The organism is Ascidiaceihabitans donghaensis (genome assembly GCF_900302465.1).
GTDB lineage: Bacteria > Pseudomonadota > Alphaproteobacteria > Rhodobacterales > Rhodobacteraceae > Ascidiaceihabitans > Ascidiaceihabitans donghaensis.
Genome location: NZ_OMOR01000001.1, coordinates 2339295 through 2565830, shown reverse-complemented (window position 1 = coordinate 2565830; position 226536 = coordinate 2339295). Strand labels below are relative to the sequence as shown.

218 protein-coding genes and 2 tRNA genes (2 of these 220 running past the window's edge) are annotated in these 226536 nt (G+C 55.7%); 122 read left to right on the top strand and 98 right to left on the bottom strand.

Translation table 11 applies throughout. The features are described from left to right. From ASD8599_RS12790 to ASD8599_RS12780, 3 genes are all read left to right on the top strand, one after another. On the top strand, positions 1-300 hold the 3' portion of the coding sequence (locus ASD8599_RS12790) for an Lrp/AsnC family transcriptional regulator (protein ID WP_108830169.1). Its footprint begins 156 nt before the window's first position; the window shows 300 of its 456 coding nt (coding positions 157-456); its start codon lies off the left edge, out of view; the stop codon is at positions 298-300. A 9-nt stretch (positions 301-309) separates the two neighbouring features. Beyond that, complete coding sequence (locus tag ASD8599_RS12785) at positions 310-765, top strand: Lrp/AsnC family transcriptional regulator (protein WP_108828892.1); 456 nt, start codon at positions 310-312, stop codon at positions 763-765. A gap of 157 nt (positions 766-922) precedes the next feature. Further along, a complete protein-coding gene (locus tag ASD8599_RS12780) occupies positions 923-2047 on the top strand; it encodes an aminotransferase class V-fold PLP-dependent enzyme (protein ID WP_108828891.1) in 1125 nt (374 codons plus the stop codon). A gap of 58 nt (positions 2048-2105) precedes the next feature. On the opposite strand, the gene ASD8599_RS12775 is transcribed toward ASD8599_RS12780, so the two are convergent. Then, a complete protein-coding gene (locus ASD8599_RS12775) occupies positions 2106-3308 on the bottom strand; it encodes a UbiH/UbiF family hydroxylase (protein ID WP_108830168.1) in 1203 nt (400 codons plus the stop codon). Between the two features lie 85 nt (positions 3309-3393). Further along, positions 3394-4041, bottom strand: coding sequence for a pyrimidine 5'-nucleotidase (locus ASD8599_RS12770; protein ID WP_108830167.1), 648 nt, complete (start codon positions 4039-4041; stop codon positions 3394-3396). A gap of 102 nt (positions 4042-4143) precedes the next feature. Between ASD8599_RS12770 and ASD8599_RS12765 the strand changes: the two genes are divergently transcribed. After that, positions 4144-4788, top strand: coding sequence for a GntR family transcriptional regulator (locus ASD8599_RS12765; RefSeq protein ID WP_108828890.1), 645 nt, complete (start codon positions 4144-4146; stop codon positions 4786-4788). Positions 4789-4814: 26 nt separating this feature from the next. Here the strand turns inward: ASD8599_RS12765 and ASD8599_RS12760 are convergent, their stop codons facing one another. Continuing rightward, a complete protein-coding gene (locus ASD8599_RS12760) occupies positions 4815-6746 on the bottom strand; it encodes a glycosyltransferase (protein WP_245926031.1) in 1932 nt (643 codons plus the stop codon). Positions 6747-6846: 100 nt separating this feature from the next. Continuing rightward, the gene (gene carA, locus ASD8599_RS12755) at positions 6847-8004 is read right to left on the bottom strand and encodes a glutamine-hydrolyzing carbamoyl-phosphate synthase small subunit (protein WP_108828889.1); all 1158 of its coding nucleotides are present in this window, start codon (positions 8002-8004) and stop codon (positions 6847-6849) included. 192 nt (positions 8005-8196) lie between these two features. Here carA and ASD8599_RS12750 point away from each other — a divergent pair, with 192 nt between their 5' ends. Further along, a complete protein-coding gene (locus ASD8599_RS12750; RefSeq protein WP_108828888.1) occupies positions 8197-8658 on the top strand; it encodes a GatB/YqeY domain-containing protein in 462 nt (153 codons plus the stop codon). Between the two features lie 74 nt (positions 8659-8732). Here ASD8599_RS12750 and ASD8599_RS12745 read toward each other — a convergent pair whose 3' ends face one another. The 3 genes from ASD8599_RS12745 to ASD8599_RS12730 form a co-directional block, all read right to left on the bottom strand. Next, positions 8733-9215, bottom strand: coding sequence for a DUF2244 domain-containing protein (locus ASD8599_RS12745; protein ID WP_108828887.1), 483 nt, complete (start codon positions 9213-9215; stop codon positions 8733-8735). A gap of 761 nt (positions 9216-9976) precedes the next feature. Next, positions 9977-11650, bottom strand: a complete 1674-nt coding sequence (gene ctaD, locus ASD8599_RS12735; protein ID WP_108828885.1) for a cytochrome c oxidase subunit I — start codon at positions 11648-11650, stop codon at positions 9977-9979. A gap of 452 nt (positions 11651-12102) precedes the next feature. Next, positions 12103-13122, bottom strand: coding sequence for a Hint domain-containing protein (locus ASD8599_RS12730; protein WP_108828884.1), 1020 nt, complete (start codon positions 13120-13122; stop codon positions 12103-12105). Between the two features lie 243 nt (positions 13123-13365). On the opposite strand from ASD8599_RS12730, the gene ASD8599_RS20505 reads away from it, so the two are divergent. After that, complete coding sequence (locus ASD8599_RS20505) at positions 13366-15699, top strand: Hint domain-containing protein (protein ID WP_108828883.1); 2334 nt, start codon at positions 13366-13368, stop codon at positions 15697-15699. Between the two features lie 17 nt (positions 15700-15716). Here the strand turns inward: ASD8599_RS20505 and lipB are convergent, their stop codons facing one another. The 3 genes from lipB to ASD8599_RS12710 all read right to left on the bottom strand — a co-directional run bounded on the left by lipB (position 15717) and on the right by ASD8599_RS12710 (position 18109). After that, on the bottom strand, positions 15717-16367 hold the full coding sequence (gene lipB / locus ASD8599_RS12720; RefSeq protein ID WP_108828882.1) for a lipoyl(octanoyl) transferase LipB: 651 nt from the start codon (positions 16365-16367) through the stop codon (positions 15717-15719). A 4-nt stretch (positions 16368-16371) separates the two neighbouring features. After that, a complete protein-coding gene (locus tag ASD8599_RS12715) occupies positions 16372-17034 on the bottom strand; it encodes a DsbA family oxidoreductase (RefSeq protein ID WP_108828881.1) in 663 nt (220 codons plus the stop codon). 73 nt (positions 17035-17107) lie between these two features. Then, entirely contained in the window at positions 17108-18109 is a 1002-nt protein-coding gene (locus ASD8599_RS12710; RefSeq protein WP_108828880.1) for a lipase family protein, read from the bottom strand. A gap of 139 nt (positions 18110-18248) precedes the next feature. On the opposite strand from ASD8599_RS12710, the gene ASD8599_RS12705 reads away from it, so the two are divergent. Further along, positions 18249-18334, top strand: a tRNA-Leu gene (locus ASD8599_RS12705). Positions 18335-18524: 190 nt separating this feature from the next. On the opposite strand, the gene ASD8599_RS12700 is transcribed toward ASD8599_RS12705, so the two are convergent. The 5 genes from ASD8599_RS12700 to ASD8599_RS12680 form a co-directional block, all read right to left on the bottom strand. Continuing rightward, a tRNA-Gly gene (locus tag ASD8599_RS12700) sits at positions 18525-18599 on the bottom strand. Between the two features lie 490 nt (positions 18600-19089). Beyond that, the gene (locus tag ASD8599_RS12695) at positions 19090-19479 is read right to left on the bottom strand and encodes an MAPEG family protein (protein ID WP_108828879.1); all 390 of its coding nucleotides are present in this window, start codon (positions 19477-19479) and stop codon (positions 19090-19092) included. 95 nt (positions 19480-19574) lie between these two features. After that, positions 19575-20474, bottom strand: a complete 900-nt coding sequence (locus tag ASD8599_RS12690) for an NAD-dependent epimerase/dehydratase family protein (protein ID WP_245926029.1) — start codon at positions 20472-20474, stop codon at positions 19575-19577. Positions 20475-20550: 76 nt separating this feature from the next. Beyond that, entirely contained in the window at positions 20551-21231 is a 681-nt protein-coding gene (locus tag ASD8599_RS12685; RefSeq protein WP_108828878.1) for a nitroreductase, read from the bottom strand. Positions 21232-21613: 382 nt separating this feature from the next. Continuing rightward, positions 21614-21838 carry a DUF1127 domain-containing protein gene (locus ASD8599_RS12680; RefSeq protein ID WP_108828877.1) on the bottom strand — a complete coding sequence of 75 codons (225 nt, stop codon included), beginning with the start codon at positions 21836-21838 and terminating at the stop codon, positions 21614-21616. Positions 21839-22079: 241 nt separating this feature from the next. Here ASD8599_RS12680 and ASD8599_RS12675 point away from each other — a divergent pair, with 241 nt between their 5' ends. Next, positions 22080-23150, top strand: a complete 1071-nt coding sequence (locus tag ASD8599_RS12675; RefSeq protein ID WP_108828876.1) for an Mrp/NBP35 family ATP-binding protein — start codon at positions 22080-22082, stop codon at positions 23148-23150. On the opposite strand, the gene ASD8599_RS12670 is transcribed toward ASD8599_RS12675, so the two are convergent. Continuing rightward, the gene (locus ASD8599_RS12670; protein WP_108828875.1) at positions 23147-23890 is read right to left on the bottom strand and encodes a hypothetical protein; all 744 of its coding nucleotides are present in this window, start codon (positions 23888-23890) and stop codon (positions 23147-23149) included. The genes ASD8599_RS12675 and ASD8599_RS12670 overlap by 4 nt on opposite strands. Positions 23891-24616: 726 nt before the next feature. On the opposite strand from ASD8599_RS12670, the gene mraZ reads away from it, so the two are divergent. The 8 genes from mraZ (at position 24617) to murD (ending at position 33736) form a co-directional block, all read left to right on the top strand. Beyond that, a complete protein-coding gene (gene mraZ, locus ASD8599_RS12665; protein ID WP_108830164.1) occupies positions 24617-25108 on the top strand; it encodes a division/cell wall cluster transcriptional repressor MraZ in 492 nt (163 codons plus the stop codon). Then, entirely contained in the window at positions 25108-26091 is a 984-nt protein-coding gene (gene rsmH, locus ASD8599_RS12660; RefSeq protein ID WP_108828874.1) for a 16S rRNA (cytosine(1402)-N(4))-methyltransferase RsmH, read from the top strand. Before mraZ ends, rsmH begins: the two co-directional genes overlap by 1 nt. After that, positions 26091-26444, top strand: coding sequence for a cell division protein FtsL (gene ftsL, locus ASD8599_RS12655; protein ID WP_108828873.1), 354 nt, complete (start codon positions 26091-26093; stop codon positions 26442-26444). The genes rsmH and ftsL overlap by 1 nt, the downstream gene beginning before the upstream one ends. Continuing rightward, entirely contained in the window at positions 26441-28228 is a 1788-nt protein-coding gene (locus ASD8599_RS12650) for a peptidoglycan D,D-transpeptidase FtsI family protein (RefSeq protein ID WP_108828872.1), read from the top strand. The genes ftsL and ASD8599_RS12650 overlap by 4 nt, the downstream gene beginning before the upstream one ends. Before the next feature lie 18 nt (positions 28229-28246). Continuing rightward, the gene (locus ASD8599_RS12645; RefSeq protein ID WP_108828871.1) at positions 28247-29731 is read left to right on the top strand and encodes a UDP-N-acetylmuramoyl-L-alanyl-D-glutamate--2,6-diaminopimelate ligase; all 1485 of its coding nucleotides are present in this window, start codon (positions 28247-28249) and stop codon (positions 29729-29731) included. Further along, the gene (locus ASD8599_RS12640) at positions 29728-31149 is read left to right on the top strand and encodes a UDP-N-acetylmuramoyl-tripeptide--D-alanyl-D-alanine ligase (protein ID WP_108828870.1); all 1422 of its coding nucleotides are present in this window, start codon (positions 29728-29730) and stop codon (positions 31147-31149) included. Before ASD8599_RS12645 ends, ASD8599_RS12640 begins: the two co-directional genes overlap by 4 nt. 31 nt (positions 31150-31180) lie before the next feature. Then, a complete protein-coding gene (gene mraY, locus ASD8599_RS12635) occupies positions 31181-32263 on the top strand; it encodes a phospho-N-acetylmuramoyl-pentapeptide-transferase (protein ID WP_108828869.1) in 1083 nt (360 codons plus the stop codon). 72 nt (positions 32264-32335) lie between these two features. Beyond that, a complete protein-coding gene (murD, locus tag ASD8599_RS12630; RefSeq protein ID WP_108828868.1) occupies positions 32336-33736 on the top strand; it encodes a UDP-N-acetylmuramoyl-L-alanine--D-glutamate ligase in 1401 nt (466 codons plus the stop codon). Here the strand turns inward: murD and ASD8599_RS12625 are convergent. Together ASD8599_RS12625 and ASD8599_RS12620 are read right to left on the bottom strand one after the other, a co-directional pair. Continuing rightward, positions 33733-34839 (bottom strand): hypothetical protein, encoded by a 1107-nt coding sequence (locus ASD8599_RS12625; RefSeq protein WP_108828867.1) that lies wholly within the window; start codon positions 34837-34839, stop codon positions 33733-33735. The two genes, murD and ASD8599_RS12625, sit on opposite strands and share 4 nt — an antisense overlap. Continuing rightward, complete coding sequence (locus ASD8599_RS12620) at positions 34836-36005, bottom strand: BaiN/RdsA family NAD(P)/FAD-dependent oxidoreductase (RefSeq protein ID WP_108830163.1); 1170 nt, start codon at positions 36003-36005, stop codon at positions 34836-34838. The genes ASD8599_RS12625 and ASD8599_RS12620 overlap by 4 nt, the downstream gene beginning before the upstream one ends. Before the next feature lie 96 nt (positions 36006-36101). Here ASD8599_RS12620 and ASD8599_RS12615 point away from each other — a divergent pair, with 96 nt between their 5' ends. From ASD8599_RS12615 to ASD8599_RS12530, 18 genes are all read left to right on the top strand, one after another. Then, positions 36102-36629 carry a redoxin domain-containing protein gene (locus tag ASD8599_RS12615; RefSeq protein ID WP_108828866.1) on the top strand — a complete coding sequence of 176 codons (528 nt, stop codon included), beginning with the start codon at positions 36102-36104 and terminating at the stop codon, positions 36627-36629. Between the two features lie 254 nt (positions 36630-36883). Continuing rightward, positions 36884-38053 (top strand): putative lipid II flippase FtsW, encoded by a 1170-nt coding sequence (gene ftsW, locus ASD8599_RS12610; RefSeq protein ID WP_108828865.1) that lies wholly within the window; start codon positions 36884-36886, stop codon positions 38051-38053. After that, entirely contained in the window at positions 38050-39165 is a 1116-nt protein-coding gene (locus ASD8599_RS12605; RefSeq protein WP_108828864.1) for a UDP-N-acetylglucosamine--N-acetylmuramyl-(pentapeptide) pyrophosphoryl-undecaprenol N-acetylglucosamine transferase, read from the top strand. Before ftsW ends, ASD8599_RS12605 begins: the two co-directional genes overlap by 4 nt. After that, a complete protein-coding gene (murC, locus tag ASD8599_RS12600) occupies positions 39162-40571 on the top strand; it encodes a UDP-N-acetylmuramate--L-alanine ligase (protein ID WP_108828863.1) in 1410 nt (469 codons plus the stop codon). Before ASD8599_RS12605 ends, murC begins: the two co-directional genes overlap by 4 nt. Beyond that, the gene (locus ASD8599_RS12595) at positions 40568-40852 is read left to right on the top strand and encodes a hypothetical protein (protein ID WP_108828862.1); all 285 of its coding nucleotides are present in this window, start codon (positions 40568-40570) and stop codon (positions 40850-40852) included. The genes murC and ASD8599_RS12595 overlap by 4 nt, the downstream gene beginning before the upstream one ends. Beyond that, positions 40849-41220 (top strand): hypothetical protein, encoded by a 372-nt coding sequence (locus ASD8599_RS12590; RefSeq protein WP_108828861.1) that lies wholly within the window; start codon positions 40849-40851, stop codon positions 41218-41220. Before ASD8599_RS12595 ends, ASD8599_RS12590 begins: the two co-directional genes overlap by 4 nt. Beyond that, positions 41217-41468, top strand: coding sequence for a DUF2484 family protein (locus ASD8599_RS12585; RefSeq protein WP_108828860.1), 252 nt, complete (start codon positions 41217-41219; stop codon positions 41466-41468). The genes ASD8599_RS12590 and ASD8599_RS12585 overlap by 4 nt, the downstream gene beginning before the upstream one ends. Continuing rightward, on the top strand, positions 41465-41722 hold the full coding sequence (locus tag ASD8599_RS12580; protein WP_108828859.1) for a DUF2484 family protein: 258 nt from the start codon (positions 41465-41467) through the stop codon (positions 41720-41722). Before ASD8599_RS12585 ends, ASD8599_RS12580 begins: the two co-directional genes overlap by 4 nt. After that, positions 41719-41982, top strand: a complete 264-nt coding sequence (locus ASD8599_RS12575) for a hypothetical protein (RefSeq protein WP_108828858.1) — start codon at positions 41719-41721, stop codon at positions 41980-41982. Before ASD8599_RS12580 ends, ASD8599_RS12575 begins: the two co-directional genes overlap by 4 nt. A 100-nt stretch (positions 41983-42082) precedes the next feature. After that, the gene (gene murB / locus ASD8599_RS12570) at positions 42083-43000 is read left to right on the top strand and encodes a UDP-N-acetylmuramate dehydrogenase (RefSeq protein ID WP_108828857.1); all 918 of its coding nucleotides are present in this window, start codon (positions 42083-42085) and stop codon (positions 42998-43000) included. A 137-nt stretch (positions 43001-43137) separates the two neighbouring features. Beyond that, complete coding sequence (locus tag ASD8599_RS12565) at positions 43138-44016, top strand: D-alanine--D-alanine ligase (protein WP_245926153.1); 879 nt, start codon at positions 43138-43140, stop codon at positions 44014-44016. Next, positions 44004-44873: a cell division protein FtsQ/DivIB gene (locus ASD8599_RS12560; RefSeq protein ID WP_108828855.1), complete on the top strand. Its 870-nt coding sequence runs from the start codon at positions 44004-44006 to the stop codon at positions 44871-44873. The genes ASD8599_RS12565 and ASD8599_RS12560 overlap by 13 nt, the downstream gene beginning before the upstream one ends. Before the next feature lie 4 nt (positions 44874-44877). Further along, positions 44878-46212 (top strand): cell division protein FtsA, encoded by a 1335-nt coding sequence (gene ftsA, locus ASD8599_RS12555; RefSeq protein WP_108828854.1) that lies wholly within the window; start codon positions 44878-44880, stop codon positions 46210-46212. 172 nt (positions 46213-46384) lie between these two features. Next, entirely contained in the window at positions 46385-48016 is a 1632-nt protein-coding gene (gene ftsZ / locus ASD8599_RS12550; RefSeq protein WP_108830162.1) for a cell division protein FtsZ, read from the top strand. Between the two features lie 224 nt (positions 48017-48240). Further along, positions 48241-49164 carry a UDP-3-O-acyl-N-acetylglucosamine deacetylase gene (gene lpxC, locus ASD8599_RS12545; protein ID WP_108830161.1) on the top strand — a complete coding sequence of 308 codons (924 nt, stop codon included), beginning with the start codon at positions 48241-48243 and terminating at the stop codon, positions 49162-49164. 180 nt (positions 49165-49344) lie between these two features. After that, positions 49345-50220 (top strand): outer membrane protein assembly factor BamD, encoded by an 876-nt coding sequence (locus tag ASD8599_RS12540; RefSeq protein ID WP_108830160.1) that lies wholly within the window; start codon positions 49345-49347, stop codon positions 50218-50220. Between the two features lie 36 nt (positions 50221-50256). Continuing rightward, positions 50257-51903, top strand: a complete 1647-nt coding sequence (gene recN / locus ASD8599_RS12535; RefSeq protein WP_108828853.1) for a DNA repair protein RecN — start codon at positions 50257-50259, stop codon at positions 51901-51903. 179 nt (positions 51904-52082) lie between these two features. Continuing rightward, positions 52083-53705 (top strand): chloride channel protein, encoded by a 1623-nt coding sequence (locus ASD8599_RS12530; RefSeq protein ID WP_422664768.1) that lies wholly within the window; start codon positions 52083-52085, stop codon positions 53703-53705. A 92-nt stretch (positions 53706-53797) separates the two neighbouring features. On the opposite strand, the gene ASD8599_RS12525 is transcribed toward ASD8599_RS12530, so the two are convergent. From ASD8599_RS12525 to ASD8599_RS12495, 7 genes are all read right to left on the bottom strand, one after another. Beyond that, complete coding sequence (locus ASD8599_RS12525) at positions 53798-54142, bottom strand: DUF427 domain-containing protein (protein WP_108828851.1); 345 nt, start codon at positions 54140-54142, stop codon at positions 53798-53800. 81 nt (positions 54143-54223) lie between these two features. Next, positions 54224-56014, bottom strand: coding sequence for an aminopeptidase P family protein (locus ASD8599_RS12520; RefSeq protein WP_108828850.1), 1791 nt, complete (start codon positions 56012-56014; stop codon positions 54224-54226). Positions 56015-56070: 56 nt separating this feature from the next. After that, positions 56071-57948: a cobaltochelatase subunit CobT gene (gene cobT, locus ASD8599_RS12515; RefSeq protein WP_108828849.1), complete on the bottom strand. Its 1878-nt coding sequence runs from the start codon at positions 57946-57948 to the stop codon at positions 56071-56073. After that, positions 57945-58646 (bottom strand): aspartate/glutamate racemase family protein, encoded by a 702-nt coding sequence (locus ASD8599_RS12510; RefSeq protein ID WP_108828848.1) that lies wholly within the window; start codon positions 58644-58646, stop codon positions 57945-57947. Before ASD8599_RS12510 ends, cobT begins: the two co-directional genes overlap by 4 nt. Before the next feature lie 20 nt (positions 58647-58666). Further along, complete coding sequence (cobS, locus tag ASD8599_RS12505; RefSeq protein ID WP_108828847.1) at positions 58667-59653, bottom strand: cobaltochelatase subunit CobS; 987 nt, start codon at positions 59651-59653, stop codon at positions 58667-58669. Between the two features lie 146 nt (positions 59654-59799). Next, the gene (locus ASD8599_RS12500; protein ID WP_108828846.1) at positions 59800-60195 is read right to left on the bottom strand and encodes a response regulator; all 396 of its coding nucleotides are present in this window, start codon (positions 60193-60195) and stop codon (positions 59800-59802) included. A gap of 354 nt (positions 60196-60549) precedes the next feature. Continuing rightward, entirely contained in the window at positions 60550-61179 is a 630-nt protein-coding gene (locus ASD8599_RS12495; protein ID WP_108828845.1) for a J domain-containing protein, read from the bottom strand. An 85-nt stretch (positions 61180-61264) separates the two neighbouring features. On the opposite strand from ASD8599_RS12495, the gene ASD8599_RS12490 reads away from it, so the two are divergent. After that, complete coding sequence (locus tag ASD8599_RS12490; RefSeq protein WP_108830159.1) at positions 61265-61522, top strand: BolA family protein; 258 nt, start codon at positions 61265-61267, stop codon at positions 61520-61522. A gap of 9 nt (positions 61523-61531) precedes the next feature. On the opposite strand, the gene ASD8599_RS12485 is transcribed toward ASD8599_RS12490, so the two are convergent. The 6 genes from ASD8599_RS12485 to ASD8599_RS12460 form a co-directional block, all read right to left on the bottom strand. Continuing rightward, positions 61532-62038, bottom strand: coding sequence for a DUF4177 domain-containing protein (locus ASD8599_RS12485; RefSeq protein ID WP_108828844.1), 507 nt, complete (start codon positions 62036-62038; stop codon positions 61532-61534). A 296-nt stretch (positions 62039-62334) separates the two neighbouring features. Beyond that, positions 62335-62817 carry a thioesterase family protein gene (locus tag ASD8599_RS12480; RefSeq protein ID WP_108828843.1) on the bottom strand — a complete coding sequence of 161 codons (483 nt, stop codon included), beginning with the start codon at positions 62815-62817 and terminating at the stop codon, positions 62335-62337. Positions 62818-62836: 19 nt separating this feature from the next. Beyond that, the gene (locus ASD8599_RS12475; RefSeq protein WP_108828842.1) at positions 62837-64048 is read right to left on the bottom strand and encodes an adenylate/guanylate cyclase domain-containing protein; all 1212 of its coding nucleotides are present in this window, start codon (positions 64046-64048) and stop codon (positions 62837-62839) included. Positions 64049-64152: 104 nt separating this feature from the next. Then, positions 64153-65223: a hypothetical protein gene (locus ASD8599_RS12470; RefSeq protein WP_108828841.1), complete on the bottom strand. Its 1071-nt coding sequence runs from the start codon at positions 65221-65223 to the stop codon at positions 64153-64155. Next, positions 65223-66731, bottom strand: a complete 1509-nt coding sequence (gatB, locus tag ASD8599_RS12465) for an Asp-tRNA(Asn)/Glu-tRNA(Gln) amidotransferase subunit GatB (protein WP_108828840.1) — start codon at positions 66729-66731, stop codon at positions 65223-65225. The genes ASD8599_RS12470 and gatB overlap by 1 nt, the downstream gene beginning before the upstream one ends. Before the next feature lie 441 nt (positions 66732-67172). Then, a complete protein-coding gene (locus tag ASD8599_RS12460) occupies positions 67173-67676 on the bottom strand; it encodes a P-loop NTPase family protein (RefSeq protein WP_245926027.1) in 504 nt (167 codons plus the stop codon). A gap of 156 nt (positions 67677-67832) precedes the next feature. Here ASD8599_RS12460 and ASD8599_RS12455 point away from each other — a divergent pair, with 156 nt between their 5' ends. Then, on the top strand, positions 67833-68330 hold the full coding sequence (locus tag ASD8599_RS12455; RefSeq protein ID WP_219928856.1) for a hypothetical protein: 498 nt from the start codon (positions 67833-67835) through the stop codon (positions 68328-68330). 24 nt (positions 68331-68354) lie between these two features. Here ASD8599_RS12455 and ASD8599_RS12450 read toward each other — a convergent pair whose 3' ends face one another. Continuing rightward, entirely contained in the window at positions 68355-69668 is a 1314-nt protein-coding gene (locus ASD8599_RS12450; RefSeq protein WP_245926026.1) for a hypothetical protein, read from the bottom strand. 333 nt (positions 69669-70001) lie between these two features. Here ASD8599_RS12450 and ASD8599_RS12445 point away from each other — a divergent pair, with 333 nt between their 5' ends. Next, positions 70002-70700, top strand: a complete 699-nt coding sequence (locus ASD8599_RS12445) for a transglycosylase SLT domain-containing protein (RefSeq protein ID WP_108828838.1) — start codon at positions 70002-70004, stop codon at positions 70698-70700. A 22-nt stretch (positions 70701-70722) separates the two neighbouring features. Here ASD8599_RS12445 and ASD8599_RS12440 read toward each other — a convergent pair whose 3' ends face one another. The 4 genes from ASD8599_RS12440 to pepN all read right to left on the bottom strand — a co-directional run bounded on the left by ASD8599_RS12440 (position 70723) and on the right by pepN (position 75081). Continuing rightward, entirely contained in the window at positions 70723-71151 is a 429-nt protein-coding gene (locus tag ASD8599_RS12440; protein ID WP_108828837.1) for a hypothetical protein, read from the bottom strand. Beyond that, positions 71148-71678, bottom strand: coding sequence for a hypothetical protein (locus ASD8599_RS12435; protein WP_108828836.1), 531 nt, complete (start codon positions 71676-71678; stop codon positions 71148-71150). Before ASD8599_RS12435 ends, ASD8599_RS12440 begins: the two co-directional genes overlap by 4 nt. 50 nt (positions 71679-71728) lie before the next feature. Continuing rightward, complete coding sequence (locus tag ASD8599_RS12430; RefSeq protein WP_108828835.1) at positions 71729-72463, bottom strand: SDR family oxidoreductase; 735 nt, start codon at positions 72461-72463, stop codon at positions 71729-71731. A gap of 74 nt (positions 72464-72537) precedes the next feature. Next, positions 72538-75081, bottom strand: coding sequence for an aminopeptidase N (gene pepN, locus ASD8599_RS12425; protein ID WP_108828834.1), 2544 nt, complete (start codon positions 75079-75081; stop codon positions 72538-72540). Positions 75082-75248: 167 nt separating this feature from the next. Here pepN and ASD8599_RS12420 point away from each other — a divergent pair, with 167 nt between their 5' ends. The 5 genes from ASD8599_RS12420 to ASD8599_RS12400 all read left to right on the top strand — a co-directional run bounded on the left by ASD8599_RS12420 (position 75249) and on the right by ASD8599_RS12400 (position 78712). Beyond that, on the top strand, positions 75249-75434 hold the full coding sequence (locus ASD8599_RS12420) for a hypothetical protein (RefSeq protein ID WP_108828833.1): 186 nt from the start codon (positions 75249-75251) through the stop codon (positions 75432-75434). A gap of 104 nt (positions 75435-75538) precedes the next feature. Further along, positions 75539-77047, top strand: a complete 1509-nt coding sequence (locus tag ASD8599_RS12415) for an FAD-binding domain-containing protein (protein WP_108828832.1) — start codon at positions 75539-75541, stop codon at positions 77045-77047. Between the two features lies 1 nt (position 77048). After that, positions 77049-77192: a DUF2256 domain-containing protein gene (locus ASD8599_RS12410; RefSeq protein WP_108828831.1), complete on the top strand. Its 144-nt coding sequence runs from the start codon at positions 77049-77051 to the stop codon at positions 77190-77192. Positions 77193-77385: 193 nt separating this feature from the next. Beyond that, positions 77386-77808, top strand: coding sequence for a GlcG/HbpS family heme-binding protein (locus tag ASD8599_RS12405; protein WP_108828830.1), 423 nt, complete (start codon positions 77386-77388; stop codon positions 77806-77808). A gap of 127 nt (positions 77809-77935) precedes the next feature. Further along, entirely contained in the window at positions 77936-78712 is a 777-nt protein-coding gene (locus tag ASD8599_RS12400) for a gamma-glutamyl-gamma-aminobutyrate hydrolase family protein (protein WP_108828829.1), read from the top strand. 34 nt (positions 78713-78746) lie between these two features. Here ASD8599_RS12400 and ASD8599_RS12395 read toward each other — a convergent pair whose 3' ends face one another. Continuing rightward, the gene (locus ASD8599_RS12395) at positions 78747-79370 is read right to left on the bottom strand and encodes an REP-associated tyrosine transposase (protein ID WP_181364479.1); all 624 of its coding nucleotides are present in this window, start codon (positions 79368-79370) and stop codon (positions 78747-78749) included. 88 nt (positions 79371-79458) lie between these two features. Continuing rightward, complete coding sequence (locus tag ASD8599_RS12390; RefSeq protein WP_108828828.1) at positions 79459-80211, bottom strand: SDR family NAD(P)-dependent oxidoreductase; 753 nt, start codon at positions 80209-80211, stop codon at positions 79459-79461. Positions 80212-80316: 105 nt separating this feature from the next. On the opposite strand from ASD8599_RS12390, the gene ASD8599_RS12385 reads away from it, so the two are divergent. The 3 genes from ASD8599_RS12385 to ASD8599_RS12375 all read left to right on the top strand — a co-directional run bounded on the left by ASD8599_RS12385 (position 80317) and on the right by ASD8599_RS12375 (position 83955). Next, positions 80317-80784: a methyltransferase family protein gene (locus ASD8599_RS12385; RefSeq protein WP_108828827.1), complete on the top strand. Its 468-nt coding sequence runs from the start codon at positions 80317-80319 to the stop codon at positions 80782-80784. 150 nt (positions 80785-80934) lie between these two features. Next, positions 80935-82509 (top strand): Re/Si-specific NAD(P)(+) transhydrogenase subunit alpha, encoded by a 1575-nt coding sequence (locus ASD8599_RS12380; protein WP_108828826.1) that lies wholly within the window; start codon positions 80935-80937, stop codon positions 82507-82509. Positions 82510-82521: 12 nt separating this feature from the next. Beyond that, positions 82522-83955, top strand: a complete 1434-nt coding sequence (locus ASD8599_RS12375) for an NAD(P)(+) transhydrogenase (Re/Si-specific) subunit beta (protein ID WP_108828825.1) — start codon at positions 82522-82524, stop codon at positions 83953-83955. A gap of 50 nt (positions 83956-84005) precedes the next feature. Here ASD8599_RS12375 and ASD8599_RS12370 read toward each other — a convergent pair whose 3' ends face one another. Next, positions 84006-84443 carry a hypothetical protein gene (locus ASD8599_RS12370; protein WP_108828824.1) on the bottom strand — a complete coding sequence of 146 codons (438 nt, stop codon included), beginning with the start codon at positions 84441-84443 and terminating at the stop codon, positions 84006-84008. A gap of 136 nt (positions 84444-84579) precedes the next feature. On the opposite strand from ASD8599_RS12370, the gene ASD8599_RS12365 reads away from it, so the two are divergent. Together ASD8599_RS12365 and ASD8599_RS12360 are read left to right on the top strand one after the other, a co-directional pair. Continuing rightward, positions 84580-85482, top strand: coding sequence for a hypothetical protein (locus tag ASD8599_RS12365; protein WP_108828823.1), 903 nt, complete (start codon positions 84580-84582; stop codon positions 85480-85482). A gap of 117 nt (positions 85483-85599) precedes the next feature. After that, a complete protein-coding gene (locus ASD8599_RS12360) occupies positions 85600-86886 on the top strand; it encodes a DUF3422 family protein (RefSeq protein ID WP_108828822.1) in 1287 nt (428 codons plus the stop codon). Positions 86887-86919: 33 nt separating this feature from the next. Here ASD8599_RS12360 and ASD8599_RS12355 read toward each other — a convergent pair whose 3' ends face one another. The 3 genes from ASD8599_RS12355 to ASD8599_RS12345 all read right to left on the bottom strand — a co-directional run bounded on the left by ASD8599_RS12355 (position 86920) and on the right by ASD8599_RS12345 (position 90717). Beyond that, complete coding sequence (locus tag ASD8599_RS12355; RefSeq protein WP_108828821.1) at positions 86920-87909, bottom strand: ABC transporter permease; 990 nt, start codon at positions 87907-87909, stop codon at positions 86920-86922. Further along, positions 87902-88909: an ABC transporter permease gene (locus ASD8599_RS12350; protein ID WP_108828820.1), complete on the bottom strand. Its 1008-nt coding sequence runs from the start codon at positions 88907-88909 to the stop codon at positions 87902-87904. Before ASD8599_RS12350 ends, ASD8599_RS12355 begins: the two co-directional genes overlap by 8 nt. An 86-nt stretch (positions 88910-88995) precedes the next feature. Further along, entirely contained in the window at positions 88996-90717 is a 1722-nt protein-coding gene (locus tag ASD8599_RS12345) for a peptide ABC transporter substrate-binding protein (protein WP_108828819.1), read from the bottom strand. 300 nt (positions 90718-91017) lie between these two features. Between ASD8599_RS12345 and ASD8599_RS12340 the strand changes: the two genes are divergently transcribed. The 5 genes from ASD8599_RS12340 to ASD8599_RS12320 all read left to right on the top strand — a co-directional run bounded on the left by ASD8599_RS12340 (position 91018) and on the right by ASD8599_RS12320 (position 97941). Then, positions 91018-92865 carry an ABC transporter ATP-binding protein gene (locus ASD8599_RS12340; RefSeq protein ID WP_108828818.1) on the top strand — a complete coding sequence of 616 codons (1848 nt, stop codon included), beginning with the start codon at positions 91018-91020 and terminating at the stop codon, positions 92863-92865. 1 nt (position 92866) lies between these two features. Further along, the gene (gene argE / locus ASD8599_RS12335) at positions 92867-94033 is read left to right on the top strand and encodes an acetylornithine deacetylase (RefSeq protein WP_108828817.1); all 1167 of its coding nucleotides are present in this window, start codon (positions 92867-92869) and stop codon (positions 94031-94033) included. Between the two features lie 79 nt (positions 94034-94112). Further along, positions 94113-95456, top strand: a complete 1344-nt coding sequence (locus tag ASD8599_RS12330; protein WP_108828816.1) for an NAD(P)/FAD-dependent oxidoreductase — start codon at positions 94113-94115, stop codon at positions 95454-95456. A gap of 98 nt (positions 95457-95554) precedes the next feature. Then, positions 95555-96724: a M20 aminoacylase family protein gene (locus ASD8599_RS12325; RefSeq protein WP_108828815.1), complete on the top strand. Its 1170-nt coding sequence runs from the start codon at positions 95555-95557 to the stop codon at positions 96722-96724. A 53-nt stretch (positions 96725-96777) separates the two neighbouring features. Then, positions 96778-97941, top strand: coding sequence for a M20 aminoacylase family protein (locus ASD8599_RS12320; protein ID WP_108828814.1), 1164 nt, complete (start codon positions 96778-96780; stop codon positions 97939-97941). A 39-nt stretch (positions 97942-97980) separates the two neighbouring features. On the opposite strand, the gene ASD8599_RS12315 is transcribed toward ASD8599_RS12320, so the two are convergent. Genes ASD8599_RS12315 through moaA form a run of 3 tightly spaced genes read right to left on the bottom strand, consistent with a single transcriptional unit; the run spans position 97981 to position 101308 of the window. Then, a complete protein-coding gene (locus ASD8599_RS12315; RefSeq protein ID WP_108828813.1) occupies positions 97981-99024 on the bottom strand; it encodes a glycosyltransferase family 4 protein in 1044 nt (347 codons plus the stop codon). Beyond that, complete coding sequence (locus tag ASD8599_RS12310; protein WP_108828812.1) at positions 99021-100301, bottom strand: 3-deoxy-D-manno-octulosonic acid transferase; 1281 nt, start codon at positions 100299-100301, stop codon at positions 99021-99023. Before ASD8599_RS12310 ends, ASD8599_RS12315 begins: the two co-directional genes overlap by 4 nt. Next, the gene (moaA, locus tag ASD8599_RS12305; RefSeq protein WP_108828811.1) at positions 100301-101308 is read right to left on the bottom strand and encodes a GTP 3',8-cyclase MoaA; all 1008 of its coding nucleotides are present in this window, start codon (positions 101306-101308) and stop codon (positions 100301-100303) included. The genes ASD8599_RS12310 and moaA overlap by 1 nt, the downstream gene beginning before the upstream one ends. Before the next feature lie 86 nt (positions 101309-101394). Here moaA and ASD8599_RS12300 point away from each other — a divergent pair, with 86 nt between their 5' ends. Together ASD8599_RS12300 and ASD8599_RS12295 are read left to right on the top strand one after the other, a co-directional pair. Beyond that, positions 101395-101895 carry a hypothetical protein gene (locus tag ASD8599_RS12300; RefSeq protein ID WP_108828810.1) on the top strand — a complete coding sequence of 167 codons (501 nt, stop codon included), beginning with the start codon at positions 101395-101397 and terminating at the stop codon, positions 101893-101895. Between the two features lie 131 nt (positions 101896-102026). Then, a complete protein-coding gene (locus ASD8599_RS12295; RefSeq protein ID WP_108828809.1) occupies positions 102027-102560 on the top strand; it encodes a peroxiredoxin-like family protein in 534 nt (177 codons plus the stop codon). A gap of 12 nt (positions 102561-102572) precedes the next feature. Here ASD8599_RS12295 and ASD8599_RS12290 read toward each other — a convergent pair whose 3' ends face one another. From ASD8599_RS12290 to glmU, 4 genes are read right to left on the bottom strand one after another with little or no spacing between them, the layout of a single operon-like run. After that, on the bottom strand, positions 102573-103253 hold the full coding sequence (locus ASD8599_RS12290) for a DNA alkylation repair protein (protein WP_108828808.1): 681 nt from the start codon (positions 103251-103253) through the stop codon (positions 102573-102575). Further along, positions 103250-103816, bottom strand: a complete 567-nt coding sequence (locus tag ASD8599_RS12285; protein WP_108828807.1) for a pyridoxamine 5'-phosphate oxidase family protein — start codon at positions 103814-103816, stop codon at positions 103250-103252. The genes ASD8599_RS12290 and ASD8599_RS12285 overlap by 4 nt, the downstream gene beginning before the upstream one ends. Positions 103817-103826: 10 nt before the next feature. Continuing rightward, the gene (gene glmS, locus ASD8599_RS12280) at positions 103827-105647 is read right to left on the bottom strand and encodes a glutamine--fructose-6-phosphate transaminase (isomerizing) (protein WP_108828806.1); all 1821 of its coding nucleotides are present in this window, start codon (positions 105645-105647) and stop codon (positions 103827-103829) included. Between the two features lie 2 nt (positions 105648-105649). Beyond that, positions 105650-106996, bottom strand: a complete 1347-nt coding sequence (glmU, locus tag ASD8599_RS12275; RefSeq protein WP_108828805.1) for a bifunctional UDP-N-acetylglucosamine diphosphorylase/glucosamine-1-phosphate N-acetyltransferase GlmU — start codon at positions 106994-106996, stop codon at positions 105650-105652. A 140-nt stretch (positions 106997-107136) separates the two neighbouring features. On the opposite strand from glmU, the gene ASD8599_RS12270 reads away from it, so the two are divergent. Further along, positions 107137-107802, top strand: a complete 666-nt coding sequence (locus tag ASD8599_RS12270) for an HAD-IA family hydrolase (protein WP_108828804.1) — start codon at positions 107137-107139, stop codon at positions 107800-107802. A 75-nt stretch (positions 107803-107877) separates the two neighbouring features. Then, positions 107878-109089, top strand: coding sequence for a DegT/DnrJ/EryC1/StrS family aminotransferase (locus ASD8599_RS12265; RefSeq protein WP_108828803.1), 1212 nt, complete (start codon positions 107878-107880; stop codon positions 109087-109089). A 59-nt stretch (positions 109090-109148) separates the two neighbouring features. On the opposite strand, the gene ASD8599_RS12260 is transcribed toward ASD8599_RS12265, so the two are convergent. Further along, positions 109149-109637, bottom strand: a complete 489-nt coding sequence (locus tag ASD8599_RS12260; protein ID WP_108828802.1) for a pyridoxamine 5'-phosphate oxidase family protein — start codon at positions 109635-109637, stop codon at positions 109149-109151. Between the two features lie 218 nt (positions 109638-109855). Here ASD8599_RS12260 and ASD8599_RS12255 point away from each other — a divergent pair, with 218 nt between their 5' ends. The 10 genes from ASD8599_RS12255 (at position 109856) to ASD8599_RS12210 (ending at position 120010) form a co-directional block, all read left to right on the top strand. Continuing rightward, on the top strand, positions 109856-111019 hold the full coding sequence (locus ASD8599_RS12255) for an isovaleryl-CoA dehydrogenase (protein WP_108828801.1): 1164 nt from the start codon (positions 109856-109858) through the stop codon (positions 111017-111019). Next, positions 111019-111309, top strand: coding sequence for a hypothetical protein (locus ASD8599_RS12250; protein WP_108828800.1), 291 nt, complete (start codon positions 111019-111021; stop codon positions 111307-111309). Before ASD8599_RS12255 ends, ASD8599_RS12250 begins: the two co-directional genes overlap by 1 nt. Next, on the top strand, positions 111306-112787 hold the full coding sequence (locus ASD8599_RS12245; RefSeq protein WP_108828799.1) for an AMP-binding protein: 1482 nt from the start codon (positions 111306-111308) through the stop codon (positions 112785-112787). The genes ASD8599_RS12250 and ASD8599_RS12245 overlap by 4 nt, the downstream gene beginning before the upstream one ends. Before the next feature lie 146 nt (positions 112788-112933). Continuing rightward, positions 112934-114538 carry a carboxyl transferase domain-containing protein gene (locus ASD8599_RS12240; RefSeq protein ID WP_108828798.1) on the top strand — a complete coding sequence of 535 codons (1605 nt, stop codon included), beginning with the start codon at positions 112934-112936 and terminating at the stop codon, positions 114536-114538. Positions 114539-114595: 57 nt separating this feature from the next. Beyond that, a complete protein-coding gene (locus ASD8599_RS12235) occupies positions 114596-115033 on the top strand; it encodes a WapI family immunity protein (RefSeq protein ID WP_108828797.1) in 438 nt (145 codons plus the stop codon). A gap of 57 nt (positions 115034-115090) precedes the next feature. Next, positions 115091-117037, top strand: coding sequence for an acetyl/propionyl/methylcrotonyl-CoA carboxylase subunit alpha (locus ASD8599_RS12230; protein WP_108828796.1), 1947 nt, complete (start codon positions 115091-115093; stop codon positions 117035-117037). Further along, positions 117034-117693: a glutathione S-transferase family protein gene (locus tag ASD8599_RS12225; protein ID WP_108828795.1), complete on the top strand. Its 660-nt coding sequence runs from the start codon at positions 117034-117036 to the stop codon at positions 117691-117693. Before ASD8599_RS12230 ends, ASD8599_RS12225 begins: the two co-directional genes overlap by 4 nt. Beyond that, on the top strand, positions 117690-118361 hold the full coding sequence (locus ASD8599_RS12220) for a glutathione S-transferase family protein (protein WP_108828794.1): 672 nt from the start codon (positions 117690-117692) through the stop codon (positions 118359-118361). The genes ASD8599_RS12225 and ASD8599_RS12220 overlap by 4 nt, the downstream gene beginning before the upstream one ends. Positions 118362-118364: 3 nt before the next feature. After that, entirely contained in the window at positions 118365-119219 is an 855-nt protein-coding gene (locus ASD8599_RS12215) for a hydroxymethylglutaryl-CoA lyase (RefSeq protein ID WP_108828793.1), read from the top strand. Between the two features lie 11 nt (positions 119220-119230). Beyond that, a complete protein-coding gene (locus tag ASD8599_RS12210) occupies positions 119231-120010 on the top strand; it encodes a crotonase/enoyl-CoA hydratase family protein (RefSeq protein WP_108828792.1) in 780 nt (259 codons plus the stop codon). Between the two features lie 21 nt (positions 120011-120031). On the opposite strand, the gene ASD8599_RS12205 is transcribed toward ASD8599_RS12210, so the two are convergent. Beyond that, positions 120032-120349: a cupin domain-containing protein gene (locus ASD8599_RS12205; RefSeq protein WP_108828791.1), complete on the bottom strand. Its 318-nt coding sequence runs from the start codon at positions 120347-120349 to the stop codon at positions 120032-120034. Positions 120350-120758: 409 nt separating this feature from the next. Here ASD8599_RS12205 and ASD8599_RS12195 point away from each other — a divergent pair, with 409 nt between their 5' ends. From ASD8599_RS12195 to ASD8599_RS12060, 29 genes are all read left to right on the top strand, one after another. Then, positions 120759-121124: an NADH-quinone oxidoreductase subunit A gene (locus ASD8599_RS12195; RefSeq protein ID WP_108828789.1), complete on the top strand. Its 366-nt coding sequence runs from the start codon at positions 120759-120761 to the stop codon at positions 121122-121124. Then, positions 121115-121639: a NuoB/complex I 20 kDa subunit family protein gene (locus ASD8599_RS12190; protein WP_108828788.1), complete on the top strand. Its 525-nt coding sequence runs from the start codon at positions 121115-121117 to the stop codon at positions 121637-121639. The genes ASD8599_RS12195 and ASD8599_RS12190 overlap by 10 nt, the downstream gene beginning before the upstream one ends. Before the next feature lie 11 nt (positions 121640-121650). Continuing rightward, entirely contained in the window at positions 121651-122250 is a 600-nt protein-coding gene (locus tag ASD8599_RS12185) for an NADH-quinone oxidoreductase subunit C (RefSeq protein WP_108828787.1), read from the top strand. Between the two features lie 51 nt (positions 122251-122301). Continuing rightward, positions 122302-123183 carry a sulfotransferase gene (locus ASD8599_RS12180; protein WP_108828786.1) on the top strand — a complete coding sequence of 294 codons (882 nt, stop codon included), beginning with the start codon at positions 122302-122304 and terminating at the stop codon, positions 123181-123183. Next, positions 123183-123356: a hypothetical protein gene (locus ASD8599_RS20290; RefSeq protein ID WP_181364478.1), complete on the top strand. Its 174-nt coding sequence runs from the start codon at positions 123183-123185 to the stop codon at positions 123354-123356. The genes ASD8599_RS12180 and ASD8599_RS20290 overlap by 1 nt, the downstream gene beginning before the upstream one ends. Beyond that, positions 123356-124249: a sulfotransferase gene (locus ASD8599_RS12175; RefSeq protein ID WP_108828785.1), complete on the top strand. Its 894-nt coding sequence runs from the start codon at positions 123356-123358 to the stop codon at positions 124247-124249. Before ASD8599_RS20290 ends, ASD8599_RS12175 begins: the two co-directional genes overlap by 1 nt. Beyond that, entirely contained in the window at positions 124249-125460 is a 1212-nt protein-coding gene (locus ASD8599_RS12170) for an NADH-quinone oxidoreductase subunit D (protein WP_108828784.1), read from the top strand. The genes ASD8599_RS12175 and ASD8599_RS12170 overlap by 1 nt, the downstream gene beginning before the upstream one ends. A gap of 82 nt (positions 125461-125542) precedes the next feature. After that, a complete protein-coding gene (locus tag ASD8599_RS12165; protein ID WP_108828783.1) occupies positions 125543-126697 on the top strand; it encodes an NADH-quinone oxidoreductase subunit E in 1155 nt (384 codons plus the stop codon). Between the two features lie 32 nt (positions 126698-126729). Beyond that, entirely contained in the window at positions 126730-127791 is a 1062-nt protein-coding gene (locus tag ASD8599_RS20430; protein ID WP_245926025.1) for an NADH-quinone oxidoreductase subunit E, read from the top strand. Positions 127792-127806: 15 nt separating this feature from the next. Further along, positions 127807-128025, top strand: coding sequence for a DUF5337 domain-containing protein (locus tag ASD8599_RS12155; RefSeq protein ID WP_108828782.1), 219 nt, complete (start codon positions 127807-127809; stop codon positions 128023-128025). 4 nt (positions 128026-128029) lie between these two features. Further along, entirely contained in the window at positions 128030-129325 is a 1296-nt protein-coding gene (gene nuoF, locus ASD8599_RS12150) for an NADH-quinone oxidoreductase subunit NuoF (protein ID WP_108828781.1), read from the top strand. Continuing rightward, a complete protein-coding gene (locus ASD8599_RS12145; RefSeq protein WP_108828780.1) occupies positions 129322-129726 on the top strand; it encodes a DUF5333 family protein in 405 nt (134 codons plus the stop codon). The genes nuoF and ASD8599_RS12145 overlap by 4 nt, the downstream gene beginning before the upstream one ends. After that, positions 129723-130055: a hypothetical protein gene (locus ASD8599_RS12140; RefSeq protein WP_245926024.1), complete on the top strand. Its 333-nt coding sequence runs from the start codon at positions 129723-129725 to the stop codon at positions 130053-130055. Before ASD8599_RS12145 ends, ASD8599_RS12140 begins: the two co-directional genes overlap by 4 nt. Positions 130056-130187: 132 nt before the next feature. Beyond that, the gene (locus ASD8599_RS12135; RefSeq protein ID WP_181364477.1) at positions 130188-130589 is read left to right on the top strand and encodes a DUF5333 domain-containing protein; all 402 of its coding nucleotides are present in this window, start codon (positions 130188-130190) and stop codon (positions 130587-130589) included. A 3-nt stretch (positions 130590-130592) separates the two neighbouring features. After that, positions 130593-132608, top strand: a complete 2016-nt coding sequence (gene nuoG, locus ASD8599_RS12130; protein WP_108828778.1) for an NADH-quinone oxidoreductase subunit NuoG — start codon at positions 130593-130595, stop codon at positions 132606-132608. Continuing rightward, positions 132605-132985, top strand: coding sequence for a hypothetical protein (locus tag ASD8599_RS12125; protein WP_108828777.1), 381 nt, complete (start codon positions 132605-132607; stop codon positions 132983-132985). The genes nuoG and ASD8599_RS12125 overlap by 4 nt, the downstream gene beginning before the upstream one ends. Positions 132986-132991: 6 nt before the next feature. Next, positions 132992-134032, top strand: a complete 1041-nt coding sequence (gene nuoH, locus ASD8599_RS12120; protein ID WP_108828776.1) for an NADH-quinone oxidoreductase subunit NuoH — start codon at positions 132992-132994, stop codon at positions 134030-134032. A 2-nt stretch (positions 134033-134034) separates the two neighbouring features. Then, positions 134035-134529: an NADH-quinone oxidoreductase subunit NuoI gene (gene nuoI / locus ASD8599_RS12115; protein ID WP_108828775.1), complete on the top strand. Its 495-nt coding sequence runs from the start codon at positions 134035-134037 to the stop codon at positions 134527-134529. A 17-nt stretch (positions 134530-134546) separates the two neighbouring features. After that, positions 134547-134963: a DUF4259 domain-containing protein gene (locus ASD8599_RS12110; RefSeq protein ID WP_108828774.1), complete on the top strand. Its 417-nt coding sequence runs from the start codon at positions 134547-134549 to the stop codon at positions 134961-134963. Beyond that, entirely contained in the window at positions 134960-135376 is a 417-nt protein-coding gene (locus tag ASD8599_RS12105) for a carboxymuconolactone decarboxylase family protein (RefSeq protein WP_108828773.1), read from the top strand. The genes ASD8599_RS12110 and ASD8599_RS12105 overlap by 4 nt, the downstream gene beginning before the upstream one ends. Beyond that, entirely contained in the window at positions 135373-135975 is a 603-nt protein-coding gene (locus ASD8599_RS12100) for an NADH-quinone oxidoreductase subunit J (protein ID WP_108828772.1), read from the top strand. The genes ASD8599_RS12105 and ASD8599_RS12100 overlap by 4 nt, the downstream gene beginning before the upstream one ends. A gap of 8 nt (positions 135976-135983) precedes the next feature. Continuing rightward, positions 135984-136514: a hypothetical protein gene (locus ASD8599_RS12095; protein ID WP_108828771.1), complete on the top strand. Its 531-nt coding sequence runs from the start codon at positions 135984-135986 to the stop codon at positions 136512-136514. Between the two features lie 13 nt (positions 136515-136527). Continuing rightward, entirely contained in the window at positions 136528-136833 is a 306-nt protein-coding gene (nuoK, locus tag ASD8599_RS12090; protein ID WP_039686350.1) for an NADH-quinone oxidoreductase subunit NuoK, read from the top strand. A gap of 5 nt (positions 136834-136838) precedes the next feature. Continuing rightward, the gene (gene nuoL, locus ASD8599_RS12085; RefSeq protein ID WP_108828770.1) at positions 136839-138935 is read left to right on the top strand and encodes an NADH-quinone oxidoreductase subunit L; all 2097 of its coding nucleotides are present in this window, start codon (positions 136839-136841) and stop codon (positions 138933-138935) included. Next, complete coding sequence (locus ASD8599_RS12080) at positions 138935-140476, top strand: NADH-quinone oxidoreductase subunit M (RefSeq protein WP_108828769.1); 1542 nt, start codon at positions 138935-138937, stop codon at positions 140474-140476. Before nuoL ends, ASD8599_RS12080 begins: the two co-directional genes overlap by 1 nt. A 14-nt stretch (positions 140477-140490) precedes the next feature. Continuing rightward, a complete protein-coding gene (gene nuoN / locus ASD8599_RS12075; protein WP_108828768.1) occupies positions 140491-141936 on the top strand; it encodes an NADH-quinone oxidoreductase subunit NuoN in 1446 nt (481 codons plus the stop codon). Positions 141937-141975: 39 nt separating this feature from the next. Next, positions 141976-142725, top strand: coding sequence for a biotin--[acetyl-CoA-carboxylase] ligase (locus ASD8599_RS12070; RefSeq protein WP_108828767.1), 750 nt, complete (start codon positions 141976-141978; stop codon positions 142723-142725). 12 nt (positions 142726-142737) lie between these two features. Further along, entirely contained in the window at positions 142738-143511 is a 774-nt protein-coding gene (locus tag ASD8599_RS12065; protein WP_108828766.1) for a type III pantothenate kinase, read from the top strand. A 3-nt stretch (positions 143512-143514) separates the two neighbouring features. Beyond that, positions 143515-145182 carry a ribonuclease J gene (locus ASD8599_RS12060; RefSeq protein ID WP_108828765.1) on the top strand — a complete coding sequence of 556 codons (1668 nt, stop codon included), beginning with the start codon at positions 143515-143517 and terminating at the stop codon, positions 145180-145182. Positions 145183-145260: 78 nt separating this feature from the next. Here ASD8599_RS12060 and ASD8599_RS12055 read toward each other — a convergent pair whose 3' ends face one another. From ASD8599_RS12055 to ASD8599_RS12040, 4 genes are all read right to left on the bottom strand, one after another. After that, a complete protein-coding gene (locus ASD8599_RS12055; RefSeq protein WP_108828764.1) occupies positions 145261-146775 on the bottom strand; it encodes a DEAD/DEAH box helicase in 1515 nt (504 codons plus the stop codon). A gap of 131 nt (positions 146776-146906) precedes the next feature. Next, positions 146907-147845, bottom strand: a complete 939-nt coding sequence (locus tag ASD8599_RS12050; RefSeq protein WP_108828763.1) for a glycosyltransferase family 2 protein — start codon at positions 147843-147845, stop codon at positions 146907-146909. Between the two features lie 32 nt (positions 147846-147877). Further along, positions 147878-148627 carry a hypothetical protein gene (locus ASD8599_RS12045; protein ID WP_245926023.1) on the bottom strand — a complete coding sequence of 250 codons (750 nt, stop codon included), beginning with the start codon at positions 148625-148627 and terminating at the stop codon, positions 147878-147880. Further along, entirely contained in the window at positions 148627-150246 is a 1620-nt protein-coding gene (locus ASD8599_RS12040) for a peptide chain release factor 3 (protein ID WP_108830154.1), read from the bottom strand. Before ASD8599_RS12040 ends, ASD8599_RS12045 begins: the two co-directional genes overlap by 1 nt. Positions 150247-150403: 157 nt before the next feature. Here ASD8599_RS12040 and ASD8599_RS12035 point away from each other — a divergent pair, with 157 nt between their 5' ends. Further along, entirely contained in the window at positions 150404-150790 is a 387-nt protein-coding gene (locus ASD8599_RS12035) for a RidA family protein (RefSeq protein ID WP_108828762.1), read from the top strand. A gap of 123 nt (positions 150791-150913) precedes the next feature. Then, complete coding sequence (locus tag ASD8599_RS12030) at positions 150914-151471, top strand: GNAT family N-acetyltransferase (RefSeq protein WP_181364476.1); 558 nt, start codon at positions 150914-150916, stop codon at positions 151469-151471. Positions 151472-151561: 90 nt separating this feature from the next. Here ASD8599_RS12030 and ASD8599_RS12025 read toward each other — a convergent pair whose 3' ends face one another. Continuing rightward, positions 151562-152584 carry a Hint domain-containing protein gene (locus tag ASD8599_RS12025; RefSeq protein WP_108828760.1) on the bottom strand — a complete coding sequence of 341 codons (1023 nt, stop codon included), beginning with the start codon at positions 152582-152584 and terminating at the stop codon, positions 151562-151564. Positions 152585-152779: 195 nt separating this feature from the next. On the opposite strand from ASD8599_RS12025, the gene ASD8599_RS12020 reads away from it, so the two are divergent. The 6 genes from ASD8599_RS12020 (at position 152780) to ASD8599_RS11995 (ending at position 158035) form a co-directional block, all read left to right on the top strand. Then, positions 152780-153559 (top strand): SDR family oxidoreductase, encoded by a 780-nt coding sequence (locus tag ASD8599_RS12020; RefSeq protein ID WP_108828759.1) that lies wholly within the window; start codon positions 152780-152782, stop codon positions 153557-153559. A gap of 48 nt (positions 153560-153607) precedes the next feature. Next, entirely contained in the window at positions 153608-154714 is a 1107-nt protein-coding gene (locus tag ASD8599_RS12015) for a hypothetical protein (RefSeq protein ID WP_245926022.1), read from the top strand. An 89-nt stretch (positions 154715-154803) separates the two neighbouring features. Beyond that, complete coding sequence (locus ASD8599_RS12010) at positions 154804-156162, top strand: SLC5/6 family protein (protein WP_108828757.1); 1359 nt, start codon at positions 154804-154806, stop codon at positions 156160-156162. Positions 156163-156199: 37 nt separating this feature from the next. Further along, positions 156200-157324, top strand: coding sequence for an ABC transporter ATP-binding protein (locus ASD8599_RS12005; protein ID WP_108828756.1), 1125 nt, complete (start codon positions 156200-156202; stop codon positions 157322-157324). After that, positions 157321-157671 carry a Lin0512 family protein gene (locus ASD8599_RS12000; protein ID WP_108828755.1) on the top strand — a complete coding sequence of 117 codons (351 nt, stop codon included), beginning with the start codon at positions 157321-157323 and terminating at the stop codon, positions 157669-157671. The genes ASD8599_RS12005 and ASD8599_RS12000 overlap by 4 nt, the downstream gene beginning before the upstream one ends. After that, complete coding sequence (locus ASD8599_RS11995) at positions 157664-158035, top strand: Lin0512 family protein (RefSeq protein WP_108828754.1); 372 nt, start codon at positions 157664-157666, stop codon at positions 158033-158035. Before ASD8599_RS12000 ends, ASD8599_RS11995 begins: the two co-directional genes overlap by 8 nt. A gap of 36 nt (positions 158036-158071) precedes the next feature. Here the strand turns inward: ASD8599_RS11995 and ASD8599_RS11990 are convergent, their stop codons facing one another. After that, a complete protein-coding gene (locus ASD8599_RS11990) occupies positions 158072-158737 on the bottom strand; it encodes a helix-turn-helix transcriptional regulator (RefSeq protein WP_108828753.1) in 666 nt (221 codons plus the stop codon). Between the two features lie 362 nt (positions 158738-159099). On the opposite strand from ASD8599_RS11990, the gene ASD8599_RS11985 reads away from it, so the two are divergent. From ASD8599_RS11985 to ASD8599_RS11970, 4 genes are read left to right on the top strand one after another with little or no spacing between them, the layout of a single operon-like run. Further along, positions 159100-159324 carry a twin-arginine translocase TatA/TatE family subunit gene (locus tag ASD8599_RS11985; protein WP_108828752.1) on the top strand — a complete coding sequence of 75 codons (225 nt, stop codon included), beginning with the start codon at positions 159100-159102 and terminating at the stop codon, positions 159322-159324. A 3-nt stretch (positions 159325-159327) separates the two neighbouring features. Further along, positions 159328-159810 (top strand): Sec-independent protein translocase protein TatB, encoded by a 483-nt coding sequence (gene tatB, locus ASD8599_RS11980; RefSeq protein WP_108828751.1) that lies wholly within the window; start codon positions 159328-159330, stop codon positions 159808-159810. After that, entirely contained in the window at positions 159807-160805 is a 999-nt protein-coding gene (gene tatC / locus ASD8599_RS11975; RefSeq protein WP_108828750.1) for a twin-arginine translocase subunit TatC, read from the top strand. The genes tatB and tatC overlap by 4 nt, the downstream gene beginning before the upstream one ends. After that, positions 160802-161638 (top strand): ATP-binding protein, encoded by an 837-nt coding sequence (locus tag ASD8599_RS11970; protein ID WP_108828749.1) that lies wholly within the window; start codon positions 160802-160804, stop codon positions 161636-161638. Before tatC ends, ASD8599_RS11970 begins: the two co-directional genes overlap by 4 nt. A gap of 72 nt (positions 161639-161710) precedes the next feature. Here the strand turns inward: ASD8599_RS11970 and ASD8599_RS11965 are convergent, their stop codons facing one another. The 5 genes from ASD8599_RS11965 to ASD8599_RS11945 form a co-directional block, all read right to left on the bottom strand. Continuing rightward, entirely contained in the window at positions 161711-162739 is a 1029-nt protein-coding gene (locus ASD8599_RS11965; protein WP_108828748.1) for a Hint domain-containing protein, read from the bottom strand. Positions 162740-162899: 160 nt separating this feature from the next. Further along, entirely contained in the window at positions 162900-163652 is a 753-nt protein-coding gene (locus tag ASD8599_RS11960; RefSeq protein WP_245926021.1) for a hypothetical protein, read from the bottom strand. Positions 163653-163664: 12 nt separating this feature from the next. Further along, complete coding sequence (locus ASD8599_RS11955) at positions 163665-164855, bottom strand: peptidoglycan DD-metalloendopeptidase family protein (protein ID WP_108828747.1); 1191 nt, start codon at positions 164853-164855, stop codon at positions 163665-163667. Between the two features lie 214 nt (positions 164856-165069). Then, a complete protein-coding gene (locus tag ASD8599_RS11950; protein ID WP_108828746.1) occupies positions 165070-168510 on the bottom strand; it encodes a pyruvate carboxylase in 3441 nt (1146 codons plus the stop codon). A gap of 176 nt (positions 168511-168686) precedes the next feature. Further along, complete coding sequence (locus tag ASD8599_RS11945; RefSeq protein ID WP_108830152.1) at positions 168687-169829, bottom strand: alpha-hydroxy acid oxidase; 1143 nt, start codon at positions 169827-169829, stop codon at positions 168687-168689. 157 nt (positions 169830-169986) lie between these two features. Here ASD8599_RS11945 and ASD8599_RS11940 point away from each other — a divergent pair, with 157 nt between their 5' ends. Beyond that, the gene (locus ASD8599_RS11940; RefSeq protein WP_108828745.1) at positions 169987-172416 is read left to right on the top strand and encodes an ATP-dependent helicase; all 2430 of its coding nucleotides are present in this window, start codon (positions 169987-169989) and stop codon (positions 172414-172416) included. Here the strand turns inward: ASD8599_RS11940 and ASD8599_RS11935 are convergent. From ASD8599_RS11935 to purF, 8 genes are all read right to left on the bottom strand, one after another. Then, positions 172413-173189: a lysophospholipid acyltransferase family protein gene (locus ASD8599_RS11935; RefSeq protein ID WP_181364475.1), complete on the bottom strand. Its 777-nt coding sequence runs from the start codon at positions 173187-173189 to the stop codon at positions 172413-172415. The two genes, ASD8599_RS11940 and ASD8599_RS11935, sit on opposite strands and share 4 nt — an antisense overlap. Before the next feature lie 130 nt (positions 173190-173319). Then, positions 173320-173775, bottom strand: a complete 456-nt coding sequence (locus ASD8599_RS11930) for a hypothetical protein (RefSeq protein WP_108828743.1) — start codon at positions 173773-173775, stop codon at positions 173320-173322. Between the two features lie 42 nt (positions 173776-173817). Continuing rightward, complete coding sequence (locus ASD8599_RS11925; RefSeq protein WP_108828742.1) at positions 173818-174477, bottom strand: protein-L-isoaspartate(D-aspartate) O-methyltransferase; 660 nt, start codon at positions 174475-174477, stop codon at positions 173818-173820. Beyond that, positions 174474-175259 carry a 5'/3'-nucleotidase SurE gene (gene surE, locus ASD8599_RS11920; RefSeq protein ID WP_108828741.1) on the bottom strand — a complete coding sequence of 262 codons (786 nt, stop codon included), beginning with the start codon at positions 175257-175259 and terminating at the stop codon, positions 174474-174476. The genes ASD8599_RS11925 and surE overlap by 4 nt, the downstream gene beginning before the upstream one ends. A gap of 157 nt (positions 175260-175416) precedes the next feature. Beyond that, positions 175417-176058, bottom strand: coding sequence for an SDR family NAD(P)-dependent oxidoreductase (locus ASD8599_RS11915; protein WP_108828740.1), 642 nt, complete (start codon positions 176056-176058; stop codon positions 175417-175419). Between the two features lie 31 nt (positions 176059-176089). Then, the gene (locus ASD8599_RS11910) at positions 176090-176491 is read right to left on the bottom strand and encodes a DUF1801 domain-containing protein (RefSeq protein ID WP_108828739.1); all 402 of its coding nucleotides are present in this window, start codon (positions 176489-176491) and stop codon (positions 176090-176092) included. A 44-nt stretch (positions 176492-176535) separates the two neighbouring features. After that, positions 176536-177090, bottom strand: a complete 555-nt coding sequence (locus ASD8599_RS11905; protein ID WP_108828738.1) for a hypothetical protein — start codon at positions 177088-177090, stop codon at positions 176536-176538. Positions 177091-177199: 109 nt separating this feature from the next. Next, positions 177200-178657, bottom strand: coding sequence for an amidophosphoribosyltransferase (gene purF / locus ASD8599_RS11900; RefSeq protein ID WP_108828737.1), 1458 nt, complete (start codon positions 178655-178657; stop codon positions 177200-177202). A 168-nt stretch (positions 178658-178825) separates the two neighbouring features. Here purF and ASD8599_RS11895 point away from each other — a divergent pair, with 168 nt between their 5' ends. Then, complete coding sequence (locus tag ASD8599_RS11895; RefSeq protein WP_108828736.1) at positions 178826-180142, top strand: methyl-accepting chemotaxis protein; 1317 nt, start codon at positions 178826-178828, stop codon at positions 180140-180142. 73 nt (positions 180143-180215) lie between these two features. Here ASD8599_RS11895 and ASD8599_RS11890 read toward each other — a convergent pair whose 3' ends face one another. The 15 genes from ASD8599_RS11890 to ASD8599_RS11820 form a co-directional block, all read right to left on the bottom strand. After that, positions 180216-180782 (bottom strand): CvpA family protein, encoded by a 567-nt coding sequence (locus ASD8599_RS11890; RefSeq protein WP_108828735.1) that lies wholly within the window; start codon positions 180780-180782, stop codon positions 180216-180218. A gap of 27 nt (positions 180783-180809) precedes the next feature. Continuing rightward, positions 180810-182180: a DNA repair protein RadA gene (gene radA, locus ASD8599_RS11885; protein WP_108828734.1), complete on the bottom strand. Its 1371-nt coding sequence runs from the start codon at positions 182178-182180 to the stop codon at positions 180810-180812. Between the two features lie 38 nt (positions 182181-182218). Continuing rightward, positions 182219-182980 carry a DNA repair protein gene (locus ASD8599_RS11880; protein WP_245926019.1) on the bottom strand — a complete coding sequence of 254 codons (762 nt, stop codon included), beginning with the start codon at positions 182978-182980 and terminating at the stop codon, positions 182219-182221. Positions 182981-183128: 148 nt separating this feature from the next. Further along, entirely contained in the window at positions 183129-183596 is a 468-nt protein-coding gene (locus ASD8599_RS11875) for a paraquat-inducible protein A (protein WP_108828733.1), read from the bottom strand. Positions 183597-183685: 89 nt separating this feature from the next. Then, the gene (locus ASD8599_RS11870) at positions 183686-184432 is read right to left on the bottom strand and encodes an ABC transporter ATP-binding protein (protein ID WP_108828732.1); all 747 of its coding nucleotides are present in this window, start codon (positions 184430-184432) and stop codon (positions 183686-183688) included. Then, positions 184429-185202, bottom strand: coding sequence for an MlaE family ABC transporter permease (locus ASD8599_RS11865; protein WP_108828731.1), 774 nt, complete (start codon positions 185200-185202; stop codon positions 184429-184431). Before ASD8599_RS11865 ends, ASD8599_RS11870 begins: the two co-directional genes overlap by 4 nt. Beyond that, on the bottom strand, positions 185199-186233 hold the full coding sequence (gene alr, locus ASD8599_RS11860; protein WP_108830150.1) for an alanine racemase: 1035 nt from the start codon (positions 186231-186233) through the stop codon (positions 185199-185201). The genes ASD8599_RS11865 and alr overlap by 4 nt, the downstream gene beginning before the upstream one ends. 67 nt (positions 186234-186300) lie before the next feature. Further along, positions 186301-187797 carry a replicative DNA helicase gene (locus ASD8599_RS11855; RefSeq protein ID WP_108828730.1) on the bottom strand — a complete coding sequence of 499 codons (1497 nt, stop codon included), beginning with the start codon at positions 187795-187797 and terminating at the stop codon, positions 186301-186303. A 159-nt stretch (positions 187798-187956) separates the two neighbouring features. Then, positions 187957-188637: an orotate phosphoribosyltransferase gene (locus ASD8599_RS11850; RefSeq protein ID WP_108828729.1), complete on the bottom strand. Its 681-nt coding sequence runs from the start codon at positions 188635-188637 to the stop codon at positions 187957-187959. 70 nt (positions 188638-188707) lie between these two features. Continuing rightward, positions 188708-189745 (bottom strand): dihydroorotase, encoded by a 1038-nt coding sequence (gene pyrC, locus ASD8599_RS11845; protein WP_108828728.1) that lies wholly within the window; start codon positions 189743-189745, stop codon positions 188708-188710. 40 nt (positions 189746-189785) lie between these two features. Next, on the bottom strand, positions 189786-190772 hold the full coding sequence (locus ASD8599_RS11840; RefSeq protein ID WP_181364474.1) for a phosphoadenosine phosphosulfate reductase: 987 nt from the start codon (positions 190770-190772) through the stop codon (positions 189786-189788). 119 nt (positions 190773-190891) lie between these two features. Continuing rightward, positions 190892-191941 (bottom strand): glycosyltransferase family 2 protein, encoded by a 1050-nt coding sequence (locus tag ASD8599_RS11835; protein WP_108828727.1) that lies wholly within the window; start codon positions 191939-191941, stop codon positions 190892-190894. A 28-nt stretch (positions 191942-191969) separates the two neighbouring features. Then, the gene (locus tag ASD8599_RS11830) at positions 191970-194345 is read right to left on the bottom strand and encodes a glycosyltransferase family 2 protein (RefSeq protein ID WP_108828726.1); all 2376 of its coding nucleotides are present in this window, start codon (positions 194343-194345) and stop codon (positions 191970-191972) included. After that, positions 194345-194986 (bottom strand): sulfotransferase, encoded by a 642-nt coding sequence (locus ASD8599_RS11825; protein ID WP_108828725.1) that lies wholly within the window; start codon positions 194984-194986, stop codon positions 194345-194347. Before ASD8599_RS11825 ends, ASD8599_RS11830 begins: the two co-directional genes overlap by 1 nt. Beyond that, positions 194983-196026 (bottom strand): glycosyltransferase family 2 protein, encoded by a 1044-nt coding sequence (locus ASD8599_RS11820; RefSeq protein WP_108830149.1) that lies wholly within the window; start codon positions 196024-196026, stop codon positions 194983-194985. The genes ASD8599_RS11825 and ASD8599_RS11820 overlap by 4 nt, the downstream gene beginning before the upstream one ends. Before the next feature lie 208 nt (positions 196027-196234). On the opposite strand from ASD8599_RS11820, the gene ASD8599_RS11815 reads away from it, so the two are divergent. Together ASD8599_RS11815 and ASD8599_RS11810 are read left to right on the top strand one after the other, a co-directional pair. Then, a complete protein-coding gene (locus ASD8599_RS11815; protein ID WP_108828724.1) occupies positions 196235-197143 on the top strand; it encodes an AAA family ATPase in 909 nt (302 codons plus the stop codon). A 2-nt stretch (positions 197144-197145) separates the two neighbouring features. Continuing rightward, positions 197146-198399, top strand: a complete 1254-nt coding sequence (locus ASD8599_RS11810) for a vWA domain-containing protein (protein WP_108828723.1) — start codon at positions 197146-197148, stop codon at positions 198397-198399. On the opposite strand, the gene purL is transcribed toward ASD8599_RS11810, so the two are convergent. The 4 genes from purL to ASD8599_RS11790 form a co-directional block, all read right to left on the bottom strand. After that, complete coding sequence (purL, locus tag ASD8599_RS11805; protein WP_108828722.1) at positions 198396-200558, bottom strand: phosphoribosylformylglycinamidine synthase subunit PurL; 2163 nt, start codon at positions 200556-200558, stop codon at positions 198396-198398. The genes ASD8599_RS11810 and purL overlap by 4 nt on opposite strands. 157 nt (positions 200559-200715) lie before the next feature. Further along, positions 200716-201210, bottom strand: coding sequence for a hypothetical protein (locus ASD8599_RS11800; protein WP_108828721.1), 495 nt, complete (start codon positions 201208-201210; stop codon positions 200716-200718). 132 nt (positions 201211-201342) lie between these two features. Continuing rightward, positions 201343-203619 (bottom strand): mechanosensitive ion channel family protein, encoded by a 2277-nt coding sequence (locus ASD8599_RS11795; protein ID WP_108828720.1) that lies wholly within the window; start codon positions 203617-203619, stop codon positions 201343-201345. Positions 203620-203876: 257 nt separating this feature from the next. Next, positions 203877-204782, bottom strand: coding sequence for a LysR family transcriptional regulator (locus ASD8599_RS11790; protein ID WP_108828719.1), 906 nt, complete (start codon positions 204780-204782; stop codon positions 203877-203879). Between the two features lie 168 nt (positions 204783-204950). On the opposite strand from ASD8599_RS11790, the gene ASD8599_RS11785 reads away from it, so the two are divergent. From ASD8599_RS11785 to ASD8599_RS11740, 10 genes are all read left to right on the top strand, one after another. After that, positions 204951-208352, top strand: a complete 3402-nt coding sequence (locus tag ASD8599_RS11785) for an indolepyruvate ferredoxin oxidoreductase family protein (RefSeq protein WP_108828718.1) — start codon at positions 204951-204953, stop codon at positions 208350-208352. Between the two features lie 91 nt (positions 208353-208443). Next, a complete protein-coding gene (locus ASD8599_RS11780) occupies positions 208444-209346 on the top strand; it encodes a lysophospholipid acyltransferase family protein (protein ID WP_108830148.1) in 903 nt (300 codons plus the stop codon). A gap of 18 nt (positions 209347-209364) precedes the next feature. After that, complete coding sequence (locus ASD8599_RS11775; protein WP_108828717.1) at positions 209365-210174, top strand: glutamate racemase; 810 nt, start codon at positions 209365-209367, stop codon at positions 210172-210174. Positions 210175-210200: 26 nt separating this feature from the next. Then, positions 210201-211229: an N-acetyl-gamma-glutamyl-phosphate reductase gene (gene argC / locus ASD8599_RS11770; RefSeq protein ID WP_108828716.1), complete on the top strand. Its 1029-nt coding sequence runs from the start codon at positions 210201-210203 to the stop codon at positions 211227-211229. Between the two features lie 15 nt (positions 211230-211244). Further along, positions 211245-211688, top strand: a complete 444-nt coding sequence (gene ccmE, locus ASD8599_RS11765) for a cytochrome c maturation protein CcmE (protein ID WP_108828715.1) — start codon at positions 211245-211247, stop codon at positions 211686-211688. Between the two features lie 88 nt (positions 211689-211776). Next, a complete protein-coding gene (locus tag ASD8599_RS11760) occupies positions 211777-212388 on the top strand; it encodes a holin-associated N-acetylmuramidase (protein ID WP_108828714.1) in 612 nt (203 codons plus the stop codon). Further along, positions 212379-212954, top strand: a complete 576-nt coding sequence (locus ASD8599_RS11755) for a holin family protein (RefSeq protein ID WP_108828713.1) — start codon at positions 212379-212381, stop codon at positions 212952-212954. Before ASD8599_RS11760 ends, ASD8599_RS11755 begins: the two co-directional genes overlap by 10 nt. A gap of 82 nt (positions 212955-213036) precedes the next feature. Continuing rightward, a complete protein-coding gene (locus ASD8599_RS11750; protein WP_108828712.1) occupies positions 213037-215007 on the top strand; it encodes a heme lyase CcmF/NrfE family subunit in 1971 nt (656 codons plus the stop codon). Next, positions 215004-215456 (top strand): cytochrome c-type biogenesis protein, encoded by a 453-nt coding sequence (locus tag ASD8599_RS11745; protein WP_108828711.1) that lies wholly within the window; start codon positions 215004-215006, stop codon positions 215454-215456. Before ASD8599_RS11750 ends, ASD8599_RS11745 begins: the two co-directional genes overlap by 4 nt. 69 nt (positions 215457-215525) lie before the next feature. Then, on the top strand, positions 215526-216302 hold the full coding sequence (locus tag ASD8599_RS11740; protein WP_108828710.1) for an enoyl-CoA hydratase-related protein: 777 nt from the start codon (positions 215526-215528) through the stop codon (positions 216300-216302). A 22-nt stretch (positions 216303-216324) separates the two neighbouring features. On the opposite strand, the gene ASD8599_RS11735 is transcribed toward ASD8599_RS11740, so the two are convergent. The 3 genes from ASD8599_RS11735 to gltX form a co-directional block, all read right to left on the bottom strand. Beyond that, positions 216325-216615: a hypothetical protein gene (locus ASD8599_RS11735; protein ID WP_108828709.1), complete on the bottom strand. Its 291-nt coding sequence runs from the start codon at positions 216613-216615 to the stop codon at positions 216325-216327. Between the two features lie 335 nt (positions 216616-216950). Further along, positions 216951-218246, bottom strand: coding sequence for a citrate synthase (gene gltA, locus ASD8599_RS11730; protein ID WP_108828708.1), 1296 nt, complete (start codon positions 218244-218246; stop codon positions 216951-216953). A gap of 126 nt (positions 218247-218372) precedes the next feature. Beyond that, positions 218373-219782, bottom strand: a complete 1410-nt coding sequence (gltX, locus tag ASD8599_RS11725) for a glutamate--tRNA ligase (RefSeq protein ID WP_108828707.1) — start codon at positions 219780-219782, stop codon at positions 218373-218375. 79 nt (positions 219783-219861) lie between these two features. Here gltX and ASD8599_RS11720 point away from each other — a divergent pair, with 79 nt between their 5' ends. Then, a complete protein-coding gene (locus ASD8599_RS11720; RefSeq protein ID WP_108828706.1) occupies positions 219862-221904 on the top strand; it encodes a ComEC/Rec2 family competence protein in 2043 nt (680 codons plus the stop codon). Between the two features lie 53 nt (positions 221905-221957). Here ASD8599_RS11720 and lexA read toward each other — a convergent pair whose 3' ends face one another. From lexA to ASD8599_RS11690, 6 genes are all read right to left on the bottom strand, one after another. Continuing rightward, complete coding sequence (gene lexA, locus ASD8599_RS11715; protein WP_108828705.1) at positions 221958-222659, bottom strand: transcriptional repressor LexA; 702 nt, start codon at positions 222657-222659, stop codon at positions 221958-221960. A 98-nt stretch (positions 222660-222757) separates the two neighbouring features. Continuing rightward, the gene (locus ASD8599_RS11710; RefSeq protein WP_108828704.1) at positions 222758-223930 is read right to left on the bottom strand and encodes a molybdopterin molybdotransferase MoeA; all 1173 of its coding nucleotides are present in this window, start codon (positions 223928-223930) and stop codon (positions 222758-222760) included. Positions 223931-224030: 100 nt separating this feature from the next. Further along, positions 224031-224504 carry a cyclic pyranopterin monophosphate synthase MoaC gene (gene moaC / locus ASD8599_RS11705; RefSeq protein ID WP_108828703.1) on the bottom strand — a complete coding sequence of 158 codons (474 nt, stop codon included), beginning with the start codon at positions 224502-224504 and terminating at the stop codon, positions 224031-224033. Beyond that, positions 224504-225316: an indole-3-glycerol phosphate synthase TrpC gene (trpC, locus tag ASD8599_RS11700; RefSeq protein WP_108828702.1), complete on the bottom strand. Its 813-nt coding sequence runs from the start codon at positions 225314-225316 to the stop codon at positions 224504-224506. Before trpC ends, moaC begins: the two co-directional genes overlap by 1 nt. Beyond that, positions 225313-226335 carry an anthranilate phosphoribosyltransferase gene (gene trpD, locus ASD8599_RS11695; protein WP_108828701.1) on the bottom strand — a complete coding sequence of 341 codons (1023 nt, stop codon included), beginning with the start codon at positions 226333-226335 and terminating at the stop codon, positions 225313-225315. Before trpD ends, trpC begins: the two co-directional genes overlap by 4 nt. Then, positions 226332-226536, bottom strand: partial view of an anthranilate synthase component II gene (locus ASD8599_RS11690; RefSeq protein ID WP_108828700.1) — the 3' end only. It continues 377 nt past the right edge of the window; the window shows 205 of its 582 coding nt (coding positions 378-582); the start codon falls outside the window, past its right edge; its stop codon occupies positions 226332-226334. The genes trpD and ASD8599_RS11690 overlap by 4 nt, the downstream gene beginning before the upstream one ends.

Below are 226536 nucleotides of genomic sequence, written 5' to 3'. Positions count from 1 at the left end.
GCCGAAATTGACTGGACGGCGTTGGGCTATTCTGTCGAAGTGTCGTTGCGTGTCACATTGGATAAGACGGTCGGGCGTGCATTTGAGGACTTTTTTGATGCGGCGCGTTTGGTGCCTGAAGTCATAGAAATGCAGACATTCTTGGGGCGTGTGGATGTGCGTTTGTCTGTGATCGCCCGCGATATGGGCCACTACCAGCATATCTATCGCGATCGAATTTTGACCTTGCCCGGGATCACCGACATCGAAGCCTTGATGCAGGTGGCTTTGATCAAATCCAATGAAAGCCTTCCACTATAAGGGGCGCATATGACTGAATATGATGACATAGATTTCGCACTTTTGCGGGCATTACAGGTTGATGCCACGCAAAGCGCTGGCGCATTGGGCCGTATCGTAGGTCTGTCACAGCCCGCCACATGGCGTCGTGTCAAGCGTTTGCAATCTGCCGGGGTGGTGAAAAAACGCCGTTTGCATCTGGACGCGGAAGCCGTCGGGTTCGGTGTCACGGTTTTTTTGGGGGTGAAGCTGGCCACAAAGGGGCGCGTTAGCCTTGAGGATTTTGAACGCGCGGTCAGCGCGATCCCCGAAGTGCAACGCGTCGAACATGTTTTGGGGCTATATGATTACCGTCTGCGCGTCGTTGCGCGAGACTTGCCCGACTTCGAACGCGTGTTACGCCGCCGTATCATGACATTGCCCGGCGCAGGTGAAGTCGAAGCCAATGTGTTGCTGAGCGAAGAACGGCTGCCGGGGCCTCTTTGATCCAACCACGATAGGGTGCGCAATTTGCCCCATCGGAACGCTTTGCCGCACATCGGATCGCCGGCCCTGAAACAAGTCTCTTTGTGCACCCAAGTATACTTTGCCTTTTGCGGGCTCACCGTCATATTCCTTCCTTAAATGTAGGGAGAACAGACAAATGGCGTTGCTTGAAACGGTAGATCCAAACGGACTTGAAGAGTTTAGCGTGGTGTTCACCGACCGCAGCCTGAATCACATGAGCGTGGCGTTTCAGCAAGTTATGAACGATATCTCAAGCATGCTGAAAGAGGTGTACGCCGCCGATGCAGTGGTTGTGGTGCCGGGTGGCGGGACGTTCGGCATGGAGGCTGTCGCACGCCAGTTCGGCAAGGATGCCGATGTATTGGTCGTGCGCAATGGTTGGTTCAGTTACCGTTGGAGCCAGATTTTCGACATGGGGGGCTTGGCGGCCTCTACCACGGTTTTAAAAGCCAGCCAGACAGGCAACGCAACTGTGTCACCCTTCGCACCGGCCCCGATCGCAGAGGTCGTTGAGGCAATCCGCACTCAAAAACCCGATGTTGTGTTTGCGCCGCACGTGGAAACATCCGCGGGTGTGATTTTGCCCGATGATTATATAGCCGCCATGGCGGCTGCTGCACATGATGTCGGTGCCTTGATGGTTCTGGATTGCATCGCCTCGGGCTGCGCATGGGTCGATATGAAGGCCACCGGTGTCGATGTGTTGATTTCGGCGCCACAAAAAGGTTGGAGCGCCTCACCCTGTGCCGGTTTGGTGATGTTGTCGGATCGTGCCATTGCGCGGATGGCCGAAAGGCAGTCCGACAGCTTTGCGATAGATTTGGGCAAATGGTACGCGATCATGCAAGCGTATGTCGGGGGCGGCCATGCCTATCACGCAACTTTGCCAACGGATGCTTTGCGCGACTTCCGCGATACAATGCTGGAAACCAAAAGCTACGGGTTTGGGCGTTTGAAAGACGCGCAATGGGCGCTTGGCACCGCTGTCCGCGACATGCTGGCGGCCAAAGGCGTGGTGTCTGTGGCAGCGCAAGGATTTGGTGCGCCGGGCGTCGTGGTGAGCTACACGTCGGATGCAGACATTCAGAACGGCAAACGCTTTGCGGCAAAAGGCATGCAGATTGCAGCCGGTGTACCGTTGCAATGTGATGAACCCGAAGACTTCAAAACTTTCCGTATCGGATTGTTCGGGTTGGATAAGTTGTATGACGTTGAAGCAACGGTGGACCGTTTGGGACGTGTTGTGGATCAGGTGCTGTAAACGGTTCCCGTTTTTCGGCACACTTAAAGCACGGGAAAGGGCTGCACAGAGTTTGCAGCTATTTTCCCGTCCCCAATCCCATTTGCATCAGCGTTTTGCGCACGGGCCCCAACCCGTAGATGGCGTTCAATCCCATGGCCCGCGCGTCACGTAGGGCAGGGTGTGCAACTTGGCTGGCTCTGTTCAGCAGATCAATGCCAGTCACACGCAGGCGCACGTCGGACAGGCGCGCTTTTTGGTACGCATCCAGCATGTCCGCACCCCCAAGGCCATCGGGGTTCGCTTTTGCCAATTCCAGAAGCGTCGCGGTGTCCTGCAAGCTCATGTTAAGACCTTGGGCGCCGATAGGGGGCATAACATGGGCCGCCTCTGCGATCAGCGCCACCCGTTGCCCCCGCATTTCGGTCGCGGTCTGGCTGATGATGGGCCAAATGGTGCGGTTTGATGCCAGTGTCAAAGGGCCAAACAAGCCGCAGCTGCGTGTCGTCATTTCGGCCTCGAAAGCGGCGACATCCATATTGTAGCGGGCTTGTGATTTGGGGCCGTCGTCCATCCATACCACCGCAGAACAAGGTTTCCCTTCGTAATCGGGCAGTGGCACCGAGGTGAAAGGGCCGCCTGTGCGGTGAATTTCCGTAGACACATTTTCATGTGGCACAGTGTGGGTGACCGCGAAGGCAAGCGCCTTTTGACCATAGCGTTTTGTGGTCACGTCAATGCCTGCCGCTTGCCGCATGGGTGATGCGCGCCCGTCGGCTGCGATCACCATTTTTGTGTTGATTTTGCTGCCGTCCGATAACCCGACCCGGGCTGTTTTTGTGCGGGTGAACAGGGTGGTTGTGGCGGTACCGGGGCGGAAATCCACCGTGTCGAGGTGGTCCAGCCGGTTCAAGATTTCGCGGCGCAGTATATAGTTGGGAAAATTCCACCCAAAGGGCGCATCAGAAATATCAGCGGCGTTAAATTCTTTCGTGATGCGCGCGGTTGGCGTTGGACCGCCGGCGTCGACAATGCGCATGATTTGCAGCGCCGCAGAGTAGGGCGCAATGTGGTCCCAAATACCTGCGTCTTGCAAAACACGGCGAGCAGGTTGCAACATCGCTGTTGTGCGCATATCCGCCCCGACCGCGTCACGTTGCGTGACCGGGGGCGTTGGATCTACGCAAATCACATGAAATCCCGCAGCACCGAAGGCTGCCGCGGCCGTTAGCCCGGCAATGCCGCCACCGGATATCACGATATCGCAGGTTTGGTTGGTCATGTGCGCACCTATGTTTGTCGTATTCATGAAGCGATTAAGCTATAGTTAGGGCGCGTATGGCCTTTTGACCAAGCGGCATCCTGTCCTACCCCGTCAACTCTTGCAAAAACGCCGTTAGATCATGGGTGTGATGATGCAGGTAAGGTGCATCTTGACGGGTTTCGGCGACATGGATCGTTCGCATTCCCATGGCATGGGGCACTTCCAGATTGCGCAATTCGTCTTCGAACATCGCGGCGTTTTGTGTGTCTATGCCGTCTGTTGCAAAGACCTGTTGAAAGGCTTCGGCACGGGGTTTGGGCACGTAATTTGCATGTTCAACGCCATAAACCGCATCAAACAAGCCGCCTAAACCACGGGCTTTTAACACGTTTTGCGCGTAAGGCTCTGTTCCGTTTGTGTAGACGATTTTGCGTCCGGGCAGGTCTTTTATCATTGCAGCCAACGCCATGTCTTTGGTCATGTGGCTTAAGTCGATTTGATGCACGTCGTGCAAAAAGGGCCAAGGCGGCACACCGTGTTCATGCATTAAACCTGCCAATGACGTGCCATAGGTCTGCCAATAATGTTTCCGCAGCCTGTCGGCCTCAACGGCATCAACACCCACCGCATCCATCACAAAATCGCGCATTTTGACTTCGATCTGATCGAACAAACGATCGGTCGGTGGATAAAGCGTGTTATCAAGGTCGAAGACCCAAGCACGGACATGGGAAAAGGCGCTTTGCAACATGGGGCCTTGCATAGCAGGCATGGTATTGCATGCAAGATCAAAGCCTTGCGCATCGCTTGACGTGCGTTAAGGTGATGGAACTTTTGTGATCGGATCCTTGCAATGAAATCGAACCCCACTGACGCCTATTCCATGATCCTCGAAGCGATTGATGTGGGGGTCTACAAGCCCGGTGACCGCTTGGTGGAAAGTGAACTGGCGGAACGCTTTGGTGTGTCGCGCACACCCATCCGAGAAGCTTTGCAGCGTCTGGAAACCCAATCGCTTTTGGCGCGGGACGGACGGAGCCTGATTGTGGCGTCCCTGGATCACAATCAAATGGCAGAGCTTTATGTGGTGCGTCGTGAACTGGAAGGGTTGGCGGCGTCCTTGGCTGCGCGGCACGCAAATGAGGAAGAAGTCAGTATTTTGCGTCACATGGTCGAACAAGATAATGCACTTGTGGACGACGCGGCTGCTCTGGCCCGTGCAAATCGCCGTTTTCACAAACAAATCCACCTTGCGTCACACAACCGCTATCTGGTGCAGCAGCTGGATTTGGTGCATCGGACGATGGCGCTGATGGCGACCACGTCGCTGGCGGCTCAGGGGCGCGGGGCGATCGCACAGCGTGAACACGATGCCATTGTCACTGCGATTGAAGCCAAAGACGAAGCGGCCGCAGGTGCGGCGCTGCGTGAACATATTTCTGTGGCTTTCATGACCCGCTTAAAACAGGATGCGGCGCGACGCGAAGAAGAAGCCTAGGCGCTAAAAGCTTAAAGGCTTGGCGGTCAGCCTGCGTCGGCAGATGGCGTATCGGTGCGGTGTGCCACACCGTGTTCGGTTTTGTCCCAATAGAACGGGTCTGTGATCATCTCGTAGAGGGCCTTGTAGCTGGCTAAAGCGCCAAGGGTAAAATAGACTGGCATGGTTGGAACCCAAGCCATCAAATGGCGGTGAGGACGCCCCGACACAGCCACCAACCCCATGGCCAGAGACAGCAATTCAGCGCCAATAAACAAGAACATCATCGCCACCAAAAGGTCCGCCCCGAACATCCCTTGCGCGGGATGGGGCAGGCCCAAAGGCACAAGCCAGAAGGACCACAAAAGCGGGGCCAAGGCGAATTGCGAAAACGAGGCCAGAAAAATCGCTTGAAGCCCCATAAACCGCACAAACCCGAGGTCTTTCATCAGCTGTCCCGGTGCCCGCATGTGCACGCAATAGGTGATTAAAAACCCTTTCAACCACCGCGACCTTTGCCTGACCCACGGCCACGCGCGGCAGTTTGCCTCTTCATGGGTGACGGTGGGCAACAGTTCGGTGACATATCCGTGCCGCGCCAACCGGACCCCCAAATCCGCATCTTCGGTGACGTTATGTGCATCCCACCCCCCCAGTTTCTCCAAAATATCGCGTTTGAAGAAAAGAGTTGTCCCACCCAAAGGGATCACAAGCCCAAGACGTGCCATGCCAGGCATCACCAGCCGCCACCATGTTGCGTACTCGATGGTGAAGCATCGTGAAATCCAGTTTGTACGCGGGTTGTAATAGTCCAGAACACCCTGCAAACATGCGGTGCTTTCAGGGGCTTGGTAGAAACGCATAACGACTTTTTCGATCTGATCCGGCTCAGGGGCGTCTTCGGCGTCCCACACCCCGATGATACTGCCATGACAAAAATCCAGCGCGTAATTCAACGCGCGGGGTTTGGTGGTTGGGCCCGCAGCTTCTGGGACTTCGATCACGCTGATCCAAGGGGGCAATTCGGTATTTGCAAGGGTGTGGCGTGTGATGGTGTCTTTGGCCTCTAGCACCAAAACGACGTTAAGCAAGGATTTGGGATACGTCAGCCGCGACAAGCGTTTGACCAGCGCACCTGCGATTTCCTTTTCACGCAACAGTGGAACCATGATGGACACACGCGGCAGTCGAAACTGGTTTTGATCGAGGGTCGATATCTCTGGACTGTGGGCAACTGATTGCACGATCTGCGCAAGAAAAGCGGCACTTTTCAACACTGTTGTTATGATCAGGGTGAAAACAGCCCAGACCACTGCGAACCCGATCATCAATTTGGGTGCCACCAGCAAACTTAACAAAAGCGCCCCGAACACTGCGATGGCAAGACCGTTGCGGTTCGGAATTTTGCGGCCCCAATTGCGGCAGCTTTCGATGCTGGGCACGCGGGCCACAGCCTTTTGCGCCAGTTCAAATCCATAAAGACGACCCAATTGGGTTTGAATGTGCATCGGGTCCGCGATGACGGGCAACATTGTGGTACGTAAACTGCCAACACAAGCGCGGAAATGGTCAAATTTTCCAGGGTCGTTGGTGGCCACAAGAAGGGTGTTGCCGATCCACAGCCATGGCACAACACGGTGTTTCAGGCATAGGGTGGCAGGCAAGGCATCTGCCATGCCAAGGCGTGGCTGGTCTTGGTTTAGGTCAATGCGTTGGGCGTTATATTGTTTGGACAATGTATCAAGGATGACGTCATCACTGATCAGTCCGTCAGCTTTCAAAATATCACCCAACCGCGCATCAATCCGCGCCTGAAGTCCCATGGCATTGACCAGATCAGTTTGACTGATTGCACCCGTATTCACCAGATGCCGCCCGAAGGGGGCGGGTGCCACATCGGGCACCACGCTGGCCGGGTCTGCAAATCTGAGCCTTGGATCACTCACGTCGAAAGCCTTTGGATGAACTGCGTCACCCAATGCTCCTGCCTGAGCAGGGTTAATGGCCCGTTAAAATTTGGAAGCTCTGTTAATGAAGCGCAGCATTTTCAACCATAGAGTGTTGAAAATGCTAAAAAGCTTAAGCGCGTGCGGCCATGGCCTCTGCAAAACGTTCAAAAAGATAGAAGCTGTCTTGCGGCCCCGGGCTGGCTTCGGGGTGGTGCTGCACTGAAAACACCGGACGATCTTTCATACGGATGCCACAGTTCGACCCGTCGAACAGCGAGGTGTGCGTTTCGATGATGCCGTCGGGCAGGCTTTGCGCATCTACAGCAAACCCGTGATTCATGGATGTGATTTCGACCTTGTTTGTGTCGTGGTCTTTCACAGGGTGGTTTGCGCCGTGGTGGCCGTGGTTCATTTTGACGGTCTGCGCACCAAGTGCCAGTGCCAGCATCTGGTGCCCCAGACAGATCCCAAAGACGGGCAAGGTGGTTTGGTTCAGAACGCCCTGAATCATTGGCACAGCATATGCGCCAGTGGCAGCCGGGTCGCCGGGACCGTTGGACAGAAACACGCCGTCGGGATTATGGGACAGAACGTCTGCAGTGGTTGCGGTGGCAGGCAGAACAGTCACATCGCAACCCGCAGAGGCAAGGCAGCGCAGGATATTGCGTTTGGCGCCATAGTCGATGGCGACGACTTTGTGCTTGGGGGCTTCCTGACGGGTGTAGCCGTCGGGCCAAGCCCACCGCATTTCATCCCAGCGATAAGACTGGGCACAGGTGACTTCACGCGCCAGATCCATACCTTCCAGGCCTGCAAAAGCACGGGCTTTTGCGACCAGCGCCTCAACGTCAAATTCTCCGTCAGGATTGTGGGCCAACGCCACGTGAGGGGCGCCTGCCTGGCGGATCGCACGGGTCAGCCGGCGTGTGTCCACGCCACCGATCGCGATACGCCCGCGCGTGGCCAGCCAGTCACCCAAAGGTCCCGCGCTGCGCCAGTTGGACGGGGTGGTTGGCATCCATTTCACAACCATACCAGCGGCCACAGGATCTGCGGTTTCGTCATCTTCCGGAGTGACGCCAGTGTTGCCGATGTGGGGGAAGGTGAACGTCACAACCTGACCTGCATACGACGGGTCGGTCATGATTTCCTGATAGCCGGTCATGGCGGTGTTGAAACACAGCTCTGCTGTGGTTTCGCCGGTTGCGCCAAAGCCGATGCCGTAAAACAACGTCCCATCCGCAAGAGCCAAACAGGCGGTGGGGCGGTTGGGGGCGGAAGCGATCATGGGCGAGCCTCTCTTGCAGAATCTGAGCAAATTTGTCGGAACTTAATGCCGTGGCCTGTTCGGGTCAAGTGGATATGTGTTTTGTAAATTCTTTTAAATCAATTGGTTAGCAAAATTACAGAAGGTTGCGCTGCACTGCGGCAAACGGTAGAGTACAAGGCTGTGAGGCAACCCGTGGGGATGGGACATAAAATGGACTTGAGAACCAAGATATCGACGGATTTGAAACAGGCGATGAAAGACAAAGCGGCTGATCGCTTGTCGACGCTGCGCTTGATCAACGCCGCCATCAAAGACAAGGACATCGATGCCCGTGCTAGCGGTGCAGACGAAGGTGTCGCCGAATCTGATATTCTTGCGATTTTGGGTAAAATGGCCAAGCAGCGTGCCGACAGTGCACGTGTTTATGAAGAAGGCGGCCGTTTGGATTTGGCGGAACGGGAACAGGCGGAAATTGCGGTTATTGAAGAGTTTTTACCCAAACAACTGAGTGATGAAGAAGCCGCCGCCGCCGTTGAGGCCGCCGTTGTGGAAGTGGGCGCCGACAGCATCCGCGATATGGGCAAGGTAATGGGCGCTTTGAAAGCCAAATACACCGGCCAGATGGATTTCGGCGCAGTGGGGCCAATGGTTAAGGACCGTCTGTGTTCGTAAGCTGCGGGTGCACCAAGGTGCACCTTACGCGATTGAAACGGTAAGGTGGGGTTTAGCCCGCCTTTTTTCAGAGTTCAGCGTTTCAACGCCCGTAAAAGATCGTCGTATAGATCGATCCGTTCTTCCTCGCTCAGGAATGCTCCGATTTCGACCTCGCGTCCGTTGCCGCGCAGCGTAATATAGTGAGGCACCGGGCCATCGGATTCGTATTTCACGGCTTGTGTCCAATAGCGGTTGCATTCCCAAATCTGTTGGTCGCCCTTGGGATTTGTCCGCACCAACACCGCGGCATCCTCACTCAGGGTCAATACTTCGACGATCTGGCGCGCTTTGTGGTTTCGTTGCAGTGCAAAATAGATACCCCAGACCGCCAGCAGTAAAAATGGCAAAAGGCCCCAAAGGATCGGCGATCCGAGCAGCGGCAATGTCGGGATCAGGATCAAGGTGAATGTAGACAGCACGAAAGCAGCCATGCCTTTTGGCGGCAAGCTTTCATGTGGCCAAAGCTGCATGACTTCAGGGCTGCTATGTGGTGGGTTGGTCCAGTGGTATGGCATGTCTGCATGTCTGTGATTGCTGCCTACAAACAATAGCTTTGGACCTCATTTGGCAACATGCGACGTTTCGTTCTGGGGCAGAGGTGCATCAAGATGCACCTTACGATTTGGTTTGAGGGACGAACCGCATACGCCAGACAACTGGTGCCAATGCTATTACCATCAGACCTATCACGATAGCCACTTGGGCGCTGATATGGATATGTCCCAATATTACATTGTGTCTGAGAGCTTCAAGAAAGGCCTCTTGGTTGGTGTGGGGGAGAGGATCGTATGTTCCACTTTCGGCATAATACGCGGCGATCTGACACGTCACCGTCGTCCAAAGGGCTGCAAGAACAAGTCGTTGTGTCCGCTGACCCATCCACATGCGTGTGAGGTAGAGCCATAGCGCAAATCCCAAGAACCAAAGCCCAGGCGTTGCAAGTCGGGAGGCTGGTGGAAGCGGTATGAACCGGACTCCAGCATCCGTTTGGTATACCGTGTCGTGCAGGTGCAAATACAAGGCCAAATGGCCGACGCTGGCAAACAGGATACCTATCCCCAAAGCATGCCAGGCCGGACGCAACCGCATCATACCGAGAACCAGACCTAGTCCAAAAACGACGCCTATGGTGCCGAAATATAGTGCATCGGGTGGGGGGGGGACGCCAGCAACATGGGCTTACCTGCAAATGGAACACGTGGATCTACACGTTGGTGTCAAAAATAAAGGCCCCAACCGCCGTTGGAGCCTTTTGTTGTTTGTGGACCGCGTCAGTCTAGTGACCTGGCTGTTTGTCCCAGTCTTCCTGCTTTGGAAGAATTTCGAACGTGTGCTCTGGGGGAGGAGACGGCAATGTCCACTCCAGCGTGTCCGCGTATTCATTCCATGGGTTGGCTTCTGTCACACGCGCACCTTTCAGCAGCGTGTAGGCAATGATGCCAAAGAAGAACAAGAAGGACGCAAAGCTTAGGAATGCGCCGTAAGACGACCATACGTTCCAGTAAGCAAATTGCTCAGGGTAGTCGATGTAACGACGTGGCATGCCCTGACGGCCCAGGAAGTGCTGTGGGAAGAACGTCAGGTTGGCCCCGATGAACATCGCCCAAAAGTGCAGCTTGCCAGCCCATTCAGGATACATACGCCCCGACATTTTCGGCAGGTAGAAGTAGATGCCCGCGAAGATGGCGAAGACCGCGCCCAAGCTCATCACGTAGTGGAAGTGTGCCACAACATAGTAGGTGTCGTGGTAGTAACGGTCCACGGCGGCCTGAGACAGAACGATCCCTGTGACCCCACCAAGAGTGAAGAGGAACAAGAAACCGAAGGCCCAAAGCATTGGTGTTTTGAACTCGATCGAGCCGCCCCACATGGTCGCGATCCAGCTAAAGACCTTGACCCCTGTGGGCACCGCGATGACCATCGTTGCCAGCATGAAGTAGGCTTGCTGGTTCAGCGACATGCCGACTGTGTACATGTGGTGCGCCCACACAACAAAGCCCAACACGCCGATGGCGATGATAGCCCAAACCATCGGCAGGTAGCCAAAGATCGGCTTGCGCGCGAAGGTCGCGATGACGTGGGAAATGATGCCAAAGCCGGGCAGGATGATGATGTAAACCTCTGGGTGTCCAAAGAACCACAGGATGTGCTGGTACAAGACCGGATCACCACCGCCTGCTGGATCAAAGAAAGTGAACCCAAAGTTACGGTCCATCAAAAGCATCGTGATCGCGCCCGCCAGAACCGGCAAAGACAACAGGATCAGCCAGCTTGTGACGAAGATCGACCATGAAAACAACGGCACTTTGAACAATGTCATGCCGGGGGCACGCATGTTCAGGAATGTCGTGATCATGTTGATCGCGCCCAAGATGGACGAGGCACCAGAGACGTGCACCGCGAAGATCGCGAGGTCCATGGACATGCCGCCTTCGTTCACCGACAGCGGTGGGTACAGAACCCAACCGACACCCGACCCAAGCTGGTCGTTGCCACCCGGTGACAGAACAGAGCAGACCGCCAATGTTGTACCGGCGACATAAAGCCAGAACGACAGGTTGTTCATGCGCGGAAATGCCATGTCAGGCGCACCGATTTGCAACGGCATGAAGTAGTTGCCGAAGCCGCCGAACAGCGCCGGAATAACCACAAAGAACATCATCAAGATGCCGTGGCCTGTGATCAAAACGTTCCAGAGGTGGCCGTTTGGCGTACATGTCGCGGCGGAATCTGCGATGAAACGCGCACCTTCCATGCACATGTACTGGACACCGGGGTCCATGAGCTCGAGGCGCATGTAAACGGTGAATGCGACAGAAATGAAGCCTACGAAGGCTGAGACAAACAGGTATAGAATACCGATGTCTTTGTGGTTTGTGGACATGAACCAGCGCGTGAAAAACCCGCGATCGTCTTCATGGTCGTGCCCGTGAATGGCTGCGTCTGCCATGCGGTGCCTCCTGATAATGATGTGATCCACGCGACGGTTCCCGCGTCACGTGGGGATTCCGCTCGGTTCTAATGGACGAATGGTTACTGGGCAATGTCTGAAACTTGCCTGAAAGCGGAAAAATATCCGTGTCAGCAGGGGTTTGCGTTGTAATCTATGGCTTTGTGGGGATTATCGTCTTGAAACCTGCGACGATGTGACAGGTCTGATGCAACCTTATATGCACAATCACGCAATCCAGACATCTTTTCAGCTGCACAATTGGGGCGAAATCGGTGCGATATAGTTCCGATGTGGAAACGTACCGATTGTTTAATAAGGTGTTCCACCATGCGGCGCTGGTCGCCGGTTGGAAAACTGATGTGGCAAAAGACGGAACATGCAACGCCTTGATGGTCAAAAATAACACTGCCTTAAGGCATGGTCGCTGCCTAAGGTTCGGTGTCTAGCACTTAGGCAGAGCGCATAAAGACTGCGTTAGGTGCACAGGTTTGTGCAACATCTGCGGTGCGGTCCGGCAAGCGTTCCATAAGGGTACGGGCCTCATTGCCGCGCAAAACCGGACGGCTGGTGGTGGAATGTGCGGCATTTGCCATGTCAAAACCATCGGCCACGGCCCAGACCTTACCATTGTCCAGAACCCTCTCTGGCATGTCACCCAAAAACAGGCTTTCAACCCAGACACCTTCCACGTGCATCAAAGCATGGTGTTCCAGCAGGATATGGTAGTAGGTGACGTCGAAATCAGCGGCCTGCTGGTGTACCATCCCGTAACCAAGCGCCGTTTTGGCCGCGACAAGCACCTCGGGTTCGTCGAACATGTATTGCGCGGCAGGGTCGTTGATCAGCAAACGGTGAGCTGGCGACAGATGCAAGTCGCGGGTGTTGCCAAAGCTGCCGGCAGGCAACACGACCGGGCGAAAATTGCGGTTCAGACGTTGTTCAGCGGGTGAATAGCTTTGTTGGCTGATGGCTTTGATGGGCATAAATCCAGCATCGCGGGTGATGACTGCATCGCCGGGCTGCAACTCTTCGATGGGGACTTCACCTTTGCGGGTCATGACGCGTGTGCCTGCTGTAAAACAGGGAATGGTCATGTCTGTTTGGGGCCGGGTTTCATGGTGCCATGCGCCGGTTTGTGCCGTGCCGGGAAAACCGAAAGGCAAACCATCCAGTTTTGCTGTGCTGATGTATTCTTGGGTGTCCGTGTTTACCAAAATCAGGTTGTCCACACGGTTGCGTGTGCGCGGCATTGGGTCCGCCAAATTCATCCGGGCACGCCCGCGCAGGCGATCATCGGATGAAAATTCATGCAACAGCCCCTCGTACTGTGACCAGATTTGAAACGGACCAAGCGGCACGGCACAGTGGGACACGTTCTGCAGCGTGATACTTTTCATATGCGGCATATCATGGCTTGTGGCGTCGTGGCGTTGATCCGTCACGTATAGCCCGTCCAGTTTATCTTGCATGGCGTGTTCCTTTACATCCGTAGCGACGTGGTTAACGGCGAAAAGGGGCGATAATCGGGCAGAGCTGCGAAGTTTGCGTGACCCAACTGCGGACGAGCACAGTTAAAAGGGGGGGGCGTGGCAATTGCCTTAATTTTGTTAAAATTGCCCTAAATTTGTACCTTTCAGGACCCAGTCAGACCCAACTCTGCGCCTAATCCAGCTCTCAAAGGTGAATGAACCTGACAGAGATTGGAAAAATCCATGGCGACCAACGACAACACTAATCCGGGCACCGAAGGCGATCAAACGCTGACGGGAAGCACATCCAACGACACCTTGACCGGTGGGTTTGGCAACGACACTTTAACCGGTGGCGCGGGCAACGACGTGTTAAGTGGCGATGGACCCGTCGAAGGGGCGTGGCATTTCGAAACCTTCGACAAGGATTTTACCTCTGCGGCTGGACAGGCCTTTGACATCGAAGACGGCACGCGCACCGGGTCCGGTTATGTGTCTGATTTCGACGAAGGCGGGCTGACCAATTCGGTGCGCGGCACCACAGGCAATCCCGAAGATTTTGGCGTTGTTTATACAAGTACGCTGAACACGACGGCAGGGGGCACGTACCGGCTGACCACGGCCTCGGACGATGGGTCTACGATCCAGATATTTGATTCAGCAGGCAATCCCGTCAGTTTTGCAAACCAAACCGGCGGCACGCTAGACTATCTGAACAATGACTTTCACCAAGGCACAACCACGCGCTTTGGCGATGTGGTCCTTGATCCGAATGAGACATACACCATCCAGATCCGCTATTGGGAGAATCTTGGCGGGGATACATTATCTGCCACGATTTCGGGGCCGGATACAGGGAACGCCGCAGAAAACCTGCTGACCACGGACATGATTGGTATGCCACCGGGGCCTGAGTATTCGGTCACGGGCACACCTGCGGGCGTAGAAGGTGACGATTCCATTGACGGGGGCGCAGGCGACGACACGATTGATGGCAATGGAGGTGACGACACGCTAGATGGCGGCGCTGACAACGATAGCATTGATGGTGGCAGCGGGAACGACAGCCTGCTTGGGGGCGATGGAAACGATGCCATAAACGGCGACAGCGGGTCGGATGTTCTGACGGGTGGCGCGGGCGCGGACACGCTGGTTGGCGACGACGGCGATACAGAAACCGTGCTTTTCGACGAAGACTTTTCAGACGGCGCACCAGGGTGGAGCAACAACACCACAACCAATGACGCCAGCTTGGGTGACATCCTCGGGCCGTTTTCCGGGGCAGATGGCACCATCGCCACCGAGAAAACATTCTACCTTGGGGGCGACGCGGATCAGGTTGTGATTAACTTTGATGCGTTGCTTTTGGACAGCTGGAACAGCGAAGACCTCATCATCACGATCAACGGGGAAGAGGTTCGCATTTCGCATCTGGAAGGCGATACCGCATCCCCTGCCAGTCAAAGTTTTGTGGGCGCGGATGGCGCAACATATACGTTTGATTTCAATAACGCGGCGACGGGTGAATTGGGGGGCAGCACGGGTACCCTTGATACGCAGATGGAAGTGCAGATCACCATCGACAACCCGCCCCAAACCGTGACGTTGGGTGTGGGCACAAACCTCAACAGCACCCTCGCAAACGAAAGTCTTGCCCTTGATAACCTTACCATCACTGCCATCGAGGCCAGCGATGACACTTTGACGGGCGGCACAGGCGACGATGTGCTGACCGGCGGGGCAGGCGATGACGTCTTTGTCTACAACCCCGGTGACGGCAATGACACGATCACCGATTTCAACGCGGGCAATTCCGGCGTTCTGGATGACAACGACCAAACCAACAATGATTTTCTGGACCTCAATCAATACTATACCTCGATTTTCGAGCTGCGCGCAGATTTGAATGATGACGGGGTATTGAACCAATCTGTTGGAGATTTCACCGACAACACCGCGCTTGGCGGGGCCATCACTTTAACGGGCGTGACTGCAGCAGACCTGACATTTGACAATACGAATGTCGCCTGTTTCACCGCCGGTGCCATGATTGAAACCGATCAAGGCCTTGTCGCGGTCGAACAGCTGACGACAGAAATGAAACTGCAGACGTCCGACAACGGGGCGCAGCCTGTGCGGGCGGTTTTGTCGCGCACTGTGGATGGTCGGGGACGATTTGCTCCGGTTGTGATTGCCAAGGGTGCGCTGGGCAACGCGGCGCCGCTGATTGTGTCACCGGCGCACCGGATGTTGATCAGTGATTGGCGGGCGGAGATGCTGTTCGGAGAAGACGAGGTGCTGGCCAGCGCAAAGGGGCTGTGCAACGGCGACACGATTTTCCGCAAACCGGTTGCAGAAGTCACATATTACCACATTTTGATGGACCGACATGAAATCATCTATGCGGAAGGGGTGCCCACCGAAAGCTACCATCTGGATGATGCCGCGCTGCACGACGATGATGTCGCCCTAGAGCTGCAGGACCTGTTTCCCGAGTTGTTGTGTTGTGCAAGCGAAAGTGCGCGGGTGACATTGCGCGGGTACGAAGTGCAAGCGTTGCAGGCTTTGCGCCCCTAGGGTCGGGCCCACAGACCTTAAGCCGTTTTGAAAACCTGATCAAAGCTGCGCCGCAGTGCGACATCCACGTCGTCCATGCTGACCGGCAGGCCAAGATCGACCAAGGACGTCACCCCGTGTTGGGTGATGCCGCATGGCACGATGCCTGAAAAATGGTCCAGATCGGGTTCCACATTGATGGAAAGACCGTGAAAACTGACCCACTTGCGCAACCGGATGCCGATGGCTGCAATTTTGTCTTCAGCCAGCGTGCCATCCGCCATGAGCGGTTTGTCGGGGCGTTCAACCCATACGCCCACACGGCCATCACGAATGTGGCCGTCGACGTTAAACTCTGACAGGGCCGCAATTACCCAAGCCTCAAGCTGTTGCACGAAAAGGCGCACATCGTGCCCCCGCTTTCCCACATCCAGCATGGTATAGGCCACCCGCTGGCCGGGGCCGTGATAGGTGTATTGTCCGCCACGTTTTGTGTCGAACACCGCAAATCGGTCCGGATCGGTTAGGTCTTCGCGCTTGGCCGATGTCCCTGCGGTGTAGAGCGGCGGATGTTCGACCAGCCAGATGCATTCGGGCGATGTGCCTGCTGCTATCTGTGCCACGCGGTCTTCCATCCAAACCTCTGCCGCGCGGTATTCTGTCAAACCGGGGGCGGTGATCCATTCCATAGGTTCAGGCGGCCTCGTTCAGGGTTTGTTGCAAGATCTGCGCATAATTGTCTGCGCCTTGGGCACCGGTCACCAGATATTTTCCGGCAAAAATCATAGAAGGCACCCCCGACACGCCGCGCGATGTCCAGAACTGTTGTTTTTCTCGGACAGTGTCTGCCAGCTCACCCGTGTCGATGACGCGGGCGACATCCACCGGGTCAAGGCCAACCGATGCTGCGACGTCAATCAACACCGCACGATCGGACAGGTCGCGCTGATTGGTGAAATGCGCATCAAAAAATGCCATCTTAAGTGGATGTTGCACCCCTTGGCTTAGGGCAAAGTCCAGAACTTGGTGCGTTAGAAACGTGTTCCACATACGGCTGTCCGGCGTCCAGTTGAACTGAAACCCCAGTGACGTGCCAAGGTCGGTCATTTGTTGACGCGCCGCTGCGGACTGTTCGGCGGTGCTGCCGTATTTTTGCTGAATATGTTCTGATGTGTTTTGCCCAGTGACCGGCATGTCGGGGTTCAATTCGAAGGGATGCCAGCGGATACGCGCACCGATACCCGTGGCGGCCAACGCCTGTTCGAGTTGCTTGTAGCCGATAATGCACCATGGGCACATCACGTCCGACACGATGTCTACATCCAAAACGGGACCTTGGGGGGCTGTATCTGCCATGCGTTTCTCCGGGGAATGATCTGTTGGGGGTAAGATCATGCCCCTTGATGCGAATTGCAAGGCCGCGCGTTGCCTAAGGCACAGTCACATACGGAGGTGTGATCGTCCCCGACATCGGGGACGCGCCGCTGGCATCATTGGTAATTTGTTTGGCCCCCAAAAGATGCAAATAGCTGTTGTGGTTGTGCTGTCCGCCGATCTGCTCAAAGAAATGGAGGTCGGGTAGGGGAACGCTTTGGGTCAGGGCCTGCTGCGACGGTTGCGCCCAAGTGCCAGCCAAGGATGCAATATATGCGGCATAGTTCACCAGTTTTTTGATGGCGTAACCTTCCCAGCCGTCAGGAATGGGACCGGGGATGGTCTTGGTGATAATGTCCATGATCGCGTCATACCCCAAAGGCACGATGTCCAACGGATTTATCACAAACCAACAGTCCACAGTGTCAGCGACCCAAGTGGCAAATGCAGGATTGCCAGAGGTCGGGGGGGCAAATGCAAACCCTTTGAAGGTCGCTGCAATGCCGGGGATGCTGTTCCACCCGTTCTGAAGGGCCGCTTGCATCATAGGGACAAGGGCGGCGCCCTGACTGTGACCGTTCACATAAACCGTTTGCCCCTGCGTGATCTGGCCCGCGACATAGGCTTGCAGCGTCAGTCCGGTGTCCGGATCTTTGGCATCCAGCATCTCCGACAAGGCATTGTGGAATTCAGCAGACACCGCAGCGCCCGTGGTATTGCCAGTAGGAAACGTGATTTGGCCACTTGGAAGATCTTCAAGACGCGACAGAAATTGCGTCGTCGTGCCCCGTAGATTGACAGCCAATTCGCCTGAAACCGTATTCAGGGCGACATAGACCAAATTGTCGGTCAGGGAGGTCTGCACTGGCCCCCAGACAACGGTCCACGTGTGATTTGCGCAATATTCATTGCTGTTCAACTGGCCAGTTATGCGGGCTTTGACCACGCTCATTGGGGGGTATTCGCCTGTTTTGGAGTCTTTGGTGTCAGCGGCATAGGCGAGAGCAGCCAGCGTCAGCTGGACCTGCGCCTGAGAAAGCGGAAAAGGATTTGTCATGAAAATTCCATGCTTTGTGAATGATTTTGTAAAAATGACTACGCGTATAGCGGGAGTTTGCACTGAGTTTTGCTTTACGTCAATTTTCTCTTCACATCTGTGCGCAAGGGGGGTAAAGCCTGCTCACCATCCATGGCGTGCGGTCGTGGCGGAATGGTAGACGCGCAGCGTTGAGGTCGCTGTGGGGTAACACCCGTGGAAGTTCGAGTCTTCTCGACCGCACCAAAATTCTCTTACATTTAGACGTTTTGAACTGCTGCTTTGTCGGAGCTGACTGTTTGTGAATTGTTTTGTAAAGCTGCCGTATACAGGCGATTGTGCTGGCCAAATTACAGTAAGATATCAAGGCGCTAAAACGACGACGGGCCACCCGAAGGTGGCCCTATCGTTAACCACCGGGGTATGGTGGTTATATTGGAGCGGGCGAGGCGATTCGAACGCCCGACCCTAACCTTGGCAAGGTTATGCTCTACCCCTGAGCTACGCCCGCTTCCTTGAGAGGCGGAATATAATCGCTGCACAAAACCTGCAAGTGCTAATTTTCAAGAAATGCGAAAAAAATGAATTATCGCGACGGAAGGTCTTTGGCACTGCGTATCAAGGGCATGACGAGATGACGATGCAGCAAATGCACCTTGCAAAACTGCGCTGCTGTTTTTTGGAGGATTTGATGGATTCTATCTTCGGAAAAAGTACCGGTGCAGTGTGCCGACGCAAACAGACGCAGAGACCTGCACATCGTTTTTCAAAATAATAACAGGAGGTTAAGATGAGTGTTTTAGGTGATTTAAAGCTGGCGCTTCTGGTTGTTTTCATCGGCATCGGAAGCGCTGTCCAATCGGACGCGGGAAGTTTGCACTTAGATTTGCATGGGGATGTATGCATCATGGCCACTCAATAGGCTGCAATCCGCAAAATGGGTCTTTGGAGGTGCGCGACGCCAGTGTTGTGCCGCGCCCCCCCCGTCTCATGGTATGCGCTTAAAACAATGCGTGGGCCAAAAGACCCAAAGCGGTGAACACAATCATCGAAAAGGTCAAAACCATGCCGCCGACACGCAACCCCATGATCTGCGGGTGCTTTGAGAATCCGATCGCATGCATGATCCGACCAGCCACCAACATGATGCCAAGGACATGCAATGCCACCGGCGGCGCACCTTGGATTTCCGAAATAAGCAGCAGAATCAGACCCATCGGCGCGTATTCGCCGCAGTTGGCCTGCGCACGCATGCGTTGTTCCAGATCTTTGTGGCCTTGGTGCCCGACCGACACGCGATTGCCACGGCGATAACGCACAACGCGAACACTAAGGGCGATAAACAGTAGGGCAATAAGACCTGCGTAGAGTGATGTAATGACAAGGGACATAGGGCTTCCTTTTTCCTGATCGCACAGTTTTGGCACGAGGCGGTGAAACTGACCAGCGCTTTGAAGAGGCGGGGAAATGTGACCAGTGCTGTTTGTCAGCTGGCATTAACAGTTTGTAGATCAAGCGCTGTCTGGAACTGGGTGAAACGGGGACGCCATCCCGTTGCGGTTTGCAGTTTCGCGCTGGACAGGGATTGGTCAAGTGTCGGGCCTTTGGCCCATTCCCCGTGCGCTTGCATCACGTCGGCCACGCTGCGGACCATTGTGCTGCTTTGGCTGGCATACCAGCGTGTGATCGTGTTTGCGATGTCGCCGACCCGCACGCCTTGCTGTGCCACGGCGTTGAAATGTCTGCTTAGATCGGGACGTACCAACAGATCGCAATAGGCCCGTGCCAGATCGTGCCGTTCTATCAAAGGCCATCTGGTGTTGGGGCTTCCCCAAATTTCCACCGGATCATGGGAACGGGCTGCGTCGCGAAACCGTTCAAAGACCCCACCGCCATCCAAATGATACACCATGGCAGGATGTACGACTGCGACAGACAGATGACTGGCCCGCAACAAGCGCTGCGCATGATGCACCATCCACGCAAAGGCGGGCAGGGGATCAAAGGCAGATGTTTCGGTGGCGATGTTGCCGCCAGTGTCGCCATAAAGCCAGCAGCCCCCGGTGTACAAAACCCGCAGTTTGGGTCCGGCGCGTTCTGCATCCGTCAACAATTGTGAGACAACACGATTGTCGGCCTCGGCCATATCGTCGCCAAATGTCGCGGCGGCTTGAACAAACGCGTCGTGGGAAAGGGCGGCAGGCATCCAGCGGGCGGGATCCATCATATCGCCGCGCAGAACCTGCGCACCCATAGCTTGCAGGCGATGATCCGACGCGGCAGACCGGCTTAGGGCTGTAACACGGTGGCCCCTTGCCACCAGTTCAGTAACCAAAGCCGTCCCAATGGACCCGGTGCCACCCAGTAAAAAGACGTCCAATGTCATCGCTTATCCCCCCGCACGTTGATTCTGAACGAGGGTGGCGCCTGAAGTACGCTTTAGGTCAAGGTCTGACGCAATGTCAGTCGTCGAACCCCACAAAGCGGGTCAGGTTTTCGACAGGACGGCGCCGTGAGACGACCGCGTTGGCATCGAAACTGTCATCCGGCCAGCCCATTGCGACACAGGTCATGATGATTTGGTCGTCCGGAATTTGTGCGATTTCGCGCACAACAGGGCTTTGCATAATGCCCTGACCGTTGATGACGCATCCCAGCCCTTTGGACCAAGCAGCCAAAACCAACCCGTAAGTGACGGCGCCAAGGTCAAAATGTGCGATCGTGCCGCCTGGCTCCATGGATTTGTCGTAGCACACCACGATAGACACCGGGGCATCGAATTGGCGAAACCCGCGCATGACCCAATCCAGACGTTTTTCCTTGTTGTCGCGCTCAATGCCCATAGCCTCAAACAGCTGTACCGCTATCTCGATCTGGCGATCGCGGTGTACACCTTCATATGCGCCATGGTCCTGAATTTCGCGGCTTGGCGGCACGCCTTCCATCATGCGGCTTTGGTTGCCCATGCGCACTTTGTTCAGAGGGTCGCCGGTCAACACATGCAAATGCCATGGCTGCGTGTTCATGGAAGACGGTGCACGGTTGGCCAGGGCGATGATCTCTTCGATCAGCTCTTTGGGCACGGGTTTGTCTTGATAGCCGCGGATGCTGCGGCGGGTGTTCATCGCGTCGTCGAGGTTCATGTGCGGTCTCCCTTTGCGTTTCAGCTTTGGCGCTGGGCGGGTTCGGGTCAATCGCGACCTTACGGAATTTTGAGACATCAAACGAAAAACGACGGCCGCTGGGAGGAGCGACCGCCGTCTTGATCAACCTGCAGCGTCAGGGAGGAGGAGAGACCCTGCAGGTTATTGGGTGCAGTATGCGGCAGCATCTCAATGGGAGGAGAAAGATGCTGCCGCTATGCACAGACGCACCAAGGGAGGAGAGGGCGCCTGATCCGGTTGTGTCTTTGGACTATTAGGTCCGGTGTAAAAATGCGGTGACATCCTAAAGGGAGGAGAAAGATGTCACCGCGTAAAGCAGACGCTTCAAGGGAGGAGGAAAGAAGCGCCTGTTTCAGTTGTCTTAGTTCAGGTACGCGGCCTCATAGGCCAAGCGTTTGATTTCGCTGCGGTTGATGCCCAGATCAGCCAGATCGCGGTTGGTCAGGCTGGCCAGCTCATTGAACGTGGCGCGATAAACGCGGCGCTTTGCGCGACGTGTCGCTGCGGCGTCAAGCCATTGTGCCAGTGTTGCCAATACGCGACCGGTCAGGTCGTTGCGTGCGTTTGTGTCTGTAAAGTATGCCATGATTATCTCGTCTTTCGTTGGCTACTGCGTCGTTCGTTAGGGGTAACATATGCCAATGCTGCGCCTGCACAATGATTAGTTTTTCAATGCTGCCATGCAGCAATTGCATAGCATTAACCTTGAAATTCAAATGCTTAATATTAATGCGGTTTGCGAATTAAGTAGGCCTTGACGGAATGCCTTGTTCTTTTGTTCAAAAAGCACAATTACACCAGTGACTACATTAAAGGAGACGCGCCATATGTCCGTGACCAAAGAAGACGTCCTATCCGCTTTGTCCCGTGTGGGGCTGCCTGGCGGCGATACACTGGTCAGTCGGGACATGATCCGAGCAGTCACGATCAACGGCGACAGCGTCAGTTTTGTGGTTGAGGCACCGTCGCCCGAAATCGCCGCCCAGATGGAAGGGGCGCGCAAAGCCGCAGAAGCCGTTGTGATGGAATTGGACGGGGTGTCTAAAGTGTCTGCCGCATTGACAGCGCATGGCCCCGCCGCAAAAGCCCCGCCGCCCAACTTGAAAATCGGGGGCCACCCCAAGCCACAAGACGGCCCAACCAAGCCGTCCGGCGTACAGCGCATTTTGGCGATTGGATCGGGCAAGGGTGGCGTCGGCAAATCTACTGTGTCTTCAAACCTTGCCGTCGCCTTGGCCAAACAGGGCCGCAAAGTTGGCCTGCTGGACGCCGACATCTACGGCCCCTCGCAACCGCGTATGATGGGTGTGAACAAACGCCCCGCGTCGCCGGATGGCAAAACGATCATTCCCTTGCACGCTCATGGTGTGACGCTGATGTCTATCGGTTTCATGATGGAAGAAGGCAAGGCGGTGGTTTGGCGTGGCCCTATGTTGATGGGGGCGTTACAGCAAATGCTGGGGCAGGTGGAGTGGGGCGAACTGGATGTTCTGCTTGTCGATTTGCCCCCGGGCACAGGTGACGTGCAACTGACACTATGTACCAAGTCCGAGCTGACAGGCGCGATTGTGGTGTCCACGCCGCAAGACGTGGCGCTGATTGATGCGCGCAAGGCACTGGATATGTTTGCGACGCTCAAGACGCCAGTACTGGGCCTGATCGAAAACATGTCGATGTTTGTCTGCCCCGATTGCGGGTCAGAACATCAGATTTTCGGGCAGGGCGGAGTTGCCGCCGAGGCCGACAAGATGGGCGTGCCATTGCTTGGGGCGTTGCCGATTGATCTGGACACGCGCCTTGCGGGCGACGGCGGCACACCGATTGCAGCAGGCGACGGGCCGATGGCGCAGGCCTATGCGCAGATCGCCAAAGGCTTGATTGACGGTGGGATGGCTTAAGCCGCTGTGTCGTTTTGCACGAGCTTAGCGTAGATTACTCTAATTAGGCTTAGTGAAAATAGGGTTTGAGCAAAGGCTACAAAGCTCTTACCGATTTCCCCTATCGCTTCATTCAGGAGTATTCCTATGAGTGTGAAAGCAATGAAGATTATCAAGTAGGCTGCGAAGGCTGCCCACTTTATTGTGGCCGTCGCGGCCCAGCTGTCTTTTATGGACATCTTTTTTTCAAGTGATGCGGCGGGTAGGATTAATGAGATGCGCAATCCAATCCAAATTGCGACTAAATACATCAAAACCGGAAGAAGCATTTGCACTGGTGAGCGGACGATACTTTCTGTCGTTCCAGTCAGCGTAAAGACAATCGCCCATATCGCCATAACTGCAAGCGCTGAGAATAACACAATTACGAAAAAGATGACCGAGTTGAGGGCATATTTTTTGAAAGGCGCGAAGGCAGAGGTCGTGTTGATTTTCGTGCTTGCAGTGCCCAGCAGAGCATAGCGGTGCCAACGCACGGCCAAAAGCACGACAGCGATGAAGTAAATGCCCCATGAGATGATTTTGGGGATAGGCGAAATGGCAAGAAACGTTGCCTTTGGCAAGAGGTGCTGCGTACCGAAAAGAACAGCACCGCTCAGAACAATGAGCAGGATGGGTAAAGCGCATAGGGAGGCGGTTTTTGTGAAGTTTTGAGAAACCAGCCGCCAACTGTCGCGCAGCAATGTAAGGATGTTTGTCATAATCGTTTTCAGTTTTTCTAACCATAAGCGACGCCTGGATGCTTGTACAAGGACGGTCAATCGTCGTTCGAATGGAATATTTAATCGCCAACCCGTTATGGGAATTCATGGTATTTGTAGCGATTTGCGCGAATCAAAGTGCAAAATTTGCTTGGAATGCGTGCGCACTTCGCGATATGTGACGTATCCAGCGCGAGAACGTAAAGAGAACATCAATTGCCTCCTAAAAATAATTAAATTTTTTTGGGAATTCATGGGCAGCTTTGGGGTATGTTCTGCTGGCACCAGATGTAGTGTTTGTGTAGACACAAATCCCAATTTGAGCCACAGAACTCCCCGATTTCACCACAATATCTTGTTTTTCAGACCTCTCGATAACCACCTGTAGTACCATTCTACCCAAATAATCCCTTGTCAGCCCATGCATTCCCATGGCATCCCTAGTGCATCGGATGAGAACGAGACCACGGGGCACCAAACGACCCCACACAAAAACAAAACTCTAGCAGGTTTCATACAGGCACCTCGCTTTCATCAGACCAAGAGATCCGGCGCGCGAGCGAGCAGACATCCCCCCAGGTGGCGCGCGCAGCTGGACTTCCCGCCAAGCGGGACAATGGCGGCGGGTTGATCAGTGGCAGCAGATCAACCCGCCGTTTTTACATCCACCACGGGGACATGAATTCAGTGCGGACGCGCACGCAAACAAGGGACGGAAGCAGGCCAGTGGCACGCAGGTTCAGAGGCGAAAGCGACCATAAGGTCGACACGAAGGGGCGGGTATCCATACCGGCCTCTTTTCGCCGTGTGATCGAAGCCTGTGACCCGGACTGGACCGACGGTTTGCCGCCGCGCATCATCCTTGTCTATGGCGGCGCGACGCGCGACTACCTTGAAGGCTTCACGATAGAAGCCATGGACGAGGTCGACGACAAAATTGCAAAATTCCCACGTGGGTCCGCCAAGCGAAAAGCGATGGAGCGTTTGTATTCCGCGCAATCCGTTGAGGTGATTGTGGACGATACAGGCCGCATCGTTTTGCCTGCCAAGCTGCGCGACAAAATCGGTCTGAATGGCATGGCGCGCTTTGTGTCTTCTGGCGATACGTTCGAAATCTGGACCCCCGAAGCCTACGATGACAGCATCGCGGCATTGGATGACGATGGGTTCGATCCGGATCTTGATCCTTCTGTCTATCTGGACGGGGACATGGAATAATGTCGGACCGCGGTCAGGAAACTGGGCCACATATTCCGGTGCTGATCAACGCGATTATCAAAGCCTGTGACCCTGTGCAGGGGCGCTGGCTGGATGGCACGTTCGGGGCAGGGGGCTATACCAAACATCTTTTGGATGCTGGCGCGGATCATGTCGTGGGTGTGGACCGCGACCCATTGGCGTTTGAAATGGCCGCCCCTTGGGTAGGGGACTACGGCGACCGTATTACCCTGACACAAGGCGTGTTTTCTAAGATGGACGACTATGCGCAGGACCTGGACGGGGTGGTTCTGGATCTTGGCGTTAGCTCTATGCAGCTTGATCTGGCCGAGCGAGGTTTTTCCTTTATGCGCGACGGGCCTTTGGACATGCGCATGTCGCAAGATGGGCTGTCTGCCGCCGATATCGTCAATGAAGGCGCCGAAGAACACATCGCGGCCATTCTGTTTCACTACGGTGAAGAGCGCGCGTCTCGCCGGATTGCCAAGGCGATTGTACGCGAACGGACGCTTGAACCTATCACGACCACATTGCGCCTTGCAGGCATCATAGAATCTTGTTTGCCGCGCCCCAAACCCAATCAATCCCATCCCGCCACGCGTAGTTTTCAGGCGTTGCGCATCGCGGTGAATGACGAATACGGGGAATTGTTTCAGGGGCTTATGGCCGCAGAGCGGGCACTGAAACCGGGCGGGCAATTGGCTGTTGTGACATTCCATTCCGTCGAGGACCGCATGGTCAAACGCTTTTTGACCGCGCGATCCGGCAATCAGGCCAACGCCAATCGTTTTGCGCCCGAAACAGAAAAACTGCCTGCGCAATTTACGGTCAAATCGCGCAAGGCGATTGCCGCGGACGCAGATGAGGTTGCGGCGAACCCGCGAGCAAGATCGGCCAAATTACGGGTGGCGACACGCACAGACGCGCCAAGCGGGTTGGTGGACGCAAAGGCGTTGGGCATGCCGACGGTCGAGGGCAAATAATGCGCACTGTATTGTATATATTGACAGTTCTAGGTGTCGTTGGTCTGGCCTTCTGGGCCTACCGCGAAAACTATGCCACGCAACAGTCTTTGGCCGAAACCGATCAGCTGCGTAAAGAAATTCGTGCCAGCCATGCGCGGTTGGCTGTTTTGCGGGCGGAATGGGCCTACCTGAACCGCCCCGACCGGTTGCGCGAATTGGCCGACATCAATTTCGACAGCTTGGGGCTGCTGCCCATCACACCTGACCAGTTCGGCATGATCGATCAAGTGTCATATCCCGTGGTTGAAGACGACGAAACGCTGCCCATTACCAATCCCGTTGATGTATCCAACACCGGAGACCAGCCATGATCCGTATCCCGTTACGCCCTCTGGCCCGTATCCTTGAAGCACGTGAAAATGGTGTGAACCCGGACGCGATTGAACGCGAAAACAAACGCATTCGTCATGAAGATATGCAAGCGCGGGCACGGTCCCGTGCCGAAGGGCGTCTGCTGGTGCTGGGCATGTTTTTCTTTTGCGCGTTTGCCGTTGTGGGTGGGCGTATGGGAATGCTTGCAACATCTGATCCGGTTGAACCACGTTCGGCCGCATTAGGGGCGAAAATCTCGGCGCAACGCGCGGACATTGTAGACCGCAATGGCAATTTGCTGGCCACCAACTTCGAAACGCATGCTCTTTACGCCCAACCGCACCAGTTGATTGACCCCGAAGGATCCGCCAAAGCATTGGTTGGTATTTTTCCCGATCTCGATCCTGCACGGTTGCTAAAGGACTTCACAGGAAAGCGTAAGTTTCTGTGGGTGAAAAAGAAAATCAGCCCCGAGCAAATGCAGGCCGTACATGATATTGGCGATCCGGGCCTGTTATTTGGGCCGCGCGACATGCGCTTGTACCCGAACGGATCTTTGGCCGCACACGTCATGGGCGGCGCGTCTTTTGGCAAGGAAGGCGTGTCAGCTGCCGAAGTCATCGGCGTTGCGGGAGTGGAAAAATATTTCGACGAGTATTTGCGTGATCCGGCCAATGGCAACCGGCCTTTGGAATTGTCGTTGGACCTGACGGTGCAAGCCGCAGCCGAACGCGTGCTTTATGGTGGCATGAAGCTTCTGAACGCCAAGGGTGCGACGTCCGTTTTGATGGATGTGCACACCGGCGAAGTCATTTCGGTTGTATCTTTGCCGGACTTTGATCCCAACAACCGACCACGCCCGATCACACAAGGCGACAAGGGTGACGACCCCTTGTTCAACCGTTCTGTGCAGGGCGTTTATGAATTGGGGTCGGTGTTCAAGATTTTCACAGCAGCCCAAGCTGTAGACCTTGGGTTGGTCAACCCGTCGACCATGATCAAAACAGATGGCCCGATGCGCGTCGGTGGTTATCCGATTGGCGAATTCCGCAACAAGAACTATGGCACGCTGAGCGTGACCGATATCATCGTGAAATCATCGAACCGGGGCACGGGCCGAATGGTTTTACAAATCGGGTCAAAGCGCCAAAAAGAATTTCTGAAGTCCATGGGTTTTTTTGAACCCACCGATTTCGAAATTGTCGAAGCATCGGGCGGCAAGCCTCTGTTGCCCAAACGTTGGACGGATTTGTCTGCTGTTACAATATCTTACGGTCACGGGTTGTCGTCGTCGCCCATGCATTTGGCGGCCGGATATGCCGCCATTGCAAATGGCGGATTTGCGGTAACTCCGACCATTCTGAAACAGGATGGCGCGAAACATGGTCCACGCGTCATGAGCACCAATGCGGCCTCTGCTGCGCGCACAATGCTGCGTAAGGTTGTGTCCGAAGGCACAGCCAGTTTTGCAGAAGTCGAAGGCTACGCAGTGGGTGGCAAAACCGGCACCGCCGATAAACCACGCCCGCGTGGCGGATATTACGACGACAAGGTGATTGCGACGTTCGCGTCCATTTTTCCCGCCCATGACCCCAGATACGTGCTGGTTGTGACGTTGGACGAACCGGTCGAGACATCAGGTGACAAACCGCGTCGCACCGCGGGTTGGACCGCAGTGCCTGTTGCCGCGGAAATGATCCGCCGCGTGGCCCCGTTGTTGGGGATGCGTCCAACCGTTGAACCGGTGTCCTTGGCTGATATAACGCTGACCAGCAGCAACTGAGCCGAAAAGGCAGCGGGCATGGTCACTCCGATCTCTATCTCTTTGAAATCTTTGGGTCTGATGGCCGTGGGGGACGCGAATCCGGTATTGGGGTCGATGGCGGTGGACAGCCGCGAGGTCCGTCCGGGCTGCTTGTTTTGCGCTATGCCCGGCAGCAACATCCATGGGGCGACATTTGTAAAAGCCGCGTTGGCCAAAGGGGCGGCGGCCATTTTGACCGATCCCGAAGGTGCTTTGATCGCAGCAGAGGCGTTGCGCGACGGGAATGCGGCGTTGGTTGTGTCTGAAACACCGCGCGAAACCATGGCGCGCACAGCCGCCTTGTTTTTCGGGGCACAGCCCAAAACGATGATCGCAGTCACAGGCACCAATGGCAAAACATCCGTGTCCACGTTTGTGCGCCAGATCTGGAACGAATTGGATATTGAGGCCGTCAACCTTGGCACCACGGGGGTGGAAGGATCGTGGGCTGCCCCTTTGAACCACACAACACCAGAACCGATCACATTGCACCGCACTTTGAAACAGGCAGCTTTTGAAGGCATCACCCATGCGGCGATGGAAGCGTCCTCGCACGGGTTGGACCAACGCCGTTTGGACGGGGTTGTTCTGAAGGCGGCGGGGTTCACCAATTTCACCCAAGACCATCTGGATTATCACGAAACATTTGGAGCCTATTTCGACGCCAAAGCGGGATTGTTCGCGCGCGTGCTGCCCGAGGATGGCACCGCTGTCATTAACATGGATGATGCGCACGGCGTTGATATGGTGGCGATTGCAACGGTGCGGGGCCAAGGTTTGATCACCGTTGGGCGGACAAGCGCGGACTTGCAATTGGTGGCACAACGGATGGATGCGACGGGGCAGGACCTGCGTTTTTCATATCTGGGAAAAACCTATCAGACGCGTTTGAACCTTTTGGGGGCGTTTCAGGCTGACAATGTCATGCTGGCCGCGGCACTTGTAATCGCTTGTGGCGCTAAACCCGACCATGTCTTTGACACGCTTGAACATCTCACCACTGTGCGAGGCCGGATGCAATTGGCCGCAACTCGTGCCAATGGGGCTGCGGTGTTTGTGGATTACGCCCACACACCCGACGCGGTGTCCACGGCGCTTTCGGCCATGCGTCCGCATGTGATGGGGCGATTGGTGGCAATTGTCGGTGCTGGCGGGGACCGGGATGCGGGCAAGCGACCTTTGATGGGGCGGGCGGCGGCGGAAAATTCGGATGTTGTGTTTGTGACCGATGACAATCCGCGCTCTGAGGATCCTGCATTGATCCGCGCGGCGGTGATGGAAGGCTGCCCAGAGGCCACGGAAGTGGGCGACCGCGCCGAAGCGATTTTGCGGGCCATTGACACCCTTGGTCCGGGCGACGCGCTGTTGATTGCGGGCAAAGGTCATGAAAGCGGGCAAATCGTCGGCGATGATGTGTTGCCCTTTGACGATGCAGAACAGGCAAGTGTTGCGGTTGCAGCCCTTGAGGGGAGACTGGCATGAGCCTTTGGACATCGGATGCGGCGGCGCAAGCCACTGGTGGCAAAGTCACTGTTCCGTGGAAGGCGACGGGCGTGTCCATCGATACCCGCACGATAGAACCGGGCGATTTGTTTGTGGCGTTGGAAGCGGCCCGTGACGGGCATGACTTCGTGGCCCAAGCCTTGGAGAAAGGCGCCAGCGCTGCGCTGGTCTCGCGCATCCCTGACGGGATGGACGAAACTGCACCGTTGCTGATTGTTGCAGATGTCTTGTCCGGGCTCGAAGCTTTGGGCGTTGCGGCACGGGCGCGCACCGATGCCCGTGTGGTGGCGGTGACAGGGTCTGTTGGCAAAACATCGACCAAGGAAATGCTGCGCGACATGTTGGGCGATCAGGGGCGCACCCATGCCTCTGTCGCGTCTTACAACAACCATTGGGGGGTGCCATTGACCCTGGCGCGGATGCCCGCGGACACCGAATACGCGGTGATCGAGATCGGCATGAACCACCCCGGCGAAATCGCGCCTTTGGCCAAGATGGCACGCCCGCATGTGGCGATGATCACCACGGTGGCGGCCGCGCATTTGGAAGCCTTTGACGACATTTCCGGCATTGCGGTCGAGAAGGCCAGCATCATGGAAGGGCTGGAATATGGCGGATCGGCTGTCATCAACAACGACATTGAAACGGCTGCAATCTTGCAATCCAAAGCGCATGACATGAAGCGCCGAGACATCGGGTTTGGCGAACACGGCTTTGATTACGTTTTGAAAAATGTGTCTATTCAAGGAGACACAACCGTTGTGCAAGCCGAAGCCTTTGAAAAGCCGCTGCTGTTCAAGATCAACACGGCTGGCCGGCACTTTGCGATGAACGGGTTGGGGGCACTGGCCTGTTGCGAGGCTTTGGGCGCTGATCTCGCGCTGGCGGCAGCGTCTTTGGGGCGTTGGTCGCCATACAAAGGACGCGGTGCACGCGAAACGATTGTGCTGGATCCTGTGGAGACCCACCTGACGCTGGAATTGATCGACGACAGCTACAACGCAAACCCCACGTCCATGGCGGCGGCTTTGGAAGTGTTGGCTGCCGCAGAGCCAGTCGATGATGTCGGGCGCGTGGGCAAGGGGCGCCGTGTCGCATTTGTCGGTGACATGAAAGAGCTTGGGTCGGACGAGGTGCCGCTGCACGCGGGCCTTGCGGACTTGCCGTTTGTTCAAGAACTGGACGTGATACATTGCATTGGCCCGTTGATGCGGCATTTCTACGATGCTTTACCCGATCAAAGGCGCGGGCAATGGGCGCAGACTTCGGATCAGATCGATGTCCGCACAAGCTTGGATGCGGGTGATGTGGTGTTGGCGAAGGGGTCTTTGTCGATGAAACTGGGGCTAATCGTTGACGCCATCCGTAAAATGGGCCATCCCCGTTCCAACGCATAAAAACACTAAATCGTGAGTAGAGGGGGCGGAAATGCTCTATTGGTTGACAGCACTTTCCGATGGGGGGGACTTTTTCAACCTGTTCCGCTACATCACGTTCCGCGCAGGCGGGGCTTTCATGACAGCGCTTTTGTTCGGGTTTCTGTTCGGGCAACCCCTGATCAACGTGCTGCGCCGCCGCCAAGGCAAAGGCCAACCCATTCGCGATGACGGCCCCGAAGGGCATTTTGCAAAAGCAGGTACACCGACCATGGGTGGACTGCTGATTGTGGGCGCTTTGACCACATCCACATTGCTGTGGGCGCGTTTGGACAACCCTTTTGTGTGGATCGTTTTGTTTGTGACGCTCAGCTTTGCCGCCATCGGGTTCGCCGACGACTACGCGAAGGTTTCCAAGCAGACGACGGCGGGTGTTTCGGGCAAAGTCCGTTTGCTTTTGGGGTTCCTTATCGCAGGGATCGCGGCCTATGTCGCAGCCATCAACCACCCGGAGGCGTTGCAAAACCAACTGGCTTTGCCTGTGTTCAAAGACACGCTGATCAACCTTGGCTATTTGTTCATACCGTTTTCGATCATCGTGATCGTTGGGGCTGCGAATGCGGTGAACCTGACGGACGGTCTGGATGGCTTGGCGATTATGCCTGTGATGATTGCAGCAGGGACTTTGGGCGTGATTGCCTATGCAGTGGGGCGCGTGGATTTCACGGAATATCTGGATGTGCACTATGTGCCTGGCACCGGCGAAATCCTGATCTTTACCGCAGGTCTGTTCGGCGGCGGATTAGGCTTTTTGTGGTACAACGCCCCCCCCGCTGCTGTTTTCATGGGAGATACGGGGTCATTGGCTTTGGGCGGGGCCTTGGGCGCGATTGCAGTCAGCACCAAACACGAATTGGTGTTGGCGATCGTCGGCGGCCTGTTCGTGGTTGAGGCAATGTCGGTGATCATACAGGTGCTCTATTTCAAGCGCACAGGCAAACGGGTGTTTTTGATGGCACCCATCCATCACCACTATGAAAAGAAAGGCTGGGCCGAACCACAGATCGTCATCCGGTTTTGGATCATCTCTTTGATCTTGGCAATGATCGGGCTGGCGACGCTGAAGGTACGGTAACCGGCACACGCCGAATGTCTTTTTCCTAAAAAAATCCTAGGGGTTTGGGGGCTAGCCTCCAATGTGCAAACGATGATTACAGTTCAAGGTCTATCGGGTAAAAACGTGGCTGTTCTAGGGCTGGGGCGCTCCGGCCTTTCTGCTGCTCTGGCGCTGGTTGATGGCGGTGCGACACCGATCTGTTGGGATGACAATGAAGCTGCGCGTGTGGCGGCGGAAACGCATGGGTTGACGTGTCGTGACCTTAAAAAGCAAGGTGCTTTTGATGATGTTGCACGGCTGATTGTGTCACCCGGTATCCCCCATCTTTACCCGGCGCCGAACCCCGTTGTGTCCAAAGCCTTGGCGGCTGGTGTGCCTGTCGACAATGACATCGGGCTCTTTTTCCAAAGCTTTGCCACATCGGACTGGAACAATTTCGACATCACCCCGCAAGTGGTCGCTGTGACGGGATCGAATGGTAAATCGACAACCTCAGCATTGATCCACCACATCTTGGAACATGTCGGGCGTCCATGTCAGTTGGCGGGCAACATCGGACGGGGCGTTCTGGATATTGATCCGCCTATTGACGGTGAAGTGGTGGTGCTTGAGCTTTCGTCGTATCAGACTGAATTGGCGCGCAGCCTCACTCCGGACATTGCCGTCTTTACCAACCTGTCCCCCGACCATCTGGACCGGCATCACGGGATGGGCGGGTACTTTGCGGCCAAGCGGCGGTTGTTCTCTGAAGGGGGCCCCGACCGTGCCATTGTCGGTGTGGACGAAGACGAAGGGCGCTTTTTGGCAGGGCAACTGTCCGAAGGGCCAACAGACGACCGTGTCATGCGGATTTCTGTCGAGGAAAAGCTGACAGGGCCGGGGTGGCAGGTCTTTGCACGCAAAGGGTTCTTGTCGGAGTACCGCAAGGGACGACAAGCTGCCTCCATAGATTTGCGCAGCGTTGCGGGATTGCCCGGCGCACACAACCATCAAAATGCCTGTGCGGCCTATGCTGCGTGCCGTGCTTTGGGGTTGGCCCCGAAGGTGATCGAAGCGGCGTTTCATACATTCGGCGGTTTGCCGCACCGCTCACAAACCATCGCCGAGGCGCAGGGCGTGCGTTATGTCAACGACAGCAAAGCCACCAATGTAGACAGCGCGGCCAAGGCGTTGCAGGCGTTTAAGCGCATTCGCTGGATCTGTGGTGGGCTACAAAAGGAAGGCGGGCTTGAGGGGTTGAACGCAGTGTCTGGCGAGGTGCTGAAAGCCTATGTGATCGGACGCGAAGCTGCACAATTTGCCATGCAGCTGGATGCTGAGACCCAAGTGTGCACGACAATGGCCGAGGCCGTTGCGGCTGCGATCGCGGATGCGGAAGCGGGGGATGTTGTTTTGTTGGCACCGGCCGCCGCCAGCTTTGACCAATACGATAGTTTTGAACGCCGCGGCGAAGATTTTGCAGCTCAGGTTGTGGCGCGGCTTTCCGACTAGGGAAGCGTTTTGGTCTCGTCGTGCAGTGGTTCTGCTGTGGCCCGCGACCAACGCAGCATGCGTTCCGTCGAATACAGTGGGCCCAGCAAAATCAACGCTGCAAACAATAAAAACACGGCGAACGCGGCGACGGTGTAAAGCACCATAACGATACGCATCAGCCCGCGTTCTGTGCCATCAAACACCTCTAGCAGCGAACCGTGTACGCCGATGATGTAAATGAACGCTGGCACGACACTCAGAAAAATCAGCGTAACGCGTCCGCTGTATGGGTTGCTTGCATCACCGTCCGCGGGTGTTTGTTGTCCACGTAGCTTGGTGAAGGCCACCAAAAGCAACACGATCGGCATAGCCGACGTCAGAAACAAAGGGTTGCCTTGCCCTTGGATAAATTGGTCTTTGATGGCGTCCCAGTAGGCCCAAAACGAAAGCTCCAGGTTGCTGACGGCCCAAATAAGCCAGGTCAATCTGTCGGCAATGATCTGGACAAATCCTGCAAAGATCAGCCCTAAATCAAAAGTTATGCCTTGAAAGATCAACGTCACGGATGCGTCTGCCGCAAGAATAGCCAGCGTTGTTACAAACAAAATGATGGCGTCTGCATTTGCCAGCGTGGCGAATATGCCTTTGTCGCGAAAGAAGGACGTGCAAAACAACAATAGGCACATGTCCATAAAGAAAACGACCAGATCACGGCCAGCCACCTGCCAAAGACCTGCAAAGTCGTAGACACGCAGCAGGTCCCCCCAAAATGTCCCATCCGCCGGTCCCCCAGTTGTTAAAAAGCTGACACCAGTGGGCATGAACAAGTTGCATGAAATCACCAGAATAAAAGCCCAGTAGGTCATCATCAGCGCCCATGCGACGGCCTCGCGAAGGCAGGGCCAAAACCGTTGGGTCTTGATCAGGGTCGTGTTGGTTTTGAGGGTGGCAAACAAGGCAATGAAAATCAGCGGTGCCAAGGTGGCCTGCAACATAAAATAGGTAATCACCGCGTCGCCCACAATCACAGCATAAATCACCCAAAGGATCGCGAACCACTTGGTGTAGGTCCATAGGCGGCTTGGCGGCAAGGCCATGTATCCGATGATGTTATCGCTCATAGGCTGCGCGCACAGGCCATGCCCGAGGCCCATGCCCATTGGAAGTTGTAGCCGCCAAGCCAACCCGTCACATCCACCGCTTCGCCAATGAAATAGAGGCCCGGCACATCTTTGCATTCCATTGTCTTGGACGACAGCGCATCCGTATCGACGCCACCCAGTGTGACCTCAGCAGTGCGATACCCTTCGGTGCCGTTGGGGGACAGCTGCCAGTTCTGCAACGCCTCGCAGATTTGCCCAAGCCGTGCGTCGGATTGATCGGCAAGGTTTCCGCTCAGGGCCAGCTCGTCCGTTAGAAATTCAACCAGCCGCCCCGGCAGTAACGTGGCCAGTTCGGTCGTCAAGTTCTTGCGCCCCGAAGTCTGACGCTTGTCGCGCAGCGCCTGCATCAGTGTGTTGGCGGGGTCAATGTTCAAGGTGATGACATCGCCTTCGACCCAATAGCTTGAGGCCTGCAAAACAGCGGGGCCGGAAAGACCACGGTGCGTAAACAACATCGCTTCGTCGAATTGTCCCGCACCTGCAGTTACGCGGGACGGCAAAGCGACGCCAGCCAACGGCGTAAACCGGTTCTCGGGGAAGGTAAAAGGCACAAGGGCAGGACGGATGTCCGTCACAGGGATAGAAAATTGGTGCGCCACATCATAGGCGAACCCGGTGGCCCCCATTTTCGGGATTGATTTGCCGCCTGTTGCGATGACGAGGTTCTTGAAGGAGAGACGCGTTTGCGTGCTGCCAGTCACCAACGTGGCGCTGTACCCGTCGGCATTTTGCTCAATTGCCTTCACGCTGGTTTCAAGCCGGACCTCAGCGTCGTTTTTGGCGCACAGATCCAGCAGCATGGCGACAATGTCTTTGGCAGAAACGTCACAAAAAAGCTGGCCCAACGTCTTTTCGTGCCATTTGATGCCGTAGCTGTCCACCAGTTCGACAAAATCCCATTGCGTGTACCGCGCCAGCGCCGATTTGGCGAAGTGGGGATTTTGCGACAAAAAGGCGTGGGCCTCGCAATACATGTTGGTGAAATTACAGCGCCCCCCGCCAGAAATACGGATTTTCTCTCCCGGTTTTTTGGCGTGATCCACGATCAGCACGTGTCCGGGGGCATGGGCCGCACACATCAGGCCCGCAGCGCCCGCGCCAATGATCAACGTGTCAGTTTGCATGGTTTTGCAGTGCCAGAGCGGCCCAAAGGGGTCAAGCCGTCTTGGCAAATGCCGCGCAGCCTGCGACAGTTTGGACAAAGAAAGAAGGATTTGATCATGCAAGCACTGAACACAGGTGAGGTTTTCCCAACACAAGATGTGGCGGCACTGGGTGGAGGCCGGCTTTCACTGGGCACGCCATCAAAGGGTTTTGACTGGCAATTATTGATCATTTACCGTGGGTTACACTGCCCTTTGTGTGTGGAATACTTGGCGGATCTTGAAGCACTTTTACCTGACTTTCATGCCGCAGGCTGTGATGTGGTTGTGGCGTCGGGAGATCCGCAAGACAAAGCGGCGAAAATGCAATCCGAATGCGCACTCAGCATGCCGATCGGGTATGGATTGACGACGGATCAGATGATTTCGATGGGGCTTTATGTGTCAAATCCGCGCTCTCCCCAAGAGGCAGACGGGCGTGCTTTTGCGGAACCCGGGTTGTTCGTGATTATGCCGGAAGGCGTCTTGCGCATGGTGGATATTTCCAATGCGCCATTCCTGCGCCCGCCGCTGGCCAATGTGTTGCGCGGAATGAAAGCGAACCAGTCCGATGATTACCCGACACGTGGTACATTTGGCCGGTAACTGGGGATAACCCCTGCGGGCTGATCCCCAAGACGCGCAAGCCGCATTGGAAATATCCACCATCCGCACGTCCTATCCACGCCGGTTTGGCGCTTTTTCCGTGCCGGTCTAAATCTGGTTGTGGCCTTCTGCGTCAGCGCAATTGGCAGTAGCGCTGCGCACCAAAACACGCTATACTTGGCGCTAGATCCCAAGAATGGGGCAGCTCCTGTTGCAAAACATGCGAGCAAAGAGGCAGTGTAAAGGCAGTACCCATGACTGAAATGGTCTATGGCGCGGTTCCCGTTCAGCGGGGTGAACCGATCCTTCCCAAATGGTGGCGCACAATTGATAAATGGGCGATGTCGTGCATTTTGATCCTGTTTGCTGTGGGGCTTTTGCTTGGGCTGGCCTCGTCTCCGCCACTTGCAGCCAAAAACGGATTTGAACCCTTTCACTACGTGCAGCGCCAAGCGTTTTTTGGCTGTGTTGCGCTGTTGGCGATGATTTTAACGTCTATGATGACGCCTTTGGTTGTGCGACGCCTCGCGGTTCTTGGGTTTTTATGCGCTTTTGTTGCTTTGGCGATGTTGCCGTTCTTTGGTACGGATTTTGGCAAAGGGGCGGTGCGTTGGTATTCGCTTGGCTTTGCGTCGGTGCAACCGTCTGAATTTTTGAAACCCGGTTTTGTGGTTGTGGCGGCTTGGATGTTGGCGGCGGGACACGAATTGAACGGTCCTCCGGGCCGCACATGGTCCTTTATCTTATGCGTGACGATCGTTTTTATGCTCGCGATGCAGCCCGACTTTGGTCAGGCATGTCTGGTGTTGTTTGGCTGGGGCGTGATGTATTTTGTGGCTGGCGCACCCATGCTTTTGCTGGTGGGCATGGCGGGACTGGTTGTTGTTGCAGGGACTGTTGCCTACGCCAATTCGGAACATTTCGCGCGCCGCATTGACGGGTTTTTAAGCGCCGATGTCGATCCCACCACCCAGCTTGGCTATGCCACAAATGCCATTCGTGAAGGTGGTCTGTTTGGTGTGGGGGTGGGCGAAGGTCAGGTGAAGTGGTCGCTGCCGGATGCGCACACAGATTTCATTATTGCGGTCGCTGCCGAAGAATACGGGCTGATCATGGTGATGTGCATCATCGCTTTGTATGCGGGGATTGTGGTGCGATCACTGCTGCGTTTGGTGCGTGAACGTGATCCGTTCATTCGTTTGGCAGGCACCGGATTGGCCTGCATGTTTGGTGTTCAGGCGATGATCAATATGGGCGTCGCTGTGCGTCTGTTGCCCGCCAAAGGCATGACTTTGCCGTTTGTCAGCTACGGTGGATCGTCAGTCATTGCGTCGGGGATTGCCTTGGGTATGCTTCTGGCCTTCACACGGTCGCGTCCGCAGGGCGAGATCAGCGAGCTATTGGGCCGGGGACGTATGAAATGAACCAACCTTTGTTGATGATTGCGGCAGGTGGCACGGGCGGACATATGTTTCCGGCCCAGGCGCTGGCCGAGACGATGTTGGCAAAAGGGTGGCGCGTGAAGCTCAGCACCGATGCCCGTGGGGCACGCTATACTGGCGGATTTCCGCACACCACCGAGATTGAACAGATCAGCAGCGCAACCTTCGCACGCGGGGGGCTTGCGGCCAAAGCGTTGGTGCCGTTTCGTATTGCCGGCGGCGTGATCACGGCCGCTTTCAAAATGATGCGGGACAAGCCTGATGTTGTTGTGGGCTTTGGGGGCTATCCGACTATTCCTGCGATGGCGGCGGCGACCCTGTTGCGCAAGCCACGCATGATCCACGAACAAAACGGCATCTTGGGGCGCGTCAACAAGCTGTTTGCGCCGCGTGTCGATGCCGTGGCGTGTGGCACTTGGCCGACGGATTTGGCCGAAGGGATCGAGGGCGTGCATGTGGGGAACCCAGTGCGCGGTGCGGTTCTGGAACGGGCAGGGGCAGGGTATATCCAACCCGGTGACTACCCGATGGAATTGCTGGTGATTGGCGGATCCCAAGGGGCGCGCATTCTGTCGGATGTGGTGCCGCCTGCGATTGCCGCCCTGCCGATGGCGATGTTGCAAAACATTCGTGTCAGCCATCAGGCGCGTGGCGAAGACGAAGACCGTGTGCGCAGCTTTTACGCCGAAAACGGGATAAACGCCGATGTGCAGCCCTTTTTCCAAGACGTGCCGCGCCGCATGTCCGAAGCACAGTTGGTCATCAGCCGTTCAGGCGCATCTTCGGTTGCAGACATATCTGTTATCGGGCGTCCTTCCATTCTGGTGCCTTTTGCGGCGGCGACCGGCGATCATCAAACCGCCAATGCGCGTGGTTTGGTTGAGGCAGGCGGTGCTATTTTGATCCCTGAGAACATGCTGACCCCCGAAGCGTTGACGGCCCAAATCGAAACCGTTCTGGGCACGCCCGATGCAGCCCTGATGATGTCACGCGCCGCGTTAAATGCTGGCAAACCTGACGCCACAGAAGCGCTTGTTCATATGGTTGAAACTCTGGCCCAACACAGCCACCCCAATAAAGGAGCACGCGCATGAACGCAGCCGCCACAAAACTGCCCGGAGACGTGGGCCCCATTCATTTCGTTGGCATTGGTGGCATTGGCATGTCGGGCATTGCCGAGGTGCTTTTGAACCATGGATATGTGGTGCAGGGGTCTGATCTGAAAACCTCGAAAATCACCGACCGTTTGCAGACGCAAGGCGCGTTGATCTTTGAGGGTCAGCGGGCCGAGAACATTGAGGATGCGGCCGTGGTGGTCATTTCGTCTGCCATCAAACCGGGCAACCCTGAACTGGACGCGGCCCGTGCGCGCGGCCTTCCTATCGTGCGCCGCGCCGAGATGCTGGCGGAACTGATGCGCTTGAAATCCAATATTGCGATTGCAGGCACCCATGGCAAAACCACAACCACCACAATGATGGCCGAATTGATGGTGGCGGGCAAATTTGATCCCACGGTCGTCAATGGTGGCATCATCCACGCCTATGGTTCGAACGCGCGTGTGGGCCTTGGTGAATGGATGGTGGTTGAAGCGGACGAAAGCGACGGCACGTTCAATCGTTTGCCCGCCACCATCGCCATTGTGACCAACATCGACCCCGAACATATGGAACATTGGGGCACAGAAGAGGCGCTGCATCAGGGGTTCTTGGATTTCGTGTCCAACATTCCGTTTTACGGTGTTGCCGTGTGCTGCACCGATGATCCTGACGTGCAAAGCCTTGTTGGCAAGATCACCGACCGCCGCGTTGTAACGTATGGGTTCAATGCGCAGGCTGACGTGCGGGCCGTGAACCTGCATTACAAAGGCGGCGTTGCGATGTTTGATATAGCGCTGCAATCCGAGGACAAGGTGATAGAGGGCTGTTCTTTGCCCATGCCGGGGGACCACAATGTGTCCAACGCGCTGTCTGCTGTGGCTGTCGCGCGCCATTTGGGCATGAAAACCGATGAAATTCGCGAAGCCTTGGCCAATTTTGGTGGTGTGAACCGAAGATTTACCAAAGTCGGCGAAATAGACGGTGTGACGATTATTGATGATTATGGCCACCACCCGGTTGAGATTGCCGCCGTGTTGAAAGCGGCCCGTCAGGCAAGCGAAGGCCGCGTGATCGCGGTGCATCAACCGCATCGCTTTACGCGCCTTTCGCACCACTTTGACGAATTCTGCGCCTGTTTCAACGACGCGGATGTGGTGGGCATCGCAGAGGTGTTTGCCGCCGGCGAAGAGCCGATTGAAGGGGCAGGGCGCGACGATCTGGTCGCAGGGCTGATCCGCCATGGCCACCGTCATGCGCGCGCCGTGAACGACGAGGCCGATCTTGAACGCCTTGTGCGCGAACAAGCCCGCCCCGGCGATATGGTTGTATGCCTTGGGGCCGGGACGATTTCGACCTGGGCCAACGGCTTACCTGATCGTCTGATGAAGGGGGCTGCGTGAGTTGGTTTGATACCATGGTGACTTTGGCCCCTGCGGTGTTTGGCGGTTTGGGAGGCGTCTTTCTGGTACACAAAGGCATGGCGCGGACCAAATGGACTATTCTTACATGCGGCGGCACCAGTCTGGCGGTGCTGTATTGGCAGGCCTTGCCAGACAGTTTCGCCATGCTTTCGAAGGGCTTTGCCTACTCGACGTTGACTGAGGTTGCGTTGCCCGCGTTCATCGGTCTGTCTGTGGGTGTCGGTTTTTCTGAACGCGTTTTGCGGGCGCGATCACTATGACCCGTTTCTGTGCCGCTTTTTTTCTAGTCTTCACGGCCTCTGCAGCGCAAGCCGGCATCAACGAAGGCGATTCCATCCCCGTGAACATGTCCGAGATCTTGCCGCTGTTCTTTGTCGGGCTGATCATGGCGCCGATCGGGTTTGTGCTGGCGCGTTTGGGATACATGTTTGCGTTCAAAGCAGTGGCAGTGCTGTTCGGTCTGTGCCTTTTTGCAATGGTGATCGGGGCCGCCTTGTTCATGGGTGATTTGATCATGATCTTGGTGATATTTGCAGCAATCGTGATTGTGCCTGCCTTTGTGTACTATCTTTTAGGTGCGTGGCTTGGGTGGGCGATGCGCCTTCGCAAGGAAGGGGCAAACCCATGACCCTTTTGTTCGCGTGTATCACTTGGGTTTTTGCATCGGTTGCATGCGCGATGTTGCCTATGCGCCGTCAATATATACCGGGAGTGATTTTGCTGATCGCGGCCCCGGTTTTGATCGTTTGGATCGGGTTTCAGGTCCATCCGCTTGCCGCTGTCGCGGCGCTTGCTGCTTTTGTGTCGATGTTTCGAAATCCGCTGCGCTATCTTCTGGCGCGGCTTCGGGGGGAAGAACCGGAGTTGCCAAAATGAGCACATCCTTAATTCTGGCCTGCCTTTGGGCGTTGATCGCCAATGTTCTGGCCATGACACCCAGTAAAGACATGCACTGGCGCAATGCCTATATCCTGATTGCCATCGGCATCCCGATCGTGGGGTACGTGACATGGGAAAACGGCCCTTGGGTAGGCTTGCTGATATTGGCGGCAGGCATGTCGATCCTGCGCTGGCCCGTGATTTATCTGGGCCGCTGGGTGCGCCGTTTGGGCGGAAAGGGCGCGTCATGAGCTTTGTCTTTTTTATCCCCGTTATCTTGATGGGCTGCGTCAGTTTTGTAATTTTGTCGCAACAACGGTTTTTGCTGTATTTCGGATGGCTTTTGACGGCGATCCTCGCGTTGGCGCTGATTTTTTGGAACGTGCTGGGCATCCCGCCGATGTCTGAAGGGCCCATGCTTGCCATTATCGCGTTTGCGCTGTTCCAAAGCGCGTGTGCCGTTATGGGATGGGTCTGGGGCCGAACCCGCAAAGATCGGGGAACGCTATGATCGAGATTATTCTGGTGGTGCTGTTTTTGCCCGTTTCGTTGCTGATGATGTTTGCGGCGTGGTGTGCTTTGGCGCAGGTGCCCGAAGCGGAAGACGACACATGACTGAAATGCCACAGGTGCGCGGCACGGTAACGCCCGACCGGGAACTTTCGGATTTGACGTGGTTGCGCGTAGGCGGGCCTGCGGATTTTCTATTTCGCCCAGCGGATGTCGAAGACCTAAGCGCTTTCTTGCGTGAATTGCCCGACGATGTGGCGGTTTTCCCCATAGGTGTAGGCAGCAACCTGATTGTGCGCGACGGCGGCATAAGGGCTGTGGTGATCCGGATGGGGCGCGGGTTCAACGGGATAGAAATTGACGGCACCCGTGTCACAGCGGGCGCTGCGGCACTGGATGCGCATGTGGCCCGTAAGGCTGCGGACGCTGGACTGGATTTGACGTTTTTGCGCACCATTCCGGGCAGTATCGGCGGGGCTGTGCGCATGAATGCGGGGTGCTACGGCAGCTACACTGCAGATGTTCTGGTGTCGGCACAGGCCGTTTTGCGCAACGGTGATGTTGTGACGTTGACACCCCAAGATCTGAATTTTTCCTATCGCCAAAGTGACTTACCCAAAGGTGCTGTGCTGATTTCGGCGACCTTTGAAGCGCCCGAAGGCGTTCCCGAGGCGCTTCATGCGCGTATGACCGATCAAATCGCCAAGCGGGATGCATCCCAACCCACAAAAGACCGAAGCGCTGGCAGCACCTTTCGCAATCCTGCCGGTTTTTCGTCAACGGGGCAGGCGGACGATGTACATGATCTCAAGGCGTGGAAGGTGATTGATGATGCAGGCATGCGCGGCGCACGCAAAGGCGGCGCACAGATGAGCGAGATGCACTCGAATTTTTTGATCAATGCCGACAATGCCACGGCTGCCGATCTGGAAGGATTGGGTGAAGATGTACGAAAAAAGGTTTACGATTCCAGTGGTATCACGCTAGAATGGGAAATTATGCGGGTCGGTGAGAAATAAGGCGCTCAACTGGGTATAGCCCCGCAGACACAACGCCAAAATTGGCACAATAATAAAGGATCCGCAAAAGGGTCCGGGACATTAGAGGCACCACGGTGGGTCAGTCGAGCAGGACACCCCGAAACGTGGCGGTATTGATGGGCGGCCCAAGCGCAGAGCGCGAGGTGTCCCTGTTCACAGGCAAAGCCTGCGCCGCTGCATTGAGGGAAGAAAATATCAACGCGATCGAGGTCGACGCCGGCCCCGATCTTGTTGCGCGTTTACAAGACATCAAACCGGATGCTGTTCTCAATTGCCTGCATGGCCGTTGGGGCGAAGACGGCTGCGTACAGGGCGTGCTGGAATGGTTGGGTATTCCCTATTCCCACTCTGGCGTTTTGGCCTCCGCCTTGGCCATGGACAAACAGCGCAGCAAAGACGTGTTTGCACAGGCCGGATTGCCCATTGTCAAAAGCATCATTGCCAAGCGCGATGACGTCCGTGCGGCCCATGTGATGGAACCGCCCTACGTGGTGAAGCCCAACAACGAAGGGTCCTCGGTCGGGGTGTATCTGGTTGAGGTCGAAAACAACGGGCCACCGCAGCTGGACGACGACATGCCCGATGAGGTGATGGTCGAAACCTTTGCGCCGGGCCGTGAATTGACAACAACTGTGATGGGCGACCGTGCCTTGACGGTGACTGATATTCTTACCACCGGGTGGTACGACTACGACGCCAAATACAAAGAGGGCGGATCATCCCATGTGGTGCCTGCCGACGTGCCATCCGAGATTTTTGCATTGTGCATGGACTACGCCAAACGCGCCCACACCGCCTTGGGATGTCGCGGTGTGTCGCGCACTGATTTCCGTTGGGACGAGACGCGTGGCGTCGATGGGTTGATCCTGCTTGAAACCAACACCCAGCCCGGCATGACGGCAACCTCATTGACGCCCGAACAAGGCGAAGCGGTCGGCATCACTTTTCCACAGCTGTGTCGCTGGATGGTAGAGGACGCGTCATGCAATCGCTAAAGCGCCGCACCCCCAAGGCTGATCCGGCCCCGTCGCGCTGGTCATGGCGCTTGCAGCGGTTGATGCTGACGCCTGGTTTTCGGTTTGGACTGCGGGTTGGTGTGCCTTTTGTGCTGACGCTGACACTGGGCACTGCCTATTTTGCCAATCCCGAACGCCAACAAGCCATCCGCGACAGCGTGGCTGATACCCGCGCGGCCATTCAGGAACGCCCTGAATTTATGGTCACTTTGATGGCGATCGATGGTGTTGATACGCAGATGTCTGAAGACATTCGCGCCAATCTGGCCCTCGATTTCCCGATCAGCTCATTTGATCTGGATCTTGAAGCCATGCGCACAACCATTACGGATTTACCACCTGTCGCCGAGGCCGCTTTACGGATCAGGCCGGGTGGTGTTTTAGAGGTCGACGTGACGCCACGGGTACCTGTGGCCGTCTGGCGCAACCACTCCAGCCTGTCGTTGGTCGACGCGACGGGTGCGCATGTGGCGCATATTCCGTTCCGTGTGGACCGGTCCGATTTGCCTTTGATTGCGGGGGACGGGGCCAATACCTACATCTCTCAGGCGCTTGAGTTGCTCGACGTGGCGGCCCCCTTGGGTGACCGGCTGCGCGGTCTTGTGCGCATGGGGGAACGACGCTGGGATGTGGTTCTGGACCGCGACCAACGCATTTTGTTACCAACTGAAAATCCGGTGCGTGCGCTGGAACGGGTCATCGCACTTGAGGGCGCCCAAGACGTCCTAAGCCGCGATGTCGCGCGTGTGGATATGCGGCTGGGGCAACGTCCCACAGTCCAAATGAACAAGAACGCCACCACCGAGATGTGGCGCATCCGGCAGATAGGGCAGTAAGGTTATGATGGATTTGTACGGCAGCCAACGCAGCATGCGCAACATGCGCAAAGTGGCAATGCAACGCGGTGTGGTGGCTATTCTGGACGTCGGCAGTTCCAAGATTGCCTGTCTTGTGTTGCGCTTTGACGGTTCTGCCGATCTGGAAAGCGACGGCGAAATCGGGTCTTTGGCCGGTCAGTCGGGCTTTCGCGTCATTGGGGCGGCCACGACCCGTTCGCGTGGTGTGCGTTTTGGCGAGATTTCCGCAATGGCTGAAACCGAACGCGCCATTCGCACAGCCTTGCAAGCGGCCCAAAAGATGGCGGGCATACGCGTCGATCATGTCATTGCATGTTATGGCGGCGGCGATCCGCGCAGCTATGGTCTGGACGCGCAAATCGGCTTGGATGGTCAGGTCGTGACCGAAGACGATGTGGCCCGTGTGTTGGCCAGCTGTGATGTGCCGGACTATGGGGCAGGGCGCGAAGTGCTGCATGCGCAGCCGGTGAATTTTGCGCTCGATCACCGGTCTGGCCTCAGCGACCCGCGTGGTCAGCTTGGCAATGAGCTAAGCGTGGACATGCACATGCTGACCGTCGACGCAATGTCGGTGCAACACTTGGCCCATTGCATAAAACGCTGTGATCTGGAACTGGCGGGGATCGCGTCCTCGGCCTATGCCTCTGGCATTGCAGCCCTTGTGGAAGATGAACAGGAACTTGGCGCCGCCTGCATTGATATGGGGGGCGGGTCCACCGGTGTGTCGATCTTTATCAAGAAGCACATGATTTACGGTGATGCGGTGCGTATGGGCGGCGATCATGTGACGTCGGACATTTCATTGGGCCTGCAAGTGCCCACAGCCAATGCCGAACGCATCAAGACATTCTATGGTGGGGTTCATGCCACGGGCATGGACGACCGTGAGATGATCGAGATTGGCGGCGACACCGGTGATTACGAACATGACCGCCGTACCGCGTCGCGCGCCGAATTGATCGGCATCATGCGGCCGCGTGTTGAAGAGATTCTGGAAGAAGTCCGTGCGCGGCTTGACGCTGCTGGCTTTGACCATTTGCCAAGCCAGCAAATTGTTCTGACAGGCGGGGGCAGTCAAATTCCCGGTCTTGACGGACTGGCATCCAAAATTCTGGGCCACCAAGTGCGTTTGGGCCGGCCTTTGCGTGTGCATGGCCTGCCACAAGCGGCGACGGGTCCGGGGTTTGCGTCTGCAGTTGGACTGTCCTTGTTTGCAGCGCATCCGCAAGACGAATGGTGGGACTTCGATATTCCCGCAGACCGTTACCCCAAACGCAGCTTGCGCCGCGCCGTTAAGTGGTTCCGCGACAACTGGTAACCCCTATATCTGGGTCCGCACGCGAAATACCGTGAAATTTGGCAGGATTCCGCCCATATTTTGGGGCAAATCTGTGTTTTTTGGGTGACGCTGCAAGCAAAAACGGCTAAGTTAAAGGCGGATTAGGCAAAAAAACCCGCGAATGCGGATTCGAAAACAGGCGGACACATACATGACTTTGAACCTTTCGATGCCCGGACAGGACGAACTGAAACCTCGTATTACCGTGTTCGGTGTCGGGGGCGCTGGCGGCAATGCGGTCAACAATATGATCGAAAAGCAGCTGGATGGTGTGGACTTTGTTGTCGCCAACACAGACGCGCAGGCGCTGCAGCAATCCGCGTCCACGACGCGTGTGCAGCTGGGCATCAAGGTCACTGAAGGCTTGGGGGCAGGGGCCCGCGCAAGCGTCGGCGCCGCCGCTGCCGAAGAAAGCATTGAACAGATCGTTGATCATCTGGCGGGCGCACACATGTGCTTTATCACGGCTGGCATGGGGGGCGGCACCGGGACGGGTGCGGCACCAATCATCGCGCAAGCGGCCCGCGAATTGGGTGTCTTGACTGTCGGCGTTGTGACCAAGCCTTTCCAGTTTGAAGGCGCCAAGCGCATGCGTCAGGCCGAAGATGGCGTTGAGGCGTTGCAAAAGGTTGTCGACACGCTGATCATCATTCCCAACCAGAACCTGTTCCGCCTTGCCAACGAAAAAACCACTTTCACCGAAGCGTTTTCCATGGCGGATGACGTTTTGTACCAAGGCGTTAAAGGCGTGACAGACCTTATGGTGCGTCCCGGCCTTATCAACCTCGACTTTGCCGATGTGCGTTCCGTGATGGACGAAATGGGCAAGGCCATGATGGGCACAGGCGAGGCGGACGGCGAAGATCGCGCGATCCAGGCCGCAGAAAAAGCCATCGCGAACCCGCTGCTGGACGAAATCAGCCTGCGCGGTGCTAAAGGCGTTCTGATCAACATCACAGGCGCACACGATCTGACATTGTTCGAACTGGACGAAGCGGCCAACCGCATCCGCGAAGAAGTCGATCCAGAGGCCAACATCATCGTGGGCTCCACTCTGGATACAGCCATGGAAGGCATGATGCGCGTCAGCGTTGTTGCCACAGGCATCGACGCGTTGGATGTGCAAACGGACATTCCTGTGCCGCGCCGCAGCATGCACGCGCCTTTGACAGCAACCGTGACAGCCGAAGCGCCTGCCGCACCTGTGTATGAAGAAGCACCGCAAACCCAAGTCGCACAAGCTGCTGCACCTCAGCCGCAATTCGACGGTTTGGATGTTGAACAAGCCGCTGCATCTGACATGGCTGAAGATATCTTTGCGGATGAAACACCAGTGGCCGCGCAGGACGACCTGCCACCACCTGCGTACCAGCCGCGTGTCGAAGCGTTTGAACCGCAGCCAGAACTGGAAGCTGAACCGCAGGCCTTCGTCGCACCTCGTGCACCTGCACCTGGCACACCATCGCCTGAGGCTTTGGCGCGTTTGCGTGCCGCGGCCCAAAAAGCAGCCCCTCAGGCCGAGCAACAAGCAGCCCCACAGGCTGCACCAAGCCAGCCAGCTGCAGAAGAGCGTCCACGCTTTGGGATCAATTCGTTGATCAACCGCATGACAGGTCACGCAGAACAAGGCGCCGAACGCGCACCGCAGCAACCTGCAGTACGCCAGCAACCGCCTGTGCAGCAACAAGCCGCCGCAGCACCTGCACCGCGTCCAGCCGAAGCTGCCGACCCAGAGCAGGAGCGGATCGAAATCCCCGCGTTTTTGCGTCGTCAAGCGAACTGAATTGGTAAAAATATCGAATTGAGTAAGTCTTAATTCGTGACAAAGGGCTGCTTTTGGGCGGCCCTTTTTCACGTGTTATCAACGGCCTACAAGGCACGCGGCATCTTTCTGCCGTTTTGTGACAGTCATGTTTCAGACCGTTACAAAGATTGAGTTGTTATGTGAGGGGGCGTTACGTAGGTACATCTCAACAGCGCCAAGTGCGCGACACTTTGAGGTTCTACGTGCAGACAACGATCAAATCACCCATCAGCTTTTCCGGACGCGGATTGCATTCCGGCGCTCCGGCGACGCTGACGATTCGTCCTGCAGGGGCCGAGCACGGGATTTGGTTTTCACGGGTGGACTTGAACGAAGGGGATCGTTTGATCCCGGCGCGTTGGGACGTTGTGAACCGGTCGCCTTTGTGCACGAAACTTGAAAATGCATCCGGAGTCACGGTGTCCACTGTGGAACATGTAATGGCTGCGATTGCAGGCTGTGGCATCCACAACGCTCTGATTGAGATTGACGGACCTGAAGTACCAATCGTTGATGGATCTGCCGTGCCGTTCGTGCGTGGTATCATGCAGCGCGGTGTGCGGGTGTTGGACGCCCCTGTACGCGCGTTTGAAATCATGCAGACCGTAACGGTTACAGAAGGCGATGCCACTGCGACATTGTCCCCCGCGGATACGCTTTACATTGATTTCGAGATCGAGTTTGACGACGCCGCTATCGGCCGTCAACACAAGTCCTTGCGTATGAACAACGGCAGCTTTGCCCGCGAATTGTGCGACAGCCGCACCTTTTGCCGTCAGGCCGATGTGGACGCTATGCAAGCCAACGGGTTGGCTTTGGGTGGTGTGCCGGGCCAGAATGCGGTCGTTTTTGATGGTGACGCGGTTCTAAGCCCGGGTGGTTTGCGTCATTCGGATGAACCTGTGCGCCATAAAATGTTGGACGCTTTAGGCGATCTGGCCTTGGCCGGTGCCCCGCTGATCGGGCGGTACACGGGCGTGCGGTCCGGCCATTCGCTGACCAATACTTTGCTGCGTAAAGCCTTTGCGACGCCGGGCGCTGTGCGCATGGTGGTTTGCGATGCTCAGATGGCCACGCGGTTGCCTGGATACGGGCTGGTATGGGATGAAATTCCGCAGGTTGCATAACTGCATCTGGTGGAACGGCCATCACTTTTACACAAATGCTGATTTCAGGTGCAATCATCGTTTTGCATGGTAAATTATTGTGTTAGGACGTACTCAAGAATGCTCTGAACGGGGTGGGTGACTGTGGTGAGGACGACAGACATGGTGAGTGGTGGATACCAAAATATGGGCCAACACACGATGACAAAGCGACAATTGGGCAAACGCACTGTGCGTCTGACCGGAGTTGTGCTTGTAGCGGCTATGCTTGCGGCATGCGGCGGTGGGGACCGCCCGACGCGAGGCAGCGTGTTTAACCAACAGGTCATTCCGCTGGAAGAATTCACCGCCCAACAGATTTTTGAGCGTGGCGAATATGAACTTGAAAATCGCCAACCCTCTGAGGCGGCGTTCTATTTTGGCGAAATTGAACGCCTGTACCCCTATTCCGATTTGGCGCAACGTGCCTTGATCATGCAAGCCTTTGCGCACCACCGCGACAAGGACTACCCAAACAGCCGCTCTGCTGCGCAGCGTTTCATTGATTTTTACCCCGATGAAGACGATGCAGCCTATGCGCAGTATCTGTTGGCGTTGTCCTACTATGACCAAATCGACGAAGTGGGCCGCGATCAGGGTTTGACCTTCCAAGCCTTGCAATCTTTGCGTGACGTGATCGAACGCTATCCAGACAGCGAATATGCCAAAACATCGGTTTTGAAATTCGATCTGGCCTTTGACCACCTTGCGGGCAAGGAAATGGAAATTGGCCGCTATTATTTGCGCCGTGATCACTATGCGTCCGCCATCAACCGGTTCCGTGTTGTTGTTGAGGATTTCCAAACAACCACACACACCGCCGAGGCATTGCACCGTCTGGTCGAAGCCTATTTGTCCCTTGGATTGACCGATGAAGCACAAACCGCGGGCGCTATTCTGGGCTACAACTACCGGTCTACGGATTGGTACGAAGACAGCTACAAGCTGTTGACAGGGCGCGGGTTGGAACTGGAAGCGGCAGGCGACAGCTGGTTGCGCCAGATTTATCGTCAGATGCTTAAAGGTCGTTGGTTGTAAAGTGCGGCATCGCACGTACGCCACGGAATAACCCACATGCTGCGTGGTCTTGATATTTCAGACATGCTGATCATTGACCGGTTGGAACTTGCGTTTCAACCCGGTCTGAATGTGTTGACGGGCGAGACCGGTGCAGGCAAATCTATCTTGTTGGATTCGTTGGGTTTTGTGCTTGGATGGCGCGGCCGTGCTGATCTGGTGCGCCAAGGCGCAGACCATGGTGAAGTGACGGCTTGGTTTGATTTGCCCGAAGGCCATCCCGCGCATGGCGTGCTGGAAGAAGCCGGATTGCCTGGCGGCGACGAGCTGATCTTGCGGCGTATCAACACAGCTGACGGGCGCAAGACCGCTTGGGTCAACGACCGCCGTTGTTCGGGTGAAGTTTTGCGGGCCTTGTCTGAAACCTTGCTGGAACTGCACGGCCAGCACGATGATCGTGGCTTGCTGAATCCGCGTGGACACAGGGCCATTCTGGACGAATTCGCAGGGCTTGAGACGCAAAAATCCAAAGTGCGCAAAACATGGTCAACCATGGGCAAAGCACGCAAAACGCTGGCTGCCGCCGAAGATGCCATGCAAGCCATCCGCGACGAAGAAGAATTTTTGCGCCACGCCGTCGCTGAACTGGGCGCCTTGGCACCACTTCCCGGAGAAGAGGCGGATCTGGATACGAAACGACGTATGATGCAGGGGGCGGAACGCATCCGCGAAGACATCGTGCGGGCGTATCAAACCTTGGGCCAAGACGGCGCAGAGGCGAGCATGGGCAATGCCATTCGTTGGTTGGATGGCGTGGCAGACAAAGCAGAAGGCCATCTGGAAGCCCCCATAGGCGCGCTGAACCGTGCGATGGTCGAACTGGACGAGGCCATGGAAGGCATTGTGGCGTGCATTGACACATTGTCTTTCAATCCTGCCGATCTTGAAGACACCGAAGAACGCCTGTTTGCGATCCGCGCAATGGCCCGCAAGCATGATGTGCAAGCTGATGACCTTGCCGCATTGACAGACACCTTGACGAAAAAGCTGGCGGCGTTGGATGCCGGTGACGCCGACCTTGCCGATTTACGCATAGCCCTTCAGGATGCGGAAGCCAGTTATGCCCAAGCGGCGGATGCCCTCACGGCGATGCGTCAGAAACAAGGCGCAAAGCTTGACAAGGCCGTCACATCGGAACTTGCCCCTCTCAAGATGGAACGCGCCGTTTTCACAACAGAGGTGACGGCTGAAACACCCGGTCCAGACGGGCAGGATGCTGTCGCGTTTTGTGTGGCCACAAACCCCGGTGCGCCTTCTGGTCCTTTGAACAAAATCGCGTCGGGCGGTGAACTTAGCCGGTTTTTGCTGGCGTTGAAGGTTTGTTTGGCGGGCGGTCAGGCCGGCCTCACGATGATTTTCGATGAGATCGACCGTGGCGTCGGTGGGGCAACTGCTGATGCTGTGGGGCGCCGCTTGGCCGCTTTGGCAGAAGATGGGCAAGTTCTTGTGGTGACCCATTCACCGCAGGTTGCAGCCCTTGGGGCACACCACTGGCGGGTGGAAAAATCCGTTGCCAAGGGCATGACCACAAGTCGCGTGGTGCCTTTGGATCAAGATGAACGTGTGGATGAAATCGCACGTATGCTTGCGGGCGACACCATCACTGACGAAGCCCGTGGTGCCGCCAAAGCGCTGTTGGGGTAATACGCTGACACAACTGCGCTTAAGAGGCGTATGTTTGGGTTCAAATCTACCGTGCGCCTCTTTTCGTGGCTTCTGTATTGTCCTAGACAGTTGAAAAGGGCGAACCACGATCAATGCCAAAGGCGCTTACCAATTTACTGCGGGCCACAGGGCAAGAAGCAGCGACAGCGTTTCGGCGCATGTGGACAGCTTTGCGTGCGCAGGGGCCAAGTCAGGTACAGTTTTGGTTTATCGCTTTGGCTGTTGGCATCGCATCGGGTTTTGCCGCACTGTTTTTCCGCAAAGGTATCGAAGCCTTACAGGCGTTTTTATACGGCACCGATGACATTCAGTACCTTCATTCCTTTGCGCAATCGCTGGCGTGGTATTGGGTCTTGGTCATTCCTATCGTGGGCGGTCTGGTCGTTGGGCTGATCTTGCACAAGTTTACGCCGGACGGGCGTGTGCGCAGCGTGGCGGATGTGATCGAAGGGGCGGCGATGCGCGAAGGTCGCGTCGAAACACGTGCGGGCATTGCGTCAGCGGTGGCGTCTTTCATCACCTTGTCCTCTGGCGGCTCTACGGGGCGTGAGGGGCCGGTGGTACATTTGGCTGGGGTCATCGCCACCAAGGTCAGCCGCTATATCAACGCGGACGGCATCACCGGGCGCGATTTGTTGGGCTGTGCTGTGGCCGCCGCGGTGTCCGCCAGCTTTAACGCACCCATCGCAGGGGCACTGTTCGCTTTGGAAGTCGTATTGCGCCATTTCGCAGTGCACGCTTTTGCCCCCATCGTCATTGCAGCCGTCGCAGGCACAGTGATCAACCGAATTGAATATGGGGGGGTCACAGAGTTTATATTGCCGGCACCCGAAGCCTTGCAATTCTATGTCGAACTGCCCGCATTCTTGATGCTTGGATTGGTTAGTGGATTGATCGCAGTTGTTTTGATGCGCTCGGTGTTCTGGGCGGAAGACATCGGCAATCTTGTGCAAGCCAAAACCGGATTGCCACGTTGGCTGCGCCCTGCCGTGGCGGGGGCCATGCTGGGCGGCATCGCAATCTTCTACCCGCATATCATCGGTGTTGGCTATGAAACCACGTCGCTTGCGTTGACGGGGCAGTTGGATCTGTTGGTGGTCATCGGCTTTGTTGCCATCAAGGTGGTCGCGGTCGCCATCACCATGGCTGGCCGCATGGGCGGGGGGGTGTTTTCGCCGTCTCTGATGATTGGCGCGATGTCCGGATTGGCCTTTGGCCTGATTGCAACAGCCGTTTTTCCAGAAGTGTCCGGCACAGTTACACTTTATGCATTGGCTGGAATGGGTGCCGTGGCCGCAGCGGTGCTTGGGGCGCCGATATCCACAACCTTGATTGTGTTCGAATTGACCGGAGACTGGCAGACAGGGCTTGCCGTGATGGTGGCAGTGTCCATGTCGACGGCGCTGGCGTCCCGTATTGTGGATCGCAGTTTCTTTTTGACGCAATTGGAACGGCGCGATGTGCATTTGGCCGCTGGTCCACAGGCTTACCTGTTGTCGATGTTTCGCGTGGCCACAGTGATGCGCGACATGGAGGATCCCCGTGCGGCAGACGAACAAGCCTGCTGGGAGATGATCGGTGACGGCATATATGTGGACGGGAACGCGACGCTTGAGGTGGCGATGCCTATGTTTGACCTGTCTTCAGTGCCCTTCATTCCCGTTGTCACCCTCAGCGGCGAAAACAGCCCACCTGAGCTGTGGGGCGCGTTGTTTCATGTGGATGCACTAAAGGCCTACAATCGCGCCTTGGCGGCCACAGCCGCAGAAGAACATTCTTAAGCAACCAATCCTGACGAAGGCGCAAAATTGTGCCGGATCGCTTCTGTGGCGACCCGAAGATGATTTATTTGATGATGGAACGGGTCTTGCGCCTAGATCTCTTCGACTGTGATGCCGTCGCCAGTGTAAAATGCCAAATGGCCTTCGATACGTGATACGCTGTCAAGCGGTGCCTCGTAACTCCAGACCGCGTTTTCCAGCGTGGTCGACTTTGTCACCACCGAATAATAAGTGGCGTCGCCTTTGTGGGGGCAATGGGTGGATTTGTCGGTTTTGTCCAGAAACGCCATGGCGATGTCTTCACGTGGAAAATAGATGACGGGTGGATAGTCCCCTTCGGTCAGTTCCAGTGCCGCGCGGCTCTCGCCCAAGACAGCGCCGCCTGCGCGTACAGTCCATACGCCTGCTGCATTGCGCACTTTGATGTGGTCAGCCATGATGTCGTCCTTCCTATACGTCTTTCCCCGGAAAGCGTGAAAAAACCGTTTATCAGAAGCCGAAGCTTCACGCCAGAGTTGTCACAAAGCGCGCGTTGCGTCACGCAGCCAGGATGCTGTTTCAGGGGACAAGCGCGGCGAGATTTTCTCAAAAGTTTCAGCATGATAAGCGTTCAGCCAGTCACGTGCCCCTGCATCCAACATTTCCGGCACGATCAGCCTGCGATCAATGGGGGCAAACGTCAAAGTCCTCCAATTCAACATCGCACGATGTGCATCGCCGCCAGGCAAATCGGCGGCATTTTCCACAACGATCAGATTTTCAATCCGGATACCAAAAGCGCCCTCGCGGTAATACCCGGGTTCGTTGGACAGGATCATGCCGGGTTGCAACGGCACTGTGCTGACGCGGCTTAGGCGTTGAGGGCCTTCATGGACACTGAGATACGCGCCCACGCCATGGCCCAATCCATGGTCAAAATCCTGTCCTGCCATCCAAAGCGGCAAACGCCCGATGGATTCGATGTCGCGGCCTGCCAACCCTTCGGGCCAGCGCAAACGGCTCATGGCGATCATACCAGCCAGAACACGCGTAAAGGCCTGCCGTGCTTCCAGTGCAGGGGTGCCAATTGCAATGGTGCGGGTGATGTCGGTCGTGCCGTCCAGATATTGACCGCCGCTGTCCAACACAATCAGATGACCGTCTTCAAGGCGGCTGTCGGTGTCTTCGGTCACACGGTAATGCATGATTGCACCGTTGGGGCCTGTGCCTGCGATGGTCTCGAAGCTGATGTCCTGCAGGGCGTTGTCGCGGCGACGGTTGGCCTCCAGTTGGCTGACAACTTGCGTTTCGCTCAATGTTCCGGGGGCTTGGGCATCTAGCCACGCCAAAAGTTCGACAACAGCTGCACCATCGCGCAAATGTGCCTCGGCGCTGCCTGCGATCTCTGCTGGGTTTTTGCAGGCTTTGGGAAGGGCGCATGGATCATCGCCCCATACAGCCAAGGCGCCGACAGCGTCGGCAACACAAACCGGCACGGATGTTTTATCAAGACGAACGGCGCCTGTTAATCCGGCCAAGCGATCCAGAAAGTCATTTGGAGCATGAACTGTGACGTTTGGCCCCAGATGATCCATGACATCATTCAGTTTTGCCGCATCCATGAACAAATCAACTCGGGCATCCGCGTGCAGGATTGCAAAGCCCTGTGCGATCGGATTGCGTGGAATATCAGCGCCGCGGATGTTAAGCAGCCAGCAAATGGAATCCGGCAACGTGATGACAGCGCTGGATTGACCAGCCTGTCGCAGCGTGTCCGCCAAACGCACGCATTTGTCGTGATGGGCTTCTCCCGCGAACTCAAGAGGATGGGGTTTAACGGGTTCCATGGCAGGGGCGGGCTGATCATCCCAGATCGCATCGACCAGATTTTCCACCTGAACCAATGTGATGCCCTTGTCCGACAAAATTGCGCGGGTTTGTTCCATCTGGGCGACAGTGTGCAGCCAGGGATCAAATCCGACTTTTCCGCCGTCTGGCAGCTGTTCAATCAACCATGCGCCCATCGACACTTCGGGCCACGGAACAGGGGTAAAAACATCTGCAACCTGCGCCTTAACTTGGGTGCGGTAACGCCCGTCGATAAAGACGCCAGCGTTGCTTTGCAAAGCCACACAAAACCCGGCCGATCCTGTAAATCCTGTAAGCCACGACAAACGTTCGTCGCGGGCAGAGACATATTCGCCCTGATGGGCGTCGGCGCGTGGGATCAAAAAGCCGTCGATGCCCAATGTTGTCATCAGATCGCGCAATTTCGCCAGTCTGGGGGGGCCTTGCTCGGGCCTTGCTGTCACCTCAAACGATTGAAACATGCTACAGATCCCTTTTCATCTCGCAAAATAAACCTCCCCCGGAGGGTCCAGTTATATCAGCCTACGCGACGCATGCCCATGACACGCGCGCGTGCACGAGGGTCACTATCGAACAAGGCCGCCAGTTGTTCTGTCATGGCACCAGCCAACTGGTCCACATCCGTGATCGTCACAGCACGATCGTAGTACCGTGTCACGTCATGGCCAATGCCGATCGCCAGCAACTCGACCGCGCGACGTTTTTCAACCATCGCAATGACGTCACGCAGGTGTTTTTCCAGATAGTTGGCAGGGTTCACGGACAATGTGCTGTCATCCACAGGGGCGCCATCCGAAATCACCATCAGGATTTTACGGGCTTCGGGACGGGCAGCCATGCGGCGGTGCGCCCATTCAAGCGCTTCACCATCAATGTTTTCTTTCAGCAGGCCTTCTTTCATCATCAATCCAAGGTTTGGACGCGCACGACGCCATGGGGCATCAGCGGATTTGTAGATGATGTGGCGCAGGTCGTTCAATCGGCCCGGCTGTTGGGGGCGACCGTCATTCAGCCATGCTTCACGTGCTTGGCCACCTTTCCAGGCGCGTGTTGTAAAGCCAAGGATCTCGACCTTGACGTTGCAGCGTTCCAGCGTGCGGGCCAGAACGTCAGCGCAAATGGCCGCGATAGAAATCGGGCGGCCACGCATGGACCCCGAGTTATCAAGCAACAGCGTGACGCAGGTGTCGCGGAATTCGGTGTCTTTTTCGACCTTGAACGACAATGGGGTGGTCGGGTTGGCGACAACACGCGCCAGGCGGCCCGCGTCCAATGTGCCTTCCTCAAGGTCAAATTCCCATGACCGGTTCTGTTGCGCCTGAAGCCGGCGTTGCAGCTTGTTTGCAAGACGTGATACCGCGCCTTTCAGCGGTTCCAGCTGCTGGTCCAGATAGGCCCGCAGGCGTTCCAGCTCAACAGGTTCCGCAAGATCCTCGGCGCGAATTTCTTCGTCGTGATCGGGCATATAAACCAGATAGTCCGGATCAGCATCAGAAAACGGTTGCGGGGCAGGGGGTTCCAAAGGCGCTTCGCCGTCCGGCATTTCTGCCTCTTCGCCAAGCTCCTGATCAGCCATCTCGTCCATGGAGACTTCGGCCTGCGACGCGTCTTGCTGTTCGTCCTGCGACTGCTCGGGCGTGCCTTCGCTTTCCTCGTTGTCCTGATCGTCCTGGCCCGTGCTATCGGGTTCTTGTTCCTCTTCGCCACCATCTTCGGCTTCGTCTTGTTGATCATCGTCGATCTGGTCGGGGTCATCGCCCAACTGGTCGCCATAACCCAAATCTTTGATGATCTGCCGTGCAAACTTTGAAAACGATGCCTGATCGTCAAGGATGCCCTCAAGATTGTCCAACGTGCCACCGGCCTGCTGTTCGATGAACGGCTGCCACAGCTCCATCACGTTCTGCGCACCAGAGGGTAAATCGCGGCCCGTTGCCATATGGCGGATCAGATAGCCAGCCGCCACGGACAGGGGCGCATCCGAGGCCTGTTTGACCTGATCGTAGCCTTTGCGCATGGCCTCATGGCCGATTTTGGCGTCGATGTTGCCGGCTGTTCCTGGCATGTCGCGTGCACCAACAGCCTCGCAACGCGCGGTTTCCATCGCCTCGTACAATTCCCGCGCCATTTCACCTTTGGGGGCATAACGGGCGTGGGTTTGGCCATTGTGATAGCGGCGGTTCAGGGCCAGCGCATCTGCCGTTCCCCGTGCCAACAAAACCTCGTCGCGGGTCATGCGGCGCGATACTTGTGGCAAGCGCATCGCGTCACCGGACAAACCAGCCGGATCGACGGAATAGCTGACATTCAACTCCGGATCATTGGCCATGACCTTGGTGGCCTCGGAAAGGGCCTTTTTGAACGCGTCGGCTGGGTTGTCTGATGGATTGCTCATACGGATACGCCTGTTGAATGATCGGCCAGATTGGCCTTGCCGGTTGCGAGATCGACCAGAAGGGACACATGCACGTCTAATGCGTCGATCACTTTATAGCCTGTGTCGCGCCCGTCAAATGCGAGGTTCAAATCGGTGCCTGCCAACACCACCGCATCAGCGCCCGCGTCTATCAGGCTTTGACCTTGTTGGAAAAACGCGCTGCGTTGTGGATCTGTGCAAACACTTGAAAGGGCCATATCGAGATACATTTGCCCGCTCGCATCAATGTCTGCAGGCGCGATTGCCTTTGTCTTGGTCAATTGCCCATAAAGCTTCGTGCGCATCACAACAGCCGTTCCCAAAAGGCCAACGGTTTCAATGCCCTGTTCCACAAATGCAGCGTCAAGCGGGGCGACGCCACTGACCAAAGGCAGCGGAGACACAGCCACCGTTTCATCAAAGCAAAAATGCCCACCCAGCGACGTGATGACCGCGCAATCGGCACCGGCGGCTTTCAATCGGTCGATCAGCCCGGCGTAAACCTGCGCCTGTGCCACACGATCATCCGCAAGGTTGTTTTTGACCAAGACATTGGCATCCGCGTTGACCATTGTCAGTTCAAGCGGAACACCAGCCAACCGCATCGCTGCGGTCAGCCGTTGATAATAGACAACTGTAGATGCCGGACCAATGCCGCCGATCAAGCCGAGGTGCATGATGCCTCCCTTGGCTGTGGTTAACCCAAGCTCACTGATGCAGCGCTTTCCGGCAATTCCTCATCGAACAAGCGCTGATAGAACTCGGCAACCGTCTGGCGCTCAAGCTCGTCGCATTTGTTCAGGAACGACAGGCGGAAAGCATATCCCACGTCGTGGAAAATCTGCGCGTTTTCGGCCCATGCAATGACGGTCCGCGGCGACATCACCGTGGACAGATCACCGTTCATAAAGGCTGTGCGCGTCAGGTCGGCCACGGTCACCATCTGCTTGACGATCTTGCGACCGCTTTCCGTGTTGTAATGTGGCGCTTTGCCCAGAACAATCGCGGTTTCTGCGTCAATCGACAGGTAGTTCAGCGTGCTGACCAAAGACCAACGGTCCATCTGGCCTTGGTTGATCTGCTGCGTGCCGTGATACAGACCCGTGGTGTCACCCAAGCCGACCGTGTTGGCGGTCGCGAAAATGCGGAAATAGGGGTGTGGTTCGATTACTTGGTTTTGATCGAGCAAGGTCAGCTTACCGTCTTTTTCCAGAACACGCTGGATCACAAACATGACGTCCGCGCGGCCTGCGTCGTATTCGTCAAACACAATCGCAGTTGGGTTGCGCAGTGCCCAAGGCAGAATGCCTTCCTGGAAATCAGTGACTTGCTTGCCGTCTTTCAGTTTGATGGCGTCTTTACCGATCAGGTCGATCCGCGAAATGTGGCTGTCGAGGTTCACACGTACGGCAGGCCAGTTGAGGCGCGAGGCCACTTGTTCGATGTGAGTGGATTTACCTGTGCCGTGATAACCTTGGATCATCACACGGCGATTGTTGTTGAAGCCTGCAAGGATCGCCATCGTTGTGTCGGGATCAAACTTGTAGGTGCTGTCAAATTCCGGAACGCGCTCTGTGCGGTCCGCAAAACCTTTAACAACCATATCTGTATCAATACCAAAGACGTCGCGAACGGAAATCTCTTGAGTTGGTTTTGCATTGATGTCCATTGCACCATCCGCCATCGCACGTCGTCCTTTTGTTGAATATGTCAGCCGAGAAAACTGTTCAGCACGTCGTGCAACATATAGCGCGAAAGGACAAGGGGAAGGGCCAATATCTGTCTACCGATGACGCCAGTTGATGACGCAGCGTCAATTGCGTGTGCAGGTCAGGGCAAAGCCATCATTGCCGTGGGGCAGTGATCGACGTCCTTTGCGGCATAGCTGACCAGAGCTTCAAGATCACGGGTGGGCAGGGGTTTACGCAGCAACCAGTCAACGCCTGGGGTAAAGACGGAATGTTCGCCGTGAATGAAAACCGGATTGCCCGTTATCATGATGACACGCGAATTGGGACAGAACATCGACACATGATCGCTTAAGCGTTCTGTGGTGCCGTCGGGCATTTGATATTCCATGACCACAAGTTCGTATTTGGCACAGGCCAGTTTGCGCATGGCAGCGGCAATACTGTGCACACATACTGCATCATGGCCCATTTCTTCCATTAGCGCACGTAGAATGTCGCACAGCTGTGGGTCGTCTTCTACAATCAAACATTTCATCGCATGCCTGCCATTTTGTTTCGGTGGCACGGTTTTGAGGTGAATGGGTAAAACTACTGTTAAATTTTACACAAATTTGCAACTTATGCGGAAGTTTGCCCGTGTGGAATTAACAGTTCTTAAGCGCGAAAAGTTAACTTTAGGAAATTGGCCCGACTTTTTCCTTTGTTTTCAGGGGGCAAAATCGGCATTGATTAACCTTTGCATGGCGCAACTTAATGGCGACTTAACCGCGGTCAAATCGCCTCGCAACCTAAAGGCGTGTGATTCTTCCGTGGCGACGGTGAATTCCAACGCAGAAAAAAAGGGGCCCAAAGGCCCCTTGTCACTGCAACATTCAAAGACGGATGGTTTTCAATCTTTAAAGCTGCGACTGCCTTTCAATTGGTCCCATGCCCAAACAACCTCCTGCAGCTGTTCTTCTTGGGACCGGTCGCCGCCGTTCATATCCGGGTGCAACACCTTGATAAGCGCTTTGTATGCTTTGCGGATTTCCTTTTTGGTCGCATTGTCGTCGACTTCCAGAACCTCGACCGCACGGCGTTCTGTCGGGGCCAGCTTACGCCCTGTTTTGGCACCACCCCGTCCGGGGTTTTGGGTCGCATTTGCACCCAGAACCTGATGGGGGTCTTCGATACCCAACCGCGCCCAAGCCCGCGCTTCGGGGTCTCCGACCGGTTTTGTGGCCCGTTCCCAGACCTTATCCTTAGACTGTTGGGCGTTGATTTCCGCTTCGGTTGTGCCGTCGAAGAAATTCCATTTCAAATTGTACTCGCGCACGTGCTGCTGACAGAACCAAAAGAAGTCGTCCAGCACATCAGGGGCCTTTGGCGCACGGAACTTTCCGGCCTCATTGCATCCTTCATGGTCACAGATACGACGAGACGTCTCGGATGCCCCGGACATGCCGCGACGACCGCGCGGGTTTTTCTTTTTGGCGGAGGACACGGACATATCGAATCCGAAGGGGTCAGACTTAGACATCAGGAATACCTTTTCGACTCAGGCTGTGCAGTTTAGATGAAGGAGACACGGTGCCAAGGGGGCAGAGACACAAATGGGCGAAAAAATGCGGGTTGCAGACGAAATGGAAATGCGTCTTAGCGAGGCCTTCGCGCCGCGCGAGTTGCAGGTGGTGGATGACAGTGAAAGCCATCGTGGGCATTCAGGGTTTCAGGAAGGCGGCGAAAGCCATTTTAATGTGCGTATCCGATCCACAGCGTTTGAAGGGCAATCTCGAATCGCCCGTCACCGCGCTGTTCACGCGGCTTTGGGCAAAGAGCTTGTGGGGCGTATTCATGCTCTGGCGCTTGATCTGGACGTTTAGATCTGCGGTTTAATCGCTTGTTTCTTTAGGTTTTCTTGAGGCTGCAAGGCGTTCAAGAGAGTTCGTCATGCCAGCGACGTCGGACAGCTCTTCAACGCCATTATCCGACAGCATCTGGATGGCCCCGTCTTGGCCGCCGGGGTGCTCATCTTCGGTTTCAAACCCATCTGCGGCGTCTTCAACGATCTCTTCTGCAGGGGCTTCCATGACATCGTCTTTTGCGTCCAAAGCGACGGGCGCAGGGGCGGCCAACAGTTCAGGTGTGAAGTTCGAAAGATCATCTTCACGAAGCTTGCGAAACACCAGTACATTGCGCCATTCGGTGGTGGTTTTGGTTAGGCCTGCACGTTCAATTGATGGCAAGGTTTCGGCGCGTTGATATTCCCAACCCTCTGCCCCCATCGTGTTCATCAGATCAGCCAACGCATTGGCAAATCGCGCTTCGGGCGTGCGTACTCCTTTGGCTTTAAGACCCTTTTGTGGGGCTGGAACGACGCGATACTGGTAGTTTGGCATGGTGCACCTTTGGCGATTGAGGTCGCGGTATAGCAGGGGGGCGAAAGGGGGAAAAGGGGCCACGGTAAAACCTATGGCACCTTGAATTTCGCCAAAACCGTCCTGTGTCGCGACTTACATAAATATGCCCTGACGGGTCGAAACTGTTGCCGCGCCGAAAAACACATTAAAAATAACATCTTACCCTCAGGAAATCAGGTGAAATAGCGTCAAACCCGATGCCCTTTCGAAAAGGGAATGCCAAAGGTCAATGTGCCGATGGCGCTGTTTCTTGTTGCGGTGTCGTGGCGGGGCGATCACCCTTTTCGCTTGATCCCGATGCTGCGTCCTGCCCGTTCCGGTCGGGGCAGCGATTTATGCGCCTCGAACATTTTGCCGACATTGGCTAGAACGTCCGCGGGCATGGGCGCGACTTTGGGGCCGGATTGGTCGACGTGCAGTGTCAAAGCCTCACCCGTGGCTGCCAGCCACCCGTCTTCGTGCCAAAGCTCTTGATACATGTGGAACCGCTTTTTGTCGTAATCCAGCATTTGGATGGTGCCGTAGACACGGTCGCCTTCGTGTAATTCGCGCACGTAACAGATGTGGAATTCAGCCACATAGGTCGTGCAGCCGGTTTGGGCCAGATAGTCGGGGCCGAAGCCGAATTGAGGGTATGCTTCGTCAGCGGTTTGATCCATCAGCACCGAATAATAGGCCATGTTAAGGTGGCCGTTGTAGTCGATCCATTCGGGCAGAACGGTCAGTAGGTCTGAGCGGAAGGGGGCTGTTTCGGGCATGATGTCTCTGTGTCAGGGGTTAAATCGGGTAGGTGGCAAGGGCGACGGGCTGTGTAAAGCCGGGCAGGTTTGCAGGCTTTAGTGGCGCAGCGGGTGTGGGGCAGGCGTTGGCGAAGTCTTCGGTGGCCAGCAGCGGTGTGTCTGCGCTGCGTGTGTGGGCCTCGACCCGCGCGGCGAGCCCGACGGCGGGGCCAGTGGCGGTGAAATCCAGCCTGCTTTCGGTGCCCACATTGCCATAAAGCACTTCGCCCACGTGCAAGGCGATCCCGAATTCCAGCGGTGGCAGGTTGTTTGTGGCGCGTGTGATGTTTTCATGGGCGGCGCGGGCAAAGGCCTCTTGGGCGCTGGACAGGGCGGCAGCGCACATATTGGCGCGGGGCCGTGTGGTGTTGTCGATGGGAAAGATCGCCAGCACGCCGTCCCCGATGAATTTCAGCACCTCGCCGCCATGTTCGGTCACGGCCCGCGCGGTGCAGTCAAAGTAGGCGTTTACGGTGTCGAAGTAGCTGTTCATGTCCATGGTTTGCGACAGTCCCAGCGACCCTTTGAGGTCGGAATAGAGGATCGCGCATTCGATGATCTCGCCTTCGCCGCGTTCGATTTTGCCGCTCAGGACTTGCCCAGCGGAGTGTCGCCCGAGATAGGTTTCCAGCGTGGCCTGCATCAGGAATGTGTCGTTGTGGACGCGGCTGCAGACGCAGAGGGCGGGGATTATGCGGTCCAATGTGTCGACATCGGCGTCTGAGAACCCCGAGAACCGGCGGGTGGAAAAGGAAACCGCGGCCCCGTTGAAATCAAAACCGATGCCTTTTTGTGCGCCGATGTCCTTGCCAAAATGGCGACCAAAGGCGGCATAACCGATGATGCCGTCCTGTTTGAATTTCTCATACATCGGGTATTGGGCCAGCACCGCGGGGTCTTTCAGATCCGCGTGAATGCTATGGACACGACGCGCCACGATGTCGCCAAAGGGGGTGTTGTCGAACAGTCCTGAGTGCACGAACTTGCGGGGGATGCTTGAGACTTCGACGTGGGGCACATCCACATTCCATTCCGCGTTGATTGCGACAATGGTGGGGTGCAGCAAGGAGCGGCCCACGTTGATCCGTGCCACGGGGATGCCGCCGTCCAGCAAACGCTTGGCCAAGCCGGAAAGCGTGATGGACAGATCATCGTCAGTCAGCGCCTGATCGTTCAGCCAGCTGATGATCGTGTCCGAGAGGTCACTCATGTTTCACGCCGCATTGGCCCCCAAGGGTAAGGTGAAAAAGGACATTTGTCATAAAGTCAGCCTTCCGAGTGGAGTGTGATCTGTCAATGTCGACGCCGCGTCGGCTAACCTTTGGAGAGATGTTCGAGCATGTGGCAGGCCGATACGTCGTCTCCGGCACACCCTGATTCAAGGTAGTTGCGGGCATTTTGCAGGTCTGCGGTATTTTCAGATTTGAGATAGGCTTTGAAAACTCTTCGTCCGAGTGCGCCACAGCTTTTGGTGTGTCCTGATGTGCAAGCACGGGTTTGAAACGGAGTGGCAGCGGCAGAAAAATTTTCTATGGGGAACAATGGGATGGCAGGCAGGAGCGCAGCACAAGCCTCGGCGAGGCCATCGGCGCAGGCGGTTTCAAGACGCGCAGCGGTTTGCGCTTTGGTGTCCGCGTCCACTTCATTCAATATTGAAAACAGCTGATTCCCTAAGCCCTCACAAAACTGTGGTGCTCCGCCAAAGCAGGCTTGATCGTAAAGAGCCAAACGCGTTGGCTCGGTGTGTTCGAGGTATCGTGCGGCATCGGCCATAGCGCCACAGATTTCTGGTGCCGCGGGGCTGCAATTTGGGTGTAAGGCATCAAAAATAGATTGCGCATGCGTTTTCGTTTGTGCGTACCACATGTCGGTTTCTGCATCGAGCGTGGTGCGTAAGTCATGAAGCTGATCACTTTGGTCGTCACGCCCACGCGTCTCAATCATAAGAGCTTGTAGTCGAAGATTACGGTAGTCACGCGAGGTGTTTGCCGACAAGAAAAAGCATGCCTCGGGGTCACCGGCGGCGCATCCTGTTTTGGCAAGCATACGTATGGTAACAAGCTGTGCTAAATACTCTTCAGGTGGAGTTTTTTCGGAAAAAGATAACTTATAAAAATGCTTTGAAAGCACGGAACACGTTTTACCTTTGCCATTGCCACAGTTTGCACGTGCATACGACAACACACTCTCTCGCAAAGTCTCGGCGCGATCTGGGTCTTGCGGGAAAGGGGCGTAGCCGTTCTCGTATTTTTCAGAAAGATCTATGCATACCGTGTAATGGGCTGGGTCACAGGTGTTTTTGTATGCCTCTTGTGCAATAACGGGGAACGCAGTGTTTAGGGCGGCGAAGACGACTGCGAAGCCCAACACTTTGAGTTTATCCATTATCTTAACTTTTGCGCCACCAGTTGGTTCACCGCTTTGGGGTTGGCTTTGCCGCCTGTCGCTTTCATCACCTGACCCACGAACCAGCCTGCCAGCTTCGGGTTTTCCTGGGCCTTGGCCACCTGTGCAGGGTTGGCGGCGATGATTTCGTCAAGTGCTGCCTCGATCGGGCCAAGGTCTGTGACCTGCTTCATGCCTTTATCTTCAACGATTTGCGCCGGATCGCCGCCGTCGGTGTAGACGATTTCAAAGAGGTCTTTGGCGATTTTGCCGCTGATCGCGTCTGATGCGATCAGGTCGATGATGCCGCCGAGTTGCGCAGGGGTGACGGGGCTGTCTTCGATGTCGCGGTCATCTTTTTTCAGACGGCCAAAAAGCTCATTGATGACCCAGTTGGCCGAGGTCTTGCCGTCACGACCCTGTGCGACGTGTTCAAAGTAGTCTGCGGACTCCAATTCTGCTGTCAGAACTGACGCGTCATAGTCTGTTAGTCCAAAGTCATTGATAAAGCGCGATTTTTTAGCATCGGGCAGTTCGGGCAAGTTTGCTTCGATGTCGTCTACCCACGCCTGCTCAATTTCCAAAGGCAGCAGGTCGGGGTCGGGGAAATAGCGGTAGTCGTGCGCCTCTTCTTTGGAGCGCATGGAGCGGGTTTCGCCTTTGTCGGGGTCATAGAGCCGGGTTTCTTGGTCCACTTCACCGCCTGCTTCCACGATGGCGATCTGGCGCTTGGCTTCGACCAAAATCGCCTGCTGAATGAAGCGCATGGAGTTCATGTTTTTGATTTCGCAGCGCGTGCCGAGGTGGCTGAAATCTTGGGTTGCTTGGTATTTTTCGTATTGGCCGGGCAGGCAGATGGATACGTTGACGTCGGCGCGCATTGCGCCTGATTGCATGTCGCCATTGCAAGTGCCCAAGTAACGCAGAATTTGACGCAGCTTGGTGAGGTAGGCGGCGGCCTCTTCGGGGCCACGGATGTCGGGTTTGGAGACGATTTCCATCAGGCAGACGCCTGTGCGGTTCACGTCCACAAAGGACATGTTCGGGTCCATGTCGTGAATGGATTTGCCCGCGTCCTGTTCCATATGGATGCGTTCGACGCGCACATTGCGCGCTGTGCCGTCGCCCATTTCGACCAGCACTTCCCCTTCGCCAACGATTGGGTGGTAAAGCTGGCTGATTTGATAGCCTTGCGGCAGGTCGGGGTAGAAGTAGTTTTTGCGGTCGAATGCAGATTTCAAGTTAATTTCGGCCTTGAGGCCCAGCCCTGTGCGCACGGCCTGTTCGATGCAGTATTCGTTGATGACAGGCAGCATGCCGGGCATGGCCGCGTCCACAAACGACACGTTTGAATTGGGTTCTGACCCGAATTGAGTGGATGCCCCCGAAAAGAGTTTCGCGTTCGAGGCGACTTGTGCGTGCACCTCCATGCCGATCACCAGTTCCCAATCGTGCTGTGCGCCAGCAATCGTTTTGATCTTCGGGCTGTCATAGGTCAGGTCAAGCATGTGCGGGCCTCTTGGGTATGCGTTTGCCTTGTCATAAATCACGGTCTGGACGGGGGCAAGCGCGGATGGGGCCAGCCCCGAGGCTTTGCGTCTCCCACGGGATTTTTCGGGGAAAAAGACCTTAGGCTCAGGACCCATTAATCTTAATGCCTCAGCGCGATTTTCACGAAATATCGGAGTCTTGGGACGTGACGATAAGAGTGGTTCTCTTTTCAAGCGGCTCAAGACGCTGAGATGTCGCCCCTTTGGGGCGCAGAGATGAAGTGAAAATCGCGTCTCCGATTTCCCTGATTTGGCCCGTGACTATCGTTGCATCTGCTTGAAATAGAACCACTATTCCCGCGCAACTGCGCCTCATCACAAACCAAATCAGGAAAACTGAGATATTAAGATGAATGGGTCCTGAGCCTAGTTATGCGGTTCGTGTCCGCAGAGCGAATTTTAAGTATCGGGAAAGGTGTTGTGCACCCACCGCATGACGTCATGTTTAGATTGCAGGTGATACTTTTGCAGATGTGGTGGCGCTGTTTCGAACCAGTTTTTCAGCGAAGCCCGCCCGCTGTGTCGCGTGCGCCAGATCCAGCGATAAAAAGATGCGTCCAGGCGTTCCGGGCAGCCTTTAGGTAAATCGGGACGGTTTGATCCGTAGTGTTTCACTGATCGCCAGACTGCGCGGCGCAAGCGCAACAGGGCGGGTAAGTCCAACCAGATCAGGGTATCGGCCCGCGCCATGCGTTGTGGATAGGTTGTAGAGTTTCCGCCCTCAAAAACCCACCGATCTTGCGCAATAGCATCCAAAACAAGCAGAGTTTTTTCGGCTTGTGTGCGTTCTATCCAGCCGGTTTTCCAATGGATCAAGTCGATATGGACCACAGGTAGATTGCCATGGCGACCGATGTATCGGGCCAAGGTCGATTTGCCTGATCCAGCTTGACCGATGATCATGATTCTGTTCATCCCGCAACTGATACAAACGGGCAGGGCGTTGGTCTAGGCTCAGGATTAATGGGTCCCGAGCCTACGGCGTGCGGGTCTGCGGCATTGCGGCCTATGGCACATGTGGATGTGCAGACTTAGGGTCATGCTGAAAGGATGTGCCCCATGGACATCACAGAATGCGACCTGCCTGAAACCGCCCTGCATGCGTACCATCTGTCAGAGCCAATCACCTATACGGATTGCTTTACCTGCGACGTAAAGCGGGACGTTGATTTACAGGCCTTTATCTTGGCTTTCTACACCTCTGGGATTTTCAAAGCCGAACGTCTGGTTTTGCGCCTTTTGGCCCGTGCCCCGTCCAATGATGCAGACGTTTTGGCCTTGGCGTCCGGGGCTTCTACGACTTTGGCTGTCTGGAAGGTAGAAGCCCGCGCAAAGGATCAGATTGTGCTGGATGCAGGGCGTACCAAATCATGGCTGCACGTGGCCCCGAGCGATACTGGAACGCGACTTTTTTTCGGGTCCGTCGTTGTGCCGGAGCCTGCCAAAGGCGGCAGGCCACCCCGTATGGGACCTGTGTTTGAGACGCTTTTAACGCCGCACAAGCTTTATTCGCGTCTGTTGCTTGCTGCTGCAGCACGGCGATTGGCATCGACTTGACCGGTACCGTGAACGTGCACGCAATCACGCAGGGCGGGTGACAGGCCCGTCTTCCGTGAAAACAACCTTGCGGCCCGCTGCGATGTCAGGCCGAAACAGATTGCCGATAATGCGCAATGCATCGGCTTGACCGGCTGCCGCGAAACGGTCAGGGCACCGCACCCGCAATGAATTGTCAAAACCGCGTGCCGCATGCGCCCAGATCATCGGGTGCAATTCGGTCAGGTGTTCGCGAATGATCCACTTGGCGCATTCTGCGATCTGGCTGCGCACCTGATCCGCTTCGTCATGCCCGCCACGGGCGTTGCCCATCGTGTTGGCGCAATACGCCGCCATCAGGTTCACAATGTACTGGTTGTTCGTGCGCTCCAGAATGTCATGCAGGCCGTCCACAAAGAACGAAACATCAAGCCGCGCACAGGCCTCGTCGTCAAAGGCGATCGCATCCAGCTGAACCCAAGTGTACGCGCCAGCGCCCCACGTGCTTTGTGTCCGTGATGCGGTACGGCGCGCTTCTAGTTCCAGTTGGTTGTAATCTCCGAACCAGCGTGGAAGCAAATGGTTGCCCATGGCACGCATCGCGCGTGCATTTTCCGGATCCAGATCGATAAGTTGCTGGTATGCATCAGCAATTTTTAATTTCCCGTCAGGACACCCACCACGCAAAGCACATTCAGCGGCGGCCAGAAATGCAGGCTTTGGCGTCAAGGATTGAAAGGGGTCCAGAATGTCACGGGCGCGATCAAAGTGGGCTTGGAAAGCTTCTTTGTTGCGTTGGGAAACCTCAGCGTCCCAGCACGTCCCACGCCATGCCCATGCGATGTCCATATGTGCATGGGCCACGACGGCGGCGATGGTATAGTCTTGACCGCACTCAGCCAGCACCTCTTCAAGCGCTTCAATTCCGGCTAGAATGGGCGCACCCTTGGCTGGTTTTCCCGAAAGCAATGCGTGTTCACAGGCCTGTACAACGTCTGCGCGTGCGCCATAGCTTATCAGATCCGCGACCGGCATACCGCCCGACGTTTTGCTAAGGGATCGGTCGGCCAATCGAATGGCGCTTGAAATATCATCCCAGTTTTCTTGCCGTGCCAGACGTTGGCCGCGCATCTGGTGAAAGTCTCGTTCGCGGTCCTCGGCCGTGGGATCGGGGCAGGGGATCACCAGTGCGTCGCTATCGTTTTGGGTCGGCGTTTGTTTTTGGCGTGTGGCGATACGTTTTGGACGAACATGCGCGTGAGGCACAACAACGCCGTCTTCGTCAATCTGGGGGGTGGCGCGTTTGAAGGCGCCCAAAATAGGGTTAACCGTTTTTGAAAAATAAGATGCCAATTGCATAGACAGACCATCCTGGACCATTAAAGAACTGACCCTAATCTGACCAAGCAATGGGGCCGAAACGTGGCGCGGAGGCGAAAGTTTCGCGCTCATGTTTTGTCAAAACGGCTTGTTTTGTTAACAAAACCTTAACATTTTGCCTCAGTTCCCGTTACGGTAGCGGAAGTTGCTCTTTATGAGGGAGAAGCAGCATTCTGCGTCGCTCAGCTGTCTGCGCAAAGAATTTACGCATAGCGCGAAACAGTCGTCACGGGACCCTGTCATTGTTTCACCCGAGCTTCGTTCAGATTGGCCAGACTTGCAATCTGCAGATACATATTTGCATAGTTTCGCATGAAACACGCGACCTCTCTTTTGTTAACCATGGTTCTTCTGGCAATGCCTGTGGCTGCTGTCCCAAACGAACCGTTGCGTCCAGACGCTAGCCAAGACGTGGTTCTGGGCGCTGACGGAAATTCAGTTAAAGACCTGCGCCCCAAGGCCAGATCAGGCCATATGCCGCGCACCCGTTGGACCCATCAGCCGGGCCATTTGTTGTGGAACAGGGCAGCGTTGACCGCTTTGAAGACCCATGGAAAGCCCCTGACGGACATGGTGCCCGGAGATATTCAAAACTGGTGTCCCCGCTATCCGGATGCAAATGAAGCCGACCGGCGTGCGTTTTGGCTTGGCTTTATGTCTGCACTGGCGAAATTCGAAAGCACCTACAAGCCCCGGGCCGTTGGCGGAGGCGGGCGTTGGTACGGTCTGTTGCAAATCCTGCCTGCGACGGCGCGCGGCTACAAATGCAATGTCGGCACCGGTGAGGCACTGCGAAACGGTGCGGCCAACCTAAGCTGTGCGGTGCGTATTATGGCCGTTACCGTGCCGCGGGACGGGCTTGTGCACGGCAAGGATCGCAAGTGGCGTGGCGTTAGCGCCGACTGGGGGCCAATGCGCTCAACCGCCAAGCGGGCCGACATGGCAGGTTGGTTAAAACGGCAACCCTATTGCGCTTTGCCCGATGCGATACGGCCCAAAGCGCGGCCATAACGCGAAAGACTGACCGGTCCAGCTACATAAAGCCGAAGTGGTGTCTTTCGGTCTTGATGTCTCTGTTTTTCAGGTCCGCTTCGATGGCGTCTGCGGGTGGTGTGGCTTCAAAAGGAACTTTCACCCGCCGTCCGTTGTGTAAGACCAATGCCATTCGGACAGAAAGGTCCAATCGGGTGTCAAAGCGTACGTGGTCCACACGGTTCCACGCCACTTTGCCTGTCTTGGCCCCCGCAAACCAGGTGATGTCTGTAGCGGCAATCGTCATTCCGGCTTGGCGCGCCGTGACCAGATCATATAGCGCGGGCAAAGTTGCAGCGCATAGGATCGCAGCGATCCATAGGGCCATATCGATCCAAAACACCAATGCAAGGACACAGGCCCACACCGCCAAAACCGTCAGCAGTGTTGCGCGGTTTCGTCCCGATCGCGTGTAGTCGAAGTCCGTCATGACAGATGGAATGCGCGTTTGATATCCACCAAAGCCTCTGATTGGCGCGTGGACAACGGGTGTCCTGTGCTGTGCATTGTGCCCTGAATAACGGCCATCAACACGCCAAAGCTTTGCCCTTTGTCCAGTGCATACAGCCGTTTTGACAGGCGTTTCACAGCCGCATCTGCCCCGCCGCAAGTTTCCACAAACCATTGCCCAAGGACTGCGATTTCCTGTGCCTGCTGGCCGTCCAACTCCAGGTGTTTGCGCAGCTGTGCGTCCAACGCGGTGCGCCCGTCTTGGGTCGGAAGATCGTCCAACGCCATAAAGGCCGCGGACAATCCGCCCAAAGCCAGTTTCGGGTCGTCGATGCTGTCGACGGGATGGATGTTTTGCTTGCGTCGAAATCCAAAGCGACGGGCGGCTGCACGCACGTCAGAGGCGACATCCATCAGCTCAGACGCCATTTCCGCGCCACGTCTTGCACGAATGACCATGAAATAGGCGGCTGTGGCCAATCCGATAAGTCCCAGAATGAACGGCATGTGATCCTCTTACTCTTTACTGAATGTTATTGAAGCGACATCTTATACAGTTACCGGCCTCCCGTCACATCCAAAGCAGAGCCCGTGATGTAGCTTGCGTCCTGCGACATCAACCACAATACGGAGCGGGCGATTTCCATGGCGGACCCGGTGCGCTGCATTGGCACCATGTGGGCCAGACGTTCTGCGCGGTCGGGTTCTCCGCCTTTGGCATGGATGTCAGTTTCGATAAGACCGGGGCGCACGGCCATGACGCGAACGCCTTGCGGGGCCAATTCGTCGGACAAGCCTTTGGTAAATGTATCGATAGCCCCTTTTGAAGCGGCATAATCTACATACTGGTTGCCAGATCCCAAACGTGCGGCGGCTGAGGAAATGTTAATGATGCTGCCACCTGATCGCAATCGTTGCGCAGCCCCTTGGGCCATCATCACGGCGCCCAGCAGATTGACCTCGAACATACGCGCAATGCGGGCGTAATCCATGTCGACCAATTTGGCCTTCTGCCCGACAATGCCTGCGTTGTTGATCAATGCATGCATCGCGCCAAATTCGGCATCAAGGGTGTCATAGATACGGTCCACATCCTGCGGCTTGGACACGTCGCCCTGCACAAGGATGACATGGGCGCCGTGGGCCTCGGCGGACACACGGGCTGCATTGGCGCCGTTTAGGTCCGAATTGTAGTTCAGCAGGATATCGTAGCCCTTTTGTGCGGCCAGCTCGACACAGGCGGCACCAATACCTGCGGAGCCTCCAGTCACCAAAACAACAGGTCTGGACATGGCATATTCCTTTTTCTTTGGGTCTTTTTCCTAAAAAATCCCGGGGGTTGCTGCAGGGCGGGGGCTGGCCCCCTTTAAGCTTCGCGGATACGTCCAATCATCTCGGCGGTGTCGCGACTAAGGCCGGGCGTGCTGGCGATGCGTTCCAATTGCGCTTTTATCAAGGTTTGACGAATGGCATCGTAGCGGCGCCAAGTTTGAAAGGCGGAACACATGCGTGCGGTGGTTTGTGGATTGACTGGATCCAGTTTGATCAACCAATCCGCCAGCAATGCATACCCCGATCCATCTTTGGCGTGAAAGCCTGCATGATGCATGGCCAAAGCGCCCAAAGTGGCGCGAAAGCGGTTGGGGTTTTTCCAGTTGAAATCATGGTGCCGTGTAAGGGCCGTGGCCGTATCGGCAGCATCATCGGGTTTGGCCTTCATCACTTGCAGACCGAACCACTTGTCCATCACCAGCCGGTCATCTTTCCATTGGGCTTCAAATGCGCCAAGAGCTGCGTCGCCTTGTTCGGCTCCGATCAAAAAGCCCAAGGCTGCAAGCTGTTGTGTCATGTTGGTGGCGGTGTCGTATTGGGCCTGGGCCACCGCACCGCCATCGCGGCGGGTGATCAGTGCCAGCATGGCATTGCCAAGGGCGCGTTTGCCCGACTGGGCCGCGTCCGGGACATAGTCTTGGGTCACCTGATGGGCATCATACAAGGGATGTAGCATATCTTGCAGAGCTTCGGCCTGCGCCTCGCGCATCGCATCGACAGCCAGATGAATCGCATCGGGATCAGGCACGTCACCTTCTGCATGCAGGCTGGCTGCCAATTCGGATTGTGCGGGCAAACCAATCATCAAGGCACGGTAGGCCGGATCAAGACTATCGTCGGCCACCACCTTCGTCAGACCTTCAAGGTATGCGCTGTCCGGGGCTTTGCCCTGACGGATTGTCGCCATCAATGATCCCTTTGCCAATGCGCGCGCACTTTCCCAGCGATTAAAGGGATCGGTGTCATGGGCCAGCAAAAACGCATGATCAGCGGAATGATCCAACACCACAGGCGCCGAAAAGCCGCGCAGGATAGAGGGGACTGGCCGCGCGGGTTGTCCGGGAAACGAAAAGCTTTGGGTGTCTTTGGTGATTTCCAGCACTTGGGTGCCCATCGCTTCTGATCCGTCGGCGGCCAACAGACCCATGGCAACGGGGATCACTTGGGGCTTAGGGTCCGGTGTGGTTGCGCTGGGCGGTGTGTGTTGGGCGAAAGTCAGGGTGTATGTGTCGCCTTCATAGCTTTCGGTGACTTTCAAATGTGGTGTGCCCGCTTGGCTGTACCAGCGTTTGAATTGCCCCAGATCGCGGCCGGTGCTGTCTTCGAATACTTGTATCCAGTCCTCGATGGTGCAGGCTTGCCCGTCGTGGCGGTCAAAATACAAATCCACCGCCTTGGAATAGGCATCCGCACCCACAAGCGTGCGCAGCATACCGATCACTTCTGCGCCTTTTTCATAGACGGTGGCGGTGTAGAAATTGTTGATCTCCTGAAAGCTTTCGGGGCGCACAGGATGGGCGAGGGGGCCTTGATCTTCGGTAAACTGGCGGCCACGCAAATCAATGACATCCGAAATCCGCTTCACCGGCGCAGAACGCATGTCAGAGGTGAATTGACTGTCGCGGTAGACTGTCAGCCCCTCTTTCAGACAAAGCTGGAACCAGTCGCGGCAAGTGATGCGGTTGCCTGTCCAGTTGTGGAAATACTCATGGGCGATGATGGCTTCAATCCGCTCAAAATTCTGGTCGGTTGAGGTCTCGGGACTGGCCAGAACCGCGGAAGAGTTGAAGACATTCAGGCCCTTGTTTTCCATCGCGCCCATGTTGAAGTCGTCGACCGCGACGATGTTGAAAATATCCAAGTCATATTCGCGCCCATAGACTTTTTCGTCCCAAACCATGGAATCCTTCAACGCTTGCATCCCGAAGGCGCATTTATGCTCGTCTCCGGGGCGCACATAGAGGTTCAGTTCGACTTTGCGACCGTTCATGGTGGTAAACTTGCCGGGGTGTGCGATCAATTCGCCTGCCACAAGCGCAAACAAATAGGCGGGCTTGGGCCACGGGTCGTGCCATTCGGCCCAACCTTTACCTGACGCCACGGGGTTGCCGTTAGACAACAAAACGGGTTCGGGCCCATTGATGCGCACTGTGAAGGTGGACATGACGTCAGGACGGTCGGGGTAGTAGGTGATCTTGCGAAAGCCTTCGGCCTCACATTGCGTGCAATACATGCCGGATGACCTGTACAGTCCTTCCAAAGCGGTGTTGCCTGCGGGATCGATCTGTACCTCGGATTCCCAAACAAACGGAATGTTCGGCACGTTACATGTCAGCCCTTCGGCTGTGATGGTTGGTTCTACGGTTTCGCCATCAATTTTGGCCCACCGCAGCGTCAGTTCTTCGCCGTGCAGGAAAAACGTTTTGTCTGTCGCGTCCGGGTTGGGTGCGAATTTGATCCGTGAGGTGACACGCGTGGCGGACGGGGCCAAATCAAACGTCAGATGGACTTCTTCGACAGTGAACCCAAAGGGCGTGTAGTCTTTCAAATAGATTGTTTGGGGGGCCGCATCACGCATCGCACATCTCCTGTTTAACGATGGGAACGCTAGGCCGATCACGCAGCGGCCACAAGGCGCGTTGCCCTTTTTTGCGCAAGGCCGGGAACCTTTTGCGCCCGGAACGGTTTGTTTGGTGAAGCACGACCGCGCCTGTGCACGACTGTGCAAAATGAAAGGACGTAACCATGTCAGCACCTGACACGAATATTGAAAAGCAATCCAACCGCCACCGCCCTTCCTTGCTGGGCATTGGCGCGGCTTTGGGGTTCGTCGCTGTTCTTACGATCGGGGCCGTATTCGTCTTTATGGGGCAGGACGTCGGCGTCCAAAACGACGCGTCAGGCTTTGAGGTTCAAACGCTTGACGGGTAAATAGGGGGTTAAGGGGTAATGAGTGGAAAAGAGGTGCGCATTTTGTGCACCTCTTTTTTGTGGTCACGGTTTCTTTGTGAAAGCGTTGATCTAGGTCGTGCATCATGACGCGCCCAATTGTTTTATGGCTGAAAAGAGACTTGCGCACCGCTGATCATGCGGCGTTGGCGCAGGCTATGGCCATGGGGCCTGTTTTGCCACTGTACGTTTGGGAACCGGACCTGTGGGCGCAGGCCGATGCGTCACACCGGCAGTGGGCTTTTGTACGCGAAAGTGTGGCTGAACTGCGCTTGGCCCTGAATGCGCTGGGCTTGCATCTGGTGGAACGCGTGGGAACGGCCACAGGCGTTTTGGCTGATGTTCATAAACAAGTTCCGTTTGATCACATGATCAGCCATGAGGAAACCGGCAACGGGTGGAGCTATAAACGCGATCTTTCGGTGGCCGCATGGGCGCGGGGCACGGGCGTGCGGTGGCAGGAGATTGCAGGGTGCGGCGTCGTGCGCCGCCTGAATGGGCGCAACGGGTGGGCCAGGCGGCGCGACAGCCACGTCAATTCGGCCATCATCGCGCCACCAACGCCTGTTACCGCCTTGGAAAGGCTGCGGCTTGCGTCTGACCCAGCACCCGATTTTGGGCTGCAGGACATGTGCCCCGACCGTCAGGCCGGCGGACGCGCGGCTGGTTTGGCGGTGTTGCACAGTTTTCTGGACACACGTGGGCGCACGTATCGTCGGGACATGTCGTCGCCATTGCAGGGGGCTGTGGCCTGTTCGCGGGTGTCCCCGCATTTGGCATTTGGCACCCTATCCGTGCGGGAAACGGCGCAGATGGCCGTAGGGCCACGCGACGTAGAGTGGGCCAAATCCCTCAAATCGTTTCAATCGCGTTTGGCGTGGCGGGATCACTTCATGCAGAAACTGGAAGATGAACCCGCACTTGAACACCGCTGCTTGCATTCCGCCTATGAAGGCATGCGCCCGCAGCACGCAGACCCTGTGCGCTTGCAGGCGTGGGCCCAGGGCGAGACGGGTTTGCCGTTTGTGGACGCATGTATGCGGTCATTGCAGGCGACGGGATGGCTCAATTTCCGGATGCGGGCGATGGTTGTGGCTGTGGCATCCTATCATTTATGGCTGGACTGGCGCAGTACGGGTCCTGTTCTTGCGCGGTTGTTCACGGATTATGAGCCGGGCATTCACTGGTCACAGATGCAAATGCAATCCGGGGTCACAGGCATGAACACCGTGCGCATCTATAACCCCGTTAAACAAGGCCACGATCAGGACCCTTCGGGGGTGTTCACCCGGACATGGGTGCCTGAATTGGCAGATGTCCCCGACGCATACCTGCAAGAGCCATGGCTTTGGGACGGCGCGTCGCGGTTGGCGTATCCTGCCCCGATTGTCGATGTGGTTTCTGCGGCACGATTTGCCCGCGAAACCGTACACGCCGTGCGCAAGGGCGGCGCGTTTCATTCAGAGGCTGCCCGCGTGGTGCACAAACATGCCAGCCGCAAAGACAGTCAAAGACGGTTCCAACGCGACCCCGTAGGCCCCAAAGCGCCCAAAGCGAAAAAAGCAGATCCAAGACAGTTGGGGTTCGAATTCTAGCATGGCAAAAATGCGCAAAAAGGCGGATTTGCCTGCCAAGATCTGCGCCACCTGCGCCAAGCCGTTTGTGTGGCGCAAGAAGTGGGCCAAAGTCTGGGACGAGGTGCGCTATTGCTCGGACAGATGCCGCCGGACCAAACGTTAGCTCCGGATGTTGCGTGATAGATTGCAGACTTTTTCGAAGGCACCGCGTCATCGTCCCATTTCATCTTCGGCGCAAAGCCCGTATGCATCAGCCTGAGTGTTTTCATCTGTTGATTGGCCGTTTGCCTGTTGAAAAAGAAATGGTGGGCTGAACCCCACCTTACGAGCCCCACCTTACGAGAAGGAAAAGAACCATGATCTCATTGAGAAAAGCCCGCACCATTGTCCGCAAAGCCATGGAAAAAGGAACCGAGGACGGCATGAAGCCATTGTCTGTTGTCGTGTTGGACGCGGGCGGCCATGTGCAAGCCTTTGAACGTGCCGACGGTGCTGCCCCCGGCCGCTTTGCGATTGCGCATGGCAAGGCCTATGGTTCCGTTATGTTGGGCATGGCCGGTACAGCCCAGATGGCGCGCGCCGAGGCGCAAGCATATTTCATGAATGCCGCCAATGGCGTGTTCGGAGGGCAGGTTATTCCGGTGCCGGGTGGTGTTTTGCTGCGTGGCAAAAAGGGCGAAGTGATTGGCGCGGTTGGCGTGACCGGTGACACCTCTGACAACGACGCGATTGCAGCGATGGCTGGCATTGAAGCGGCTGGCTTGACGGGCGAGATCTAGAACCGCCTAAATTTGGCGCATCTTGCGTTATGCGGATATGCGCACAGTCGGTTGCGCGAAAGGGTGGGCTTTTCATAGTCTGCCCTTTCTTTATATATTCAGATCAAAGTGAGGCACGAGGGACAGAATGGCACGACCTATTATCGGCATTATTTCAAACACACATTTGATCAACGACGAATACGAGGTCCATGCAGGTGGGAAAATGAACGTCGATGCTGTGTCTCAGGTCTGTGATGCTTTGCCGGTTTTGATCCCTGCAGATCCCACCCATGTCGACATCGAAGATCTGATGGCCCGTTGCGCGGGATTTGTATTTACTGGTGGTCGCCCCAATGTGCATCCAGAAGAATACGGCGAAGACCCAACGCCTGCGCATGGCGATTTCGACCGGGACCGCGATGGCTTGGCGTTGCCTTTGATCCGCGCTTGCGTCGAACGGGGATTGCCTATTTTGGGCATCTGCCGTGGTTTTCAGGAAGTCAACGTGGCGATGGGGGGCTCTCTTTATCCTGAAATCCGCGATTTACCCGGAAGAGACAATCACCGCATGCCTCCCGATGGAACTATCGAAGAAAAGTTTGCATTGCGTCATGCGGTGTCTTTTTCCGCCGGCGGTGTTTTTCACCGGGTCATGGGCGCGTCCGAGGTCATGACAAATACGTTGCATGGTCAAGGCATCAAGACGCCGGGGGACCGGGTGATCGTCGACGGCACAGCGCCCGATGGCACCCCCGAAGCCATTTATATCGACGGCGCCCCCGGCTTTACCCTGTCGGTGCAGTGGCACCCGGAGTATCAAGCGGCAATGGATCCGGTATCGCGCCCTTTGTTTGCGGCCTTTGGTGAAGCGGCGCATGCTTGGGACGCTGGCGAAATGCGCCCTGCTCTGAAATCCGCTTGAAAGGGGAGGTGCACTGAAGTGCACCTTGACATGTTCAGAGCGACTTTGACTCTGTGACCGCAGAGTTTTCATTGGGAAGAGGATGGCGCGTAAGGCGTGGCTTGCCGCGCATCGGGGCAGTTGGGTTGTACGCTTTTGTCGGGCTTGGCGCATACGAAAGCCCCACGGGTGTTTGTGGATCATATTCACCACGCCGAATGGCTCTGTGGACCGACGTATAGGCCCAATCCTGTGGGCGGCGCACCAACCCAGCCTGCACCGGTGCCTTTAGGATCATTTGCCGGTGTGCTTCATAATCATCGGTATCTTTTAGGTGGTGTTCCCAAAAACGGCGCTGCCAAATACCTTTTTCACCCCGCCGTATGGTCACTGGATCGCGGTGTGCCGGAGTAGGAAGTCCACGCGAAAACTGCGACTTTAGCATGCGCCAGCGGGTGCTAAAATCAGAATCGTCGGGCGGCAACGTCCAGATGGTGTGGATGACAGCGGGCAAAACAACGATTTCGTTGATCTCGAAGGGGTATCGCGTGCGGGTCATGCGTGTGGCGTGGCGCAGCCGCTCGATTTCGCGCACAAACAGGTCGCCGTTGCGGTTTGCAAGACGGACGGTGAAGAACAGCTGTGCGCCGGGGCGGTGTGTACGGATGTAATTGGGCATGACCCGATCCTATCCACGTCTTGGTTAAGCGGAGTTTAACGTGAGACGGGAAAAGGGCGGGGTAAGGTGCACCTTGGTGCACCCCATTTCACATCTGTCCGCCAGCGATCTCTATGTTCTGTCCGTTTATACTGCCGGACCCCGGACCCACGATGTAATTCATGGCGGCGGTCACTTCCTCGACCTCGACCAAGCGGCGATGCCGGTTGGTGTTCACCATGATCCCGCGTGCTTTATCTTCGGAAATGCCAGCACGTTGGGCAATGCTCGTGGTGTTGCGGGTTACGATGTCGGTATCGACGTAGCCGGGGCAGATCGAATTGAAGGTAAACCCCGTGCCCATGTAGTCCTCTGACAATGAGCGGATCAGTCCGATCATGCCGTGTTTGGACGCCGAATAGCAGGCCGCCCCCGGCACGCCGCGGATGCCCGCAATCGACGACACCGCGATCACACGCCCCCAATCGGTGTGCCGCATCGAGGCGAGACTTTCGCGGATGGTCAGAAAGGCGCCGTCCAAATTGGTTGCCATCATGTCGCGCCAGAATGTCATGTCGGTTTTATGCACGGCCTTGCCTGTTGCAACGCCTGCGTTGGCGATGCAAATCTGCACTGGCCCGCGTGCTTCAACTGCGGCCCCGATTGTGTCCACGATTTGCTGTTCCTCGCGCACGTCCATGGCCATGCCTGTCATGCCAGCGGTCGCAACCTCGTCCAAAACCTCTTGCCGACGACCTGTGATAGTAACCAACGCCCCTTGCGCCGCAAGGCTACGCGCCATGTCGAGACCGATCCCCGTGCCGCCGCCGGTGATCAGCGCGTGTTTTCCTTGCAATGACATATGAGTGCTCCCTTTAAGATGGTTTCACGGTAGTCGCCCGGATTTGTGTCGCAAACTGTGCCGTTGGGTCATTGCACTGGTTGTGACGTTAGGTGACAAGGGGGAATGAAACAACTTTCCCTGCCCGAGATGATAGATGTGCCACCCGTTTGGTTGGCTGCCTTCGCTGCGATTGCTTGGTGTCAGGCGACCTACCTTCCTTTGGGACTAAGCCTTGCACATCCGATAACCCAATTGCTGGGCGGATTGCTGGTTGGGGCAGGGGTGGTGGTGATCTTACTGGCCGCTTACGAATTTCGACGTCACAAAACATCAATTATCCCACATCTCACACCAAACAGGATTATCCAGTCCGGCGTGTTTTCAAAGTCGCGTAATCCGATCTATTTGGGCGACGCACTGATCTTGTTGGGACTGGTTTTGCGCTGGGACGCCGTGCTGTCGCTGCCCTTGGTCCCGATCTTTGTCTGGTGTATCGAACGTCGCTTTATCGTGGCCGAGGAAAACCGGATGCGGCGCGAATTTCGGGCAGATTATGGGCGATACGAACAAAAAGTACGCCGGTGGGTGTAATTCTTTGCAGATATTGTTGCTGCGTCGCAGCGTCGCGACTTGTATCGGAAACTTTTGCAGGGTAGTGGACATTGCAGAATAATGCGCCATGTTGCCGCTTATCTAAGCGCGTGTGTCGCTTATTGAATATGAACGATGGGGGACTTTCGAGTGAAGATCGGGACACCAAAAGAGGTATTTGAGGGCGAAGCCCGTGTGGCGATGACGCCAGACAGTGCGCTTCAGCTGCAAAAACTGGGTCATGAATGTGTTGTTGAAACGGGCGCAGGTGCGCTGGCGGGTTTTGACGATGCGTCGTACAAAGACGCGGGCGTTGAGGTCGTAAAAACGGCTGCCGCTTTGTGGAAGGCCGCAGATGTGGTCGCCAAGGTGCGCGCACCGGACGCGACAGAAGTCAAACGCCTGCGGGACGGTCAAACGCTGATTTCCTTCATCAACCCTGCAGCAAACGAGAAACTGCTCGATCAGGCTGCCAAGAAAGGCTCTACCGTCATCGCGATGGACATGGTCCCGCGTATTTCGCGTGCTCAGAAGATGGATGCGCTGTCTTCCATGGCGAACATCGCAGGGTATCGCGCCGTTATTGAGGCGGGTAACAACTTTGGCCGCTTCTTTACCGGTCAGATCACGGCGGCTGGCAAGGTTCCCCCTGCCAAGGTCTTGGTTGTTGGTGCCGGTGTGGCTGGTTTGGCCGCTGTTGGCACGTCCACAAGCCTTGGTGCAATCACATACGCCTTTGATGTGCGCCCCGAAGTGGCCGAGCAGATTGAATCCATGGGTGCTGAATTTGTCTTCCTCGATTTTGAAGAAGAACAGCAAGACGGCGCGGCGACTGGCGGTTATGCCTCTGTCTCTTCGCCAGAGTTCCGCGAGGCCCAATTGGCCAAGTTCCGCGAAATGGCCCCTGAGATTGACATCGTCATCACCACGGCCCTGATCCCCAACCGTGAAGCGCCTGAGCTTTGGACCGAAGACATGGTTGCGGCCATGAAACCGGGTTCTGTCATTGTCGATTTGGCGGCAGAGAAGGGCGGCAACTGCAAGCTGACCGTCATGGACGAGAAGATCGTCACCGACAACGGCGTCACCATCATCGGCTACACCGATTTCCCAAGCCGTATGGCGACGCAAGCCTCGACGCTGTATTCTACCAACATCCGCCACATGATGACGGACCTGACGCCGGAAAAAGACGGGGTCATCAACCACGACATGGAAGATGACGTCATTCGTGGCGCCACCGTGACCCATGAAAAGGCAGTCACCTTCCCGCCACCCCCACCAAAGATCGCAGCCATTGCCGCGCAGCCTAAGAAAGATGCGCCAAAAGAGCTGACGGCCGAAGAAAAACGCGCCGCAGAAACGGCGGCCTTCAAAGCACAGACCAAAAATCAAGTCACGCTTTTGGCCGTGGGTGGCATTGCATTGTTGGCCGTTGGTCTTGTTGCCCCCGCCAGCTTTATGCAGCACTTTATCGTGTTCGTTCTGTCGGTCTTCATCGGCTTTCAGGTCATCTGGGGCGTGGCGCATTCGCTGCACACACCGCTTATGGCTGTCACCAACGCCATCTCGTCCATCATCATCCTTGGTGCGCTCATGCAGATCGGATCGGGGTCCGGCCTTGTCATTCTGCTGGCTGCGCTTTCGGTCTTTATGACGGGCATCAATATTTTCGGCGGCTTCTTGGTCACACGGCGCATGCTCGCCATGTTCCAGAAATCGTAAGGGGGCGGATCAATGGAATTCGGTTTTACAACAGCGGCTTATGTGGTCGCAGCGGTTCTTTTCATCCTTTCTTTGGGTGGATTGTCCGGTCAAGAAAGCGCGAAACGCGCGGTATGGTATGGCATCGCAGGCATGGCTTTGGCTGTGGCGGCGACACTGGTCGGCCCCGGCGCTGGTTATTGGTTGCTCTCGCTGATCCTGATCGGCATGGGCGGCATGATTGGCTATCAATTGGCCACCAAAGTGCAGATGACGCAGATGCCGGAACTGGTTGCGGCGATGCACTCTCTGGTCGGTCTGGCGGCGGTCTTTGTCGGCCTCATCGCACACATTGAAATGGGCCGCGTCTTTGCCATGGGCGAAGACGAACGAAAGGCGTTGGAAGGCTTTGCGGCCTTGCTCGCCAAGAAAGATGGCGTCGAGATTGCCATTCTGCGCGTTGAATTGTTCCTTGGCATCTTCATCGGTGCGGTGACGTTCACAGGGTCGGTCATTGCCTATGGCAAGCTGGCGGGCAAAGTGGATTCAGCCGCGACGAAACTGCCGGGCGGTCACTTGTTGAACGCAGGTGCAGGCGCTTTGTCCCTGATTTGTCTGGTGTGGTACTTCAACACTGGCGGCTTCCTGCCCTTGTTCTTGATGACACTGGCTGCACTCTTCATCGGCTACCACCTGATCATGGGCATCGGCGGCGCGGATATGCCTGTCGTGGTTTCCATGTTGAACAGCTATTCCGGCTGGGCGGCGGCAGCGATTGGTTTCAGCCTTGGCAACGACCTGTTGATCGTTGTGGGCGCGCTTGTGGGCTCGTCTGGTGCGATCCTGTCCTACATCATGTGTAAGGCGATGAACCGGTCGTTTGTCTCTGTGATCTTGGGCGGCTTTGGTGGTCCTGCAGGTGAGCAGATGGCCGTTGAAGGTGAACAGATTGCGATTGAGGCGGATGGTGTTGCCACCGCTTTGAACGAGGCGGACAGCGTCATCATCATCCCCGGTTACGGTATGGCTGTGGCGCAAGCGCAAACAGGTGTGGCCGAATTGGTCCGCAAGCTGCGCGCCAAAGGCAAGAATGTGCGCTTTGCCATTCACCCTGTTGCGGGGCGTTTGCCGGGACACATGAACGTTCTGCTGGCGGAAGCGAAAGTGCCTTATGACATCGTGATGGAAATGGACGAGATCAACGAAGACTTCCCCGACACGGATGTCGCCATCGTGATCGGCTCCAACGACATCGTGAACCCTGCGGCGCAGGACGATCCCAACAGCCCTATCGCGGGTATGCCGGTTCTGGAATGCTGGAAGGCCAAAACCGTGTTCGTGTCCAAACGCGGGCAGGGGACAGGGTATTCGGGGATCGAGAACCCGCTGTTCTTCAAGGAGAACACGCGCATGTTCTATGGCGATGCAAAAGCATCCCTAGACAAACTGTTGCCGATGATCGACTGAGGCACGGTTGGTGAAGTTTGAGAAAGGCGGTCTTCGGGCCGGCTTTTTTGCTATTTGGACAGGGTTTTTGCGTACCATTGCAACGTCTTGAACAGGGCAAACAACCCGCCCGCCAGAACCATGCTTGTGATGCCGTTGCGGTTTCTCAGCGTCAGACCTAACAGGTCGGGAAACAGAACTTCGCACAAGACAAGCCCCATTAGGCTGAACAAACACCCCGACACGATCATGGCCAACACAATGACGCGGGCCTGACGCGCCGGAATGTTGGAATTGCCCTTTAACACAGCGATGCTGGCTTGCCTGTTTGATTTTGAAAAACTGCGACGCAAGCTGACGGCAGGGGACAACAGGACATAGGGCCAAAGTGCTAAAGCCACTGCTCCTGAAATCACAAATGCCAAGGCCACGGGGCCATGCATCAACGCCACAGTCGCTCCAACGGCGGCTTGTAGGGCAATGTATCTGGGGTCTTCTACGGTCTTCACGGATCACCTGTTATTCAAATTCAACGCAGACTTAGCTGACGGAAATGCCAAAAGGCGAGGGGAAAGGGCAAATCTCAACCTGCATTTTGAGGGGCTGTAAACTTGGTAGCAATATTTTTGTGGCACTCAGAGGCGTATGGATGATCTTGAAAAATACGTCGAAGCAGGCAGTGCTGCGAAGAACTCGGGTGGCTTTACGAAATGGCTGACAAAGCATGCGGTCATGTTTTACCCACGTAGCAAACGGCTGGTGGTGACGTTTGACAGTATGAAAAGCAGGGATGCGATAGCACCTGTTTATCCTTGGGGTTACAATTTTGTGGCCAAACACGGCTGGTCGCATCTGGGGATCATGATGGTGGACCGAAACGACTGGTTTCGACATCCAAGCTTGTGGGCGTGTCTTGACCGGTTTCGCAAGAAGGGTTTTTTTGAACAGTTCGATGAGGTGGTTTTTTACGGCAGCTCCATGGGGGGGTATGGGGCACTTGCCTATGCCCCTCTGTCACCGGGGGCTACGGTGGTGGCTTTGACGCCGCAAACTTCGCTTGATCCACGGATTGTTCCATTTGAGACGCGTTTTCCGGCCCCGTTTAGCCGTGGCATATGGACAGGGCCTTACGCTGACGGGGTTGCAGGTGCCGCTTCGGCAAAAAAAGTGTATGTGCTGGCGGACCCATTTTTTGCACCAGACGCACAACACGTCATGCGATTGCAAACGGACAATCTGATCTGGTTGAAAACACCACATCTGAAAAATCAGGCGGCGAATGTTCTGAAAAACGGCAAGCTTCTTTCAACTATAGTACCCGATGCGTGGGGCGGTACCCTGACGGCGCAGTCCTTTGACAAACAGTTTGACGCTTTGCGCCTATCCAAGCCCTTTGCGCGGGTTTTGATCCATTCTGCCATCGATGCAGGGCATTACGCTCTTGCCGAACGCGCCTTGGATGCAATTTCCGAAGCGCACCCAAAGTGGGCGTTTTCACCGCTGCATGAAAAACTACAAAGCGCTGCCGGGGACGGACAAAGGCATTAAACCCACTTCGGTTTGCCTTTGGTATACAATTGTATTCAGGTAACTTATTGAAATATAATAAAAGTTTGACTTTTTGCTGAAAGGGCGTATCTCTCCTACAAGAGCGGAGAACAAGACATGCCCCCTATTGACGATCACCCGATGCGCTACAAACTGGCCAACGAACTGCATGCGCGTCCGTTCCCGTCCATGTCAGCGCCTTGCACAGCCGCCTATATTGCGATCAAGCAATCAGGCAAATCGGCGACGCGTGACCGCACCCTTGATCTGGATCATTTGATTGCCTTGTTGGACCGTCACGGGGCGCCTCACCCTCAGCCCGGGGCCACGCATTACTATGGTCAAATCGGCCGCCACTGGTTGAAGTGGGAACAGCACACCGAGTTTGTCACCTATACTGTCTTCTCGGAAGGGGTAGGGGACCGTGCGTTTGATCCGTGTGCGTTCGATCCCTTTCCTGCCGATTGGCTGGCTGTCGCACCAGGGGTGACGATGACGTCGGCCCTTTTGCGCATCGAAGTGGAAGATACCGAAAGCAAGATTGTGCAACGCCTGCAGGATTGGTTTGTGCCGGAAAGCCTGGCTGTCAGTTCTGTGCTTGATGGTGCCGCTGTGGTGGCCGGAGACTTTCGGATAGATACCAGCGGTCACCAGCGGTTTGCGGTGTTTGTGGCACCGGACACAGGGGCGCGGCGTATCGGGCGCATCGTGCAGCGTTTGTGCGAGGTCGAAACCTATAAAACCATGTCGATGCTTGGATTTGCCCGATCACGCGAACTGGGGCCTGACCTGAACCGGTTGGACACGCAACTGACATCGCTGGTGGGCAACATGCGCGATGCGGATGCCGAAGCGGAAAAGACGCTTCGAGAGCTGCTGACGGTGTCCGCGGAACTGGAAACCCTGTCTGCGGAAAGCGCATTCCGCTTTGGGGCGACAGGGGCTTATGAGGCCATCGTTGATCAGCGGATCAATGCGCTGCGCGAAGAACGCTATCTTGGGCGTCAAAGCTTTGGCGAATTCATGATGCGCCGGTATGAGCCTGCGATGCGCACTGTCAAATCAGCTGAACGACGCCTTGAGGCAATGACCAGCCGTTCTATCCGCGTCAGTAATTTGTTGCGCACCCGCGTTGATGTGGAACGCTCTGCCCAGAACCAAGCCTTGTTGGAAAGCATGGACAAACGGTCTGATTTGCAGCTGCGGTTGCAGCGCACAGTCGAGGGCCTGTCTGTGGTCGCAATCAGCTATTACGCGGTGTCGCTGGCTGCTTATGTTTTGTATCCCGTGACAGAGCTTACAGGCATCAGCAAAGGTATGCTGACAGCGCTTGTCGCTTTGCCTGTGGTTGGGCTGGTCTGGTACATGGTGCGCCGCATCCGCAGCAGCGTAGAAGGCAAGTAGGCCCAAAAGGCGCGGGTTAAACGCGCCCTTCGCTCAGCGCCCCCTGATGCGCGGATCAAGCGCGTCGCGCAGGCCGTCGCCCAAGTAGTTCACACCCAGAACCGTGAGGGAAATGGCAATACCCGGAAACAGCACCCGCTCTGGAAATTCTGTCATGCGCGGAACTGCATCAGACAGCAATTTGCCCCATGTCGGAAAATCGGATGGAAAGCCAAAGCCAAGGAACGACAGCGCACTTTCGGTGATGATCGCCGTCGCCAGCCCCAAAGTCGCTGACACCATGATTGGCGAAATGACATTGGGCAGCAGGTGCCGTGTGATAATTTTGTAGTTGGATGTTCCGATAGACCGCGCCGCCAGGATGAATTCGCGTTCTTTCAGGGCCAGAATTTCGCCACGCACAATCCGTGCGGTTTGCATCCAGCTTGTGATGGCGATAACGCCCACAATCAGGATAAACATCCCCATTTCGGGTCCAAAGTTCGACCGTAAGGGTTGACGAAACAGCACCACAGCCACCAGCAAAAGTGGCAGGATCGGCAAGGACAACACAAGATCGGTGAAGCGCATCAGCCAGAAATCGAGCTTGCGGAAGTAGCCTGACATCACACCAATGCCAGTGCCGATCACCAAAGACAGCACCATAGCAGCCCAGCCCACAGCCATCGATGCGCGCCCGCCTGCGATGATGTTGGCCAGAATATCGCGGCCCAGATTGTCCGTGCCCAACGGGCGTGACCACATCACTTTGGCATCAAAATCCCACAGTGCGACAAAGATCGGTCGCACGTCGCGCAACGTCAACATTTCGCGCCCCTTTGGCAGCGCTTGCGGATCAACCCGCCAGATATAGGGCCCGATCAACACAAACAGCGTGATAAACACAAGGAAACCGCCGCCAAACAGCGCCCCTTTGTGCTTTTTGAACTGGCTCCACACATCAGCCCATTGGCTGCGGGGTTCCTTTGGGGGCTCGATGTCACGAAGCGCCTCGAAGTGATCGTCAGGTGCAGTCTCAGTCATAGCGGATCCTCGGGTCGAGCACGCCGTAAAGGACGTCTGCGATCAGGTTGAAGAGCACGATCAGGATCGCGAAAATAAAGGCCAAGGTTTGAACCGTGGGCAGGTCGTTGGACAGCAGTGCACGAATGAACATGTCGCCGATGCCCGAGACACCAAAGACCACTTCGGTGATGATGGCGCCGCCAAAGATGGCAGGGATGCCCAAAGCGATAACCGTGATCACCGGGATCATGGAATTGCGCACGACATGCACCATGACCACAACCGCTTCGGACAACCCTTTGGATCGCGCTGTGCGCACATAGTCCTGGTTCAGGTTGTCTAGCACAGAGGCCCGCATATAGCGGCTGATCTGGGCCGTGGTTTGCAGCGCAAGCACCATAACGGGCAGGATCATTTGCTGGAACTGCACCTTAAAGCTGGCCCAGTCCTCAACCACGTGGGTGGTGTCGTATAGCAGGGGCACCCATCCCAGTTGCACCGCAAAGATGATGCCCAACAAAGGTCCGGTGAAAAACGGTGGCACGGAAAAGCCAATCATGGTGATGAACGTGCCCGATTGATCAAAGACCGAATACTGGCGGTAGGCTGAGTAAATGCCCACAGGGATCGAAATCAGCACGCCCACAACATAGGCCATACCCACAACCCAGAATGTCTGGGGTAGGCGTTGCACGACCACATCCATGACCGGACCACGCCACTGCCATGAGATCACGCGTTGTTTGCCTTCGGAAAACTCCGTTCCGAAGAAGTAATCAAAGGCAACTTGCGGTTCGATCCAGAAGAACTGGATCAGCCATTTGTAGTATTGCACATAGATGGGCTCACCCAAACCAAGGGCTTCGCGCATCTTCTGCTTTACCTCTGGAGGCACGGTCAAAGGCACTTGCGCCATCGGATCACCGGGGGCGAGCTGCAACAGTAAAAAAATGATAAGGCTGATAAACAAAAGCGTCGGGATCGACAGAAGCAGTCGTCGGATCGTGAAGGTCAGCATGCGCGGCGCCTTTGTGCGTCAGTCTTTTTATGGGAAAAGGTTGGGACGCACACGCGCCCCAACCCATGGATCATAAGGCCGATACCTTATTCGCCTTTACGGTACCAGTCTGCAACATTCCACAGTTCTGAATCGAATACGTTCAAGCGAACGCCACCCAATGTGACGGCATGGCCGGACACACGACCACGATCAACCAAAGGTACGATTGTGTTGCTTTCTTTCGTCAGCATGTCGTTCATTTTGCGAGCGATTTTGCCGCGCTCTTCCAAGTCGCCTGTTGTGGCAAGCTTGTCGATCAGTGCGTCATACTCTGGATCGCAGAAGCGGTTGATGTTTTCACCCTGCCACTGGCTGTCTGGTTTCGGCTCGTTGCCGCAACGGTAGGCCGCCAGATACGCTTGTGGGTCTGTACCATCAAACACGTTCGCGTACATTTCGACGTCCGCATAGAACTTTTGGAACGTGTCAGGCGAACCTGGGTCACCACCAAAGAACACAGAGCCGTCCAGGTTGCGCAATTCGGTTTCAACGCCGATTTCGCTCCAGGATTGCTTGATCAGGGCTTGGAAGTCCTGACGCACGGCGTTTGTGGATGTTTGATACAGCAAGGACAGCTTCATGCCGTCTTTGTCACGGATGCCATCGCCGTCTGTGTCAGTCCACCCGGCTTCGTCCAGCAACGCGCGTGCGCCGTCCAGATCCTGTGTCAGGCATTCCGTGTTGTCGGACGCGTAGATCGCAGGCGCAGGCACCAGGTTACATGTTGGACGACCCGCGTCACCGTAACCGACTTCAACCAGCAATTCGCGGTCGATGGCGATAGACAAAGCTTTGCGCACACGACCATCGCTGAGGATCGGGTGAGGTTCGGCAACTGTCGCGCGTGTTTCTGGCGGCAGGTCAGGCGACGGGTTTGTCAGGTTCATTTCCAGACGCTCAACCAACGCACCGAATGCGGACACAGGCACACCTTTGCCGCCTTCAGCCATTTTGGCGATGACGTCGGGTGCCAGTTGCAGGTTCCAGGCGTAGTCAAATTCGCCGGTTTCCATGACCGCACGACCAGAGGCTTCGGCAGAACCGCCACCCTTGAACGTGACAGATGCAAAGGCTGGTTTGCCCGCTTCACGGTAGTTTTCGTTCGCAACCATTGTGATCACGTCATTTGGTTTGAAGTCTGTGACGACAAACGGGCCTGTGCCGATGGGGCCAAAGTTGGCGTCTGTGCATTCAGGTGCGCGCGCACCCATGCAGTCTGCAAACTGTGCTGCTTGGATAATCGGGGACTGGCCGCCCATGAAGGGACCATAGGGGTTTGGCTTGGGCTGGTCGAATGTAACTTTGATGGTCAGATCGTCCAAGGCTTCAACGCTTGTGACACCGTCAAATTTGGCACCCTGGGCGCAACCGCCTTCTGGGTCCATGCAATATTCAGCTGTGAATTTGACGTCAGCGGATGTCACGGGCGTGCCATCGGACCATTTCAGGCCCTCTTTCAGCTTCCACGTGATAGATGTCAGGTCTTCGGACACGCCACCATTGCCAACTGTCGGAATTTCTTGCGCCAGAAACGGCACAGGGTTGCCGTCGGGGTCGTAGCGGCCCAGCGGTTCGATCACCAGCGAAGACGATTCGATGTCTTTGGTGCCGCCCGACAGATACGGGTTCAGGATGGAAGGGGCCTGCCAATAGATGATGCGCACTTCGCCATCGCGGCCGCGTTCACCTTCGTGGCCGTCTGCATAAGCCATAGGCGCCATCGCACCCATAGCTGTTGCAGCAAGCAAGAGGGATTTGAGTTTCATGTCATACTCCATGTTGGACACTTTTCGTGCCGTTGAATGTCACGGTTGTCCGCGAACATTTTTGACCTTTGGGAAAAAACGCTTCAACTGCGATGTTTAACCTCACGGTTAAATTCAGTTTTTGCCTGTTCCCCCACAAGCCGATGATCCTATCGAAACAGGTTTGTGAAAAAATGCAAGTGTTGTCGTGCGGGAAATGCTGCGAAACCGCGCGTTACTCGGGTTGGTGTTTGACACTGTCTAAGAAACGGTCGTAGCGTCGCGTAACATTGATTTTTCCAAAGACCTTGAGGACATAGGATGCTCGATACGGCCGACGCGGCGCAACCGGCACAAACCATTGCAGAAATTGAGGGTTTGCGGGTCGAATTCCAAACCAAAGACGGGCCGGTGGTCGGTGTCAAAGACGTGTCTTTCAACATCAAGTCGGGCGAAACGGTCTGCGTTGTCGGAGAATCAGGGTCGGGAAAATCCGTATCTTCGCTGTCTTTGATGCGTCTGGTAGAGTTTGGCGGCGGCAAAATTGCGGGTGGGCGCCTGTTATTTGATCGTAAGGATCACGACAAAGTCGATTTAGCCGACATCGACCCCGAGATTATGCGTGGCATTCGTGGCAACGAGATCGGGATGATCTTCCAAGAACCCATGACGGCGCTGAACCCCGTGTTTACGGTCGGGCGTCAACTGACCGAAGGGCTGCGCCTGCATCGCGGCATGTCCAAATCCCAAGCCAACACGCGCGCCCTTGAGCTGATGCGTCAGGTGCGGATCCCCGAACCCGAACGTCGCCTAAAGCAATATCCGCATGAATTGTCAGGCGGTATGCGCCAGCGTGTTGTCATTGCCATTGCACTTGCCTGTGAGCCGCGCCTGCTGATTGCGGATGAACCGACCACAGCACTTGATGTGACCATTCAGGCCGAAATTCTGGCCCTGATGGATCGTTTGAAGCGCGAAACAGGCACCGCGGTGATGTTCATTACCCATGACATGGCGGTGGTGGCCCAAATGGCGGATCGGGTTGTCGTCATGTTCCGCGGCGAGAAGGTCGAAGAAGGCACCGTCGAAGAAATTTTCGAGAATCCGCAGCATCCCTACACAAAATCGCTTTTGGCAGCGGTCCCCAAGCTGGGCGAAATGACCGGCAAAGAATATCCCGAACCCATGGTCTTGATGAACAGCCGCAATCCGTCGGCGGGTGTCCCCATCAAAGGCACAGACGAGGTGCTGCTAGAGGTGAAAAACCTGACGACGCGCTTCCCGGTTAAAGGCGGGTTTTTCCGGCGCACTGTGGCCAATGTTCACGCCGTTGAGGATTTGTCATTTTCCATCAACAAGGGGCAAACCTTAAGTCTTGTAGGTGAATCTGGGTGCGGCAAATCTACAGCGGGCCGATCCATTTTGCGGCTGGTTGAACCGCAGGCGGGTTCGATCAAAGTGGGCGACACCGACATCATGGCGCTCAGCCACAAAGATCTGCGCGACAGCCGTCTGGACATGCAGATGATCTTCCAGGATCCGTTTGCCAGCCTGAACCCGCAGATGCAGTTGTCAGATCAGGTTGCGGAACCCATCCATAACTTTGGCACTTTAAAAGGGGCTGCCATCCAACAACGCGTTGAGATGCTGTTTGACCGTGTGGAGTTGCCGCGCAGCTTTATGCGCCGTTTCCCGCATGAATTGTCCGGTGGCCAGCGTCAGCGCGTGGCGATTGCGCGCGCATTGGCTTTGAACCCCAAGCTGATTATCGCAGACGAAGCCGTGTCGGCGCTGGATGTTTCGGTGCAGGCACAGGTTTTGAACCTGATGATGGAATTGCAATCCGAACTGGATCTGTCGTTTTTGTTCATCTCGCATGACATGGCCGTTGTCGAACGCGTCAGCCACAATGTGGGCGTGATGTATCTGGGCCGCATCGTAGAAATGGGGCCACGTGCCGCTGTGTTCGAGAATCCGCAACATCCCTACACCCAAGCGCTGATGAAAGCGGTACCTATTGCGGACCCAAGAAAGCGCAAAGATGAAAAAGATCTGAACTTTAAACCGATCCCGTCGCCGATCCACGGGCTGGATTACACCGCTGAACCGTCGGTCTACAAAGAAGTTTCGCCGGGTCACCAAGTGCTTTTGACTGACAGCGGATACTGACATGACCCTACGAATGGCGCCGCTGGACCTGATGACCAAGCTTATCAGTTTTCCAACGGTCAGCAGCGAAACCAATCTGCCTTTGATCGATTGGGTGGAAGATTACCTATTGTCTCACGGGATCACGGCACATCGTTGGCCGGACCCCGACCAACCCAATAAAGCGGCTTTGTTTGCCCATGTCGGCCCTGAAGTCGAGGGGGCAGTGGTATTGTCGGGCCACACGGATGTGGTGCCTGTCGAGGGCCAGCCATGGGACACCGACCCTTGGACGGTGGTCGAGGCGAAGGGGCGCTTTTACGGGCGCGGCACCTGTGACATGAAAGGCTACGATGCGCTGGCGATCTGGGCGCTGGTCGAGGCGCATTATGCTGAATTGCGCACGCCGATGCAGCTTGCACTCAGCTTTGACGAAGAGGTCGGCTGCACGGGCGCGCCGCCTATGATCCGGGCTATGCAAGGGGTGGTGCCAAAGGGCAGCACAGTTATTGTGGGTGAGCCGTCGATGATGAAAGCCGTCACAGGCCATAAAGGGGGCAATGCGTGGCGCACCCATGTGATCGGGTTCGAGATGCACTCGTCTTTGCAAGACCGCTCTGTCAGCGCCATCCACGAAGCAGCCCGCTTGATCGGTTGGGCCAACGACATGAACGAAACCGCTGCTGCAGCCACGCCGGGCCCGATGGCAGCCATGTTCGATCCGCCCTTCACCACCTGGCACGTGGGCACCATTCAAGGCGGCACGGCCGACAACATCACGGCCAAGGACTGCCATTTCAACATGGGATACCGGGCTGTGCCAGGTGACGACACGGACGCGTTGGACAAGGCATGGCTGGATAAAGTGGCACAGGTCGAAACAGCAATGAAAACAATCCGCCCCGAGGCGGAGATCAGATTGACCCCGAAGTTTGCCGTCCCCCCTTTGTTGCCTGAAGATATGGGGCGCGCTGAAACTTTGGCCCGGGCGTTGACCGGTGACAATGGGTCCCATGTTGTCAGCTATGGCACTGAAGCGGGGCAGTTTCAGGACGCTGGTTATTCCGCCGTGGTCTGTGGTCCTGGTGACATCGCACAAGCACACCAGCCCAACGAATACATCGAAGTGGCACAATTCGAGGCGGGCCATCAGTTCATGCGCGATCTGGTGACGCGCCTTTGTCAGTGAAACGGCGCGCTTGGCTTCACCAAGACGCCCCGCCCACCGACCCGTGTCATGTCCTTTAGGATCATAAACAGGTAAAACAGTGAAATTCCCGATCTCAGAAGCCACCCTTGTTACGTATCCCGGTCCCGTCCCAACGGAAGTGGACGTTGTTGTGATTGGTGCCGGTGTCATTGGCGTATGCACGGCACTTTTTCTGGCGCAGGACGGACACAAGGTCGCGCTGCTGGAAAAGGGCCGCATCGCGTGTGAACAATCCAGCCGCAATTGGGGGTGGATTCGGCAGCAAGGGCGCGACCCCGATGAGCTGCCCATCACAGCCGAAGCCAACCGTTTGTGGCGTGAACTGGCAGCCCAAACCAATATCGACATTGGTTTGGTACAAGGCGGTGTGACCTATCTGGCGGAAACGGCCGAAGAAATGGAGACCTATGCAAACTGGTTGCCACACGCCAAAACACATGGGGTCGACAGCAGACTGTTGAGCGACGCTGAGATTGCGCAGGTGTTTCCAGGGATTTCGCGTCGGTTTGCAGGTGCGCTCCATACACCCAGCGACATGCGTGCAGAACCTTGGGTGACGGTGCCCGCTTTGGCCGGAATAGCGGCCCGCGCAGGTGTTACAGTTGTTGAAAACTGTGCAGTGCGTTGTCTGGACCGCGAAGCGGGTCGTGTCAGTGGCGTTGTGACGGAAGCAGGCGTTATAAAAACAACACAGGTTGTTTTGGCAGCTGGGGCGTGGTCATCCCTGTTTTTGCGCAACGAAGGAATATCGCTTCCACAGTTAAGTGTCCGCGCCACAGTGGCCGCGACCCATCCCTTGCCCCATCTGTCGCAAGGGGCTGCGGCTGCTGAAAACGTCGCGTTTCGTCCACGTAGCGATGGCGGGTATTCGCTGGCAGCAGGCGGGTTTCATGAGCTGTTTGTTGGTCCGGATGCGTTTCGCGCATTGCCAAAATTCTTAACACAACTGAAACAGGACCCTTTCGGGACCCGTTTCTTGCCCAAAGCACCCAAAGGATTTCCGGATGCGTGGGGCACGAAACGCAAATGGAAGGGCGATGCGCCAAGCCCGTTTGAGGAAATGCGTGTCCTTAACCCACTGCCAAACCAGAAAAAATTGACTGACTTGTGTCGCGACTTCGCAGCATTGTTTCCGCAAATGGGCGATGTCACACTGAAAACAGCATGGGCGGGAATGATCGATACGATGCCTGATGTGGTGCCTGTGATGGACCGCGTCGACGCCCTGCCGGGGTTGACCATTGGAACCGGGTTTAGCGGTCACGGGTTTGGGATCGGACCGGGGGCGGGCAAAGTGCTGGCAGGGCTGGTCACTGGTGCAGATGTGGCGCATGATCTGACACGATTCAGGTTGAGCCGCTTTTCGGATGGCTCCCCCATGGACATCGGCCCCTCTGTTTAGGCCCCATCTGTCCAGAACCGCCAAATCAAGGTCCGACAGGTTAGGGCGTATCACATAAGGGCCTTTTCCATCGGGGGCTGCGTTTTACAGGAGATACTATGCCGATCAAAAACCGTTTTGCCGAAACCCATGCCGACATCACAGCATGGCGTAGGCATTTGCACGAGATTCCCGAACTTGATTTCGATTTGTTCGAGACCTCGAAATTCGTAGAAGAGCGTCTGCGCAGTTTTGGCATCACTGACATCACGACAGGTGTGGCGAAAACCGGTTTGGTTGCTGTGATCAAAGGCAAAACCGACACAAAAGGCCGTGTGATCGGGTTGCGCGCCGATATGGATGCATTGCCAATCGAGGAAGCGACGGGGTTGGATTATGCCTCAAAGACCCCCGGCAAAATGCACGCTTGTGGTCATGACGGACACACTGCGATGCTGTTGGGGGCGGCGCAATATCTGGCAGAGACCCGTAATTTTGACGGGACAGCTGTGCTTTTGTTCCAACCGGCCGAAGAGGGCGGCGGCGGTGGCCGTGTGATGGTTGAAGAAGGCATCATGGATCGCTTTGGTGTTCAAGAAGTCTACGGCATGCATAATATGCCTGGGCTGAAGGCGGGAGAATTTGCGATTTGCAAAGGGCCTTTGCTGGCGGCGACTGATGAATTTGTGCTGACAGTCACGGGGCAGGGTGGCCATGCCGCTGCCCCGCATGAGGCGGTTGATCCAAATGTGGCGTCTGCCCATGTGATCTTGGGGGTGCAAAGCATCGCATCACGTATCACGGACCCTTTGAAGCAGGTTGTGGTGTCAATATGCGCGCTGCATTCTGACACTGACGCCCACAATGTGATCCCGCAATCGGTCACCATGCGTGGCACTGTGCGGACCTTGGATGCGGGTGTGCGCGATTTGGCTGAAACCAGCTTGAAACGGATTGTGGAGGCCACGGCTCAGGCCCATGGCTGCACGGCGGATGTTGCCTATGTGCGCGGGTATCCTGTGACCGTGAACGCCGACGAAAACACCGATTACGCCGCCGAAGCCGCAGCCGCGGTGGCTGGGTCTGTGATTACCGATACGCCACCGATCATGGCGGGCGAAGATTTTTCCTATATGCTGGAAGCCCGCCCCGGCGCGTACATCATGGTCGGCAACGGGGAAGAGGGCGCAACGGTGCATCACCCGGCATACGACTTTGACGACGATACCATTCCAGCTGGATGCAGCTGGTTTGCTGAAATGATTGAACGGCGCATGCCTGCGGCGTAAACACGGCGATTTTCCAAAGTGCCCATGACAAGACAACACGAAAAGAGGTTCCTATGCCCGTAAAAAACCGACTTGCCGAACTGCATGACGACATCACTGCTTGGCGTCGTGATATCCACGAACATCCTGAAATCCTGTTTGAAACCCACCGCACCAGTGCATTGGTGGCCAAAAAACTGCGCGAATTTGGCTGTGACGATGTGGTTGAAGGGATCGGGCGTACGGGTGTGGTCGGTGTGATCAAAGGGAACGCGACCGGGTCCGGGAAGGTGCTGGGCTTGCGGGCGGATATGGATGCGCTGCCTATTCATGAGCAAACGGGATTGCCTTATGCCTCCAAGACAGACAACGCGATGCATGCGTGCGGGCACGATGGGCACACGGCCATGTTGTTGGGGGCTGCGCAGTACTTGTCGGAAACCCGTAATTTTGACGGGACAGTCGTTGTCATTTTCCAACCCGCAGAAGAAGGCGGCGGCGGCGGGCGCGAGATGTGTGAAGACGGGCTGATGGAGCGTTTTGGCATCCAAGAGGTGTACGGCATGCACAATTGGCCAGGCCAACCCGTGGGCAGTTTCGCAATCCGCCCAGGGGCGTTCTTTGCAGCGACAGACCAGTTTGAAATCCTGATTGAAGGATTGGGAGGGCACGCGGCCAAACCACATGAAACGGCAGATCCCACGATCATGGGAAGCCAGATTGTGATGGGTTTGCAAACCATCGCCAGCCGCAATGCCGATCCGGTTGATCGATTGGTGGTATCTGTGACCTCCTTTGAGACATCGTCAAAAGCATTCAATGTCATTCCACAACGCGTGCACCTGAAAGGGACAGTGCGCACGATGTCAGCTGAAATGCGGGTTCTGGCCGAAAAGCGCATTTACGAGATTTGTGAAGGCACAGCGACTGCATTGGGCGGCAAAGCAGAGGTTGTTTACCACCGGGGCTATCCCGTCATGGTCAATGCCGAAGCCCAAACCGAATTCGCAGCGGAGGTGGCCAAATCGGTGTCGGGCCAATGTGATGAAGCGCCTTTGGTTATGGGGGGCGAAGACTTTGCCTATTTGCTGGAAGAACGCCCCGGCGCGTATATTCTGGTGGGTAACGGCGATACTGCGATGGTGCATCACCCTGAATACAACTTCAACGACGAGGCCATTCCGGCCGGATGTTCGTGGTGGGCCGAAATTGTCGAACAGCGTATGCCCGCAAGCTGATTGGCAGGCGTGGGGTGCACCAAGGTGCACCTTACGTCCCTATCGCCCAGCCAGCATTTGCCCTGCCAGAATTTGCCCTGACAGTGTTTGATAAACAGTGTCGATCCCGTCTGCCTCGGATTGAATGCCAAATCCTGCACAGGCCATGACCCGTGCCTGTGCGCCCATCCTTTCAACATTGCCGTTTAGAATATGATCCGCTGCTTTTGTGGCTTGGCCTACGGTGCCCACGATGGTTCCTGCAATCCCGTCGGCCGTGAATGCGCGGTAGTACCCTGTGTCCGTTCCCACAAAAGGCACTGCTGATGCCATGCCTTCCAACGGGACCATTCCATAGCCTTCGTATGTGGGCAGTTGCACCACCAAAGACAGCGCTTGCATCAGTTTTGGCAGGTCCGGTGACGGGATTTCACCCACAAACAGGATGCGGTCGCTTAGGTTGGCCCGCGCGATGACGGACTTCAGCTTGTCTTGAAACGCCTGATGTGATCGCGATGCCTTGCCCACCACCAACGCCACAGCGTCCGGGTGGTCACGCAGCAACGGCAGCATCGCAGTCACAAACTGATCGGTGCCCTTCTCGGGCCGCACCCGTCCGATTGTCGCGATGCCCCGTTTGCCGCCATACCCCAAAGCCTGCCAAGCCGCGGCCCTGTCAGCGGCTGGCACATACAGGTTTGTGTCAACGCCATGCGGTACAACTGCGCGGACATGGGGCACAAAGGAAGCGGCCGCATCCGTGGTGGCAATGACTGCATCCATCCGGCTGATCAGCCAACGGGGAAACGCGGAATGGCGGCGAATGGCGGCGGACGTGAACACAATTTTGATAGGAAGGCGCAGCACATCACGCGCCCAAAGTGCCGCACGCATTTCAGTGTTGCGCCGCACGTGCCAAATGGCGCCGCCACGTGACAGCGCACGGGCCTGTTTCACCGTGGTCGGAGCGGGGCAGCCGGGCAGGGGACGACCCACCAAATGCAAGTCGTACCGCCCGGCTTGTGCTTTGACGACATTGGCTGCCGTCGCTGAAACGCCTGTGAAGTTCTTGTTAAAGTTGGTGACGAACAGCTTGTGTTTCATACGTTCAGGTCCAACCCGTCGATCAGTGCATTTGCGATGCTGTCCAGGGTGTCTGCCTGACCGCCTGCAAAGTCACGCGCGGCCTGCCTTGCTTGGGTCAATGCGACAGGGTGCTCAAACCAGTCTTGCGCCAGTTGGGCGAGGTTCGCACCGCTGCTGACCAAGCGGGCACCGCCTGCAGCCTCAAGCTTTGCATAGGTGTCGGCAAAGTTATTCACGTGTACCCCGGACAACACCGCAGAGCCCATATGGGCGGGTTCATAAGGGTTGTGCCCGCCAATCGGTTTGAGAGAACCGCCCAAAAACACAAAAGGCGCCAATGTGTACCACAGCCCCAGTTCGCCTAGGGTGTCGGCCAGATAGACTTGCGCTTGGGGTATGTCGCCAGTGCTGCGCCGCGACAGGCTTAGACCCAAATCTGTGACCAGCTTGGCGACTTCTAGTCCACGTTCAGGATGACGGGGGGCAAGGATCAAGCAGAGGTCCGGTTGGGTTTCGAGCAGTGAAATATGGGCTGTCAGCACCTCTTGTTCTTCGCCCGGATGGGTCGAACAGGCCGCCCAAACGGGGCGTGGTCCCAAAGCGTGCTGCACATCCAACAAGGATTTGCCATGCACTGGCAAAGGCGCGGACAGCGATTTCAAGTCAACGCCTTTGCGTGTTTTATCTGGCTGTGTGCCAAGTGCGATCAGTTGATCGGCCAGCGCATTGGTTTGTGCAAACACCAGCGAAAACCCTTCCAACAGGAAGCGCGCGGTTTTTGGCCGTTTGGCCCAGCGTTTCAAGGATCGTTCCGACAACCGCGCATTGACCAGCGCCATCGGCACACCAGCTTTGCGGATGTGCACAAGCATATTCGGCCAAAATTCACTTTCCACCAACACAAACGCATCGGGCCGCCACGCCCTTAAAAAACGCTTCAACGGACCGGCGCCATCAAGTGGCACAAACTGGTGCTGGCATCGCGGTGGCATACGTTTGGCAATCAGGCTGGCAGAGGTGGGGGTGCCGGATGTGATTAAGAATCGTGCTAGGGGCAAAGCACGGCCCATAGCTGCGATCAGCGACAATACCGACAGGCTTTCGCCAACAGACGCGGCATGAAACCAGATCAGCGTGCCGCCTGGACGTCGTTCTGTCGCGTGGCCCAGAACCTCATGGGCACGATGGGCAGAAATGCCTGCACGGCGCAGTTTTTTGACCCTTGCGCGTGCAGCAAAGGGCAAGACCAGCGCTGTGGCCGCCGCATAGGCGCGGTAAAGGCCTGTGGGCTTCATTACCCGCCTGTGTGGCTCATGTGGCGCGGCATTTGCCCGTCCAGCGTTTGGCGGGAATAGTCAAAATCATGCCCTTTCGGCTTCATAGCGATTGACGCGCGAATGGCGTCCTCAAGGGGGCCATCGTCACCCGGGTGGGCGCGAAGGGGCGCGCGCAAATCGGCCATGTCCTCTTGACCAAGGCACAGGTAAATTTCCCCAGTACAGGTGATGCGCACGCGGTTACAGCTTTCGCAGAAATTATGCGACAACGGCGTAATAAACCCGATCTTTTGCCCTGTTTCCTCCAGACGGACATACCGCGCGGGTCCACCTGTGCGTTCGGCCAAATCGGTTACTGTATAGTGCTTTGCATATTCGGAACGCACATCTTTCAAAGACCAATATTGCCCCAAACGGTCTTCGTTGCCGATGTCGCCCATAGGCATGACTTCGATCCACGTCAGATCAAGGCCCATTTCGGCGCACCACTGTGTAATGTGTGGCAGTTCCGGTTCATTGAAACCTTTCAGGGCCACAGCATTGATTTTAACCTTAAGCCCTGCTTTCAGTGCCGCATCGACGCCACGCAAAACTTGTGGAAGGCGCCCCCATCGGGTGATGTCGGCGAATTTTTGATCATCAAGCGTGTCCAAAGAAATGTTCACACGACGCACGCCCGCTGCAAAAAGGTCATCTGCATAGCGTTCCAGCTGCGAGCCGTTGGTGGTCAGCGTCAGTTCCTTCAAAGTGCCTGCATCAAGGTGGCGCGACATGCTGTCAAAGAAGGTCATGATGCCTTTGCGCACCAATGGCTCACCGCCTGTGATCCGCAGCTTTTCAACCCCAAGCCCGATGAACGTCGAACACATGCGGTCCAGTTCCTCTAGCGTCAACAGCTCTTTTTTGGGCAGAAACGTCATATTTTCCGACATGCAATAGACGCAGCGGAAATCGCAGCGGTCCGTGACGGAGACACGCAGATAGGTGATGGCGCGGGCGAATGGGTCAATCAAAGGAGCGTTCATAGGATCATAGGTAAAGATGCGCCATAGGCTCGGCAAGGGGGGAAAGGTGATTGATGAGGTGCAAGGCGCACACTAAGGTCGGGGTTATGAAGAATATCTTTATATGCGCGGCGCTGGCCGCAATCTTGGCGAGCTGCGCGATAGTGCCAGATCGTTTCAAACCGAAAAACCGCGCAGAGGCAGCGCAAACGGCGGAAACGCAAGACACGGGCATCAGAACGGATATCAGCACTGGGGGGGCAAGTGAACAACAACGCCCCAAAAGCCGGCCAGACGGTGCCGCTGTTGACGGTACAGTTGCCGAAGCGGGTGCTTCCGACGTGGCGAACCCGCCTGCGCAAGCCAGCGGGGCTTTGGGAACAACTGTGGCATCCTTGGGCAGCCCGGCAGAGCCCGGTTTGTGGTTGAAAACCCCTTTGGTGAAAACCCAAACATCCGGCACCGTCAACTACAAAGGCACATCGGCCAAAGTCACCCTGATCCCGATCGAAGGCCCAAAAACAGCGGGAAGCCGCATGTCCTTGCAGGCGTTTCAAACCCTCGGTGCGTCGTTGACAGACCTGGTTGAGGTTGCCGTTTCAATCTAGGGTCAAGTTGGCGATATGGCAAAACCGTTCGATTACTGTGTCACGCCTTCGTGTTTGCGGGGCGGTTGATCTTGCGGCGATAATCTACAGGTTGTCCGAACAACAACACATGATTTGCCTTGGAGAAAAACATGCCTGAGATGAAGCTGGCCGCCGGAGCGGCCTTTCCCAATTTTGATGTGCCTCAATTCGGCGGTGGCACCTTGCAAGTGGGCGTGCCAACCGGTGGCCACGACTGGCAGATGGTTGTGGTGTACCGCGGCAAACACTGCCCGATCTGCACACGTTACCTGACCACAATAAATGACCTGTTGGCCGATTTTCATGCACAAGGCGTGGATGTTGTTGCAGTCAGTGCAGACAGCGCAGAACAAGTGGAAACGCAGTTGACTGATATTTCACCAGCATTTCCAGTGGGGTACGGGATGAGCATCGAACAGATGCGTGACCTTGGTTTGTATATTTCAACGCCGCGGTCTGATGCGGAAACCGATCACCCGTTTCCGGAACCGGGTCTGTTTGTGATCAATGGCGCAGGCCAGATCCAAATCTTGGACATCTCCAACGCACCGTTTGCGCGCCCGGATCTGAATGTAGTGCTGGGGGGCATCAAATTTGTGCGCAACCCCGACAACAACTATCCGATCCGTGGCACCTACGCCTAGACGTTTAGGCGCCTAAAATTTCAGGTATTTCGCCGCTTCCTTTGCGGCGAAAGGCTTCATTTGGGGGCCGTGTTGCGCCAAAAAGCTGCGCACGGCCTCTGCATCATGTTTGGACAGATCACGCAGCCACCACGCGATGGCTTTTTGGATAAACCATTCACGGTCAGACACATAATCTGCGGCCCATCCCAGAACGCGCTGCCGGATTTCCAGATCCAGCGGCTTGGGATGGTTCTGCTTGGTCCATGGCAGGGTGATCACCAAAGCCGCACGGCGGGTCCACATGTGGTCCGATGTTGTCCAGCTTTCGATGTGATCAATGCGTGAGGGATCTGCGATTAACCGCTTTTGCCCAGCCATGCAGGCGTGATCGGCAATCGCCCAACTGTCAAAATCATCCACCCAGGACGCGATAAGCCCCCACACATCGTCGTCGTCCTTGATGCGTGCCTGTGTCAGGAGTTTGGCCGCGGCAAGACGGGCCTCATAGATGTCTGTTTCCCAAAGGGCATCCGCCAGATCAACGCGTTCTTCCACAGTCATGTCCGCGCGCCATGCTTTGGTCAGATCATTGATGATGGGGTTTGCAATTCCCAGATAAACGCGGGGTGCTTTGTGGTAGCTTGCCGATTGTTCTGCTTTTTCAGCATCTTGGTGGGTGTTCAGTTGCTCTAGGGCGTCGTCTAGGGTCATGTGGGTGCGTCCGGGGAATTGGGGGCTAAAATATGGGTGGGCAAGCCATCCAGCGTATGCTGGTTGCGATCTTCCCAATAGGTCTGGATGCCGTCGGCCCCTTTGTCCTCTGCCCATTTGGTCAATACGTCGCGCGGGCCTTGGTGCTCAAAGAATGGCACGGCATAGCCGCAGCTGGTTTGCAGCATATCCACCTGCACGTCATATATTTGGCGGGCCGCGAAGGTTTCGGGAAACAATGCATTCAAAGCGTCAAATTCTGCGTCCCGTGGGTGCAGGGTTTTGGCAGTGCCATAGGCGCGCATGATCATGGGTCGCGCTTCAAATCCGCACCACATCAAGGTCATGCGTGGATGTAGCGCCAAATGGCCTGCCGTTTCATTTCCAGAACCGGTCAAATTACGCCACACGATGCGATTGGGGCCAAGGATGCGCAGGCTGTCCATGCCCTTCGGCGAAATGTTGACCTTACCATCAGGGGCCGCAGAGCCGCTGAAAAACATGTGTTGCGCTTCTATGAAGGCGCGGTGGTTGTCTGCGATGTGATCGAATTGCTTGCCCATTGTTTTCCAACTATTCCACTGTGACAGACTTGGCCAGATTTCGGGGCTGATCCACGTCTGTGCCTTTCGCTACTGCTGTATGATAAGCCAGCAGCTGTGCCGGGATCGCGTATAAAATAGGGGCCACGATATCCGGTGATTCAGGCATTTCGATAGAGGCCCAGACCCCCTCGCTTGCTTCCGCCAAACCCTTTGCGTCAGAGACCAGAACGACCTTGCCTTTGCGTGCCATGACCTCTTGCATGTTGGACACGGTCTTGTCGAATAGACTGTCTTTCGGTGCCAAAACGACAACGGGCACATGTTTGTCGATCAGGGCGATGGGGCCGTGTTTCAGTTCACCTGATGCATAAGCTTCGGCATGTATATAGCTGATTTCTTTTAGTTTTAACGCCCCCTCATGCGCGAGCGGGTACATTTGGCCGCGCCCCAGAAAAAGCACATCGCGGGCTTCGGACAATTTGCGGGCGGCCGTGCGGATGGCTTTGTTTTGTTCCAGTGCCGTGTTGATCAATGCAGGCACACCGCGCAAACTTGAGATGTGATCTGCCAACTGATCGTCGGAGATTTCACCGCGCACATGCGCCGCTTTCAGCACCATCATCAACAAGACTGTCAACTGGCATGTGAACGCTTTGGTGGATGCCACGCCGACCTCTATGCCTGCGTGGATGGGCAACGCCAAATCGCTTTCCCGCGCAATAGAGCTTTCGGGCACGTTGATCACAGACACGATTTTGTCGGCTTTGCCTTCGCAGTACCGCAGGGCGGCCAAAGTGTCGGCGGTTTCGCCAGATTGGCTGACAAAGATCGCGGCCGTACGGGAAGGGATGGGTGGCTCGCGGTAGCGGAATTCCGATGCCACATCGACTTCGACAGGAATACGCGCGATTTGTTCGAACCAGTACTTCGCAGTCAAACACGCCAGATAAGCTGTACCACATGCGACCATGGTCAAGCGGTCGATCTTTGTGAAGTCTATGCCAGGGTCGGGCAGGGTGATTTGACCGTCGCTGCCCAGATAATTGGCCAGCGTATGACCCAGAACAGTGGGCTGTTCCGCGATCTCTTTGGCCATAAAATGCTTGTGACCGGCTTTGTCCACGCGCGCGGCGTCAATTTGGATGGTCTTGATGGGGCGGTTGGCCAAAGTGCCATTTCCGTCGCGGATTTCCAAAGATGTACGGGTCAGAACGGCACGGTCGCCTTCTTCCAGGTAGGTGATGCGGTCAGTCATCGGTGCCAAAGCAATCGCGTCAGAGCCCACGAACATCTCGCCTTGACCGTGGCCGATGGCCAAAGGTGACCCTTTGCGTGCCGCGATCATCAAATCCTCTTCACCATCGAACAAAAACGCCAAAGCAAATGCGCCTTCCAACGCGTCGATGGTCTTGTTCACAGCCTCTACAGGCGACGCGCCCTGCGCCATGTGGTACTGGGCCAGCAAAGCGACGGTTTCGGTGTCGGTTTCGGTTTGCGGCGTGATGCCGTTGGACGCCAACATTTCGCGCAACTCGCGAAAGTTTTCGATAATGCCGTTGTGCACCACGGCCACGTTTCCCGATTGGTGGGGGTGGGCGTTCATTTCGTTGGGGGCACCGTGCGTGGCCCACCGTGTGTGGCCGATGCCTGATTTGCCGGCAAGCGGTTCATGCACCAGTTTGTCGCTTAGATTTACCAGTTTTCCCACGGCCCGCCGTCGGTCCAACGCACCGTTGTTGACAGTGGCGATGCCCGCGCTGTCGTAGCCGCGATATTCAAGGCGTTTCAGCGCTTCGACAAGGATGGGCGCTGCTTCATGGTTGCCCAAGACCCCAACAATTCCACACATTTTTAGCTGCCTCTGCTTTGTCTGGCCTTTTTGGCCTTTAACATATCGAACAATTTGCTGGCCATGCCCGGTTTTTCCACTTGCGGTGCGCGTGACAGCGCCAGTGCGTTTGGTTCAACGTCAGAAGTGATGACAGAACCGCTGCCTGTCATTGCTCCATCCCCGATGGATACGGGCGCCACCAGCATAGTGTTCGATCCAATGAAGACGCCTGAACCGATGTCGGTGTAATGCTTCATAACGCCGTCATAGTTGCAGGTGATCGTGCCCGCGCCGATGTTGCTTTTGGCCCCGACGCCTGCATCGCCGATGTAGCTGAGGTGGTTGACTTTGGCCCCTTCGGCGATCTGCGCGTTTTTGATTTCTACAAAGTTGCCGATGCGCACGTCCTCGGCCAATTCCGTGCCGGGGCGCAAACGGGCGTATGGCCCGATGATGCCGCCGCGCGCCACATGGCAGCCTTCCAGATGCGAAAACGCGCGGATGGTGGCGCCACTTTCGACGGTCACACCGGGCCCGAAGACAACATTGGGTTCAATCAGCGTGTCGCGCCCGATGATCGTGTCCAACGCAAAGTAGACTGTTTCAGGGGCGACCAAAGTCACGCCATCTTCCATCAATTCTGCCCGTTTGCGGGTTTGAAACAGCGCGTCAGCTGCAGCCAGTTCAGCACGCGAGTTGACGCCCAGTGTTTCGGCTTCATCACAGGTCACCACGGTGGCGGAATGACCGCTGCGCCGCGCCAAACCGATAACGTCCGTCAGATAGTATTCGCCCGACGCATTGTCGTTGCCTGTCTGATCCAAAAGGTCGAACAAAAGCGGCGCCGGTGCACAAATGACGCCGCTGTTGCACAGCTTTAGGCTGCGCTCGATCGGGGAGGCATCTTTGAATTCGACAATCCGTTCCAGTGACGTGCCATCCATGACCAACCGCCCGTAACGGCCCGCATCCGCAGGCTCAAATCCCAGCACGACGACGTCGGCCTCGGCGTCCAGCATCGCCTGTAATGTTTCGGGCTGCACAAAAGGCGTGTCACCGTATAGGATGATCGCTTTGCCTTCAAAACCGGTCAGGCTGTCTTTGGCCTGCAACACCGCGTGACCCGTACCGAGTTGTTCCGTCTGAAGAACAACTTTGGCCGTGTCATCATGGGCTGTTGCTGCTTTTGTGACCGCGTCTGCCCCGTGACCGGCCACAATGACGGTGTGTTCGGGATCCAGCGTCGCACCTGCGTTCATCGCATGCACCAGCATCGGCGCCCCCGCGATGGGGTGCAAGACCTTGGGATTTTCGGAATTCATTCGCGTGCCTTTGCCAGCGGCAAGGATAATCAGGGCAACGGCCATAGCGTTTTCTCTTTTGTTCTGCTCGTCTCCGTTTTATCCGTTTCCCCCGAAGGCACAAGATGCAGTGGCATCAAACAAGATTGCGGGTTGCAACATCGGCAAGCGGCAACATGCCGACACCAGACCAAAGGATAAGCGGAATGAAGACGGTAATTTTTGATTTGGACGGCACATTGGCAGACACATCCGGTGATCTGATCGAAGCTGCAAACGTTTGTTTTCGCGATATGGGCGCAGGCGATATGCTGGATCCGGTCTCTGATGCAGGCACAGCTTTGCGCGGAGGCCGTGCGATGTTGCGTCTGGGGCTATCGCGGCTGAACCGGGATCATGATATGGACACGCTTGATCGGTATTACCCTGTCTTGTTAGAGGCTTACGCCAAGGACATCGATAGCCGCACCGTTATGTACCCACGCGCAATGGACGCAGTTGAAACGCTGAAAACCCGAGGTTACGGCGTGGGTATCGCAACCAACAAGCCAGAAGGTTTGGCCGAAGAGTTGTTGAAGCGGTTGGGGGTGCGTGACGCCTTCGCATCCATGGTGGGGGCAGACACGCTGCCAGTCCGCAAACCCGACCCCGAGCACCTGTTCGAGGCGGCGCGCCGCGCCGGGGGTGATCCTGCCAAAACCTGTCTGATCGGTGACAGCGACACGGATCGCAACACGGCCAAAAATGCCAACGTGCCTTCAGTTTTGGTTACTTTTGGCCCCGCAGGCGGCGATATGGCAGCCCTGACCCCCGAAGCTTTGCTGCATGATTATGCCGATTTGCCCGACTTGATCGACAATTTGCTGGGCTGAACGTGCCATTTCCGCTTTGCGGAATATGACGCCGACACCTTGACCTTGCCCTTGCGCCTTTTCAGAACGGACACCATGACACAGCATAGCGACACCGAACATTTCACCGGCAGCTTCACCCAACAAGAGCCTATTCCGGAAGCGGGCATTGAAGCCGCATTGTCGATCCTGCGGCACGGACGGTTGCACCGATACAACACGGTGCCTGATGAGCTGTCCGAAACCGCGCTTTTGGAACAGGAGTTTGCGGCACTGACCGGAGCCAAATACTGCTTGTCTGTGGCTTCGGGCGGATACGCGATGGCAACAGCGTTGCGGGCTTTGGGTGTCGCACCTGGCGATACTGTGCTGTCCAACGCATTCACATTAGCGCCTGTGCCGGGTGCGATTGCATCGGTGGGCGCGAAACCCGTCTTTGTCGGGGTTACGGAAAGCCTGACCATCGATCTCGATGATCTTGAGGCCAAAATCGACCAAGCCAAAGTTCTTTTGCTAAGCCATATGCGCGGCCACATTTGCGATATGGAACGTCTGATGGCGATCTGCGATGCGGCTGGCGTCAAAGTGGTGGAAGACTGCGCCCACACGATGGGTGCTGCGTGGGGTGATGTGCCTTCGGGGCGGTCAGGCACCGTGGGCTGCTATTCGTGCCAGACTTACAAACATGTCAATTCCGGCGAAGGTGGGTTTCTCGTCACCGACGATGAACAGGTCGCGGCCCGTGCGATCATGATGTCAGGTTCGTACATGCTGTTTGAACGGCATTTAGCAGCCCCTGATCCATCGGTTTTCGCCAAGATCAAATACGAGACCCCCAACATTTCAGGTCGCATGGACAACCTGCGCGCAGCCATCTTGCGACCGCAACTTGCGGACTTGAATACCCAATGCCAGCGCTGGAACGAACGTTACTATGTTCTGGAAAACGGTGTGCGTGACACGCCCGGGATGCAGGTGATTGAACGTCCTGATGCGGAAACCATCGTAGGATCTTCATTCCAGTTTTTGCTGCTGGATTGGTCTGCGGATGCCATTCGCAAGGTGGTGTCACGTTGCGGCGCACGGGGCGTTGAATTGAAGTGGTTTGGCGCACCCGAGCCTGCGGCCTTCACCAGCCGCTATGACAGTTGGCATTATGCCGATCCGCAGCCTATGCCCAAGTCAGATCGGATCTTGCACGGTATTGTGGATATTCGCGTGCCTTTGACCTTTTCCTTGGACGATTGTGCATTGATCGCACGTATCATCAAAGCCGAAGTATCTGCGGTCTATCAGTCAGAGATATAAGAAAACTGGGGCTTTGTGCCCCAGTTTGTTTTTAGTGTGCTGCAATCAGGCCGTATGATTTAGGCCGCTTTGCGGAACACGATTGTTCCATGGTGACCTGCATCCGCTGTGTCGTCTGTCAGGTTCGCTTTGGCAACTTCGTACAAGAACGCCAATTTGCCTTCTGTTGCCCAGACTTCGGCTTTGGTCAGGTCCAGCCGTACCAGCTGTACGTTCGGATCGTCTTTGCCGTCTCTGAACCAGGCCGCAGCAAACACATTCCAGATGTCGTCCAGTTTGTTGGTGTCTGTGGACAGGCTAAGTTTGCCGTCAATGGCAGCGTACAGGCCTTCCTTGTCACTGGTCACGGTGTATTGCACGTCCTTGCCAGCGGCCGCGGCCTTTGCCACGTCGGTGTCCTTGGCGGTGATGAACCACATGACGTTGCCGTCTTCATCGTCGTCAGCGTAATGCGACATCGGCACTGTGCGGCCAAATCCGGTGGACAACATGCCCACGCGGGCGTCCTCAATACGGTCCCAGAATTCTTCTTTCAGATGATGTGACATGTGTCTCTCCTTTGGTCGTTTCGTTTCGTTTCGTTTCGTTGCGCTTCGGAAAGGTAACGCGCAGTGCGCCCAATCGTTCCGACAGGTGGCATCCTTCGAAACATCTTGACCCGTTTGCACGGGTCACGTTAAGTAATGAACAACTGTTCAATAAATCTGATCTGAAATTCGGTATCCAGCAATCCGATATTTATCAATCCGACGGGGGAAGACGCACGATGTTCAATGCGACCATGCAATTCGATTTGGGTGAAGACGTAAATGCACTGCGCGAGATGGTGCATCGTTGGGCGCAAGAACGCGTCAAGCCTATGGCGGCTGACATCGACGCAAAAAATGCCTTTCCGCCAGAACTGTGGACCGAAATGGGCGATCTTGGCCTTTTGGGGATCACCGTGGACGAAGACTACGGCGGGGCTGGCATGTCATATCTGGCCCATACTGTCGCTGTCGAAGAAGTGGCCCGTGCCAGCGCGTCTGTGTCACTGTCTTACGGGGCGCATTCCAACCTGTGCGTCAACCAGATAAAGCTGAACGGCACCGAAGACCAAAAACGCCAATACCTGCCCGGTTTGATTTCCGGCAAACATGTCGGCGCATTGGCGATGTCCGAGGCGGGGGCGGGATCTGATGTGGTTTCCATGAAACTGAACGCGGAAAAGCGCAACGATCACTATCGTTTGAACGGCAATAAGTACTGGATCACCAACGGCCCGGATGCCGACACACTTGTGGTCTACGCCAAAACGAACCCCGATATGGGATCCAAGGGCATCACGGCCTTTATCATCGAAAAATCCATGACGGGCTTTTCGACGTCGCCCCATTTCGACAAGCTTGGGATGCGCGGATCAAACACAGCCGAGCTGATCTTTGACGACGTGGAAGTGCCCTTTGAGAATGTGTTGGGCGAAGAGGGGCGCGGTGTCGCCGTTTTGATGTCCGGTCTGGACTATGAGCGTGTTGTGCTGGCAGGGATCGGCACCGGTATCATGGCGTCCTGTCTGGATGAAATCATGCCTTATATGGCCGAGCGTAAGCAATTTGGACAACCCATTGGCAGCTTCCAGCTGATGCAGGGCAAGATGGCGGATATGTACACGGCGATGAATTCTGCCCGCGCCTACGTCTATGAAGTCGCCAAAGCCTGCGATCGTGGGGATGTGACGCGGCAGGACGCAGCAGCGTGTTGTTTGTATGCGTCAGAGCAAGCCATGGTGCAGGCGCATCAGGCCGTGCAAGCCATGGGTGGGGCAGGGTACTTGTCCGACAACCCCGTGGGCCGCATTTTCCGCGATGCCAAACTAATGGAAATTGGCGCTGGCACATCCGAAATCCGCCGCATGCTGGTGGGGCGCGAAATGATGGGTGCCATGGGCTGATGCCACGCCAAGTGCTTCTTACGGTGTCGGGGCTGGTGATGATGGCGGCTGCGGGCGGGCTTTATCTGGGCCGTCAACAGGCCGCATTGTCCGAAACAGAAGTCATAAATGCCATTGCCGATCGTTATGTTGCTGAAACAGGCGGCGCACACAGCGATTGTGTCGCGCGGCCTGCTGACGATGTCGGGGCATGGTTGGTCATCAGCTGTGGGACCGCGTCCAGCATCAGCCAGTATTGGGTAGACCGCACAGGGCGTTTGGTTACGCCGACTGCAGGCCCAGACGCATGATGACGTCAGCACAAAATATGGCCATGCAGTGTTTGGATCACCCAGAAGATCAAACAGCGATTGTGGACGTGTCACACGGTGTGCGGCGTGATGTCAGCTATGGCAAGCTGAAGGACATGGCCGACGGGATTGCGCGTGCATTACTGGCGAGGGTTCAAGCAGGCGACCGCGTGGGGGTGTTGCTCAGCCAAAGCCCATGGTGTGCTGCGGCCCATATCGCAATCTGGAAAATAGGCGCAATATCAGTGCCTTTGTTCAAACTGTTTAAACACGACGCCTTGCAGTCGCGCATATCTGATGCCGGCATCGACATCGTTTTGACGGACGGTGAAGGGGCGGCTTTGGTGGACGGGCTGGCCACAGCCTGGTTGGCAGAAACTTGTGGCGTCGTTGGTGCAGTGGTGCCGACCCAAACGGTGGATCACAAAAGCCCCGCGATCATAATTTACACCTCTGGCACAACCGGCACAGCCAAAGGTGCGTTGCACGGTCATGGCATACTTGCAGGGCATTTGCCCGGCGTTTCGGTCAGCCACAATCATCTGGGCCATCCAGACGATTGCCTTTGGACCCCTGCAGATTGGGCCTGGATTGGCGGTTTGTTTGATGTGCTCATGCCCGGCCTTGCCTTGGGGGTGCCAGTGGTCGCTGCCAGAATGGGAAAATTTTCGGTTGAGGAATGTCTGCACATCATCCGCCAAGGTGCTGTCCGGAATGTGTTTTTTCCGCCCACGGCCTTGCGGATGCTGAAAGCGGAAGGGGCGCGGATCGATGGGTTGCGGTCTGTGGCCTCGGGGGGCGAACCGTTGGGCGTGGAAATGCTGGCGTGGGGGCGTGACGCCTTTGGGCTGCAGATCAATGAATTCTATGGCCAGACAGAATGCAACATGACGGTCTCAAGCTGCGCTTCTGATTTCCCCGCAGCCCCGGGGTGCATCGGTAAGCCTGTTGACGGTCATGAAGTGCAAGTGGTTGATAAAGATGGGAACACGACAGATGCGGAAGGGGATATTGCGGTCAAACGTGGGTCTCCCTCGATGATGTTGGAATATTGGCAACGCCCGGACGCGACGTCCGAGAAATTTCGTGGTGACTGGATGCTGACGGGCGATCGCGGTATCTGGGAGGGTGACTATCTGCGTTTCGTGGGCCGTGAGGATGATGTGATCACGTCTTCGGGTTACCGCATTGGACCTGCTGAAATCGAAGACTGTTTGCTGACGCACCCTGATGTAGTGACCTGTGGCGTTATCGGCAAACCCGATGCGCTGCGCACCGAAATTGTGAAAGCTTATGTTGTGTTGCGGGAAGGGGCCGTACGGGACGCCGAAGCACTTCAAATTTACGTGAAAGACCGGCTTGCAAGCTATTCATATCCAAGAGAAATCGAATTTTTAGAGGGCTTGCCGATGACGGTAACGGGCAAAGTGATCCGTAAGGAATTGAAGGCAATGGCAATTGCAGAGTCTCATACATGAGCGCAAGCAAGAGGTCAGTCGGCTTTGACCAAAAGGAACGTTTTCGCGTTCAAGTGCCAGACCGTTCGGTTACGGCGTTTGGGATCGCGATGGCGATACGCATGCACGCGCTGAACCGCAACACGGGTTGGATTAAGGATTAGGTTATGAAGCTCAAATCACAGATATTGACGTCCTCAGAAGCGTTTAAAGTGAACGTGACCGCCCACAAAGCTGCGTTGGGCCAGATCACGGAGGCCGCACAAGCCGCAGCCTTTGGGGGCGGTGAACGGTCTCGTGACCGTCATGTGTCGCGCGGGAAAATGTTGCCACGCGAACGTGTGGCGAACTTGCTTGATCCGGGGTCTCCGTTCTTGGAGGTCGGAGCGACGGCGGCCCATGGCATGTATGACGGGGCAGCCCCTTGCGCTGGCGTGGTTGCGGGCATTGGTCGGGTGCAGGGCCACGAGGTGATGGTGGTGTGCAACGACGCCACTGTGAAGGGTGGCACATACTACCCGATGACCGTGAAAAAGCACCTGCGCGCCCAAGAGATCGCGGAACAGAACCACTTGCCATGCATCTATCTGGTCGACAGCGGTGGCGCGAACCTGCCCAATCAGGATGAGGTTTTCCCTGACCGTGACCACTTTGGGCGCATTTTCTTTAATCAGGCGCAAATGAGCGCAAAAGGCATTCCGCAAATTGCTGTTGTGATGGGGTCTTGCACCGCGGGCGGTGCCTATGTGCCTGCTATGTCGGATGTGACAATTATCGTAAAAGAACAGGGCACAATTTTTCTGGCTGGCCCGCCGTTGGTAAAGGCCGCGACAGGTGAAGTTGTATCCGCCGAAGATTTGGGCGGCGGTGATGTGCACACGCGTTTGTCGGGGGTCGCGGACTATCTGGCCGAAGATGACACTCACGCCTTGGCACTGGCCCGTCGTGCTGTGGCGCAATTGAACCGTACAAAACCCACAACAGTGCAATGGCAAGAGGCAGAAGAACCTGCATATGACACTGCCGAATTGCTGGGGGTTGTGCCCGCAGACACCCGCCAGCCCTATGACATCCGCGAAGTTATCATGCGTGTTGTGGACGGATCGCGGTTTGACGAATTCAAACCGCGTTTCGGCGAGACTTTGGTGACGGGGTTTGCCCATTTGAAAGGCTGTCCCATTGGCATCATCGCCAACAATGGCGTGTTGTTCTCTGAAGCGGCCCAAAAGGGCGCACACTTTGTCGAGCTGTGTTCACAGCGAAAAATCCCTTTGGTCTTTTTGCAAAACATCACCGGCTTTATGGTGGGGCGCAAATACGAAAACGAAGGCATCGCGCGACACGGTGCCAAGATGGTCACGGCTGTGGCCACGACGTCTGTGCCCAAAATCACGCTTGTGGTGGGCGGATCCTTCGGGGCGGGGAATTACGGCATGGCAGGGCGTGCCTACAGCCCTCGTTTCATGTGGTCATGGCCAAATTCGCGGATCGGTGTGATGGGCGGTCAACAGGCCGCCGGTGTTCTGGCCACCGTCAAGCGCGACGGGATGGAGCGCAAAGGCGAAACATGGTCCGCCGAGGAAGAAGCCGCCTTTAAGCAGCCCACAATTGATATGTTCGAAGAACAATCGCATCCGCTTTATGCGTCGGCCCGCCTTTGGGATGATGGTGTGGTTGATCCGCGCAAAACACGCGACGTGCTGTTTCTAAGCCTGTCCGCAGCCCTGAACGCCCCGATCGAGGACACACGCTTTGGCGTGTTCCGGATGTGATGTTGCGTATGCGACTGCTTTGCGCCGGAACGCTTCATGTTTTAAAGGATGCCACATATGACTGATTTTAATCTGGGTCCCTTGTGCCTGACTGTGAAACGCTATGCACATGACGACGCAAAAGACTTCGAGAAAGCCAATTGGCTGCATATCGGCGTCAAATGCCCGACCGATGACGGCGATGTGTCTTTTGCGTCTTCCTGTCTTATGACCACCGACATTTTCGATTTCATGGATGAAACCGACGCTTTGCTGGCCGGTGAAGGTTTTCAGGCATATCTTGTCAGCCTTGAGCCCCAAGTTGACGTGCAAATTCAACGTGGCGACGGGCCGGACAGCTTCACGTTGGACATTGAACTCACACCAAACGCGCAGGACGATGAGGATACCTATGCAGTGTCCACGACCCTGTCGCGTGGCGATATGCAAGATGTGGCGGCACAGGCCAAGCGGATCATTGAAGCGTTTCCAGTGCGCTCTCTCAAAGCATCTTGAAACGGACACTATACGCCATGCCGCAGGCGTGGGGCTTTCACGCCAAGGAGAACCGGAATGTTTAACAAAATTCTCATAGCCAATCGGGGCGAGATCGCGTGCCGCGTTATGGAAACCGCCCAATCCATGGGCGTGGCTTGCGTTGCTGTTTATTCGGAAGCGGATGCGGCGTCCAAACATGTGCAAATGGCCGATGTCGCGGTCCATATCGGGGGCAACGCGCCCGCCCAAAGCTACTTGCGCGGCGATGTCATTATTCAGGCCGCCTTGGACACGGGCGCTCAGGCTATTCACCCCGGCTATGGGTTTTTATCCGAGAACCCTGATTTCGTGGATGCGGTCGAAGCCGCTGGCTTGACGTTTATCGGGCCGTCGGCGGATGCCATTCGTGCAATGGGGCTGAAAGATGCCGCCAAGGCCTTGATGGTAGAGGCAGGCGTGCCAGTTGTTCCGGGGTATCACGGTGCCGATCAGGATGATGCGCTTTTGGCGTCTGAAGCCGATAAAATCGGGTATCCTGTCTTGATCAAAGCGGTTGCAGGTGGCGGGGGCAAAGGTATGCGTTTGGTCGATGCGCCGTCCGCATTTGCCGACGCCCTGCAATCGGCCCGATCAGAGGCATCTACAGCTTTTGGCAATTCCGATGTTCTGGTTGAGAAATTTGTCTCGAAACCCCGCCACATCGAAGTGCAGGTGTTTGGGGATGGCACTCAGGCTGTGCATTTGTTTGAACGCGACTGTTCTTTGCAGCGTCGCCACCAAAAGGTCATTGAAGAAGCCCCCGCACCCGACATGACCGAACAGATGCGCGACGCTATGGGTCAGGCGGCCACCCGCGCCGCAGAAGCGATCGGGTACAAAGGTGCGGGTACCGTGGAATTTATCGTGGACGGGTCCGATGGTCTCAAAGCTGACGGATTCTTTTTCATGGAAATGAACACGCGCCTGCAGGTGGAACACCCTGTTACAGAAGCCATCACCGGGGTTGATCTGGTGGAATGGCAATTGCGGGTGGCGTCAGGTGAAGCATTGCCCAAGACCCAAAGCGAGCTGACCATTCACGGCCACGCCTTCGAGGCGCGATTGTACGCCGAAGACGTGCCCGCAGGCTTTTTGCCCGCCACGGGTACATTGACCCATCTGCAATTTCCCGCCACCGCCCGCGCTGACAGCGGCGTGCGCAGCGGCGACACCATCAGCCCGTTCTATGACCCGATGATTGCCAAGGTGATCGTGCATGGCCCAACGCGCAGCGTCGCCCTTGCACGCTTGTCCGCAGCCTTGAACGCCACACAAGTGGGCGGCACTGTGACGAACTTGAGCTTTCTGGGGGCGTTGGCCGCCCACGACGGGTTCGCCGCTGGCGATGTAGACACAGGGTTGATTGCGCGTGATCTCGATGCGTTGACAGCTGTAGCACCTGTCACGCCATCCCATTGGGCATGTGCGGGCATGTGCGCGTTGGGGCTGGGGGGCACACACACTGAGACAGGCTTCGCCCTTTGGGACCCTTTGCGCCAGTCCGTAGACATCGGCCATGGCGATGCGATCCTGCGTTTGCAGGTCGAAGTGACGTCGCCGCGGTCGCAAATCTGGCACATCGACGGCACACGCGTAGAGGCTACGCATGTCGGCGGACGTTGGATGCTTGACGGACAACCGGCACCAAAGGCCGTTCTGGCGCAGGGTGTCGTGACCGTGTTTGCCGATTATGGCATACCTTTTGATGTGATCGATCCACTGAACCGCGATGCCGGTGCGGTGGGGGATGGCAACCTTGTGGTGGCACCCATGCCGGGGCTGGTGAAACTGGTGGCGGCCAAACCTGGACAGTCTGTTCAGGCAGGCGACCGTCTGGCGGTGTTGGAAGCGATGAAAATGGAACACAGTCTTTTGGCGGCGCGTGATGGTGTGGTCGCTGAAGTTTTGGCGGCAGAAGGCGATCAGGTCGAAGCGGGGGCCCCTTTGGTACGCTTGGAGGCCGATACAGAGACGCAGGCGTGAATGATCTTACGTTGATAGGATATGAGCCAAGCGTATACACCCGCAGTGTGCGCATGGCGCTGCACGCAAAATCGGTGCCCTACACCTTCACGCAAGTGGACCCGTTTCAGGAAGACGGGCAGGCGGCGTTGGTGGGGGTGCATCCATTCGGGCGGGTGCCGGTGTTGATCCACCAAGACATCCGTATTTACGAGACAACAGCCATTCTGGAGTATCTCGACACGCAATTTACCAGCGTTCCATTGATGCCACAGGCTGGATTGCCGCGTGCCCGTGTCACGCAGGTGCAAAGCATCGCCGACAACTATGTGTACAGCAATCTGGTGCGTGGTGTGTTTTCAAACGGTGTGTTTCTGCCGCACCTTGGCTTGGACGCAAATCTTTCTGCATTAAACGCAGGGCTGGCGGCGGCCCCCCGCGTGCTGGATGCGTTGGAAGAGATTGCCCAAGAAGGCCACGCGCTGACAGGCCACGGTGTGACCCTTGCAGAGTGCCATCTTGGGCCAATGATTGCATATTTCTCCATGTACGCCGAAGCCCGCGATATGGTGCAGTCGCGCCCCGGTCTGGCGCGGTGGTGCGCGGCGTTGACGACAATGGATGCCTTTCTAAGCACCCGCCCGGACATTGTTCATCAGATAGAGAAAGTCATATGATTACATTGCATCACGTTCCTCAGTCGCGGTCCATGCGATCGCTTTGGTTGCTGCATGAACTTGAGATCGATTTTCAGGTGATCGTGCATCCGTTCGACCGGTCTTTGCGTGATCCTGCGTTTTTAAGCTTGTCGCCGGCGGGACGTGTGCCAGCCCTTGAGATTGAAGGCGAACGCATGTTCGAGACAGGCGCCATTACGCAATACCTGTGTGAACGCTTCAGTCCCGACCGGTTCGGGCGTCGCGTCGATGATCCCGACCGCATGGCGTGGCTGGTGTGGTTGCACTTTGCAGAAACCATCAGCCAGCATGCCGCTGCATTGACGCAACAGCATGTGGCGCTGCGCGAAGACCATATGCGCAGCCCCATTGTCATGAAGCTGGAAGCCAGCCGGATTTCGAAATGTTATGATGCGCTTGAGGCACGATTGAGCACGCCCATCGAAAACCGCGACTACTTGCTGACGTCCGGTTTTTCCGCGGCCGATATTTCTGTCGGCCAAGCCGTTTACATGGCCCGTCACTTTGCAACGCTGGACGCGCACCCGGAAACTGCCGCATGGTATGAACGTATCACCGCGCGGCCTGCGTTTCAGGCCAGTTTGCCCAGAGACGGCGAAAAGCTGTTTGAACAAAGCTTTTTTGCCCCTTGGCCTTTGGAAGGATAATCTATGTCGCTTGGATCCGTTGAGATTTTTGAAGTTGGCCCCCGCGATGGGTTGCAAAACGAAGCAGCAGAAATTGCAGTGGCCGATAAAGTGGCACTGGTCGATTGCCTAAGCGGTGCAGGTTTCAAACGCATTGAATGTGCCAGTTTTGTAAGCCCAAAATGGGTGCCGCAAATGGCGGGCAGCGCGGATGTGCTGGCGGGGATCACCCGCGTGCCTGGCGTGCGTTATGCGGCGTTGACCCCGAATATGCGCGGCTTTGAAGATGCCCAAGTTGCCAAAGCCGACGAGATTGCGGTGTTCGGGTCAGCCTCAGAGGGGTTTTCCAAGGCCAATATCAATGCGTCCATTGACGAGTCTCTGGACCGGTTTGCTCCGGTGATCGAAGCAGCCCGTATGATTGACCTGCCGGTGCGCGGATATGTGTCTTGCGTTGTTGAGTGTCCCTATGATGGCGCGGTTGATCCTGCGGCGGTGGCCCGTGTCGCGGACCGTTTGTTTGCGATGGGCTGTTATGAGGTGTCGTTGGGCGACACAATCGGGGGGGGAACACCAGATAGCATCGCCCGTATGTTGATGGCTGTGCGCGATGTGGTGCCTGTGGGCCGTTTGGCTGGCCACTATCACGATACTGGCGGTCGTGCGATCGACAACATCGATGCGTCTTTGGCGCTGGGCGTGCGGGTGTTTGATGCGGCTGTGGCTGGGCTTGGGGGCTGCCCTTATGCACCGGGTGCCTCTGGCAACGTGGCCACAGAAGCCGTGGCCGCGCATCTGGAGCGGCTGGGGTACGAGACAGGGCTGGATATGGATGTGATTGCCAAAGCGGCCGATATGGCACGTGCGATGAGAGGGTAACGGAAAAACCAATGGACACAATTTCAATCGACGTTGACGCCCGCGGCGTCGCCACCATGACGCTGGACCGCGCCGACAAACACAACGCCATGAGCGCACAGATGCTGGCGGAATTGACGCAAGCTGCCCACGATCTGGGATCGGATGATGCGGTGCGGGTTGTTGTGCTGACGGGGGCGGGCAAAAGTTTTTGCGCGGGTGGTGATCTGGGCTGGATGCGCGAACAGATGGCCGCAGACGCCGAAACGCGCGGGCGCGAAGCCGCGAAGCTGGCCCATATGCTGCAGGCCCTGAACACGATGCCAAAACCTTTGATTGGCGCTTTGCAGGGCAATGCATTTGGGGGTGGCGTCGGCATGGCGTCGGTCTGTGATGTGGCCATTGGGGTGGATCATCTGAAGATGGGACTGACCGAAACACGGTTGGGCATTATCCCTGCCACGATTGGCCCATATGTGATTGCACGCATGGGCGAAGGACGTGCGCGGCGCGTCTTTATGTCATCGCGTCTGTTTGGCGCGGCTGAGGCTGTGGAATTGGGGCTTTTGGCGCGCGCTGTGCCTGCAGAGACGTTGACAGAGGCCGTTGAGGCGGAAGTTGTGCCTTACCTGAGTTGTGCCCCCGGTGCTGTGGCGGCCGCGAAAGCCTTGGCGCGGGATTTGGGGCCGCGCATCGACAATGACACAATCGCCATGACCATCAACGCATTGAAATCACGTTGGGAAACCGATGAAGCGGCCGAAGGCATCGGTGCGTTCTTCGATAAGCGTAAAGCGGCGTGGATGGGCTAAGGCCTTTGTCTGGTTCGTAAATTACGGCTTTGGCTGTTCCAGAAATTCGATTTCGACGAAGGCGCATTCAAAGTCGTTTGCGCTTATCACGTCGTGGGCGACGCCAAGTTCACGGAAGTAGGGAACACCGGTCTTCATATCGGCCAATGTACGCGAGCCGTCTTCGCCCAGGATTTCCAACTGCCCGTCAAACAGTGGCACCACCACGTAGTCATAGGCATGGCGGTGCCAGCCTGTGTTGTCGCCGCGCTTTGGGAAGCGCCATTCGGTGACACGCGTGCGATCGTTTTCTATATAGGCATGGGCCAGGGCGGTGCCTTGGGTCGGTGCATCACACATTTTTGAGTCCTTTTGAAAACAGTCCGAGCGATGGAATGACACGAGAATCAACCGTGCGCAGGATTTTGTAAAGGTATCAGAATCAGGACAGCCTTTGGCGGGTTTTATGCTGTGTGAATGTGCACAAAAGAACACAAACCAAAAACATAGGGACCACAGTGTGGCTTAAAGTACAGGCTTCGGGCAGGCGCCTGCCATTGGGGGTGTCGTGAAATCTTGCGGGGTTTAACCGGATTTGAACTTATAGGCCGTTAGGGGATGTGGAAGACAGCCAACCACGCGATCAGGCAAGGCGAAAACCTTGTCCGGTTGGTTGACCCCGGACAGGCGTGGGGGTACACCCAACACCGTCAACGTCGCCACTTGACTGCACGGCTCAAAATGCGCTGTGCAAGACAAAGGAGCCAACATGGAAGAGATGCTGCGGGAGTACCTCCCCATTCTCGTTTTTCTGGCCGTCGCCATCGGTCTCGGTCTTGCCCTCATTTTAGCCGCTGTCGTGGTTGCCGTGCGCAACCCGGACCCCGAAAAGGTGTCGGCGTATGAATGTGGGTTCAATGCATTTGATGATGCGCGCATGAAGTTTGATGTTCGGTTCTATCTGGTGTCGATCTTGTTCATTATTTTCGATCTTGAAATTGCCTTCCTGTTCCCTTGGGCTGTGGCCTTCAAGGACGTCAGCATGGTGGGTTTTTGGTCTATGATGGTGTTCTTGGCCGTGCTGACTGCCGGGTTTGCCTATGAATGGAAAAAAGGGGCGCTGGAATGGCAGTAACCGCCACAGGAGGGGCCGACCGCGAGGTCGCCACCCAGTCTTTGAACGCTGAGCTGCAAGACAAGGGCTTTTTGCTGACCTCTACGGAGGATTTGATCAACTGGGCGCGTACAGGGTCATTGCACTGGATGACATTTGGTCTGGCCTGCTGCGCGGTTGAGATGATGCACACCTCTATGCCGCGCTATGACCTGGAACGGTTTGGGACAGCGCCGCGTGCGTCCCCGCGCCAGTCCGACCTGATGATCGTGGCGGGCACGCTGACCAACAAAATGGCTCCTGCTTTGCGCAAGGTGTATGACCAGATGCCGGAACCGCGGTATGTGATTTCCATGGGGTCTTGCGCCAATGGGGGCGGGTATTACCATTACAGCTACTCTGTTGTGCGTGGCTGTGACCGTATTGTACCCGTGGATGTTTATGTTCCGGGCTGCCCACCCACAGCCGAAGCATTGCTTTATGGCATCATGCAACTGCAACGCAAAATGCGCCGCACCGGCACAATCGTTCGTTAAGGACCTGAATCATGTCTGAAGCATTAAAAGAACTCGGCGCGTATATCGAAGCCAAGCGGGCAGATTGTGTCTTGTCGTGGGACATCAGCCGCGATGAGCTGAATGTCGATGTGGCCCCAACCAACATCGCGGGCCTTGTGGACTTTCTGAAAACCGATGCCACCTGCAAGTTTTCGACTTTGGTTGATATCACGGCCGTAGACTACACAGGCCGCGCAAAGCGGTTTGATGTCGTTTATCACTTTTTGTCGATGTATCAGAACCACCGCATCCGTTTGCGTGTGTCGATCCGCGAAGACCAGATGGTGCCGTCGCTGTGTGATGTGCACCCTTCGGCCAATTGGTTCGAGCGCGAAATCTTCGACATGTTTGGCATTCTCTTTTCCGGCCACCCGGATTTGCGTCGCATCCTGACCGACTACGGCTTTCGGGGCTATCCGCTGCGCAAGGATTTCCCAACCACGGGGTATACCGAAGTGCGCTACGACGAAGTTGAAAAGCGCGTGGTTTATGAACCTGTCAGCCTTGTTCAGGAATACCGCCAATTCGACTTCATGAGCCCATGGGAAGGCGCGGAATACATCCTGCCCGGCGACGAGAAGACGGACTAACAGCATGGTTGGCGCGCATCTTTTCACACTGAGTACCCCCCGAGGTACACTATGACAGACAAAACGGTTGTCATAGGTATTGGTGCGCAAAAAGGTGGCACGTCATGGCTGCACTATTTTTTGAAACACCATCCACAATGTGCGATGTCGTCCATCAAAGAACTGCATTATTTCGACTGTGTTGAAATGAAGCGTCAGGCGTTTATGGCGGATACTGTAAAAACCCGTCGGGCTGCGATCTTTGGCGATCCCGACCGCACGGCTGAAATCGTGGCCCCGATGTCTTATGAGGCTGCGCTGGAACGGTTTGAGAAGTGGTCCGATTTGATGACACACGAAGCCATCGATAAAGACGCATATCTTGAATATTTGTTGTGGGGCAGTGATGGGGCGTCGGTTGTTGGTGAAGTAACACCAGCCTATGCAATGCTAAGCGCTGACAGTTTGCGTGAAATGCACAGCGTTGCAGCAAACACAAAGCTGATCTTCCTGATGCGCGATCCGGTTTCACGGCTGTGGTCGAACCTACGTATGCGGGCGAAAAAGCGGGCGCAGACATCCGAAGACATGCTGGCGCACACATTAGCCGATTTTGCCAAAATACAAGCCGGTGGGATCAAAGGGGTCGCCTGGCGTTCGGACTACCGAATGACGCTGGACAATTTGAAAGCGACTTTGCCTGCGCAAGATGTGCATGTTGATTTCTTTGAAACCCTGTTTGACGGCGGTGCGTCGCGGATTTGCAAGTTTCTTGGGATTGATGACTTCGAAGCCCCGGTCGAGACGAATGTAAATGAGGGCATAAAAATCGATTTGCCGCAAGAATTGGGGCGCCAGATGTTTCTGTGGCTTAAGCCGCAATATACGTATGTGCGTGACATTTTTGAACAATTGCCCGCCAAATGGACGCAAAGCATGGAGGTCTACGCCTGATGGATACCTTGTTTTGGTTGGCCGTCGCGGCCGCTACAATCATTCCAATGCTGAAATTGCTGCCATTTTTTGGCATCAATAAACTGTGGGCCTTTGCCTGCTTGTTGCCCATCGGCACAGTCGTGTTGTTGTGGGTTATCGCGATGAAGCAACAAGAGCTGGAGAAGCGTTAATGGCGGCTCCGATGTTTCTTTTCGGGATAGGGGCCGCGAAGGCGGGCACCACGTGGCTGGCGCAAGCCCTGCGTGCGCATCCGCAAGCGGCAATGCCCCCGTTCAAGGAAACGCATTATTTCGACAGCCTTGAACACGACAGCGCACTTTGGTCCATGGACCAGTTGATCGGTGTGCGCCAAGGGGTGCGTGTTGATTTGGCGCAAGCCAAGACCCGAAAAATCCGCGATCGGCTGACATTTCGTGTCAAGGAAATGGACCGTTGGATGGGTTTGGTCGGTGCGAAGGTTGAAAACGACAAGCGGTACGAAGCCCTGATGCATCGCCGCGCGAACGATGAAACGCGAGTATGCGCCGACATCACGCCGGCTTATGCGTTGTTGTCTGAAAAAACATACAAGCGTATGGCCGCTTTGAATGGCGGAAAAACACGCTTTGTGATGATATTACGTGATCCGGTAGACCGCCTGTGGTCTAACCTTTCGATGACGGCGCAACGACGGGCGAAACGCGGGCGTCCATTGGACGACGTGCAAAACGAATTGTTGCGTGGTATCACGGATGGATCGAACTCTGCGGAAATGGCGCGGTCTGACTATGCATCGACCTTGGCGCGGCTGACCAAAGCTGTTCCGAAATCCAAGTTAAAAGTATTGTTTTTTGAACAGTTGTTTGAAAAAGACACTTTGGAAGATTTGTCCGAGTTTCTGGGCTTCGACGATGTTTTGACGGGTCCGTCAGAACCTGCGAACGCCGGGGCGGGGCAGGCGATGGATGCAAACACACACACGCTCTTGGCGGATGCCATGCAGCCTCAATATGATTTTGTCATGTCCAGGTTCGATGCGGTTCCCCCGCGTTGGCAGGACAATATGAAGGGACCAGTGCAGTGATGGACGGCTCGAAATTTGACGACGCCTTGACGGGCGAACAAAAAATCCGGAATTTCAACATCAACTTCGGGCCTCAACACCCGGCGGCACACGGTGTTTTGCGCTTGGTGCTTGAGTTGGACGGCGAAGTAGTGGAACGGTGCGATCCGCACATCGGTTTGTTGCACCGTGGCACTGAAAAGCTGATGGAATCGCGCACCTATCTGCAAAACCTGCCCTATTTCGACCGCCTCGATTACGTGGCGCCGATGAACCAGGAACACGCATGGTGTTTGGCGATCGAGAAGTTGACTGGCGTTGAAGTGCCGCGTCGCGCGTCGCTGATCCGTGTATTGTACTGCGAAATTGGTCGTGTTTTGAACCACTTGCTGAACGTGACGACACAGGCTTTGGATGTGGGGGCTTTGACGCCGCCGCTGTGGGGCTTTGAAGAGCGCGAAAAGCTGATGATTTTCTACGAACGTGCCTGCGGTGCACGTTTGCACGCAGCCTACTTCCGTCCCGGTGGTGTGCATCAGGATTTGCCTGATGATTTGCTCGATGACATCGAACAATGGGCGCATGAATTCCCCAATATGCTAAACGATATTGACGGGCTACTGACCGAAAACCGTATCTTCAAACAGCGCAACTGCGATATTGGCGTTGTTACTGAGGAAGACATCCTGAACTACGGGTTTTCCGGTGTGATGGTACGCGGCTCTGGGATGGCATGGGATTTGCGCCGTGCGCAGCCCTACGAATGCTACGATGAATTTGATTTCCAAATCCCGGTTGGAAAAAACGGCGACTGCTATGACCGTTACCTGTGCCGCATGGAAGAGATGCGTCAATCCGTGTCGATCATCAAACAGGCTATTGGCAAATTGCGCGAAGCCACAGGTGATGTTCTGGCACGGGGCAAGATAACGCCACCGTCGCGTTCAGACATGAAAACCTCCATGGAAAGCCTGATCCACCACTTCAAGCTTTACACAGAAGGGTTCCATGTGCCCGAAGGCGAGGTTTACGTGGCCGTTGAGGCGCCGAAAGGTGAATTTGGCGTCTATCTTGTGGCTGATGGCTCGAACAAGCCGTACCGCTGCAAAATCCGCGCACCCGGGTTCCTGCATTTGCAGGCTATGGATCACATCAGCAAAGGGCACCAACTGGCTGATGTTGCTGCAATTATTGGTACCATGGATGTCGTATTCGGGGAAATCGACCGATAATGCAACGGATCCAATTTCATCTCGCTCAAAAAACCTCCGCCGGAGGCTCCTGCAGTCTCCGCACGCATCAAGGTAAAATCTAATGCTCCGCCGCTTGCACAAAGACCAACCAGACAGTTTCGCTTTTACCCCAGCCAACCAGGCATGGGCTGAAGCGCAGATTACCAAATATCCCGAAGGACGCCAGGCTTCGGCGATCATCCCTTTGTTGTGGCGTGCACAAGAGCAGGAAGGCTGGCTGACACGGCCGGCCATTGAGCACATCTCGGATATGCTTGGCTTGGCTTATATCCGTGGTCTCGAAGTCGCGTCTTTTTACTTTATGTTCCAATTGCAACCTGTTGGAACAGTGGCACATATTCAGGTTTGTGGCACCACGTCCTGTATGATCTGCGGCGCCGAGGATCTGATCGGTGTTTGCAAAGAAAAGATCGCCGCCAAACCGCACGAGATTTCACAAGATGGCAAGTTCTCGTGGGAAGAAGTGGAATGTCTTGGGTCCTGTTCAAACGCACCAATGGCGCAGATCGGCAAAGACTATTACGAGGATCTGACAACGGCCCGCTTCACAGAAATTCTGGAGGAACTGGCCGACGGTAAAGTGCCCACGCCGGGGCCGCAAAATGGCCGCTATGCGTCCGAGCCTTTGTCGGGCATAACAAGCTTGAAAGACTTCGACAGCGGCAAAACTCAGTACAATGCGTCCGTTCAACTTGCGACGGATATTGGTGACACGGTTAAGCGGATTGACGGCACAGAAGTGCCTTTGGTTGCACCGTGGCTGGGCAAGGCCGCCAATACTTCAACGACGCCGAAAGCCAAAGTGGCGAAAACGCCAGCAGTTTCCAAGGCGCCTGCGTCTCAAAAGAAATCCATCGCAAAACCCAAACCATCTGAACCTGCAGCCGCGCCGGCAGACCCGGATCTTGCCGCGTCCGGACCTGGTAAAAAGCCCCGAACCATGAGTGCTCCGCGCAAAGCCGGTGCTGATGATTTGAAGCTGATCAAAGGCATTGGACCAAAACTTGAGGCTTTGGTGAACTCTTTAGGGTTTTTCCACTACGACCAGATTTCCAAATGGACGTCGGAAGAAGTGTCTTGGGTTGATCAGAACCTTGCCGGTTTCAAAGGTCGCGTGACCCGTGACACTTGGGTGGATCAGGCCCGCGCCCTGGCGGCAGGCGAAGAAACAGAATTTTCCCAACGTGCAAAAAAAGACGGTATCTATAAAAAATAATACGAACATAAAAAGACGGGAGAGGGACGACTATGGATAACAATCAAGGAAGTATGGGCTGCGCCTTAGGGTGTTGGTTGGTTGCTGCTTTGGGCGGCTTGCTGGCATTGATTTTGCTGATGTTTATCGGCGGATGGACCTTTATGCAGGCAGCCTTCATCGGTGCTGTCATATTCATTGTTGCGGGTTTGCTTCTTAGTTTGGTGATGTGCAAACCGCTCCCCGCACCGGGTGCACAGTCCGAAGCCGAAACGCCTTTGGCCCGCGCTCAGGCACAAAATGCTGCGAACACTGTAGCATCTGCCCCAACCACCGCATCGCAAAGCGCTGCTACATCGCCTGTAGCCGCAGCACCTGCCGCAGATGCAGCTACGTCTGACACCGAAACAGCATCAGACACGTCTGTCGCTAATACGGCGCCTGCTGCGGTTGCAGCGGCAGCAACCGCCAGCACAGCCGCAGTAATAAAACCGTCTGCAGAGCTGAAAGGCACAAAGGAACTTGCAGAACGCAAGGGCACTTACAAATACGAAAAGCCGGTGGAAGACGCGCCCAAGGCCAAAGCTCCGGCCAAGAAAGCGGCTGCGAAAAAGCCGGCGGCGAAAAAGGCAGATGCAAAACCGGCTGAGACAAAGGCCGCTGAGACAAAGGCTGCTGCGAAAAAACAAGCACCTGCCAAAAAAGCGCCTGCCAAAAAGGCAACCACTGCAAAAGCCACCGCGGACAAAGCGCCGGCCAAGAAATCGGCAGCTGCAAAACCTGCAAGCGCTGCAAAACCTGCGGCGGCCAAACGTGCGCCGGTTGCAGCGGACGGCAAGCCTGAAACCCTGACCGCCGCACGAGGCGGCGCGGCCGATGATCTCAAACAGATCAAAGGTGTGGGGCCGGGCCTTGAAAAGACATTAAACGAACTTGGCTTTTACCACTTCGATCAAGTCGCCGGTTGGCGCAAAAAAGAAATCGAATGGGTCGACAGCCGCTTAAAGTTCAAAGGCCGCATCGAGCGGGACGAGTGGACCAAACAAGCCAAAGTTTTGGCAAAAGGCGGGACGACCGACTTCTCGAACAAGGTTAAGAAAGGTGGCGTTTACTAAACGCTAAACAAAACTGTGCAAAGCCAAGACACAACCACAAAAGCAGGACAGCGTGTTGCGCTGGTAATTGCCGGATTGGGCATATTTTGGCTTTGCGCGAATTTGGCAGGTTCCTATTTCGGCTGGTCCAACCGGACCCGTGCCTTGATGGACTTAGCCACGCTCGCCGGTTTCGGCGCAGCACTTTGGATCGTTTTTAAAATCTGGCGACAGCGCCAGACAGACAAGGGTTAGCGTTATGCTGAAGGACCAGGACCGCATCTTTACCAACTTGTACGGCATGCATGATCGTACATTGGCAGGCGCCAAAGCGCGTGGCCACTGGGATGGCACAGCGGCCATGATCAAAAAGGGCCGCGACTGGATCGTCGACGAGATGAAGAAATCCGGTCTGCGTGGGCGGGGTGGTGCAGGCTTCCCGACTGGGTTGAAATGGTCCTTCATGCCTAAGGAAAGCGACGGTCGCCCGTCTTATCTGGTTGTGAATGCAGACGAATCCGAACCGGGCACCTGCAAAGACCGCGAGATCATGCGCCATGATCCGCACACGTTGATCGAAGGCTGCTTGATTGCGTCCTTCGCCATGAATGCAAACGCCTGCTACATCTACATTCGTGGTGAATACATCCGCGAAAAAGAGGCCCTGCAAGCGGCCATTGATGAAGCCTATGATGCTGGTCTTTTGGGCAAGAACGCCGCGAAATCCGGCTGGGATTTTGACCTGTACTTGCACCACGGTGCAGGGGCCTACATTTGCGGCGAAGAAACATCGCTGTTGGAAAGCCTTGAAGGTAAAAAAGGCATGCCACGCATGAAGCCGCCATTTCCGGCTGGCGCAGGTCTTTATGGCTGCCCGACAACCGTGAACAACGTGGAATCGATTGCCGTTGTGCCAACCATTCTGCGCCGCGGGGCAGAATGGTTTTCAGGCTTCGGTCGGGCCAACAATGCAGGCACAAAGCTGTTTGCTATTTCCGGTCACGTCAACAATCCTTGTGTCGTCGAAGAGGCCATGTCGATTGGTTTCGAAGAGCTGATCGAAACCCATTGTGGTGGCATTCGCGGCGGTTGGGACAATTTGAAGGCTGTGATCCCGGGCGGATCTTCGGTGCCGATGATCCCGGGCAAAGACATGCGCGACGCCATCATGGACTTCGACTATTTGCGCGAGCAACGGTCCGGTCTTGGCACTGCAGCTGTCATCGTCATGGACAATTCCACGGATGTGATCAAAGCAATCTGGCGCTTGTCCAAATTCTACAAACACGAAAGCTGCGGCCAGTGCACGCCGTGCCGTGAAGGCACCGGCTGGATGATGCGTGTGATGGACCGTCTGGTTACAGGCGAGGCAGAGCCAGAAGAAATCGACATGTTGCTTGATGTGACCAAACAGGTCGAAGGCCACACAATTTGTGCTTTGGGTGATGCGGCCGCATGGCCCATTCAGGGGCTGATCCGGCACTTCCGTGACGAAATTGAAGACCGCATCAAACACAAACGCACGGGGCGCGTCAGCGCGGTGGCCGCAGAGTGAACGGCACATCGTTCATATGTGCTGTGGTGGCGTTTGGCGTGGTGACCGGTGCGGTTTCTGCGTCGGAACGCCCTGCGCCTGAGTACTATTTGGACGCTCTGATCGATACGACCACCGCACAGCAACTCGCGCTTGCCTGTCCGACGCTAAGTGTAAATTTACCACGGGTGGCACAGGCCACGGGCGACGTGATCGCGCGGCTTGAGGAAGACGGATTTACCATGACTGCAGAACAAACCGGCATGGAAGATGCAACCGATGCACTGGCGTCACGTCAGGACGCGTTTGTTACGAAATACGGTCTGCAGAATCCATCCGCTGATGCGGTGTGCGCGGCGGGCCGGGCTGAAATCCAAGAGGGGACTGTTATGGGTAGCTATTTGATTGAGGTGTCGGGATGATGGTCAAGTATTCCTTGGGCATACTTGCAGTCGCCGCAACTTTGGCAGCCTGCAACAAGAAAGAAGATGCGATTGCATTTGATGGCCAATTCTTTCGTGCCAAACTTTCTAAGGTCGACAAACAGCGCGACCAGTTCACTGTAACAATCGGCCCTGTGTCGTCTTCTTTGGATGGCGCCAAAGAAGCCGGCCGCTATGAGGCCACACGGTATTGCATCGAACAGTTCGGAACATCCAACAAAACATGGGTCATCGGCCCGGACAGCCCGAACGAACAGCTTCGTATTGAAGGTGACAAACTTGTTTTGCGCGGAGCCTGCGTAGAGTGACACTGAGTTTCACATACGGAGCATTTTTGCTGCTTGGGACTGCCTGTTATTGCATAACAGCATGTCTCTTTCCCATGTCTGTGGGCAGGTTGACGCATTTTGCGCAGCCACTGTCCGCGAAAGGGATATGTGATGAATAAACTTGTGCAAATCACCGCCATTGTTTGCGTTATGGCCGGAGCTGCGGTCGCAAAACCGAACCTGCGCGACGTTGATGCCATTGACGATGCGTTACTGGCTGTGGGTTTGGCGGATGAAATACGAAAAACCTGCTCAGAAATCTCTCCAAGGTACTTGAAGGCCTTGAGGTTTGTGAACGGTTTGCGCGATAAGGCCCGTGACATGGGGTATTCGGACGCAGAGATCGACGCGTATCGCAAATCCCCGACTGAGAAGGCGCGTCTCAGGAAAGAAGGCAAGGCATATCTGGCCGCCAATGGTGTGGTTCCGGATCAACCAGAAACATATTGCGCGCTTGGCCGCGCCGAAATCGAAAAATCGAGCCTTATTGGTTCGTTACTCAGGGTGAATTGACGCATGAGCGACCTTCGCAAAGTTAACATCGACGGCACCGAGATCGAAGTGGATGGGGCAATGACCCTGATCCAAGCCTGTGAGCAAGCAGGCGTGGAAATCCCGCGGTTTTGTTACCACGAACGTCTGACGATTGCCGGCAACTGCCGCATGTGCCTGGTCGAAGTTGTCGGGGGGCCGCCAAAACCCGCAGCCTCATGCGCCATGCAGGTGCGCGATTTGCGCCCCGGTCCCGAAGGTCAGGCCCCACAAGTCAAAACCAATTCGCCGATGGTCAAAAAAGCCCGCGAAGGCGTGATGGAATTTTTGCTGATCAACCACCCGCTGGATTGCCCGATTTGCGATCAGGGCGGCGAATGTGATCTGCAGGATCAGGCCATGGCGTACGGCGTCGATTTCAGCCGGTTCCGCGAAGCCAAACGTGCGACGGATGATCTGGATCTTGGCCCGTTGGTCGAAACCCATATGACGCGCTGCATTTCATGCACCCGCTGTGTGCGCTTCACCACCGAAGTGGCAGGCATTGCCCAAATGGGGCAAACAGGCCGTGGCGAAGATGCTGAAATCACCTCCTATCTGGGCGAAACCCTCGACAGCAACTTGCAAGGCAACATCATTGATTTGTGCCCTGTCGGCGCACTCGTCTCGAAACCCTATGCCTTCACGGCGCGTCCTTGGGAACTGACAAAGACCGAAAGCATCGACGTAATGGATGCGCTTGGATCCAACATCCGCGTTGACACAAAAGGTCGCGAAGTCATGCGTTTCTTGCCGTTGAACCATGATGGCGTGAACGAAGAATGGATTTCCGACAAGACCCGTTTTGTCTGGGACGGCTTGCGCCGCCAGCGCTTGGACACGCCTTACATTCGCGAAAACGGCAAGTTGCGCAAAGCGACCTGGCCCGAAGCCTTGTCTGCCGCTGCAGCAGCGATGAAAGGTAAAAAGCTTGCCGGTCTGGTGGGCGATCTTGCGTCGGTCGAAGCCACCTACGCTTTGAAGGCATTGATCGAAGGGCAGGGCGGTGTTGTTGAATGCCGCACCGATGGCGCCAAGCTGCCTGCGGGCAACCGCGCGGGCTATGCGGGGCAAGCCACCATCGAAGACATCGACGACGCCGAAATGATTTTGCTGGTTGGCACAAACCCGCGTCTTGAAGCGCCTGTATTGAATGCACGTATCCGCAAAGCGTGGCTGCGTGGTGCAAAAGTCGCAATGATTGGCGAAGCAGCGGATTTGACCTATGATGTGGAGCACATCGGAACGGACCGCGCGGCATTGTCCAAATTGGCTGCGATGGACCATTCTGACAAACAAGGCGTCAAAGGCATCACTATTGTGGGGCAGGGCGCTTTGAATGAAGCTGACGGGGCTGCTGTCTTGGGCACTGTGATGTCTATGGCCGAAGCGGCACAGTCCAAATTGATGGTGCTGCACACCGCTGCATCCCGCGTAGGTGCCATGGACGTGGGGGCGACAAACGACGCTGGCATGGACGGCGTGTCGCAAGCCGAGGTGATCTACAACCTTGGTGCGGATGAAGTGGACGTTGCTGACGGCCCATTTGTAATCTATCAAGGCAGCCATGGCGACCGCGGTGCACATCGTGCCGACATCATCTTGCCGGGTGCTGCCTATACAGAAGAACCCGGGATTTTCGTGAACACCGAAGGACGTCCTCAATTGGCGCAGCGTGCGGGGTTTGCGCCCGGTGAAGCCAAGGAAAACTGGGCCATTTTGCGTGCACTTAGCGCTGAACTGAATGCAACACTTCCCTTCGACAGCGTGGCCCAACTGCGCGCTGCTTTGGTCAAAGACGTGCCGCATCTGGGGGACATAGATGTTGTTCCTGAAAACAGCTGGGTCGCCGAGGCCGCGGGCGATTTGGGCAAGGCGGACTTCCGCGCAGCCGTTACAGATTTCTATCTGACAAACCCGATTGCGCGTGCCAGCCAGCTGATGGCTGAACTAAGTGCAGGGGCAAAGGCCCGCCAGACAGAGGCGATTGCCGCAGAATGAAGCTTTTGGCGATCATACCAATAGCGACCTTGACGGCCTGCGACCCTGTTCCCACGGCGGAACAGTTCATTCCGGATTACCTCGGGGTGGAAACGGCGCTTTTGGATGATGATCTTGTACAATTTAAAGTGGCGATGACGAATGCCCTGTCGTCCAAAGACGTTGATAACTATGCCGAATGTGCAGCCGCCCAGTATACACTGATCCGTGGCTGGGGTTTCGCGCGCCATGTGCGCACAAATGTAAATGAGGAGGGTGGCGTGTGGCGTGCAGATGCTGTTTACACCATTTCGCCATCCTTGCCGCGCGGGTTGCGCACGATCGACGCTGAAGTCGTGACTGCCGCTTGTGTGGAAAAGGGAATACCGACGGTGTGAGGACCTATGGCTGACTTCTTTATGAACACCACATTGGGCATTTTGCTGACGATTGTTGGACAAATTTTGCTTGTTGTCGTCCCGCTTTTGCTGGCCTTGGCCTTCTTGATGTATGCGGACCGTAAAATCTGGGCCGCAGTTATGATGCGCCGCGGACCCAACGTGGTTGGCGTATTTGGCTTGCTGCAAAGCTTCGCAGACTTTGGCAAATACATCGTCAAGGAGATCGTTGTGCCAGCGGGCGCAGACAAAGCGGTTTTCTTTATGGCGCCGATGGTCACGCTTGTGATGTCGCTGATTGCCTGGGCTGTGATCCCGTTCAACGACGGCTGGGTGTTGTCCTCGATCAACGTGGCTATTTTATACGTATTCGCCGTGTCTTCACTTGAAGTTTACGGGGTGATCATGGGGGGCTGGGCGTCCAACTCCAAATATCCGTTCCTTGGATCTTTGCGATCTGCGGCGCAGATGATTTCATACGAGGTTTCAATCGGCCTGATCATCATCGGTGTCGTCATTAGCGCAGGTTCTTTGAACTTCGGCGAAATTGTTGCTGCGCAAGACACTGGTGCGGGTTTACTGGGCTGGTTCTGGCTGCCGCATTTCCCGATGCTGATCTTGTTCTTTATCAGCGCCTTGGCCGAAACCAATCGTCCACCATTTGACTTGCCCGAGGCTGAATCCGAATTGGTTGCAGGCTATCAGGTCGAATATTCATCAACACCGTTCTTGTTGTTCATGATCGGTGAATTGGTGGCCGTTGTTTTGATGTGTGCGTTGATTTCGCTGATGTTCCTTGGTGGATGGTTGTCGCCCATCCCGGGCTTGCCTGATGGCATTTTCTGGATGGTTGCCAAAATCGGCTTGGTGTTCTTCTTCTTCTCGATGGTGAAAGCCATCACACCGCGCTACCGCTATGACCAATTGATGCGATTGGGTTGGAAGGTCTTCTTGCCGTTCTCTCTCGCGTGGGTTGTTTTCGTGGCCTTTGCTGCCAAATTTGACTGGTTCTGGGGTGTCTATGCCCGTTGGGCCGTAGGAGGCTGATCATGACACAGATTGATTACACACGTGCCGCCAAGTACTTCTTGCTGCAGGATTATTGGCTGGGTTTCAAACTGGGTATGAAGCACTTCTTTCGCCCCAAGGTGACGTTGAATTACCCACATGAAAAAGGCCCGTTAAGCCCGCGTTTTCGGGGCGAACATGCGCTGCGTCGCTATCCCAATGGTGAAGAACGTTGCATCGCCTGCAAGCTGTGCGAAGCAGTTTGCCCGGCACAAGCCATCACGATCGACGCTGAACCACGCGATGACGGCAGCCGCCGCTCAACGCGGTACGACATTGACATGACAAAGTGTATCTATTGCGGCTTTTGCCAAGAAGCCTGTCCTGTGGATGCGATTGTCGAAGGGCCGAACTTCGAGTTTTCCACGGAAACACGCGAAGAACTGTATTATGACAAGGACAAATTGCTGTCCAATGGCGACCGTTGGGAGGCCGAGATTGCGCGTAATCTCGAACTCGACGCGCCGTATCGCTGAAGGCTAGGGCTAACACCATGGGCGCTTGGGGCGTAAGCATATTTGAAGACGACACCAGCCTCGATTGGATCGAGGATGACTACACGTCTGGTGGCGTTGAGGCTGTGCGCGGGGCGTTAACGGCGGCTGTCGAAACCACGGCTGGTGACACCTTGGACTATGACGAAGGCATTCCTGCCCGAGTCGCAGCCGAAATCGTCGCTGTGTGTTTTGGCGCTGCACATCCCGAAATGGGCACTGACAATTCCGAGACGCTTCTGGAGCATATCGACGACGTCACGCAGGATCGCGATTTGATTCCATTGGCTCTGCAAGCGCTTGCCCGGGTGAATGCCGACAACTCCGAACTGCAAGAGCTTTGGGCCGAAGGTGATCAAAGCGCATGGGACGCGGAAATCGAAGGCCTTGAGATTAGGTTGCGGGGACTGACATGACCGACCCCAAAAATCCGTTCGCCGACATGATGGCGCAGATGCAGAAAATGGCCAAGGACATGCCGGCCATGGACGCCTTCACGCCCGAAGGTTTTGAAAAGATGATGGGCACTATGCCCAAGGACATGATGGAAAGCATGTTCGGCAACGCATTGAACGAAGGCGCATTGGACGCACGTACAAAACTGTTGCTGACCCTTGCAGGCTTAACCATTCAGGGCGCCGACAATGCCGTTGCCATTCGCCAGACCATGCGCCACGCCAAAGAGGCAGGCGCCACCGACCAACACATCAGTGAAACCATTGGAATGATGACGGCTTTTGCCGGAATGCCTGCTGTAACCAAAGCGTTGCAATTGGCCCAAGAGGTCACCGCCGAAACCAAGTCCGACACAAAGGATGACAAATCATGAGCGTCTTCGCCTTTTACCTTTTTGCGATTTCGGTTGTTGCGGGGGGCTTCTTTACAGTTGTAAGCCGCAACCCCGTCCATTCCGTGTTGTGGCTTATTTTGGCATTCCTCAGCTCGGCAGGACTGTTTGTCCTTCTTGGTGCTGAATTTGTCGCCATGTTGCTGATCATTGTTTATGTAGGCGCGGTTGCGGTTCTGTTCTTGTTCGTGGTCATGATGTTGGACATCGATTTTGCAGAACTAAAGGCCGAAATGGCGAAATACATGCCGCTGGCCTTGTTGATTGCCTTGGTAATTTTGATGCAATTCGTGATCGCATTCGGGGCTTGGGAAAGCAACGCGGCCGCGGAAGGGTTGCGCGCACAGGTTACTCCGGTTGACCGCCACAACACCGAAGCCCTCGGCCTGATCTTGTATGATCAATATTTCCTTTTGTTCCAACTGTCCGGGCTGATCCTGCTGGTTGCGATGATCGGTGCAATTGTCTTGACCCTGCGCCACCGGACGGATGTTAAACGTCAGGATGTGGTGGCACAGATGATGCGCGACCCGGCGAAGGCGATGGAACTGAAAGACATCAAACCGGGGCAGGGGTTGTAAGCAAAACCATGACCGTGCGCTTGTCTTTCATATCCTGCGGTTTGGCGGCCTTGGTAGGGGCTGTGCCTGCTTTGGCGTGCTCTATTGCACAGCCGGACTGGAACAAGCGGGTTAAACATTCTGACACCTGTTCCTTTTACTACGCCGGTGCAAATGACATGGGCGCCGGGAAAGACGCTGTCGATCAAGGCAACGGACTTGTGTCGCAAGAGCTTAGCTTTTTTTTCGCAAGTGGAATGGCTGTTGTGGACTGCACCTCTGCCACATCTGCAATTGTCTGGGCCAAGAGCCCACCGCAAGACGAACAGACAAGTTGTGGAGAAACACTGCCGATTTCAGCGCATTTGCCGCCAAAAGGTGCACTGGATGTGTCGGGTATCGGTTCTGTGGCCGGTCTTGTTCAGTTCGCTGCTGCGAACGGGTTCAAAACCACGGCTGATGCAAATGACCTGAACAAAAATCAACGTCACAAAGATCGCTTTGATGCGTTTTGTGGATGCAAGTTACATTACCCCGAAAGCGCGGGTGCCAAGAAATGACCGAGGGAAAGACATGATCGGACTAGAACATTACCTGACGGTGGCGGCGACGCTATTTGTCATTGGCATTTTTGGGCTCTTTCTGAACCGCAAGAACGTGATCATCCTATTGATGAGCATCGAATTGATGCTGCTGGCTGTGAACATCAACCTCGTTGCATTTTCCAGCTTTCTCGACGATCTGGTGGGACAGGTGTTTACATTGTTTGTGCTGACCGTGGCTGCCGCTGAAGCTGCCATTGGCCTTGCCATTCTGGTCTGTTTCTTCCGCAACCGTGGCACCATTGCGGTTGAAGACGTCAACGTGATGAAGGGTTAAAGATCATGGAAACCACTATCCTTTTCGCGCCACTTGTTGGTGCCCTTCTATGTGGCTTTGGTTGGCGCGTTTTTGGCGAGGCCGCAGCGATGTGGATCGCTACAGGCTTTCTGTTTTTGGCTGCTGCCCTGTCGTGGGTTGTTTTCCTGACGTTCGACGGTGCCACGCAGCAAATCGAGATCCTGCGCTTTATCCAAAGCGGTTTGCTTGACACATCCTGGGCGATCCGTCTCGATCGCTTGACGGCGATCATGCTGATCGTGATCACAACGGTTTCGGCGTTGGTGCACCTCTATTCCTTTGGATATATGGCCAATGACCCGCAGTGGCGTGATGGCGAAAGCTACAAGCCACGCTTTTTTGCGTATCTGTCGTTCTTTACCTTTGCGATGTTGATGCTGGTGACGGCCGACAACTTGCTGCAGCTGTTCTTTGGCTGGGAAGGTGTGGGCGTCGCTTCTTATTTGCTGATTGGCTTTTACTACCGCAAACCGACTGCGAATGCCGCGGCTATCAAGGCGTTTGTGGTGAACCGGGTTGGCGATTTCGGCTTCTTGCTGGCCATCTTCGCACTGTATTTCATGACGCAAAGCATCAGCTTTGACCAAGTGTTCGCAGCCGTCCCAGATTTGGCCGAGCAGCAACTGACCTTCTTGTGGCGCGATTGGAACGCGGCCAATGTGATTGCGTTCTTGTTGTTTGTCGGTGCGATGGGCAAGTCGGCCCAATTGTTCTTGCACACTTGGTTGCCAGACGCGATGGAGGGGCCGACGCCTGTGTCTGCCTTGATCCACGCCGCAACCATGGTCACCGCCGGTGTGTTTCTGGTCTGCCGCATGTCGCCGTTGATGGAATTTGCCCCTGAGGCGATGATGTTTGTCACCGTCATAGGTGCGACGACGGCGTTTTTTGCTGCAACTGTTGGCTTGGTTCAAACCGATATCAAACGCGTGATCGCCTATTCGACCTGCTCGCAATTGGGCTATATGTTCGTGGCCGCTGGCGTCGGTATGTATTCCGCGGCCATGTTCCACCTGTTCACACACGCGTTCTTCAAAGCGATGTTGTTCTTGGGGGCAGGGTCGGTGATCCATGCCATGCACCACGAACAGGACATGACCAACTACGGCGGTTTGCGCAAAAAGATACCGTGGACATTCCGGGCGATGATGATCGGGACTTTGGCGATCACTGGTGTTGGTATTCCACTGACGCATTACGGTTTCGCGGGCTTCTTGTCTAAAGATGCCATCATCGAAAGCGCCTATGCGGGTGGGTCGTCTTATGGATTTTGGCTGCTTGTGATCGCGGCTGCCATGACATCTTTCTATTCTTGGCGCCTGATGTTCCTGACATTCTACGGCGAAGCGCGCGGCGACAAGCATACCCACGAGCACGCGCATGAAAGCCCGATGGTGATGCTGATCCCACTTGGTGTTCTAAGCCTCGGTGCGATCTTTGCGGGCATGATCTGGTTCAAGCCGTTTTTCGGGCATACGAATTACGTCGCTGATTTTTACGGCATCCCCTATGAGGAAGCTGCCTCGCATGGCGACACCAAGGTCGAGGGCGCGGAAGAAGATCACGGTGACGCAGGTTCACACGGTGACGAAAAAGCCGAACACCACTACGCTTTTGCAGGGGCGCCCGGGGAAGGGGCCTTGTACTTTGCACCTGACAATACAGTGCTGGATGATGCACACAATGTGCCGGCTTGGGTCAAAGTATCGCCGTTTGTCGCGATGTTGGGCGGCTTTATCATGGCAATGTGGTTCTATATCTGGAACCCGACGCTGCCGGGACGTTTGGCCGAAAACCAACGCCCATTGTACTTGTTCTTCAAGAACAAGTGGTACTTTGACGAACTTTACAATGTCGTGTTTGTCGGTCCGGCCAAAGCCATCGGACGGTTCTTGTGGAAGCGTGGCGACGGAAACGTCATTGACGGCGGCCTCAACGGCATCGCTATGGGGATCATCCCGTTCTTCACGCGCCTCGCAGGACGTGCGCAATCGGGTTACATTTTCACTTACGCCTTCGCCATGGTGATCGGCATCGCAGCACTCGTCACATGGATGACGCTCAGCGGAGGAGCGCACTAATGGATAACCTTCTTTCCATTGTCACCTTTATCCCGGCTCTTGCAGCTTTGATTTTGGCTGTGTTTCTACGCGGAGACGATGCAGCCGCCAATCGCAACGCCAAGATGGCTGCGATGTTTGCGACTTCGGCCACATTTGTTGTGTCTTTGTTTATCCTGTTCGGTTTCGATGTGAACGACACCGGCTTCCAGTTTGTCGAACAGGCCGACTGGCTGATGGGGCTACAGTACAAAATGGGTGTCGATGGCATCAGCTTGCTGTTTGTGATGCTGACGACATTTATGATGCCGCTGGTCATTGCAGCATCTTGGAATGTTGAAAGCCGCGTCAAAGAATACATGATTGCATTCTTGCTGCTTGAGACACTGATGCTGGGCGTTTTCATGGCGCTGGATCTGGTTCTGTTTTACCTTTTCTTTGAGGCAGGTCTGATCCCGATGTTCCTGATCATCGGCATTTGGGGCGGGGCGAACCGTGTGTATGCCAGCTTCAAATTCTTCCTATACACGTTCTTTGGGTCTGTTTTGATGCTGGTCGCGATGGTCGGCATGTATGCCGATGCCCAGACCACAGACATCACAGTGCTACTGAACCATGAGTTCGCATTCGAGACATTTAGCATTCTGGGTGTGCAGATTGTGGGCGGGCTACAGACGCTGTTGTTCTTGGCGTTCTTTGCAAGTTTCGCAGTGAAAATGCCGATGTGGCCGGTGCACACTTGGCTGCCGGATGCGCACGTTCAAGCGCCAACCGCGGGCTCGGTCGTGTTGGCCGCAATCTTGTTGAAAATGGGCGGCTACGGCTTCTTGCGTTTCTCGTTGCCAATGTTCCCGGTCGGATCTGACGTATTGTCGCCGTTGGTGTTGTGGATGTCGGCCATTGCCATCGTCTACACATCGCTGGTTGCTTTGGTGCAAGACGATATGAAAAAGCTGATTGCCTATTCATCGGTCGCGCACATGGGCTTCGTAACAATGGGGATATTCGCGGCCAACCAGCAAGGCATTGATGGCGCGATTTTCCAGATGATCAGCCACGGCTTTATTTCTGGTGCGCTGTTCTTGTGTGTTGGTGTTATTTACGACCGGATGCACACCCGTGACATCGACGCCTATGGCGGGTTGGTGAACCGGATGCCTGCGTATGCGATGATCTTTATGCTGTTTACCATGGCCAACGTCGGCTTGCCCGGCACATCTGGGTTTGTCGGCGAATTTCTGACGCTGATGGCTGTGTTCCAAGTGAACACCTGGGTGGCTTTGGTGGCGACAACCGGCGTCATCTTCTCTGCGGCCTATGCGTTGTGGTTGTACCGCCGCGTGGTGATGGGGGACCTGATCAAGGAAAGCTTGAAATCGATCACGGATATGACGACCCGTGAACGCATGATTTTTGCACCGCTGGTGGTCATGACCTTGTTGCTTGGGGTTTATCCTGCACTTGTGTTGGACATCATCGGGCCCTCTGTGGCCGCTCTGGTTACGAATTACGATACGGCACTGGCCGCGGCGGATGCTGCAAGCCAGATGGCCTCAAACTAAAAGGAGCGGGGCATATGTCCGCTGATCTGAGCATTATCCTGCCTGAAATCCTGTTGTCGCTGTTTGCGATGCTGGGCTTGCTGGGCGCGGTTTACACTGGAAAAGACGGCATGGCGTCAGCCCTTGTTTGGGCAACGGCCGTGGCCATGACAGCCCTTGGGGTCTGGATCGGTTTGACAGGGCAGGGCGTCAATGTGGCCTTTGGTGGCATGTTCGTTGACGACGGCTTTGCACGGTTTTCCAAGGTGATGATTTTGCTGTCAGCTGCAGCTGTGCTGATCATGTCCGAAGGCTATATGAAAGCACGTGGACTGTTGCGCTTTGAGTATCCGGTTCTGGTCGCGCTAAGCGTTGTGGGCATGATGGTTATGGTGTCGGCGGGTGATTTGATGGCGCTTTACATGGGGTTGGAGCTGCAATCCTTGGCGCTGTACGTTATAGCATCTTTGCGCCGGGATTCCGTACGCTCAACCGAGGCCGGCTTGAAGTATTTCGTTCTGGGCGCGTTGTCGTCGGGTTTGTTGTTGTACGGTGCCTCCCTGATCTATGGCTATGCTGGCACGACGCTGTTTTCCGGCATTGCACAAACGGCTGTGCACGGTGAAGTGTCGCTTGGGCTGTTGTTTGGCTTGATCTTCCTGATTTCCGGCTTGGCTTTCAAAGTGTCCGCTGTGCCGTTCCACATGTGGACACCCGACGTCTACGAAGGGGCGCCGACGCCAATCACAGCATTCTTTGCCACAGCCCCGAAAGTTGCGGCCATCGCGTTGTTCGCCCGCGTGATGCATGATGCCTTTGGCCTTGCGGTCCAAGACTGGAGCCAGGTCATCGCGCTTTTGTCTGTGTTGTCGATGTTGCTGGGGGCTATCGCAGCGATTGGTCAGACCAACATCAAGCGCCTTATGGCCTATTCATCAATCGCACACATGGGCTACGCGTTGATCGGACTGGCGGCAGGCACGGCATTGGGTGTTCAGGCGATGCTGGTTTACATGGCAATCTACGTGACGATGAACATCGGCACCTTCGCCTTCATCCTGATGATGGAACGCGACGGACAACCGGTCACAGACATCGCGGCCCTGAACCAGCTTGCGAAACGTGAACCGGGCAAAGCGCTTGCCATGTTGGTTTTGCTGTTTTCACTGGCTGGTGTGCCGCCCATGCTTGGGTTCTTTGCCAAGTTTGGCGTGTGGCAAGCGGGTGTGGACGCGGGATTGGTCTGGCTGGTTGTGGTCAGTGCGGTGGCGTCCGCCATCGGTGCATATTATTATCTGCGTATTGTGTTCTTTATGTATTTCGGGGCAGAAAACGGCGGTGTCGAAATGCGCGGATCACGCAGGCTTTGGGTCTTTTTGATGGGCGGCGCATTTATCATCGGTGTGGCATGGCTGCCTGGTGTGAATATGTTCGGCATCGAGAGCATCGCAAACGTTGCGGCTGTATCACTTGTTAAATAATCGACCCTTCGGGGAAGATTTATCAAACGAGGTAAAACCATGAGCGGATGGCCGGACGGATATGGACGGCGCATTCTGGCATCCGTGGATTCCACTTTGTCTGAAGCCGCGCGTATTGCACCTGAAATTGCGGGCCCCGAATGGATTCTTGCGCACACGCAAACAGCTGCGCGGGGCCGACGGGGGCGGGCGTGGTCCGCGCCCACGGGCAATTTTTCAGCGACATTGGTGCTGCCGGTTGCTGAACCTGCGCAACACGCAGCATTGCGTTCCTTTGTGGCCTCTTTGGCGTTGTATGATGCGTTTGTCGCGGTCAGCGGACAAAGTTCAGCGTTTGCGCTGAAATGGCCCAACGACGTGTTGCTGCGCGGCGGTAAGGTCGCAGGCATTCTGCTGGAAAGCGCAGGGCAAGGGCATGTACTGTCGCATTTGGCGATCGGCATCGGTGTGAACCTTGCCGCGGCCCCCAGTGTTCAGGACGTGGAAGCAGGCGCCGTGCCGCCTGTCGCGTTGCGGACCACCTTGGGGATCAATGTAACCCCTGAAGCTTTTCTTGATGCGCTGGCTGTGGCTTATGCAAACTATGAAGCCCAATTTCGGGATTTTGGTTTCGCCCCCATCCGTACGGCATGGATGCAAAAAGCTGCCCGTCTTAATGAAATGATCCGCGCCCGTACTGCACGCGAAGAATGGCACGGTATCTTTCGCGAGGTGGATGCTGATGGCCAACTTGTTCTGGAGACAGCCAAAGGCCGGATCAGCGTGCCTGCGGCGGACGTCTATTTTTAAGGGAGAAACCTTATGCTTTTGGCGATTGATTGTGGCAACACCAATACGGTGTTTTCCATCTGGGACGGCGAGGCGTTTATCGGCACATGGCGCACGGCCACTGAATGGCAGCGCACGGCGGATCAATACTATGTCTGGCTTAGCACGTTAATGAAGTTCCAGAACATTGACGTCGAAATCACTGACGTCATTGTATCTTCGACGGTGCCGCGCGTGGTCTTCAATCTGCGCGTTCTGGCAGACAGGTATTTCAACACGCGTCCCATTGTTGTGGGCAAGCCAGACTGCCTGCTGCCTGTGGACGTGCGCGTGGATGCTGGTACAGCCGTAGGTCCGGACAGGCTAGTAAACACGGTCGCCGGGTTCGACCTATACGGCGGGGACCTGATTATGGTCGATTTTGGCACCGCCACGACCTTTGATGTTGTTGCTGAAGACGGTGCTTACGTGGGTGGCGTCATCGCACCAGGTGTGAACCTAAGCCTTGAGGCGCTTCATCAGGCTGCTGCGGCTTTGCCCCACGTAGATATTTCCAAACCACAGGCTGTTGTGGGCACCAATACTGTGGCCTGTATGCAGTCTGGTGTCTTTTGGGGTTACGTGGGCCTCGTTAAAGAGATATGTGCGCGCATAAAGGCGGAGCGCGACCGGGATATGAAAGTGATCTCGACCGGCGGGCTGGCACCATTGTTCCAGCAATCCCAAGCGCTTTTTGATGACTTTCAAGATGATTTGACGATGCACGGGCTGACCGTGATCCATCGATACAACAAGGAAAATAACTGACTTATGAGCAGTGAACGATTGATTTATCTGCCCCTTGGCGGGGCGGGCGAAATTGGCATGAATGCCTATGTTTATGGCTACGGGAAACCCGATCAGGAACGCCTGATCGTTGTGGATCTGGGCGTGACCTTCCCGGATATGGACGGCACACCGGGGGTGGATCTGATCCTGCCCGATGTGACGTGGCTGGAAGAACGGCGCGACCGGATTGAAGCTATCTTTGTGACACACGCCCATGAAGACCACGTGGGCGCGGTCGCACATACCTACAAAAGCTTGGGCGCCCCGATTTATGCCCGTGCCTTTACCGCGAATATCGCAAGACGCAAAATGTCCGAACACGGCCACCCCGATGATGCGGTGACAGTTATGGGCGCTTGGCCAGAGCAACGCGACTTCGGCCCTTTCAAAGTCGGGTTCTTGCCAATCTCGCATTCCATCCCGGAAAGTGGTGCATTGGTCATCGACAGCCCGTCGGGCCGCGTGATCCACAGCGGGGACTTCAAGCTGGATAAAACCCCTGTTGTGGGCGAAGCCTTTGATCCTGATCTGTGGGCCGAGGTCTGCAAGGGGGGCGTCAAAGCGCTGGTTTGCGACAGCACCAATGTGTTTTCGCCTGTCGCAGGGCGCTCGGAAATCACAGTGGGTCCCGAGATCGAAAAACTGGTCAACTCAGCACCTGGAATGGTTGTTGCCACAACATTTGCGTCCAACGTCGCGCGTGTGAAAACATTGGCGGATGCCGCTGAACGGGCAGGGCGTTCCATCGTGTTGCTTGGCCGTTCTATGCGGCGCATGATCGAGGCATCTATCGAGACGGGTGTATTGAAAGACTTCCCGGCTGTCGTATCTACAGAAGACGCCAAGAACATTCCACGCGAAAACCTGATGCTTTTGGTCACGGGATCGCAAGGCGAACGCCGCGCGGCCTCTGCGCAATTGGCCCGTGGGAAATACATGGGATTGTCGATGAAAGAAGGCGACATGTTCCTGTTTTCATCCAAAACTATTCCGGGCAACGAACGCGGCGTGATCCGCATCATCAACGCGTTTTCCGAGATGGGTGTGGATGTGGTCGACGACAGCTCTGGTTTGTACCACGTGTCAGGCCATGCCAACCGCCCCGATCTGGAAGCGTTGCATGACATTGTGAAACCGCAAATTCTGGTTCCAATGCACGGTGAACACCGGCATTTGCGCGAACATGTGAAGATTGCCAAGGCCAAAGGCATGGCAGGTGTTTTGGCTGTCAATGGCATGATGATCGACCTGTCGGGCAATGCGCCCACGGTCGCGGAATACATCGAAACGGGCCGGACATATCTGGATGGTTCGGTTCAGATCGGGGCTTTGGACGGGGTTGTACGTGACCGGATCCGGATGGCGCTGAACGGTCATGTGGTTGTGACGTTGATCATCGATGACGAAGATGAGCCGCTGGGGGATCCATGGTGCGAACTGATGGGATTGCCTGAAACAGGCAGCTCAAACAGTGCATTGGTAGATGTTTTGGAACATGATCTGGGGCAGTTTTTGGGGCGTGCGGACGCCAAAACCTTGCGTGACGATGACAAACTTGGCGAAGCGCTTCGTCGCGTTGTGCGCAACTCTGCGCAGGGCGAGATTGGCAAAAAACCAGAAGTCACAGTGGTGGTGTCGCGTCTGCATTGATGTGCAACACGCTTTATCTAAACAAAAAAGGGGCGCAGCGATGGCTGCGCCCCTTTTTCAATTTCACGGTCAAAAGCGCTATTGGCTTTCGTAACGCTCTGCAAAGCTTTGTTGAATAAACGTCGGTGTGTGATCGCCCAAGCCGACAACCTTATTATGGTTGTTGTTGTGGCGGTTGTTGTTTTTGTCGTGATCACCCGAATTGGAACGACTGCGACCACCCCGTGATCGGGATTGTTTCTGATCCGTTTCAGCCGGAGGCGTCTGTTCCGATTTGGCTGGCACAGGTGTATCCACAACGGCCGTTTCCTTCGGCGTTTCCTGCGCAGCTTCAGATTTTGCTGTGTCCGATTTTTTCGATCTGCTGCGTGTGCGTTTCGGCTTTTCAGATGGTGTCGGTTTGTCATCCGCCGCAGCGTCGGTTTCCACGGGCGTTTTGCCTTTGGACAGCGGGTTTTCCAAGCGCGGGATTTCTTTTTGGATCAGGCGTTCGATGTCTTCGAAGTTCTTTTCATCACGGGGGACGCAGATCATGATGGCCTTGCCATCGCGCCCTGCACGACCCGTCCGTCCGATGCGGTGTACGTAGTCTTCTGCGTGACCGGGTACGTCGAAGTTGAACACATGGCTGACGCTTGGCACATCTAGTCCGCGGGCGGCAACATCAGAGGCACATAAGAAGCGCAATTCGCCGTTGCGGAACCCTTCGAGTGTCTTGGTGCGCTGTGATTGATCGAGATCCCCATGAATAGGCGCTGCATCATAGCCGTATTTTTTCAATGACTTAGCGACAATATCCACATCTGTTTTGCGGTTGCAAAAGATAATGGCGTTGGTGCATTTGCCGCCTTCGGCGTCAATCAGCATCCGCAACGCTTTGCGCTTTTCTGTTGCTTCACGGTCTTTGCGTGACCCTTTGAACATGACCACGGCCTGCTCAATGTTCTCTGAGGCCGTCGCTTGACGGGCCACTTCGACGCGTTCGGGGTTGGACAGGAACGTGTTGGTGATCCGTTCGATTTCAGGTGCCATCGTGGCCGAGAAAAACAGAGTTTGGCGGGTGAAAGGTGTCAGTCCGAAGATACGTTCGATGTCAGGGATGAACCCCATATCAAGCATCCGGTCGGCTTCATCGACAACCATGACTTTCACGTCGTTCAAAATCAGTTTGCCGCGCTCAAAATGGTCCAAAAGACGGCCCGGAGTGGCAATCAAAACGTCGACGCCTTTGTCGATCAGCGTGTCCTGTTCCTTGAACGACACGCCACCGATCAGAAGCGCTTTGGTCAGTTTCACATGTTTGGCATAAGTGTCGAAGTTTTCGGCAACCTGTGCTGCCAATTCACGCGTTGGACACAGCACCAAAGATCGCGGCATACGCGCACGCGCACGGCCACGTGCAAGCATGGTTATCAAAGGCAGTGTAAAGCTGGCGGTTTTGCCTGTGCCGGTTTGGGCAATGCCCAGAACGTCGCGCCCTTCCAGGGCCGGTGGGATCGCCCCGGCTTGAATGGGGGTCGGGCTTTCATAGCCTGCTTCGTCAATGGCTTTGAGAACCTTAGGGTTCAGGTTCAGATCAGAAAATTTTGTCATGTACGTCCGTGGTTTGCGGACTACAATTTGGCCCGCGGCAGCAATAAATGTCGGCCCGCATGGCCCAAGAGGCAGCCCTATGGCCGCGACATGGACGGGACTTAACAAAACCCTGCGGCAGGGTCAAACAATCACGTGATTTGCGGAAAATGACGCGCGACTGTTGCATCCAAATCCAGATTGATCAGCCGCAACGCTCCGTGATCTTCCAGCCGTGCCCGCAATTCGGGGCTGTCGCCTGCGACTTCGTCGTAAAAGGCACGTAATCCGGCCGCACCATCGTGGGCTTCGATCGCGCAGAACATCTCGTGAATCGTCAGCCCGCCTTTTTCGGTGCTGTGAACGCTGGGGATTTCGGATCTGTATGACCCTTGTTCCAGTCGAAACTGGTAACTTGCCATCCAGTCATCCCATGTTTTTGCATGGCAATGCGCAAGATCTATGCCCGGCAGTTCAACTTCGCCGGGGTTCATATCGTCGCCTTGAAACGCATTATGGATGCGCAAGTGCATATCTTGCAGACCAGTGCGGACAAAAATTTTGCCAGCAACATGACTAAGGAACCCGGCCCGCAAGTAACTGCCGTAAGTTGGGTAAAGCTGTGACACAAGCGCTTTGCGCGCAGGGCCACTTGGCAAAAAGGCTTTGAAGGCGGTGCCGTCACCTGCCAGTTGTTCCATGGGGCGCATTCGCGCGCAGATTGCATCCTCCGCCAGCTTGCCCAGATGCCGTCCCACAGGGGCATCGGTCACCAAGAATTCGTCGACGTCGATATGGCCCAACCAGGCGACGTCCTGTTTGCGCCTATAGGCGTATGTCGCGTTGCGTGATTGGCGTACCTGATGTTTGACGGGACGCTTTCCACCCAGCTTTTTCCAATGCGCCGTGTCGCAGGCGAATACTCTGATTTTTGAATGGGCTTTAAGAGGGACGTAGGCATCGCTGTCTGGATCATCCAAAAAGATGAAAAGTCTGTGGGCGCCCTTGTCCAAATGGTAGGCGGCGAATTTCAGGATGTCAGAAGACGGGCCAAGGAAAGTCGTGACCAATCCCCATTTTACATCGTCCATAGAATGTGTCCTGCTACCCGTTTGGCGCGAGTTTACTGCATTTTCTCGGATTTGAAATCCTGCATCCGTGCGAAAATGCTACGCGTGTCCGACATGACCATCCGCAACATTCGAAAGGCGAGCGGGCGGATGGTTTTGTCTTGTTCACCTAGCGCCCAAAGTCGCGCCAACATGACTTTGTCCAAATCACCGCCACGCAGGCTGTAGGGGGCCATGTCAAACGCCAATGGGGGGCGCTTTTTGGGACGCAGAACACGGCGGCGTGTGTCACCGGCGTCACCGGATGCGCGCCGTTCACTGTCATGCAGTTTCACCAGATCAAACAGTGTGGACAGCCCCATACCACATGCCCTTTGCTCCGGCGTTTGCCCGCAATCGGCAAAGGTTGTGGCTGTTGAGATCAGCCAGCGCACTGACAGTTCCGCTGCAAGCACATGGCCCTGTTCCTCCCAAATCCGGTGGAAAAGGGGCATCGCTGCGGCAGGTGGATCAGTTCGGCGCGACACGGCAATTAGAAAGCCATGCAAAAGCTCTAATTGGCTTTTACCTTGAAATTCTATCTGTAATTCCAGCCACTTGCGGTCTGCGGAAAAACGCGGTGTTTCCTCAAGGTCTTGTGTGGGCACTGGCACGATCGCTTTGTTAAGTGCCTCAAGGTCAACGTCGGACGGGGGCAGTCTTGCGGCTGCGTCCTCAAAGGGGATTTGGCGTTTTTCCAGGAAGCGCATCAAGCGTCTGAAACCGCCTGCATAGATGTCGTCATCTGGATCGTGGGGGGGCACTATACCATCATTTCCTTGGTCGCCGTCAGTCGGATGTCGGGGTAATCGCGATCAACGCGGTCAATGTCCCACTGCAAGCGCGTCAAGTAAACAATGTCGCCATCGTGGTCATGCGCAATGTGCTGCTTGTTGCTTTCCGTAAACTTATCAATGGCTTGCTTTTCGCCATTAACCCAACGCGCTGAAGTGAACTGGGATTGCTCGAAGCGCACAGGAAGCCCGTATTCCAGCTCAATCCGGCTGGCGAGCACTTCAAATTGCAACTGCCCCACGACGCCCACGACAAATCCGGAACCGATCGAAGGTTTAAAGACTTTGGCCGCACCTTCTTCCGCGAATTGCATCAATGCTTTTTCAAGGTGTTTGGATTTCAACGGATCGCCCGCCCGCACCCCTTGCAACAATTCGGGGGCGAAAGACGGGATGCCCGTCACGCGAATGGCTTCGCCTTCGGTCAACGTGTCGCCGATGCGCAATTGCCCATGGTTGGGAATGCCGATGATGTCGCCTGCCCATGCTTCTTCCGCCAGCTCACGGTCCGAGGCCAAAAATAGCACCGGGCTGCTTATAGCCATCGGCTTTTTGGTGCGCACGTGGGTTAATTTCATGCCCCGGTGGAAGTGTCCTGATGCAAGGCGCACAAATGCGACGCGGTCGCGGTGCTTTGGGTCCATGTTGGCCTGCACTTTGAACACGAAACCAGAAACCTTTGTTTCTTCCGGCAGAATTTCCCGTGGTTGAGCAGACTGAATTTGCGGTTCTGGACCAAATTTGGCGATGCCTTCCATCAATTCCTTCACACCGAAGGAGTTAATCGCAGAGCCAAACCAAATAGGTGTTAACGATCCTTCAGCCATGGCCGCAGCGTCCATCGGAGGCAGCAGTTCACGGGCCATCTCCAGTTCTTCGCGCAATTGTTCCAGCTGTGCGGCGGGCACGTGTTCGGCCAGCTTGGGATCATCAAGACCGTTGATTTCTATGGATTCAGATACTTTGTTGCGGTCCGCACGGTCCATAATTTCCAAGCGGTCGCGCAAAATATCGTAACATCCGATAAAGTCGCGCCCGACCCCGATTGGCCATGACGCAGGTGTGACGTCGATGGCCAGATTTTCTTGTATTTCGTCAATAATTTCAAAGGTGTCGCGGCTTTCACGGTCCATTTTGTTACAGAATGTCAAAATGGGCAGATCGCGCATGCGGCAGACTTCGAACAGTTTCTGGGTCTGGCTTTCCACACCTTTTGCGCCATCGATGACCATCACGGCGGCATCCACAGCCGTCAACGTTCGGTACGTGTCTTCGGAAAAGTCGGAGTGGCCAGGCGTGTCGACCAGATTAAATCGGAACTCCCCGTCTTTGTTGGTGAAATCAAATGACATTGCGGATGCTGAAACCGAAATACCACGATCTTTTTCCATTGCCATAAAGTCGGATCGCGTGCGGCGCGCCTCACCTTTGGCCCGCACCTGTCCCGCCATTTGAATGGCGCCGCCAAACAGCAGGAATTTTTCCGTTAACGTGGTCTTGCCCGCATCGGGGTGAGAGATGATCGCAAAGGTGCGACGCCGCGCAATTTCTGGCGGCAAGACGGGGCGGTTTTTGGGAGTGTCCAACATAAGAACTGCTATAGATTGGGGTTGCGAAGGGCGCAAGACGGCAGCGAAGTGCGGATGATGCCGGTTTGTCCGATTGTGAAGGCGATGCCCCATATCTGACATCGCCACGATCATCTAATTTGGCATTCTTAGCTTACATTTACACAAGGTCCAGCGCATGCCCCCCCTTCACATAACAGACGTTTCGGGTGTTCCCGCATCCCCTTCGCCGATATCAAACGCCGTTGTTGTTGGCGGCACCTGCCACATATCCGGCCAGTTGTCGGTTTACGACGATGGATACCGCGCGGGCAGCGCACGCACAGAAGCGGAACGCGCGTTTGAATTGGTGTTTAAGATCGCGCAGGCTGCGGGTTTTGATCGCGACGACATAGTGTATATCGACATCGCATTCTCTGACATCGAGCGTGATCTGGCAGAGGTGAACGACGTATGTCGTGCGCAGTTCTCCCGCTTTCCAGCACGGACAATCTATGAGGCGGCAAAGCTTCCGTTTGGCGCCAAGATCAAAATTCAAGCGGTGGCCATGAAAGACTGTGGCTGACGGGCCTTTATGAAAGGCAAATACGACAGGCCAACACAGCCCATCTTCTCAGGCTTGTAACCATTTGTTTTGCAGGGCAGGTTGAACACCACACAAACGCTGTTGAAAATGAGACATCGAAAAATGGCATTTATGTTCCCGCAAGATTTCGATCCGAACCCTATCCTGACGGAAGGCGGGCTTACGTTAAGTCCCTTGTTAGAAAGGGATCGCCAAGGCCTGACACAGGCGGCCAGTGATCCGCTGATCTGGGCGGGGCATCCTGTGCGCAACAGGCACGAACCAGCTGTATTCGAACCGTACTTTGATATGCTTCTGGCATCCAATGCGGCGCTTGCCATCCGGGACAAAACGGATCGCATCATCGGCTGCACAGTCTTTTACACCGACACCAACGCGCCGTCGCGATTGTCGATTGGCTTTACCTTTTTGGAACGTGCGCACTGGGGGGGTAACACCAACCGGATCGTCAAGCGACTGACGCTTGGCCATTTGTTCACCTATTGCTCTGAGGCCTGGTTTCATATTGCACCAGACAACTTGCGATCTCAGACCGCAACCATGCGCCTTGGGGCGGTTTTCACCCATGAGGCGGATATTGATCTGGCAGGGGGTGCTACCCGTTGGCGATGCTATTGTCTGACGCAAGAGGCTTGGCAGACCAACGATATGGGGTGTTGAGCCGTGGCTTTGTAAACTATTTTAAAACGAAAAACCTGCCATTGCCTGCGCAATTTTCGGCAATTGGCAGGCGTTTGTCTGGACTGCAGGTTACCTCGACGATGCTTTGCGCAGCACTTCGGCGATGTCAGGCCGGTTCAACAATCCTTCTTGAACGTCCAAGCCTGCATGGGGCAGGTCAGAGTGGCCCGGGATGACATCGCCCATGGCCTCTGACAATTCTGTCGGAAGCACGGGTTTTGTGCGTGTGTCGATCAGCATGGATTCAGCCGCGATCCCTTCAGCGTAGATGATCTGGTGGCTGTCGAACAGCAGTTGGAAATAATCCACAAACCCGCCGTCCTGCACGGTTACGCTGTCACCGTTTACAAGGTGGCGGGCTTTTACCAAAAGCTCTGATCGTCCAGCGCCAAGTTCATCGGAACGTTGGTAAATAAACAAGCGATGGTCCGGGCTTACAATCAAGTGGTTGTCGTTGTTCAACGTGCCTGCGCGAATACAAATGGGGGCGAATTCCCCGACGGCGCGCACAGTGCTTTGCCCGATCCAACGCACCGCTTGCGGCCCATCATCGCGGGTCAGGACCTTATCGCCCAGTTTCAGGTCTTCGATCAGTCTCTGTTCGCCCGACGCCATGGTAATATGGGTTCCGCGGGTGAAGCTGACACAGGCAACATGGGCAAATTTCTGTGCGGCGTTTTTGGTGTCTATGCCAACAAGTGAATAGGTGGTTTTGGGCGAAAGCATCGCGAGGGGCAGAATATAGATATCGTTGATATCACCTGCGCCATCGACTTCGACCAACACCAAAACATCTGTGGTTTGCCCGTCTGGCGACATAAAGGTCAGGGCGCTGTCCAAGTGAACGGCAGATCCGTGCGTGCCGGTTTCGCTGTCTTGGGACACAGTAAATTGCGCACCTGTTCCCGCCTGAAGGGACAACCGGACAGGAGCCGTTGCACCAGACAGTTCATAGGTATCGTCCAACATCAGTTCTGCTGCGAAAGACACAGCATCCCCCATATTTGCGCCGTCGACCACAGACAATGCCTGCGCCCTGAAAACAGGCACGCTTTGGGCGGGTCCGGTGCGGTTGTGTGTGCTGTGCGACATGAAACTCAAAAGCCTTGTGGTGGGACGGACTGTGTCTCTAGCCCTTCGTAGTTTAGAAATATGGCACAGACACGTCAAACTTCCGTTATTTTGCAGGAGATTGCATTTTCGCGCTCTGGCGTTGGGGCAAGGGCAACGGTAGGGTTTGGCAAATAGCACCCCAAATTGGGTTGCATCCATCAAGGAGACTGCGAAATGGATTTAGGGATCAAAGGCAAACGGGCATTGGTATGTGCGTCGTCCAAAGGTTTGGGGCTTGGATGTGCCGAAGCCTTGGCCGAGGCTGGTGTTGATTTGGTGATGAACGCGCGCGGGGCCGAGGCGCTTGAAGCCTCTGCCGCCGACATTCGCACCCGTTTCGGGGTTGATGTGGTGACTGTGGCTGCAGATGTGACCACGGCCGCAGGGCAGGCGGCAGTGTTAGAGGCCGCGCAAGGCGTGGACATTCTGGTCAACAATGCAGGTGGTCCGCCCCCCGGCATGTGGTCGGATTGGGACCGCGATGATTTCATTGCAGCGCTTGATGCCAACATGTTGACGCCCATCGCTTTGATCAAAGGTCTTGTGCCGGCCATGATGGATCGCGGATGGGGCCGCGTGGTCAATATCACATCGCAATCCGTCAAAGCCCCTATCGCGGTTCTGGGACTTTCCAATGCCGCACGCACAGGGCTTACCGGCTATGTTGCGGGGACATCGCGCCAAGTCGCGGGATCAGGTGTGACCATCAACAACCTGCTGCCGGGCATCCACGCGACTGACCGCGCGGTGTCGTTGGATACAGGCGTTACAAAAGCCAAAGGCATCACCATGGAAGAGGCCAAAGCCGAACGCTGTGCAACCATTCCAGCGGGCCGCTATGGCACACGCGAAGAGTTCGGTGCGGCCTGCGCGTTTCTGTGCAGCAAACATGCAGGCTTTATCGTAGGACAGAACATCCTGCTGGACGGTGGCGGCACCAACGCCACCATTTAAGGAGAGCACTGCAATGGTAGCATCGCAATGGTAGCTCAGGGGGAAAGCATGGCGGATGCGCTGTTCAATGCGGACAGCGTAGGCCAGCTGGCGGCAGAATTTGCCGCAGGCGTGCCCGGCTTTGACGCCGCGCGTTTTGCGCGTGATGCTCTGGCCGGGTTCGAAAGCCGTGCGCTTATGGCGCGCATGGATTGGCTTGCCGATTGTGCACAGGCACAATTATCGCCGGAGTTCGCCGTCATGGCGGATCAACTGGAAGCCGCGATGCCAGCGCCTTTGGACCCCGACCTGACCGACGACGATTTTGGACATTTCATCCATGCCGTACCCGGAATTCTGGCTGTGCGCCACGGTTTGCAAGACGATCCGGACCGTGCATTGGATTTGCTACTGGCTGCCACCCAGCGGTTTTCGATGGAATTTTACATTCGTGACTTCATCAATCTCTGGCCTGAAAAAACGCAAGCCCGCCTGATCGACTGGGCGCAGCACGACAACTATCATGTGCGGCGTTTGGTCAGCGAAGGCACACGCCCGAAATTGCCATGGGCCAAGGCCATCACCATGAGCACCGAGGCCCGCCAACCTCTTTTGGAAGCGCTGCAGGGGGACACGACACGCTATGTCACGCGGTCGGTGGCCAATCATCTCAACGATCTGAGCAAATCCGAACCGGACACAGTTTTGCAATGGCTTGGCGCGTGGCAGGCTGGCGGGCAGCAAGACCCCAAAGAACTGGGCTGGATGACAAAACATGCGCTGCGCACTTTAGTCAAACAGGGGCACGAAGGCGCTATGGGCCGGCTTGGCTACCACGCCGATGCGCCGATTGCGGTGCGGGCCACGTTGCAAGACGCCCATGTGGCGATGGGGCAGGCCGTTACTTTTCAGGTTGAGATTGAAGCGTCACAAACTGTGCCTGTGTTGATCGACTACCGTATCCGCTTTGCGCGTCCGGGTGGCAAAACCAGCGAAAAAGTATTCAAGCTGAAACAAACCGAAGTCCGTGGGGGAAAGCCTTGCGTGGTCAAAAAAGCCCATAAACTAAAGGGGGGTGCAAGCACGTTTACGCTGCATCCCGGTGCGCATCAAATCATAGTGCAGGTGAACGGGCGCGATCACGCAACACTAGATTTCGATCTGACCCAAACCTAGCGCATCACATTTAAGTGCAAAGGGGCGGATGTGCTGGTTCAAGTCTGGCGCACCTGCTAGCAGCGCAAAAACAAAATTTCGGGGTCTTTATGCAAACCACCATCCTTATCGCCGTCTTTGCGGCCCTCGTTGTGGCCAGTGTTTTGGCTGCGCCCCGACGTGCATCTGTGGACGGGTTTTTCTCTGGTCGCGGCGCGAATGGCCAAGCGCCGGCGTTGTGGGTTCTGGTTCTAAGCCAAGTCACAACATGGATTTTTGCACGCAGCCTGATGAACGCGGCCATTCTGGGATATTACTACGGCAGTGCAGGCACCTTGGCCTATGCGGCCTACTATGGATCGTTTCTGACCGGTGGTTTTATCGTGGCGCGACTGCGTGAAGGCGGCGCAGTGTCGGTGCAAGACTGGTTGCAGGCCCGCTTTGGCGCTTTGGGCACGACGTGCTACAATGCGGTCATCGGCTTGCGCTTGTTGTCAGAGGTCTTTGCCAATCTGTTGATCGTGGGGCTGATTGCGTCGGCTGTTTTGGGTGGGTCCGGGACATTGGCAGTCGTTGTCGTGGCAATTTTGGGCTTGGGGTATTCGGCTTGGGGCGGGCTTAGTGCGGCGTTGCGCACTGACGTTGTCCAAATGCTGCTGTTTTTGGTGGCCTTCGGGGCTGCGTTTCTCAGCCTGATCCTAAGCCCCGGCTTTGACGCCGTGGCGGTTGTGACGGCGCCCGGCGCGTCGGGGCCTTATAACGGTTGGATTTTGCTGGTGGTTGCGGGGTTGCAGGTCTTTTCCTACCCGGCACATGATCCGGTGATGATGGACCGCGGGTTTATCGCGGACCGCGACACAACCAAACGGTCCTTTGTGCACGCCTTTTGGCTGTCGACCTTGTGCATTCTGGCGTTTGGCGCTTTTGGTATTCAAGCGAGCCTCGTGGGGGCCGAATACCAAAATGAGCTGATTGGCACGTGGGCGCAGATGTTTCCGCCTTGGGTTTTTGCGCTTTTGATGGTGTCGCTGATTGTTTCGGCACTTAGCACATTGGATTCGGCGTTGGCCTCTTCGGCGCGGCTGGTGGTGGAAGAACTGAAGCTGGCGCCACGTAGCCTATTGGGGGGCCGCGTTGTCATGGTCGTTTTTATGGCGCTTGGGGCGGCTTTGACGCTGTGGGGCAACAAGACGCTGTTTGACGCGGTTGCTGTGTCGGGAACGGCGTCGATGTTCTTGACGCCTGTGCTGGTTGTTGGGCTGGTGATGGGGCGCAAAATTGCGCTTTGGTCCTATCTTGTGGCTTTTGGCGCGGCTATTTTTGGCGCCTTGGCCTATTTTGGGCGCAGCTGGCCAAGCTTTGCGGCGGTTTTGCCAGAGGGGCACAAATACGAACAGCTGTTGGTGATTTGTGTGCTGGTTTTGGTGGTGGGTTTTGTTGCGGTGCTTGCAGGGGCACGCAAGGGCTGATAGCTGCTTATCCGATGGTTTTAATCGGAATTTGCCAATGTTGGAAAAGCCAGTGAACGAAGCGCCCTTGGCCGATGTGACGCCCCCCCGTCTTGAAATCCGCAATCTACATCGCAGCTTTGAAGGCCGCGCAGTGGTGGATGACGTGTCGCTGCGCGTTATGCCGGGGCAGGTGACGTGCCTGTTGGGCCCGTCCGGCTGCGGCAAATCCACGACGTTGCGCATGATTGCCGGCGTGGAAATGCAAGACAGCGGACAAATTTTCGTAGATGGCAAGCTGATTTGCGACACGGTGTTTCGGGTGCCACCCGAGCGGCGCGAGATCGGGTTGATGTTTCAGGATTTTGCCCTGTTCCCGCATCTCAGCGTGGCCGACAACGTGGCATACGGTCTGAAGGGGTCCAAGGCCGACAAACGCGCCCGCGTCGAGGAATTGTTGGTGCGTGTTGATCTTTTGCGTTTCATCGACGGGTATCCGCATCAGCTGTCGGGGGGGGAACAGCAGCGTGTGGCCTTGGCCCGTGCCTTGGCCCCCAAACCGCGTATCATGCTGATGGATGAGCCGTTTTCGGGCCTTGATAATCGCCTGCGTGATGGCATTCGCGATGAGACGCTGGCGATTTTGAAAGAAGAAGACACAGCCGTTCTGCTGGTCACCCACGAGCCGGACGAAGCCATGCGTATGGCCGATGAGATTGCGCTGATGCGCGACGGCAAGATCGTGCAGCAGGGTGCGCCCTACAATGTCTATACGCGACCGATTGACCGTGCCTCTGTTGCGTTTTTCTCGGATGCGAACATGCTGACAGCAACGGTAGAGGGGGCCTTGGCGATGACGCCCTTTGGTCGCTTTCTGGCCCCCGGTGTGCCGGATGGTACGGCCGTGGACATTGTCTTTCGTCCCCAGCATCTGCGTATTGATTTTGACCGGGCGGGCCAAGGCCCTGTGCCCACGCCTGTAGACGGAACACCCGCACGCGCGGTGGTGGAACGTGCGCGTTTCATGGGCAACGAAAGTCTGGTGGAATTCCGTCTGGATCACGATGGTTCTATCATGAAAGCCACAGTGCCGGCTGTGTTTTTGCCCGCCAAGGGCAAGGCGATGTGGCTGACGATCCGGCGTGACCGGTGTTTTGTTTTTCCATCTGAGGGGGGCGCATGATGCGACTTTTGACTGAGTTTGGCATGGGCACGTCCCTGCGCCGTGGCGATTACACCCAAGCGGCCAAACGCGCTGTGCAAGACGCGCTGTGGCACAATTCGATCAATTTGGCAGAGCTGTTTGGCTTTGATAAATCCGCCATGCGGATCACCGTTGAAATTAGCGTGCAAAAACCTGATTTAGTGGATATTGAAGCCGTCGCAGAGGTGTTTCCCTACGGTTCAACCACCTTCAAGGTCCACAAAGGCGGCCTTGATGTACCGCGCCCTGACGGGGACGGAAACCCCACCATAATGGCCAATGTCGCCCTGTCTGTGGCCTTTGACATGGAGAAAGCCGATGACTGATCAAATTGAGCAGAGGGTGATTATCGAAATGGGCATGGGCAATGATTTGCATGGTCAGGATTACACCAAAGCGGCGGGCCGTGCGATCGAAGATGCGTTTCGCCATTCGTCGTTGCCTTTGTTTGGGGCGCTTGAGTTGTCCCATGATGCAATGCGTGTGCAGGTGACAGTTGGGGTACAGGAACCTGACAAGCTGGATATGGACGTGTTGACTGCGAAGCTGCCACGCGGTCGTGCTGAAGTGCGTGCTGTATTTGGTGGTATGAATGTGGTGTCTGATGAAGGGGCAGACACAATTGTGATTGCCCAAGCGGCCGTCGAGGCATTCTTACCCCCGCAAACGGGATGGCGGTTGAAAAAGTAACACGGCGAGATAGGTCTTTTGCTGCTCTGCAATTTTTCAAGTCACGTGGTCTTCCAAGCGTTTGCCAGGTTCGTCCACAAACAATTCTGGCAAAGCATCTGCCGATTGGATCAGATCGACGCGGAACACGCGGAAGGCATCGCGGGTTTCGCACCACGCGGTCAGGCTCCAGATCCGTCCCCAATATTCCAAGTGCAGCGGGCGGATTTTCCGTGTTGTGATGCGGTCGCCTTTTGAATGGTAGGTGATGCGCAGCTTTTGACGGGCTTTGATTGCCGTGCGCAGTGTTGCCATGTGGGAAAATCCGCGTACGGCGTCGGCAAAAGGGTAGCTTGCGAATTTCCAACTGTCCGCGTCCGCAATACCCCGTTCTGGCAGCATCGCGTCAACTTTTTCGGCCAGCGTTTCCGCAGCAGCCTTAAGATCAGGATCCGCAGCCTCGGCCACAATTGCTATGCCCAGGTTCAGGGCTTCCAGCTCTGACGGGGTCAGGGTGAGCGGGGGCAGGGTGACGGCAGGGCTGATTTTATACCCCACGCCACGCGTCCCTTCGATTGGCACGCCAGACGCCACCAGCGTGTCCATATCGCGGTAAATTGTGCGTAAAGACACATCCAATTTTTGCGCTATGTCTTTCGCGCGGTGCAGGTTCCCATCGCGCAAGATTTGCATGGCATCGAAAAGGCGGTCAGAGCGGCGCATGGGAATGCCTTTGTGTTGCGTTTTTCCAAAACGGTCGCGTGATGTTTGATCTTGGACAGGGGGCTCTGCCCCCTACGCCTGTTCCAGGCGACCCCCGGGATATTTTCGGCAAGAAGAAACCTAAGCAAAATGGCGCGGGTGTTGGTTTGTGATACCGTGTGTGGGCCATTGAAGCTCTGTTTGATGATATACAACTGCCATTAAACTGTCAGTTGCTGAAAATGTCCAATGGAATGGCGTGAAATTTCTCCAACAGAATTGCATTCTGGCGCTTTGGCGCTTTCCATGACCGTTACACTGCGATTACGTCTTTTGAAAAATCACGAACGCACCTGATGTGCGTTCATTGGGAGAATTACAAAATGTTGAACAATATCGGCCTTCCAGGCATCCTGCTTATCGCTATCGTTGTTTTGGTCCTGTTTGGACGTGGCAAGATTTCCAACCTGATGGGGGAAGTTGGCAAAGGCATTACATCCTTTAAAAAGGGCATCAACGAAGGCCAGAAAGAGTTGGAAGAAGAAACCGCCACTGCCGACGAAATCAAAGACGTGACCCCGGAAGCTGCAGAAAAAAACAAGGCGTAAGTCATGTTTGATCTGGGCGGAACAGAGCTGTTGGTGATTGGGGTTGTGGCGCTGATTGTGGTTGGCCCCAAGGACTTGCCTGTGCTGTTTCGCAATGTGGGCCGGTATGTCGGCAAAGCCAAAGGCATGGCGCGCGAATTTTCCTATGCCATGAACAAAGCGGCTGATGACACCGGCATGGGCGACATTTCCAAGACCCTCAAGACCGCAACCAACCCCATCGGGTCGGCCATGGATGGCGTCAAGGATGCCGCCCGTGATGTCACCAGTTCCTTGACCGACGTTGATGCCAACAGCGAAACCGGCAAGCTGGCGGCGCAGAAGGCAGAGCGGATCGAAAAGGCAAAAGAAACAGCCAAGAAGATGCAAGCATCCTCTGCGCGTGCCGCGGCCGAGCGCAAAGCCCGCGAAGCTCAGGACGCTTTGGAAAAAGCCGACGCTTACGAGGCCGCACTGAAGGCCGACACCCCCAAGAGTGATACATGAGCCAATCTGACAATATGGACGACAGCACAGCGCCGCTGATTGAACACCTGACCGAATTGCGCACGCGGTTGATCCGCGCTGTGCTTGCGTTTCTGGTGGGCATCATTCTGGCCTTTGTTGTGGCTGAACCGATTTTGCAATTCCTGCTTGTGCCGATCAAAAACACATTGATCGAATTGGGCGACGCGGCGCCCACGCTGCAATATACATCGCCGCAAGAATACCTGTTTACGCTGTTTCGAATATCCATGGTTTTCGGATTTGCACTGTCCTTTCCCGTAATCGGCTACCAGCTATGGCGGTTTGTGGCACCGGGGCTTTACAAACAGGAAAAGAACGCGTTTTTGCCGTTTCTGGTCGCGTCCCCTTTGATGTTTTTGCTTGGCGCATCCTTTGCGCATTTCGTGGTGACGCCGCTGGCGATGGCCTTCTTTTTAGGTTTTGCGGATGTATCTTCGATCTTTGCCGCAATTCTGGGGGGGGCCGTGGGCGGTGACGTTCCCGCCGACGTGAATGTGGCCACCGGTGGTTTGGACGCTGCCGTGGCAGATGACAGCGTACGCATCACATTCTTTGGCAAAGTTAATGAAAGCCTTGATATTACACTGAAATTTATCATGGCTTTTGGGCTGTGTTTTCAGCTGCCTGTCCTTTTGACCCTGATGGGTAAAGCCGGTCTGGTCAGTGCAGAGGGCTTGGGCAATGTGCGTAAATATGCGGTTGTTGGCATTTTGGTGTTGGCGGCTTTGGTGACACCACCGGATGTGATCACCCAAGGGATTTTGTTTGTCGTGGTCTACGGGCTTTACGAGATTTCCATCTTTTTGGTAGCGCGTGTCGAAAAAACGCGCGAGGCAAAGCTGCGTGCTGATGGCTACTACGACGACGAAGATGACTTCGGGGATGATCTTGACGATGATCTGAGCGATGAAATGGTCGATGAATTCGACAATGATCTGGATGATAGTCTGGACGAAGACGGTCCAAAGAAATGACCAAGGACCCCATGGAACGGATCGCGCAGGCGCTGGAACGTATGGCGCCCGCGCCGTCGCCCGCGCCTGATTTTGCCGCCTCCGCTTTTGTTTGGCACACAGGACCGGACCGGCTTGAGCCGGTCACACAGGTGTCGCGCGTGTCGTTGGAGTTGCTGGTGGGCATCGACCGGTCCCGGGACACGCTTTTGGCAAATACGACGCAGTTCGCCAAAGGATTGCCCGCCAACAATGCCCTTCTTTGGGGGGCGCGAGGCATGGGAAAGTCCAGTCTGGTCAAGGCTGTGCATGCAGACGTCGCATCCCGTCATCCCGACCTGAAAATTGTGGAACTGCAACGCGAAGACCTGCCTTCGGTTGGACGTTTGCTTAATCTGTTGCGCACCGCGTCCGGGCGATTTGTCTTGTATTGCGATGACCTGAGCTTTGGGCACGACGATGCCCACTATAAATCGCTAAAGGCCGTGTTGGACGGTGGGATTGAAGGGCGGCCAGACAACGTGGTGCTTTATGCGACGTCAAACCGTCGTCATTTGATGCCGCGTGACATGATCGAAAATGAACGCGGTTCTGCGATCAACCCTGCGGAGGCGGTGGAAGAAAAGGTATCATTGTCCGACCGGTTCGGACTTTGGCTGGGGTTCCATGCCTGCGATCAGGATCAATACCTGTCAATGATTGAGGGGTACTGCGCATCTTACGGGCTTAAGACCAACTCAGATACGTTGCGGGCTGAAGCGATTGAATGGCAGGCGACACGTGGGTCCAGATCAGGGCGCGTCGCTTGGCAATTTTTTACGGACCTTGCAGGCCGTCACGGGCTTAAACTTTAAAAGACCAATGTCTTTATCCTAAAAAACCGGGGGAGCCGTCCAGCCGGGGGCAGCGCCCCCAGTGTCGCAACCTCAAGCGGCCAAAACAGAGGCTTCAAACTTGCGCAAACACGGCGCAGCCTTTGGACCGAAAGCCGTAATATCAGGCACCAAAGCCCCAATTTCGCGACGTGCCTGGGGATGAACAGTTTGCAGCGTGATTTCACCGGGGTACAGGCTTTCGCTCCAAAGTCCTGCGCTTTGCACAATTTGATGGGCGTCAAACAAGATGTGCCAATAGTCCACCACACCGCCTACACGGCGAAACACACCATCGCAGCCCAACAGATCTACAGCACGCACCAAAACCTCATCCTGACCAAACAGCAAATCAGCGCGCCAATCATCCAACAAAATAGCATGTTGCGGCGACACAACCAGATCTTGGGTGTTGCCAAACGCACCGGCGCGGATCACGATAGGGGCCGTTTCTGCAATGGCAGGGGCTGGAGTGCAGCCTGACCAAATCAAGGGTTGGTATCCTGCGTCCCGCGTCAAAACCAAATCGCCGGGTGACAATGTTTCGATTGCACGAGGGCCTGTTTGGGTCTCGATCATCGTGCCTGCTGCGAAACAAACCACTTCGCCGCCAAGGGCGGTATGGGCCACAAAATCTCCGTTGTCGGTGATGCCGCCCACAGTCAGGTCTGTGTCAGCAGGGGGCATGCCATCGGGAAAAACAAGGAAATAGCCGTTTTCCGCGCCAGCGGTGATGGTGTCGCTGTTGTCCAAATCGACGTCAATGACCGCAACAGTCCACGTATTGCCAAGCCCGTCCGAGACGGAAAAGGTGTAGTCCCAGATCAGTTGGGTGTCTGTGCCACCGATGTTTGTCGTTTGCTCTCCGACGCCCCCGATTTGCTCTTGGGCATTGACCTGTTCGTTGTTTGTGCCGTCGCCATTAAAGTTTGTGGCGCCGTCGTTTTCCTCGACCACAAAGTAGGTGCTGTCACCGCTGTAGCGCCACGTGCCAGAGGGGGCGAACCGATAGTCAACGGCACTGCCGCCCAATGTGCTTTGTGTGCCTAAAATGGCAAAGGTGTACCCAAAAAAAACAGCCATCGTTTCTTACCAATCCAACAGGTTACGTTGAATTGTTTCTGAATGGGCAACAGGGCCTCAGTGCGGCGGAAACAGTCGATTTGAGGCAAATACAAGGTCATTTTTAAGCAAATGGGGCAGGTATTGGCGATTATGGCAACAGTTGGTCAAAGAAACCAATCTACAGTTGCATGTGAATGTGATCGTCATGACGTGCAGCGCGGCATCCTTGAAACCGTACCTTTCCGCCTGTCACGCCGTACCGTTGCGCCAAATGCGGTTCGACAAAAATCTTGTCGACACGCGGGTCGTTCTTCAAAAGACGCAACGCTGTGGCCATGCGTTTGTCATCCAAGGACCAGTCTGGCCAAAAACCTTGCAACCACGCCATATCCCACCGCAACAAAGGCCAGCGCCTCGGGCAGGATGTTGGTCCGTTCTGGAAGGCGAAATAGCCGATGGGTGATCTTGTTTGCCCCCGAAGATAGCCGTTTTCGTTTTCGTAGTAGAACGCGATATCCGCCTTTTCCCCGTCATTGTGGGACAGATGCGGCAACAAAGGCATGCCGTTCCAAAACGGAAATCCCGCATCCAGAACCTGTGTGACTGTGTCGGGATGGGCAGCGGCCATGTCGTGGGCCATGTCTTGTAGCACTGTGCTGAGCTCGGGTGTCACATAGTGCCGGTTCAAGGCGCAATACAGGGTGGATTGCATCTGAAGCGGTCCTGATTGCAGACAGGACAATGGCGTCCGCCCAAAAACAGGCGCCACAAACACAGATGTTACGGACAAAACGACATATGCACACAGAAAAACCAAAACCCGGCGTCTTGTCAGCAGGGCGATAATCCAGGCGATACCCCCCAATTGGGTCACTACAGTCAGCACCACCACAAGCAGGCCGTGCAGCCCAACGGACAGCGTGCGCCGCACCAGTTCGGCGCCTTACTGCAGGTAAGGTGTCGGATCGACGCTGTCGAAGCCTTTACGCACTTCGAAATGCACAAAAGACTGATCGCCATCGCGCAATTTTGCAATGCCTTGTCCGCGGCGTACCGTGTCGCCTTTTTGGACCTGAACGTCCGTGACGTTGGCATAAACCGTCAACAGGTTGTCTGCATGGCGCACGACAACGATCGGCACGCCGTCACCGCTTTTGGTGATGGCGGCAACGGTGCCTGCATCTGCGGCTTTCACGGACGTGCCTGGGGCTGCTTTGATATTTATGCCTTCATTGCGGCCTTTTGCATACTCGCGAATGATGCTGCCCTTTACGGGGTACACCAAGCGGGCGTTGGTTGCAGCCTTGGGGGGGGCGCCCACATCAATGGTAGGGGCTGGCTCAGGCTTTGCAGCTGCGGGGGTTGTGTCTTCATCAGGCAAAGGTTTGGTCGCACTGGGCGGTGTTGGCGTGGCAGACCCGGCGCCGGGCACCGAAGTGTCATCCAGTACACGGGCAGGCGGGGCCTGTTTGGCCACAGGGATCAGCAAGAATTGACCTTCGCGCACGGCAAAGTTGCTGCCAAGCCCGTTCCATTCCGCCAAAGACCGCACAGGCACTTGATACAGGCGCGCAATCGTATAGGCAGTTTCTCCGCGTTCAACCTTGTGGCGGATGGGCTCGACGCCTGAAGGTTTCGGGGTGTCTGGCAGGGTTGCCGTTTGCACAGGCGTGGTGTCGGGGGCATTGTCGATTGCACTGCCAGCCAATGTGGTGACATCAACAGAAGAAGGACGGATCGGGCCTGTGGTGGCAGCACCGGTTGCGGGCGATGGTTCTGACACGCGGCGGGGCAGGGCGATGATTTCGTCTTTGCGCAAGGGAACATCAGCCGCGACACCGTTGAAGCGGGCCAGTTCATTGGCATCCAGCCCCAGACGTGCAGCCACATCGTTCAAAGTGTCTCCGCGTTTTGCAATGGCGACTTGATAGTTCGGATATGAAATAACACCCCGATTGTCCGCTGAGGGTCTTTTGGCTGTGGCGTTCACAGCTGCATCCTTGGTTGTGAAACCACCGCCGATGCCGCGCAGGTCAAAATCAAGCGGTTCGTCACAAGCGGATAAAACCATCAAACCGGAAACGGCAAAAAACATAGAAGTGCGCACACTCCGGCGGGAATTAACGTGGGTCATCGACTGCGTCCTCATGTGGCCCCATGTTTGCCCGGGGCGCTTGGGCGCAAGAATATAGGGTTTAACACCGTTTTGCCAGAAACGATTGCACAGGCACAAAACCGCGCAAAGCCCCGCCGAGGCAGGGTTTCTTTTCGCTAAAAATATCCTGGGGGCGCGCGAAAGCGCGGGGGCAAGGCCCCCAACAACCGCGCCCCATACTCAAGGGGCAGACTTATTCAAGTTCTACCAGCAAATCCTTGGCGTCAATCTGGCCGCCGGGTTGCACATGCACAGCCTTCACAACAGCGTCGCGTTCGGCGTGAATACCGGTTTCCATCTTCATGGCCTCAATGGTCAAAAGCAAATCGCCTTCTTTGACCTCTTTGCCCACAACCGCCGCCACGGAGGCCACAACGCCCGGCATAGGTGCGCCAATGTGATCGGCATTGCCGACCTCAGCCTTAGGCCGCTGGATCGTTGTGGCTTTGACCATACGGTTGGGCACACGAATGACGCGCGGCTGACCGTTGAGTTCAAAGAAGACTTTGGCTTCGCCGTCCTCATTGGTCTCGCCAATGGCTTGCATGCGAATTTCCAGCGTTTTTCCCGGATCAATCTCGGCTGTGATCTCGTCGCCGGGCTGCATGCCATAAAAGAAGGTATGCGTCGGCAGTACGCGCACCGGGCCATAGGTGCGATGACGCCCCATGTAGTCCAAAAACACCTTTGGATACATCAGATAGCCTTGCAAATCCTCGTCATCGACGTCTTTGCCTTCCAGCAAGGCTGTCAGTTCTGTACGGGTCGCATCGAGATCGGTGGGTGGCACGTCTGCACCGGGGCGCATTGTGTTGGGGGCCTCACCCTTGAGCACTTTGGTTTGAATGCCTGCAGGAAACCCACCCGGAGGCTGGCCCAAGTTGCCGCGCATCATGTCGACCACGCTGTCAGGAAATGCCACGTCTTTGTCCGCGTCCTCGACCTCATCGCGGGTCAACCCTTGGGACACCATCATCAGTGCCATGTCGCCGACGACTTTTGAGGATGGCGTGACTTTGACGATGTCGCCAAACATCTTGTTCACATCCGCATAGGTGCGCGCGACCTCGGGCCAGCGTTCTTCCAATCCCAAAGACCGTGCTTGTGCCTTGAGGTTGGTAAACTGGCCACCCGGCATCTCGTGCAGGTAGACCTCGGACGAGGGCGCCTGCATGCCAGACTCGAACGCCGCATATTGCCCGCGCACCGCTTCCCAGTAGTCGGAAATGTCGCGGATTGCATTCATGTCCAACCCGGTGTCGCGGTCGGTGTGTTGCAGGCTTTCGACCACGGTGCCCAAAGTCGCTTGCGATGTGTTGCCCGACAGCGCGTCCATGGCGCAATCGACTGCATCTACGCCTGCCTCAGCCGCCGCGAGGATCGTGGCTGACGCGATGCCGGCTGTGTCATGAGTGTGGAAGTGGATCGGCAGGCCGACTTCTTGTTTTAGGGCACGCACCAAAACACGCGCGGCTGCGGGTTTCAACAAACCCGCCATGTCTTTCAACCCCAGCACATGCGCACCAGCGGCCTTCAATTCATTGCCCATGTCCACATAGTATTTCAGGTCATATTTGGACCGGTCGGGGTCCATGATATCGCCCGTGTAGCAAATCGTGCCTTCGCAGACCTTGTTCTGCTCCTGCACCGCGTCCATGGCCACGCGCATGTTTTCAACCCAGTTCAGGCTGTCAAACACGCGGAACACATCGACGCCGGTGTTTGCGGCCACACGCACAAAATCCTGCACCACATTGTCGGGATAGTTGGTGTAACCAACCCCATTGGCGCCGCGCAAAAGCATCTGCGTCATAATGTTGGGCATGCGTTCGCGCAGATCACGCAGGCGCTGCCACGGGCATTCCTGCAAGAAGCGGTAAGCAACATCAAAAGTCGCACCGCCCCAGCATTCCATGGAAAACAGTTGCGGCAGATTGGCAGAATAGGCCGAGGCGACCTTAACCATATCGTAGCTGCGCATGCGGGTCGCCAACAAGGATTGGTGCCCATCGCGCATGGTGGTGTCGGTGATCAGCAGTTGTTGGTGGGCCTTCATCCAGTCGGCAACCGCTTGGGGGCCTTTTTGTTCCAAAAGGTTGCGCGTGCCCATTTGAGGCTCGTTCAGATGGGCCGGGGCTTTTGGTTCTTTCAAGTCGCGGCGCGGCATCGCGCGGTCTTTGGTCTCGGGGTGTCCGTTCACGGAAATATCCGCGATGTAGGTCAGCACCTTGGTGCCACGGTCGCGGCGGCGTTTGAACTGGAACAGGTTCGGCGTCTCGTCGATGAACTTGGTGTGGTAGGTATTGTCGAGGAACGTGGGGTGTTTCAGCAGGTTCTCGACAAAGGCGATGTTGGTGGACACGCCACGAATACGGAATTCACGCAGGGCGCGGTCCATGCGGGCGATGGCCAATTCAGGTGTCTGCGCCTTGGCGGTGACTTTGACCAGCAGTGAATCGTAGTAGCGCGTGATCACACCACCCGAATATGCCGTGCCGCCATCTAGGCGGATGCCAAAACCTGTCGCTTCGCGGAAGGCGGTGATGCGGCCATAATCGGGGATAAAGTTGTTTTGCGGGTCTTCGGTGGTGATCCGCGTTTGCAAGGCGTGGCCTGTCAGTTGGACATCAGCTTGAGTGGCTTTGCCAGTGGCCTCGGCGATGGTTTTGCCTTCGGCGATCAGGATCTGGGACTGCACGATGTCGATGCCGGTGACTTCCTCGGTTACGGTATGTTCGACCTGCACGCGCGGGTTCACTTCGATGAAGTAAAACTTGCCTGTTTCCATATCCATCAAGAATTCGACAGTGCCTGCACATTCATAGTTCACATGTTTGCAGATTTTGTACCCCAGCTCGCAAATCTCTGTGCGCTGTTCTTCGCTGAGGTAGGGAGCAGGGGCGCGTTCGACCACTTTCTGGTTGCGGCGCTGCACGGAACAGTCGCGTTCAAACAGGTGGTACATGCCGCCGTGGCTGTCACCGAGGATTTGCACCTCGACGTGGCGGGCGCGCATGATCATCTTTTCCAGATAACCTTCACCGTTGCCAAAGGCGGCTTCAGCTTCGCGGCGGCCTTCCAGCACTTTTTCTTCCAGCTCGTCTTCGGACATGATGGGGCGCATTCCGCGACCACCGCCACCCCATGACGCTTTCAGCATCAAAGGATACCCGACTTCGGCCGCTTCTGCCTTGATGGCGGCCATATCGTCGCCCAGAACTTCCGTGGCAGGAATGACAGGAACGCCAGCCTCAACCGCGACGCGGCGCGCGGACGCCTTGTCGCCAAGGGCGCGCATGGTTTCGGCCTTGGGGCCAATAAACGTGATGCCGTTTTTGGCGCAGGCGTCCACAAAATCGGGGTTTTCCGACAGCAGGCCATAGCCGGGGTGGATCGCGTCGGCGCCGCATTCACGCGCCACACGAATAATTTCGTCAATGCTGAGGTAGGCTGCGACCGGCCCCATGCCTTCGCCGATCCGGTAGGCTTCGTCCGCTTTGAAGCGGTGCAACCCCAATTTGTCTTCTTCGGCAAACACCGCCACCGTTTTTTTGCCCATCTCGTTGGCGGCCCGCATGATGCGGATGGCGATTTCGCCGCGGTTGGCGATGAGAATTTTTTTGAAGTCGGTCATAGGGCAGGTCCTTTTTGGAGCCGGTATGCAGTTGCGCCACGTTCTATGTCGTTTTCTTAAAGTGGTAAACGCGTAGTTTTGGGTAGAAAAGCGATGTTTGCGCCAACGCGGGCGACGCAAGCGTGTAATTGTTTCCCTTAGGTCACTTGTATACAGTTGTGAACAGAACCAGAGACTTAGCGCCCGTGGTGTATCGTGTCAGGCAATTCACCTAACGTCCGTGCACCCAGTTGACCCATGTTGGCTTCCATGTCGCGCGCCAGCAGATCGGCCAGATGCGCGGGACCCGCTTTGCCCAATGCGCCAAGGGCATAGTGCCAAGCGCGGCCCATCATCACAAAATTTGCCCCCAGCGCCAAAGCGCGTAATATATCAAGCCCGCCTTCAATTCCGCTGTCAAAGATTATTGGCAACGTCGTCGCGGCCCGCATTGCAGGCAGTGTATCAATGGCGGCCGGCGCCCCATCAAATTGGCGTCCTGCATGATTGGACAACCAGATCGCATCTACACCAAGTGTTTCAAGCCGTTCCGCATCTTGGGGGCGCGTGACACCTTTGATCACAAATGGCCCGTCCCAGGCATCGCGCAACCATTCTACATAAGACCAGTCAGGCGAGGTACGCAGCAAGTAACCAACATGTTCTGTTGTTGAACGTCCTTGTCCCGCGGCATCGGTGTATTTGTCCAGCATGCGCATATGCGGCATGCCTGTCTTCATGATGCCCAGTGCCCAAGCCGGGCATCGAACCACCTGCGCCAGCAAACGCGGCGTCAGCTTAGGCGGGTTTGTCAGCCCCGACCGCGTCTGGCGTTCGCGCCGCGAAGCCACGGGAACGTCCACGGTCAATATGAGCGTTCTGAACCCGCTGGCCTTTGCACGGTTCAGCATATCTGTGCGAATGGCTTCGTCGCGCGGGGGGTACATCTGGAACCAAGCATGATCACCCAGATGCGGTGCAACGTCTTCGGGGGCCTGAGTGGCGACTGTCGACAATGCATAAGGAATGCCAAGTCTAGCGCCTGCTTGGGCCAGCAGTGTTTCGGCGCCAGGCCATATCAGCCCGGACATCCCGATAGGGGAAATGCCAAAGGGCAGGGGATAGTTATGTCCCAACAATGATGTGGAGAGGTCTGGTTTGAATTCGCCGTGCAAAATCGAGGGCAAAAAACCTACAGCGTCCAAGCCATCCCGGTTGCGCTGCTTTGTGCGTTCGTCGCCTGTGGCACTGTCGAGGTATTCCCACACGAAATGCGGGATACGTTTTTGGGCTGCATGGCGCAGGTCAGAAAGGCCGGGGTAACTGCTGTGAAGGTCCATTTGCGCATTTGCGCTGGGTTTGCATGGCTTGGCAAGGGTGCAAGGGGGCCAGCCCCCATCCTGCGGACTCCCCCCGGGATATTTATAGCGAAAAGAAGCGGGGAACATCTTGTGAACACGGGTTTTCCTTTTTCTGATTTGGCGTTACATTACCGCCATGAGCAGTTTTGATGAAATGGACGCCTTTGATGGCGCGTCTTTGTCCGCCCGCGCCATGGCTGCGCGTCCGCAACCCTATCTTGACGGGTTGAACCCTGCACAGCGGGCCGCCGTCGAGCAGATGGACGGCCCTGTTTTGATGTTGGCAGGCGCTGGCACTGGCAAAACCAAAGCTTTGACTGCACGCATTGTGCATTTGATGAATACCGGCCGTGCGCGTCCCAATGAAATTCTGGCAGTTACGTTTACCAATAAAGCCGCGCGTGAAATGAAAAACCGCGTCGGCGGCATGTTGGGGCAACAGATCGAAGGCATGCCGTGGCTTGGCACATTTCACGCAATTTGTGTGAAGCTTTTGCGCCGACATGCTGAACTTGTCGGGTTGAAAAGCAACTTCACGATTTTGGATACGGACGACCAATTGCGCTTGCTCAAACAGCTGGTGTCTGCCGCTGGCATTGACGACAAGCGTTGGCCTGCGCGCATGTTGGCCGGCATTATCGACGATTGGAAAAACCGTGCATTGACGCCAGATAAAATTCCGGCAGCCGATGGCGGTGCCTACAACCATAAAGGCCCGGAATTATACGCCCAGTATCAGGCCCGATTGTTGGAGTTGAACGCCACAGATTTTGGCGATTTGCTGCTGCACATGGTCACGATTTTTCAGACCCATGGCGATGTTCTGTCGCAATACCAGCGCTGGTTCAAATACATCCTTGTAGACGAATACCAAGACACGAACGTCGCGCAATATCTGTGGCTTAGGCTGCTGGCCTCAGGCCACAAAAACATCTGCTGTGTTGGTGACGACGACCAATCTATCTACGGGTGGCGCGGCGCAGAAGTGGGCAATATCCTGCGCTTTGAGACTGATTTTCCCGGATCGCACGTGGTGCGTCTGGAGCAAAACTACCGGTCCACGCCGCATATTTTAGGTGCCGCATCCGGGGTTATCGAAGGCAACGCAGGACGGCTTGGCAAAACCTTGTGGACCGAAGAAACCGACGGCGAAAAGGTGCGTTTGATCGGCCATTGGGACGGTGAGGAAGAGGCGCGCTGGATCGGAGACGAGATAGAAGCGTCCCAACGCGGCACGCGGGGCATGGCCCCGATGTCGCTGGACCATATGGCCATTCTGGTCCGTGCATCACATCAGATGCGTGCCTTTGAAGATCGCTTTTTGACCATAGGCCTGCCGTACCGCGTTATTGGCGGCCCACGCTTTTACGAGCGCATGGAAATCCGCGACGCAATGGCATATTTTCGCGTTGTCACAAGCCCCGACAATGATCTGGCGTTTGAGCGCATCGTGAACACGCCCAAACGCGGTCTTGGCGACAAAGCGCAGCAGACCATTCAGATTGCGGCGCGATCCAACGGTGTTTCGTTGGTGGAAGGTGCGCGGATCGCAGTCGATAGCGGCTTGATAAAAGGTAAAGGTGGCAGTGAGTTACGCAAGCTTGTTGAAGGAATAGACCGTTGGATCGGGATGTCGCGCGGGCCCGTTGTGGCGCGCGATATTGGTGACGATGATGTCATCGACGAAGGTGTGACGACGGGTGTGGAATACGGCGCCCCGCAGATGACCCATGTTGAGCTGGCGCAGGTTATTCTGGACGAAAGCGGGTACACGACCCATTGGCAAAACGACAAAACGCCTGAAGCACCCGGGCGGTTGGAAAACCTTAAGGAACTTGTGAAAGCTTTGGAGCAGTTCGAGAATTTGCAAGGGTTTCTGGAACATGTCAGCCTGATTATGGACAATGAAAGTGATGATGGGGGCGCGAAAGTGTCCATCATGACGCTGCACGCGGCCAAAGGGCTTGAATTTCCCTGCGTGTTTTTGCCCGGCTGGGAAGACGGGTTGTTTCCATCGCAGCGTTCAATGGATGAAAGCGGCCAAAAGGGGCTCGAGGAGGAACGGCGTCTGGCTTACGTGGGCATTACCCGCGCAGAGGAGCTGTGTACGATTTCCTTTGCCGCCAATCGCCGCGTGTTCGGGCAATGGCAATCAAGCTTACCGTCGCGTTTCATTGATGAGCTGCCTCAGGAACATGTCGATGTTCTGACGCCTCCGGGGTTGTATGGCGGTGGATTTGGTGCTGCCGCCCCCCAAGCAGAGGTACAGTCGAATTTGCATCAGGCGGCGTCTGAGGCGAATGTATACAACTCACCCGGATGGCGCAGGTTGCAGGCGCGGTCACAACAGCGTCCAGTAAGTCAGCCCGCCGAAAGCAAAAACACCATCATCGATATGACCGCAGTCAGCAGCTTTACGGTGGGCGAACGGGTGTTTCATCAAAAGTTCGGCTATGGCGCCGTTTTGGAAATTGAAGGCGACAAGCTGGAAATCGCGTTTGAAAAGGCAGGCACCAAGAAGGTTGTGGCCAAGTTCATCTCTGGCGTGGATGACATCCCGTTTTAAGTGTGCGAGTCGGCGTTTTCTGCGTCAAAGACAGCCATCATTTGGGCACGCAGGCGGGCCACATCATCGTCTGGCGTGGCGTTCGGGTCGCAATGAAACGGCGGCAGAACTTTTAACGTGACTGTGCCGCTCAAGGGGAAAAACCGCCCCTTTGGCAGTAAACGGTCTGAATTCAGAATAAGAATAGGCCGGATCGTACGCCCCGTTTCGCGGGCCACCAACACAGCGCCGGCTTTGAATTCCCCCAAGGATTGGGTTTTTGTGCGTGTGCCTTCGGGAAACAACACGACAGAGCGGCGCGGCGGCATGGTTCCCACGGCTTCTGACAGTGTATCCATCGCAACCTTGCCGCTGCGGCGGTCGATTTCGACCAGTCCCGCGCCTTTGAAACCGGTGCTGAGAAGTTTGGCGTCGCACAGTTCTTTCTTGGCGGCGAATGTGAACCATTTCGCATCTGGGACAGCATCCATCAAGGTGAAGCCATCCAGATGGCTGCGGTGGTTGATGACAATCACGCTGTTTTCGTCGGCCGCCAAAGCGTCCTTTTCCGCCTGTGTGATGGCGACTTTGATGCTGAGCAGGTTCAGCAGCCGTGAACATGCCCGTTTGACAGTGCGCCAATACCAGCCCCGGAACCCTTTGCGTTTGCTACACAAAAGCGGCACGAAACCTATGTAGAGAAAGTAAAACGGGCCAGCAAGGATCAATACAGCGCGTTTGATTAAGCGTATCAGTGCTGTGTCGTGCGGTGATGTGGGGGAAGGTGAGGCCACAGTGATCCTGACGTGCTGTCTAAAGGGCAGGCCAAGGATAGTCCGGGCACTTGGGCGGGTGTAGCGGGTGTGCAGGGCAAGGGGCAAGGGTGAAGTTGACGCAGGGGTAGGTTGAGAGCTTGCGCGAAGCCTAGCACGAAAGGTAGGTGACGTACCCTGTATCGTCGGCTGCGATGTAGGTTCCGTCGGGGCTGCGCCGCCAGCGTTCCCACGTCAGCTTGTTCTCGAATACCCCCAAAGAGGTAATGAACTGTATGCTTTCGGGGTAGCGAAAATATGAAATGGCATTGCGTTCAAAGACATCGATCTGTTCAAAATCGTGGCTGTATTCACCAAAACCGGTTTGTTTCATGCGCATCTTGCGCCCGTCCCGTTGAAACGTCACTCGGGCGTTTGGATAAACGGGCATGAATTCTTGAGTACACCATGATCCTTCCAGCGCGTCCATTTGCGCCAGACTAAGGCGTTGTTCGCGAATGGTATCTTCATCAAGAAAGCCCATGAAATAGAGCCCCACAATCACAGTGATTGTGGATGCGGCCAAAGTAATTACGATTGATGTCTTATTGAGAAAATCAAATGTCATGGCCAGCCTTTGAACATATCTGATCCCTTACCAACGAACGGGTCAACTGTCTTTCCCCAAGCCTTCCAGCAACGGGACAAATCGCACGTCGCGCATTTCGTCGTACTCTAATCCGCTTTCGGTTTTGTGCACGCGGATCAGGCTTTGGACCGCGTCACTTTGGCCAACAGGCACCACCATGATTCCACCCATTTTGAGTTGTGCCAGAAGGGGGCCGGGGGGATCTTCTGCGGCGGCGGTCACTATGATCTTGTCGAACGGTGCTTGGTCGGGCAGTCCGAAGCTGCCGTCGCCGGTGATGGCCGTGATGTTATGCAGGTCAAACGCATCGAAGATGTCGCGGGCTTCGCGCACAAGGCGGCGGTGGCGGTCAACAGTATAGACGCGGCGCGCGAGTTTGGCGAGGATCGCAGCCTGATAGCCGGACCCCGTGCCCACTTCGAGCACCTTGTCACGTGGGGTGATATTCAACGCCTGGCTCATCAAACCCACAACCGATGGCTGGCTGATGGTTTGTCCACACGCAATTGGCAGCGGCATGTCCTCATAGGCGCGGTCGGTGAAAATGCCTTTCACAAAGGGGCCGCGATCAATCGCTTCCATGGCTTCAAGCACCCGTTTGTCTGTCACCCCCTTGGAGCGCAGATGGTAAAGGAACTGCATCTTTTGTTCCGCCTGAGACAGGGCACCGTCATCCGTCATGTGTTGAGGCTTTGCAGGCTGTCAAACGTGTCATGGGCCGTCAGATCGGCGCGCATCGGTGTGACCGAAATATACCCATCAAGGTTCACTGCGGCATCTGTACCGGGCGCGCATTCAGCACGTTGGTCACCGCCCTTAATCCAAAGAAACTTGCGTCCTGACGGCGCGTGGTGGGGTTCTGTCGAGAAGCCCGTGTTTTCACGGCGTCCTTGTGCCGCAAGCCGGATGCCTTTGACATCGGCGCCCATCACTGGCGGGAAATTGACGTTGTAGAACAAGGAATAATCATCGCGTTCTTGCGGGGCGGCAGCTAGGATTTTTCGCACGACATTGACGCCGTGCATAGCCGCGGCCTCAAACGGATTGTCAGCGGTGTTGTTGGCAGGCCCGTAGTATTGCGAAAGCGCGATAGCGGGCAGCCCCTGCAAGGCCGCTTCCATCGCGGCCCCGATCGTGCCTGAATAGAGTGTGTTTTCAGCTGAATTATTGCCGCGGTTGACACCTGAAAGCACAAGATCTGGCTTTGCGTTTTGCATCACTTCGTGCAGCCCGGCCAGAACGCAATCTGCTGGTGCGCCTTCACAGGCAAACCTGCGGGGGCCAAGTTCGGAAATCATCATAGGGTGTGTGTAGCTGACGCAATGTCCGACACCGGATTGTTCAAACGCAGGGGCCACTGTCCAGACTTCGCCCTTTGGCCCCGCGATCTCGGATGCGATGGCGTGCATGATTTTTAGCCCCGGTGCTGCGATGCCGTCGTCGTTTGTGATGAGAATGCGCATTTGGGTCCCCTTTTGCATCTTGATAGGCGCGGCAGGGATACGCGGCAAGGGCAGGAGCCTCCGGCGGGGATTTTTTAGGGAAAAAGACCTGTGCGGCGTTGCGTTTGGGACTCAGGCGTTTGGCCTTGTGGTGTGGTCGTGATCTTTTTGGAACGGTTTACATGCTGATCTGTGCCAACAGCGCCTGTGCTTGTGACGCAGGCGTGTTCAAAGTGCTGCGGTCTTCGCCCGGGTGAAAGCGGGCGCGTGTGCTTGTCGGCATTGGTTTCGGTGTCAGAATATGCACATGAGGTCCGGTTTTCGCGGTCTCGCGTTGCCAGCTTGTCGCCAAAGCAATTTGCGCGGCTTTTGTGGCTCCGTAGCTGCCAAAAAACTTTTCGCCCGCGCATGGGTCGTCGAAGAACAATGCGTGTCCGGTGTCGCCCAGAAGGGGCGCGATAAATTGGATCAGCGTTGCTGTCGCAGTGATGTTGCCAGTAATGGATTTCGCCAGATCTTTGCCGTCGATGTGGCTGGTAGGCGCTAGCGGGGCTGCATGGATCGCAGTGTGCGCCCACAAATCCAATGTGCCCCAACGGTCATGGATGCCGCGGCACAAGGTGGCCATCGCATCGGCGTTCGTCACATCCATTGGGGCCAGTGTCGCGCTGCCACCCTTTGCTTTGATTCTATCGTCCAGCTCTTCCAGTGCGCCTGTGGTTTTGGCCACGGCAATGATGTGGTGTGTTGCGCAGAGGTCTTCTGCGAGGGCTGCGCCGAGCCCGCGAGAGGCGCCGGTTATAAGAGCTGTTTTTGTCATGCCTGCGTAGTGATGCGCTTTCGCCCCGTCGTCAAGCTTTGCTACGGTGATAGGTCAGCGTCAGTGTGGCGCAGTGATGCAGCGCGTCTTCGGGTAGGGGGGCGTCCAAGGGCAGCCAGAGCGACCGTTTGCCTTCATACGTGAAAGTGTTGGGGTAAAGGGTGCGCATTGTTTCGGGCAACGTGCTGTTGCAATTAAGGAATAGCCCCAAGGCGTCCGCGTGTTTTGGATGCCAGCAGGACCGCAGCGTTGAGCCGGTGCGTGGCTTTGAAGGCAGCCATGCAGGTTCGTTCCATTTGGTGGTTTCTTGCAGATCAACATCTGCATCTTGCGCAGCGGTATGCACGATGGAGCGCAGTTCAAGGAAACGGGACTGCGCCTTTTTCGGCCAGTGCCGGATAAGCGCGGTGAGGTTGGGGGCGAGGTTTTGCATAGCAACAGATTACTTGGGCGTCATGACAGATACTGTCAGTAGAGTTAAGTGTCTTTTAATGTTGGAAAGATCGCAACAACCGTATCGACAAGTTTACGTGCGTCCACTGGATCCAGTTCCAATCCGAACCCCAGTTTCCTTGTACCGTTGGTCAAATGGATCACTCCGGCATCCGCTGAACGCCACCCTTTGAAGTTTTTCTGATGCCGCCCTTTTGGATTGGGGACCACCCGCATGTTGCTCACTGCAGTCATTGCGACAGCTACGGGCTTTGACCAAAACGGCACGCGTCGTAAGATAATCAAACTATGATCAGAGATCGAAATCTCTTCTTTTCCCGAAACCATCCATAAAAAAGCCGAAAGGGCAACAAGCCCACCGACAGTCCAGAAACACAGCCAAACCAGAAGAAATAGAGTGATAAAGCCGAGGGGTGAAAGGATCAACGCGCCCAAGGCAGAGATCCAACCAACAGCCCATCCAACCAGCCAAAACCCTAAGAACAGACATATCCCGACGTTGCGTTTCGCACGAATGGTGATCAACAACGCGTCGTTGCGTTGTTCCAGTTTGATGCGCTTGTCACTCGTTTCTGTCATGAAAGCGGTGTTGGCAGGTGGGATTGTTCGTGCATGTCAAATGTCGCCCCATCCACGTACGCCATCACCAAAATGCTTAAAAATGGTGTTGTTGGATAAATCGCCCCAATCACTCAGCCGCCTTCATCACAAACCCATCGTCGATTTTGTCTGCCGGGATCACCGGATATTCCCCCGAGAAGCAGGCGTCGCAATATTGCGGGCAAGCTTTGTCGCGCCCTTTGGCTTCGCCGACCGCGCGGTAGAGCCCATCAAGCGAGATGAATTTCAGGCTGTCGACGCCGAGGTGGTCGCGCATTTCCTCTTCTGACATTGTGGCCGCAAGCAGTTTGTCACGGTCAGGCGTGTCGACGCCGTAGAAACATGGCCATGCAGTTGGGGGCGATGCGATGCGGAAATGGACCTCTGCGGCGCCGGCATCAAGGATCATTTCCTTGATCTTGCGACTGGTTGTGCCACGCACGACACTGTCGTCTACCAAGATCACCCGTTTGCCTTTGATCAGGGCGCGGTTCACGTTCAGCTTCAGACGCACCCCCATGTTGCGGATGCTTTCCGTCGGCTCGATAAACGTCCGTCCCATGTATTGGTTGCGGATGATGCCCATCGCGTAGGGGATGCCGGATTCCAGCGAAAACCCGATGGCCGCAGGCGTGCCGGAATCAGGGACCGGGCAGACCAGATCGGCCTCCACCGGGGATTCTTTGGCCAGCTCACGCCCGATGTTTTCGCGTGTCTCGTAAACAGAGCGCCCGCCAAGGATGCTGTCGGGGCGGCTGAAATAGACATGTTCAAATATGCAGAACTTGGACGGTTGGCGGCGGAAGGGAAAGTGGCTTTGGACGCCGTATTTTTCTGAAATGACAACCATTTCACCGGGTTCAATCTCGCGGACGAATTCCGCGCCGATGATGTCCAGCGCACAGGTTTCTGAACTTAGCGCCCAGCCGTCACCGACCTTGCCCAACACCAGCGGACGCACGCCCAAGGGATCGCGCACACCGATCAGTTTGGTGCGGGTCATAGCGACCACTGAAAACGCGCCCTCAACACGGCGCAAAGCGTCTTCCATGCGTTCAGGGATGTTGCGCTGCAAGGACCGTGCCATCAGGTGGATGATACATTCGCTGTCAGAGGAGGACTGAAAAATCGATCCCCGTTCGATCAGTTCACGGCGCAGTGCATTGGCGTTGGTGATGTTGCCGTTGTGGGCAATCGCGGCCCCGCCCATGGCGAATTCACCAAAGAAGGGCTGCACATCGCGGATCGCGGTTTGCCCCTTTGAGCCGGCAGTGGAATAGCGCACATGGCCGATAGCAAGGGGGCCGGGCAGGGTTTCCATCACTTTTTGTGAGGTGAAGTTGTCGCGCACATAGCCGAAGCGGCGCGCAGAGTTGAACCCCATTTCAGGGTCATGGCTTACAATGCCGCCTGCTTCCTGACCGCGGTGTTGCAGCGCGTGCAAACCAAGGGCCACAAAATTGGCGGCCTCTTTGGTGCCAAGGACGCCGAAAATTCCGCATTCCTCCTTGAGCTTGTCATCATCAAAGGGGTGTGCGGGAGGCATTAGATTGGACACAGCGGCAGCTCCGAATCCGGACAGGGAGGGTTCATCCCTCTGTTAAGGGGTTCGGGCGCGTATGTCACGGTGCGATGACAAAAAGGCAGGCTGTTAGCTGTCTCTAAAGAAATTGTGTTTAAGGCAGGGCAGACTTGATCCTATTTGGAACGACTTATGCGCCCAGAGTTCACAAAATCGTCTAGCGATGCCGAAATGGCCAAGGCCAAAGCCATGGCCCAAATGGTCGATCGCACATATGCAGTGATCGAATTTGACGCCGGCGGGCATGTTTTACATGCCAATGACCTGTTTTTGACGGCCATGGGATACACAATGAATGAAATTGTGGGCCAACATCACAGAATTTTTGTCGATGCGGTGTATGGGAAGTCCGTGCAGTATCGTGAGTTTTGGGATTACCTCAATTCGGGCCAGACCCACCAAGGACAATATGAACGCTTTACAAAACGGGGGCAGGCAATGTGGCTACAAGCGTCATATGCACCGGTTTTTGCAGCTGATGGCTCTGTGTCTTCGATCATTAAACTTGCGTCGGATGTTACACCGCGGCGCAGCGTTGTGAACTCCATTTCTGCAGGGTTGTCGCAACTTGAGAATGGTGATCTGACGTACCGGGTCCAAGTGACGCCCGACAATGAATTGTTTGATCTGGCCCGGGGCTACAATGCCTCTATGGAACGATTGGAACATGTGTTCCAGACCGTAGGGAAGGTCGCCAAGGGACTGAACGTTGCAGCGGCGGACATTTTGACCCGTGCGAACGAAGCAGCTGACGCAGCCTTGCGCAATGCTGCGTCTTTTGAAGAAACCTCGGCAGAGGTTGATGTGGTCGCATCTTCCGTCACCAAAACTTCTGAAAACGCAGGACATGCGTTGAAAAATACGGAAAAAGCCGCACAGATTGCCGATTCCAGCGCAAGCACAATGGCGTGCGCCTTGGATGCAACCACTGAGATGCGCAAAGCGACAACTGAAATGTCGGAAATCAATGAGGTCATCGATTCTATAGCGTTCCAAACTAATCTTTTGGCTTTGAACGCAGGTATTGAAGCTGCCCGCGCGGGCCAAAGTGGCGCAGGTTTTGCCGTGGTGGCCACTGAAATTCGAAATCTTGCGGGGCGGTCCCAAGATGCTTCTGGCAAAATTCAGGCGTTGATCGCGCGCTCTGTCCAGCAAGCCAAGACTACCCAGAACCATGTCACGGAAAGCGAAGCCAATCTAAAAGATGTTCAGGAAAAGTCCCGCCAAGTTGCGGAAGGCATGACACAGATTTCCAGAGAGGCAGGCGAACAGGCGGAACGCGTTGCAATGATCAATGCAGTTGTTCGTGATCTTGCCGCATCCAGCGAAAAAAGCGCTGAATCGGCGTCGGACAACCAAGACTCCGTCGAGCGTCTGACACGTTACAGCCAGACCCTGAACCAAGAGCTTCGCAATTTCGGAGTGGCGCAGGTGCAATCCGCACAGTGATAGATGCCTGCAACAATAAAAAAGGCCGCGCTAATGCGCGACCTGATTAGTTTAATGCTCAGATTGCTTGTCGTTATTGGGGATCAGGGGCTTCGCAGCTGCTGATCAGGTTTTCGTATTGCTGGGTGATCCACCCGAATGCCTGTTCTGGTTCTTGATCTTGAATTTGGCCTGTGAAACGCCCGAAGACTGCGGCGGACCGGCTTTCGTCGACAACTGTAAATTCCTGTCCCGTGATCACAGTATCGTAGACGAAAAACGCGATGGCTACCAAAAGGATGCCGCGCAAAACACCGAAGAAGAACCCAAGACCCTGATCAACACCGCCCAATGCGGAGCGTTGGATCAGAGAAGAAAACAGCGGTGTGAACAAAGACACAACGATCAGCGCCACGGCAAACACCAAGCCAAACGCGCTGATGATTCCCAATTCACAGCTGTCTGCAATGATGTCGCCCACGACAGGAATTTCGCGTACCAGCGGTTCAACTTTTGGTGCAAAAAGAAAACCCAGAATAGCGGCCAGAACCCAGCCGGCGATGGCCATGATTTCACGCATAAGACCACGGCCGTAAGCCAATAAGGCTGAGAGTATGATGACAATGGCGACGACGCCGTCAATGATGGTAAAACCTTCCATGGTTTTCTGCCCTTTTCTTGTTCTTATTTATCCGGCGCCGAAAATGTCACCAACAAACTGTGTTAAATCGCCCATCTGTCGCAAGGACATGCCAGTAACCTCTATCGGTTTTCCACCCGATGGCGCAATCGCAGCTGTGAAACCAAGTTTTTGCGCTTCTTTCAACCTATTTTCGGTCTGTGGGCCGGGACGCAGGGCGCCAGACAGGCTGATTTCTCCAAAAACAACGGCACCTTCCGGCAAAGGCGCGTCTTCACGCGCACTTAAAAGGGCGGCTGCCACGGCCAGATCTGCCGCAGGTTCGCTGATCTTCATACCGCCTGCAACGTTCAGATAGACGTCCAACCCCGCAAACGGGATGCCGCATCGCGATTCTAGAACGGCCAAAATCATCGCCAAACGACTGCCATCCCATCCCACAACGGACCGGCGCGGCTGCGAATGTGGGCTAGGGGCCACCAATGCCTGCAATTCAACCAACACGGGGCGTGTGCCTTCGACGCCTGCAAAAACGACCGATCCGGCGCTGGGTGTGCCGCGTTCGCTTAGGAAAAGGGCTGATGGGTTTGTGACCTCGGCCAAACCTGATCCCGTCATTTCAAACACGCCGATTTCATCTGCAGGCCCGAAACGGTTCTTGACCGCGCGCAGAATGCGAAACTGGTGGCCGCGCTCTCCTTCGAAATAAAGCACCGTATCAACCATGTGTTCAACAACGCGTGGGCCGGCAATCTGTCCTTCTTTGGTGACATGACCAACCAGGATCACGGACATGCCGTTGCGTTTTGCAAATGTTGTCAGCTCGTGTGCCGCGCTACGCACCTGACTGACAGAGCCCGGCGCACTGTCCACTGTGTCAGACCACATGGTCTGGATCGAATCGATGATCACAAGCTGTGGTTTTTCGTTTTCAAGCGTCGTGAGAATGTCACGCAAATTGGTTTCTGATGCCAATTGCACCGGCGCGTCCGTCAACCCAAGGCGCTGGGCGCGCATGCGGACCTGTGCACTGGCTTCTTCGCCTGACACATAGATGGTCTTTAAACCGGAACGGGCAAACTGCGCCGCACCTTGCAGCAAAAGTGTGGATTTGCCGATACCTGGATCGCCGCCTACCAAAATGGCGGAGGCAGGCACCAAGCCACCACCTAAAACCCGGTCCAGTTCGTCAATACCGGATCGCGTTCGCGGCGGCGGTGCTTCTTTTGTGGCAAGATCGGTCAGTTGCACTGTGCTGCCGCGCCGCGCGCCCAGCGATTTTCCCGACGGGCCGGACTTTGACAGCCCTTTGTCCTCGACAATGGTGTTCCATTCGCCGCACCCGTCGCACCGCCCGGACCATTTGGTGTAGCTGGACGCGCAAGCAGAGCAGGTGAATGTCGTTGATGATTTGGCCATGGCGCCTTTTGCCTTAAGCAAGGAAGGGGGTCAAAGGCTTATTCGGCTGCTTTTGGTGGTAGTTCCACAACAGTATTGTCCGTGCGTACAATGGTTTCGAGGCCAAGTTCCGGCAGCGCCCCACGCAATTCGTCACGCAGACGATCCAATTGTGCGGCAGCAACGCTTTCTTCAAGCTCAATTTCATGAAGCCAGTGTTTCAATTCGGTGCTGACGGCTTTGGCTTCTGCCAGACGCGTGTTGAATTGTTGCACTTCAAACTGTCGTTCTTTCAAGAATGCCCGCGCCCGTGAGACGCGATCATCTGAATAAACTTCTGCCAGCTCTTTCGAGATGTGCGACATTTGCGCTGCAATTTCAAGTACTTCAGGTTCTAAAGATGACAGATCTGGATGATCGCGCAGATAGGCTAAACGTTCTTTGATAGCGTCAAATTCCGAACTGATCCGAAAAACATCACCCCGATCGGCTGCATGAACCGCCCCATACGCGCGGGCCACGTCCTGCATCCCGATTGCAAACTGGCGGTGGGAATTTTCCAAAGTCATTATGCGTCTGTTCGAGGGCAAGAAGAAACACAATGCTACGGCCAACACAGTTGCAATGATTTGCACATACATGCCGGCGTTGTCGACGAATTCACCATTCCAGATTGCGTTGACTTCCAACCAAGGCAACAGCCCAAAGACAGCAAGACCCGTGACAGTAACAAGTGCCAAGGCGGTGAAGGCAAAGCAGGCCAAGGCGATGCGTTGCATTAAAAACTGCACCAGATAAAAAACACCACGCACATGCGTCACGACTGTCTTCCCCCCAGAAGATGATTTCGTAGGCAAACATACGCCGATTAACCAACTTCTCGAAGGGGAAAACCAAGAAATCCACACCAAACCGCTAAAATGTGATCAGTTTAAGGAGGTTTCTAAGGTGATTGTTTCACGTTTCGCGTCAATCTTTTGGTCGCTTTTGCAATTGTTCACTGAGCCAACTGATCAAGATTGAGGCAAGGATGAGTACAGTAAACAAATATAGGCCCCAAGCAGTTTCTATGCGTCCAATCCCGATCCCCTTAGAAAGTGTGATGTAGACCGCGATTAGAAAAATGTCGGCCATTGCCAGTTTTCCCATCACGTGGATGGCGGGTAAGGTGCGCGCACTCAGAAGATCAAAATGCAACAACGCCAGCAGGATCGTTTTGAGATACGGGGCAAAAAGCGCAAAAACCGTGACGACCAACGCCAGAAAAACATCGCTGCCCCACAGCGACTGCAAGCCTGTTACCACACTGATTTCATTCAAGCTGAACAGCGGCAGGACACCGGCGCGCATCAGTGGAGCGAACCATGCAACAGGATATAGCACCAGCAAACTCAGATTGGCACAGCGCAGAAAGGTCAGAACGATAGGGCGTTGCATTGGGTTCAGGCCTTAGACGTGATCAAAAACGGGTTCGTTTGGAGGGGTATGACAGGTTTTCGGCGTCGAACATGCATCTTTGATACTTTTCAACGTACCGATTCAATGGGGCCCTCGGCACGGCCATGGATAAATTGATCCAGATATGGGTCGCCGGCCGCGTCAATGTCTGCCGCAGGACCCGCCCACTGGATAACCCCGTTGTGCAACATCGCAACTGTATCCGCGATGGCGCGCACCGACGTCATGTCGTGGGTGATCGTCATGGTTGTGGCTTTCATTTCCGTCACAATTTCGCGGATGAGATCGTTGATGACACCGGCCATGATCGGGTCCAGACCTGTTGTGGGTTCATCAAAAAATATGATCTCGGGATCGGCAGCAATGGCCCGCGCCAGCCCCACGCGTTTTTGCATGCCACCGGACAACTCCGCCGGTAAACGGTCCGCAACATCAGGGGTAAGCCCGACGCGGCGCAGTTTTTCGATCGCAATGGCGCGGGCTTCGTCTTTGGGTTTTTTCAAGCTGCCCCGCAGCAAACGAAATGCCACGTTTTGCCAAACTGGCAAGCTGTCGAACAGCGCGGCGCCCTGAAACAGCATTCCGAATTTGGCCAGAAACGCATCCCGGTCTGTTTTGGTTACATCCTGCCCGTCGACAGTGATTGTACCTTGATCGGGTGTGACCAACCCCAGCACCGACTTGATTGTGATGGATTTGCCAGTGCCGGACCCCCCAATGATCACCATAGATGTGCCGCGTTCGACCGTTAGATCAACACCGCGCAATACGTGATTGTTTCCAAAGGATTTATGGACATTTTCAAGTTTGATCATAGCGAGAAAAACACCCCGGTCAGCACAAAGTTAGCTGCAAGAATAAGGATCGCTGCAGCTTCGACTGATCCTTTGGTTGCGCGTCCAACCCCCTGGGCGCCGCGACCGGAGTTCATACCGTAGTAACACCCCATCGTGGCTGCGATAAATCCAAAGACCCCACCTTTAACCAGCGATGATACAATGTCGCGCAGTTCCAGAAAATCGACGGTGTTTCGAATGTAGGCCGCAGGATTGAACCCAAGCGTGCCTGTGGCAACTGCGTAGCCTCCAAAAATGCCGATGATGTCGCCCACGGCGACCAGCGCAGGCACTGTCAGCGTGGCGGCAACGACACGCGGCACAGTTAGATATTGCATGGGATGGGTAGACAGCGTCACCAATGCGTCGATTTGTTCGGTGACTTTCATGGTCGCGATTTCGGCGGCGATAGATGATGTGACCCGTGCGGCAATCATCAATCCCACCAGAACCGGCCCAAGTTCTCTGACCATGCCGATGGCCACAATTTGTGGCACCACGGCTTCTGCGTTGAACCGTGCCCCGCCTGCATAAATTTGCAGGGCCAGCGCACCGCCTGTGAACACCGCCGTCAGGCCCACAACAGGCAACGACAACCACCCAATGTTCAGGAGGGCAACAGCCAATTCGCGCAGATAGAAGGGGGGGCGCACCATGTGGCTTAACGTCGAGAAAGCAAACAAAGTCACGCGCCCGATTGCGCCCAACAGCCCCAAGGCAGAACGCCCGATGCCAGCAAGCCAGCTCATTCCGTGTAGGTCCTGTGGTATCTGTGGCCCATTGATGTCAGGATTTCATAACCGATTGTGCCTGCACAAGCTGCCAAGTGATCGACAGTCTGTAATTGTCCCAACAGCTGCAATGTCTCTGACGCGTGGGGTGCATCTGTGATGTCGACTGTGATCATGTCCATAGACACACGGCCAATCACGGGGACTTCGACCTGACCGGCGTACATGGATGCACCGTCCCCGATGGCGCGGATCAAGCCATCGGCATATCCTGCGGCCACGGTTGCAACCAGGCTGGGGCGTGTAGCCACCCATGCATTGCCGTATCCAACGCTTTCTCCGATGGCGACCTCGCGGGTCTGGATCACGGGAACATCCAGTGTCACGACGGGCGCCGCATCTGCAAACGGTGCGCCTCCATATAGGCCGATGCCGGGGCGGGTCATGTCGAAATGATAGTCGGACCCAAGCAGAATTCCGCCCGTGGCAGCCAAGGATCGTGGCGCGTCTATGCCGTCTGTCATTTCGACAAAGCTGCCAAGTTGTTGCGCGTTCATCGGATGGGCAGGGTCATCTGCACAGGCCAGATGAGACATTATCAACGTGGGGTTCTGCGCCAACGCAATATCGCGCAGCGCGGACCATTCGCTTGGTTCCATGCCCAGCCGGTTCATCCCTGTATCAAGCTGCAACCCGAAAGGGGCGCCGGGCAGGGCTTCTACGTGACGCAGCATTTGGTCAACCGAATTGATCATCGGCGTCAGGTCGGCGTCACGGATCACGTCTGTGTCGCCGGCCATATGCCCTGAAAACACATTGATTGTTGGGCCGGGGCCAAGGGCTGTGCGCAAAATGGCACCTTCTTCGGCGGCTGCCACAAAGAAGGTGCGCGCACCGGCTTTGGCCAAGGCGCGTCCGACAGACGGCGCACCCAACCCATATCCGTTGGCTTTGACCACGGCGGCGGTGTCGACCTCTGTCATGGCGTCCAGCGACGTCCAATTGGCGACCAAAGCGCCCAGATCAATTGTTAAATGTGCGGTGCTCATGACGTGCGTTGTGACATGTGTGGATTTGCGGTCAAGTGGATTTAAGCCTGCACCCAAGCCCGCGAAGTCAGAATTCCTGATCGTCGCCCTGGTTCAGGTATTGGGGGGCCAGATTTCCAAAGCGGGTAAAACGGCCTTCAAACGACAGATCAACGGTGCCGATTGGACCGTGACGCTGTTTGCCGATCACAACTTCGGCGCGGCCATGCAGGCGCTCCATTTCTTCTTGCCATGCCGCCATGGCTTCAAGATCGTGATCACCGGGTTTTTCGCGTTCCTTGTAATATTCTTCGCGGAACACAAACATGACCACATCCGCATCCTGTTCGATAGATCCGGATTCACGCAAATCCGAAAGCTGCGGGCGTTTGTCTTCGCGGTTTTCGACCTGACGCGACAACTGGGACAGGGCGATCACGGGGATGTCCAGTTCCTTGGCGATGGCCTTTAAACCCATCGTGATTTCGGAGATTTCGTTCACACGGTTTTCCGACCGACCGGTGCCACGCACAAGCTGAAGATAGTCGATGATCAGCAAATCAAGACCATGGGTTCGCTTCAGACGTCGTGCACGTGCTGCCAATTGGCTGATGGGCAAAGCAGGGGTGTCATCAATGAACAGCGGGCAAGCCTCTAGTGCTTTTGCCGCGTCCACAAAACGCCGGAATTCGCCTTCGGTCATGTCGCCTGACCGAATTTGTTGGCTGGGGATTTCTGAGGCTTCGGACAGGATACGGGCGGCAAGCTGTTCGGCGCTCATTTCCAGTGAATAAAAGCCCACGACACCGCCGTCTACCGCGCCTTCCGTGCCATCTGCTGTCAGTCCGCGCCGGTAGGCTTTGGCGACATTAAAGGCAATGTTGGTGGCCAGGGACGTTTTGCCCATTGACGGACGTCCGGCCAGGATCAGCAAGTCGGAGCGGTGCAACCCGCCCAGCTTTTTGTCCATGTCGATCAGGCCGGTTGAGACACCCGACAAGCCGCCATCACGTTGGTAAGCTGCGTTGGCAACATTCACTGCGTCCGTTACGGCTTTGAGAAAGCTTTGAAATCCGCTTTCGACCTGGCCTTGCTCTGCCAGCTTGTACAGGTGTTGTTCGGCCTCCACGATCTGTTCGCGTGGCTCTGATGCGACGTCAATTCGCGCCGCTTTCGCTGAAATATCTCGCCCCAACAGGATCAGATCGCGGCGGGTGGACAGATCATAGATCATCTGGGCGTAGTCGCGCACCGCGTAAGATGAAATCGCAGCCCCCGCAAGACGGGCCAGATAAGCGGGGCCGCCAAGTTGTTTCAGGCCTTCGTCGTCTTCCATAAAGGACTTCAACGTCACGGGGCTGGCCAAATTGTTTTTGGCAATCCGCGCCGCGGCGATGTCAAAAATCCGCGCGTGCACGGGTTCATAAAAGTGTTTTGGCCCGATGATCGATGCCGCACGGTCATAAACGTCGTTGTTTGTCAGAATAGCACCCAGAAGCTGTTGTTCAGCTTCGATGGAATGGGGCATGGTTTCTGCGGCCTCGACCTGTGGGCTTTCTCCGGAAAAACTGCTGATCTCGTTCATTTTGCCCCACCTGTTTTGTCACCCGCCCCCCGGCAGATGTTTGACGCACCTCATACCTTTACGCCCCTGTCGGGCGCAAATTGTATATTCTGTGGATAACTCTGACCATACACGATGTTGCGTTCAAATGCACCCGTTACCCCGTATGATGGGGTCGGGTTATGATTTTTTATTGGCGTCCTGCCATGCGCGCGGGTTGTTCAAAAATGCTTCAACACCCGTGATTGTTGCATCGTCGAAAGCACCAGACGCCTTGGCTTCGGCCAAAACGTCCCACCACGTGCATAAGTAGTGCAAGCCAACCCCATGATCGCCCAAGGTCTTTTCTGTTTCAGGGAAAATGCCATAATAGAAAATGACCGCCGTATGGGCACAGGTTGCTCCGGTGTCGCGAATCGCATCGACAAATGACAGTTTTGAACCGCCGTCCGTGGTCAGGTCTTCGACCAACAAGACCCGTTCACCTTCGGACATGGCCCCTTCGATGCGGGCATTGCGACCGTAGCCTTTGGGCTTTTTGCGCACATATGTCATTGGCAAAGCCATGCGTTCCGCGACCAGTGCCGCAAACGGAATCCCTGCAGTTTCGCCACCGGCAATGTTATCGAAGGCTTCAAAACCTGCGTTGCGCATCACTGTTACCGTCAAGAAATCCATCAATGTGCTACGTATCCGTGGATAGCTGATCAATTTGCGGCAATCGATGTACGTTGGGCTGGGCAGGCCCGACGCCAATGTGAACGGGTCTTCGGTGTTAAAATGTACCGCTTTGATTTCCAGCAACATACGTGCCGTCAGGCGGGCCATTTCTTGCGCTGTGGGGTAGCTGGTGGGGATCATCAGAGAAACTTTCGTATGGTGCGCCGGTTGGAGCCTCCGGCGGAGGTTTATTTTGCGAGATGAAGCAGGATCAGGTCACGCGCCAATGGAGCGGGTAGCCGGGATCAAAGACTGTGACGGGGCCTTCGTCTGTGGCCACGTGGCCCGGATAGACAATAACGTCGCCTTTTGTCAGCGTGATTGTGTCTGTATTTGCTGCCAGCCCGTAGAACGCGGGACCGTGCAAGCTGGTGAAGCCTTCCAGATGTCCCAGCTTGTCTTCGTCTTCAAAGACCTGTGCCAGAATTGACATCGTATTTGGCGCAGTGAAACAGCCTGCGCAGCCACATGGCAGCAACTTGTTGGCGTCAGTGTGTGGTGCGCTGTCTGTCCCAAGAAAGAAGCGCGTTTCACCTGATGTCGCAGCGTCGCGCAGCGCCAGACGGTGTTCTTCGCGTTTGGCCACTGGCAGGCAATAGTAGTGTGGCTTGATTCCACCTGCCAGAATGTGATTGCGATTGATCACCAAATGGTGGGTTGTGATTGTTGCACCAAGGTTTGGCCCTTGGGCGCGGGCATAATCGACCGCGTTTTTTGTTGTGATGTGTTCCATCACAACTTTCAGGTCCGGCGTTGCTTTGCGGATCGGATCCAGAACGCGGTCGATAAAGACGGCTTCGCGGTCGAAAATGTCGATGTCGTGATCTGTTACTTCGCCGTGCACACACAAAGGCAAGCCGATTTCTGCCATCTTTTCCAGAGTGGGGCGCACATTTTCAAAACGGCTGACCCCGGACGCGGAATTGGTTGTGGCGCCTGCCGGGTAAAGTTTGACAGCATTGATCAGACCGGATGCGTAGGCCGAAGCCACATCGCCGGGATCGGTGTCTTCGGTCAGATACAGTGTCATCAGGGGGGTGAAGGCGCTGCCTTTTGGCAAAGCTGCCAAAATCCTGTCCTTGTATGCAGCGGCTTGCGCCCCTGTGACAACCGGCGGCACGAGGTTTGGCATGATAATCGCACGGCCAAAATGTGCGGCGGTATGGGGCAAAACGGCTTGCATCATCGCGCCATCGCGCAGATGCAAATGCCAATCATCGGGGCGGCGAAGCGTAAGCGTTTGTGTCATGGTGGCGCGTTAGCACGGCAACTGTGTTGAGGCCAGAGCTTTACGCTTGTGGCGATGTGCCTGCAGCATCGTCATGAGCGTTGTTCTGGGGGGCGTCCAGTTCCGCCAAACGCCGCGCAAAACGGGGCGCTTTGGTTCGAGACGTCACATTCTTGCAAATCATACGCGTCAATGCGAACCGTTCGTCGCGATCGGTCACGGCCATTAACGTACGTAAATATCCACGGTTGTCCCGTCGTGCGCGGTACATTTTTGCAAAGCTTTCTGTGTCCAGCTTGCCTGCGTTCGCTTTGGAAATGACCTGAAACAGAATGTTCATGTCCATCATCTGGCTTTGCAAAGCTGCCCCCATAAAACGCATCCGGAATTTGGACACGTTCGGGCGGGTGAACAGCGCCGCATGCATCGCATCTAGCGGGTCGTTGGAATCGTAGAACACAAATGCAGCGTCGGCCGCATCCAGCATATCGGGGGCGTAACCGTAACGGTTTGTAAAGCTCACGCGGCGATGGTCTGTAAAGCGGTCGTCCCATTCGGTGACGCGGGGGTCCAAGGTGGCTTGCGGTTGTATCGCCACAACACGCGCCCCCGGGGCGGCCACAGAAAACGCGGAAGCCGCATAACCACAAGGGCCGGCGCCGTAAAAAATCACCTGTGAGAAGTCGTCGAAAAATCCGTCGTCGATCAATGCATCAAAGTGACCATAGACCTTTCCGTCGCGGAACCATGTGTCGCCATCGCTGACCAGGCACAAATGCGACCACCCCATGCTGGCAACCATATCCCAGCCCAAAGGCAGGGCGTTTTCACGCAAACCGCGGATGCCTTGTACCGTCTCGAAAGTCACCAGCAACGTATCGCTTTTTTGTACAAAGGCTGCGAAATGCTTGCGCCCTAAGGCTTTGAAGTAGCCGTGTTCATTGGCAATTTCTGCAATACGTGTGACCCATGGACCTTTGGCCAGATCACCCAAAGGTGTCTCGAATGTTTGGGCATGGTCTTCCATATGCGTCACGTCCTCAATCACAAAACTCCCCTTTTGACGGGGATGGTTGCGATCAAGGTAGGCGTCGATTGGGGCATAAATTGGAACAATTTGTGCCAATTGCGGGCCAATTACCGGTCATATGCGCTGGTGTATTTTCACTATTTTTGTTTCGCTTTGCGGGCCGCATTGGCAAAACCTATCATGAAACGGGCCGCCGATTTGTTTACAGGCCGCGTCGGGGCCGCCATCAGCAAACGTCCGAACAAGGCGCGAAACGGCTCCTTCAACATCAGCTCTTCAAAGCGCGTGTGGCGCCACCGGACTGCTTTGTTGTGTAGCTCATCCAGCTTTTTGTCGCCTCTCAATTCTTGAACAATCTGAGCGCGTTTGGGCATGAGCCGGGAAATGCTTGTGTCGATGTCCGTGTTGAAATTCCTCTCGACCCAATAATCGAGCCCCAGAATATCATCGGAATGCACCGCACGCCCACGATCGGCTTTTACCACATAGCTTTCAAGAGCGCCCAAAGGATAATGGTTCAGCTGTGCCAAAGCATAATTCGATTGCCCGAAGTTTGAAAAAATGCGTTTGGTCTTGAATTGGTCGGGCAGGGCACGGCCTTCGCAATCGTACCATTGCGCCTTCGCCAGTTTCTTTTCATCGGGATTGCGCGGGCGGTGTACACCGACCTTTTGGTAGGTGCCGTTGTTGGCGTAAAGCGTTTTGAACATCGACGCCCGCCATGGCCATTGCAGAACCGCAGGGGCGCATTTGGTAAACTGATCCAGAACGGGCATGTCTTTGAAGCGGACAACGTCGCTGTTCCCGAACAATCGCCAAGTGAGCGTTATGGCCGTCGCGTCTGGTAGTGCAGACAACAATGCGGTCAGGGTGCCGTCACCGACGTGGATGTTGACGAATTCATCCACATCCAGTGGAAGTATCCAATCCGCTTGTTTGACGATGTCCAATTTATCGGCTTGCTTCAGCGCCGTGAACTGGATGCCGCCTTTGTCATAGGGGCCATCGTTGCGAATATGCGTGATCTGCCCCATTTTGTGCAACCGATCCAAAATGGTGTCGGTGCCATCTTGGCAATCGTTTGAGAAGACTAGGAAATCCGTGAACCCGACAGCCCGATGATGGGCCAGCCATTCCAGCACAAAGGCGCCTTCATTGCGGACAGTCAAGATGGCAAGGAATTTCAATGGCTTGCCTTAGGGAATTGACCCGCCATCAGCTTTCCATATCCAGCGCTAACGCATAGGCCACGCGTTCTGTTTCGTTCAGTTTCACTTTAAGCGCTTGCTGGTAGAGGTCTTCGAATTCGGGCATGCCGTGCAATTCTTCAGCCTTGGCAAGATGCCATTCTAGCCCCGTTTCATGCCATTTGCGCAGGTGCGGGTCAGACATGAGCCGATCATATTCGGCGCGGGTGCGCGGCACGTTTCGCTTGATCGTAATGTCGCGAAAGTCGGACCAATCCATGCGAATCCAGTAGTTGATTCCAATGGACCGATCGACATGCAACGCCCGTCCGCGTTGACGCTTGATCAGAAAGCTTTCGGCAGAGCGAAGGGCGTAGTGGTTCAGTTGAATCAGGTCGTAGCCAATGGATTTCTTGGAATTGCGCCACCCGCTTTCGGCGGCCTCTTTCGTCATGTCTTGACCAGAGCCATTCACCCATTTCACCTTGTTTTTGAAACTATCGTCCAGTTTGTTTGGGCGGTGGCAGCTGATTTTCTCATAGGCTCCGATGTTCTTGAACATAGTTTTGAAGCCCCAAACCGTGTGTGGTTTTGGGCAGAACTTCGGGGCGCACGTGTCGAACTGATCAATCACCAGATCGTCGTTCAACCGTGTGACACCGTTGTGCCCGAACAAGCGCCAAGTCATCGCAACATTTGTCGCATCCGGCACGCGTTCAAAGAAGTCGGCCAAGGTGCCATTGCCACAGCGCACGTTCATGAATTCATCCACATCAATGTGAATGATCCATTCGGCGTTCTTGATCACAGGTTCTTTAAGGGATTGATTTAACGCGTATTGCTGAGGAGAGTTGCCTTTCCAGTTGTCGTTGTTGCGATGCTGGATCACGCCCATATCCTGCAAGCGGTCCAGCAATTCAGACGTGCCATCAGAACAGTCATTTGTGTAAATCAGAAAGTTATCGACGCCCATGGCGCGGTGATAGGCGATCCATTCCACGATGTAGGGCGTTTCATTTTTCATACAGCCGACGATGACGTTGCCGGAATTGTTTTTGGGCAAATCCCGTGGAGGCACAGGGGTGTAAGCCGCCGCCAACTCTTCTTCGTTTACGGCACCCATCTTATTGTGTGGCGCGAAAGACGATGTGCGCAGCTTTTCGAAGTTCTGCACAGCCAGCGGGGGCATCAATTTGCGTGCCGTGGCACTTAAACCGTCTTTAGGCGGTGTATCGTCTGTGACTGGCATGGGCACAGGGCTGCCGTTGATGCGGGCCAAGTCTGCGGCTTTGGTTTTGCGTTCTTCTTTGGTGGCTTTGTCGATGCGCCACATAAAGCCCAAAAGATATTGAGACGCGCGAAACCCGAACATCGGATCAGCTTCACACCATGGGGTTTTTGCGCGGGGCTTTTTGAAGGTTGCAGCGGTTAGCCCTTTGTGTGCTTTGATTAACTTTGCGTTGCTCGTGGCAAAGGTTTTTGAGATATCGCTAAGGGACGCAACATCAATTGCATCGCCGTCTACTTTGATTTCGTTGACAAAACCGCGCCACAACTGGCGAGGTAAAATACGCTTCTTGGATGCGAGAACCTGTAAGATTAACGCATTCAATTGCCGTCCACGGGCCATCCATGCCGCTGATGGCGGAGGCGATACATCGCTGGCCGCAGCTTTGCCGATTGCGCCTTTGATCCCGAACATATCGCGCAGCTCGTCCGTGACGGTTTGGGCTGCAAAAGCTTCGGCATCAAAACTGCGTAGTGCAACAGAACCGGTGCCGAACACATCTTCCCAGAACGTAACAAGTCGCGCGTAATCCAGCCAAAAGGGGGCGCCTTGGTTTTCTTCAAATACACCTGCTTGTGGATCGATTTTTGGATGTGATGCAATGCAATCATCCCACCACGTTTTTGTACCTGCCAGATCAAGTTCCTGTGCCAAGGACACACCGCGGCCTTCAAGGATTTGTTCGTGGTAATGGCGCGTCAACACGGCGGCCTGTTCGTCAACATGTGCAATGATGCGGATGTCATCCGAAAGAGGGGCCAGCAGCGCTTTGAGGCGGTGCAATTCAGTAGTCCGCGACAGGCAAGCGCCCAATTGAGAGGCAGACAAGATCAGGTCAGTTGGCTGATGTTGCGCGACTTCCTTGGCCAAATCACCAGCCAAGGCATCATGCAGCACTTTTTGTTTGTCGGCCGTGATGTAGCCGCGATTGTAGCGGAGCGGATCAACATGATCGGCGTCGGTCACAGCCATAAACAAGCGGGTGTGGTTTTTGTTGCCGGGGCTGCGTGCAAACAGAACGCCTTTGGAAATCAACTGGTCGCGTTTGTCGGCCAGAACCTCTTGCAGCCGGTCTGCGCCGACATGTTCCAAGCCGATGTGCAAATGGATGCGCATTACGCTACCTCATTGTTTGTATTCAGGTTTTCCGGATTGGCATTGGCGCGGCCCCACCATGTGATCGGCACGCCAACAAAACCGCTTAGCAGATCGGTCACATTTGGATCAGTCACTTCGTATTCCAGAAAATCATCATCATCGTTAAAATATGTGCGCAAAGTCGCGTAGTGGGCGTCTATCCATTGAACACGCTCCTTCGATGTTTCGCCGTAGCCTTTGGGCAAACCGGGAATGTTGCTTTCCGGCAATCGCACAGTGCCCAGATTGGACCACGCCAGCATAGATTGCGACACATCCCAACTGTCGCGGTTGGAGGCCACAAATTTGACGCCCGGATTCGTTTTGCGCAGCGCCTCAATCAATCCGAAATCCATTTGCGGCCAGATTGATTTGCCCTCTGACAGGGTGCTCATTTCTGCGACGGCATCAAAACCATAAAGCAATGCGGCGGGGTTGCCGGATTCGTAATATCCGCGATACAGCAATTCTGCGACAAATTGGTGATGTATGGCGCGGTTGTTGGTTTGCTTCGGCTTGATACGGTGATCTGCCACATGCATGCCCGCGCGGCGCAAAGCACGCGCCAAAGTCGTGGTGCCGGTTTTTGGCAAGCCAAGGTTGACCACACTCAAGCTCATGACGCGATGTCCAAAGGCAGGCCCAACGCGACAAGCATTTCTTCTTCTTGAGGGGGCAGTTTCGATGCGCTGCGCAACTGCTTTTGCATTTCTTGATAGGCGGGTTGCGCCAAAAGCTCATCACGTTTTTTACGGTGCAAAGCCACTGCATCGTCATGCAAACGCTTGATTGTATCATCCGCCATCAATGCAGCCATTTCTGATGCCAGATCAGGAAGGTAGCGCGAAATTGACGTGTCTTCCCAAGCGGGGTCATTGCGTTCGCGCCAATAGGTGTCGTCAAACGCACGGTTCTCGCGGTTGACATCGCCACGGTCATTTTTGACCAGATAACTGTCTAAGCTGCGCAGGGCGTAATGGTTCAAAGTTGCAAAATTCCGTGCGCCAGCCGCGGGAAATTTGCGAATACGCCGTGGATTGGCTGCAACCAAAAAACGGTGCGGCACAGGTCTGCCAGACCCATCTGTCCAGCTCGGGCGTTTCTTTGGCGGCAACTTACCTTTGAAGAATGGACGGTGTGCACCATAATAGTGCAGGGGGAAATCGTGCCGGATCAACGACTTCACTTCGATCGCGGCTTCTCCGCACCACAGATCAGGATTGTGGCACCGGGTGAATTGTTCAATGACAGGACGGTCTTCGAATGTATCCACATCATCGTTGGCAAAAAACTGGAAGGTTAGGCTGATGGCTTGCGGATTCCCACAGGCATCAATCAGCGCCGGAATTGTGTGATCGCCCACATGGATGTTTAGAAATTCGTCAACATCTGCGACCCAAACCCAATCCGCATTGATGACGACGTCTTGTTTGCGTGCGTCTTTCAAGGCTTCCATTTGATAATTGCGTCCCTCTGCGGGGTTGGGCAGATGCTGCACCAACCCCTTGGCCGCAAGCGCATCCAGCAAATGGTCTGTGCCATCCGTGCAATCGTTTGAATAGAAAAGGAAATCGCTTACGCCAAGAACACGGTGAAACGCGATCCATTCCAGCAAAAACGGGCCTTCGTTTTTAACACAGGTGACTGCGGTTATGCGCATATCTGGCATAGCCCCGCGCATGAAGTGTGTGCGTGCATCGTTTCTTCCGCCTCTTGGGTCACAGCCTTATGGCTTACGGACCTCTTTTATTCGCTTAACAGCATGCCAGTTTCTGCGAATCAGGTCAATCTTTCCGAAACCACGACTTTATGCGCCCTTGACCGCGCACCGTTGCAGTGCACTTGATACGCGCAAGGGGAGACCACGTATGACCGAAATTTCATCCATCGATGCGGTGCAAAAAATGTTGGCGGATCAAGGCTATGTCTGTAGTCGGGCGTTGGGCACAGTTGTGTTCCTGTCGCTGCGTCTGGGACGGCCTTTGTTCCTGGAAGGCGAGGCCGGTGTTGGAAAGACCGAAATCGCCAAGGCGCTTGCTGCGTCTTTGGGCCGCAAATTGATCCGCTTGCAATGCTACGAAGGGCTGGACGCATCCAGCGCGGTGTATGAATGGAATTTTCCAGCGCAAATGGTCGCAATACGGGCTGCAGAGGCATCAGGCGGGGCGGACAAAAAGGCGTTGCAAACCGAACTTTTCAGCGACGACTACTTGATCGAACGCCCGTTGCTGGAAGCGATGCGGCCAAATGAAAACGGCCCGCCGGTTTTGCTGATTGACGAACTTGACCGCACCGATGAACCCTTTGAGGCGTTTTTGCTGGAAGCGCTAAGTGATTTTCAGGTGACCATCCCCGAAATGGGCACAATCAAAGCACCGGAACCCCCCATCGTAGTTGTCACCTCCAACCGCACCCGCGAAGTTCACGACGCATTGAAGCGGCGGTGTTTGTATCATTGGGTGGACTACCCGAATTTCGAACGCGAGATGGAAATTTTGACAGCACGCGCACCGGAAGCTGCCGAAAGTCTAAGTCGCGAAGTGGTTGCTTTCGTGCAGAAATTGCGCACTGAGGACTTGTTCAAAAAGCCTGGCGTTGCAGAAACCATCGACTGGGCCAAATGCCTGCTGGCTTTGGATGTCATAACCCTTAGCCCGGAAGTCATCGCCGACACGTTGGGCGCCATCCTGAAGTATCAAGACGACATTGCAAAGCTACACGGATCTGAAGCCAAGCGTATTCTGGATCAGGCCAAAGCGACGATGGAACCTGTCTAGCTGTGGTCGAACACATACCTCTTGAATTGCCGGATGATCCGAAACTGGCCGGCAACATCACCCACTTTGCACGGGCGCTGCGGCGCGGTGGTCTGCCGATCGGACCGGGGCGGGTGATTGATTCTATTCGTGCGGTGGAAGCTGCCGGATTTACCGAAAAGCAGGACTTTTATTGGACGTTGCACGCGTGTTTCGTAAACAGACCCGAACATCGTGCCGTCTTTGCCCAGATTTTTCGCCTGTATTGGCGCGACCCGCGGTATCTGGAATATATGATGGCTGCGATGTTGCCTGCGGTGCGTGGTGTACAAGAAGACCGAAGCGCTCAGGCCGCTGAAAAACGGGCCGCCGAGGCGCTGCTGGACGGCGCAGAGGCGCCTGTGGATCAGCCCGAGACCCCCAAGGATGACGACGGGTCGGAACTGGAAATTGACGCCTCCCTCACCATGAGCGCGGAAGAACGCTTGCGCAGTCTTGATTTTGAACAGATGAGCACAGCTGAAATGGCCGCCGCCAAGCGCATGCTGTCGCGTATGAAGCTGCCTGTGCAACCGATCCCGTCACGCCGGTCAAAGCCCGCGCATCAGGGTCGTGTCGATGCGGCCAAAACCCTGCGCGCCGCGATGCGTCGGGGGGGCGAACTGTACAAGATTGAACGCAAAGCGCCGCGCTTGCGCTGGCCGAATTTGGTTGTTTTGTGCGATATTTCAGGCTCCATGAGCCAATATTCCCGTGTGGTTTTGCACTTTCTGCATGCGGTTTCGAATGCCAAAGGGGCGGGTTGGGCCAAGGTTCATGCCTTCACCTTTGGCACGCAATTGACCAATATTACCAGACACCTGGGGCAACGCGATGTGGATGCGGCATTGGCTGCTGCCGGGGCGGAAGCGCAAGATTGGGAAGGCGGCACACGCATCGGGCAATGTCTTGAGACGTTCAACCGCGATTGGTCACGGCGTGTGATGGGGCAGGGGGCTGTGGTGCTTGTGATCACGGACGGTTTGGACCGCGACGACCCGGACGCGCTGGCCAAGCAGATGCAACGCCTTCAACTGTCGTCCAAGCGTTTGATATGGTTAAATCCTTTGCTGCGTTGGGACGGGTTTGCGCCCAAAGCCCGCGGGATTGCCGCGATGCTACCCCATGTGGACAGCTTTCGCGCAGGCCATTCGATTGCATCGCTGGAAGAACTGGCAGAGGTGATTTCCCGCCCAGACGATGTGGGCGAGAAAGCGCGTCTTATGTCCGGGCTTTAGGCGACCGCTGCTGCAAAGCTGCTTCGGTAGATGTCAGACAATTCTGCCAAAGAAGCGCTGCTTGTGTTGCTGAACCAGACGTCCTCAGATGTGAATTTTCCAACGGACTGGATCGTAATGCCGGCCTGTCCAGCCGCCAGCATCAACCCTTCAGCCTGATCAAAGTTGCAAGCAATCAGGTAGCGCCCCTGGTCCTCACCGAACAATGTAGGCGTGTCGTCGCTGTCCAGCCAAACACCCACGCCTGCCGCTTCAGCCAGTTCAAACGCAGCCAAGGCAAGGCCGCCATCTGACAAGTCCGTACAGGCCGTAATCAACGCACGGTTGTCGCGGATGAAGTCGCCATGTTTCTTCTCGGCGGCCAGATCGACGGCAGGGGCGTCGCCTTCAACGCGGTTGAAGACCTCGGCCAGCAAAGCGGATTGTCCCAGATGCCCTGTCGTCTCACCGATCACTAAAGCCACATGTCCGTCGCGCACGTCGCAGCCGATGATCTCGTCTGTGTGCTTGAGCAGACCCACAGCGCCTATGGTCGGCGTGGGCAGGATCGCTGTGCCGTCGGTCTCATTGTAAAGCGAGACGTTGCCAGAGACGATCGGCATATCAAGCGCTTTAACCGCTTTACCTATGCCTTTGATAGCGCCGACAAATTGGCCCATGATCTCTGGTTTCTCGGGGTTGCCGAAGTTCATGTTATCTGTGGTTGCCAGCGGGACAGCGCCCACGGCGGTCAGATTGCGATAGGCTTCGGCCACGGCTTGTTTGCCGCCCTCAACAGGGTTGGCTTTGACATAGCGTGGCGTCACGTCAGAGGTGAAGGCCAGTGCTTTGTCGGTGCCATGGATACGGACGATGCCGGATCCGATGTTGGGCGTGCGCGCGCTATCGGCCATGACCATCGTGTCATACTGCTCATAGACCCACTGTTTTGCGGCGTAGTTGGGCGACGAAATCAGCGCCTTTAGCCCGTCAATGGGATCGATGCTGGGCACGTCAGCCAATGGATCAGCAGGAGGCGTTTCAACCCAAGGGCGATCATATTCGGGGGCCGTGCCCGCCAATGTCTTCAGCGGTAAATCCGCTTTGGTTTCGCCATTGTGCACGATATGGAAACGATCTTCGGCGATTGTTTCGCCAACGATGGCGAAATCAAGGTCCCATTTGTCGAAAACCGCTTTGGCTTCAGCTTCCAATTCGGGTTTCAGAACCATCAACATGCGTTCCTGAGACTCGCTCAGCATCATTTCATAGGCTGTCATCGCCTCTTCGCGCACAGGCACGTTTTCAAGGTGCAAGCGCACGCCCAAATTACCCTTATCGCCCATTTCGACGGCAGAACACGTGAGACCAGCGGCCCCCATATCCTGGATCGAGATCACGGCGCCGGTTTGCATCAGCTCAAGCGTCGCTTCCATCAGGCGTTTTTCGGTGAAGGGGTCACCGACCTGAACGGTGGGACGTTTTTCTTCAATCGTGTCGTCAAATTCAGCTGATGCCATCGTCGCGCCGCCCACACCATCACGGCCGGTTTTTGCGCCAAGATAGACGACGGGCATGCCGATGCCGGAAGCGGCCGAATAGAAAATCTTGTCGGCGTCCGCCAAACCTGCCGCAAAAGCGTTCACAAGGCAGTTGCCGTTGTAGGCTGGGTCAAAGCGCACTTCGCCGCCCGCACATGGCACGCCGAAACAGTTGCCGTACCCACCAACGCCCGCAACAACGCCGTTCACAAGCTGTTTGGTTTTGTGGTGGCCGGGTTCGCCGAAGCTAAGCGAGTTCATTGATGCAATAGGACGTGCGCCCATGGTGAACACATCGCGCAGGATGCCGCCGACGCCTGTGGCCGCCCCTTGGTAGGGTTCGATATATGAAGGGTGGTTGTGGCTTTCCATTTTGAAAACAACGGCTTGTCCGTCGCCAATATCTACCACGCCGGCATTTTCACCAGGGCCGCAGATCACCTGAGGGCCTTCGGTGGGCAAAGTGCGCAGCCACTTCTTGGAGGATTTGTAGGAACAGTGTTCGTTCCACATCGCGGAAAAAATGCCAAGTTCGGTAAACGTCGGCTCGCGTCCAACGATCTCGAGGATGCGGTTGTATTCATCAGGGCTAAGCCCGTGGCTGGCAATGAGATCTGGTGTGATTGCTGGCTCTGTCATGTGCCTGATGTCCCCCGAATGGCAATGCGTTGCCGTCTCTTACATGCACCTGCGCGTGGGGGAAAGGGGCTGTGGGTGGACAACGGCGAACCTGTGAAAAACCGGGCCGTGCGGCGGTGCGCACGACCCGGTGGGATGGCCGATAATTTGTGGGGTCTTAGAAGATTGTGACGTCCACGCGGTCCGCGCTGCCTTGCACGCCAGACGCTTTCACTTTTGCCAACAGCTCGTTGTAGGTCGTGTCCAACACGATGGCGTTCCCTGCCAATACGATGTTGTCGGGCTGGATCGTCATGACCATGCGGTCGGCGCCAACGACGGACTTGTCGAAAACGTCAATCACCAGTTCCGGATTGCCTTGGGCGTTGTAGTCAATTTCTTCGATCACACCGATCTGTTCGCCTTCATTTGTTTTCAGCATCTCGCCCTTTGCGTTTTCCAGCGCGATAATGTTTTTCGTCTCCAGACCACTGTATTGTATGTCGGAAGCTGTGTCACCGGTAGAGTTTGCAGGCGAATTGGTGTCATATTCTTTCTGCGTCGACGCCACTGTGGTGGCATTGTCTGTTTCAGATTCGTTGTAGCCTGCCAATGCGCCTGTGGCGGCGATGGCGGAAGCTGCGGTCAGGGTCAGAAATACGTTGCGTTTCATGGTTGTCTCCTTTTGCTCTGCGGCAAGTGTGCCGCTGTCTGGGGAAACAACGTGAAGATCACAGAAATCGTTCCAAAAACTTTCCCATTGGAGTGAATTAATAGGATAAATAATTGACTCTAAGCCAAAAAATTACCGTTGATCACCTGCGCCGCCGGGTGCGGTATCTTGGGCAGCTTGAGTGGCGGCCGCGGAAATTGCAGCTTTGTCTTCCTCTGTCAGATCGCCGTTGTCCATGGATGGCAGTGCAACGCGTACTTCGCGGCGTGCAAATTCGATCCCGTTGGACGCGAATGCCGCGTTCACACGGTTGAAGATCTCTTTTCGGATCATGAATTGTGTGCCGGGTTTGCACATGAATTTGCCCCGGATCACCATGCCGACATCATCAATTTCCAAGACGCCTTGCGATTTGAAGGGGGCAAGAAAATCATCTTTGAATTCTTCCACGGCAAGTAAATCCTGACCGATTTTTTTGAAGATTTTTTTCACTTTGTTGGGGTCGCTGTCGAAGGGCACAGTGAAGCGCAGTTTCATGATCACCCAATCGCGGCTGAAGTTGGTGATCTTGGGAATTTCACCGTAGGGGATCGTGTGCACCGGCCCCTTGTGGTGGCGCAGTTGCATGGACCGGATCGAGATTTTCTCGACCGTGCCCATTGTGCCCTCGACCTCGACATATTCTCCGGTTCGAAACGCATCGTCGACCAGAAAGAAAATACCGGATACGACGTCTGTCACCAGCTTTTGTGCCCCAAACCCGATCGCCAAGCCCACAATCCCGGCCCCTGCCAGTAACGGTGTTGTATCAACGCCGACGTTGGACAGGCCAAGCAGTAAAAATACCACCACGATTGTGGCCTGACATACCGCCAAAATCAGGGGAAGCACTGTGGACAACCTTGATCCACCCGCACCGCCGCCATCTCCGCCGATCTCTTGGCTTTCAGGATCGAAGCCCGATGCAGTCTGTTCCGCGGCCAGTTTGCGATTGATGTAAAGTGAGACGACCTCGTAGATCAGATACCCGATCGACATGATGATCAGGAATTCCATCAGTTTGGCGGCCAGTTGTGGTCCAACGCCTGCTGAGGCCACGTTTTCCGGGCTCATGCCCCAGAAACCAGCAATAGAGATGATCACCAATCCAAAAACGACAACACGTCCGATGCGCACATAAGACCTTTTGGCCGAGGCATGGGCGCGTTCTGCCACAGCCCCTTCGCCAGTCATGGGGGGCGCGAAATGGCGGACAAGTCCACGGATCATCGTGTCCATTGCAGGTGCAAACATCAGCAACATCATCGTTTTGTAGTGTGGTTGCGACCGCAGCAATGCGAAATTTTCGTAGCTGACAACGATATTGATAACCCACCATACAGCAAACACTACAAAGATAGCGAAATAGGGATAGGCCCGTGCGATCCGGTTTTCCATCACACTGACGTCGGGATCAAATCCGCGCATCATGGACTGCATGCTGTCGCGGTAGCGCCAAAGGACAACAATCAGATATATGTGAAGCGACAGGTTCAACCAGAACCCAAGTCGCATTTCCCCCATCGGCACGCCGTGCAATTCGTTAAATGCGATAATTGCACCTGAGAACCCAAGCAGGAATGCGATCCAGAACTGGTGAAAACACGCGGAGCGCGCCGATTTTGTATCGACATTCAGCAGTCTGTATTCGGGGTTCATTGGGGCAAACAAGAAAAAGCCAATGGAGAGCATGAAACGGGGGAACCCGATCAGATAGAGCCCGACAATCGCCACGATCGGCAAAATATCTTCGGGCAAAATCGCGAGGCCAACGGCACGTGACACGCCCACAAAGATCAGGACTGCCACGACCTGTGTTGTCAGCCGCTGCACCAGCAACTGAATTGTCTCGCGCAGTTGCATGTTGTCGGGGTCTGCTGGGGGCAAAATACGCCAGTTCCGCGTCAACCTGCGGAAAAACAATTCAGCAATGATACCGGACCCGTACACCAACGCCATGTACCCCAACAATTTCAGCAATCCGCCAAAGCCGCGTAGACGGTCATTGTAAAAGGTCGAAAATGCCTTTGCTTGCTGAGTGAAAAGAAGCGGCAGGCGTTCGACTGCCACTGTGATCGAAGTAAAAGCACCGGCTGTGGCGTGGTAGAAAAAATCCGATACGTTGTTGTCGTCCTCAGGTTTTTGGACAGCTTTCGCTTCGAGCTGATCCAGCAAAATGGCGCGCACTTCGGCATCCGATAGCCTGGAAATCAACGCGTTGGCTGTTTCAACAGTAAGATCGTCGGGTAATGTTACTTGCGTGTCCGGGACAGAAGACGTGCCGTTTGGTAAGCCCATTTGTGCCTGCGCAAACGTCGGCGCGATGCACACACACATCAAAAGCGCAGCAATCTGGATGAATCTTAACATTATATTGTCCCCCTAGGCCTTAAACGAAGGGTGACTTCAAATCCGTCGCTGAAACAAGAGGATTCATTGTTCTAGCGTTCGCCTTAAGCGAAAAAAAAGGGCCGAGACAAGCTCGGCCCAGTCCAACAGGGAGGTTGAAGATGAGGCGCTGGGAAGCGCTCATCGTCTTCATGAGTTGAATTAGTAATCACAGTGCCTACGATCAAGGCGCATTGTGCCGCAGGGTGGTCAAACCCGCTATGCATTTTTTGCATATCTCAGGTTTTTTGCTGGTCTCTCAACTGCTTACGGTACGAAATGATCTCTTCCTGCACAAAGTCGCGGAAGGCAGAAATACGCTTGGACTGACGTAATTCTTCTGGGTACGCCAAAAATACAGGCACTTCGGCCGACTCGACTTCGGGTAAAACCCGCACAAGGTCAGGAAAATCCTGTGTCACATAGTCCGGTAAAATGCCGACCCCCAGATCATGTAAAACGCCTTGTAAAACTCCGAAGTAGTTGTTCACGGTCAACAGCGATTTCACGTCATGGGTCATCAAGCTTTGCACAAGCGTCGCACTTGCGCCAACCTGTGTGGCGTTTACGTTTTGGCAGATCAGCCGGTGATTTTGCAAATCCTCAGGTGTGTTTAGTGCCGCATTTGCATCAAGATACCCAGGCGAGGCGAAGGCTTGCATGCGCACACTCATCAACCGCTTCCGGATCAAATCGGCCTGACTGGGTTCTTTCATGCGAATGGCCACGTCAGCTTCGCGCATTGGCAAGTCCAAAACACGTTCTTCCAGCATCAGATCAACGCTGAGGTCTGGGTACTGTTCGTAAAGCTTCGGCAGGCGCGGGGCCAACCACAGCGTGCCAAAGCCAATGGTTGTGGTGACGCGCAGGTCCCCGAACACTTCTTCTTCACTGTCGCGAATGCGGGCACTGGCGGCATCAAGCCGTTTGGTCATGGCGTTTGTGGCGTCAAACAACAGCTCACCTTGTTCGGTCAGAATCAAGCCGCGTGCATGACGGTGGAAAAGCGTTGCGTTCAGTGATTCTTCAAGGGCGCGGACCTGACGGCTGACCGCGGATTGCGAAAGGTGCAGTTTGTCACCTGCATGTGTCAAACTGCCAGCATCAGCCACCGCATGAAAAACTCTTAACTTATCCCAGTCCATCTTACACTCTTTCCAGTTTGGCTATGTCATACCGTGAAATGACGCAAATGACACATGGGGTTGGTCAGCTTTTGTCCTAATGGGCAAAAAAATACTATACAGGTCAGTAATTGTGACCTAATGTGATGTCAAATTACGCAAGACTGATCCAAGCTGGGAGGCACGGGGATGACCACGCAAAAGATTTCGCTTCATGATCGCTATGATTTGGAAAAAAGCCCGGTTCTGTTGAACGGGACGCAAGCGCTGGTGCGTTTGATGTTGATGCAAAAGGCACGCGATGAGGCGGCTGGGTTAAACACCGCAGGGCTTGTGACAGGCTATCGTGGATCTCCGTTGGGGGCGGTCGACATGCAGATGGAGCGCGCCCTAAAGCCTTTGTCAGCCGCAGATATTACCTTTCAGTCCGGTTTAAACGAAGACCTCGCGGCCACGGCGCACTGGGGGGCGCAGCAGGCAGAACTGCGTGGTGAGGGTAAATACGACGGCGTGTTTGGCTTGTGGTACGGGAAAGGCCCCGGAGTGGACCGGTCCGGCGACGTGATGCGCCATGCCAATATGGCTGGCTCGTCCGCGCAGGGCGGTGTGTTGATGGCGATGGGGGACGACCACACCGGTGAATCGTCGACCGTGTTGCACCAATCCGAATTTGCTATGGTCGACGCCTATATGCCGGTGGTGTCGCCCGCGGGTGTGCAGGAAATTCTCGATTATGGTTTGTATGGCTATGCCTTGTCTCGGTTTGCCGGTGTTTGGGTTGGGCTAAAGACCATGAAGGACACAGTCGAAGTGACGTCTGTGGTGGATGGCGATCCACACAGGTTGTCTTTTGTGACGCCGGACTTTGAAATGCCGAACGGTGGTTTGAATATACGCCTTGTCGATGACCGTATCGAACAAGAAGCGCGACTGATCGATTACAAGCGCCACGCCGCTGAAGCCTTTGCTGCTGCTAACAAAATGGACAAACGCGTTTGGGGCAAGCCCGGCGCCAAAATAGGTTTGGTGGCGGCGGGTAAAAACTGGCTTGATCTTGTTCATGCGTTGTCCTTGCTGAACATCGACGCCGCAGAGGCAGAGCGTTTAGGCATAACCACCTACAAAGTGGGGCAAACGTGGCCTTTGGATATGAAGACCTTCAACGATTGGGCTGACGGTCTGGATCTGATTATCGTCGTTGAAGAGAAGCGCAAATTGATCGAGGTGCAAATCAAAGAGGCATTGTTCGACAATCGACAGGGCCGCCGTGTGTATGGCGGAACCCGCGAAGGCGAGACCTTTTTTAGCGCCAAATGGGCGCTGGACCCGATCGAAATTGCCGAAAAACTCGGGCAAGTTCTGGTTGATGAAGGTCGCAATACTGACGGCATCACCGGCGGATTGGCCATGTTGGATGAGGCCCGCAGGTCCGACAACGCAGAAGAAATCGCCGCGCGCCTGCCGTACTTCTGTTCGGGATGTCCGCACAACTCTTCGACGAAGGTGCCAGAGGGCAGTCGGGCCTACGCAGGCATCGGGTGCCATTTCATGGCACAGTGGATGGACCGCGAAACGCTTGGATTTACCCATATGGGGGCAGAAGGCGCGAACTGGATTGGTGAAGCGCCATTTTCAAAAACGCCACATGTGTTTCAAAACCTTGGCGACGGAACCTACAATCACTCGGGCGTGCAAGCGATCCGTGCGGCTTTGGCGGCTGGCACCAACATTACGTATAAGATTTTGTTCAATGATGCGGTCGCCATGACAGGGGGCCAAGACAACGACGGCGATTTAAGTCCCGAGCGTATCGCATCTGAATTGCGGGCGATGGGTGTGCAAAACCTTGCCGTGGTCTACGATGATAAAGAAGACGTGAACTTTGCAAACTTCCCGCAAGGGATTGAAATCAAAGAACGCGCGTATTTGCAAACTGTACAAGAGCAGTTTGCAAAGTTAACGGGCGTGTCTGCTATCGTTTACATCCAGACCTGTGCTGCTGAAAAACGTCGTCGCCGCAAACGCGGCACCTTTCCCGACCCGGACAAGCGCATGTTCATCAATTCGGATGTGTGTGAAGGCTGTGGTGATTGCGGCGTTCAGTCTAACTGCGTGTCTATCGTGCCAAAGGAAACCGAACTGGGCCGCAAACGCGCGATCGATCAATCATCGTGCAACAAGGACTTTTCTTGCGTTAAAGGTTTTTGCCCGTCGTTTGTCAGCTTGGAAGGCGCAGTTGTGCGCAAAGAAGCCACAACAGATTTGGAATTGCCCGACCTGCCAGCCCCCACGATTCCCGAAATTGACGGCACGTGGAATGTGGTGATCACAGGGGTTGGCGGTACAGGTGTCGTGACCATCGGTGCTGTGATGGCGCAAGCTGCTCATATCGATGGCAAAGGCGCCGGCATGATGGAAATGGCAGGATTGGCGCAAAAAGGTGGTGCGGTGCATATCCATTGTCGCCTTGCGAATGATCCGCATGATATTTCGGCCATCCGTGTCGCCACTGGCGAAGCCGACGCGTTGATCGGTGGGGACTTGGTTGTGTCGGCCGGGGCTAAAACGCTTGGTCTGACCAAGTCCGGTCGCACAGGCGCTGTGGTGAACAGCCACGAAATTATCACAGGTGACTTCACACGAGACACCGAATTTTCGCTGCCATCGGACCGCCTAAGCCTTGCCCTTGAAGCACGCATGCAGAACCGTGTGGACCTGTTTGATGCCTCTGATCTGGCAAAGGCCGTTCTGGGGGATAGCATTTTTTCCAATATGATGATTTTCGGGGCAGCATGGCAGCGTGGATTGTTGCCTTTGACCCATGCCGCAATTGTGCAAGCCGTCACGTTGAACGGTGCTGCGGTTGACCGCAATCTGCGTGCTTTTGAGATCGGGCGCTGGGCTGTTTTGCATCCGCAAGATGCGCAAGCGATCTTAACGCCCAATGTGGTTGCATTGCCGAAATCAACAGAGGAAGAACTGCAGGTTCGTGCCGCTCAATTGGTGGCTTATCAAGGCCGCGGACTGGCGAAGAGGTACCGTAAGCTGGTCGATGCTATTGCAGACAGCGACGTTAAAAAAGCTGCATTAAAAGGCTATCATAAGCTTTTGTCTTATAAGGATGAGTACGAAGTAGCGCGCCTGCTTTTGACCTCTCGTGAAAAGGCGCGTGCAGAGTTTGATGGCGACTTCAAAATGACCTTCAATCTGGCCCCGCCCATGTTGTCGAAGATGGGACCCGAAGGGCGCCCGATGAAGCGTGAATTTGGGCAATGGTTGGAAACGCCACTGCGCATGTTAACCAAGTTCAAACGCTTGCGTGGCACGCCTTTGGATGTGTTTGGCTACACAGCGGAACGAAAAATGGAACGTGCCCTGATCAAGCAATTTGAGGCCGACATGAAAGCTGTTTTGCCGCTGCTGACGGCGGACACCAAAGACGCGATTGTGGCGTTGGCGGAGCTGCCTTTGCAAATAAGGGGCTTTGGTTCTGTGAAGGCCCAAAATGAGGCCAAGGCGGCAAAGCGGCGTGAAGAATTGCTAAGTGCCATTAAATCAGGTGGGGCACCTATGGCGCGCGCGGCGGAATAGAGATGTCACATCTGTGTCATAAGGTCTGTGCACAATGAAGCGCAGCGTCTAAAACACTGACAGATCAAACATGCCGCTGGGAACCAAAGCCATGGCCCCGTCATACGTGCCGTCACAAAAGCTTTCACGCCGTGATGTCACACGCGATATCACCTACGCCCATTCCGCATCCTCCACAGCAGGACGTGCGGTGATACGCGTGATTGAGAATTCCACTGGACGTTTGGGTCTCATAAAACGTGCGCAAGGCTATGAGGCAGAAGTGGCTGCGGGCCGCGACTTTTGGTCCGTTATGGTGGATCGATATGGCCTTGGACTGGACATCTTCGAGGGGGCATTGTCCAACATTCCGCGCAACGGTCCAGTTATTTTGATTGCCAATCACCCTTATGGTATTCTGGACGGGCTGATGATGGGACATATGTTGTCCCAAGCGCGTGGAGATTTTCGAATACTGGCCAATTCGGTGTTTTGTAAAGCGGACGCATTGAACAGGATTGTTTTGCCGATCTCTTTTGACGCATCCAAAGACGCGGCGTTGCTTAATCTTCAAACCCGTAAAGATGCCCTGTCTTATTTGCGCAACGGCGGTGCACTGGGTGTGTTTCCCGGTGGCACGGTAAGCACGGCAGAGCGGCCTTTTGGCCAGCCTTTGGATCCCGGTTGGCGTCATTTTACGGCCAGGCTGATCGCACAGTCTGATGCCATAGTAGTACCCGTATATTTTGACGGGCACACCAGCCGGATGTTTCAGATCGCCAGCCATTTGCACAGCACCCTGCGCCTTGGATTGCTTATCAAAGAATTCAAAACACGCGTCGATACACCTGTGCGCGTGGCCATCGGCAATCCGATTGGCCGCGACGTCTTGAACAGCTTTCGTGGCGACAGCAAACAGATGATGGATTTCCTGCGCAAAGCCACGTATGAGCTGTCTCCAAGCCCAAATCAAAGCTTTGATCTTGGGTACGAGTTTGAAACCAAACTTCGATAGCAAAGTTGGGGTGGCCTGATGGCGGTTGGTATTTTTGACAGTGGTTTAGGCGGCTTGACCGTTCTGGAGGCCGTGCAAAAGCGTTTGCCGGATGTCGAATTCGTGTATCTTGCTGACAGCGCCAATGCGCCTTACGGCGTGCGCACAGCCGATGACATCTACGACTTGACCTGTAAAGCCGTGCAACGCCTGTTCGATGCCGGTTGCGATTTGGTGATTTTGGCCTGCAACACAGCCTCTGCTGCCGCTTTGCGTCGGATGCAAGAAGGCTGGATACCGGAAGGCAAGCGTGTCTTGGGTGTGTTTGTCCCCTTGATCGAGGCGCTGACTGAAAGGCAGTGGGGTGACAATTCTCCGCCCCGTGAGGTCGAGGTAAAACACGTGGCGTTGTTTGCGACCCCTGCGACAGTGGCCAGCCGCGCATTTCAGCGTGAGCTCGCGTTCCGTGCTATTGGCGTCGACGTCGAAGCGCAGGCCTGTGGCGGTGTGGTAGATGCCATCGAAGACGGTGACATGATCCTTGCCGAAGCACTTGTGCGCAGCCATGTGGATGCGTTGATGCGTAAGATGCCGCAACCGCAAGCGGGCATTTTAGGGTGTACGCATTATCCTTTGATGAAAGATGCGTTTCAAGCGGCTTTGGGCGCTGATGTGAAGCTGTTCTCACAAGCCGATTTGGTGGGCGAAAGCCTGGCTGACTATCTGGGCCGCCATCCTGACAAAATCGGAGCAGGCGAAAGCGCCAATCTAACCACAGGCGATCCCAAGCGCGTCAGTGACCGCGCGACGCAATTTTTGCGACGACAGATCAGCTTTGACGCCGCTTGATCCTGATCTAAACACACGAGACCAACATGACACATTCTATCGCAATTCTGGGCGCCAGTGGGTACACAGGTGCCGAACTTATTCGGCTGATTGACGGGCATTCCGCTATGCAAATCAAGGCTTTGGGCGCCTATTCCAAAGCCGGACAAAGCATCGCGCAAGTGTTCCCGCATCTGCGCCATCTGGATTTACCGGATATGGTCAGCTTTGATAAAATAGACTGGTCCGGGATTGATCTGTGCTTTTGCGCCTTGCCCCATAAAACCAGCCAAGAGGTCATTCGCGATCTGCCAAAGACACTGAAAATCGTTGATCTGAGTGCCGATTTCAGGCTGCGTGATCCGGAAGCCTATGCCCAGTGGTACGGCAACCCGCACAGCGCCGTTGAGATGCAAGGTGAGGCGGTCTACGGTTTGACCGAATTCTACCGCGACGACATCGCAGCGGCCCGTTTGGTTGCGGGCACCGGATGTAATGCGGCCACTGGCCAATTTGCGTTGCGCCCGTTGATTGCCGCTGGCGTCATTGATCTGGACGAGATCATCTTGGACCTAAAGTGTGCGGTATCAGGGGCGGGGCGCGCCTTGAAAGAAAACCTGCTGCATGCAGAACTGTCCGAAGGCTATCATGCCTACGCCGTTGGTGGCACGCATCGGCATCTGGGGGAGTTTGATCAGGAATTCACAGCCCTGGCGGGACGTCCGGTGCATGTGCAGTTTACGCCACATCTGGTTCCTGCCAATCGCGGAATTTTGGCCACAACCTATGTCAAAGGTGATGCACAAAAGATCTATGACACGATGGCGCAAGCCTATTTGAATGAACCCTTTATCGAAGTTCTACCTATGGGCGAAGCCCCAAGCACGCGCCACATCCGCGGGTCGAATTTTTGCCATATCGGCGTCATAAAAGATCGTATCGATGGCCGTGCGATAGTTGTTGCAGCGTTGGATAACCTGACAAAAGGTAGCAGCGGGCAGGCGTTGCAAAATGCCAATCTGATGTTAGGTGTGGAAGAGACCGAAGGCCTTATGATGGCGCCTTTGTTCCCGTAACCGCAGGAGCTGCTGATGAAATCGCTGAAAAAACAACGCCGTATTCAAGTGATTGCTGTTGCGGCTGTTGCGTTGGTTTTGTCCACAGTTCTGATTGGTTACGCGATGCGCGACGGGATCAATTTCTTCCGCTCGCCAAGCCAGGTTGTTGATGCCCCCCCACCACCAACAGAGGTGTTTCGCATCGGTGGCTTGGTTGAAGAAGGGTCTATTGTGCGCGGGCAGGGCGAAAGCATTCGGTTTGTTGTGACGGACGGCGGGGCCTCGGTCCCTGCGGTTTACACAGGCGTTTTGCCGGACTTGTTCGAAGAGAATCAAGGTATGGTGGGCACTGGCCGTTACGTGAACGGCATCTTTGAAGCGTCTGAAATATTGGCCAAACATGACGAGACATATATGCCATCCGAAGTTATCGACGCTTTGAAAGAACAAGGCGTTTACGTCGAGCCGGAGGCATGAACAGCGCCGCACCGTACGCAGCCCAAGCCTTGCGTTAACCTTGATATGTGCAGTCTTGCCGCAACGAAACATGCGGCGAGGCAGCGACATGCAAACGGTTCACGACATTGCAACCCAGATTGTTCACCGTGAAGGTGGGTACGTCAACGATCCCGATGATCCCGGAGGGGCTACAAATTTTGGCGTAACCATCCACACCATGCGCCGGTTGGGGCTGGATCTGGACCGCGATGGCGCAATCACACCGCGTGACGTTCAGGCACTCAGCCGTGCGCAGGCCATTGATATTTTCGTAAAGCACTACTTTGAGCGCCCCCAAATCGCAGAGCTGCCCAAAGTGCTGCATGCGACAGTGTTTGACATGTATGTCAACGCAGGTGGCAATGCGGTGAAGATTTTGCAACGCTTGTTGCGCGACATGGGGCAGGCAGTTGTTGTGGACGGCGCACTTGGACCACAATCAATCGGCGCCACACATGCCGCCCACAAACAGGCGCGCGGCTACATGGTGGACGCATATGGCATCGCACGCCGTAACTATTATTTTCGCATCGCAGACAAACGCAGCGCCAGTCGAAAATATGCAAGGACACGGGCAGGGGGCAAAGGCGGCTGGATCACCCGCGCAGAAGAATTCATTTCACCCAAATACCACCTGTCAGCGGAACAATTTCAGCAAAGGATCGCATCATGGGGTTGATAGAACGTATGTTTGGTCTGGTCTTTGGCGGGGGCAGCAATGTCATCCGCGACACAGCACATGTCTTTCGGGAGAACGCCGAAAATGGCGCCGGGCGTCAAGCGCGTATTCAAGGTCAAGCCATGCAGCAATACGGACGCGAGTTCGAGGTGCCACGCCAAGGCGGTTTTGACCGGTTTATGGATGGCGTTAATCGTTTGCCGCGGCCTGCTTTGGCACTGGGCACGATGGGGCTGTTTGTGTCCGCCATGGTCAACCCGCTTTGGTTTGCAGAGCGTATGCAAGGCATCGCTTTGGTGCCTGAACCCCTTTGGTGGTTGTTGGGGGTGATCGTATCCTTTTATTTTGGTGCTCGTCACCAAGTCAAAAGCCAGCAATTTCAGCGCGAGATCGTGGGATCGATGGCGCATGTTCCGCAAGTCATGGAAAACATCCAAGCCCTGCGCAGCTTGCGGGCGGACAGCATAGGTGCCGCAGATACCGGGCAAGATGCACGTCTGGGTGTTGCATCTATCCTGCCTGATGCCAATGCTGCCCTTGACGCTTGGAAACGTCGCAAAGCGTGATGCTTTTCCCCGCGACAATGTGATCACCTGAATTTGGGGAATTCCATTGGCGCGGGGCGGATGCGGCCCTATACCGTTAGGTATGATTACAGAGCTTGGACATTTCGCACTGCTGCTCGCCTTTGTTGTGGCGATCGTGCAGACTATTGTTCCCCTGATCGGGGCACACAAACGCTGGTCGTCTTGGATGGCGGTTGCAGAACCCGCAGCATCGGCGCAGTTCCTGCTGACGGCTTTTTCGTTTGCTGCACTGACTTGGGCATTTGTGACATCTGATTTCAGCCTGCGTCTTGTGGTGTTGAACAGCCATTCTGCAAAACCGCTTTTGTACAAAATCAGCGGCACGTGGGGCAATCACGAAGGATCAATGCTGCTTTGGGTGCTGATCGTGACATTGTTCGGCGCGACAGCCGCCTGGTTCGGCAATAACTTGCCCCCAACCTTGCGCGCCCGGGTTCTTGCGGTGCAATCCGCCATTGCAGTGGCGTTTTTCGCTTTCATCATTTTCACGTCCAACCCGTTTGTGCGCTTGGGCGTTCCTCCGTTTGACGGACAAGATCTGAACCCGCTTTTGCAAGATCCCGGTTTGGCGTTCCATCCGCCGTTCTTGTATTTGGGCTACGTTGGTCTCAGCATGGCGTTCAGCTTTGCGGTTGCAGCCTTGATCGAAGGACGCGTGGATGCGGCATGGGGCCGTTGGGTGCGTCCTTGGACCTTAGCCGCATGGGTGTTTTTGACCATCGGTATCGCGCTTGGATCGTGGTGGGCGTATTATGAACTTGGCTGGGGCGGGTTCTGGTTCTGGGATCCGGTCGAAAACGCATCATTCATGCCTTGGCTGTTGGCCGCCGCGTTGCTGCATTCCGCTATTGTCGTGGAAAAGCGCGAAAGCTTGAAAAGCTGGACCATCTTGCTTGCTATTCTGGCGTTCGGGTTTTCGTTGATCGGGACATTCATTGTGCGGTCTGGCTTGCTGACATCGGTGCATGCCTTCGCCAACGATCCCGAGCGGGGCGTGTTCATTTTGATGATCCTTGGCTTTTTCATGGGTGGGGCTTTGCTGTTGTTTGCCTTTCGCGCCAGCACCATGGAGGCCAAAGGGATCTTTGGGGTTGTCAGCCGTGAAAGCGCTTTGGTGACGAACAATGTGCTGTTGGCTGTCAGTTGCTTTGTGGTGTTTGTCGGCACGATGTGGCCGCTGGTCGCAGAGATGTTTTTTGACCGAAAGCTCAGCGTTGGGCCCCCGTTCTTTAACATGGCGTTCACACCCTTCATGTTGGTGTTGGGCCTGGTGTTGCCGGTCGGCGCCATGTTGCCTTGGAAGCGTGGTCAGTTGACCCGCGCAATGGCGCCTTTGAAATACGCGTTCCTGCTGGCTTTCGCCATTGGGGGACTGGTTTGGGCGATGCAAACCGGACGCAGCTTGTTGGGGCCGATTGGGGTGTTTCTGGCGGCGTGGCTGATTATGGGGTCCGTTGTGGATCTGTTGTCGCGCACTGGTCGTGGCGGGGACCGCTTCGGCAGGCTTCTGCGCCTTCCGCGTGCTGATTGGGGCAAAACGGTTGCCCATTCGGGGCTTGGGATCACTATGATGGGGGTCGCTGGGCTAACGGCTTGGCAGCAAGAGGACATTCGTGTCGCCCAGATCGGTGAACCCTTCGATGTAGGCGCATATACGCTGACTTTGGACGGTGTCGAAGAGTTCGAAGGACCAAACTACCTGTCCACCATGGGATTGGTGACACTGGCGCAAAACGGGCGTGAAATCGCACAGTTGCGTCCTGAAAAGCGGATCTATCCCGTGGCACAAATGCCAACCACCGAGGCGGCGATTGACTATGATCTGGCCCGCGATGTCTACGTTGTGATTGGCGACCCGCAAGCTGCAGGGGGCTGGGCCATTCGGACCTACATCAAGCCTTTGACAAACTGGATTTGGATTGGCTGCGCTTTGATGGCCTTGGGTGGACTGCTAAGCCTAAGCGACCGGAGGTTCCGCGTGGCCGCGGGCGCCCGTAAAGCTGCGACGCCGCAAGGGGTGCCCGCGGAATGAAGCGTTTTGTCTTGATGTTGTGCCTGTTGGCTGCCCCTGCTTGGGCTGTTGAACCGGATGAAGTGTTAAGTGATCCAGTGCTGGAACAACGGGCGCGTGACATTTCAAAAGGATTGCGGTGTCTGGTGTGCCAAAACGAAAGCATCGACGAAAGCCACGCGTCTTTGGCCAAAGACCTAAGGGTGCTGGTGCGTGAACGGTTGGTGGCGGGCGACAGCGACACGCAAACTGTTGATTTCATTGTCGAGCGCTATGGTGAATATGTGCTGTTGAACCCGCGCGCGTCCGGATCAACCCTGTTGCTTTGGGCGGCGGGGCCTTTGATGCTTTTGCTGGCTGGCGCGATCGGGTTTGGCTATGTGCGCAAGCGGGCGGGTGCCAAAGCGCCACAAGAGGATGCGTTGAGCGTTGAAGAAGAAGCACGTTTGCGGCAAATTTTGAAAGAATGACGCGCGGTTTCGCTTTTCAGGCGGGACCGTTTTGATATGTCAGGGGCAAGCTTTGAAAAAGGACGCCCCATGGATTACCAAACACTGACATATGACCTGTCTGACAACATTGCGCTGATCTCGCTTAATCGCCCGGACGTGATGAACGCAATGAATACGCAAATGCGGGCGGAAATCCAACATGCGGTGACACAAGGCGGGCGCTCTGCGCGTGCCGTAGTCATGACAGGCAATGGCCGGGCGTTTTGTTCGGGACAAGATTTAGGGGACAGTGGGGATGGTACCGGTTCTGATCCCGAGCAGTCATTGCGGGACGAATATGAACCGATGCTGCGTGCGATTTTTGATTGCCCTGTGCCTACGATCGCAGCTGTAAACGGGGCCGCAGCAGGCGCAGGGGCCAATCTGGCGCTGGCGTTTGATGTGGTGATTGCTTCTGAAAGCGCCTATTTCATGCAGGCCTTTACGCGTATCGGCTTGATCCCGGATGCGGGCGGCACCTACACAATGCCGCGCACCATGGGGATGGCAAAAGCCATGGGGGCTGCGCTTTTTGCGGACAAAATCAGTGCCAAGCAGGCCGATGATTGGGGCATGATCTGGGAACACGTCGGGGATGATGTCTTTGACGCGCATTGGAAGGCCAGAGCGGCCCATCTGGCCCAAGGGCCAACGGCCGCCTACGCTTCTGCCAAGATCGCTATTCGAGGCACTTGGGACAACGATCGAGAAGAACAGCTTGCCCTGGAAGCCAAAGAACAAGGCAACTGCGGACGCACCCGCGATTTCAAAGAAGGCGTTTTGGCATTTTCAGAAAAGCGTCCGGCGCTTTTTGAGGGGCGGTAAACGATCCGCCTGTCTTTGTGTTTTAGGTCGCGTGTCGGGCGACCAAAAGCACATCTTCGGCACATGGGACATCGCCTGCGCGTGACAGCACTGCCACAGGGGTGCCGTCCGCACGCAATGTGATCAGTGCAGACGCATCGTCTGAATCAACTGTAATGACGGGGGGCGCGTTTTGCGCGTCATAGATCACGACGATCTGGTCATTTTCCGTATCAGGGTCAGCAAGCAAGGCACATTCTGTTTCAATCATCGGCGCTTTCATCAACGCAGCCCAGTGCTGTTCGGGGGCGGGTCGTTGCGTGTGTGTCGCCATGGTGTCTTGCCTCTTGTCTGCACGCCACGTCCAAATAGCTGCGTGCGGTCCATTTAGCAGCTGCTGATACCAGCCAAATCTGCGTTTTTGAATCGTCTTGAGCTTAGTTAATGGGTGATGGATTGCCGGGTCAAGCGCCGCAAGGCCATTGTGACAGCTGCGGCAACAATGGCCTTTTATCGCGTTTATTGCAGGTTAATTTCGATGCCAATTCAGCGAAAAACCGCTTGTTTTGGTGTGGGGGTATCCAGAGATTACGTGATTTGGTGGGCGTAAAATAAAACGCCCCGCTGCATCTGCGCGGAGCGTTTAAACTGGTTAGAACTTGATTTTCGTTAGCGGTTTTCGATGTCCACATAGTCGCGGGATGTGTCACCAAGATACAATTGGCGTGGACGACCGATTTTATTTTGTGGATCAGCAATCATCTCTTTCCATTGCGAAATCCAGCCCACGGTCCGTGACAGTGCAAAGATCGGTGTGAACATGGACGTTGGGAAACCCATCGCTTCAAGAATGATGCCTGAATAAAAGTCCACGTTCGGGAACAGTTTCTTTTCTGCGAAATACGGATCGGCCAGTGCGGCTTTTTCCAATTCCTTCGCAACTTGCAAAATTGGATTGTTTTCCACACCCAGCAATTCCAGAACTTCGTCTGCGGATTGCTTCATCACGGTCGCACGCGGGTCGTGGTTTTTGTAGACGCGGTGTCCAAAGCCCATCAAGCGGAACGGATCGTCTTTGTCTTTGGCCCGGGCGATGAATTCAGGAATGCGGTCCGGTGTGCCGATTTCATTCAGCATTTCCAGACATGCTTGGTTTGCACCACCGTGGGCAGGGCCCCAAAGGCAGGCGATGCCGGCCGCAATGCACGCAAACGGATTGGCACCGGACGAGGACGCCAAGCGGACTGTCGACGTAGATGCGTTTTGTTCGTGGTCTGCATGTAACGTAAAGATACGGTCCATAGCTCGGGCCAAAATGGGATCGACGTTATATTCTTCTGCAGGAACAGAGAAACACATGTGCAGGAAGTTGGCGGCGTAATCCAGATCATTGCGTGGATACACAAACGGTTGCCCGATCGAATACTTGTACGCCATTGCAGCAATCGTCGGCATCTTCGCAATCAAACGGTGGGACGCGACTTCGCGCTGATACGCGTCGGAAATATCCGTGCTGTCATGATAGAACGCAGACATCGCGCCCACCACGCCGACCATTGTGGCCATCGGGTGTGCATCGCGGCGGAACCCACGGAAAAAGTTGTGCATTTGTTCGTGGATCATCGTGTGGCGCGTGATCGTCGCCTCGAACTCTTCCAAAGCCGCTGGTGTCGGCAGCTCACCGTACAGCAGCAGATAGCATACCTCTAGATAGTGGGATTTGCCCGCCAACTGGTCAATGGGATAGCCACGGTGCAACAATTCGCCTTTGCCACCGTCAATGAAGGTGATTGTGCTGTCGCAGCTCGCCGTTGAGGTGAAGCCAGGGTCATATGTAAAGACGCCAGCCTGCGCATAGAGTTTGCGAATATCGACCACATCCGGGCCTGCGGTTGGCGAAAACATTGGCAACTCATACTCGGTGCCGTCAATCGTCAGCGTTGCGGATTTATTACTGTCGGTCATGTTATCCCTTCCTATGTCATCATCCGGGGTTCTCCCGGTTGCGTTTGAGCAGCGACGCTCAGCACAATTTTGCGGTTCAATTCCCGCAGTTGTGCAGTTGTTATACTGTGCACCCTTTCAAAGGTCTTAACCCTCGACGGATGCAGCCTCATTCAGTCGGGCAAGGGTTTCCTCGCGCCCCAGAACAAGCATCATATCGAAAACCGAAGGGGTTACCGCGCGTCCTGCAAGTGCCGCCCTTAAAGGCCCAGCCAACTTACCGAACTTGGTGCCCTGAGCCTCGGCAAAGCCATTCAGGACTGTCTCCAGTGTGTCTCTGTCCCAGCTAGCATTTTGCAGATGCGGCGTCAATTCTCTCAGTATACCACGGGATACCAAATCAAGATGTTTTGAAGCTTTTTCATCTGGCGTGATAGGGCGGCTGGACAGAACAAATGCTGCCTTTTCAAGAAGTTCAGGGAAAGTTTTGGAGCGTTCTTTCAAAAATGGCATTGCAGCCAATAAGCCCGTCAGTTGTGCCGTATCCAATGCATCGCCGCCAGACGCGTTCAGAAATGCTATCAATTCGCGCTGCAACGCAGCGTCACTTGCCGCCGCAATGTGCTGCCCAGACAGGTTTTCCAGCTTTTTAAGATCAAATCGCGCGGGGCTTTTGCCGATTCCACCCAGATCAAACCAGTCCAGCGCCTGCGCGTCGCTAAAGAATTCATCGTCACCGTGGCTCCAGCCCAGCCGCGTCAGGTAATTGCGCATGCCTGCGGCGGGATACCCCATCGTCTGATATTCTTCCGCGCCCGTTGCGCCATGCCGTTTGGACATTTTTTTGCCGTCTGGCCCATGGATCAGTGGAATATGTGCCCAAACTGGCACCTTCCAGTCCATCGCGTTGTAGATCATCATCTGGCGTGCGGCGTTGTTCAAATGATCATCGCCGCGGATCACATGGGTTACACCCATATCATGATCATCGACCACAACAGCCAACATATAAACGGGACTGCCATCAGAGCGCAGCAGCACCATATCGTCCAACTGGTCGTTGCGTATAGTCACATCGCCTTGCACGGCATCCTTGATGACGGTGTTGCCATCACGGGGCGCTTTGATGCGTACAACGTAAGGTGCGTCGGGGTGGGTGTCATCTTGGGCGTCTCGCCATGGGCTGTGATACAGCGTTGATTTTCCTTCCGCTTTCGCCGCGTCGCGAAAGGCCTGGATGTCATCTTGTGTTGCGAAACACTTATAGGCTTTGCCTGCGGCCAACAGTGTGTGGGCCACCTCTGCGTGACGGGAGGCGCCTTCGAACTGGCTGACGGGATCACCATCATAATCCAGTCCCAGCCACGCCATGCTTTTCAGAATCGCTTCGGTGGCTTCGGGGGTCGAACGCGCACGGTCGGTATCTTCGATACGCAGCAGGAACTTTCCGCCGCGACCGCGCGCATATAGCCAGTTGAACAAGGCTGTCCGTGCCCCGCCAATGTGCAAATAGCCAGTAGGAGAGGGTGCAAAACGGGTGACGACTGCATCGGTCATTGGCGGAATTTACCTTTCCGTAACCATAAAGGGGATAGCGTTCTGACCTGTCTATATAGTGAAGAAACCGGGGGCAAGCATGCGCGCCTTAGAAGCAGTGCGCGGCGTTTGGGCCGCACAGCGCGGGCATTTGTTTGCTTGGGTGCCTGTGTGCTTGGCCATCGGCATAGGTGCCTTCTTTTCATTGCGGTTTGAGCCATCATTGGGGGTCATCGGAAGCGTTGCGATGATCGGCGTCTCTGCGGCCGCTTGGGGCTGGCACAAGCGTGCTTTCGGATCACCTTTGACAATCGCGCTTTGTATCATCTGCGCAGGATTTGTTGTTGCAGCGTGGCGCGCCCACAGCGTTGCGGGGCCTATTTTAGGGTGGCGGTACTATGGCGCGATCGAGGGTCGGGTGATTGCGATGGATCGGTCGTCTTCCGATGCGGTGCGACTGACGTTGGACGCGGTGACACTGGACGATGTGTCGCCGCGGCGTACACCGCTGAGGGTTCGCATATCCTTACACGGTGATGCGGCTTTCGGGGTCACGGCCTTGCCTGGAATGCGCATCATGACAACCGGGCACCTGTCGCCTCCGGGGGGGCCTGTCGAACCCGGCGGTTTCAATTTCCAGCGCCATGCGTGGTTTGGGCAGTTGGGGGCGGTTGGATATACACGTGTGCCCTTGGTCGCCATCAAAGCCCCGAAACGTGGCGACATGTCGTTGATGATTTTTCGGCTGCGCATGGCGATTTCTGCGCGCGTCCAGCAGACGTTGCCCGGTGATGTGGGCGGATTTGCAGCCGCTGTTACAACAGGGGACAGGTCGGCATTAAGCAAAGAGGCGCTGAATGATCTACGCGCCAGCAACACCGCACACCTGATTGCGATTTCAGGGCTGCATATGGGATTGTTAAGCGGTTTTGTCTTTGCGTTGTTGCGTATTGTTATCGCATTGATCCAGCCGCTGGCATTGCGCATTTCGGCACGCAAATGGGCGGCCGGTGGTGCGCTTTGCATCGCTGCGGTTTATCTTGCGTTGTCGGGGGGCAACGTGTCCACAGAGCGCGCGTTTATCATGGTTGCGGTCGCATTGACGGCGGTGATGTGTGACAGACGCGCCATCAGTTTACGTGCCGTGGCAATGGCCGCAATCATTGTTTTGGTTCTGCAACCCGAAGCCATGTTGGGGCCGGGGTTCCAGATGTCTTTTGCAGCGACAACGGCGTTGGTTGCCGTGTTCGGGTGGATGCGCGATGCACAGATCAAATTAGGACCGGATTGGGCGCAACCCGTTGTTGGGGTCGTGTTGTCCTCTGCGATTGCCGGATTGGCCACGGCGCCAATCGGGGCTGCACATTTCAACGCTGTGGCGCATTACGGATTGGTGGCCAACTTGTTGAGCGTGCCATTGATGGGCATGATCGTCATTCCTGCGGCTGTATTTGCCGCCCTTTTGGCGCCCTTTGGGCTAGAAGGCTTGGGCTTGTGGGTCATGGGATTGGGTTTGCAGTGGATCCTTGGTGTGGCTGACTGGGTGGCTGGGCTGGAGGGTGCGCGCGGCTATGTTGCTGGGCCGGGACCGTGGGTTCTGCCTGTAATGGCATTGGGCGGTTGCATGGTCATTATCTGGCACGGCCGATTGCGGTGGCTTGGCACGGTTCCTGTTGTTTTGGCTTTTGCAATGTGGGGGGGCGCACAGCGTCCCACAGCACTGATTGCCGACAACGGATCATTGGTTGGGGTTATGACAGATGCAGGCCGCGCCCTCAGCAAGGCCAAAGGGGCAGGATTTGTCGCACGCAACTGGTTGGAAAATGATGGTGATCCAAGCAGTCAATCATATGCTGCAGGGCGGTGGCCGGGGGACGGGGGACGGCTGCAAGTCACGCATATCGGGGCGGTGGAACTGGTTCATGTCATTGGTAAAAAAGCTGCATCTGCCGTTCTGGACTGCGACGCACGACAGCTTTTGGTGGCCTCTGCGCCACTCAAGATCAGCGGATGCCCGGTGTATGATCCGCAACGTTTACGACAGACCGGCGCCGTGGCTTTGTTTGCCAAAGGGGATGGCCTTGATGTGGTGACAGTACGTGATGTGACGGGTGACAGATTGTGGTCAAATTGGGCCAAATGAAAACGACAAAGGCGGCCAAAACCTGACCGCCTTTGCAAAAAGAAATGGTGTGGTCAGTAGGTGCGGATAAGGCCGACCAGCTTGCCCTGCACTTTGACTTTGTCGTCCGTGAAAACGCGCGTTTCATAGGCGGGGTTGGCGGCTTCCAAAGCGATGGTGTTGCCCTTGCGCATGTAGCGCTTCAGCGTGGCTTCGTGGTCTTCGACAAGGGCCACAACAATATCGCCGTTGTCCGCCACGGACGTTTCGCGGATCACCACGACATCACCGTCATTGATGCCTGCGTCGATCATCGAATCGCCTTTGACTTCAAGGGCATAGTGATTGCCTTGGCCTGCCAACATCTGCCCGGGTACGGCCACATTGCGCGATGCATGGCTGATGGCTTCGATGGGAACACCCGCAGCGATCTGCCCCATAACTGGCAGTTCGATCGCGTGAATGGCGTCGACGGGCAGGGCAGCCGGAGGGGGTGGCCCATCAGGCCGATCGCCCTGAATGACACGCGGTGTAAATCCGGATGTGGGTGCGCCACCCATGCTTTCGGGCAGCTTCACAATTTCGATGGCACGGGCGCGGTGGGCAAGGCGGCGGATAAAGCCGCGTTCCTCCAAGGCGGTGATCAATCGGTGAATGCCGGATTTGGAACGCAAATCCAGCGCTTCTTTCATTTCGTCAAAGCTGGGGGGGACACCGTCGCGCTGCACACGCTTGTGAATAAATCCCAGCAAATCCAACTGCTTCTTGGTCAGCATACTTGGTCCTCACGCCTGTTGGTTTGCGTTTGTTCTATTCATGTTCTTGTTTTGTGTCAACGATTTGTTAAAATTGATGCAAATATCTTACCAAATCATTAAATTGCAATTGTTTCGACGACATCGCCTATGGCGCGGGCAGGGTCGCCGGCGGGGCGCACGATCAAAACATCCGATGTGGACAGAACCGACAACAATGAGCTGTCTTGCAGATCCGCGCTGATGACCCCCTGGGCAGTGGTCGTGCCGCGCATGTAGTGTTCGCGTGGTCCGTTTGCGGTCAAAGGTGCTGCCAAAGTCATCTTTTGCCGTGGCGCTGCGGTTTTAGGCAAACCCTGCATGGCACGCACAAGTGGTGCTATGAAAACACTGCCGCAGACCATTGCAGACACAGGATTTCCCGGCAACCCGACCATTGGCATGCCTGACAAACGCCCCGCCATCAGCGGCTTTCCCGGTCGCATGGCGACTTTGTAGAACGACTGTTCCATGCCCATTTCAGCGGCCACTGGCGCCACCAGATCATGGTCCCCCACAGAAGCGCCGCCTACTGTGATCACCAGATCGGAGCCTTTGGCCAGATCGAAAGCCGCACGAAGCGACCCTTCCGTGTCGGCAGCAATCGGCAATATGCGGGGGTGTGCGCCAAGGTCTTCCAACATGGCTGCAAGCCCAAAGGTGTTGGACGCGATGATCTGGTCTGGGCCCGGGGCTTCGCCGGGCATGACCAATTCATCCCCCGTTGAAATCAGGGATACAACAGGTCGGCGCACAACGGGGACATCGGCGATGTTCATTGACGCCAACAGTGCGATATCGGCAGGCGTCAGCAGACGCGGCGCAGACAGCGGGGTGCCTTTTGTGAAATCAACGCCAGCCGCTCGAATGTTGTCTTTGGATCCAACATTCCGGCCCAGAGTAATCAAATCACCGCGGCGGATCGTGTCTTCTTGAATGACGACAAAATCTGCGCCCTGCGGTACCGGTGCGCCGGTGAAAATACGCACCGCTTGCCCCGCACCCACAACGCCGTCCCAGCGATGTCCTGCTGCACTTTCACCTATCACCTTGAAAAGCGCGTCTGCCTCGACCTCGGCCGCCTTTACGGCGTATCCGTCCATCGAAGACGCCGCAAAAGGCGGCTGTGTGCGCTGTGCAGCAACATCGCGTGCCAAAACACGTCCATTGGCGTGGCGTAAGGGCACGTCTTCGGTGGCCAGTGGCGACACCAAAGCGAACAGCGCATCCAAAGCCTCTGTGACGGTGATCATGACAATTCGCCTTCCTGTGCCAGTTCATCGATTTGTGGGGCTTCTTCGTCCATGGCCGAAACGAGACTGGTTAAATTCCGCCAGTCTTTACCGTTTGACGTCATGACGCCTCGTAACGCCCTGATTTACCGCCGTCTTTCAGGACCACGTGAATGCCGCCGATTTCCATCGCTTTATCCACCGCTTTCGACATGTCGTACGCGGTCAATGCGGCCGTGGAGGCGGCCGTCAGGGCTTCCATTTCAACACCGGTCTGTCCGGTGGTTTTCACGGTGGCCGTGATGCGGATGCCGGGAAGATCTGCGTCGGGGGTCAAATCGACCGCGACTTTGGTGATGGGCAGCGGATGGCACAGCGGGATAAGATCGCTGGTGCGTTTGGCGGCCATAATACCAGCCAGACGTGCAACACCCAGAACATCACCCTTTTTGGCGCGGCCTTCGGTAATGATATCAAAGGTTTCGCGCTGCATCTTAATCCAGCCTGTCGCCGTGGCAATACGGTCTGTGACGGCCTTTTCAGAGACGTCGACCATATGTGCGTCGCCTTTGGCATCAAAATGGGTCAGTGCCATTACATGCCACCAGGCATAAGCGGATTGGCCAAAAGATCGCGGGTCGCGGCCATAACGTCGTCCTGCCGCATCAGGCTTTCACCGATCAGGAAACTACGCGCACCGTACATGGCCATTTCAGCCAGTTCTTTTGGCGTGTTCAGACCGCTTTCGCAGATGATCATTTTATCGGCGGGCACAAGCTTGGATAGGGTGCGCGTGGTGTCCAAAGTGGTCTCGAACGTCTTGAGATTACGATTGTTGATGCCGATCAACGGGCTTTTCAAATGGCCTGTGCGTTCCAGTTCTGCCTGATCATGCACTTCAATCAAGGCGTCCATGCCCCATTCAAAAGCGGCAGCTTCCAGTTCGGCGGCCTGAGCGTCGGTGACGGACGCCATCACGATCAAAATACAATCTGCCCCGAGGGCGCGGGCTTCGGCCACCTGATAGGTGTCATACATGAAATCTTTACGCAAAACGGGCAGCTCGCACGCGGCACGCGCATCTACCAAGAATTCTTTGGCGCCTTGGAAACTGGGCGTGTCTGTCAACACCGACAAACAGGCCGCACCGCCGTCTTCATAGGCTTTGGCATGGGCGGCGGGATCAAAATCATCGCGGATCAACCCTTTTGACGGGCTGGCTTTTTTGACCTCTGCAATCAGTGCATAGCCTTCGCGGGATTTGACGCGTAACGCATCGGCAAAGGGACGTACAACAGGGGCAGATTGCGCCTCTGCTTGGACTGCTTCGAGTGGTTTTGCGGCCTTGTCGGCTTCGATTTCCTCAAGCTTGTACGCTTTGATTTTGTCCAGAATGGTGTCGGTCATGATGATGCACCTTTTGTTATTGCAGCCACAGCTGTGATTTTAGCGCGTGCCGCACCGCTGTCGATGCTTTCACGCGCCATTTCGACGCCTGCCTTCAGGTCAGGCGCTGCATCCGCGACAACCAACGCCGCCGCCGAATTCAAAAGCACGGCATCACGGTAGGCGGACGGGGTGCCGTCCAGCAACGCATTGAAGTCACGCGCGTTTTCTTCAGGGGTGCCGCCGATGATGTCCTCGAAGGGATGCTCGGGCAGGCCCGCGTCTTCGGGGGTGATCTCAAAATCGCGCACAGAGCCGTTTTCCACTGCCGACACCCAGCTTACTCCGGTGATTGTCAGCTCATCCGTGCCGTCGGATCCGTGAACCAACCATGCCTTTTCGGAACCAAGCGCCAAAAGCGTTTCTGCCATGGGCCGGATCAATTCGCGTGAAAAAGCGCCCGTCAGCTGTCGCTTTACACCGGCAGGGTTGGTCAGAGGCCCAAGGATGTTGAAAATAGTGCGTGTGCCCAATTCCGCCCGCGCAGGCATAACATGTGCCGTGGCAGGATGGTGCATCGGGGCCATCATGAAACCAATGCCGACTTCGTTCAGCGCCTTTTCCACCACGTCCGGCCCAACCATCACGTTCAACCCCATTTGGGTCAACGCATCCGCCGCGCCGGATTTGGAACTGAGGTTGCGATTGCCGTGTTTGGCCACCACCACGCCAGCACCAGCCACCACAAAGGCAGTGGCCGTGGAAATATTAAGCGTGCCTTTGCCGTCGCCGCCGGTGCCCACGATGTCCATCGCACCTGCGGGGGCCCGTACCGAATTGCATTTGGCACGCATCACAGCGGCGGCCGCGGCATATTCATCCACGGTTTCGCCGCGTGTGCGCAACGCCATCAGCAGACCACCCGTTTGGGCAGGGGTGGCTTCGCCGTCAAACAGTATTGAAAATGCCTGCTGGGCCTGATCACGTGTCAAAGGGCCGTTGGCCGCGGCATCAATCAGCGGTTTTAAAGCGTCACTCATGCAGGCACCTTCATTGTATCGACGAAGTTTTTCAAAAGGGCGTGCCCGTGTTCGGAGCGAATGGATTCAGGGTGAAACTGCACGCCGTGTATGGGCAGGCTGCGATGTTGCAAACCCATGATGGTTCCGTTTTCAAGCTCGGCGGTGATATTCAAGCTGTCGGGCAGGGTGTCCCGGTCGACCACAAGCGAATGATACCGC

Excerpts from the sequence above, each read along its gene's own strand:
- ASD8599_RS12575 (WP_108828858.1), top strand. The coding sequence starts at position 41,719 with ATGAGCTTTGTCTTTTTTATCCCCGTTATCTTGATGGGCTGCGTCAGT.
- ASD8599_RS11740 (WP_108828710.1), top strand. The coding sequence starts at position 215,526 with ATGGATTACCAAACACTGACATATGACCTGTCTGACAACATTGCGCTG.
- ASD8599_RS12605 (WP_108828864.1), top strand. The coding sequence starts at position 38,050 with ATGAACCAACCTTTGTTGATGATTGCGGCAGGTGGCACGGGCGGACAT.
- ASD8599_RS12050 (WP_108828763.1), bottom strand. The coding sequence starts at position 147,845 with ATGGACGATGTAAAATGGGGATTGGTCACGACTTTCCTTGGCCCGTCT.
- ftsL (WP_108828873.1), top strand. The coding sequence starts at position 26,091 with ATGCGCACTGTATTGTATATATTGACAGTTCTAGGTGTCGTTGGTCTG.
- ASD8599_RS12215 (WP_108828793.1), top strand. The coding sequence starts at position 118,365 with ATGTCGCTTGGATCCGTTGAGATTTTTGAAGTTGGCCCCCGCGATGGG.
- ASD8599_RS12170 (WP_108828784.1), top strand. The coding sequence starts at position 124,249 with ATGGACGGCTCGAAATTTGACGACGCCTTGACGGGCGAACAAAAAATC.
- ASD8599_RS12350 (WP_108828820.1), bottom strand. The coding sequence starts at position 88,909 with ATGCTGACCTTCACGATCCGACGACTGCTTCTGTCGATCCCGACGCTT.
- ASD8599_RS12530 (WP_422664768.1), top strand. The coding sequence starts at position 52,083 with ATGTGGACAGCTTTGCGTGCGCAGGGGCCAAGTCAGGTACAGTTTTGG.
- ASD8599_RS12210 (WP_108828792.1), top strand. The coding sequence starts at position 119,231 with ATGGACACAATTTCAATCGACGTTGACGCCCGCGGCGTCGCCACCATG.
- purL (WP_108828722.1), bottom strand. The coding sequence starts at position 200,558 with ATGACAGAGCCAGCAATCACACCAGATCTCATTGCCAGCCACGGGCTT.
- ASD8599_RS12005 (WP_108828756.1), top strand. The coding sequence starts at position 156,200 with ATGTTGGAAAAGCCAGTGAACGAAGCGCCCTTGGCCGATGTGACGCCC.
- ASD8599_RS12365 (WP_108828823.1), top strand. The coding sequence starts at position 84,580 with ATGGATGATCTTGAAAAATACGTCGAAGCAGGCAGTGCTGCGAAGAAC.
- murD (WP_108828868.1), top strand. The coding sequence starts at position 32,336 with ATGATTACAGTTCAAGGTCTATCGGGTAAAAACGTGGCTGTTCTAGGG.
- ASD8599_RS12495 (WP_108828845.1), bottom strand. The coding sequence starts at position 61,179 with ATGTCTAAGTCTGACCCCTTCGGATTCGATATGTCCGTGTCCTCCGCC.
- ASD8599_RS12770 (WP_108830167.1), bottom strand. The coding sequence starts at position 4,041 with ATGTTGCAAAGCGCCTTTTCCCATGTCCGTGCTTGGGTCTTCGACCTT.
- ASD8599_RS12235 (WP_108828797.1), top strand. The coding sequence starts at position 114,596 with ATGACTGATTTTAATCTGGGTCCCTTGTGCCTGACTGTGAAACGCTAT.
- ASD8599_RS11720 (WP_108828706.1), top strand. The coding sequence starts at position 219,862 with ATGCGCGCCTTAGAAGCAGTGCGCGGCGTTTGGGCCGCACAGCGCGGG.
- ASD8599_RS11890 (WP_108828735.1), bottom strand. The coding sequence starts at position 180,782 with ATGGAAGGTTTTACCATCATTGACGGCGTCGTCGCCATTGTCATCATA.
- ASD8599_RS12500 (WP_108828846.1), bottom strand. The coding sequence starts at position 60,195 with ATGAAATGTTTGATTGTAGAAGACGACCCACAGCTGTGCGACATTCTA.
- trpD (WP_108828701.1), bottom strand. The coding sequence starts at position 226,335 with ATGAGTGACGCTTTAAAACCGCTGATTGATGCCGCGGCCAACGGCCCT.
- moaC (WP_108828703.1), bottom strand. The coding sequence starts at position 224,504 with ATGGCACTGACCCATTTTGATGCCAAAGGCGACGCACATATGGTCGAC.
- ASD8599_RS12240 (WP_108828798.1), top strand. The coding sequence starts at position 112,934 with ATGAAGCTCAAATCACAGATATTGACGTCCTCAGAAGCGTTTAAAGTG.
- ASD8599_RS12345 (WP_108828819.1), bottom strand. The coding sequence starts at position 90,717 with ATGAAACTCAAATCCCTCTTGCTTGCTGCAACAGCTATGGGTGCGATG.
- ASD8599_RS12620 (WP_108830163.1), bottom strand. The coding sequence starts at position 36,005 with ATGCAAACTGACACGTTGATCATTGGCGCGGGCGCTGCGGGCCTGATG.
- recN (WP_108828853.1), top strand. The coding sequence starts at position 50,257 with ATGCTGCGTGGTCTTGATATTTCAGACATGCTGATCATTGACCGGTTG.
- purF (WP_108828737.1), bottom strand. The coding sequence starts at position 178,657 with ATGCCTCCCGCACACCCCTTTGATGATGACAAGCTCAAGGAGGAATGC.
- ASD8599_RS11910 (WP_108828739.1), bottom strand. The coding sequence starts at position 176,491 with ATGCAAAACCTCGCCCCCAACCTCACCGCGCTTATCCGGCACTGGCCG.
- ASD8599_RS12510 (WP_108828848.1), bottom strand. The coding sequence starts at position 58,646 with ATGCACCTCGGCTTGATCGGCGGCATTGGTCCGGCATCTACAGTTGTC.
- ASD8599_RS12290 (WP_108828808.1), bottom strand. The coding sequence starts at position 103,253 with ATGACCCTAGACGACGCCCTAGAGCAACTGAACACCCACCAAGATGCT.
- ASD8599_RS12475 (WP_108828842.1), bottom strand. The coding sequence starts at position 64,048 with ATGAGTGACCTCTCGGACACGATCATCAGCTGGCTGAACGATCAGGCG.
- ASD8599_RS11970 (WP_108828749.1), top strand. The coding sequence starts at position 160,802 with ATGACCAAGGACCCCATGGAACGGATCGCGCAGGCGCTGGAACGTATG.
- nuoN (WP_108828768.1), top strand. The coding sequence starts at position 140,491 with ATGTCCGCTGATCTGAGCATTATCCTGCCTGAAATCCTGTTGTCGCTG.
- ASD8599_RS12745 (WP_108828887.1), bottom strand. The coding sequence starts at position 9,215 with ATGCCATACCACTGGACCAACCCACCACATAGCAGCCCTGAAGTCATG.
- lexA (WP_108828705.1), bottom strand. The coding sequence starts at position 222,659 with ATGCTGACCAAGAAGCAGTTGGATTTGCTGGGATTTATTCACAAGCGT.
- ASD8599_RS12560 (WP_108828855.1), top strand. The coding sequence starts at position 44,004 with ATGCAATCGCTAAAGCGCCGCACCCCCAAGGCTGATCCGGCCCCGTCG.
- ASD8599_RS12220 (WP_108828794.1), top strand. The coding sequence starts at position 117,690 with ATGATTACATTGCATCACGTTCCTCAGTCGCGGTCCATGCGATCGCTT.
- ASD8599_RS12710 (WP_108828880.1), bottom strand. The coding sequence starts at position 18,109 with ATGACAAATCCTTTTCCGCTTTCTCAGGCGCAGGTCCAGCTGACGCTG.
- ASD8599_RS12455 (WP_219928856.1), top strand. The coding sequence starts at position 67,833 with ATGGACATCACAGAATGCGACCTGCCTGAAACCGCCCTGCATGCGTAC.
- ASD8599_RS12175 (WP_108828785.1), top strand. The coding sequence starts at position 123,356 with ATGGCGGCTCCGATGTTTCTTTTCGGGATAGGGGCCGCGAAGGCGGGC.
- ASD8599_RS11965 (WP_108828748.1), bottom strand. The coding sequence starts at position 162,739 with ATGGCTGTTTTTTTTGGGTACACCTTTGCCATTTTAGGCACACAAAGC.
- ASD8599_RS12540 (WP_108830160.1), top strand. The coding sequence starts at position 49,345 with ATGACAAAGCGACAATTGGGCAAACGCACTGTGCGTCTGACCGGAGTT.
- ASD8599_RS12650 (WP_108828872.1), top strand. The coding sequence starts at position 26,441 with ATGATCCGTATCCCGTTACGCCCTCTGGCCCGTATCCTTGAAGCACGT.
- ASD8599_RS11855 (WP_108828730.1), bottom strand. The coding sequence starts at position 187,797 with ATGAACGAGATCAGCAGTTTTTCCGGAGAAAGCCCACAGGTCGAGGCC.
- ASD8599_RS12230 (WP_108828796.1), top strand. The coding sequence starts at position 115,091 with ATGTTTAACAAAATTCTCATAGCCAATCGGGGCGAGATCGCGTGCCGC.
- ASD8599_RS11945 (WP_108830152.1), bottom strand. The coding sequence starts at position 169,829 with ATGGACCTTCACAGCAGTTACCCCGGCCTTTCTGACCTGCGCCATGCA.
- ASD8599_RS11775 (WP_108828717.1), top strand. The coding sequence starts at position 209,365 with ATGGCGGTTGGTATTTTTGACAGTGGTTTAGGCGGCTTGACCGTTCTG.
- ASD8599_RS11760 (WP_108828714.1), top strand. The coding sequence starts at position 211,777 with ATGCAAACGGTTCACGACATTGCAACCCAGATTGTTCACCGTGAAGGT.
- lipB (WP_108828882.1), bottom strand. The coding sequence starts at position 16,367 with ATGGAATGGATCACCGCCCCCGGTTTGACAGAATACCGCGCGGCAGAG.
- tatC (WP_108828750.1), top strand. The coding sequence starts at position 159,807 with ATGAGCCAATCTGACAATATGGACGACAGCACAGCGCCGCTGATTGAA.
- ASD8599_RS12055 (WP_108828764.1), bottom strand. The coding sequence starts at position 146,775 with ATGACAAAATTTTCTGATCTGAACCTGAACCCTAAGGTTCTCAAAGCC.
- ASD8599_RS12180 (WP_108828786.1), top strand. The coding sequence starts at position 122,302 with ATGACAGACAAAACGGTTGTCATAGGTATTGGTGCGCAAAAAGGTGGC.
- ASD8599_RS11875 (WP_108828733.1), bottom strand. The coding sequence starts at position 183,596 with ATGCAACGCCCTATCGTTCTGACCTTTCTGCGCTGTGCCAATCTGAGT.
- ASD8599_RS12395 (WP_181364479.1), bottom strand. The coding sequence starts at position 79,370 with ATGCCCAATTACATCCGTACACACCGCCCCGGCGCACAGCTGTTCTTC.
- glmS (WP_108828806.1), bottom strand. The coding sequence starts at position 105,647 with ATGTGTGGAATTGTTGGGGTCTTGGGCAACCATGAAGCAGCGCCCATC.
- ASD8599_RS12410 (WP_108828831.1), top strand. The coding sequence starts at position 77,049 with ATGGCAAAAATGCGCAAAAAGGCGGATTTGCCTGCCAAGATCTGCGCC.
- ASD8599_RS12355 (WP_108828821.1), bottom strand. The coding sequence starts at position 87,909 with ATGACTGAGACTGCACCTGACGATCACTTCGAGGCGCTTCGTGACATC.
- nuoL (WP_108828770.1), top strand. The coding sequence starts at position 136,839 with ATGGAAACCACTATCCTTTTCGCGCCACTTGTTGGTGCCCTTCTATGT.
- ASD8599_RS11780 (WP_108830148.1), top strand. The coding sequence starts at position 208,444 with ATGGCCCCGTCATACGTGCCGTCACAAAAGCTTTCACGCCGTGATGTC.
- ASD8599_RS12340 (WP_108828818.1), top strand. The coding sequence starts at position 91,018 with ATGCTCGATACGGCCGACGCGGCGCAACCGGCACAAACCATTGCAGAA.
- ASD8599_RS12360 (WP_108828822.1), top strand. The coding sequence starts at position 85,600 with ATGCCCCCTATTGACGATCACCCGATGCGCTACAAACTGGCCAACGAA.
- ASD8599_RS12315 (WP_108828813.1), bottom strand. The coding sequence starts at position 99,024 with ATGAAACACAAGCTGTTCGTCACCAACTTTAACAAGAACTTCACAGGC.
- ASD8599_RS12390 (WP_108828828.1), bottom strand. The coding sequence starts at position 80,211 with ATGTCATTGCAAGGAAAACACGCGCTGATCACCGGCGGCGGCACGGGG.
- ASD8599_RS11915 (WP_108828740.1), bottom strand. The coding sequence starts at position 176,058 with ATGACAAAAACAGCTCTTATAACCGGCGCCTCTCGCGGGCTCGGCGCA.
- ASD8599_RS12445 (WP_108828838.1), top strand. The coding sequence starts at position 70,002 with ATGAAACACGCGACCTCTCTTTTGTTAACCATGGTTCTTCTGGCAATG.
- gltA (WP_108828708.1), bottom strand. The coding sequence starts at position 218,246 with ATGACCGACAGTAATAAATCCGCAACGCTGACGATTGACGGCACCGAG.
- ASD8599_RS20505 (WP_108828883.1), top strand. The coding sequence starts at position 13,366 with ATGGCGACCAACGACAACACTAATCCGGGCACCGAAGGCGATCAAACG.
- ASD8599_RS11950 (WP_108828746.1), bottom strand. The coding sequence starts at position 168,510 with ATGACCGACTTCAAAAAAATTCTCATCGCCAACCGCGGCGAAATCGCC.
- ASD8599_RS12590 (WP_108828861.1), top strand. The coding sequence starts at position 40,849 with ATGACCCGTTTCTGTGCCGCTTTTTTTCTAGTCTTCACGGCCTCTGCA.
- radA (WP_108828734.1), bottom strand. The coding sequence starts at position 182,180 with ATGGCCAAATCATCAACGACATTCACCTGCTCTGCTTGCGCGTCCAGC.
- ASD8599_RS11895 (WP_108828736.1), top strand. The coding sequence starts at position 178,826 with ATGCGCCCAGAGTTCACAAAATCGTCTAGCGATGCCGAAATGGCCAAG.
- ASD8599_RS12460 (WP_245926027.1), bottom strand. The coding sequence starts at position 67,676 with ATGATCATCGGTCAAGCTGGATCAGGCAAATCGACCTTGGCCCGATAC.
- ASD8599_RS12480 (WP_108828843.1), bottom strand. The coding sequence starts at position 62,817 with ATGCCCGAAACAGCCCCCTTCCGCTCAGACCTACTGACCGTTCTGCCC.
- ASD8599_RS12440 (WP_108828837.1), bottom strand. The coding sequence starts at position 71,151 with ATGACGGACTTCGACTACACGCGATCGGGACGAAACCGCGCAACACTG.
- ASD8599_RS12670 (WP_108828875.1), bottom strand. The coding sequence starts at position 23,890 with ATGACAAACATCCTTACATTGCTGCGCGACAGTTGGCGGCTGGTTTCT.
- ASD8599_RS12025 (WP_108828760.1), bottom strand. The coding sequence starts at position 152,584 with ATGTCGCACAGCACACACAACCGCACCGGACCCGCCCAAAGCGTGCCT.
- ASD8599_RS12010 (WP_108828757.1), top strand. The coding sequence starts at position 154,804 with ATGCAAACCACCATCCTTATCGCCGTCTTTGCGGCCCTCGTTGTGGCC.
- ASD8599_RS12785 (WP_108828892.1), top strand. The coding sequence starts at position 310 with ATGACTGAATATGATGACATAGATTTCGCACTTTTGCGGGCATTACAG.
- cobT (WP_108828849.1), bottom strand. The coding sequence starts at position 57,948 with ATGAGCAATCCATCAGACAACCCAGCCGACGCGTTCAAAAAGGCCCTT.
- gatB (WP_108828840.1), bottom strand. The coding sequence starts at position 66,731 with ATGCTTGACCTGACCTATGACAGCCCGAAGATCAAAACGATTGCTGGC.
- murC (WP_108828863.1), top strand. The coding sequence starts at position 39,162 with ATGAACGCAGCCGCCACAAAACTGCCCGGAGACGTGGGCCCCATTCAT.
- ASD8599_RS12190 (WP_108828788.1), top strand. The coding sequence starts at position 121,115 with ATGGCAGTAACCGCCACAGGAGGGGCCGACCGCGAGGTCGCCACCCAG.
- ASD8599_RS12765 (WP_108828890.1), top strand. The coding sequence starts at position 4,144 with ATGAAATCGAACCCCACTGACGCCTATTCCATGATCCTCGAAGCGATT.
- gltX (WP_108828707.1), bottom strand. The coding sequence starts at position 219,782 with ATGACCGATGCAGTCGTCACCCGTTTTGCACCCTCTCCTACTGGCTAT.
- ASD8599_RS12195 (WP_108828789.1), top strand. The coding sequence starts at position 120,759 with ATGGAAGAGATGCTGCGGGAGTACCTCCCCATTCTCGTTTTTCTGGCC.
- ASD8599_RS12165 (WP_108828783.1), top strand. The coding sequence starts at position 125,543 with ATGCTCCGCCGCTTGCACAAAGACCAACCAGACAGTTTCGCTTTTACC.
- ASD8599_RS11750 (WP_108828712.1), top strand. The coding sequence starts at position 213,037 with ATGATTACAGAGCTTGGACATTTCGCACTGCTGCTCGCCTTTGTTGTG.
- ASD8599_RS11925 (WP_108828742.1), bottom strand. The coding sequence starts at position 174,477 with ATGACGGATGACGGTGCCCTGTCTCAGGCGGAACAAAAGATGCAGTTC.
- ASD8599_RS12110 (WP_108828774.1), top strand. The coding sequence starts at position 134,547 with ATGGGCGCTTGGGGCGTAAGCATATTTGAAGACGACACCAGCCTCGAT.
- ASD8599_RS12125 (WP_108828777.1), top strand. The coding sequence starts at position 132,605 with ATGAAGCTTTTGGCGATCATACCAATAGCGACCTTGACGGCCTGCGAC.
- ASD8599_RS12255 (WP_108828801.1), top strand. The coding sequence starts at position 109,856 with ATGTTCAATGCGACCATGCAATTCGATTTGGGTGAAGACGTAAATGCA.
- ASD8599_RS12265 (WP_108828803.1), top strand. The coding sequence starts at position 107,878 with ATGACACAGCATAGCGACACCGAACATTTCACCGGCAGCTTCACCCAA.
- ASD8599_RS12685 (WP_108828878.1), bottom strand. The coding sequence starts at position 21,231 with ATGAACCTCGACGACGCGATGAACACCCGCCGCAGCATCCGCGGCTAT.
- ASD8599_RS12615 (WP_108828866.1), top strand. The coding sequence starts at position 36,102 with ATGCAAGCACTGAACACAGGTGAGGTTTTCCCAACACAAGATGTGGCG.
- ASD8599_RS11800 (WP_108828721.1), bottom strand. The coding sequence starts at position 201,210 with ATGAAACGCAACGTATTTCTGACCCTGACCGCAGCTTCCGCCATCGCC.
- argC (WP_108828716.1), top strand. The coding sequence starts at position 210,201 with ATGACACATTCTATCGCAATTCTGGGCGCCAGTGGGTACACAGGTGCC.
- ASD8599_RS12105 (WP_108828773.1), top strand. The coding sequence starts at position 134,960 with ATGACCGACCCCAAAAATCCGTTCGCCGACATGATGGCGCAGATGCAG.
- ASD8599_RS12140 (WP_245926024.1), top strand. The coding sequence starts at position 129,723 with ATGATGGTCAAGTATTCCTTGGGCATACTTGCAGTCGCCGCAACTTTG.
- ASD8599_RS12690 (WP_245926029.1), bottom strand. The coding sequence starts at position 20,474 with ATGACATTGGACGTCTTTTTACTGGGTGGCACCGGGTCCATTGGGACG.
- ASD8599_RS11790 (WP_108828719.1), bottom strand. The coding sequence starts at position 204,782 with ATGGACTGGGATAAGTTAAGAGTTTTTCATGCGGTGGCTGATGCTGGC.
- nuoK (WP_039686350.1), top strand. The coding sequence starts at position 136,528 with ATGATCGGACTAGAACATTACCTGACGGTGGCGGCGACGCTATTTGTC.
- ASD8599_RS12520 (WP_108828850.1), bottom strand. The coding sequence starts at position 56,014 with ATGTTTCAATCGTTTGAGGTGACAGCAAGGCCCGAGCAAGGCCCCCCC.
- ASD8599_RS12015 (WP_245926022.1), top strand. The coding sequence starts at position 153,608 with ATGGCGGATGCGCTGTTCAATGCGGACAGCGTAGGCCAGCTGGCGGCA.
- ASD8599_RS11755 (WP_108828713.1), top strand. The coding sequence starts at position 212,379 with ATGGGGTTGATAGAACGTATGTTTGGTCTGGTCTTTGGCGGGGGCAGC.
- ASD8599_RS12250 (WP_108828800.1), top strand. The coding sequence starts at position 111,019 with ATGCCACGCCAAGTGCTTCTTACGGTGTCGGGGCTGGTGATGATGGCG.
- ASD8599_RS12260 (WP_108828802.1), bottom strand. The coding sequence starts at position 109,637 with ATGTCACATCATCTGAAAGAAGAATTCTGGGACCGTATTGAGGACGCC.
- ASD8599_RS20430 (WP_245926025.1), top strand. The coding sequence starts at position 126,730 with ATGGATAACAATCAAGGAAGTATGGGCTGCGCCTTAGGGTGTTGGTTG.
- alr (WP_108830150.1), bottom strand. The coding sequence starts at position 186,233 with ATGAGCACCGCACATTTAACAATTGATCTGGGCGCTTTGGTCGCCAAT.
- cobS (WP_108828847.1), bottom strand. The coding sequence starts at position 59,653 with ATGGCGGATGGTGCAATGGACATCAATGCAAAACCAACTCAAGAGATT.
- ASD8599_RS12065 (WP_108828766.1), top strand. The coding sequence starts at position 142,738 with ATGCTTTTGGCGATTGATTGTGGCAACACCAATACGGTGTTTTCCATC.
- ASD8599_RS11870 (WP_108828732.1), bottom strand. The coding sequence starts at position 184,432 with ATGATCAAACTTGAAAATGTCCATAAATCCTTTGGAAACAATCACGTA.
- ASD8599_RS12320 (WP_108828814.1), top strand. The coding sequence starts at position 96,778 with ATGCCCGTAAAAAACCGACTTGCCGAACTGCATGACGACATCACTGCT.
- ASD8599_RS11930 (WP_108828743.1), bottom strand. The coding sequence starts at position 173,775 with ATGACATTTGATTTTCTCAATAAGACATCAATCGTAATTACTTTGGCC.
- glmU (WP_108828805.1), bottom strand. The coding sequence starts at position 106,996 with ATGGCCGTTGCCCTGATTATCCTTGCCGCTGGCAAAGGCACGCGAATG.
- ASD8599_RS12375 (WP_108828825.1), top strand. The coding sequence starts at position 82,522 with ATGGAATTCGGTTTTACAACAGCGGCTTATGTGGTCGCAGCGGTTCTT.
- ASD8599_RS12060 (WP_108828765.1), top strand. The coding sequence starts at position 143,515 with ATGAGCAGTGAACGATTGATTTATCTGCCCCTTGGCGGGGCGGGCGAA.
- ASD8599_RS11850 (WP_108828729.1), bottom strand. The coding sequence starts at position 188,637 with ATGATCCCCACCAGCTACCCCACAGCGCAAGAAATGGCCCGCCTGACG.
- ASD8599_RS12030 (WP_181364476.1), top strand. The coding sequence starts at position 150,914 with ATGGCATTTATGTTCCCGCAAGATTTCGATCCGAACCCTATCCTGACG.
- tatB (WP_108828751.1), top strand. The coding sequence starts at position 159,328 with ATGTTTGATCTGGGCGGAACAGAGCTGTTGGTGATTGGGGTTGTGGCG.
- ASD8599_RS11955 (WP_108828747.1), bottom strand. The coding sequence starts at position 164,855 with ATGACCCACGTTAATTCCCGCCGGAGTGTGCGCACTTCTATGTTTTTT.
- ASD8599_RS12415 (WP_108828832.1), top strand. The coding sequence starts at position 75,539 with ATGACGCGCCCAATTGTTTTATGGCTGAAAAGAGACTTGCGCACCGCT.
- ASD8599_RS12780 (WP_108828891.1), top strand. The coding sequence starts at position 923 with ATGGCGTTGCTTGAAACGGTAGATCCAAACGGACTTGAAGAGTTTAGC.
- murB (WP_108828857.1), top strand. The coding sequence starts at position 42,083 with ATGACTGAAATGCCACAGGTGCGCGGCACGGTAACGCCCGACCGGGAA.
- ASD8599_RS12470 (WP_108828841.1), bottom strand. The coding sequence starts at position 65,223 with ATGGATAAACTCAAAGTGTTGGGCTTCGCAGTCGTCTTCGCCGCCCTA.
- ASD8599_RS12020 (WP_108828759.1), top strand. The coding sequence starts at position 152,780 with ATGGATTTAGGGATCAAAGGCAAACGGGCATTGGTATGTGCGTCGTCC.
- ASD8599_RS12645 (WP_108828871.1), top strand. The coding sequence starts at position 28,247 with ATGGTCACTCCGATCTCTATCTCTTTGAAATCTTTGGGTCTGATGGCC.
- ASD8599_RS11710 (WP_108828704.1), bottom strand. The coding sequence starts at position 223,930 with ATGATCACCGTCACAGAGGCTTTGGATGCGCTGTTCGCTTTGGTGTCG.
- nuoF (WP_108828781.1), top strand. The coding sequence starts at position 128,030 with ATGCTGAAGGACCAGGACCGCATCTTTACCAACTTGTACGGCATGCAT.
- ASD8599_RS12430 (WP_108828835.1), bottom strand. The coding sequence starts at position 72,463 with ATGTCCAGACCTGTTGTTTTGGTGACTGGAGGCTCCGCAGGTATTGGT.
- carA (WP_108828889.1), bottom strand. The coding sequence starts at position 8,004 with ATGATCGCTTCCGCCCCCAACCGCCCCACCGCCTGTTTGGCTCTTGCG.
- ASD8599_RS11820 (WP_108830149.1), bottom strand. The coding sequence starts at position 196,026 with ATGCGCATAACCGCAGTCACCTGTGTTAAAAACGAAGGCCCGTTTTTG.
- ASD8599_RS12135 (WP_181364477.1), top strand. The coding sequence starts at position 130,188 with ATGAATAAACTTGTGCAAATCACCGCCATTGTTTGCGTTATGGCCGGA.
- ASD8599_RS12435 (WP_108828836.1), bottom strand. The coding sequence starts at position 71,678 with ATGCCGTTCATTCTGGGACTTATCGGATTGGCCACAGCCGCCTATTTC.
- ASD8599_RS12750 (WP_108828888.1), top strand. The coding sequence starts at position 8,197 with ATGGACTTGAGAACCAAGATATCGACGGATTTGAAACAGGCGATGAAA.
- ASD8599_RS12450 (WP_245926026.1), bottom strand. The coding sequence starts at position 69,668 with ATGCAATTGGCATCTTATTTTTCAAAAACGGTTAACCCTATTTTGGGC.
- ASD8599_RS12675 (WP_108828876.1), top strand. The coding sequence starts at position 22,080 with ATGTCCGTGACCAAAGAAGACGTCCTATCCGCTTTGTCCCGTGTGGGG.
- ASD8599_RS11745 (WP_108828711.1), top strand. The coding sequence starts at position 215,004 with ATGAAGCGTTTTGTCTTGATGTTGTGCCTGTTGGCTGCCCCTGCTTGG.
- ASD8599_RS12625 (WP_108828867.1), bottom strand. The coding sequence starts at position 34,839 with ATGAGCGATAACATCATCGGATACATGGCCTTGCCGCCAAGCCGCCTA.
- ASD8599_RS12300 (WP_108828810.1), top strand. The coding sequence starts at position 101,395 with ATGAAGAATATCTTTATATGCGCGGCGCTGGCCGCAATCTTGGCGAGC.
- ASD8599_RS12640 (WP_108828870.1), top strand. The coding sequence starts at position 29,728 with ATGAGCCTTTGGACATCGGATGCGGCGGCGCAAGCCACTGGTGGCAAA.
- nuoI (WP_108828775.1), top strand. The coding sequence starts at position 134,035 with ATGACACAGATTGATTACACACGTGCCGCCAAGTACTTCTTGCTGCAG.
- ASD8599_RS12565 (WP_245926153.1), top strand. The coding sequence starts at position 43,138 with ATGGGCGGCCCAAGCGCAGAGCGCGAGGTGTCCCTGTTCACAGGCAAA.
- ASD8599_RS12715 (WP_108828881.1), bottom strand. The coding sequence starts at position 17,034 with ATGGCAGATACAGCCCCCCAAGGTCCCGTTTTGGATGTAGACATCGTG.
- ASD8599_RS11815 (WP_108828724.1), top strand. The coding sequence starts at position 196,235 with ATGACCGAAATTTCATCCATCGATGCGGTGCAAAAAATGTTGGCGGAT.
- ASD8599_RS12385 (WP_108828827.1), top strand. The coding sequence starts at position 80,317 with ATGAAACAACTTTCCCTGCCCGAGATGATAGATGTGCCACCCGTTTGG.
- ftsZ (WP_108830162.1), top strand. The coding sequence starts at position 46,385 with ATGACTTTGAACCTTTCGATGCCCGGACAGGACGAACTGAAACCTCGT.
- ASD8599_RS11830 (WP_108828726.1), bottom strand. The coding sequence starts at position 194,345 with ATGCGCATCCATTTGCACATCGGCTTGGAACATGTCGGCGCAGACCGG.
- ASD8599_RS12270 (WP_108828804.1), top strand. The coding sequence starts at position 107,137 with ATGAAGACGGTAATTTTTGATTTGGACGGCACATTGGCAGACACATCC.
- ASD8599_RS12485 (WP_108828844.1), bottom strand. The coding sequence starts at position 62,038 with ATGCCAAACTACCAGTATCGCGTCGTTCCAGCCCCACAAAAGGGTCTT.
- nuoH (WP_108828776.1), top strand. The coding sequence starts at position 132,992 with ATGGCTGACTTCTTTATGAACACCACATTGGGCATTTTGCTGACGATT.
- ASD8599_RS11905 (WP_108828738.1), bottom strand. The coding sequence starts at position 177,090 with ATGACAGAAACGAGTGACAAGCGCATCAAACTGGAACAACGCAACGAC.
- ASD8599_RS12580 (WP_108828859.1), top strand. The coding sequence starts at position 41,465 with ATGAGCACATCCTTAATTCTGGCCTGCCTTTGGGCGTTGATCGCCAAT.
- ASD8599_RS12585 (WP_108828860.1), top strand. The coding sequence starts at position 41,217 with ATGACCCTTTTGTTCGCGTGTATCACTTGGGTTTTTGCATCGGTTGCA.
- ftsW (WP_108828865.1), top strand. The coding sequence starts at position 36,884 with ATGACTGAAATGGTCTATGGCGCGGTTCCCGTTCAGCGGGGTGAACCG.
- trpC (WP_108828702.1), bottom strand. The coding sequence starts at position 225,316 with ATGACCGACACCATTCTGGACAAAATCAAAGCGTACAAGCTTGAGGAA.
- ASD8599_RS11735 (WP_108828709.1), bottom strand. The coding sequence starts at position 216,615 with ATGGCGACACACACGCAACGACCCGCCCCCGAACAGCACTGGGCTGCG.
- ASD8599_RS12730 (WP_108828884.1), bottom strand. The coding sequence starts at position 13,122 with ATGCAAGATAAACTGGACGGGCTATACGTGACGGATCAACGCCACGAC.
- ASD8599_RS12040 (WP_108830154.1), bottom strand. The coding sequence starts at position 150,246 with ATGTTGGACACTCCCAAAAACCGCCCCGTCTTGCCGCCAGAAATTGCG.
- ASD8599_RS11785 (WP_108828718.1), top strand. The coding sequence starts at position 204,951 with ATGACCACGCAAAAGATTTCGCTTCATGATCGCTATGATTTGGAAAAA.
- ASD8599_RS20290 (WP_181364478.1), top strand. The coding sequence starts at position 123,183 with ATGGATACCTTGTTTTGGTTGGCCGTCGCGGCCGCTACAATCATTCCA.
- ASD8599_RS12095 (WP_108828771.1), top strand. The coding sequence starts at position 135,984 with ATGACCGTGCGCTTGTCTTTCATATCCTGCGGTTTGGCGGCCTTGGTA.
- rsmH (WP_108828874.1), top strand. The coding sequence starts at position 25,108 with ATGTCGGACCGCGGTCAGGAAACTGGGCCACATATTCCGGTGCTGATC.
- ASD8599_RS12680 (WP_108828877.1), bottom strand. The coding sequence starts at position 21,838 with ATGGCATACTTTACAGACACAAACGCACGCAACGACCTGACCGGTCGC.
- mraY (WP_108828869.1), top strand. The coding sequence starts at position 31,181 with ATGCTCTATTGGTTGACAGCACTTTCCGATGGGGGGGACTTTTTCAAC.
- ASD8599_RS12310 (WP_108828812.1), bottom strand. The coding sequence starts at position 100,301 with ATGAAGCCCACAGGCCTTTACCGCGCCTATGCGGCGGCCACAGCGCTG.
- ASD8599_RS12325 (WP_108828815.1), top strand. The coding sequence starts at position 95,555 with ATGCCGATCAAAAACCGTTTTGCCGAAACCCATGCCGACATCACAGCA.
- ASD8599_RS12205 (WP_108828791.1), bottom strand. The coding sequence starts at position 120,349 with ATGTGTGATGCACCGACCCAAGGCACCGCCCTGGCCCATGCCTATATA.
- ASD8599_RS11985 (WP_108828752.1), top strand. The coding sequence starts at position 159,100 with ATGTTGAACAATATCGGCCTTCCAGGCATCCTGCTTATCGCTATCGTT.
- ASD8599_RS12185 (WP_108828787.1), top strand. The coding sequence starts at position 121,651 with ATGTCTGAAGCATTAAAAGAACTCGGCGCGTATATCGAAGCCAAGCGG.
- ASD8599_RS12420 (WP_108828833.1), top strand. The coding sequence starts at position 75,249 with ATGTCAGCACCTGACACGAATATTGAAAAGCAATCCAACCGCCACCGC.
- ASD8599_RS12100 (WP_108828772.1), top strand. The coding sequence starts at position 135,373 with ATGAGCGTCTTCGCCTTTTACCTTTTTGCGATTTCGGTTGTTGCGGGG.
- pepN (WP_108828834.1), bottom strand. The coding sequence starts at position 75,081 with ATGCGTGATGCGGCCCCCCAAACAATCTATTTGAAAGACTACACGCCC.
- ftsA (WP_108828854.1), top strand. The coding sequence starts at position 44,878 with ATGATGGATTTGTACGGCAGCCAACGCAGCATGCGCAACATGCGCAAA.
- ASD8599_RS12525 (WP_108828851.1), bottom strand. The coding sequence starts at position 54,142 with ATGGCTGACCACATCAAAGTGCGCAATGCAGCAGGCGTATGGACTGTA.
- ASD8599_RS12490 (WP_108830159.1), top strand. The coding sequence starts at position 61,265 with ATGCGGGTTGCAGACGAAATGGAAATGCGTCTTAGCGAGGCCTTCGCG.
- argE (WP_108828817.1), top strand. The coding sequence starts at position 92,867 with ATGACCCTACGAATGGCGCCGCTGGACCTGATGACCAAGCTTATCAGT.
- ASD8599_RS12400 (WP_108828829.1), top strand. The coding sequence starts at position 77,936 with ATGGCACGACCTATTATCGGCATTATTTCAAACACACATTTGATCAAC.
- ASD8599_RS12080 (WP_108828769.1), top strand. The coding sequence starts at position 138,935 with ATGGATAACCTTCTTTCCATTGTCACCTTTATCCCGGCTCTTGCAGCT.
- ASD8599_RS12245 (WP_108828799.1), top strand. The coding sequence starts at position 111,306 with ATGATGACGTCAGCACAAAATATGGCCATGCAGTGTTTGGATCACCCA.
- ASD8599_RS12000 (WP_108828755.1), top strand. The coding sequence starts at position 157,321 with ATGATGCGACTTTTGACTGAGTTTGGCATGGGCACGTCCCTGCGCCGT.
- ASD8599_RS11940 (WP_108828745.1), top strand. The coding sequence starts at position 169,987 with ATGAGCAGTTTTGATGAAATGGACGCCTTTGATGGCGCGTCTTTGTCC.
- ASD8599_RS12285 (WP_108828807.1), bottom strand. The coding sequence starts at position 103,816 with ATGGGCAAGCAATTCGATCACATCGCAGACAACCACCGCGCCTTCATA.
- ASD8599_RS12695 (WP_108828879.1), bottom strand. The coding sequence starts at position 19,479 with ATGTCCCTTGTCATTACATCACTCTACGCAGGTCTTATTGCCCTACTG.
- ASD8599_RS12295 (WP_108828809.1), top strand. The coding sequence starts at position 102,027 with ATGCCTGAGATGAAGCTGGCCGCCGGAGCGGCCTTTCCCAATTTTGAT.
- ASD8599_RS12405 (WP_108828830.1), top strand. The coding sequence starts at position 77,386 with ATGATCTCATTGAGAAAAGCCCGCACCATTGTCCGCAAAGCCATGGAA.
- nuoG (WP_108828778.1), top strand. The coding sequence starts at position 130,593 with ATGAGCGACCTTCGCAAAGTTAACATCGACGGCACCGAGATCGAAGTG.
- ASD8599_RS12035 (WP_108828762.1), top strand. The coding sequence starts at position 150,404 with ATGCCCCCCCTTCACATAACAGACGTTTCGGGTGTTCCCGCATCCCCT.
- ccmE (WP_108828715.1), top strand. The coding sequence starts at position 211,245 with ATGAAATCGCTGAAAAAACAACGCCGTATTCAAGTGATTGCTGTTGCG.
- ASD8599_RS11865 (WP_108828731.1), bottom strand. The coding sequence starts at position 185,202 with ATGAGCTGGCTTGCTGGCATCGGGCGTTCTGCCTTGGGGCTGTTGGGC.
- ASD8599_RS11795 (WP_108828720.1), bottom strand. The coding sequence starts at position 203,619 with ATGTTAAGATTCATCCAGATTGCTGCGCTTTTGATGTGTGTGTGCATC.
- ASD8599_RS12070 (WP_108828767.1), top strand. The coding sequence starts at position 141,976 with ATGAGCGGATGGCCGGACGGATATGGACGGCGCATTCTGGCATCCGTG.
- pyrC (WP_108828728.1), bottom strand. The coding sequence starts at position 189,745 with ATGACACAAACGCTTACGCTTCGCCGCCCCGATGATTGGCATTTGCAT.
- ASD8599_RS11825 (WP_108828725.1), bottom strand. The coding sequence starts at position 194,986 with ATGAGCTTGAGTGTGGTCAACCTTGGCTTGCCAAAAACCGGCACCACG.
- ASD8599_RS11995 (WP_108828754.1), top strand. The coding sequence starts at position 157,664 with ATGACTGATCAAATTGAGCAGAGGGTGATTATCGAAATGGGCATGGGC.
- ctaD (WP_108828885.1), bottom strand. The coding sequence starts at position 11,650 with ATGGCAGACGCAGCCATTCACGGGCACGACCATGAAGACGATCGCGGG.
- surE (WP_108828741.1), bottom strand. The coding sequence starts at position 175,259 with ATGCGCATTCTCATCACAAACGACGACGGCATCGCAGCACCGGGGCTA.
- ASD8599_RS11990 (WP_108828753.1), bottom strand. The coding sequence starts at position 158,737 with ATGCGCCGCTCTGACCGCCTTTTCGATGCCATGCAAATCTTGCGCGAT.
- moaA (WP_108828811.1), bottom strand. The coding sequence starts at position 101,308 with ATGAACGCTCCTTTGATTGACCCATTCGCCCGCGCCATCACCTATCTG.
- ASD8599_RS12775 (WP_108830168.1), bottom strand. The coding sequence starts at position 3,308 with ATGACCAACCAAACCTGCGATATCGTGATATCCGGTGGCGGCATTGCC.